This is a genomic window from Nocardia sp. NPDC102475, assembly GCF_055584605.1.
On record NZ_JBVJLS010000013.1, the window covers coordinates 1 to 228,654 of the forward strand.

Below are 228,654 nucleotides of genomic sequence, written 5' to 3' on the forward strand. Positions count from 1 at the left end.
CCAGGATCAAACTCTCCGTTGAAGACTCTCAACCACACCCCCAAAAAGAGGGCGCAATCAGAAGAATTAACCAGAGTCCGAAAACCTTGGCAAAATCAAACGCCAGCAAAAAGTATTTGCTGACTAAATATCCAGCCCTCACCATACGGGGGTATGAAAGGACCGGAACCAAAAAATATTTGGCACTGACATTCATCGACACACTATTGAGTTCTCAAAGAACACACGCACACACCATCTAGCGGGTTTGACCCCGGTCGATCGGTGAGGCAACTTATCCAGCTTAGCTCAGCCGTGAACCCAATTCAAAATCGGGGTCTCGTTCGAGCTAGTGTGATCGTCAGGCGCTCAACGTCCTACCTCGTTTCCCTGGTCCTTCGCCCAGCCTTTCGGCTCAGCGCGTGGGCCCCGGGTCGGTGTCCGTGTCGCTCTGACTCGAATAAAGTTACGTGTCGGTGTGCACGATGTCAAATCGCCTGGTCAGGAACGGTTTTCGACAAGAGGTGATCGTCGCCTTCCGTTCACATGATCAATCCGCGGCGCCGACTCGCTCCACCTGACCACCCAACGCCTGCAGCTGCTCGACGAAATTCGGGTAGCCGCGGTCGATATGGAAGACGTCGTGCACCTCAGTAGTGCCATCGGCAACCAGACCGGCAAGTACCAAACCGGCGCCGGCCCGAATATCCGACGACCACACCGGCGCACTCGACAGCCGCGGAATTCCGCGCACCACCGCGTGATGCCCATCCGTCCGCGCGTCGGCGCCCAGCCGGATCATCTCCTCCACGAAACGGAACCGCGCCTCGAAGATGTTCTCGGTGATCATCGAGGTGCCGTCCGCAATCGCGGCCAGACCGATGGCCATCGGCTGCAGATCGGTCGGGAATCCGGGGAAAGGCAGCGTCGAGAAATTCACCGCGCGCGGCCGATCAGCCTGGATCACCCGGAAACCATCCGGTTCGAATGAGATACGCGCACCGGCCGAGCGCAGCTTGTCCAGCACGAGGGACAGATGCTTGGGGTTCACACCGGTGACCCGGACATCGCCCATGGTCATCACCGCGGCGATCCCCCAAGTCGCGGCGACGATCCGGTCGCCGATCACCTGGTGCGTCGTCGGCGCGAGCCGCTCGACCCCCTGAATGGTGAGCACCGAGGTACCCGCGCCGCTGATCCGCGCTCCCATCCGAACAAGCATGTTGCACAGATCGACGATGTCGGGTTCCCGGGCCGCGTTATCGATCACCGTCTCCCCCTCGGCCAGCACCGCCGCCATGAGGATGTTCTCGGTAGCGCCCACCGAGGGAAAGTCCAGCCTGATCCGCGCACCCTGTAGTTCTTCGGCGCGCGCGACCACACAACCGTGCTCGATTTCGCTGGTCGCGCCGAGCAGACGCAGACCCGCCTGATGCATATCCAATGGCCGCGAACCGATCGCGTCACCACCGGGCAGGGCGACAACAGCGCGCTTACACCGCGCCATCAGCGGACCGAGCACACAGACCGAAGCGCGGAACTGCGTAACCGCCGGAAAATCCGCGTGGTACTTGGGCTCCGCAGGCGTGTTGATCGTGACGACCGACCCGTCGATCGTGACGTCGCAGCCGAGGCCGCGCAGCACATCACCCATCAACGGCACATCGAGGATGTCCGGGCAGTTCGTAATGGTGGTCGTGCCTTCGGCCAGCAATGCAGCCGCCATCAACTTGAGGACGCTGTTCTTGGCACCCCCGACCGCGACCTCACCGACGAGTCGATTCCCGCCAGTAACCAAAAACCGTTCCATGCCGCCTCTCCGCGTATTCGGCGCACTGTTGGTGCAAAGGATAGTTGCGTTGCGGTCCGGTGGTAGCAGTGCCGGGGTTATATCCAGGTAGCTGGGACGACTTTCGGGGTGTCCAGCAACTTTTGCGCGTGTCGGTGCGGATCGGACGGTTCACGAACCACCTTGTTCGCCACCAGGCTTCCACAACACGTCACCGCCCGGGTTGGCGACACGGCTGAGGATGAACAGCAGGTCGGAGAGGCGGTTCAGGTACTTGGCCGGAAGGATATTCGTATCGTCCGGATGCGCCTGCACCGCGGCCCATGCCGAACGCTCCGCCCGCCGGGCCACCGTACGAGCAGTGTGCAGCAGGGCGGCCAGCGGCGTACCGCCGGGCAGAATGAACGAATTCAGTGCGGGCAGATCGGCATTGAATTCATCGCACCAGGCTTCGAGACGGTCGATATAGGGCTGGGTGATGCGCAGCGGCGGATACTTCGGCTCCTCGACCACCGGGGTCGAAAGATCCGCGCCCGCATCGAACAGATCGTTCTGCACCTGGCGCAATACCTTCAGCAACTCCGGGGCGGGGTCGCCGAGCGCGACGGCTACACCGATGGCGGCGTTCGTTTCGTCACAGTCGGCATAGGCGACCAGCCGCGGATCGGTTTTGGCCACCCGCGAAAAATCGCTGAGACCGGTCGTCCCGTCGTCGCCGGTCCGCGTATAGATCCGCGTCAGGTGCACATTCACGAGTTCAGCCTAGAGTCCGGGCAGCCGACGGGTGCGATCCGAGGGCCGGGATTCGACCCAGGAGAGGAAGGCGGCCAATGAGCCGCGGTCCAGGGCCAATTCGTAATTGCCGTCATTATCGGAAACCGCGGTCACCGCGATCTCATCGGTCATGATGTCGTATTCATCGCCACGCGGGCCGCGCCGATCACCGATCTCGATGCCCTGGCGTCGAATGGTGGAGTCGGGGCCCAGTTTCAGACTGGAGAGCTTGTAGAAGACGAGGCGATCCTCGTCATATCGAATCAGGCCGTGCCGCCACCCCTGACCGCCGCGCGCGGGCAGCACCCGCAGAATCGCGGCGGTGCCGCCGCGGCGCAGCATGATCAGCCGGTAGGTGGAGGCCAACGCCAACAGAACGAGCGTGAGCACCAGAATGATCAGGAGAACCATCCCGGTCTGCAATGCCGTTCGTCCCTTCGTTCCGCCGCCGTGTCGACGACACGGTATTCGATTGGCGGTGTTCGCAGGCCTCCGTGGTTACGCAGGCTACCGCCTCCGGGCCTGATGCTCACACCGCGTGCGGCCATTCAACCACGGCCCCGAGTTTACAAATGGCTTGGCCTTGTCTTTGAACGTTCGAAGCCGGAAACGGCGCTGTCGGCGGCGAATACCTTCGCCGCCGACAGCGCCGTGCTATCGGGTCATACCCAATCCTGCTGCGGTACTACGCCTTCGCCTCTTCGACCGCGCGCACCTGGCCCTGGGCCGCGATCTTCGCTTCCTCGGAGGCATCGGCGTCGGCCAGCACCCGACGGGCCGCCTCGACGTCGATCTCATCGGCGAACTCCGCGGATTCGGCCAGCACCCGGACCGAGGTCGCGGTCACCGAGAAGAACCCACCGTGCACCGCCGCGGTGATCCGCTCACCCTCGGTGGGCACGATGCTCACGATGCCGCCCTCGACCAGCTGGCCGAGCAGCGGCTCGTGACCCGCCATGATGCCGATCTGACCTTCGGTGGTCTGCGCGCTGACGAACGTCGCCTGGCCGGACCAGAGCAAACGTTCGACGGCGACCAGATCAACTGACATCTCCGCCATGGGTGACTACTTTCCGGCGATCTTCTTCGCGGCCGCCTCGACGTCGTCGAGACCACCGCAGGAGTTGAACGCCTGCTCCGGGAAGTGGTCGAACTCGCCCTTGCAGACGCGGTCGAACGCCTCGATGGTGTCGGTCAGCGGCACCACGGAGCCCGGCTGGCCGGTGAACTTCTCGGCCACGATGAAGTTCTGGCCGAGGAACTTCTCCAGACGACGGGCCCGGCCGACGAGGACCTTGTCCTCTTCGGAGAGCTCGTCCATGCCGAGGATGGCGATGATGTCCTGCAGTTCCTTGTACTTCTGCAGGATCCGCTTCACCTCGTTGGCGACCCGGAAGTGCTCCGCACCGACGATCGAGGCCTCCAGGATGCGGGAGGTCGAGGTCAGCGGGTCGACGGCCGGATAGATGCCCTTCTGCGAGATCGGGCGGGAGAGCTCGGTCGTCGCATCGAGGTGGGCGAAGGTGGTCGCCGGGGCCGGGTCGGTGTAGTCGTCGGCAGGCACGTAGATGGCCTGCAGCGAGGTGATGGACCGACCACGGGTCGAGGTGATGCGCTCCTGCAGCTCACCCATCTCGTCGGCCAGGGTGGGCTGGTAACCGACGGCCGAAGGCATGCGGCCGAGCAGGGTCGACACCTCGGAACCGGCCTGGGTGAACCGGAAGATGTTGTCGATGAACAACAGCACGTCCTGGTGCTGCACATCACGGAAGTACTCGGCCATGGTCAGGGCCGACAGCGCGACGCGCATACGGGTGCCCGGCGGCTCGTCCATCTGGCCGAAGACGAGGGCGGTGTCCTGGAGGACGCCCATCTCTTCCATTTCCAGGTGCAGGTCGGTGCCCTCACGGGTGCGCTCACCGACGCCCGCGAACACCGAGGTGCCGGAGAACTCCCGCGCGATACGGGTGATCATCTCCTGGATCAGAACGGTCTTGCCGACACCGGCACCACCGAACAGACCGATCTTGCCGCCCTTCACGTACGGGGTCAGCAGGTCGATGACCTTGATGCCCGTCTCCAGGATCTCGGTCTTACCCTCGAGCTGGTCGAATGACGGAGGCTTGCGGTGAATGCCCCACTGCTCGCCGTCGCGGCCGAGGCCCGGGGTGTCGAGGCAGTCGCCGAGGGCGTTGAACACGTGGCCCTTGGTGATGTCGCCGACGGGCACCGAGATCGGCTTGCCGGTGTCGGTGACGGTGGCGCCACGGACCAGACCGTCGGTGGGCTGCATCGAGATGGTGCGCACGATGTTGTCACCGAGGTGCTGGGCGACCTCGAGGGTCAGGGTCTTGGCCACCGAGGTCAGGGTGATCTCGGCGTGCAGAGCGTTGAACAGCTCAGGGATGGAACCCCGCGGGAACTCGACGTCCACGACGGGGCCGATGACGCGGACGACGCGACCTGTTTTCGCGCCGGTCCGGCTCTCTTGTGTGACTGCTGCGGTCATTTTTCTCTTCCTGCGCCTTTAGTCGCGGTCCGAGCTCGAAGCCAGCGCGTTCACGCCGCCGACGATTTCGCTGATTTCCTGCGTGATCTGGGCCTGCCGCACCGAATTCGCCTGCCGGGTAAGCACATTGGCCAGTTCGTTGGCGTTGTCGGTGGCTGCCTTCATTGCGGTGCGCCGAGCCGCGGACTCGGATGCCGCTGCCTCGAGCAACGATGAGTAGATGCGCGTGTTGATGTACTTGGGCAGCAGCGCCGCCAGCAGCACATCGGCATCGGGCTCGAACTCGTACTGCGCGGTGAGTTCCGCGGTCGGCGAGTCGGTGAAGCTGTCCTCACCCATGTCGTAGTCTTCGTCGACATAGCTGACCTGGATCGGCGCCAGGCGACGCACCTCGGGGGTCTGGGTCAGCATCGAGACGAAACGGGTGTACACGATGTGCAACTCGTCGACGCCCTCGATATTGCCCACCCCGTTCGGGGCCGGAACCTCAGCCTCGGAGCCCGCCATGAACGCGTCCACCAGGTGGTGGCACGCGGCCGTGGCATCGTTGTACTTCGGCTGCTGGGAGAACCCGGTCCACGCGTTGACCACCGGCCGATTCCGGAAGGTGTAGTACGTGAGGCCCTTATTGCCCATCACGTACAGCACCGGCTCCTTGCCCTCGCCACGCAGGGTGACCATGAGCTCCTCGGCGCGCTTGAGCACGTTGGAGTTGTAGCCACCGCACATGCCGCTGTCACTGGTGATCACCAGGACGGCGGCGCGGCGCGGGTTGGCCCGCTCGGTCAGCAGCGGGTGCGACAGATTCGTCGACGCACTCGCGAGTTCGCCGAGGACCTTGGTGATCTCCTCGGCGAACGGCTTCGCGGCCGCAACCCTGGCCTGGGCCTTGGAGATTCGCGAGGTCGCGATCAGCTCCTGGGCCTTGGTGATCTTCTTGATCGAACTCACACCACGAATGCGGGAGCGCAATTCACGCAAGCTTGCCATCAGCGGTTCACACTCCCTTCATTCGACGGTGTCGGATTGCAGCATTCCCGGGGCACTGCGTGGTTACGCAAGCTACCGCCTCCGTGCCCGTCGCTCATGCTGCGGATCGAATAACGCATCAGCGGGCTCGATTACTTCTCGACGTGCTTGCGGGTCACCGACAGCGATTCGACCTCTTCATGGTCGAGCTCACCGGCGGCGGCCTCGTTCACGACGCGCGAGCCGTCGGAAGCGAGGAAGCCCTGCTTGAACTTGTCGGTGGCCGCCTTGATGGCATCGCCGTTCTCGTTGTCGAGGACCTTGCCGCCCTGGATCGACTTGAAGGCGTCGGCCGCGCTGCGGTGCAGATCCTCGAGCAGTTCCACGTTGAAGCGACGGATGTCGGCAACCGGAACCGAGTCGAAGTAGCCGGCGTCGACCAGGAAGATCGAGACGATCTGGTCTTCGACCGGAACCGGCGAGTACTGGTCCTGCTTGAGCAACTCGACCCAGCGGGCACCGCGCTCCAGCTGTGCGAGCGAGGCGGCGTCGAGGTCGGAGGCGAAGGCGGAGAACGCCTCCAGCTCGCGGTACTGCGCCATTTCCAGACGCAGCGAACCGGCGACCTTCTTCATGCCCTTGGTCTGGGCGGCGCCACCGACACGGGAGACCGAGGTACCGACGTTGATCGCCGGACGGACACCCTTGTTGAACAGGTCGGACTCGAGGAAGACCTGGCCGTCGGTGATGGAGATGACGTTGGTCGGGATGAACGCCGAGATGTCGTTGGCCTTGGTCTCGATGATCGGCAGACCCGTCATCGAGCCGGCGCCCATCTCGTCGGACAGCTTCGCGCAACGCTCCAGCAGACGCGAGTGCAGGTAGAAGACGTCACCCGGATACGCCTCGCGACCCGGCGGACGACGCAGCAGCAGTGAGATGGCGCGGTACGCCTCAGCCTGCTTGGTCAGGTCGTCGAACACGATCAGGACGTGCTTGCCCTGGTACATCCAGTGCTGGCCGATCGACGAACCGGTGTAGGGCGCAAGCCATTTGAAGCCGGCCGAGTCCGAGGCGGGGGCCGCGACGATGGTGGTGTACTCCATCGCACCGTGCGATTCCAGCGCGGTCTTCACGCCCGCGATGGTGGAACCCTTCTGACCGATCGCGACGTAGATGCAGCGAACCTGCTTGGTCGGGTCGCCGGTCTCCCAGTTCGCCTTCTGCGCCAGGATCGCGTCGATGCAGACCGCGGTCTTACCGGTCTTGCGGTCGCCGATGATCAGCTGACGCTGACCACGACCGATGGCGGTCAGGGCGTCGATGGCGGTGATGCCGGTGGCCAGCGGCTCCTCAACCGGCTGACGCTGCAGCACGGACGCGGCCTGCAACTCCAGCACGCGCTGCTCTTCGGCCTCGACCTCGCCGAGGCCGTCGATCGGCTGACCGAGCGGGTTGACCACGCGGCCGAGGAACTTGTCACCGACGGGGACCGAGAGCACGTCGCCGGTGCGGCGAACCTGCTGGCCCTCTTCGATTTCCGCGAACTCGCCGAGGATGACCGCACCGATCGCGCGGTCCTCGAGGTTCAGCGCGACGCCGAGCACACCACCCGGGAACTCGAGCAGTTCATTGGCCATCGCCGAAGGCAGGCCGCTGACGTGCGCGATGCCGTCACTGCAGTCGGTTACCACGCCGACTTCTTCGATGGAGGTTTCCGGGGTGTAGCTCTGGGTGTAGCTCTCGATCGCGCTACGGATCTCATCGGTGGAGATCGTCAGCTCCGCCATAGTCTTCCTGCTCTCGCTGTCTGGTCTGGATGTCGGGGGTGGTGGGTCGTCAGGCCAGAGCCCGACGCAGCCGTTCCAAGCGGCCGGTGGCGCTGCCGTCGATCAGGTCGTCGCCGACCTGCACCACGACGCCGGTCAGCAGACTCGGATCGACCTGCACGTGCACCGTGACCGGCTTGCCGTAGATGCGCTGCAACGACGCCCCGAGGTGGTCGCGCTGCTGGTCGGTCAGCGCGACCGCGGCACGCACATGCGCGACGATCTGATCGCGCCGCGCGGCCGCGAGATCGGACAACTCGCCGAATGCGCCGCCGATATTCGTCGACCGGGTGACCACCTGTTCCGCCAGGGTCTGGGTGATGGTCTCGGTCTTGCCCGCGAGCAGCCGGTCGATCAGTTCGCGCTTGGCCGCTGCGGGCTTCGCACGATCCGAAAGTGCCTGCTCCAGTTCGGGATTGTCGCCGATGATCCGGCCGAGCCGGAACAATTCGTCCTCGACCGCCCCGAGTCGTCCGCTGTCGGCGGCGGACTCCAGCAACGCCTCCTGGCCGAGCAACACCAGGGTGTCGACCAAATCGGCGGTGCGCGACCAGTTCTGGGCCACCGCGGTGGTCAGCACCGCCAGGGTGGCGGGGCTGACCTTGCCGCTGAAGACCCGCTCGCTGAGTTCGGCGCGCGCCGACCCGGGCACCGACACGTCCGCGAGCGCAACACGCAGCGAACGCTGGTCATCCAGCACGGCGACAACGGCGAACAGTTCCGACCCCGTTGTGGCCGCAACACTGTCGCTTCCGGTCAGAGCGGCCCGAAGTGCCTCCCGTGCCCGGGAGCTTGCCTCGCGGCTCGCTGCGTACATGCTTCTCACTTTCGCGTCGCTACCTTCCGACCCCGATGCCGGCATCCGACTGATCGAGTTCGGACAGGAACCGGTCGATCGAGGCCGCTTGCTTAGCTTCGTCCGAAACCGACTGTCCGATAATCTTTTCGGCCAAATCGACGGCAGTTTTGCCGACTTCGGCGCGCAGCTCGGTCAGGATCTGCTGGCGCTGTGCTTCCAGCTGGCTGTGACCGGCGGCGACGATGCGGTCGCTTTCGGCCTGTGCTTCCGCGCGCATCTGCGCGAGGATCTGCTGGCCCTGGGTGCGTGCGTCCTCACGGATGCGCGCGGCCTCGAGCCGGGCGTCAGCCAACTGCTGCTGGTACTGCTGCAGCGTCAGCTGGGCTTCTTCCTGCGCGGCCTCGGCCCGCTGGATTCCACCCTCGATCTTGTCCGCACGTTCATCCAACACCTTGATAAGGCGGGGGATGACGTACTTGTAGAAAATGGCGCCGACGATCGCAATGCAGACCACCGACCAGACAATGTCGTAGGTCTCGGGGATGAGGGGATTGATGTCCTCCCCTGTCTCCGCCGCGAGCATAGAAAGCGTGCTCATAGCAATCTCAGAAGATGAAGCCGGCCACAAGGCCGATCAGGGCGAGGGCCTCGGTGAACGCGATACCGAGGAACATGTTGGTACGGATGGTGCCCTGGAGCTCGGGCTGCCGGGCGATGCCCTCGATGGCCTTACCGACCACGATGCCGACGCCGATGCCGGGGCCGATGGCGGCGAGACCGTAGCCGATGGCGCCGAAGCCCTTGAACTTCTCGGTGGTGGTGGCGGCTTCCTGGGCCAGGTACGCGAGGCTCATGAGTCTTCCATTCCCTTTCTTTTGCTCACCCGCCGGTCGGCGTGGTGCAGCAGATATCCGGTAGGTGTGCGGTCAGTGCGAATCGGCGTGTTGTGCGAGTCCGATGTAAACGGCGGTCAGCAGCGCGAAAACGTAGGCCTGCAGGAAGATGACCAGCAGTTCGAACAGCGTGAACCCGAGTCCGGCCAGCAGCGAGAACGGCGAGAACACCTTCATCCAGGCCGCGGCGTCGAACAAGAAGAACCAGGTAGCGCTGAAGAACAGCACCAGCATGATGTGGCCGGCCAGCATGTTCGCCATGAGTCGGACGGTCAGCGTGAACGGACGCAGGATGAACGTCGAGACGAACTCGATCGGAATCAGCAACACGTGCAATGCGGGCGGAACATTCGGAACGACGATGCTGCTGCGCATATAGGTGACGAACCCGTACTTCTTGATACCCACGAAGTTGAATGCGAGGTACGCGATGAGGGCCAGCACCAGCGGCATGCCGATTCGGGCGTTCGACGAGATGTTCAGCCCCGGAATGATGCCGGAGAAGTTGAGGAAGAGAACCGCGAAGAAGATCGTCGCGATCAATGGGAAGTACTTGCGACCGGATTCCTTGCCGAGCACCTCCTCACAGATCTGGTCCTTGACGAAGACCAAACCGGTTTCGGCGATGTTCTGCAGACCACGCGGGACGATGCGAGGATTGCGGAATGCCAGCACCATGACGAGCACCAATGCGGCGGTCATCACCAGCCGGATCAGCATCAAACGGTCGAGTTCGAACGGCGTACCCTCGAACAGCACTGCTGGAGGGAAGAAGTCGGACAGCGATGGCGCGTGGAACTCGCCCGCCAAAGTGGTGACGCTCAGCGTTCTCTCCCGTGTTCGGGCCGCGGGTACGGTCATTCCCGCGGTTCGATCGGACATTGACGATCAATTGGGTCGACTCAGGTCGGCTCGAAATTCGTCAGCAGCTGTGCGGCATCCCGCGCGGGCGTCTGTACGTAGTGTCGGCGACATTCGTCGACATGCAGAACCGGAACCCCTCGGAGCCCGGCACGGCAGTAAGCATAGCGGCAGTTGGCGGGATCTCGGTGATCCCCCCTTGCTTGGTCGCTTGCTTACCAACACTTTACCAAGTTATCTACGACAGCGTGTAGGTGGGGGCGATTATTGCTGCGCAGAGGGCAAATCGGACTCACCGGTCGGTACGTTTACGTACGGAACCTTCTGCCGCAGAACGCCATACGTCTCCGCGCCGAGCACGACGAGCAAGGACCCGACCACGGTCAGGAACAGTGCCATCCGGTCGTAGAAGTCGAACCGCTGCAGCACCGCGATCACGATCATCGCGACCAGCAGCTTCCCCACCCAACTCACCAACATGACCAGGCCCGCGGTGCTCGCCGGCAGCTTCGCGCCGAACAGCACGACGGCCGCGGTGGTGAGAATGAAGCCGCCGCCGATGGCCGCGCCGAGCAGTGCGCCCCAGAGTCCGGACAGGCCCGCGACGGCCGAGGCGATGGCCACCGAAACCACCACCAACACGGCCAAACCGATCACGCCGTAGCGCAGCGCCGCCTTCAGCGGGGCGTCGGGACCGGGGACAGGGTTAATGAGACTCACGACTGCGCCTCGCTGGCGCTCGGCTCCGTCGTTCCTCTGGACGCTGTGTTCATGGTTCGCTCGCTTCGCTCCCTCACGACCCGAACTTTACCTGGAGCTTGCTTTACGAATCCGCGGGCTCTTTGCGCCGCAGGCCCGGTATAGCGGTCACCACCAGCGCGAAAACCAGCCCGCCCGCCATCATCAACACCACAATCCGGCGGTCATGGATCAGCGAAGTGCCGACGGCACCGAAGGCGAGCACACCGACCCACAAATAGATCACCAGCACAACGCGACGGTGCGAATGTCCGATCTGCAACAGCCGGTGATGCAAGTGCATTTTGTCCGGTGTCGAGAAACTCACACCGGCCCGAACCCGGCGCACGATCGCCAACAGCAGATCCAATACCGGAATGAACATCACCGCACCGACGAGCAGCAGCGGCGAAAGCAGACCGACGATGTCGCGAGGTCCGTAGCCCGCCAAATTGATTCGGCCCGAGGCGCCCGTCGACACCGCGGCCAACATGAGCCCGATCAACATCGATCCGGAATCACCCATGAATATCCGGGCGGGCGAAAAGTTGTGTGGCAGAAATCCCATGCAGGCGCCAGCCAGCGCGGCGGCGAGCAGGGCAGGCGGATATGTGTCGACCGAACCGCCCTGGCTGTAAAGCAGGCCGACGGTGAACACGAAGACCGCACCCGCGCAGATCAGACCCAACCCGGCCGCGAGGCCGTCGAGTCCGTCGACGAAATTCATCGCGTTGACCAGCGTCACCGTAATGCCGACCGTGACCAGGCCGCCCTGCAGCGCGTCCAGCACCACTGTCGTGTCATTGAACGGGTTGTATATGACGTACCAGCTCAGGCCCATCACCGCCATCACACCGGCGGCGGTGACCTGACCCGCGAATTTGGTCAGCGCGTCCAGGCCCCAGCGGTCGTCGACGATGCCGACGAGCACGATGAGCGTGGCCGCCACCAGCACCGCCGGAATATCCGGCGCGTAATCGAACCCCCTTCGCAGCGCGGGCAATTGGTGCGCGAACAGCACCGCGGCGACCACCCCGACGTACATGCCGACGCCGCCCATTCGCGGAATCGGTTTGACGTGCACATCGCGCTCGCGCGGCACAGCCACCGCACCGAAGGCGATGGCGAGCACCCGAATCCCACCGGTGGCCAGGAAGGTCACCGTGCCCGAGATGAGAAGCACGAGCAGCAGCTCGCGCAAAGGAACTACCGCACCCGAACCGATCATCCGTTTATCTGATCCGCCATCTGATCACTGCGTCCCGAGGTCACCGCGTCGCGACGCTGGTCAGCGCCTCCGGGGACATTCCGAGCACATCGGCGATATCGCCGACCGGAACCGCGCCCGCGCGCAGGATCCGCGGCTGATCGGCGGTGAGGTCGACGATGGTGGACGCGATCGCATGTTCGGCCGGGCCGCCGTCGAGATAGACGCCGACCAGATCACCGAGCTGATCGCGCGCCTCGGCGGCGGTCTTGGCGGGCGGCTGTCCGGAGACATTGGCGCTGGAGACCGCGAGCGGGCCGACCTCGCGCAGCAGTTCCAGCGCGACCGGGTGCAGCGGCATCCGCAGCATGACCGTGCCACGGGTGTCACCCAGGTCCCAGGCGAGCGAAGGCGCCTGCTGCACAACGAGACTCAACCCACCGGGCCAGAATGCCCGGATCAGCTCGCGGGCCTGCGGGCGCACCGAGAACACCAGACCATCGATGGTGTGCCAGGAGCCGACCAGCACCGGTACCGGCATATCGCGACCACGCCGCTTGGCGGCGAGCAGATCGCTCACCGCAGTGGAATCGAACGCGTCCGCGGCCAGGCCGTACAAGGTATCGGTCGGCAGTACGACCAGCCGGCCGGATTTCAGGGCACTGGTGGCCGCGGTCAGTCCGGCGGCGCGCGAGTCGGGATCCGCGCAGTCGTAGACGGTACTCACGGCCACCATCCTGTCACGCGTGCCACTCGATGCCACCATCGGCGGGGTTGGTTCGATCCCATGGTCGCCGGGTCAAGCCCGAGTCGCGGCGACGAAGCGGGGCTTACCCGCGAGGTCCGGATGCTCGACAATGTCGGTGAAGTCACCCTGTTCGGCCAGCAGAGCGGCGAGATCGGAGCCGTTGGTGTCGTCGTGTTCGATGGCGCAGGAGCCGCCGGAGCGCAGCAGACGGGTGATGGTGGGGATCATCCGACGGATGACGTCCAGCCCGTCCGGACCGCCGAAGAGGGCCAGATGCGGATCGTGATCGGCGACCTCGGGATCGAGTTCGGCGCCTTCGGGAATGTATGGCGGATTGGCGACGACGAGATCGACCGCACCGTTCGATTCGGTGAGCAGATTCGGATCGGTGACATCGTCGGCGTACAGGGTGATCGGGGTGTCGCCCTCGGCAATGCGCAGATCGGCATTGCGGCGCGCCCACCGCAGGGCCGCCGGATCGATTTCGATCGCGTGCACGTCCGCATCCGGGCGGGCCTGTGCAATGGCAAGTGCCAGCGCACCGGAACCGGTGCACAGATCGACGACGACCGGTGTGTGATCGTGCGGCAGCGCCTCCAATTGCGCCAGTGCCCAGGCGAACAGCAACTCGGTCTCGGGACGGGGCACGAAGACGCCGGGGCCGACCGCGAGTTCGATTTCGCCGATCGCCGCGGTGCCGGTCAGGTGCTGCAGCGGAATTCGCTGCGCGCGCCGGTCCACCAGCGCTCGATAGTCCTCGAGCAGTTCCGGCGCGACCAGCGGGGTCAGCACCAGCCGGGTCCGATCGACACCGAGCAGGTGGGCGGCCAAATGCTCGGCATCGGCCTGCGGACTGTGCACGCCCGCCGACCGGAGAGTTTCGACTGCCTGGTTGATGGCGGGGCGCAACGCCACACGCGTCATGGACATAGCGTCGACTCTGCCCGAACCGTACTTACTCCGCGGCCATTCGGGCTTCGCGATCGGCCTTGCCCAGGGCATCCAGGAGTGCGTCCATATCACCGTCGAGTACGGCGTCGAGGTTGTGCGCCTTGAAACCGATGCGGTGATCGGTGATGCGGTTTTCCGGGAAGTTGTAGGTGCGGATGCGCTCGGAGCGGTCCACGGTGCGGATCTGGCTGGCCCGACCCGCGGCGGCCTCCTGATCGGCCTGTTCCTCGGCGAGCGCCTGCAGTCGAGCCGCGAGCACCTGCATGGCGCGGGCCTTGTTCTGCAGCTGAGAACGCTCGTTCTGGCAGGTCACCACGACGCCCGAGGGCAGGTGGGTGATGCGGACCGCGGAGTCGGTGGTGTTGACGCCCTGGCCGCCCTTGCCGGAGGAGCGGTAGACGTCGATGCGCAGATCCGACTCGTCGATCTGTACCTCTTCGACCTCGTCGGGCTCCGGGTAGATCAGTACACCGGCCGCCGAGGTGTGGATGCGGCCCTGCGATTCGGTCACCGGAACCCGCTGGACGCGGTGCACGCCGCCCTCGAATTTGAAGCGGGACCAGACACCGTCGCGCGCGGCGTCGCGGCTCTTGATGGAGATGGTCGCGTCCTTGTAGCCGCCCAGGTCGGAGACGTTCACATCGAGAATTTCGACCTTCCACCCATGCCGCTCGGCATAGCGGACGTACATGCGGGCCAGATCCGAGGCGAACAGCGCCGATTCCTCACCGCCCTCACCGGATTTCACCTCGAGCACCACATCGTCGCCGTCGTGCGGGTCGCGCGGGGCCAGCAGATCCGCGAGTGTCTGCTCCAGCTCGGTGACCTGTTGTTCCAGGTCCGGCACCTCGGCGGCGAAGGACGCGTCGTCGGCCGCGAGTTCCTGCGCCGCGGCGAGATCGTCGCGGGCGGACTTCAGCTTGTTGTAGGTGGCCATGATCGGGGCCAGTTCGGCGAACCGTTTGCCGACCCGGCGGGCGGCACCCGGATCGTTGTGCAGCGCCGGATCGGCGAGCTGCGTTTCCAGGCCCGCGTGCTCGGCCAGAATGTCATCGATCGCGGACGGTTGCGTCACGGTGCTTCCTCTCGTTATCCGTACTGGCCACACAAAAGCGCCGACGCCCGGCCTGCAGTGCAGGACCGGGCGTCGGCGGGGAAGCTACTTTGCGTCGGCCTTCTTGCCGGCACGCTTGCCGTAGCGAGCCTCGAAGCGGGCCACGCGACCACCGGTGTCGAGGATCTTCTGCTTGCCGGTGTAGAACGGGTGGCACTGCGAGCAGACCTCGACGGTGATGTGTCCCGACTCCTTGGTGCTGCGAGTCTGGAAGGTGTTGCCGCAACCACAGACGACCGTGGTCTCGACATACGACGGGTGAATTCCTGCCTTCATGGGTGTCCTCTCGATACTGGCCGCCGGGTCGCCCGCGCAGATCGCGAGGACGTGAACCGGAGCCGACTTAGGCGGGAGGCCTGCTCGTCGGAGCAGACGCAACGACCGCTCAGTATGCCAGAACGGTGGTTACGCTCCCAAAACACCCCAGACCCCCGGTTTGTTCCCGCCCCCTAGGTAGTCCCCCAAGTCCCTTGCCAATTGAACTACTGGCACGCGTTGATCGTGTTCTTACGGAACCCTTAATACAGGTAGTCAACTACTCGTGGATACGAACACCAATGTTCATAGAGTTTTAGGCCTGATGCACATCGGCGTGCCGAGACAGAAGGGAGAACACTGTGAACAGCCGCGTTGCTCTGGCGGTCTTCGTTTCGTTGATTCTCACTGTCGCGGTCGGCTGGTTGACCACTCCGGTTCGCCCGGACACCTACGCGTACGCGAAACCCACTGCCGCACAGTTCGACCCGGCCACTACCGCCGCGAACAGCGGTAGCCCGGCCGCCATGACCGCGATCATCCTGGCCTTCATGATCGCTGGCGCGGCAGGCATAGGTCTCGCGTTCTTCAGCCCGAGAACGCCGAAAGGGCCCCGCGTATACGGAGCCCCTTCGACAGTGAAACCGGTCTTCGACCTACTCGTCCAGCGCGCCCGGCGCGGTCTTGCTGACCTGCATCAGGAACTCAAGGTTGTTCTTGGACTTCTTCAGACGGTCGATCAGCAGATCGATCGCCTGGTGCGAGTCCAGGCCGGACAGTACGCGACGCAGCTTGTGCAGCACCGCCGCCTCGTCGGGGCTGAGCAGTAGCTCGTCCTTACGAGTACCGGACGGGTTGACGTCGACGGCCGGGAACACGCGCCGTTCCGCGATCTTGCGGTCCAGCTTGAGTTCGGCGTTACCGGTGCCCTTGAACTCCTCGAAGATCACCGTGTCACCGGTCGAACCGGTCTCGACCATGGCGGTCGCGATGATGGTGAGCGAGCCGCCGTTCTCGATATTGCGCGCCGCGCCGAGGAACCGCTTGGGCGGGTACAGGGCGGTCGAGTCGACACCACCGGAGAGGATGCGGCCCGATGCTGGCGAGGAGTTGTTGTAAGCGCGGCCCAATCGGGTGATCGAGTCGAGCAGCACCACAACGTCTTTGCCCATTTCCACCAGGCGCTTGGCGCGCTCGATGGCCAGTTCGGCGACCGAGGTGTGATCTGACGGCGGACGGTCGAAGGTCGAGGCGATGACCTCGCCCTTCACCGAACGCTGCATATCGGTGACCTCTTCCGGACGCTCGTCGACCAGCACAACCATGAGGTACACCTCAGGGTTGTTGATGGCGATGGCGTTCGCGATGTCCTGCATGATCGTCGTCTTACCGGCCTTGGGCGGGGAGACGATCAGGGCGCGCTGGCCCTTACCGATCGGCATGATCAGGTCGATGACACGGGTGGTCAGCTTGTTCGGCTGGGTCTCCAGGCGCAGACGCTGGTTCGGGTACAGCGGGGTGAGCTTGCTGAACTCGGGCCGCCGCTTCGCCGCGTCGACCTCACCGCCGTTGACCGTGTCCAGACGCACCAGCGGATCGAACTTCTGGCGCTGGTTGCTCTGCTCACCGTCGCGCGGGGCGCGCACCGCACCGGTGATCGCGTCACCGCGGCGCAGGCCGTTCTTGCGGACCAGGTTCATCGAGACGTAGACGTCGTTCGGACCGGCCAGGTAGCCGGAGGTGCGCACGAAGGCGTAGTTGTCCAGCACATCGAGGATGCCCGCGACCGGCTGCAGGACATCGTCCTCGCGGATCTCGAGCTCGCGGGCCTCACCGCCACCGGTGCCACCCTCGCGGTCGCGACCACGACGACGTTCCCGGAACCGGCGTCCCCGCCGTCCGCGACCGCCCTCGTCCTCGTCACCGCCACGATTGGCCTCGCCGCGGCCGCCGCCCTCGCCGCCGCGGCCGCCGTTGGCACTGCCGTTCTGGTTGCGGTCACCACCCTGGCTGCGTTCGCCGCCCTGGCTGCGTTCGCCACCCTGATTGCGGTCGCCGCCCTGGCTGCGCTCGCCACCCTGGCTGCGCTCGCCACCCTGGCTGCGCTCGCGGCGGCGTTCGCCCTGCTCCTGCTCCTGCCTGGGCTCGTCTGCACGGGCCTCGCCCGCGGCCCCATCGCCACCGGCGCGCGCCTGGTCGCGACCGCGACGCTGCCTGCCGCGACCGCGCTGACCACCCTCGCGACCGGAATCGTCGGTGGTCTCCGCCGGCGCGGCCTCGGTCTGGGCCTGATCGGACTTCGACTCGGCAGACTTCTCGGCGGCCCTCGGCGCTGCGGATTCGGCGACGGCCTCCTTCGCGACAGCCTGCTTCGCCGGAGCGTCCTTGGTCTGGGCTTCCTTCGCCGGAGCGGGAGCCTCCTTCACCGGGGCAGAAGCGGCGGGCGTCACGTCGAGGGTGCCCTGCTCGGCCTTCGCCGACGCCGCCTTGGCGGCGTCCGCATCGGACTTCACCTCGCCTCGCGCGGACTTTTCCGCCTTCGCCGACTTTCCGGCCTGATTTTCCTTGATGGCGGCGATCAAATCGCCCTTGCGCATTCCAGAGGTGCCTCGGATACCGAGCTCCCCCGCGAGCGCGCGCAATTGCGGCAACAGCATTCCAGTCAGCCCCGATCGTGCGACGTCGGTTTGTTCGCTCATCTTCGAAATCTGTCCGGAGTCACTTTCGCGGTCCCCTGCCGGGTTGGAATCCACCCCGGGTGTCGCGAGCAGGTCCGTATCTGTCACGGAAATCCTTTCCTTCCCTCGATTGCCGTGTGCTGTTTCGAGGGTTTCGTCCCGCAGTCCGTGCGTTCTGCCGGACTCGGATGCGAGGGCCGAGCACAAAGCTCGGACCGGCGCTTTTTGCCGTATCACCTGCCCCGCCGGACCGGCGGCTTCGCCACCAGTTCCCGAAAGGTGGGAGAGATCATTCCAGTTGCGCAGCTACGCAGCACCCCCATGGCCTGGAGGCTCGAGCCTGGAGCCTGCTGGAGCGATTGCCCTGATGAAGCACCGGCGTCTGATGCGCACGATGTACGGACGTGCTCAGGATAGCTGGCAACCTGGAACATCGGCAAGGCAGACGCGCCGTCAGTCGACCTGGACGCCTTCCGCGAGTCCCGGCTCGACTACGCGGAGCCCGTCTATGGCCGCGAGTTGGCGGAGTTCGGCGGGGAATTCGCTGGTACCCAAGGCCAGTACGGTCGGTCCCGCGCCGGATACCGTGGCCGCGATCCCGGCCGCACGCAGCCGGGCGATCCATTCGGTGGTCAGCGGCAGTGCGGGCGCGCGCTGGGTCTGATGCAGACGATCGGCCGTCGCGGGCAGGAGCAGGTCGGTACGTTGCGTCAGGGCGACCACCGCGAGCGCGGCGCGGCTGACATTGAATGCGGCATCGCCATGCGGCACGACCTCGGGCAACAGGCCGCGGGTATGCGCGGTCGAGGAGCGCTCTTCGGGAATCAGCACCACCGGACGCAGCGTGGGATGCGGATCGAGGCGCACCGCACGGTAGACGCGGCCGTGATCGGACGCCGCAGCACCGTCGCTTGCGGCGTCCGCGGCGGTTTCAGTCCAGGACACCACGATTCCGCCGAGCACGCTGGCCGCGGCATTGTCCGGATGACCTTCGAATTCCGATGCGAGCTGGACCAATTGGTCACTGCCCATGGCCAATGCCGGATCCAATTTGGCGGCGAGACCGCAGCCGGCGGCGAGCCCGCCGACCACCGCCGAGGCCGACGAACCGAGACCGCGCGAATGCGGAATTACGTTGCGGCACACCACATCGAGACCATCCGCCCAGACGCCCGCCGCCTCCAGGCCGCGCTCGATCGCGCGCACCACGAGATGTGAAGGGCCCCATGGCACATCGTCGGCGCCCTCGCCCTCCACTCGGATGGTAAGGCCGGAATCGGTAGTGCGCACCTCGATCTCGTCGTAGATGCCCAAAGCCATACCGAGCGAATCGAATCCGGGGCCGAGATTGGCACTGGACGCGGGCACCCGCGCGGTCACGGACAGACCGGCGGGCAGCGTCCTCGTCATCAGTTGGCTTTCGCGCGAATTCAACTCAGGCCAGCTCGAGTTCGTGGGCGACCGCGATCGGGTCGACCGGAATCGCCTGCACCTGCGGCATTCCCGCGAGCGCGTTATCCGGATCCTTGAGGCCGTTGCCGGTCACCGTGCACACGACGGTCAGCCCGGAATCCAGCCACCCCTCCTTGCGCGCGGCGAGCAGGCCGGCGATGCTGGCCGCCGACGCGGGCTCGACGAAAACGCCCTCGGTCGCGGCGACCAGTCGGTATGCCTCCAGGATCTCCTCGTCGGTGGCGGCGCGGAAGGCGCCGCCGGACTGCTCCTTGGCCTCCACCGCGCCGTTCCAGGACGCGGGTGCGCCGATCCGGATGGCGGTGGCGATCGTCTCCGGATCCTTGACCGGGGCACCGTTGACCAGCGGCGCGGCGCCCGCGGCCTGCACACCGAGCATGCGCGGCAGGCCGGTGGTGATGCCGTCGGCGTAGTACTCGCGGTAACCGCGCCAGTAGGCGGTGATATTGCCCGCATTGCCCACTGGGAGGGCGTGCACGTCGGGCGCCTTGCCGAGCACATCGCAGATCTCGAACGAGGCGGTCTTCTGGCCCTCGATACGGGCCGGATTCACCGAATTCACCAGACCGACGGTCGGGAATTCCGCGGTGACCTTGCGCGCCAGCTCGAGACAGTCGTCGAAATTGCCGTCGACCTGGATGATCTTCGCGCCGAGCATAACGGCCTGGGCCAGCTTGCCCATGGCGATTTTGCCCTGCGGAATCAGCACCGCACAGCTCATCCCGGCCCGGGTCGCGTAGGCGGCGGCCGATGCCGAGGTGTTGCCGGTGGACGCGCACAGCACGGCCTTCTGCCCGCGGTACTTCGCGTCGGTGATGGCCATGGTCATGCCGCGGTCCTTGAAGGATCCGGTCGGATTCAGGCCCTCGACCTTGAGATACACATCACAGCCGGTCAGCTGCGAGAGGTGCGGTGCGGGCACCAGCGGGGTGCCGCCCTCGTACAGGGTGACCGGGTCCCACTCGGCGGCGCCCGCCAGCCGATCGCGATACGCGGCGATCAGGCCCGGCCACCGCGAGTGCACACCTGCCTGCGGCGCAACGGCTGTGCTCACCCACCCTGCCGGCTCCGCCGTCTGCCGTCCCCTGGTCGTACTCATTCGTTGGTGCCTTCCAATCTCAGAACGCTGGTCACGGATGTGACGGATTCCATTTCCGCCAGGGCGGCGACGGTGTCCGCGAGCGCCGACTCCGAGGCGTGGTGGGTGACCACGACCAGGCGCGCACCCTCGCCGTGTCCTTCCTGACGGACCGTGGAGATGCTCACCTCATGGTTGGCGAATTCGCCCGCCACCTTGGCCAGCACCCCGGGGCGGTCCGCGACCTGCAGGTTCACGTGGTAACGCGTGGGCGTATCACCGATCGGCGCGATCGGTAGCTCAGCATAAACCGACTCGCCCGGAGCGCGGCCACCGAAGAACTTATTGCGCGCCGCCATCACCAGATCGCCGAGTACCGCCGACGCCGTCGGGGCACCGCCCGCGCCCTGGCCGTAGAACATCAGCCGACCGGCGTTCTCCGCCTCGACGACCACCGCGTTGAATGCGCCGGTGACCGCGGCCAAGGGGTGCTTGCGCGGTATGAGGGCCGGGTAGACGCGCACCGAGACGCGCTCCTTGCCACCCTCTTCCAGGCTCGGTTCGCCCGGACCCGCGCCGACCCGCTCGCAGATGGCGAGCAGTTTGACCGTGCAGTCCAGTGCGGAGGCCGTCTCCAGATCCTCGGCGGTGATCTTGGAAATGCCCTCGCGGTACACATCGGCCGCGGTCACGCGGGTGTGAAAGGCCAGCGAGGCCAGAATCGCGGCCTTGGCGGCGGCGTCGTAGCCCTCGACGTCGGCGGTCGGATCGGCCTCCGCATAGCCGAGGCGGGTCGCCTCTTCGAGGGTGATCGCGTAGTCCGCGCCGGTCTCGTCCATCGCGGAGAGGATGAAGTTGGTGGTGCCGTTGACGATGCCGACGACCTTGTTCACCCGGTCACCGGACAGCGACTGGATCAACGGGCGCACCACCGGAATCGCACCGGCGACGGCGGCCTCGAAATAAAGGTCGGCGCGGCTGCGCTCGGCGGCGGCGGCGAGTTCACCGGTGTAGTCGGCCAGCAGTGCCTTATTGGCGGTCACCACGGATTTGCCCGCATTGAGCGCGGCCAGGATGAGGCGGCGGGCTGGATCGATGCCGCCGATGACCTCGACCACCAGATCGACATCCTCGCGGGCGACCAGCGCGTCGGCGTCGGTGGTCAGTAATTCGGCCGGGATACCGCGGTCGGCGGCCAGGTTGCGCACGGCGACACCGCGCAGCACCACCGGCGCGCCGACGCGCGCACGCAGGTCATCGGCGTGGTCGCGCAGAATGCGCACCACCTCGGTGCCGACATTGCCCATCCCGAGGACCGCGACTCCGATCGGACGATCGGTCCCCCATACGCCGAACTTCGCAGCGTCCGTCATGATTCCACCTCCAGGCTGAGCAGATCCGCCACCGTTTCCCGGCGCAGAATGAGTCGCGGCACACCACCCCGCACCGCGACAACCGCCGGCCGAGTCAGCTGGTTGTACCGGCTGGACATCGAGTAGCAGTACGCGCCGGTCGCGGCGACAGCGACCAGATCGCCGGGGCCGACATCGGCGGGCATCCACGTATCGCGGATGACGATATCCCCACTCTCGCAATGCTTTCCGACGACCCGGGCGACCACGGGCGCGGCGTCGGAGGAGCGCGAAACCAGGCGGCAGTCGTAGTCGGCCTGATACAGCGCGGGGCGGATGTTGTCGCTCATGCCGCCGTCGACGCTGACATAACGCCTGCGCAGTCCGGCGTCGAGCGAGACGTCCTTGATGGTGCCGACCTCGTAGAGGGTGACGGTGCCCGGTCCGGCGATGGCGCGGCCGGGTTCGACGGCGATCTTCGGCTCGGGCAGTCCGGCGCGGCTCGCCTCGGTGGCGACCAGCTTGCGCAGGCTCGCGGCGAATTCGTCGAGCGGCGGCGGATCGTCATTGGGTAGGTACGAAATGCCAAGTCCGCCACCGAGATCCAATGTGGCGATCTGCGCGGTGCGCTCGATGCCGAACTTGTCGATGGCCTCGCGCAGCAGCCCGAGCATGCGGCGCGCGGCGATCTCGAAACCATCGAGTTCGAAGATCTGCGAACCGATGTGGCTGTGCAGACCGACGAGTCGGAGATTATCGGCCTCGAAGACGCGCGCGAGCGCCTCCATGGCATCGCCGCCCGCGATCGAGAAGCCGAACTTCTGATCCTCGTGTGCGGTCGAAATGTATTCGTGGGTATGGGCTTCCACGCCGACGGTGACGCGGACGAGCACATCTTGAACGACTCCGGCGCGGCCCGCGATGGCCTCCAGGCGCTCGATCTCGATCAGCGAGTCGACCACCACATGCCCGACGCCCGCCTCGACCGCGGACGCCAGCTCGGCGACCGATTTGTTGTTGCCGTGCAATGCGATTCGGTTCGCGGGGAAGCCCGCGTGCAGCGCGGTGGCCAGTTCGCCGCCGGAGCAGACATCGAGGGAAAGGCCCTCGTCGCAAATCCAGCGGGCGATCTCACCGCATAGGAATGCCTTGGAGGCGTAGTGAACTCGCGCGTCCGGGCCGAACGCGGCGACCATATCGCGGCAGCGGGAACGGAAGTCGTCCTCGTCGACCACGAACAGCGGGGTGCCGAACTGCTCGGCGAGTTCGTGCACCGGCACACCGGCCAGGTGCACGACACCCTCGGCATCGCGAGAAGCGTTGCGCGGCCATACATTCGCGGGCAGATCGATCATCTGTTTCGGATCGCTCGGACGCTCCGCGAGACTGGGTGCGTGTGGAATATCTGCATGCCGAGGACCTGCAGGATGGACGCTCACGACTCCACCTCGCTGACGCTCGGCTCCGCCGTGACCGTCCGAGACGCTGTGTCTATGGTTCGCTCGCTGCGCTCGCTCACTACATTCGCTCCGGTGCACTAACGCCGAGCAGCTCGAGGCCGTTGCTCAGCACCTGACGGGTGGCATTGGCCAGGGCCAGCCTGGCGGCATTGGTCGGCGTGACGGGTTCGTCGCCGAGGGGCAGTACGCGCAGGTTCTTATTGGTCTGGAACCGGTGGTAGGCACCGGCCAGTTCCTCCAGATACCGTGCGACGCGGTGCGGTTCGCGCAGGCTCGCGGCGCTGGCGACGGCACGCGGGTATTCACCGATGGTGCGGATGAGTTCACCCTCTTCATCGGCGGTGAGCAGACCGAAATCCGGTGTCACCGTGTCGTATTCGAATTCGGCGGCATTACGTGCGATGGACGCGGTCCTGGCGTGCGCGTATTGCACGTAGTAGACCGGGTTCTCGTTGCTCTGGCTGGTCCACAGGTTCAGGTCGATATCGATGCTCGAGTTCACCGAGCTGCGCACCAGCGAGTACCGGGAGGCGTCGACACCGATGGCCTCGACCAGATCGTCGAGGGTCACCACGGTGCCCGCACGCTTGGACATTCGCACGGCCACACCGTCTTTGACGAGATTCACCATCTGTCCGATGAGCACCTCGACGGTGGCCGGATCATCGCCGAAGGCGGCCGCGGCGGCCTTCAAACGGCCGATATAGCCGTGATGGTCCGCACCGAGCATGTAGATACACAGATCGAAGCCGCGCGAGCGTTTGTTCTGGAAGTAGGCGATATCACCGGCGATATAGGCGGCATTGCCATCGCTCTTGAGAACGACACGATCCTGATCGTCACCGTATTCGGAGCTGGCGATCCACCAGGCCCCGTCCTTTTCGTAGAGGTCGCCGGAATTCTTGAGCTTGGTAACTGCCTGTTCGACCGCACCGGATTCGAATAGCGAACTCTCGTTGAAGTACACGTCGAAATCGGTGCCGAATTCGTGCAGCGACTCCTTGATATGGGCGAACATCAACTCGACGCCCTCGGCACGGAAAAGTTCGAGCTGCTGGTTTTCCGGCAGAGTCGGCGCCTCGGGATGCGCGACCACGATCTTGGCGGCGATCTCGCCGATGTATTCGCCCGCGTAGCCGTTCTCCGGGGTCGGCGCGCCGGCAGCGGCGGCGACCAGGGATTTCGCGAAGCGGTCGATCTGCGCGCCGTGGTCGTTGAAGTAGTACTCGCGGGTCACGTCGGCACCCTGCGCGGCCAGAATGCGGCCGAGCGCATCACCGACGGAGGCCCAGCGGGTGCCGCCGAGATGCACCGGACCGGTCGGATTGGCCGACACGAATTCCAGATTGATCCGGAGGCCCCTCAGGGTGTCCGAGGTGCCGTAGGCCGCGCCCGCGGTCAATACCTGTTGCAGGATCGCGCCCTGTGCGGAAGCGGCGAGCCGGATGTTGAGGAAGCCGGGACCGGCGACCTCGGCGGTATCGATGGCGTCCGTGGTGGCCAGCGCCTCGGCCAGCCAGGTCGCCAACTCGCGCGGATTCGTTCCGGCCTTCTTACCTACCTGCATGGCCACATTCGTGGCATAGTCGCCATGTTCCGGATTACGGGGGCGCTCCACGTTGACCTCGTCGGGCAGGACCGCAGGGTCCAGTCCACGTTCGACAAGCACCTTCGCTGCGGTCGCGCGAAGGAGATCTGCAAGGTCAGCTGGAGTCACGAGTCTCTATCCTATGGTCTGGGCAGGTGTACGCCTCGAGTGGGCACCTCGGCGGAGCCCTCCGCAACCACCCAGCACCGTGGATCAATACGTGGAAAGAGCACAGCGAGCTATGCCGAGCAGCACGAGCGCCAAATCGGCCAAGGCCGTCCGGGCCGCAGGGAAGGTCGCACCGTCGCGGAAAAAAGGCGGCGGCAAGGTTCCGATGGGCAAGGGCCCATTGAAGAAGCGCCAGATCCCCTGGTTGGTCATCGGAGCCGCCGTGGTGATCATCGCATTGATCGGCGCGCTCGCGTTCAGCCTGGTGCCGAAGTATCGGGACAAGGCCGAACTCGAGAAATTCACGCCGAGTGCGCAGAAGAAGGATCCGTCGGATCAGATCGCCGGGGTGACCAAGAAGGACTACCCGGCGGGGCTACACGTCGCGGGTACCCAGCGCGTCGCGTACGACCAGACCCCGCCGTTCGGCGGTCCGCACGATCAGGTCTGGGCGAACTGCATGGGTGTCGTCTACAGCAAGCCGGTCCGGGTCGAGAACGCGGTGCATTCGCTCGAGCACGGTGCGGTGTGGATCGCCTACAACCCCGACAAGGTCGACGCGGCGGGCATCGACACGCTGAAGCAGAAGGTCGAAGGTAAGCCGTTCACGTTGATGTCCCCGTTCCCCGGACTTTCCTCGGCGATATCGCTGCAGTCCTGGGGTCACCAGCTGAAGCTGGACAGCGCCGACGACAAGCGGGTCAACCAATTCATCACCGCCTTGCGCGCGAACCAATACGCCTACCCCGAGGTGGGCGCGAGCTGCTCGAACCCCGCGTTCGACGCGAACAACCCGACGCCGTACGACCCGACGCCGCCCGGACCGGATGCGGTGCCGATGGACGGTAAGGGCCTGTCGCAGGATCAGACCGAACTCGGCGGCGCCTCGGGTGGTCTGCCCGGTATGCCGAGCATTCCGGGTGTGCCGAATATTCCCGGCGTGCCCAACGGAATTCCGACCCAACCGACGGAAGGTCAGTAGATGCCGGTGGATACCGAAATCGAGCCGGACGTGACGAGCGATTCCACGGGTTTGGCCGCGCAGGCGCGGCGGCAGCGCACTCCGCTGCTGGTGCTCGGTGCGATCGGGATCCTGCTGATCGGCTTCGCGGTCGGCGTGCTGGCCCGGCTGCCGCTGGACGGCACTAGCGAACCGGATCCCGGCACGGTCGATATCGGATTCAGCCAGGACATGTCGGCACACCACGCGCAGGCCGTCGAAATGGCCGGCATCGCGCTCATCGCGTCCACCGATAACGATGTGCGCAGGCTGGCCTACGACATTCTGACCACCCAGCAGGAACAGATCGGCCGGATGCAGGGCTGGCTGCAGATGTGGGGTGAACCGAACCAGAATGTGGACGGCTATATGGGCTGGATGACCGAACAGCCGGGCCATTCGCATTCCGGCGCTACCACCGACCACACAATGTCCGGCCCATCGGCTTCCATGCCGGGCATCGCGACCACCGCGGAGGTGACCGCGCTACGCCAGGCCACCGGTCCCACGCTGGACACGATGTTCCTGCAGCTGATGCTGCGCCACCATCAGGGCGGACTCTCGATGACCGAATACGCCGCCCAGCACGCCGAAACCACCTCGGTGCGCACACTCGCGGCCGCCATGGCGACCACCCAGCAGGGCGAAGCACAACTCATAACCACCATGCTGACCGCCCGCAACGCGAAACCACTACCGCAGAACTGATCCATCGCGTCGGGCCGGGAACCGAAACTCCCCGGCCCGACACACTTTTTGGCGGACGCCCGGCAATGCGATACGCTTGGCCCCGCCCGAACGGCCGCCCCACCGGCACCGTTCGAACCTATCCCGCCCTCGTAGCTCAGGGGATAGAGCGTCTGCCTCCGGAGCAGAAGGCCGCAGGTTCGAATCCTGCCGAGGGCACCGATGAAAAGGCTCTGACCAGTACATTCCGGTCAGAGCCTTTTTCATGCCGCCAAGTCAGCTCGCATCGACGACACAACTTCGGCCAAAGACTTCGCCGCATCCCGCAGGGCATCGTCTTGCGAATGGGCGTAGATCCTCGCTGTGACACTGGCATCGGCGTGCCCGAGCCATACCGCGATCACCGCCGGCGACACCTCGGGGAGTCTGGGCGGTAGTGCTCGAATGTCGTGCCGGATTACGTCACTGTGGTCGACGGCCAGGCTCGGTCGTCGATTGTGAGCCAGGGTTCGGTGGCTGCGGAGCTGGGGGGTGCGCCGGTGAATTCGCGGATGTCGCGGTGGAGATGGGATTGGTCGGCGTAGCCGGTGTCGGCTGCTACTCGGGAGGGGGAGTGTCCTTGGACGAGGCGGTGCACGGCGTGGTCGAAGCGGACCAGTTTTGCGGCGCGTTTGGGGGTCAGGCCGATTTGGGTGCCGAAGCGTGACCACAGTCGTTGGCGGCTCCAGCCCAGCTCGGCGGCGAGGTGCTCGACGCGGAATCGGCCGCGGCTGAGCTTGATTCGGCGCCATGCCCAGGCGACCTCCGGGTCGACACGGTGGTCGTGCCGGGACCGCGCGGACAGCACGGCGTCGACCAAGGCGAATCGGTCGGCCCAGTTCGGTGTCTCGTGCAGGCGCTCGCGCAGCCACGCTGCCTCGCGACCCCAGAGGTCGTCCAGGCCGATGATGGTTCCGCCCAGGTCGCTGGGCGGGAAGCCGAGGATGGCCTGGGCGACAACCGGTTCCAGGCGAATCTGGACGCATTCGACGGCGTCGACGCGGACCGGAAGCGCGGTGCCGGCGAGCCCGAGGGTCAGGCTGCCCGAATGGCTGCGGCCCGTCGAGTCGCGGACCTCGAAGCTGCACTCGCCGAACTCGACGATCACCGTGACCGCCGGATGCGGAATGACACGCACCTGCTCCGGGCCGTCCCCGTGAACATGAAATCCGGCCATGTCGACGCCGCGCAGGGCGGGTGGCCGCGCCGGTCGCGCGATGTCCCAAGGCACACGTCGATTGTATGAGCAGCCGCGAACGCTGACATTTCTTCAATACGTGACCCGCTGTCGTGTCCGAACGTGGTGGCGTCCCCACCCTTCGAAGGAGAAACCGTGGACGAAACCACTGCCGCCGCAAGACCGAATCGGTGGCGGCATATCGGGATGCTGATCGTCACCGGCCTGGTCGCCGTGCTCAGCGGCAACACGACCGGCGCAGCGAACGCTGAGACCGACGATTCGCACGAGCACATGGTGCATCTTCCGGGCGGAGACATCCACGTCGTCGCCGACGGAACACCCGGCGCTCGCGCGCTGGTGCTGCTGCACGGGCTGGGCGCCTCGACCGCCTACTGGGATCCGGTGCTGCCCGCCTTGCGGGACCAGTACGTCGTGCGCATCGACCTGCTCGGCCACGGCAAGTCCGATAAGCCCGACAGCGGCTACAGCACGTCCGAACAGGCGAGCCGAGTCGGGGCCGTGCTCGACCAGCTGGGCGTGCACCAGGCGATCGTCGTCGGGCATTCCTCCGGCGGCTACGTGGCCACCTCGCTGGCCGAACAGCGCCACGACCTGGTGTCGGCGATCATGCTGATCGACTCCGGACCCCGCCTGGACGCCGTCACCGACAACGGTCCGGTCGGCAACCTGCTGTTCGTTCCGGCGATCGGGCGGCCGCTGTGGCCGCTGCTCCCGGACGTCGTCCTCCGGCAAGCCATGAGCTCCGCGTTCACCCGGGACGTGCAGATCCCCGACCAGTTCGTCGCCGACCTGCGCGGCATGACCTACCGCAGTCTCACCGCGACCTCCACCGCGTCGGATGACTACCTGCGGGAACGGACCGAACCGGACCGGCTCACCGACCTCGGCGTGCCGGCCGTGGTGCTGTACGGCACTCAGGACAAGCGTTGGCAGCCGGACTCTTTCGAGGACTACCGCCGCGTCCCGGGCATTCGGATCGAGAGCCTCGACTGTGGCCACACGCCCATGGTCGAAGAGCCCGACAGCACCGGCGCACTTATCCGTGACTTCGCCGGTCAGCACTGAATTCCCGGCAGCCGACCGGTCTTTCGCGGGACTCAGTTCTCGTAGCGCCCGGTGATCGACGGATGGTGGCCCGGCCGGATACATGATCAGATCTGCGAAAACCGATACTGATCGGTGTCCGGTCGTGGTGGTCCGTGTTGCCGTAATCTCACACATGGGGTGAGCGGGAGGACGGGACGATGACATATCCGCCGGGTGGGCAACCGCCGTTCGGGGCGCCGCAGGGGCAGCCGCAGCAGCCGTATGGCTATCCGCAGCAGGGTGGGCCGGGGTATCCCCAGCAGGGTGGTTATCCACCGCAGGGTGGTCCGGGATATGGACCGCAGCAGGGGTATCCGCCGCCTGGCGGTTATCAGCAGCCGGGGTATCCGCCGCCGAAGAAGCGCAGGACCGGGCTGATCATCGGCCTGTTGGTGCTGGTGCTCGTCATCGCGGGTGCGGTCGCCGCGGGCGTGGTGCTGACTGTGCAGGGCAAGACGCCGCTGGCCTCGGACGAGAAGAAGATCCAGGTGGCCATCCACGACTTCTATGACACGCTCGAGTCGAACGGTTTCGCCGCCGCGGCGGGCAAGGCATGCGCGGCCGACCGTGCCGAGTTCGACACGCTGACCGATGAGCAGAAGAAGGAATTCGATACTGCCAAGATCGAGGTCAGCATCGACAAGATCGATGACATTGTCGTCACCGGCGACCGTGCGACGGCCCGGATCACCGGCAAACTCACGCTGACCGTTCCGGGTGAGACGCCCGATACCGATACGGGCACCACCGAACACCTGCGCAAGGAAGACGGGAAGTGGAAGATCTGCTCGGCGGAGTCGGGTAAGAACTGACGTAATCTCGTCGGATGAGCTGCTGCGGACCGTCGCGCCGGACCTTCCTCAGCGCCATCGGGCTGGCTGCGCTTGCGAGCCTCGCGGACCCGGGTTCGGTTCGGGCCCAACCGAATCCGCTCTTCGCGACCGATCTGGAGGTCGTCACGGTCACCGATCGATCGGTGATTCTCACCTGGACGACGGTGGCCCCGGATCCGAGCGGCCGACTGCTGCCGGTCGACACGGACGCCGACGTGCGCCTCGGTCCGGCCGATTCATCGCTGACCACCGTCTATGCCGAGGACGAGCCCACCCCGTTCCACTATGCGGAGATCGACGGTCTGGAACCAGGCCGCCCCTACCGGTTCGAGGCATGGTCGAAAGGCGTCCGCGCTGTCCCCGCGCTCTCGCTGACCACTCGCATCCCCGGAAGTCCGGAATCCACCGGCGAATTCACCACCTTGACACCGCCGCCCGGCCGTCCGCTGCGCACCGTCGCACTCGCCAATGACGTTCACTACGGCGAGCAGGTCAGCGGCCTCGTCGTCGACAACCTGCCGCCGGGTTTCCGGCAGGAGCCCGGCCTGCCGCCCTATCCGGAGGTAATGCTCGCGGCCATGCTCGATGACCTGCGCCGCCCCGACCGCGCCGCCGACGTCCTGCTCATCGCGGGCGATCTCACCGCCGAGGCGAAGCCGGAGCAATCGCGTTCGGTTCGCGGGCACCTGGACTCCTGGGGCGCGCAGGGCCGCGACTACCTCGCCGTGCGCGGCAATCACGACCGTCCGCACATGGGCTCGGAATATCACGGCTGCATACCCGCACCTGCGGATCATTACGATTGCTGGGCAGAGCAATTCAATCCGCGCCAGCAACTGATCGAGCACGAGTTGGGCGGCCTGCGGCTGCTCGGACTGGACACCAGCGAACTCGACGGTTCCGGCGGCAGCATCGAACGCCCGCAATTCGACCGGCTCGGCGAACTGCTTCGCGAGGATCCGGACCGCCCGACACTGGTCTTCGGACACCACCCGGTGACCATCGAATCCGGTCTGACCAATACCGTCGGACCGGGTTTCGTCCTCAACCGCCCGGACAGCATCGAACTCCAGACGCTCTACGAACGCGCACCCGGCGTATTCCTGCAGCACAGTGGCCATACCCACCGAAACCGTCGCACCCGCCCCGACATCGGTGCCGCGGTGGAATTCCTGGAAGTCGCCGCGGTCAAGGAGTATCCGGGCGGCTACAGCCTGCTGCGCCTGTACGAGGGCGGGTACATGATCAACTTCTACAAGACCCGCACCGCGGCCGCCCGCCGCTGGAGTGCGACCACCCGTGGCGAATACTTCGGCCTGCTGCCGGATTACACGCTCGGCACCTTCGCCGACCGCAATCACGTTGTGCTGCGGGACTTCTCGGGTCTGTCCTGACCGGTAGACAAACGCACATCCGCCGCAGCCGTACCGATACCATCGCCGCAGTTCCGACGCGGTATCTTGCTTAGGTAAGCCTCATCATATGAAGTGGAACCTTGCACGCGTCGGAAGGACTCGAACATGTCGATCAGATGGAAAGCGATTTCCGCAGCGCTGGCCGTCGCTGTCGCGGCGCTCGGCGTGACGGCGTGTTCGAATTCCTCGGACGACAAGAACGAGATCACCGTCTACAACGCCCAGCACGAATCGCTGACCAAGGAATGGGTGGACGCGTTCACCAAGGAGACCGGCATCAAGGTCACGCTGCGTCAGGGCGGTGACACCGCGCTGGGCAACCAGTTGGTCGCCGAGGGCGCGGCGTCCCCCGCCGATGTCTTCCTCACCGAGAACTCCCCCGCCATGGCGCTGGTGGAGAACGCCGGGCTGTTCGCCGATGTCGACAAGAAGACCCTGGACCAGGTGCCCGCGCAGTTCCGCCCGTCCACCGGGAAGTGGACCGGAATCGCCGCCCGATCAACGGTTTTCGTCTACAACAAGGACAAGATCGCGGCCGATCAACTGCCCGCATCGCTGCTCGATCTGGCGCAGCCGCAGTGGAAGGGCCGCTGGGGCGCGGGCGTTTCCGGCGCCGACTTCCAGGCCATCGTGGCGGGCCTGCTCGCACTGAAGGGCGAGGATGCCACCAAGGCGTGGCTCAAAGGCATGAAGGACAACGCCACCGCATTCCCGAACAATGTCGCCACCATGAAGGCGGTCGACTCCGGACAGCCCGACGGCGGCGTGATCTACCACTACTACTGGTACCGCGATCAGGCCAACACCAAGGAGAGCAGCAGCCACACCGGGCTGCACTACTTCAAGAACCAGGATCCGGGCGCCTTCGTCTCGGTTTCCGGTGGCGGCGTGCTGAAGTCGAGCAAGAAGCAGGAGTCGGCGCAGAAGTTCCTGGAGTTCATCACCGCCAAGGCCGGGCAGGAGATCCTGCGCGACGGCACCTCGTTGGAGTATCCGGTCGCCAGTGATGTCGCGGCCAATCCGGCGCTGCCGCCGCTGGCCTCGCTGCAGGCACCCGCCGTCGATCCGAGCAAGCTCGATGCCAAGAAGGTGACGTCGTTGATGACCGAGGCGGGTCTGCTCTAGTCATGGCCGTCCGGACAGCTGTCGCCGCATCCCGGGTCGGAAGACCCGGGCCACTCGTCACGACCGTCGCGCTGCTATTGGTGGCGGCGACGTTCGTGCCGCTCGGCTACATCGTGTCCACCGTCTTCTCCACCGGCCTGCACGAGGCGGCGGAATTGGTTTTCCGCCCGAGGGTCGGTGATCTGCTGCGCAATACGGTCGGGCTGGTGATCGTCACCGTCCCGATCTGTGTGGTGCTGGGGGTCGGCCTGGCCTGGGTGGTGGAGCGGACGAATGTGCCGGGCGCGGCGTGGTGGGGGCCGGTATTCGCGGCACCGCTCGCCGTGCCCGCGTTCGTGAACAGCTACGGCTGGGTCAGTGTTTTCCCGACCATGCATGGGCTGTGGGCGGGCGTGGTGATCTCCACCATGTCGTATTTCCCGCTGGTGTATCTGCCCGCGGCAGCCACACTGCGCCGCCTGGATCCGGCGGTGGAGGAATCGGCGCGTGCGCTGGGTTCCGGTCCGGTCGCGGTCTTCACCCGAATCGTTTTGCCGCAGTTGCGATTGGCGATTCTCGGCGGCGGACTGCTCATCTCACTGCATCTGCTCGCCGAATACGGGGCATTCGTGATGATCCGGTTCGACACCTTCACGACCGCGATCTTCGAGCAGTATCAATCCAGTTTCGCCGGTCCGGCAGGCAGCATGCTGGCCGGTGTGCTGGTGCTGTGCTGCCTGGTGTTGCTCGCGGCCGAGGCGGGGGCGCGCGGTAAGGCGCGTTACGCCAGGATCGGCAGCGGTGCGCCTCGGGCTGCTGCGCGGATTGCGTTGGGGCCCAGCACGATTCCAGTTCTGATCGCCTTGGCCGCAGTGGTCGTCGGCTCGATCGGCGTGCCGCTGTGGACCATCGTGCGCTGGCTGCGGATCGGCGGTGCGCAGGTCTGGGATTACACCGAGATCGGCACGGCGCTCGGACAGACCGTCGCCCTTGCGGCGATGGCCGCACTGCTCACCACGCTGTGCGCGTTCCCGGTGGCCTGGATCGCGGTGCGCTCGACATCGGCCTTCGCCCGAATGGTGGAGGGTGCCAATTACATTACGAGTTCGCTGCCGGGCATTGTGATCGCGCTGGCCATGGTGACGGTCACCATTCGGTGGGCGCCGCCGCTCTATCAGACGGTGACCATGGTCGTTGCCGCCTATGTGCTGATGTTTCTGCCGCGGGCGCTGGTCAGCGTGCGGGCCGGGCTGGCGCAGGTGCCGGTCGGGCTGGAGGAAGTGTCGCGCTCGCTCGGTCAATCGGGGCCGGTCACCTTCCTGCGCGTCACGCTGCGGCTGACCGCACCCGCCGCGGCCTCCGCCGGTGCGCTGGTATTCGTTGCGGTCGCGACCGAATTGACCGCGACATTGCTGTTGGCGCCCAGTGGAACTCGCACACTGGCGATGCGATTCTGGTCGCTCTCGGGCGAATTGGACTATGCCGCGGCCGCGCCCTATGCACTCATCATGATCGTCGCGGCCGTGCCGGTGACGTATCTGCTGTTCACCCAATCCAGGAAGGCGGCCGGGTTATGAGTCGGCTTGTCGTGGCGGACGTTTCGAAGACATTCGGCCACCACCGCGTACTCGGCGGGATCGATCTCGAAGTGCCGAACGGCAGTTCGACCGCGGTGGTCGGGTCATCGGGGTGCGGAAAAACCACGCTCTTGCGGGTGATCGCCGGATTCGAGGCGCCGGATACGGGTTCGGTCGCGATCGGCACGGAAACCGTGACCCGCAACCGGTTTTCGGTCCCGCCGCAGCGGCGCAATGTCGGTTACGTCGCGCAGGACGGTGCGCTGTTCCCGCATCTGACCGTCGGCCAGAACATCGCCTACGGACTGCACAACGGATTCTGCGGGCTGCGCCGCGGCCGGAATCGGGTGAACGAGCTGCTGGAGATGGTCTCGCTCGATCCGTCCTACGCCGACCGTCGCCCCCATCAGCTCTCCGGCGGCCAGCAGCAGCGCGTCGCGCTCGCGCGTGCTCTCGCCCGCAAACCCGATGTGATGCTGCTCGACGAGCCGTTCAGCGCACTCGATGCCGGGCTGCGAGCCACCACCAGGCAAGCCGTTGCCGAGACGCTGCGCGCGGCGGGCATGACCAGCATCCTGGTCACCCACGACCAGGAGGAAGCGCTCTGCTTCGCCGAACAGGTCGCGGTCATGCGCGAGGGGGTATTCACCCAGGTCGGCGCGCCGGAAGAGGTCTACGCCGCGCCCACCGATCTGTTCACCGCCAAATTCCTCGGTGATTGTGTACTGCTCGATGCGGTGGTCGACGGCGATGTGGCCAAATGCGCTCTCGGCCGGGTTCCGGTGCAGAAGTCCGCGCCGACGGGGTCGACGACCATCATGATCCGCCCGGAACAGCTTGTGGCGCAGGTGGTTTCGGATAGCGAAGCGAGTAGCGGGACCGTGCACGAGGTGGAGTTCCGCGGGGCGGATGTGATGCTGACCATCGCGCTGGACGGTGATGTCGATCCGGTGCGGGTACGCCGGGCCAGCGTTGCGGCGCCGACCGCGGGGGAGCGCGTCCGTCTGGAGGTGCTCGGGACCGCCGTGGCCTTCGAAGCGGCCTGAACCACGGACACCCGGCCCGGCGGTGGCGTATCACCGGGCCGGGCACCCATGGCGGCGCACCCTCACCTTTGGAGCGAGCGGCGGGAATTGAACCCGCGTAAACGGCTTTGCAGACCGTTGCCTCAACCACTCAGCCACGCCCGCCTCGCAATGAATATTGCCGTCGCCGCATCGGAATGCCCACGTTTGCACTCAGCGTGATCCGAACCGACGACGCTCGAATCTCCGGAATGCGACTTCTGCGGCGCTCACCGATCGGGAGAAGATCCGGAGCGGCGGCGGAACGTGGAATGATCAAGACCATGTCGCGGCCACGCCCACTTCCGATTGATCCGATCGAGGAGGCCCATCGTCAATGGGTCGGCCACGGCTGGGGCGATTTCGCCGACGGAATGGCGACGGTGACCTCACTGGTTCGCGCCCAGCAAATCGTGATGGCTCGAGTGGACGAGGCCCTGAAACCGACCGGTCTGACATTCTCTCGATATGAACTCCTCATGCTGCTTGCTTTCAGCAAGACGGGTGCGCTACCCATGGCGAAGGCCAGTGCGCGACTGCAGGTGCACCCGACCAGCGTGACGAATACCGTCGATCGACTCGAGGCCGCGAAGCTCGTCGAGCGAGTGCCGCACCCCAGCGATCGACGTGCCACCCTGATCGAAATCACCTCTGCCGGAAGGGAATTGGTCGCCGATGCGACCGAGGAACTCAACGCGAAAGTCTTCGCGATTCCCGGCCTTCCGCCGGATCGGCTGCACACGCTGCTGCAGTTGCTCGCGGAATTCCGCCATGCCGCAGGGGACTTCGACACCGGTGATGAACCGGCCCGATGGTCGGCGCACGAGCAGTAACCAAACAGCCGAACCGGTCGGTCTTTACGCTGCGCGGACGACCGCGCGGTAACGGTCTGGCATCCAACTAGCGAATTTCCCGCCCCGTCTTCTTGGCAGCGGAGGCGAAAGGGTCCACCATGGAATCCATGGTGCTGGTCTTGGGGGTATCGGCGGGCGCTGGTGGTGCCCGCGCGATGCTGACGCATTCCGATCAGCCGCATCTCCCCCCGATCGATCGATGCCAGGTGCCGCGTCGGGCGGGTGGTGGGGTCGAGGAACCGGTCTTCGAGGCGATCCGCCAGATGCGCGCGGCCGCCGACCGGCGCGACGAGCTCATCACCGGAACCGCCGTGACCTGCCGCTGCCCGCTGCACGCCGACGCCATCCGCACCACCGCGGGCCGAACCCGGCTCACCATCGTCGACGAACCGCTGGCCCAGCTGCGCTACCTGCGCTTCACCGGCTGCCTGCCCACCACCGGCTCGGTCATCCTCTACGACCTCGGCAGTTCCGGCCTGACCATCACCCACGCCGACTGCCGCACCGACACCATCCTGTCCAGCAAACGCAGCACCGTACTCGGCGGCGACGGCTACGACGCACTGCTGCGCTGGCAATTGGCCCGCGGCGGTGTACTCACCGACAAACTCACCAGCCGCAGGCATCGCGAAGAACTCAGCAGCGCTCGGGTAATCACCGCCATGGACAACAGTTCCGGCGGACGCGCCGTGGTCACCCGCAGCGACCTCGCCGAACTGTGCGCCGCGGGCATCCACCACTCCGCATCATTCGTCCGCCAACTGATCGAGGAAACCGGCGTCCAACCGGAAGCGATGATCTTGCTGGGCGGCTGCACTCGCAACCCCGATATCCGCGAAGAATTGTCCGAAATGATCGAACTCCCGGTCATCTACGACGAGGAGCCCGAATACGTTTCAGCCCGCGGAGCAGTTTTGCTTGCCGCGGAACGTCCCAACGGCGATGTGCGCATGGCGCGCTTACGCAGTGGTGCGCTGACCGGTTCACTGGTACCGATCACCACCGGCCGCCGCAAACTCATTGCCGCCGTTGCGGTTACGATCGCCCTGGGTGCGACCATCGCCGGACTGCTCGCCATCGACCACAGCTCCGCCCAGCCACCCGGTGGCGTCGACGCGCCGACCCCCGTCGAAGTCGCGGAAATCCCGGCGACGTCCTTCAACTGAACGTGACCCGGTATACGAAGACCGGCGGTGCCTTTAAGGAGTTGGCAAGGGGTTCTTAGGGGGCTTGACCGATTGTGGACGCAATCGATCGGATGGTCCTGGAGGTAGGAATGGCGTTCGCAACGTCGTGGCAGATGTTCAAGACGTCGGCTGCGGTACTGAAGTCGCGTAAAGAATTGGCGGTTTTTCCGGTGTTCTCGGCGGTCGCGAGTGTCCTGGTGGCCGCGACGTTCATTGTGCCGATCATTGCCAATGATGTCTGGCACAAGTCATCGACGATGACCTACGTACTGTTCGGGCTGATGTATTTGGTCTCTGCGTTCGTCACGATTTTCTTCAATGCGGCATTGATCTCGCAGGCGAACGTTGCGTTGCAGGGTGGGGACCCCGATGTGGCCGAGGGGCTGCGGGCGGCGGGGGCGCGATGGCCGCAGATTCTGGTGTGGGCGGCGATTTCGGCCACGGTGTCGCAGGCGTTGCGGTGGCTACAGGATCGGGTGCCGTTTCTCGGGATGATCTTGGCCGCTATCGCTGGGACGGCATGGCAGGTGGTGACGTTCTTGGTGCTGCCGAAGATCGTGCTCGAGGATCGTAATGTGGTTGCGGCGGTGAAGGATTCGTCGGCGGCTTTGAAGCGGACGTGGGGAGAGAATCTGGCAGGCAATGCCGGGCTCGGATTGTTCGGCTTGCTGCTCGCCCTGCCGGGCATTCTGGTGATGTTCGTCGGATTCCTGATGCTCGGCACGGGTGCGGTAGCCGGGCTGGCAGTGATCGCGCTCGGCATCGCATGGCTCATGGCGACCGGGGTTATCGTGTCCGCGCTGTCGGGCATCTACCAGACGGCTCTGTACCGGTACAGCGTTGATGGCAGCGCGCCGATCGCGTTCGCCACGGCGGATCTGTCGCAATCGTTCCGGCGACGTGGCCGCCGCTGATCGAATACACCTGTGCCCGGCCGAGGTTCACTCGGCCGGGCACAGTGCTGTGCGTCAGCGCTAGCTGTTGGTGAACTTCGCCGGACGCTTCTCGACGAAGGCGCTCATGCCTTCCTTCTGATCGTCGATTGCGAAGAGCGAGTGGAAGACTCGGCGTTCGAAGCGCAGGCCCTCGGCGAGGGTGGTTTCGAAGGAGCGGTCCACGGCCTCCTTGGCGATCATGGTGACCGGCAGCGACATCGAGGCGATGGTTTCGGCGACCTCGAGTGCGGTGTCGAGCAGTTCGGCGGCGGGCACGATGCGGGATACGAGGCCGGCGCGCTCGGCCTCCTCGGCATCCATATTGCGGCCGGTGAGCACCAGATCCATCGCCTTGGCCTTGCCGATGGCACGGGTCAGGCGCTGTGAGCCGCCGATGCCCGGGATGACGCCGAGCTTGATTTCGGGCTGACCGAATTTCGCATTGTCGGCGGCGAGCAGGATGTCGCAGATCATGGCCAGCTCACAGCCACCGCCGAGGGCGTAGCCTGCGACGGCGGCGATGGTGGGCTTGCGGAACTGCGCCAGCCGGTCCCAGCGGGCGAAGTAATCGTTCATGAACATGTCCATGTACGACTTGGGCTGCATCTCCTTGATATCGGCACCGGCCGCGAAGGCCCGCTCCGAACCGGTGATGACGATGGCGCCGATCGCGTCATCGTGCTCGAGCTCGTCGAGCGCGGCGATGACATCGTCGAGGACCTGCGCGTTCAGCGCGTTCAGCGCCTTCGGGCGGTTCAGCGTGATCCAGCCGACCCGGCCCTTGCGCTCCAGCAGAATCGTCTCGAAGTCGGTCACTTGACACCCTCTTCATCGGAACGGTCACGGATATCGGTGACGATAGCGGAGAAGTCCTTACCGCCCTGCGACTGGTTGAACCGGGTGTAGATCTCGGCGGCGAGCATGCCGAGTTGCCCGTCGACGTCGTTATCGCGCAGGGCGTTCGCGGCCAGACCCAGGTCCTTGGTCATCAATGCGGTGGCGAAACCGGGCTGGTAATCGTTGTTCGCGGGGCTGGTCGGGACCGGCCCCGGAACCGGACAGTAGCTGGTCAGCGCCCAACTCTGGCCGGATGCGGTCGAGACCACATCGAAGAACGACTGGTGACTCAGGCCCAGCTTCTCGCCGAGCACCAGTGCCTCGGACAGGCCGATCATCGAGATGCCGAGCAGCATGTTGTTGCAGATCTTCGCGGCCTGGCCGACGCCGGAGCCACCGCAGTGCACGACCTTGCCGCCCATTACCTGGAGCACGTCGAGCGCATCGGCGAAGTCGGCCTCGGCGCCGCCGACCATGAAGGTCAGCGTGCCCGCCGCGGCACCCGCGACACCACCGGAGACCGGGGCGTCCAGTGCACGATGACCCGCGTCGACGGCGTGGGCGGCGGCCGCTTTGGCGTCGGCGACATCGATGGTGGAGCAGTCGATGAACAGGGTGCCCGGATCCGCGGCGGAGAGCAGATCGGCGTAGACGTCGAGGACGAGCTTGCCATTGGGCAGCATGGTGATCACGACATCGCGGCCCGCGGCGGCCGCAGTGGCCGAATCCACCACGGTGGCACCGTCTTTGCGTGCTTGCTCTTGTGCGGCGGGAACCGGATCGAAGGCGAGCACGTCATACCCGGCCTGCACCAGATTCGCGGCCATCGGCCCGCCCATATGGCCGAGGCCGAGGAAACCGATCTTCTTCGTCACTTGTTTGCCTCCAAACCCAGTTCCTTATCGCCCAATTCGACGAAGTACGCGTCGACCTGTTCGGCGGTGACATCAGCGAGCGTCGCGGGTGACCACTGCGGGTTGCGGTCCTTGTCGATCACCTGCGCGCGGATGCCTTCGACCAGATCGTGCGAGGCCAGCGCGGCGATGGAGACCCGGTACTCCTCGTTCAGCACCGCCTCGAGGCTTTTCGCGGCACGGGCCGCGCGCAGCGAACGCAATGTCACCTTCAGTGCCACCGGCGACTTGGCGAGCAGTTCGCTCGCCGCTTCGGCGGCCTCCGGCGAACCGTGCGTCCGCAGCCGATCGACGATCTCCTCGACGGAATCGGCGCTGTAGCAGGCATCGATCCAGTGCTGCTGGGCGACCAGCTCGGATTCCGGTGCATCCGTGGCGAATTTGGCAATCGCGATCTCGGCGGACTCGGTTCGCAGCGTTTCCAGCAGTGCCGGAATATGTTCCGAGGCCACGTAGTGATCGGCGAAACCCGCGGCAATGGCGTCACCGGCGCTCATCCGCGCGGTCGTCAGTGCGACGTGCGTGCCGATTTCGCCCGGCGTGCGGGCGAGCAGGTAGGTGCCACCGACATCCGGAATGAAGCCGATGCCGACCTCCGGCATGCCGATCTTGGAGCGCTCGGTGACGATCCGGTGGCTACCGTGGCCGGAAAGACCGACGCCGCCGCCCATCACGATGCCGTCCATGACCACCACATACGGCTTCGGATAGCGGCCGATCATGGCGTTGAGGATGTACTCGTCGCGCCAAAACACACCGGTGGCCGTATCCGCATCGGCGGCACCGACCGGGGAGCCACCGTGCAATGCGGACGCGTCACGGTGGATGGCGACGATATCGCCGCCCGCGCAGAGCCCGCGCTCCCCCGCGCCGGTGACGACGACGGTGCGCACCTCGTCGTCATCCGCCCACACCTGAAGTGCGGCGAAAATGGCAAGGGCCATCGGATGATTCAGCGCATTGATGGCTTTGGGCCGGTTCAGCGTGATCAGACCGAGTCCGTCGCGCTTATCGATGAGAACTTCGGATTCCGTCATGCTGCTCCTACCACCGAGCGGGCGACGACCACCCGCATGATTTCGTTGGTGCCCTCCAGGATCTGGTGCACCCGCAGATCGCGGACGATCTTTTCCACGCCGTATTCGGCCAGGTATCCGTAACCGCCGTGCATCTGCAGCGCCTTATTCGCGACTTCGAATCCGGCGTCGGTCGTGAATCGCTTTGCCATGGCGCACAATTCGACCTTGTCGTCGGCATCCGCATCCAGTGCGGCTGCGGCTCGCCACAGCAGGGTCCGCGCCGCCTCCAGCGAGGTACGCATATCCGCGAGCTGGAATTGCAATGCCGGGTTGTCCAGCAGTCGGCTGTTGAATGCCTTGCGCTGGGCCAGGTACGTCACGGATTTCTCGAGCGCCGCCTGGCCGCCGCCCAACGAGCAGGCGGCGATATTGAGTCGACCGCCGTTGAGCCCGTTCATGGCAATGCGGAAGCCATTGCCCTCGACGCCGAGCATATTGGCAGCGGGCACCCTGGCGTTGTCCAGAATCACCTGACGAGTGGGCTGAGCATTCCAACCCATCTTCTTCTCGTTGGCGCCGAAGGAAATTCCGGGGGTATCGGCCGCAACGATGAATGCCGAAATCCCGCGCGCACCCGCATCGCCGGTGCGCGCCATGATGACGTAGACATCCGTGCTGCCCGCGCCGGAGATGAATTGCTTTACCCCGGTGAGCAAGTAGTCGTCACCGTCGCGAACGGCCTTGGTGCTCAAGGCCGCCGCATCCGATCCCACGCCAGGCTCGGTGAGCGCGTAGCTGCCGAGCCATTCCATCGAGGTCAGCCGGGGCAGCCAATGGTTGCGCTGCTCGGCATTGCCGTAGTTGTCGATCATCCACCCAACCATGTTGTGGATGGAGATATACGCCGCGATGGCGGGGCAGCCGGTGGCCAGTTGTTCGAAGATGCGCACCGCATCGAGCCTGCGCAGTCCGGAGCCGCCGACATCCTCGCCGATATAGATGCCACCCATGCCGAGCGAACCCGCCTTGCGCAGCACATCCACTGGAAAGTGCTTCTGCTCATCCCATTCCAGGGCGTTCGGGGCGAGGTATTCGTCGGCGAAGTCGCGCGCCATTTCGGTAATGGCGCGCTCGTCGTCATTCAGTGCGAACACGATCGTCGACCTCCCGTCCGTGGGCCATTCAGTCCATCGTCGGAATGACGAAGTGGTTGCTGTCCTTCAGCCCGGAAGGCCAGCGCTGGGTGACCGTCTTGGTCTTGGTGTAGAAGCGAATCGAATCCGGACCGTGCTGGTTCAGATCGCCGAATCCGGAGCGCTTCCAACCGCCGAAGGTGTGGTACGCGATCGGCACCGGAATCGGCACATTGATGCCGACCATGCCGACCTGCACGCGGGCGGCGAAATCCCGTGCGGTATCGCCGTCGCGGGTGAAGATCGCGACGCCGTTGCCGTATTCGTGCTCGTTCGGCAGGGCCAGCGCTTCGTCGTAATCCTTGGCCCGCACGATCGCGAGCACCGGGCCGAAGATCTCTTCCTTGTAGATCCGCATTTCCGGGGTGACATTGTCGAAAAGCGTTGCACCGGTGAAGTACCCGCCTTCGCCGCCGTCGACCGCGAGGCCGCGGCCGTCGATGACCAGCTCGGCCCCCTCATCGACGCCGATCTGGACGTAGTTCTCGACTCGGCCGAGCGCATCCTTGGTGACCAGCGGGCCGAAATCGGCACCGGCATCGTCGGAGCGCCCGACATTCAGCTTGGCGATCCGCTCGATCAGCTTCTCGCGCAGGCGATTCGCGGTCTCCTGGCCGACCGGGACAGCAACCGAGATGGCCATGCAGCGCTCGCCCGCCGAGCCGTAGCCCGCGCCGATGAGCTGGTCGGCGACATCGTCGAGGTCGGCGTCCGGCATCACGATCGCGTGGTTCTTGGCACCGCCGAAGCACTGTGCGCGTTTGCCATTCGCGGTCGCGGTCTCGTAGATGTACTGCGCGATCGGGGTGGAGCCGACGAAGCCGACGGCCTTGACGGTCGGCGAGTGCAGGATCGCGTCGACGGCTTCCTTGTCGCCGTTGACCACGTTGAACACGCCCGCGGGCAGACCCGCCTCGAGGAACAACTCGGCCAGCCGCAGCGGCACCGAGGGGTCACGCTCGGACGGCTTGAGCACGAAGGCGTTTCCGCAGGCCAGCGCCGGACCGGCCTTCCACAGCGGAATCATGGCCGGGAAGTTGAACGGGGTAATGCCCGCGACTACACCGAGCGGCTGACGCATCGAGTAGACGTCGATGCCGGTGCCCGCGCTCTCGGTGTACTCCCCCTTGAGCAGATGCGGAATACCCGCCGCGAATTCGATGACCTCGATACCGCGCTGGATATCACCCCTGGCGTCGGGGATGGTCTTGCCGTGTTCGGCAGACAGCAGCGCCGCAAGAGAATCCATCTCGTCCTGCACGAGCGTCAGGAACTTCATCAGTACCCTGGCCCGCTTCTGCGGGTTGAACGCGGCCCACACCTGCTGCGCCTCGGCCGCATTCGCGATGACGGCATCGACCTCGGCCTTACTCGCCAGCGGCACCCGTGCCTGCACCTGGCCGGTATTCGGATCGAAGACATCGGCGAAGTTGCCCGAGGCCCCGGCGACATGCTGCCCGCCGATGTAATGAGTGAGTTCGCGAACCATGCCAGTCCTGTTCTCGTAGTGGACACCGCGCATCGCGCGATTTACGGTCATCCTATAGTTGGACGTCCAAGTAAATACAGACACGGGAACAGACTGTGATTCATCCCACGGCAACCGCCCAGCGAACTGAGTCGTCCGGCGACCTTGCCGATCGCCGGACGAGCGGCCCCGATCAGCCGGTCAGGCCGAGGACTTCGACGAGCGGGTGAGCAGCCAGGCACCGGCGGCGAGGATCACCGTGCCGATGATCAGGATCGCGACCATCACGCCGACCGCGTCGTCGAACCAATGCGCGACCGCCAAGCCCACGGCCAGCGCGATCATCGCAGCGCCGCCGATCATGAGCACCGCCGAGCGCTGCGTGACGTGCAGTGCGAAGCAGACGACCGCCACCCCGACGGCGAGCACGAAACCCGTGCGCTCGTCGTCGACATAGACGGTCACGACGCCCGCCGCCGAGATGAGGACCGCGACGAGATAGCCCGCCCAGGTTTCGACGACCGCGCCGATCCTGGTGAGCGCGAACCAGATCGCGCCGAGGGCGAGCAATCCGAGGCCGACCCAGACCGCTTCGAACCCGAACACCTCGTCGAGCACCTGCTGGACAACGGCGACGCTGTACCAGGCTGCGACAAAGAGGCAGATGATCGACGGGAGGGCCCGATAACCGAGTGCGGCCACCAACAAGCCCGCAATCCAGGCGAAGGCGCCATACGTATTGCTTTCATCGATGGCGGTGCCCACCGTCACGACAACCGATCCGGATGCGAGTGCGAACAGCACCGTCGCGAGCCGCACGCGAGGGCTGCGCGGGACCGCAGTGCGCATGAACAGCGCGGAGACGCCACCTGCGAGCACTATCCCGCCGAGGGAGAGGCCGACCGACACCGAACCGAAAATGACGACGCGCCCGGTTCGCTGCAGGTCGTCCCAGGACGAGGCCAGCAAGAGAGCGAGAGCGCCGAACATCAACCCCGCGCCGACGTACGCGGCGATCTCGGCAAGCAACCTGCCCGGAGAACTCGGCTTCGCCTGATCCGCCACCAGCGCCTTCGCAACCGCATCGCGCTGAGCTTCGGTCAGCACGCCTTCGTCGACCAGCCGCCGTAAGGCCGCCCCCGACCGATCTTGGATCCCCATGTATCGAGTATGGCCAGTGCATCGGCAATCGTTAACTGCTGCATGCCGACTCAGCGTTCCGGGCCGAGACCCGCCACCGTGAACCGAATTCGGTGACAGCTGCGGCCATGACCGCATCGCGCATCCCGGTCGCGACGGTCGGGGCTTCGACCGTGGTCCATGCCCCGGCGCTGATTTCGCACCAACGCGAGATCCGATCGACACCGGCGGTGCACCACTGCCGGACAGCCTGCGAGTTCATTTCGGCTCACCACCAATCGCATTCGTGCCGGGTGCGGTTCGGTCCCATGGATAGTCCTTGGCTCGAGGTGCGGTCCTGCCGGCGGAAATGGTCGCTGTTCGGCAGCTGCCTCCATCGGAACTCGAGTGCGGGTGGATGTCGCGGGTTGTGGTCACGGTGAGCGGAATCTCCCGGCAATCATTCGGCCAACTATCCGGCCGCGGTTCACCTGGCGCTGTGACTGCCATCACCGTAAGATTAGTTTGACGTCCTAGTATTGGGCGCCAAACAGGATCTCCCCCGGAGGACCCCCGTGGCCGACAGCACCGCGCTCCACACGCCCACCCATCCCGTCCGATTCGTGACCTCGGCCGCGCTCTTCGACGGGCACGATGCGGCGATCAACATCATGCGACGGATCCTGCAGGCGCAGGGCGCCGAAGTCATCCACCTCGGACACAATCGCGCGGTCAGTGAGGTCGTGGACGCGGTGCTCACCGAGGATGCCCAGGGCGTCGCGGTGAGTTCGTATCAGGGCGGACATGTCGAGTACTTCGAATATCTCGCCGACGCACTGAAGAAGGCCGGCGCCGGCCATGTCCGGATTTTCGGCGGTGGCGGCGGGGTGATCGTCGCCGAGGAGATCGCGCGCCTCGCCGAGTCCGGGGTGACCATCTTCTCCCCCGAAGACGGCCAGCGACTCGGCCTGCCCGGCATGATCAATCAGCTGATCCGCACCTGCGATTTCGATCTCGCCGCCGAGCCGCCGGTGCTGGACGCGGTACTCGCCGGTGAACGGGCCGCGCTCGCCCGCGCGATCACCTGTCTGCAGCAAGACACACTGTCGGAGTCCGATCGCCAGACCCTGGCCTCGGCCGCCGCCGCACGCACGGTGCCGGTGCTCGGCATTACCGGCACAGGTGGTTCCGGAAAGTCTTCACTCACCGATGAATTGGTGCGGCGTCTGCGTTCCGATCAGCAGGACAAGTTGCGCGTCGCGATTCTCGCGGTGGATCCGACCCGGCGACGCGGCGGCGGTGCGCTGCTCGGCGACCGCATCCGGATGAACGCCCTCGACGGCGACCACACCTTCTTCCGCTCACTGGCCACCCGCGGCGGCCATGAGCTGCCGCAGAATATCGATACCATCGTGACCGCCTGCAAGGCAGCGGGCTACGACCTGGTCATCCTGGAAACCCCCGGCATCGGCCAGGGCGACGCCGCGGTCACCGACCACGTCGACGTGTCGATGTATGTGATGACACCGGAATTCGGCGCGGCCTCCCAGCTGGAGAAGATCGACATGCTGGATTACGCGGATGTGGTGGCGATCAATAAGTTCGAGCGCCGCGGCGCCGAGGACGCGCTGCGTGATGTCTCGCGCCAGTTGATTCGCAATCGCGAGGAGTTCGCCAAATCTCCCGAGGAGATGCCGGTATTCGGCACCAGCGCGGCCACTTTCAACGATGACGGTGTGACGGCGCTCTACCAGCACCTCACCGGATTGCTCGCCGAGCACGGTCTGCACCTGGAGCCCGGCGTACTTCCGAAGGTGGAAACCCGCTCCTCCACCAGGTTCGCCCAGATCATCCCGCCCGCCCGGGTGCGCTACCTCGCCGAGATCGCCGATACGGTCCGCGACTACCACTCCGATACGGCCACGCAAATCGTTGCGGCACAGCGCCTGCAGCGGCTCGAGCAGGTGGCGGCCGAGCTTCCCGATGACATCGCGGTGGCCGAACTCGCCGAAAAAGCCCGCGACGCGCTGCATGCCGACAATGCCGAACTGCTCGCGGATTGGCCCGAACTGGCCGACTCCTATCGGGGTGAGGAGCAGGTGGTTCGGGTTCGGGATCGGGAAATCCATACGCCGCTGCGCCGGGAGACGCTGTCCGGCAATTCCATTCCGCGCGTCGCGCTGCCGCGCTTCACCGATCACGGTGAGCTGCTGCGATTCCTGCGCTCGGAGAATTTGCCAGGACGGTTCCCGTTCACCGCGGGCGTCTTTGCGTTCAAACGCGATAACGAGGATCCGGCGCGGATGTTCGCCGGTGAGGGCGATCCGTTCCGCACCAACCGGCGCTTCAAGGTGCTCAGCGAACATGCCGAGGCGACACGGCTTTCCACCGCCTTCGATTCGGTGACGCTCTACGGTCACGATCCCGCCGAACGCCCGGATATCTATGGCAAGGTCGGCACCTCCGGTGTCTCGATCGCCTCACTCGACGATATGAAGGCGCTCTACGATGGCTTCGACCTGATCGCGCCGACCACCTCGGTATCGATGACCATCAACGGCCCGGCCCCGACCATCCTGGCCTACTTCCTCAATACCGCCATCGACCAAGCGCTGGCACAGTTCTCGACCGCCGAAGGCCGCGAGCCCACTGCCGAGGAGGCCGCCGATATCACGGCACACACCTTGGCGACAGTGCGCGGCACCGTGCAGGCCGACATCCTCAAGGAGGATCAGGGGCAGAACACCTGCATCTTCTCCACCGAATTCAGTCTGCGCATGATGGCCGATATACAGGAATGGTTCGTGCGCAAGGGTGTTCGCAACTTCTACTCGGTCTCGATTTCCGGCTATCACATCGCCGAGGCCGGTGCGAATCCGATCAGTCAGCTGGCCTTCACCCTCGCCAACGGATTCACCTATGTCGAGGCATATCTCGCACGCGGCATGCAGATCGATGACTTCGCACCGAATCTGTCGTTCTTCTTCTCCAACGGCATGGATCCGGAATATTCGGTGATCGGCCGGGTGGCGCGGCGCATCTGGGCCGTTGCCATGCGAGACCGCTACGGCGCCAACGAGCGTTCGCAGAAGCTGAAGTACCACGTGCAGACCTCGGGCCGATCGCTGCACGCACAGGAGATGAGCTTCAACGACATTCGCACCACCCTGCAGGCGCTCATCGCCATCTACGACAATTGCAACAGCCTGCACACCAATGCCTATGACGAGGCGGTGACCACACCCACCGAGGAATCGGTGCGCCGCGCGCTGGCCATTCAGCTCATCATCAACCGCGAGTGGGGCATCGCGATGAACGAAAACCCGCTCCAGGGCAGTTTTCTCATCGATGAGCTCACCGATCTCGTCGAGGAGGCCGTGCTCGCCGAATTCGATCGGATCAGCGAGCGCGGCGGGGTCCTCGGGGCCATGGAGACCGGCTATCAGCGGGGCAAGATCCAAGACGAATCCATGCGCTACGAGCACCGCAAACACGATGGCTCGCTGCCGATCATCGGCGTGAATACCTTCCGCAACCCGCACGGCGAACCGCATCGGGTCATCGAATTGGCTCGCGGCACCGAAGCGGAGAAGCAGTCACAGCTGCGGCGCGTGCGCCAGTTCCAGAACGACCATCGCGATGCCGCACATGCCGCCCTCGCCCGCCTGGACGCGGTGGCCCGCACCGACGACAACATCTTCGAGGTCCTGATGGACGCCGCCCGGGTCTGCACCCTGCAGCAGATCACCGACACCTTCTTCACCGTGGGCGGCCAGTACCGCCGCAACGTGTGAATTAGGCTGGGCCGTCAGAAGATTCGCACCTCCGGAATCGAATCCATCTGACGTGCCCACTCCGGATATTTCGCCAGCTTGGCGTTGTGCAGCGCCATGATCTTGTCGCGCAGTTCGGGATCCGGCTCATCCGATACGTCGGGTCCGATGGCGATCTTCTGGAAGTGCGGAACGATCTGCGGATCACCGGCGAGGTGGACCGGATCGTGCATATAGCGCTCCATCGCGTCCAGATCCTCGATGCCCACGCAATAGGCATGGGTCAGCCCTTCGCTCACGTCGCCGAGATTCTGGCCGACGGTCGCGAACGACACCGATTCGACCGATGCGGTGCGCTTCATCAGCGCGAGTACCTCGGCCTTCTGCGCCTCGGTGGTCTCTTCACGGAAGCCGAAGCGCAACAGATGAACGATCATGGATACCTCCTTGTTTGAACCAGCGAGTTCAATCTAGATAACTCACCGGTAGATGCACAAGAGTGAACCCATAAGTTCAATCGGGCGCTAATATGCAGGGGTGACGGGTACGACGGCGGCGCGCGGGCGCATCGATAAGCGGCAGGCGATCCTGGACGTCGCATTCACCGTCTTCGCGCGGCGCGGCTACGACAAGGCCTGTGTGCAGGAGATCGCGGACGAGGCGGGTGTCGCCAAGCCGACGGTCTACAACCACCTCAATGACAAGCAGACCCTCTTCCGGCACGCCGTGCTGGCCGCTGCCGACACGGTGGCCGCCGAAACCCTCGCGATCGTCGATCGCCTGCGCGAGCCGGGCGACGATCTGTCCGCCGCCCTCACCACGACGGCGCGCGCGCTGCTCGCGGAATGCTCGGGCGAGCGCGCCCGTTCGCTGCGCGCGCTGACCTACGCGCAGCTCGCCGCCTTTCCGGACCTGGCCGACACAGTGCTGGAGCGCACGTCGCGACACATATCCGAGGCGCTGGCCGATCGACTTGCCCGACTCGCCCTGGCCGGTCGGCTGCAGACCAACGATCCCGCACAGGCCGCCGAACAGCTGCTCGCCCTGCTCACCGCGCCGCTGGAGGCCCGGTCCCGTCTCGGCACCCGCGAGGTGAGCGACGCCGAGCAGGCCGATATCGCCGATGCGGCGGTGCGGACATTCCTGTCCGCCTACGGTTCCCGCTGAACCCGAACGCGCCCGCCCGCACGCGTGTGACAATCGCGATGTCAGGGCCTTCAGCGTGGTTGGGACGGCGGACATGGATCTCTCGAATATCCGGATTATCGACAGCCATATTCATCAGTGGGATCCGTTCCGCACGCCGCGCGAATTCAGCCAGACGGCGAAGTTGCTCCGGATGCTGCCCATTCCGATCGATTGGGCCAAGCGGGTGGCGCCGCGCCGGGATCGGGAATTCGTCGGGGATCCGACCGCCTATGCGAATCCATATCTGCCCGCGAATTACCGCGCGGATGCCGACGGCGTCCCGGTCGAGTCGATCGTGCATATCGAGGTCGGATGGACCGGAAAGGGCGCGCTGGCCGGGGCTGATGAGACGAAGTGGGTGGCCGGGCTGCCATTCGGCGGCGACCATCCGGCGCTCGGCGCCATCATTGGGAATGCCGATCCGGCGGCACCGGATTTCGCGGCGCTGCTCGATGCCCATGTGGCCGCGTCGCCGCTGGTGCGCGGCATTCGCGCGCATGTCGCGCACCATCCCGATCCGGATGTCCGGCCGTATACCGAGCACGAGAGCGCACTCACCACCAAGGAATTCCTCAATGGTTTCGCGGCACTTGCCGAGCGCGGGCTGTCTTTCGAGGCCTGGGTGTATTCGCATGCGCTACCCGATGTGACGGCGCTTGCCGAACGTTATCCGGAAGTCCCGATCGTGCTCGACCATCTCGCCACGCCCGCAGGGATTTTCGGCCCGGTCGGTAAACACACCGGAACGAATCCGAGTCTGCGCCGGGAACTATTCGTCCGCTGGCGCGACCATCTGACCGCGCTCGCCGAAAGCCCCAATGTGGTCGCGAAAGTCAGCGGCTTGATGATGCCGATCCTCGGTCACCCGGTACCACCACGTGGCACGTCGACACCGATTCCGGTGCTGCTGGATCGAATTCGTCCGCTCGTCGCACATGCCTACGAAGTCTTCGGCGCGGACCGCCTGCTGTGGGGCTCCAATTTCCCAGTGGACAAACCGATTACGAGCATCGCCGACAGCGCCGAGCTCATCGCCACCGCAATCACCGAGCACGGTGGCGGACGCGATCAGCTCGAGCAGATCTTCCGAACCAACGCCCAACGGACCTACCGAATCGAATCCTGAACCGGGCCGAAACGCAGGGGCAAGGTTCGCGGCCCGGGGATCGGACCCGGCTGGTACCGCTCGATCAAGGGACGAAGGCTTCGGCGATTTGGCGGGTCAGGGTGTCGCGGGCGGTGGCCAGGGATGGGCCGTACCAGGTGAGGCTGCGCCCTTCGACCAAAGCGACAGGCAAGCCAGGGAATGCCTCGGGACCATCGGATCTGGTGAATACGTACGGCTCGTCGGGGAGCAGGACGAGTTCGACATCGCGGGTCAGCTCGTCTTCGGAAACGTGCGGATAGCGCTCGGTGCGGTCGACGTGCACGAGCCGGAGGCCGAGGCGCGCCGCCAGGTCGCCGGTGAAGGTATTGTGGCCGACGACCATCCAGGGGTTGCGCCAGATCGGAATGACCGTACTTCGTGGCGGCACGGGAGATGGTGCGGCCCAGGATATTTCGGCCTCGACAAGCCAGTCGGGCACCGGACCGTTCAGCGCTTCGGTGAAAAGTCGGCGCAGCGAGGAGAAACCCTCGTCCAGCGTTTCGATTCTGGTGACCCACACCGGGATTCCCGCACCGCGCAGCCGCTCCACATCGAGGCGGCGATTCTCCTCCTGATTGCACAGCACCAGATCCGGTGCGAGCTCGATGATTCGGCGCACATTCGGATTCTTGGTGCCGCGAACCCGCTCGACGTCCAGGTCCGCGGGGTGTGTGCACCAATCCGTAGCCGCGACAAGGACTTCGGGGCGACTCACCGCGACGGCCTCGGTCAGCGACGGAACCAGCGACACCACCCGACGCACCGGGCGGTCGATGCGCACGGCCGCACCCAGATCGTCGATCATGACAGCACCCGACGGCAGAGGACGCGCAACTGTTCGGGCAGGGTGAACATGCCCCACCCGGCATCGTGAACCGACTTCGCTAACCTCGTCCGCGCCAGACCCTTGACACACAGGTCCTCGACGTACACCGCTTGGTTATCGCGGAGGATCGCCATGGACTGTTTGGGCACCCAATCTCTGCGCGTATCGACCACCTTCGCGTCGGAAGTTGTACCAAAGCTGCACATCCGACACTACCAACTAACTGAACCGAGATCAGCGATCCAGGGCTTCGTAGAGCGCGCGGATGTCGCGCAGCCCAGCCGCGGCCGTCGGTTCGTCCTCGGCGATCATGCGCATGGCGCGACGTAGCAAGGTCGGGTCCAGATCATCTATGGCGGGGCGGAATTCGAGCTTCGGGAGGTCGGGCAATTGGATGCGGTCGCCGTAGGGGTCGTCGGAAACTGTCGGGGTCGTGTCACGTTCGATGCCGACGATGAGGGTATCCAGGTCGAGGCCGCGCAGGGTGAGGATTTCGCGAGGACGCTCATCAAGACGTTCGGCGAGCAGATAGCAGACCGCGGCCACATGTTTGCACGGCCAGCCGGGGTCCGGGCAGGTGCAGGAGAAGTCGAGATCGGCGGCCGTTGTCGGGAGCAAATGCTCGCCTAGGCTCGTCGGGAGCGCTCCGGAGGCGATTTCGGCCAGTACACCCGGCGTGGTCCGGATGGTCTCGATGAGCAGTTCGAGCTCCTCATCGCGCAATGGCCGGATGGCGAATACCGAAGTGAACGGGCGCGGCTGACTCCCTTGGACTTCCGCGGTGACCGCACCGGGTTCGATCCGATAGCTCACGACCTGTCCGGCACGGGCGTAGGTGCGGCCGCGGGCGAGTCGACCGGGTTCGGCCATTTGCTCGACCGCCTCGATCAGCGCCTTGCCCCACCAGGTGCGTCCGAATCCGCCACGGCGGCTGCGTGCTTCGACCCCGCCGCGCACCGGGCGGCGTTTGCCGTACTTGCGGTAATCCTCGAAGGGACTCAATCGCCGACCGCCTCCGCGCCGAGGGCGAAGAGCCGGTGCAGTTCGTCCGTGCTCAATTCGGTAATCCAGTTCTCGCCCGCACCGATGGCCAGATCGGCGAGTTGGCGTTTGCCGCTGATCATTTCGTCGATCTTCTCCTCTATGGTGTCGACGCAGATCAGTTTGCGCACCTGCACATTTCGCTGCTGGCCGATCCGGAAGGCACGGTCGGTGGCCTGGTTCTCGACGGCCGGATTCCACCAACGATCCAGGTGCACAACATGGTTGGCCGCCGTGAGGTTCAGGCCGGTGCCACCGGCCTTGAGCGACAACAGCATCAGCGGTGGGCCGGCCGGTTCCTGGAAGCGCTCGACCATGGTGTCGCGGTGCTTCTTCGGCACACCACCGTGCAGGAACGGGATCTTCGTACCGAAGCGCTCGGTCAGATAGGGCGTGACGAGCTCGCCGAATTCGCGGAACTGGGTGAACAGCAATGCCTTCTCGCCATCTGCCAGCACCGCATCGAGGACGTCCTCCACCAGGGCGAGTTTTCCGGAGCGGTGACTGCCGCGGTGCAGCACGCCGGAGCCGTCGCCGAGGAAATGCGCGGGATGGTTGCAGACCTGTTTGAGCCTGGTCAGCGCGCCGAGGACCGCGCCCTTGCGCGCCATACCCTTCGCATCCTTCAGTTTGGCCATCATGTCGTCGACGACCGCCTGGTAGAGGGCCGCCTGCTCCACGGTCAGGTTGGCGCGCACCGTCATCTCCAGTTTCTCCGGCAGATCGCTGATGACGGCGGGATCGGTTTTCACCCGGCGCAACACGAACGGCTGCGTGACGGTGCGCAGCCGGCTGATGGCGTTCTCGTCCCGATCGCGTTCGATCGGCACGGCGAACCGGGCACGGAAAGTCTGTGCGCTACCGAGCACCTTCGGCATCGTGAAGTCCAGAATCGAGCGCAATTCTTCGAGGCGGTTCTCCACTGGAGTTCCGGTGAGCGCCAACCGATGTCGGGCAGGTAGTGCCCGCGCCGCCTTCGCCTGTCTGGTCCCCGCGTTCTTGATGTGCTGCGCCTCGTCGAGCACCACGCGATCCCACTGCTGCCGCGCCAATTCAGCTGCGTCCCTTGCCAGGAGCGAATAGGTGGTGATCACCAGATCCGCGTCCGCAACGGCTTCGTCCAGATCCGCGCCCGACTTGCGGCCGACACCGTGGTGCACCAAAATCCGCAGATCGGGGGCGAATCGCTCCGCCTCGCGCTGCCAGTTGCCGACGACCGACATCGGGCTCACAAGCAACGTCGGTCCGCAGCCGTCGGTCCCCTCGCGCTCGTGCACGAGCAGGGCCAAGACCTGCACGGTCTTACCCAGGCCCATGTCATCGGCCAGGATTCCGCCCACCCCGTAGCGGCTCATGGTGGCGAGCCAAGCCAATCCACGCTCCTGATACGGCCGCAGCTGCGCCTTCAAGCCGACCGGCGCACTCACCGGAACCGGGTCACGGGTCTGGTCCAAAAGGTCTGCGGCCCAACCGGTTGCGCTCACCTCGGTGATCGGAACCTTCTCGACATGGCCGGTGACGAGTTCGCCGACCAGATCGGCGAAGGTGATTTCGGTGTCGTCGAGATGAGCGGCGACATAGCGGGCGGCAGCGGCCAGCACCTTGTGGTCGGCCTGCACCCATTCGCCGCGCAGCTGCACCAGATCCGATTTCGAGCGGACCAGCCGTTCCATCTCGGCCTTGGACAGCACGGTATCGCCGAGAGCGAGTTCCCAGCGGTAGGAGACGAGTCCGCGCATGCCGACGGTGCTCTCGGCGGCGGGTACGCCGCTCTCCACGCGCAGCCGCATGGTCGGGGCGCTGATATTCCAAGCGCGCGGCAGCAGCAGCCGAACACCCGCCGCCTGCAGCGCATGTGCACCGTGTTCGACCAGGTCCGCAACCACCTCGGTCGGCAGCAGCAGGTCCATCGACTGCGGATCGTTCGGCAGGTCGCGCAGGCGCGGATAGGCCCGCGTCGCCTCCCCCAGCTTCTCGATCGCGGTGCGGACCAGCACCGGATCACCCAGCAGCGGAACCGGATTCGGCGCTTCACCATCGGCGCGCAGACAGACCTGCAGCCGCCACAGCGCCACCACGTCATCGGTATCGGCCTCGCCGAGCGCGATATCACCCTCGGGCTCCAGCAGCCGCAGCACCAACTCGGGCTCGTCCCCGGTCAGACTCGCCCGCCAGCGTTCCAGCACCTCGGCCAGCTGATGGCTGCCGCCGTCCAGGGCGACGTCATCGATGAGTGCGGCCACCAGCGGATGCGCCGATGCCGGCGGATCCATCAACTCCCGGACGATCGGATCGGCGAGTTCGGTGACCATATCCTCGAGCAGCATCCCCGGCTTCCCCGCGACGCGCAATGCGGGCGGCATAGCCACCGCCAACTCCGCCAGCCAGGCACGCTGACGCTCGCCGCCGACCAACCGCCAGCGCACCCACCACTGCCCGTCGTCGCGCCGCAGTTCGGGCACCACCCGTCCGGCCCGCACCCACCGCTCGACACCGTGCGCCACATGCGCGAGAAACCGCAGATCCCCCGAAACCGCATCGACCGGTAGCCGCTGTCGCAGCGCGACCGCGGCCGCCGCCGGCACCATCGCATGCGCCCTGACCTGCTCGGTCGCCCCCTGCGACCCGCTGACCAGCACCTGCGCCCGATGCCGGAACTTCGACGCCGTCAGCACCCCGCCCAACGGTTCGGGTAGCGCGACCGGGGCCTCCTGCCAGAGCAGCAAGCCCGATCCCGGCGACCACAGACCGTGCAGCATCACCCCATCCAATCAGGCGGGCCCGACAGACGCTGCGGCCATCCTCGCCCGCCGCTCAGTCGAGTTCGTAATCGAACCAGATCTGGTGCACACCGTCGGTGTCGACCGTGAGACCGCCAGTGCCGGTGATACCGGTCAGCTCACCGGTGCCGCTGGTCGGCACGATGGTGAAGAACTCGGCGGTGCGGTCGGTGCCGAGGGTGGTCGCCGAATGCGCGAAGTTGAAGCTGCCCGCGCGATCGTGCAGTGCGCCCTCGAACGATTCCATGGCGACATACGTCCCCGCGCCCGTCGCCTGGTCGAAGGCGGCGGTGAACAGGGTCGCCGACCGACCGGTGATCTCGCCCGCGAATTCCTTCTCGATCTGCGCGATGCCGACCGGCAGTGCGGTGGTGATGGCCGGATCCGGCACGACATCGGTTGGAGTGAAGGAGGCGACAGAGAACGTGCCGATTGCTTTCATGCGGCGCAGCGTATCGGCGGGTACCGACAACTTCTCACGAGTCTTGGCGATGGGCGAGGACCTTGCGCACGACAAGACCGACGACCAGTGCCCAGAAGGCCGCACCGATGCCGAGGAACCCGACACCGGACGCGGCGATCAGGAAGGTGACCACACCCGCCTCGCGATGCTGTTCGGATTTCAGGGCACCGGCAAGGGCGGCCGCGAGAGTCGCCAGCAGGGCAAGGCCCGCAACGGTTTCCAGCGTGCCCTTGGGCGCGGTGGCGATCAGCGTGACCAGCGCCGCCGAGCCGAGGGCGAGAATCAGATAGGAGGCACCCGCGGTGCAGGCCGCGATCCAGCGGCGCTTCGGATCCGGATGGGCGGCGGGGGCGGCCGAAAGCGCGGCACTGATCGCGGCCAGGTTGATGGCATGCCCACCGGCCGGTGCACCCAGGATCGTGCCGATACCGGTGACGGACATCGAAGCGCGCCAAGGGACCTGGTAGTCGAAGGACTTCATCACGGCGGTGCCCGGAATGTTCTGCGAGGCCATGGTGACGATGTAGAGCGGAATGGCGATACCGATCATCGCCTGCCAACTCCAGTGCGGCACTGTCAGTTCGAGCGAGGGGCGCATCGCCGCGAGATCGAGATGCTTGTGCTGCACCGCGATACTGATCCCCGCCCCGATCGCCGCGGTCACGAAGGCCGCGATCACCGCCGAGCGCTTGGCGAATCGCTGCAGCACCAGCCACACCACGATCACCGGCACCACCACCGCCGGACTGGCCTGCACGGCCTTCACCGGCGCGAGACACAGCGGCAGCAGCACACCGGCGAGCATGGCCTGCGCGATCTCCACCGGAATCGCGGCCACCAGCTTGCCGAGCCGCTGCCACAGTCCGGTGATCGCGATCAGTACACCGGTTATCGCGAACGCCCCGACTGCAGCGGCCCAGCCACCGGCGACCGAACCGGTGCCGGCGAGCAGTGCCGCACCCGGCGTCGACCAGGCCAGTGTGATCGGCAACCGATACCGATAACTGAGCAGCATCATCCCGATGGCCAGCGTGAGGCAGAGCACGAGCAGTCCGGACGCCGCCTGTGCCGGGGTGGCCCCGACCGCCGTCAGCCCGCTCAGCACCACCGCGAATGAGCTGGTGAATCCGACCAGCGCGGTGACGACACCGGCACCGACCGGCTGCGCGAGCCGCGCCTCACGGTGGACCGGTGTCGGGGTGTCGGCGAGCGCCGGGGAAAGCCTGGACATTTCTGGAATCCTCCCCGGTCATCAGTCCAGTTGTCACAGCCAGTCCCCGGAAACTGGACTGAATTGCGTGGCATCCAGCTAGGGTGAATCGCCGAAACCGCACTCGATTCGAACGTGGACGTACCAACTGATTCGGCGTGTACATGGGTAACTCGTCGGGTACACCCAAAACTGATGTGGCACATGACGCAGGACCTGTACGCAGGCATAGCGGCTCTTACTAGTATGGCCTGAATATTCGGGGAGGCGGAACAGAGAGGCGGAACAGAGCTTTGTTGAGCGCGGTACTGATCTCGGCGGATGAGCTTCGGGAAGTATTGGCGGACAAGCGGGTTCGTCTACTCGATGTGCGGTGGGCGCTCGGTGATCCGGACGGCCCGCAGCATTATCTGGACGGACATATTCCGGGCGCGGTCTTCGTCGATCTGGAGACCGAACTGGCCGCGCCGCCGTCCCCCGCGCGCGGGCGGCATCCGCTGCCCGATCCCGCGCAGCTCGAAAAATGCGCACGCAGCTGGGGTTTGCGGACCGGCGATCCGGTGGTCGTCTACGACGCGACGGGCGGCATGGCGGCGGCGCGGGCCTGGTGGCTGCTGCGCTGGGCCGGGATCGCGGACGTGCGGATTCTCGACGGCGGTCTGCCCGCGTGGACCGGTTCGGGCGGTGCGATCGCCTCCGGCGAGGAGGACGATCCCGAACTCGGTGACGTCGAGGTGAATCCGGGGCAGCTGCAGGTCATCAATGCCGATGCGGCCGCCAAATGGTCCGGCGTACTGCTCGACGCACGCGCGGGCGAACGCTACCGCGGCGAGGTGGAGCCGGTCGATCCGCAGGCGGGCCACATTCCGGGCGCGATCAGCGCACCGACCGCGGAGAACCTCGACGCCGACGGACGGTTCCGTAGCCTAGACGTTTTGCAAGATCGCTTCGCCGCATTCGGGTCCGGGCCGGTCGCGGTCTATTGCGGATCCGGTGTGACCGCCGCCCACCAGATCGCCGCACTCGCCGCCGCAGGCATCGAGGCGGCACTGTATCCGGGCTCGTGGTCGCAGTGGTCGAACGACCCGAAACGCCCGGTCGCCACCGGGGCATAGCTCGCTACGGGCACGAGCGGGCAATGTCGTTCAGCACGGCATTGTCCGCAGCGGTCACCGGTAGGTCGTACTGGACCGCGACCGTCAGATATTTGCCCGCATAGAAACAATGGTTCGTGCGCGGCGTCCATTCGGACGGTGTGCTATCACCCTTGGCCTGGTTCGCACTCGCTGCTGTGGCCAGCAGATTCACGTCGATATCGTTGGCGAAACGCACCCGCCGCTCGAGCGGCCAGGACACCGCACCCATATCCCAGGCCGCGGCCAGCGGATAGACATGGTCGATCTGGATGTCGCCCGCGTCGGCCTTGCTGAAGGCGATCCGCTTGCCGGTGTACGGATCGTCGAGCGTGCCCGCGGTGACCACGCAGTCGTGGGTGCCCGGCCGGAAGCTCACCCCGGTCAGCTGCGCGCTCAGTATGTTGTTGCGGGTATCGCAGCCGTCGTGACCGCCGGGGCCGTCGTAGTCATCGGTCCAGGACGGTCCGAATGCGCACCGCTGACCTTCCTTGCATCCGCGGTCGTAGCCGCCGGGATGTCCCCGCGTCGCAACGACCCGTACCGACGCCAACAGTTGCTCGAGCTGGACCCGGGTCGGGCCGAGTTCACCCTCCCCGCTGCCAGATGCCGGCGCGACCGGTCCACCGCTCACCTCGGCGCATCCGGGCAGCGCGAACATCGCCGCCGCGATCAGGGCAGGCAACCATCGTCGGATGTCGGCATGCACGGTGCCAGATGTACCCGTATGGACCGACATTCGTAGAACCCGGCTCGAGCGCCTCGGAGCCGGTCAGGACTTACAGCCAGGCACGAGCCAGCAAATCGTCATTGGCGACTTCACTGGACCGGGGTGGGAATCTGGTGGCCACAATGGACTCGGTGTGCGCGCCGTCGTGTCCGATCAGCCACGAACCACCGCGCTCCTCGCACTCGGCGATCTTCGCGAAGGTGGTGAGCAGGAACGTGACGGCGTCACGCGGGTCCAGGGTTCGGGCCAGCCGCTGTGATTCACCGGGCCGGGACAGGTCGAGCCAGACACCGGACTGTCCGTCCAGTCGCATGCCGACGATCTTGTCGGCATTGACAAAGGTGAATTTGCGCCGTTCCCACGGCGTGGTCGGCGTGAAGCTCTGCTCGAGTACCTGGAGCAGAATCGTCATGCTTTGCCCTCCGCTTTCCGTTGACGCCCAACTGCGGTTCTCATGCGATGACCAGCGGATATACCAGTATGTTCCGAAAGTGGTGCCAAGGGGTAGTAACTGGTCCATCTCGGCGAGTTCAGGGATTTTTCCGGCGACCGATTAGTTCGGCGACCGGGCCGCGTCTACATCTGCGAACGCAACACGATCAGGGAGGACACTCTCATGAATACCCTGCCGCCCGTCGTCGATGCCGACACCTGGCAACGCCAACTCGATGAGCTGCGTGTCCGGGAGAAGGCAGCGACCCGAGAACTCGATGCGATCGCCGCCCAGCGCCGGCGCCTGCCGATGGTCGAAATGCCCGAATACACCCTCGAGGGCGAGGAGGGATCGATCCGGCTGGCGGATATCTTCGACGGTAAGCCACAGCTGATCGTCTACAACCACATGTGGTTCCCGGGCGAGAAGTGGCAGTGCGGTGGTTGTACCGGGTTCACCTCGCAGTTCACCCGGTTGGAGTTCCTGGACAACTACGATGCCCGGTTCGTCATCGTCACCCAGGGGCCGATCGACGAGGCACTCGCGTACAAGCGGCGGGTCGGGAACAAAATGGCCTGGTACTCCACGGCGAACAGTGCATTCGGCACCGACGTCGGCGCACCGCCCGGCGGCGGATTCGCGGTCAACGTATTCCTGCGCGACGGCGACACGGTCTATCGCACCTGGCACACCAACGGCCGCGGCACCGAGCAGTTGAGTCACAGCTTCGCGCTGATCGACGTGTTGCCGTACGGGCGGCAGGAGCAGTGGCAGGACTCGCCCGAGGGGTGGCCGCAGTCGCCGACCTACAGCCGATGGAGCGGCTCCGAAGACATCGCCGCGCACTACGGCGACCCGGGGGCGTAACTACATACGGCCCAATAGCGTGAGCGGATCCTCGAGCAATCCGGCTACGGTCGCGAGGAAGCGCGCCGCCAGCTCACCGTCGATCATCCGGTGGTCGAAACTGATGCCGATGGTGGTGACCCACCGGATGGCGAGTTCGTCGCGGAATACCCACGGGCGCTTGCGAATCGAGCCGAGGCACAGGATCGCGGCCTCACTCGGATTGACCAGCGGAACACCGGCGTCGACACCGAAGACGCCGACATTGGTGATGGTGAAGGTGCCGCCGCGCAGGTCGGCCGGGGTGGCGCTGCCCGAACGCGCCGTCTCGGCGAGCCAGCCGATCTCCCGGCACAGGTCGCGCAGGCTCAATGCCTGGGCTTCCTTGAGATTGGGCACCAGCAGGCCGCGTTCGGTGGCGACCGCGATACCGAGATTCACATAGTGCTTGGTGACGATCTGCTGATTCGCCTCGTCCCAGAATGCGTTGATACCGGGATATTCCACGAGGGCGGCGAGAACGGATTTGGTGACCAGGGCCAGCGGTGTCAGCGTCAGGCCCTCGAAGGATTTGGTGGTGCGCAGGTGGTCCAGCAGTTCCATCGATGCGGTGAAGTCGATGGTGACGAACGTGCTGGCCTGCGGGATGGTGCGCGCGCTCGCCACCATGGCGGCCGCGGTGCGTTTGCGGATACCGCTGATCGGCGTGCGTTCCTCGCGGGTCGCGGGGCGGATGATGCCCGCGTTCGGATCGGTGACCGATGGCGTCGGCGGCGCGGCCGGGCCGTCGGTACGGGTCGCCGCGGCGCGCGGCTGCGATACCGGGACCGCGCCGCGCACGTCCTCGACCGTGACCGCACCGTCGGGGCCCGAACCCGCGACGTACCAGAGGTCGATGCCGAGTTCCTTGGCGAGTTTGCGCGCACCGGGGGTCGCCGCAGCCCTGGCCATTCCCGACTCGACCGGCTCAGCGGCCGAACCCTCCCGCGGCGCGGTCGGTTCCGCAACCCTTCTGCGCCGCCGGGACACCGTCTCATCTTCGGGCCCGTATCCGACCAGCACCGACGTCCGCCCGTTCGCCCCCTCCTGCGCGACCGCCAGATCATTGCGCACCCGGATCAGCGGCGCCCCCACCGCAACCGTCTCACCGGGCTGAGCGAGCAATTCGATCACCGTGCCCGAGAACGGCGACGGCAGCGAGACCACCGCCTTGGCCGTCTCCACGTCGGCGATCGTCTGATTCAGCTGCACGGTATCGCCGACGCCCACCGACCACGACACCAACTCGGCATCGGCCAGTCCCTCGCCGAGATCGGGTAGCCGGAATTCCAGGATATTGCCCTGACCATCCTCGGGGGCACGATCTTCCACTGGGGCACCTCTCAGTGAGCGGTAGTCAGGCGGCGAGTGAGCGATCGACCGCGGCCAGGATGCGGTCCGGATCGGGCAGGTGGTGCTTTTCGAGCTTAGCCGGGGGGTAGGGGATGTCGAAGCCACCGACGCGCAGCACCGGCGCCTCCAGGTAGTAGAAGCAGCGCTCGGTGATCCGGGCGGCGATCTCGGCGCCGAGCCCGCCGAAGACCGGCGCTTCGTGCGTCACGATCAACCTGCCGGTCTTGGCCACCGAGGCCTCGACGGTGTCGAAATCGATCGGCGACAAACTGCGCAGATCGATCACCTCGAGCGAATGCCCTTCCTCGGCAGCGATTTTCGCGGCGGTAATGGCCGAGGCCACGGTGCCGCCGTAGGCGAGGACGGTGGCATCGGTACCGCTGACGCAGACGCGGGCGCGGTCCAGCGGTATGGCCTCGGCATCGAAATCGACCTCGGCCTTATCCCAGTAGCGCCGCTTGGGTTCGAAGAAGATCACCGGATCATCGAGCGCGATCGCCTGGCGGATCATGAAATACGCGTCGACGGGATTGCTCGGCGTCATGACGCGCAGTCCCGCGGTATGGGCGAAATACGCCTCCGGCGACTCGGAGTGATGCTCCACCGAACCGATTCCACCGCCGAACGGAATGCGAATCGTGATGGGCGCGGTCACCTTTCCCTGCGTCCGGTAGTGGATCTTGGCGACGTGCGAAACGATCTGGTCGAAGGCCGGATAGACGAAGCCGTCGAATTGAATCTCGCAGACCGGCCGGTAGCCGCGCAGCGCCATACCGAAAGCCGTTCCGACAATGCCGGATTCGGCCAGCGGCGTGTCGATGACACGGTGGTTTCCGAAATCCTTTTGCAGCGTATCGGTTACCCGGAAGACCCCGCCGAGGCGCCCGATATCCTCGCCCATCAGAACGACTTTCGGATCCTCGTCCATAGCCCGCCGCAGCCCGGCATTGAGCGCTGCGGCGAAGGTCGTGATCATGTGGGGACTCCTTCCGGTCGCGCGGCCTCACCGGGATCGCCGGCCAGATACTCCGCGTACTCGCTCCGCTCCTGGGTGATCAGCGGATGCGGGGTGGCATAGACGTGATCGAACAGCTGTGTCGGCGCCGGATCCGGCATATCGATGGTCGCGGCGCGCACCTGTTGCGCGACTTCGTCGGCGCTCGCATCGACATGACGCTCGAATGCGTTGTCCCATAGGGACTCTCGTTCCAGCAGCTTGCGCAGCCGGGCGATCGGATCGCGGCGCGCCCACTCCTCGGTCTCGGCGGCGGAGCGGTAGCGCGTCGGGTCGTCCGCGGTGGTGTGCGGACCCATCCGATAGGTGAGCGCCTCGATGAACGACGGTCCGCCACCGGTGCGGGCACGGACGGCGGCCTGCCTGGTGACCGCGAGGACGGCGAGCACATCATTGCCGTCGACCTGGAGGCCGGGAATTCCATAACCGTAGGCGCGCCGCGCGATCGGGGTCGCGCTCTGGATGCGGACGGGGGAACTGATCGCCCAGTGGTTGTTCTGACAGAAGAAGACGACCGGCGCGCTCCAGCTCGCGGCGAAGCCCAGTGCCTCGGCGAGATCGCCCTGACTCGAGGCGCCGTCACCGAAGTAGGCGATGGTCGCGATCTCCGCGCCGTCGAGGTGGGCGGCGTAGGCGTAACCGGTCGCGTGCAGGCCCTGCGAGCCGACGATGATATTCGGGTTGGTCATATTGACCGCTTCGGGATCCCAGCAGGAATGCGCGACCCCGCGCCACATCCGGGTGAGTTCGGCGGGACGGACGCCGCGGCAGTAGGCGACGGCGTGCTCGCGGTAGCTGCAGAAGACGTAGTCGTCGGGGCGCAACGCGTATGCCGAGCCGACCTGGGCGGCCTCCTGCCCGATCATCGGCGCCCACAGTCCGAGCTGGCCCTGGCGTTGCAGAGCGGTTGCCTCGGTGTCGATCCGGCGGGTCACGACCAGGTCCGTGTACATCGCGCGCAGCTGGGCGGGCCCGATATCGCCGATCAGGGCCGCGTGTTCTCGGTCGAATACGCGGCGGCCGTCGGGTTGTACCAACTGAACCGGATAGTCGGATTTGTTCGTCATTCGGGATCGCCTCCTGACCATGAGCGCAGGGCTGGTGTGCCCTATATCACTTAGCATCCACGAGTAGGCGAAGTGCGCAAGTGGTCGAGACGCGAGTAAGCAGAATGCCCAAATCCCTCCGGCGAACTGATGTCATACTGCGTTGTATGACCAGTAGAGAACCCGCCGACGTGACCTTGGACGCCACCGACGCGCGACTGTTGCTCGAGCTGGTCGCCAACCCACGCGCGACCGGTGTCGAGCTGGCGACCCGGCTCGGGTTGTCCCGCAATACCGTGCAGGCGCGGTTGTCGCGCTGGGAGGCTGCCGGTGTGCTCGCCAGCTTCGAACGTCGAGTGCAACCGCAGGCGCTGGGCTACCCGCTGGCGGCCTTCGTCGCCGTCGTCGTCGATCAGCACCGATTGGATTCGGTGGTCGCCGAACTGGCCCGGGTGCCGGAGGTGACCGAGGTGTGCGGCATGACCGGGCTGACCGATCTCACCGTGCGCGTAGTGGCACAGGATGCGGACGATCTGTACCGGATCGCCGGGCAGATCTTGAAGATTCCCGGGGTGGAACGCACCAATATGGCATTGGTGATGCAGCAATTCGTCGGACCGCGCACGGCTCCACTGCTGGATCGCCTGGCCGGATCCGCCGATCGCTCGCTACGGGCCTGATCCGGCGGCATGGTCGGCGAGTTCTGCGCCTAGGACGGAAGGACCTACAGCAGGTTGAGGAATTCGGTGGCTGTCATTCCGCCCTGCCGGAGGATCGAGGCGAGCCTGGAATGAAGTCACCAATGGAGTGGCGGTTAGCTGGGGCTCGGGTGCCTCGGCCAGGTAGAGAGCGACCGCTTCCCGGAGATTCGTCAGGGCCTCCTCGATCGTCTGGCCCTGACTGGCTACATCGACCTCGAGGCACTGCGCGACATACCAGTCCTCTTCCTGGCGCACCGCAGCCGTCAATACGCGCTGATCAGCCATGGAGACTGTCCCACAATGTCTTCGGCGCCCCGCAGGTTCAGTCGGTGACCAGGGCTGTTGCGGCGGTGCGGATTACTTCGGGGATTTCTACTGGTTTGCGGGTTTCGTTGTCTACGTAGACGTGGACGAAGGTGCCGGTGGCGGCTAGTTCCAGACCATCTTCGGATTCTCGGAAGATGGCCAGGTCGTAGGTGATGCTGGAGCGGCCGAGGCGGGAGATGCGCAGGCCTACCTGGAGTTGGTCCGGAAAGCTGAGCGAGCCGTGGTACTGGCAGGAGGTCTGGGCGACCACGCCGAGGGCGGGCAGTTCGCGGATATCCGTGCCGGTGGCGTGCATGAGCCAGGCGTTGACCGCGGTGTCGAAGTACGAGTAGTACGTCACGTTGTTCACGTGGCCGTAGTGGTCGTTATCGGCCCACCGGGTCGGCATCGGCCAGAGGACCGGATACTGCTGCGTCACCCGGCCGACGATAGCTCAGCCGGGGTGCTGCCCTGCCGGTGGTCGCGCGGACTCACACCGAAGTGGCGTTTGAATGCCGTGCTCAGTGCGAACGCGCTGCCGTAGCCGACCTGGCGGGCAATGGATTCGATGGTGGCATCGGATTCCTGCAGCAGGTCGGCGGCCAGGGCCAGCCGCCATTCGGTGAGGAAAGCCATCGGCGGTTCACCGACCAGATCGGTGAACCGGCGGGCCAGCGCGGCGCGCGAGACGCCGACCGCCTCCGCCAGGCTGGCGACCGTCCAGCCGTGCGCCGGATTGTGCTGCAACAGCCGCAGCGCCTTGCCGACCAGCGGATCGCTGTAGGCGTGATACCAGGCGGGCGCGTCATTGCGGGCGAACCAGGCACGCAGGGCCGCGATCAGCACCATATCGAGCAGCCGGTCCAGAACGACACCCTGTGCGGGCTCGTCCTTGGTGGCTTCGTCGACCAGGATGTCGAGCAGCCGGGTGTCGAAATCGCCGCGCCGCAAGATGATTACCGGCGGAAGAGCACGCAACAGCCGCTGACTCGCCGCGCCCGCGGACTCATAGGTGCCCGTGACCATAAGGGTGGCGCCGTCCGCATCGGTGCCCCACTGGCGCACACCGAGACTCAATGTCTCGCAGAGGATTTCACCGTCGGCCGTCTTGGTGATATTGCCTGGATCGATGAAGATCTGCGGTGCGGTGGCCGGATCGTCGGCGACCGTATACGGATCGGGACCGCGGAAGATCGCGATATCGCCCGCGCTCACTTGCCGCGGCTTACTGCCCGCCGCATCGGTCATGATCCAGGCTGTGCCGCGGACCATCGACACCACCGTCAGCGGCGCCCGATCCTGGATGCGCAGCGACCACGGCGGGTCGAGCAGTGAACACATGACGAACGCACCTCGGGCGCGTGGACCTTCGAGCAGACTGGCGAGCGCATCCACACCACAAACAGTAGACGCTGGCGCATGATCACGAGTCGCTGAACTATGTTTCGTCGCGCGCCGCGCCGATGTACTGGAAACATGACAAACAGCACCTCCCACCAGCGCCTCATCCTCGTCACCGGCGGTACGGGCAAGACCGGCAGCCGCGTCGCGACCCGGCTCCGGCAGGCCGGTCATCCGATCCGGATCGGTTCGCGCGCGGCCGAGATCCCCTTCGACTGGGCCGACCGCAGCACGTGGACACCGGCCCTGTTCGGCGTGGACGCGGTGTACATCGCCTTCCAGCCGGATCTGGCGGTGCCGGGTGCGCCCGAGACCATCCGCGCATTCATCAATGCGGCCAAGGTCAACGGTGTGCGCAAACTCGTGCTGCTGTCCGGCCGCGGCGAACCGGAGGCCGTGGCGTGTGAGCAGATCGTGCGGGGTTCGGGGCTCGACTGGACCATCGTGCGCTGCAGCTTCTTCGCACAGAACTTCAGCGAAGGCGCATTCCTGGAGTATGTGCTCGCGGGTGAGGTTGCGCTGCCCAATGGCGATGTGCCGGAACCGTTCGTGCATGCCGACGACATCGCCGATGTCGCGGTCGCCGCGTTGACCGAGGACGGGCACAGCGGCGAACTCTACGAACTGACCGGACCCAGGTCGTTGACGTTCTCCGAAGCCGTCGCGGAGATCGCGTCGGCGACCGGACGCGAAGTCACCTTCATCCCGATCTCCCGCACGGATTTCGTTGCGGCACTGACCGAGTACCAGGTTCCCGCCGACGTCGTCAGCCTGCTCGACTACCTGTTCGGCACAATCCTGGACGGCAGGAACTCCAAGACCGCGGACGGCGTCCAGCGTGCGCTCGGCCGGGACCCGAAAGATTTCCGGGATTACGCCGCCGAGACTGCGGCCGCCGGAATTTGGAACATCTCCAGCGAGTAGGCGGTTGTAGAAAATGAGACCGCCGCACGGACGCCCGATCTCAATGGCGAGATCCGCGGAGCCGGGCCCTCGGACGACGATGTCCCGGACCGGCTCCCCATGCGGCCGCGAGAACGCGCTCGACGCGGTACCGTCGAATCGGTGGCGACCACGACGATCGATCCGCAGATACCGATAGCACGCGCCGCGGTATTCGTGGTGTTCGCGTTGAACGGTTTCCTACTGGCCATGTGGGTGGTACACATCCCGGCCATTACCGATCGAACCGGTATCGCGCATTCCACGCTCGGCATGTTCATTCTCATGCTGGCCGGTGCGGGCATCGTCGGCATGCGCATCGCGGGCCCGCTCGCCGACCGATTCGGCAGCCGGACCGTGGTCGCGGCCGCCGCGATGATCGTCTCGATATCCGTGCTCGGCCCCGGACTGGCGACCGGACCGGTCAGCCTGGCGATCGCGTTGGCCTGCTTCGGTTTCGGCAACGGCGCGCTCGACGTTTCGATGAATACCCAAGCGGTGCATGTCGAGCGGGCCTATGACCGACCGATCATGTCGGCGTTCCACGCCTTGTTCTCCGGTGGTGGATTCCTCGGCTCGCTGCTGGGTGCGGCTGCTCAGGGCGCGGGATGGGATGTGCGCCTGAGCTTGTCGCTCGCGGCGGTGGCGGGGTTGGCGATTACCGCCGCGCTGGTGCCACGCCTGCTGGCCGACACCGGATCGGTGGCACGAGACGCGAATTCGGACGCACCCCTGGAAAGTGGCCCACACGACCACATTCCGGAAAGCATGGACCACGGTCGTGGGTCCGAAGCGGCACCGCATGATGGCGGAACAGCCCGGTCGACAACACCGAATCGCTCCCGAAAAGTTTGGGCGCTGGCCGCAATCGCCTTCGCCCTACTCCTCACCGAGGGCGTCGCCGCCGACTGGAGCGCCCTGCAGGTCCGCGACCACCTCGATGTCGACGATGCCACCGCCGCACTGGCATTCGGCGCATTCTCCTGCACCATGACCGCGGGCCGATTCACCGCCGACCGCGTCGCGGGTGCCTTCGGCCGCGTCGCCGTCGTCCGCTACGGCACCTTGGTCGCCGCATTCGGATTGGTCCTTATCATGGCGTCGAGCTGGGTGCCGCTGACGCTCCTCGGCTGGGCGATGTGCGGCCTCGGCCTCTCCGGCGGAATACCGCAAATCTTCACCGCCGCAGGCAATCTCGGCTCTACTACAGCGGCTACCGATATGTCGCGGGTATTCAGCCTCGGTTACCTCGGCCTGCTCGCGGGCCCCTCCATCATCGGCTGGCTGACCGCCCTGGTCCCACTCACCGCCGCAATGGTCGTTCCGCTCATCGCGGTCCTGCTCTGCTGTGGCTACGCGGGGGCGGTTGCCCCGCAACGGACTACCGGATAGCAGCTGATTCCCGGGCAAGCGTGGCGAGCTCACGCCATTGCGGCAGCGGCAGCTCCGTCGGATCGGCGGTGACCACGTGTAGACACACGTGATCGGCCCCGGCATCCAGGTGCTGCCGAACACGATCGCCGATCACCTCGATATCCCCATACGCCGCAACCGAATCCACCAGCCGCGAGCTGGGACCACCGAGGATATCTTCGTCGCCGAAACCGAAGCGTCGCATATTTGCCGCCTGATGCGGCGCGGATTCGAGATAGCCCGCGATATGCGCCCTGGCCACCTCACGAGCGCGCGGAGGTCGGCATCGACGATGTGATCGCCCAGGCCCGGCGACACCCTATGACGAAATCGACGAACTCATTCGGCAGGGCAAGAAGATCCACGCGATCAAGCTCTATCGCAACCTGACGGGCGCAAGCCTGAGGGATGCCAAAGACGCGGTCGAAGCGCGCGAACGGCATCCGCAATGACGAAAGCCCGCTTCCATTCGCGGAAGCGGGCTTTCATGCCGAGGCGCTTACAGTGCCTTGAGTTCCTCGGTGACCGCTCCGACGGACTTCTTCGCATCGCCGAACAGCATCGAAGTGTGGTCGGCGTAGAACAGTGGGTTGTCGATACCGGCGAAACCGCTGTTCATGGAACGCTTCAACACGATCACGCTCTTGGCCTGGTCTACGTTGAGCACCGGCATGCCGTAGATCGGGGACGAGGAGTCCTCGCGGGCGGCGGGGTTGGTGACGTCGTTGGCGCCGATCACCAAAGCCACGTCGGTGCGCGAGAATTCGCCGTTGATGTCGTCCATTTCCTTGAGCGCGTCATAGGAGACTTCGGCCTCGGCGAGCAGGACGTTCATGTGGCCGGGCATGCGACCGGCGACCGGGTGGATGGCGTATTTGACCTCGACGCCCTTGGCCTCCAGCAACGACGCCATTTCCTTGACCGCGTGCTGGGCCTGGGCGACGGCCATACCGTAGCCGGGCACCACGATCACCTGGTTGGCGTAGGCCATCTGGATCGCGGCATCCGCGGCGCTGGTGGCCTTGGCCTGCTTCTGCTCACCACCGGAAGCACCCGGGGCGGTGCCGCCGCCACCGAATCCACCCGCGACGATAGCGGGAATGGACCGGTTCATGGCCTTGGCCATCAGGTTGGTGAGGATGGTGCCGGACGCGCCGACGATCATGCCCGCCACGATCATCGCGGTGTTGTTCAACGCCAACCCCGCCGCGGCAGCCGACAGACCGGTCAACGCGTTCAACAGCGAGATGACCACCGGCATGTCCGCGCCACCGATCGGCAGCACCACCGCGAGGCCCAGGACACCGGCGAGCACGAGCACCGCGATCATCCAGTACTGGGGCACACCATCATTGGTGGCGCCGATACCGATCACCACCGCGGCAGCGATCGCACCCAGTAGCAGCAGCAGGTTCAACGGCTGCTGGAGCTTGCCCAGACCGATCGGACGCCCGGGTAGGACTTCCTGAAGTTTGCCGAACGCGATCAAAGATCCCCAGAACGACACCGAACCGATGATCGCCGCGAACAGCGAGCCGATCACGATGTGCACGGTGGGTTCTTCATCGAAATGTGAAAAACCCTGGGAGTTGATGAATTCCGACCACGCGATCAACGCGACCGTGCCACCACCGACACCGTTGAACGCGGCCACCAACTGCGGCATCGCGGTCATCTTCGTGAACTTGGCCGGCGGCACACCCAACACCACACCGACCACGAGCCCGGCCACGATCAGGATCCAGTTGGAGGTGTGGCGGATCGAGATCAGCGTCGCCACCACAGCGATCACCATGCCCGCCGCGGCGATCAGGTTGCCGCGCACCGCGGTCTTCGGCCCGGTCAACCCCATCAGACCGTAGATGAACATGCCGAAGGCGATGATGTAGAGCCCGTTGACCAGATAGGTCACATTGTCGAAGGTATGCATCACGCAGCTCCCTCTGAACGCTCCGCTGCGGCAGCCTTCACCGGTGCGGCCTTCTTACCCTTGAACATCCCGAGCATCCGGTCGGTCACCACGAACCCACCGATCACGTTCAGGGTTCCGAACACGACCGCGACGAACAGGATGATCTGGGTCAGGATCGAGGGATCCTGCACGTTGCCGAGCGTGACCAACGCACCCAGCACGACGATGCCGTGAATAGCGTTGGTACCCGACATCAACGGCGTATGCAGGGTATTGGGCACCTTCGAGATGACCGCGAACCCGACGAACCCGGACAACACCAGGATCGCGATATTCGCTAGCAGTTCGGTGTACATCAGGCTTCCACCTCACGAGTAACACAGGAGTCCGCGAGCACCTGATCACCGAAGTCGGGCGACAGCTTCCCGTCGATCAACATCAGCTCCAACAGCGCCGCAATATTTTTCGAGTACAACTCCGAGGCATGCTCGGGCATCGTCGCGGGCAGGTTCAACGGCGAAGCGATCGTCACCTCGTGCTTGACCACGACCTCACCGGGCTCGGTCAGCTCGCAGTTGCCGCCGGTCTCACCGGCCAGATCCACGATCACACTGCCGGGCTTCATGCCCTCCACCGCCGCCGCGGTCACCAGCCGAGGCGCGGGGCGGCCCGGCACCAACGCGGTGGTGATCACCACGTCGAAGCCCTTGATCGCATCCTCCAACGCCTGCTGCTGCTTGGCCTTCTCCTCGTCGGTGAGCTCACGGGCATAACCACCCTCACCGGCGGCATCGATCCCGAGATCGAGCCACTGCGCACCGACCGACCGCACCTGATCGGCGACCTCGGGCCGCACGTCGTAACCGGTGGTCCGCCCACCCAGACGCTTCGCCGTCGCCAAAGCCTGCAGACCCGCAACACCCACACCGAGCACCAGCACGGTCGCGGGCTTCACCGTGCCCGCCGCGGTGGTCAGCATCGGGAAGAACCGCGTCGATTCCGACGCCGCCAGCAGCACAGCCTTGTACCCGGAGACGTTGGCCTGCGAGGACAGCGCGTCCATCACCTGGGCCCGCGAAATACGCGGAATCGCCTCCACGGCGAAGGCCTGCACCCCGGCCGATTTCAGCGCGGGAATCTGGTTGTCGGCGTTGCGCGGGGCGAGGAAGCCGATCAGGGTCTGCCCGCTGTGCAGCTTCGCCACCTCGGCGTCACTGGGCGGAGCGACCTTCACGACCACCTCGGCCGACCACGGATCACCGATGGTCGCGCCCGCATCCACATAGGCCGCGTCCGGAATGAGCGCGCCGAGCCCGGCGCCCGCCTCGACCACCACCTCGACGCCCTGCTTCAGCAGGCTCGGGATGATCTTGGGCACCAATGCGACACGCCGCTCGCCCGCGTTTGACTCGCGAACGACTCCGACACGCGCTCCGCGCGGCGACTGGTCGCCTACGCTCTGCGTTGTCTCCACTTGTCAGACTTCCTTCTCTGGCTGAGCTTCAAGCAACCGGTCGACGGCCGGACGATGTTACTTTGGAGTAAGTTCGTCCAAATCCTCGCAACTGTACCCGGCTCGCTGATCTTTTCGAGCGACCTGGCAAGCAATCGCTAGCTGACCCTTTCGAGCGACCTGCAAGCAGTCGCTAGCGGATGAGCGTAGCTGAGATGGCGGTCACAAGTTGCGCCGGATTCCGCCGTTATGTCGGATTCGCGACCAACACCAAGGTTCGAATCCTGGTCGGCGCGGCGCAATACCTTCCCATAGTGACGTGCGTCATGCCGAGTATGTTCCCGGTGAGCGGTACGCCGTATGGTCGGCGGTGTGAACGACTGCGTCTTCTGCCGCATCGCGGCGGGGCAGGCCCCGGCGACCAAGGTCTACGAGGACGACACGCTGTGCGCGTTCCTGGATATTCGCCCGATCGCCCGCGGCCACACCCTGATCATCCCGAAGCGACACGCATCCGAATTGGCGGATCTGGATGCCGAATCGGGCGCGCACATTTTCCGTGCCGGACACCGGATCGCGCTGGCGATCAGGCGCAGCGACCTCGCCGCGGACGGCGCGAATCTCGTGCTCAATGACGGCACCGCGGCCTTCCAGACCGTCCCACACGTCCACCTGCACGTGATACCGCGCCGGCACGGCGACAAACTGAGCTTCGCCGCCGGGCTGCTGCTGCGGCGCCCGCACGATCCCGAGTCCACCGCGGCCGCCATCCGCGCCGGAATATCGGCATTGGCACACGAAGACGAGACCAGCGCCGAGGAGCGAGAATGACCGACCCGACCAAGGACCGGAACGAGCTGACCGGCCTGCTGTCCGAGCAATGGGAGACGATCGCGACGCTGGTCGCCGATCTCGACGAAGAGCGTTGGCGCGCACCGTCTCCGCTGCCGGGCTGGTCGCTGTTCGATGTGGTCGCACACGTCGTCGGGACCGAATCCTGGCTGCTCGGCGAAAGCCCGCCCGCGCACGATCCGATCCGGCCCAAAACCGATGTGACCACGCTGCCGCATGTGCGCAACGAGGCCGGCGTGCTCAACGAGATCTGGGTCGATCGGCTGCGGCCGCTGTCGGGTAAGCGACTGTTCGCGCTGTATCGCGATGTCACCGATCGCAGGCGAGAGGCGCTCGCATCCTTCGGTGATGCGGAATGGCAGGCCGAGACCGTATCGCCGATCGGCAAGGTCAGCTATGGCCGGTTCATGCGGGTGCGGCTGTTCGACTGCTGGATGCACGAACTCGATATCGCCGACGCGCTCGGCATATCCGTCGACGAGGGCGGACCGCGGGCCGCGCGGGCCTTCGGCGAACTCACCGCCACCATCGGGCGGGCGGTGGCGAAGGGTGCGCAGGCGCCGGACGGATCGCGCATCACCTTCGAACTGACCGGCCCGTTGCCGCAGACGTTGCACGTCGCGGTGGACGGCCGCGCCAATATCGTCGATGAACTGGACGCGCCCGCCACCGTGGTGGTTCGGATGGACTCGGGCCTGTTCGCCCGGCTGCGTGGCGGACGCACCACCGCGGATGCGCATGAAGGCGAGTTCCGCATTTCCGGCGATGCGGAACTCGGCACCCGACTGGTGCGCAGCCTGGCCTTCACTATCTGAGCCGCGGTGCGACTTTTCCTGTCCAGCTACCGATTCGGCGCACACTACGACCGGCTCGCCGCACTCGTCGGCGAGCCGGGCCGAGTCGCGGTGATTCCCAACGCATGTGACGCCTGGCCCGCGGCCTGGGCGGGTGCGGTCGCCAGTGACGTGATCCCGCTGCGCAAGCTCGGCTACTCCCCCGACGTGCTGGATCTGCGCGAATTCGTCGGTCGCGCAACCGAACTGGAAGCCGCACTGGCACAGTATCCATTGGTATGGGCACGCGGCGGCAATACCTTCGTCTTGCGCGCCCAATTCGCCCGCAGCGGAGCCGATTTCGTACTGCCAAAGCTGCTCGCCGCCGACGCGCTGGTGTATGCCGGGTACAGTGCGGGCGCCTGTCTGCTGACTCCGGATCTGCACGGTCTGGAATCCACCGACGACCCGGCCGAGGTCCGACCGGCGTGCGGTATCGAACCACGGTGGGACGGACTGGGTCTGGTCGACCATCGCATCGTGCCGCACCTGAATTCGGCGACCGATCCGGACGGTGAGGCCGCGCTACTCGCCGCCCGCTACCGGGCCGAGGGCATCGCGCACTGGGCGCTCACCGACGACGACGTCGTGGTGGTCGACGGCAGCGATATCGAGATCCTGCGATAGCCCGCGGAACACCACCCAGCGCATCGCGCAGTACATATAGACCGCCTCACATGCCCCGGCCAGCAGCCGCGACAGGTGGTATTCCAATCCCAGCGCGGCCAATCCGCCGCCGACGCCGAGGATGAAGGCGAGGTAGTTGATCACGACGACCACCACGTACACCACGGCCTGTCTGCCGACCGGTGCGTGCGAGTGGAAGTTGAACGTGCGATTGAGCACGAAGCTGAGCCCGAACGCGCAGATATAGGCCACCGTGACCGATAGCCATACGGGCAGTCCCAGCCAGCCGTGCAGCACCGTGAGCAGCGCCAGATCGACACCGAAGGTGAAGCCGTTGATCAGCGCGAAGCCGAGAAACGTCGGGGCGACAAGGCGATTCAGCCCCGACGGCAGCCGCGCGACGACGGCCTCGCACCAGCGAGAGAAGCCCGCCACCAGGGACTCGGTGCTCGTCACGCCGCCAGCATGCCAGCGGCAGGTGTCCATCAGGTGATCGTCCAGGAAACAAGATCGGGTGGCACCCGATCTTGATCAGCCGATCTGGGTGAGGGGCGAACGGTGGTCCAGGGCGGACCAGGCGACGAGGCAGCGGCGGCGGGTGACGTCGTCGACGTCTTCCAGGAGGGCCTCGAGCAGGAGGCGGGGTTTGCGCTGCCACTGGTCGGACAGGGTGGCGATCACTCTCTTGCCGAACATGCCCGAGCGATCCAGTGCCGTGATCCATTCGGCGATATCGCCCGCGTGGATGCGGCGCAATGAATCCGGGTCGATACCCCCGTCGAGAACTTCGTAGGAGAACACCGCAGCGACCAAATCACGGTAATCCGGCGACTCGACCTGCATGAGACCTCCTCGGCGCGCCTGCGCACCTTGTGGAATCGGACAGCGCCCTGAATGGGCGCCTTGCCCGGAATTCTTATCGTCCTACGGACCCGGCACCACTGGACCGCCCCACAATCCCGCCGGGCTCCGCGTTGTAGCAAACCTCCAGGGAGAACCGGACGCGCGGCTGTTACAGTCGGGCACTCACCCTGGCCCGTACTTGCCGTATAGCGTGAGTCGTGTGGACCTGCATGACCTGATCTCCCGCCTGCCCGACGGCGCGGTACTCACCGATCCCGATCTGCTGGCGGGCTATCGGCAGGACTGGGCGCGCGATCCGAGCGCCGGCACACCGCTGGCCGTGGTCCGCGCGACCGGTACCGATGATGTCGCGACGACGTTGCGGTGGGCGCACGAACACAAGGTCGCGGTGGTGCCGCGCGGGGCCGGATCCGGACTGTCCGGCGGTGCGACGGCCGTCGACGGCGGCATCGTGCTCAGCACCGAACGTATGCGCGCGATCACCGTCGACCCGGTCACCCGCACCGCGGTGGTCCAGCCCGGCCTGCTCAATGCGGAGGTCAAACGTGCGGTCGCCGAGCGCGGCCTGTGGTATCCGCCGGACCCGTCCTCCTTCGAAATATGTTCGATCGGCGGCAATGCGGCGACCAATGCGGGCGGCCTGTGCTGTGTGAAATACGGCGTGACCACCGATTACGTGCTCGGCATGGAGGTGGTGCTCGCCGACGGCACGGTGGTGCGGCTCGGCGGCCCACGACTCAAGGATTCGGCGGGCCTGTCGCTGACCAAAATGTTCGTCGGCAGCGAGGGCACGCTCGGGGTGATCACCGAACTCACCCTGCGGCTGCTGCCCGCCCAACCGCCGCAGTCCACCGTGGTCGCGACCTTCGCGACGCTGACCGCCGCCACCGAGGCCATCCTCGGCATCACCGGCACCCTGCGGCCCGCCATGCTCGAGTTCATGGATGCCGTCGCGATCAATGCGGTCGAGGACGAGATGCGGATGGGGCTGGATCGCGAGGCCGCCGCGCTGCTGGTCGCCCGCTCCGACGCACCGGGCGAATTCGCCAGGCACGAAGCCGAAATCATGGTCGGCATCTGCGAAAAGGCCGGTGCCACCGAGGTTTTCCACACCGAGGATCCGGAGGAAGGCGAAGCCTTCACCGCCGCACGACGTTTCGCCATTCCGGCCGTGGAGAAGATCGGGCCGCTGCTGCTCGAGGACGTCGGTGTTCCGCTGCCGCGGCTCGCCGATCTGGTCAACGGTATCGCCGCCATCGGCGCACGCAATGACGTGCTGGTTTCGGTGATCGCGCACGCCGGGGACGGCAATACCCACCCGCTGATCGTGCACGATCCGACCGATGCGGAGATGACCGAACGCGCGCACCGCGCCTTCGGCGAGATCATGGATCTGGCCATCGAGCTCGGCGGCACCATTACCGGCGAACATGGCGTGGGCCGGTTGAAGAAGGCCTGGCTGCCCGATCAACTGGGTCCCGATGTGATGACGCTCACTCGGCGGATCAAGGATGCGCTCGACCCGCATGGCATTCTCAACCCAGGCGCGATTCTGTAGACGGAACATTCCCGGCCGCTGAGGAGTTCACCCGATAATGACCACCAGGCTCGAGCACAATGTCGCCGACACCCGATTCGAGATCTATCTCGACGACACCCTCGCCGGGTACGCCGACTACGCCGAACGCGACGATCCGAAGGTAAGGGATTTCCACCACACCATGACCTTCCCGGAGTTCCGCGGCCGTGGCGTGGCCGCCCAGGTGGTCGAGTACGCGCTGCAGGATTCGCGCGCACAGGGCTTCGCCATCATCCCGACCTGCTGGTATGTCGAGCAGTACATCGCGGAACACCGCGAATACGCCGATCTGGTCGCCTAACTCAGGTAGTCCGCGAGGATCGGACCGATCACCGCCAGGGCTTCCGGGCTGGTGAGTTTGTTGTGTTCGCAGCCGACTTGGTGGTCGTCAATGGTTCCGGTGACATAGGGCCGCCAGGTTTCCGCGTTGGGGATGTACCCGGGTCGGCCGTTGGTGCTGCTGAAGAAGAGCGCGTCGCCGTCGAAGACGGCCGGGTGGTAGTCGGCGCTTTCGCGGATCAGCTGCTGGTAGTCGAGATAGAGATGCTCGAGATCGGTGGGGGTCAGGGCCGCGAAGGTGCCGCCCGCGGCGCGCAGGAGTTCGGCGGCGCGGTCGGCGAGCGCCGCATCCCCGTCGAAGTTGTCGAGCAGCGCGGGATCGATGCCGCCGAACTCGGCGAGCAACACCTCCGGAGGCGGCATCTCGACGGCGCTTTCCGGTTCGACATCGGCGCGGCCGTCCATGAGGACCAGGGCCGACACCTGGGCGCCGCGGCGTTGGAGTTCGACGGCGACCGCATGGGCGAGCGGGCCGCCCGCGGAGTAGCCCAGCAGTCGGTAGGGCCCTGTGGGCTGGGTCAGCAGAATATGGTCGGCGTAGCGGGTGGCTCGTTCGGTGAGGGTGCTGTCCGGTTGGTTGCCTTCAGTCACAGCCGGTGACTGAAGGCCGTAGATCGGGTGATCACCATCGAGGTATTGCACCAAACCGGCGTAGCACCAGGCCAATCCGATTGCGGGATGGATGCAGAACAGTCCGGGGCCCGTGCCGCTCGGGCGTAGGGCAAGGACAGTGCGCAAGGCCGGATCGACGCCTGGTTGGTCACCCTCGATGATGCGTTGCGCCAGGACAGCGGGAGTCGGTTCGCCGAACATCCACTGGACCGGCATATCGAAGCCGCTGCGTTCGCGGATTTCGGCGACGAGTCGAATGGCGACCATGGAGGTACCGCCGAGTTCGAAGAAGTTGTCGTCCAGGCCGATTCGATCCGCGCCGAGCACCGCTTCGAAGGCCTCGACGACGAGGCGTTCGGTGCTGGTGACCGGCGGACGGTACGGCAAATCCTTGCGCCGCGGGGTCGTTGGCGGTGGCTGGTGCACGACCGTGTCCGGCGGGGCGGTGACGTCGAGGTCGCCGATGACGACGGCCGGGTCCGCGGTGACCTCTTCGAGCACCTGAACGAATCGCTGTGTCAACGTTTCCGCGGTCGTCTGTTCGAAGAGATCGCGGGCGAAGGTCAGGGTTCCGGTGATACCGGCGGGCGCGCCGTCGGCGTCGAATTCCTCGGCCAGCATCCATTCCAAATCGTATTTGGCTCCGACCGCCGCGCGCGATAACGGTGTGATCACCAGGCCGGGCAGCTGGATCGGTTCGCGATCGAAGTTCTGGAACACCAGAATCACTTGGAACAGTGGCGAATGCGCGGTCGATCTGGCCGGTGCGAGTACCTCGACCAGCCGCTCGAACGGAAGATCGGCATTGCCGAAGGCGTCCAGATCGGCGTCTTTGGTTGTGGCGAGGATGTTTTCGAAGGTCGCGTCGTGCTCGATCCGGGTGCGCAGGACCAGGGTATTGACGAACATGCCGACGAGATCGTCGAGTTCGCCGTCCCCACGGCCCGCGGTGACCGAACCGATCGCCACATCCGTCGTACCGGAGAGCCTGGCGAGCAGGACCGCGAGCGCGGCGTGCGCCACCATGAAGACACTCACGCCGTGCCAGCGCGCGATCTCGCGCATCCGTCGCTGCACCGCGTTACCGATGTCGAACTCCACCATGCCGGCGCGATGCGTGGCCACCGTTGGCCGCGGGTGATCGGTGGGCAGCGCCGATACCTCCGGCAGTCCTTCGAGTGCATCGCGCCAGTACTCGAGCTGGCGGTGCGCCACGCTGTCCGGATCGTCGTCGGCGCCGAGCACTTCGTGCTGCCACAGTGCGTAATCGGCGTATTGCAACGGCAATGGTGTGAACTGCGGTGCGGTACCGGCGCGGCGCGCGGCGTAGGCCAGCAGCACGTCGCGGGTCAGCGGTGCCGATGACCATCCGTCCGAGGCGATGTGGTGCATGACGACGATGAGCACCCAGCGCTGCGGTTCGAGGCGCAGCAGCCACACGCGCATCGGAAGTTCCCGGGTCAGATCGAAGCCTTGCCCGCCGGCGCGCATGACGAACTCGGCCACGGTCTCCGCGCCGATATCGGAGACCACCACCGGGACAACGGCTTCGGCTGCCGGTAAGACTTTCTGATACGGATCGCCCGCGGTATCCGTCGGATAGACGGTGCGCAGTGATTCATGCCGGGCGACCAGATCCGAGACGGCGGCGCGCAGAACCTCCGGATCGAGGTCGCCGCGGACCTCGGCGGCGAGAGGCACATTGTGTGCGGGTGAGGCCGGGTCGTAACGGTTGAGGAACCACATGCGCCGCTGGGCCGCCGAGAGCGGGATGCAATTCGGTCGCTCGCGCGGTCCGGGCCGCGGTCCGACCGGGGCGGTCGCGGTCCGGATCGCCGCGGCGAGGTCGGCGACGATGGGTGTGTCGAACACGGTGCGCACCGGAATTCGGGTTTCGAGCGCGGCGCCGAGCCGGGCGACGATACGGGTCGCGATCAGCGAATTGCCGCCGAGGGCGAAGAAGTTGTCGTCGAGACCGACGCGGGCGACACCGAGCAGTTCGCCGAAGATTTCGGCAACCGCTCGTTCAGTGGGTGTCTCGGGGGCGCGATACCGGCCGCCACGCAGATCGGGTGCGGGCAGCGCATTGCGGTCCAGCTTGCCGCTCGCGGTTCGCGGCAGTTCGGTGAGCTCGATGATGGCCGAGGGGACCATATAGGACGGAAGCCGCTGTGCCACGGTGTCGTTGAGCAGATCCGGCACCAAATCGGCACCGGGCACCACATAGGCGACGAGTACTTCACCGACCGTGGCATCGGTATGCACGCTCACCGCCGCTTGGTCCACGGCCGGGTCGGCGAGGAGCGCCGATTCGACTTCCCCGAGTTCGATGCGCAGGCCGCGCAGCTTGATCTGCAGGTCCGAGCGACCCAGGTATTCGAGGTCGCGGCCGCGCCAGCGCACCAGGTCACCGGTTCGGTACATGCGTTGCCCCGGTCGGCCGTACGGGTCGGCGACGAAGCGCGATGCGGTCTGGCCGCCGCGGCCGTGATATCCGCGGGCCAGTGCGATGCCCGCCAGATACAGCTCACCGGCGACGCCTTCGGGCACCGGATGCAGCCGATCGTCGAGCACGACTGCGGACATGCCCGCGATGGGGCCGCCGATGGTGACCTCGTCGCCCACTCGCAGCGGGTTGCTCTCCGTTGCCCAGATCGTGGTTTCGGTCGGGCCGTAATCGTTGAAATGCAGGCGCTCCGGCGCGGACCAGCGGGCGACCAATTCGGGCGGACATGGTTCACCGCCGGTGATGATGACGCGCACCGCATCGCATCCGGCCGGATCGACCGAGGCCAGCGCCGAAGGTGTGAGGGCGATGTGCGAAACATGTTCGCGTATCAGCAGTTCCGCGAGTTCTAGGCCGCCGAATGCGGTCGGCCCCGCGATTACCAGCGTCGCTGCCGGGCCCACTGCAATCAGGAGTTCGAGTACCGCGGCATCGAAACTCGGTGAGGTCACGTGCAGAACGCGGGAGGTGCTGGCGGTCCCGTCGCGTTTCTGTTGTGCTGCCGCGAGATTGGCGAGTCCGGTGTGGGTGACGACGACGCCCTTGGGTCTGCCGGTCGATCCGGAGGTGAACAGGACGTAGGCGGGGTTTTCGGGCCGCACGTTCGGCAGCTCGATCGGTGCACCGGTTGTGGCATCGAGTGATTCGATGACGTCCGGATCATCGAGGGCGAACCACCGCATCGAATCCGGCAGACTCGGCTCGAACGAACTCCGGGTGATGCCGAGCTCGGCAACCGAGTCCGTGATGATCTGCTGGATCCGCTCGACCGGGTTGCCGGGATCGACCGGGACGAAGGCCGCTCCGGTCTTCGCCACCGCCCACACGGCGAGCACCGACTCGAGCGAGCGGCGTAGGGCCACCGCGACCAGCGCCTCGGGCCGTGCACCCGCGCGGATCAGTAAGCGAGCCAGTCGATTCGAGCGCTCATCGAGTTCGGCATAGGTCAGTGTCGCTGCGCCATCGACCACCGCTGTGCCGTCCGGGTTCGCGGAGACCGCTTCTGCGAGCAGCTCTGCCAGCACACGCGGCGGGCGCTCGATCCGCGCTTGCCGGGACAGCAGATCTCGGCGATCGGCAGGCGCGAGTAATTCGATATCCCCAACGGGTACTTCGGGATTCGCCGCTACCGCGCGTAGCACGCGCAGCCAGCGCTCGGCCATATGCGCGACGGTTGCGCGGTCGAACAGGTCGGTGGCGTATGCGATCCGGACCGATAGGCCGGACGAGTCGGTCTCGGCCACCGTGACGCTCAGATCGAAACGAATGCTCGGCTGGTCAAGATCCAGTGCTTCGGCGCGCAGGTCCGGCAGCGCGAGTTCGACCGGGGCGAGGTTCTGCATCACCAGCATTGTCTGGATCAAGGGGTGCCGGGCGGCCGAGCGGGTAGGTTCGAGCAGGTCGACGAGCCGCTCGAAGGGCACGTCGGCGTGGGCGAGTGCATCGAGGTCGGTGCGTCGAACCCGTCCGAGTAGCTCGAAGAACGGTTCGGCGGCACGAATTTCGGTGCGCAGCACCAGGGTATTGACGAACATGCCGACCACATCGTCGAGCTCGGCGACGCCACGGCCCGCCACGGGGGTGCCGATGGCGATATCGGTGGTGCCGCTCAGTCGGGCGAACAGCACCGCGAGTGCACTGTGCAGCACCTGGAATCGCGTGCATCGGTTCGCCGTGGCGAGTTCGTCGAGACGTGCGGTGAGTGCGGCATCGAATTCGCGGCAGACCGTGCCTGCCCGCAGTGACGCAGTCGGCGGGCGGGGGCGGTCGACGGGCAGTGGGAGTTGATCGGGCAATCCGGTGAGGGTGTCTTTCCAGTACCGAATCTGCTGTGTCAGTGGCGATTCCGAATCGTGCTCGGAGCCCAGACGCTCGTGCTGCCACAGGGTGTAGTCGGCGTACTGCACCTGAAGCGGGGTCCAGTCCGGTGCGGCGCCGGCCAACCGGGCCGTGTAGGCAGTCATCACATCGCGGGCAAGTGGGCCCATCGAGAAGCCGTCGGTGCTGATGTGGTGGATTACCAGCACCAGTACGTGTGTGTTTTCGGCGAGCCGGAACAGGAGTAGCCGCAGTGGCACCGCGGCGGTCACGTCGAATCCCGCACCGACACAGTCCATGATCGCGTCTGGCAGTTTCGCATCCGTGACAGTGATCGGATCGAGTTCCGGGACAACAGAATCCGTTGGCAAAATCACCTGATATCCGACACCGTCACGGGCCGGATAAACCGTGCGCAGCGATTCGTGCCGCTCGAGCACATCGCGCACGGCCGCCTCGAGTGCTGCCGGATCCAGCCTTCCGATGAGCCGCAGCACGATCGGCACGTTGTAAGCGCCGGAATCGGGATCGTATTGGTTGACGAACCACATCCGCTGCTGCGCGGGTGAAAGCGGAATTCGTGCCGGCCGTGGCCCCCGCCGAGGACCGGTGCGATCCATGGCAGCCGTGGTGCTCAGCCGCGCGGCGAGCGCGCGGACGGTCGGCGCTTCGAAGATCAGGCGGACGGGCACCGAAATCGCTAGGGCCGAGCCGAGCCGCGCGGCGACTCGGATTGCCGAGAGCGAATCACCGCCGAGTGCGAAGAAGTCGTCGGCCGCACCCACCTTTTCACGGTCGAGCACCCTAGCGAAGACATCGGCGACCAGGCGCTCCCGCCCGACCGGTTCGACGTATTCGGCCACCGCCAGTTCGGGTTCGGGTAATGCGCGCCGATCAACCTTGCCGTTTGCGGTCAGCGGCAGCTCGGTCAGTACGGTGATCGTCGCGGGCACCAGATGTCTCGGCAGCCGCTGCGACAGGTAGCCCCGCAACTCGTTCGCTTTCAGGACCGCATTTTCGGTCGGCACCACATAGCTGGCCAGCACATGAGTTCCGGCCGGCCCCTGGCGCGGCACGGTGATCGTCATCTCGACACCGTGACACTTGCGCAGCACCGCATCGACTTCACCCGGTTCGACTCTGATGCCGTGCAACTTCACCTGGAAGTCATTGCGCCTCACGTACTCCAGTCGCCGCCGGGACATACGGCGAACCAGATCACCGGTGCGGTACATCCGCTCCCCCGGCGTTCCGAACGGGTTCGCCACGAACCGCGCCGCCGTCAGACCCGGCTGCCCGACATAGCCACGGGCAAGTCCGGATCCCATGACATACAGCTCGCCGGTCGCACTGATCGGTACCGGACGCAACCACGAATCCAATACGGCCAGACCGGTTCCCGGCAACGGTGCTCCGAGATCCGCGGGTTCTCCCGGACGCAGTGGGCCACTGAACGTCGCTGCCACCGAGGCTTCGGCGGGGCCATAGGAATTCAGCAGCGCCCGGCCCTCGGCGAGGCGCGCGATCAGCTCCGGCGGGCACGCCTCGCTGCCGGAAACCAGCACTCGCACGCCCGCCAATGCGGTCGCGGGCACCGTGGCCAGCACGGCGGGAGTCGAGGTCAAGTGGGTCGCACCGGATTCGGTGATAGCCGCGCACAGCTCGGCACCGGCATTCGCCTCCGGCGGCGCGATGAGCAGAGTCGCACCGGTTTCGAAGGCGGACAACCACACCAGAATGGCCGCATCGAAACTCGGATTCAGACAGTGCAATACGCGATCACCCGGCCCGGCTCCGATGGCGGCCGCAGTACCGCGCACGAGACCGCTCAGACCGGCATGGGTGACGACTACGCCCTTCGGTGTTCCGGTCGAGCCGGAGGTGTACACGATGTAAGCCGGGTGCGCGGCAAGCAGTGGCATGCGTCGATCCGCGGCTGGCAGCGCCGCCGTAGTCGCCTTCGCAGCGTCCAGCACCTGCCACGGCACCTCGTCCGGCAGTTGATCCCGCACCGTCGCGACAGTCACCCCGAATAACGCACCGCAGTCGACGGCGATATCGATGATCCGCTGCGCGGGCTGAGCCGGATCGACCGGCACAAAGGCGGCCCCGGACTTCGCGATCGCCCACACCGCGACCATCCCCTCAGGCGATCGCGGCAGTGCGAGCAGTACAGCCGTTTCCGGTTCCGCACCGGCCTCGATCAACATTCTGGCGAGCCGATTCGACTGCTCGTCGAGTTCGCGGTAAGTCAATTCCGTTGGACCGCAACGGATTGCGACCCCGTCCGGATGGATGCCGCCCGCCAGGATCTCGGGGAGCAACCGTAGTGGCTGTGGACGTGCGCGCAGCACCTCCCCGGGGTCGGCTCCGTTTACGCCCATGACCGGCTGGTTCGGATCCTCGCCGAGCCGCGCGAGAATGCGGGCCAGCCGGTCCGCCAGCGTTTCCGCCTCGGTGGTGTCGAAGTACTGGGCCGAGTAGCTCATGGCCAGACGTAGACCGCTTCTGCCGTGCGCGGCCAGTGCGAGTGGATAGTGCGTACCGTCGTAGGCACGGAATCCGCTGACTCGCAATGCCGCCCGCTCGGCCGCCGCCATGAGCGCCGCAGCATCCATCGGATACGACTCGAACACGAGCGTGGTGTCGAAAAGTGGCACGATACCGGCCGCCGCCTGAATATCGGTAAGCCCTGAAGTGTGATGCTCGAGCAAGCGCGCCTGCTCACGATGTACGCGTCCGAGCAGGTCCGCCACCGACTCGGCCGGTTCGAGGGTGATCCGCACCGGAATGGTGTTCACCAGCATGCCGACAATGCGTTCGGCACCGGGCAATTCGGGCGGACGGCCCGATACGATGGAGCCGAATACGATGTCGTGTTCCCCCGTCAGCTCCGCCAGCAACAATGCCCACGCGACCTGCACAATCGTATTGAGGGTGACACCGTGCTCAGCGGTAATCCCCTGGAGTGCGGCTACATTCGGTTGCCCCAAAGGGACATCGATGGTCCGAACGAGTTTCGACACTTGCACGTCCGCGGACCGGCTCGCGCCGCCGTCGGCCATAGCCGGAGGCCGCCCGGCGGTCACCAAGGTCGGACCTGGTAGATCGGCCAACGCGGCCGACCATGCGGCTCGGGCGGCAGTGTGGTCTCGATCCGCCAGCCACTCCAGATAGCGCCGATACGAGACAGCCGGGGCGAATCCCGCACTGTCACCGTCGGTTTCGTACAGCATGAGCAGCTCGCCGAAGAGCAGCGGCATGGACCAGCCGTCGAGGATCAGGTGATGGTTCGTGATCACCAACCGGACATCGCGCTCACCGCAACGCACGCAGCCGAAGCGCAGCAGTGGTGGCCGATCGGGGGCAAAGGGAGTCGCGAGTTCCGCGTCGGCGAGGCGGTCGCATTCCGTCGCGTCCGCTTCGATGTAGCTCCATGGCACGGTTACCTGTTCGAGTACCAGCTGAACCGTCGCATCGTCGCCGGGCAGGAAGGCCGTGCGCAGTACCTGGTGTCGCTCGACGAGCGCGCAGGCAGCCCGCTCCAGCCGTGCGACATCCACCTCGCCGTCGAATTGGATTACCGCCTGCACCGAGTACCCGTCTGGGCGTCCGGCGGCCAGCTGGGTGTGGAACAACAGACCTTGCTGCAGTGGCGCGAGCGGCCAGACATCCTCGAATGCTGGATACCGCGACTCCCATTCGTCGATCTGCTGTTGCGTCGGTGATACCAGCGGCAGATCCGACGGAGTGAAACCACCCGTATCCGGTGCACGCAGTAGTTCGGCAAGCGAGGTAAGTTCCGATGTCCACTGCTGCGCGACATCTTCCAGATCCGGCGCCGAAGACCTGGAATGCCAGACCGCCTGCAGGACAGGGCCCTCAGCGGTCTCCAGAACCAAGGCATCGATCGTGATATCCCCTGCCGCAGGCAAGTCCGGGCCGCCTGCCAACGACGTCACAACCGAATCCGGCAGCCACGGCTCACCCGCATCGACAGCAGGCACCTGCCCGAGGTAGTTGAACCCGATCCGCGGTCGCACGGACGACAACCGCTCGCGCCCAATCGGATTCAGATACCGCAACAACCCGAACCCGGACCCGCCCCGGGGCACCGCGCGCACTTGTTCCTTCACGGCCTTCAATGCCTTCACCGGATCGGCCGACCCGACATCCAACCGCACCGGGAACTGACTGGTGAACCACCCGACCGTGCGGGAAAGGTCCGCTCCCGGCACCAATCCCTCATCCCGCCCATGCCGCTCGACATTCACCAGCACCGGGCTTCGGTCCCCGCGCCGCCGCGTGACCGCGCACGCCAAGGCACTCAACAGCGCCTCCTCCACCCCACACCGCAACGCCACCGGCAAACGCTCGAGCACTGTCTTCGTCACCTCGGCGGGCAGCCGAACCTCGATCCGCTCACGGACTCGCCGCGTTTCGTCAGCCAGGCTCTCCGGCTCCGTGTCGAGGACATCCGGCACATCGACCGCACCGCCGCAATAACCGCGCTCCCCCGGCGAGAGCGCAGCCTCGCGAAGACGTCGCAGCGGCGGATCCGGTGTGGCGAGGACCTCGGACCAGTAATCCAGCTCCTCGACCACCGAATCATCGGCGGCGGCCACGGCCAAAGCGTGCGCCCACGTTCGCATGGACGTGCCGACCGGCGGCAGTACCGGCTCATCTCCCGCCGCGATCTGCGTCCATGCGGTGATCAAATCGGCGAGTACGATCCGCCAGGACACCGCGTCGATGACCAGGTGATGCGCCACGATGACGAGGTGACCGGCCCGCGTCGGCCCGGCAACGAGCCACACCATGGCCAGCATTCGGCCGCGGTCCGGATCGAGACGATCCGTCGCATCCGCGATAGCCCGAGCGGACGCGTCCGAAGAAGTCTCGGAATCGACGGCCAGCAGCGTGTCCGCGTCGACCTCCCCGACCGGGCGCACTTCGAGTTCCCCATCCACCAAGGCCGCACGCAAGATGTCGTGCCCATCAAGGATGGCTTGTATGGTGCGCACCAACGGGTTTCGCTCGATGCCGACGGGCAGGGTGAGCACCATCGACTGGGCGAAGCTGCGCGCATCGGTCGACTGTTCGAGCAGCCAGGAAACGATGGGCGTGCGCGGTATCCGGCCGATACCCGCACCCGGCAGTTCATGCAATATCGGGCGACCTGTGGGTGCCGCGACGAATCGGGCCAGATCGGCAGGTGTCGGATGCTCGAAAACAGCACGGGCCGCGAAGATCAGCCCTTCGGCGCGGGCCCTGGATACCAGCTGAATAGCCATGATCGAATCGCCGCCGAGTGCGAAGAAGGACGATTCCGCGTCAACGGTCCGCGTGCCGAGGATCTCCGCGAATATCGCGCACAGCGCGCGTTCGGTCTCCGTACCCGCGGCAAACACCGGTTCAGTCGCCATCGGCTCGGGTTGCGGCAGGGCGCGACGATCGATTTTGCCGTTGCCGGTCAACGGCAGCGCGTCGAGCACGGTAATAGATCCGGGTACCAGATGTCCGGGCAGTCGGTGCGCACAGAAGTCACGTATATCCGAAATATCCAGGTGCACAGGCGGTTCCCTGTGGTCGACCGGAACCACATACGACGCCAACATCGATCCGCCCGCAGCAGTGCGCCGCAGTACCGTCACCGCGATCTCGACACCTGGATGCATGTCGAGCACGGCATCGACTTCACCCGGCTCGACCCGCATTCCGCGCAGCTTGACCTGAAAATCCGTGCGGCCCAGATATTCCAGTACCGGATCCGACGCCCCATCGTGCTCCGCATCGATCGGATGCTCCATCTGCCAGCAAACCAGATCACCGGTCCGATACATCCGAGATCCGCTCGGCCCGAAGGGGTTCGCCACGAAACGTTCGGCGGTTATGCCCATTCGTCCCGCGTAGCCCCTGGCAAGCCCGGACCCGAGGATGTACAGCTCCCCCGCAACCCCGATCGGCACCGGCCGCAACCAGCGATCCAGCACCAACAGCCCGACCCCTGGCACCGGACGCCCCAGCCCCGACGGCCGAGCCGGTGTCAACCGATCCGTGAAGGTGACCGCGACCGTAGTCTCGGTCGGCCCATAAGAATTCAGCAATGTCCGCCCGGATCCGAACCGGGCCACCAACTCCGGCGGGCAACTCTCGCCACCGGAAGACACCGCATGCACCCCGTCCAACGCATCGGTGGGCAGAGTCGCCAAAACCGCGGGGGTCGAAAACAACTGCGTCACGCCGAAGTCCTGGATCACCCGCGCCAATTCACTCCCCGCCGCCTGATCCCCCTCCGCGACAACCAAAGTCGCGCCCGTCGAGAATGCCAGCAGCATCTCCAGTAGCGACGCATCGAAACTCGGGTTCAAACAGTGCAATACCCGCGCCCATGGCCCCGAATAGAACGAATAGCGCTCCGCCGCAACCAATCCCGCCAAGCCGACATGCGTAACCACGACCCCTTTCGGCACGCCGGTCGAACCCGAAGTGAATACGACATAGGCCGCGTGCTCCGGCCGTACGACCCCACGCAGGTCCGAGCCCACTGCCGCATCGGCATCGGCATCGGCATCGGCATCGGCATCGGCATCGGCATCGGCATCGGCATCGGCATCGGCATCGGCATCGAGCACAATCCACGTCACATCGCCGGGCAGTCCCGGCACCAGATCCGACACCGTAATCCCCAGCCGTGCACCACATTCCGCCGCCATCCGCGCCACCCGCTCGCTCGGATTCCCGCCCCCGATCGGCACGAACGCCGCGCCCGATCGAGCCACACCCCAGAACGCCAGCACCGATTCGATCGATCGAGGCAGTGCGCTCAACAGCGGAATATCCGGTCCCGCACCGAGCCTGATCAGCTTGCGCGCCAGCGAATTCGAGAGTCGATCCAGTTCCGCATACGACAACGTCCGGTCACCACATACCACCGCGGGTGCGTCGCCCTCCGCGGCCCGCAACCCCGCCTCCAGCACCTCGGGCAGTACCCGCACCGCCGAAACCTTAGGCCCGTGTACCCCACGAAGCAGATGCCGCTCATCGTCGAGGAAGTATTCGAGCTCCCGGACCGGCGTATCCGGCTCCGCAGCGAGCATCGACTCGAACAGTCCGATGAATCGATAATGGTGCCGGGCCAGAGAATCCGCGTCGTACAACTGTGGATTGGCGGTGAAGTCGACGTGGATCGGACTGTTGGCGCCGTGCTGATACAGGTTGACGAACAGGTCCTCGATCGGCCCCGACGTCAGTACATGCAGCGCGGTTCGGACACCGGTGAAAACGACTTCCGTCGGGAACAACATGATGTTGAATACCGGCCCGACGAAACCCCGTCCCGGTACCGCGGCATCGGACTCGTCCGCATCGTGCCGGATTTCCTCATGCCGGTACCGCTGGTGCCGCAGTGCACCGGACACCTCGAGCCGCACCGCCGCGACGATATCGGCGACCGTGCTGTCCGCGGTGACCTCGATCCGCAACGGCACCACATTGGCCAGCATGCCGCCCGAACGCCGCAGCATCGCAGTGGTCCGCCCGGATACCGGCAGGCTCAGTACCACCTCCCGCTCACCGGTCATCCGCGCGTAATACAGCGCGAGCGCCGCGATCGCCAATGCCGCCGAACCGACACCGAAGCGCGCCTCGGCGGTTTCCATCCGCGCGATCGTCAGCTCCGGGAGCTCGATCCGATGCTGACGCCCCAGCGCATGTGTGGGTGCCACCGCATCCACCAGACTGCACCGCTGCGGCATGTCCGCCATCCGCTCGGACCAATACGCCGCATCGGTCGCGAATCGCGTCGACGAGCGATAGCGCATCTCGGATTCGTGCACCTCCCGCAGGCTCGCCGCCGTCGCGGGCGGCGGCTCGACACCTGCCAGCACTGAGTTGTACAACTCGGCGACCCGATACAGCCCGGTCACCGACCCGAAGCCGTCCACCACAATGTGATGGGCCCGCGAGTACATGAACACCCGGTCGGCACCGACCCGCAGCACCGCCGTTATCGCGAGCCGATCCCGCAGCAGATCGATCGGCGCCGCCACATCGGCGCGCATCCAACGCAGTGCCTCGGCATCCGGATCCGCCGCGGCGCGGAAGTCCAGATACCGGGCCTCGGTCTCGATCCGATGGTCGACCACTTGATATGGCCGACCATCCTTTTCGATCAACCGCAGTACGCCCGACTCGAACTCGTGCGCGGCCTGGCGGCCGACCCGGATCAGCAGGTCGAGATCGAGCGGCCCGGACATCTCGATGTATTGCGCCTCGTAGAGCGGCACATCGGGATCCAGCTGCTGGGCGTACCACATCCCCAGCTGCGCGGGCGAGAGCGGAAAAACCTGAGTTTCAGCGGCAAGCGATGGCCGTGCCGATGACAGGCCGTGCGACATGAGCAACCACCCGGATCAGTTACCGCGATGCCGTCCGACGGGCACCGGTTTACCGTTGGTCCGTGCGTGTGTCGCGTCGACCGTAACCTCCTCGGGCTCGATGTGATGCGCCTCGACATCGGTGACCAATGCGCGCAGTACCGCATCGCCGCCCTGGTCGGGCGGCATGGACAGCGGGATCCAATTCATCCCCGACTTCATCCCCGACCGCGGTCCGATTACGATCTTGGTCATATCCCCACCTCGTTATGTTTACAAAGTCGAGTATCCACCCTTTGCGGGCGACTTTAATAGGAAACGAGCCACCTGATTTATTGGTTCAACTTGCGTTCGAAATGGTGTTCGGAAACGCGTAACGCGCGCCCCTACGCGGGCGACATACTTACGAAGACCGTTCCCGGCGCGACCTCGTAGATCGAGGTTCGCAGTGTTAATTCGTGCCTTCTACCAGGCAAATCAGCATCGAATCTCTTCAAAGTACTTATATGCTGCACAATGTATCGAATTGCTCCGGTTAAGGACACGAATAAACAACCGATCGGCTTCGAAATTATTTCGCCGGACATTCGTGCCCCAAATAAATGGAGGGCATCCAGGGCGCAAAAAGACCGGGTGTTCACACCGCTCGATGCAGCGGCATAAACACCCGGCCGGTATGCGCTATCAGCCCCGCAGCAGTGCGCGCGACATGACGACGCGCTGAATCTGGTTGGTGCCCTCATAGATCTGAGTGATCTTGGCGTCACGCATCATTCGCTCCACCGGGAAGTCGGTGGTGTAGCCCGCGCCGCCGAAGAGCTGCACGGCGTTGGTGGTGACCTCCATGGCCACATCCGAGGCGAAGCACTTGGCGGCGGCGGAGATGAAGCCGAGGTTCTTCTCGCCGCGCTCGGCGCGGGCCGCGGAGGTGTAGACCATGAGGCGGGCGGCCTCGATCTTCATCGCCATATCGGCGAGCATGAACTGGGTGTTCTGGAAGTCGGCGATCGCGGTGCCGAACTGCTTGCGGTCCTTGGTGTAGGCGATCGCGGCGTCCAGTGCGCCCTGTGCGATGCCGACGGCCTGCGCGCCGATGGTCGGGCGGGTGTGGTCGAGGGTCTGCAGCGCGGTCTTGAAGCCGGTGCCCGGCGCGCCGACGATGCGGTCACCCGGCACCCGGCAGTTCTCGAAGTACAGCTCGGCGGTGGGCGATCCCTTGATGCCGAGCTTGTGCTCGAGCGGGCCGACCACGAAGCCCTCGTCATCCTTGTGCACCAGGAATGCGGAGATGCCATTGGCGCCCTTCTCCGCATCGGTCACCGCCATGACGGTGTACCAGGAAGACTTGCCGCCGTTGGTGATCCAGCACTTGGAGCCGTTGATGATCCAGTCGTCGCCATCCTGCTTGGCGCGGGTGCGCATGCCTGCGGCGTCGGAGCCTGCCTCACGCTCGGACAGCGCGTAGGAGGCCATCTCGCCGTTGACGATATCCGGCAGCACCTTCTGCTTGAGTTCCTCGGAACCGTTGAGGATCAGGCCCATGGTGCCGAGCTTGTTTACCGCGGGGATCAGCGAGGACGAACCACAGACGCGGGCGACCTCTTCGATCACGATGCAGGTGGCGACCGAGTCCGCGCCCTGGCCGCCGTAGGCCTCGGGCACGTGCACCGCGTTGAAGCCCGCGGCGTTCAGCGCGGTGAGCGCCTCCTCCGGGAAGCGGGCGTTGCCGTCGACGTCCTTGGCGTACGGAGCGATTTCCTTCTCCGCCAGTCCGCGGATGGCCGCACGCAGTTCGTCGTGGAAGTCCTCGAGCTGGAAAAGGTTGAAATCGGGGTTTCCCGCCATGGGACACACTCCTGGGTTTGTCGGTCGTGATTTTGCTGGATCGGAGTTCCAACGGTCGGCACTCAGTGCCACATCCCGATCGAGTATACGCCCAGAGAGCCGTGTCAAGTGCGGTTACATCGTGGCACTGAGTGTCAGGTACTGCATACTATGACTCCGGTCACAGACTATCGAGCTGCCGCGTCACCAGATCCGCGACCTGCCTCGGCGGCATATCCCTCGGGAACACCGCGACCACCATTTCCGCCGCCCCCGATCCACGCCCACGCGGTATCGCCGCCAACTCCTCACGCAGATCCGCCGCACCCGCGTCCGATTCACCGCGCACCATGCGACGCAGCAGGTAGTTGTGCGTGGCCGTCACCGCGGCCGTGAACTGCACCCGCGCCAGATCCGGCACCTCCGGCAGCCGCTCACGCAGATAGTCGGTGAACAACCGCTCGTATCGGAACACGGTCACGATCTCGCGCTCGCGCAGCGCGGGCACCTTGCGCACCACCCGATACCGCCGCTCGGCGATCTCGCGCCACTGGGTGAACCGCTCGAACACCTGCACCACCGCAGCGCAGACCGCCTCCCACGGATCCCCCTGCGCCGCCGCCAAGAACTCCGCCGCCCGCGCCAACTGCGACTCGTGATCGGCGAAGATCACATCCTCCTTCGACCGGAACTGCCGAAAGAACGTCCGCCGCGAAATCCCCGCTGCCTCCGCGATCTCATCCACGGTCGTCGCCTCATACCCCTGCTCGGCGAACAATCGCAGCGCCTGATCCACGACGGTCAGCCGAAACCTGGCCGCATCATCCCCATTACGCCCCCGAACGGTTTCCTCAATCGCCACCGCATCACCGTACTGACCCCGGCTCATGCGCGATCCGCATGGCCGAAAATCGACGCAAGGACTCAGCTGTGGCCGAGGAGTTTGCTGCGGAGCGCATCGTCCTTCTCCAGGACCATGGCTTCCAGGCCGGCCTGGAATTGCTCCATCCGGGCGCGCAGGGCTGGGTCGGCGGTGGCGAGGATGCGGGCGGCGAGCAAGCCGGCGTTGCGGGCACCGCCGATGGAGACGGTGGCCACCGGGACGCCCGCGGGCATCTGGACGATCGACAGCAGGGAGTCCATGCCGTCGAGATATTTGAGCGGGACGGGGACGCCGATGACCGGGAGCGGGGTGGCGGAAGCGACCATGCCGGGCAGGTGGGCGGCGCCGCCCGCGCCCGCGATGATGACCTTCAGGCCGCGGCCCGCCGCCTCGCGGGCGTAGTCGAGCATGCGCTGGGGTGTGCGGTGCGCCGAGACGACGCCGACCTCGAAGCGAATATCGAACTCCGCCAAGGCGATTGCGGCGGCCTCCATGGTCGGCCAGTCGGAGTCGCTGCCCATGATCAGGCCAACTTGCGCATTACTCACCGTGGGGATCCCATCCGTCGGTCCAAATCGCGTGCGACATCCAGTGCGCCGCGCGCTCGGCCTGCTCGCGCACCACGGCGACATCGTCGCCGAGCACGTTGATGTGCCCGATCTTGCGATCCGGGCGTTCACCCTTGCCGTACAGGTGCACCTTCGCCTGCGGCAGTCTGGCGAAGAGGTGGTGCAGCCGCTCGTCCATCGACATGGTCGGCGCCTCGGCCGCGCCGAGAATATTCGCCATCACCGTGACCGGCGCCAGCGGACTGGTGTCGCCGAGCGGATAGTCGAGCACCGCGCGCAGATGCTGTTCGAACTGGCCGGTGCACGCGCCGTCCATGCCCCAGTGGCCGGAGTTGTGCGGGCGCATGGCCAGTTCGTTGATCAGGATGGCGCCGTCATTGGTTTCGAAGAGTTCGACGGCCATCGCACCGACCACACCGAGTTCCCTGGCCAGGTTCAGCGCGAGTGTCTCGGCCTGCGCGGCCAATTCGTCACTCAGGTCCGGTGCGGGTGCGATCACCACGGCGCACTGGCCGTTGCGCTGCACCGTCTCCACCACCGGCCAGGTCGCCGCCTGACCGAACGGCGAACGCGCCACCATCGCCGACAGTTCGCGCTTCAGATCCACCTTGGCCTCGGCGAGGAGTTGCACACCATGCGCGAGCTGATCGGAAACGATCGTCTCGGCCTCGCTCGATGACTCCGGCATCCAGACACCGCGCCCGTCGTAGCCGCCGCGGACTGCCTTCAGCACGATCCGCCAGTCGTGCTCGTCACCGAATCGCACCGCGTCGGCCGTCGAAGTAACGGGCACGAAGGCGGGCACGGGCAACCCGAGCTCGGACAGCTTGGTCCGCATGGCCAGCTTGTCCTGCGCGAAGACCAGCGCGTGCGGCGGCGGCTGCACATTCACGCCCTCGGCGACCAGCGCCTCCAGATGTTCGGTCGGCACATGCTCGTGATCGAAGGTAAGCGCGTGCGAACCGACGGCGGCCTTACGCAGCGCGGTCAGATCGGTGTGGCTGCCCAGTACGACCTCGGGGCTCACCTGTGCGGCCGGGTCATTCGGATTCTCCGCCAGCACCCGCAGCCGCTGACCGAGCGCGATAGCGGCCTGGTGCGTCATGCGCGCGAGCTGGCCACCACCGATCATGGTGACGGTGGGCATAGCGGCAGGATCGAATGAACGGCTGGGTGTCACGTCGTGCAATCTTGTCATGTCCGAGTGCCATGATCCCTACCGGTACACTCGGGCCTTGTGCCTTTCGTCGACGACGTGGTCAACGTCCTCCCCAAGCCCCTGCGGGAGATCGCCTACCGCCACCACGAACTGATCAAATTCGCCATCGTCGGCGCGACCACCTTCATCATCGACTCGGGCATCTTCTATGTGCTCAAGTGGACCGTCCTGGAGACCAAGCCGGTCACCGCGAAGATCATCTCCGGCGTGATCGCGGTCATCTGCTCCTACATCCTCAACCGCGAGTGGTCGTTCAAGAACCGCGGCGGGCGCGAGAAGCACCACGAGGCGCTGCTGTTCTTCGGCGTCAGCGGCGTCGGTGTCGTGCTGAGCTTCATCCCGCTGTGGATCTCCAGCTACGTCTTCGACCTACGCCAGCCCGATGTGAGCTTCACCGTCGAGAACATCGCGGACTTCGTCAGCGCCTTCATCATCGGCAACCTGCTGCAGATGGCGTTCCGCTTCTGGTCGATGCGCCGCTGGGTGTTCCCGGACGAGATCAGCGAGCTCGTCGAGGAAATCGAGGAACTGCTCGAGGAAGAGCAGCTCGGCCACAGCTAGCGCGGCTCGGGCGCCTGCGCGCCGTTGGGTGTGCGTTGCGACGCGCTGGATCCGAGGAACATCGCGAACAGCGCGGGACGGCGGCGCTGCAATTCCAAGCGTCCACCATCGGCCTCGATGAGCGCCCTCGCGAGGGCGAGTCCGACACCGGTCGAGCCGCCGGCGGAGAAACCGCGGTCGAAGATGTGCGGTGCGAGTTCGTCACGGACGCCGTCGCCCTCGTCGGCGACCTCGACCACCACCAAGGGCTCGCGTTCGCTGACGGTGCGCACGGTGCGCACCGATACCGTGCAGGTGCCGCCGCCGTGCATCAGCGCATTGTCGACCAGCACGGCGAGTGCTTCGCGCAGCCGGGAACCGGTGATCGGGGCGCGCAGCGATTCATCGCCGATCAGCCGCAGGATCCGGCCCGCCTCGGTGAACGGATGCGACCATTCCTCGACAACACCGCGCAGTTCGTCCATTACCGGCACCGGATCGCGATCGGCGGCGTCCTCGTCGCGTGAGGCCCGGACCAGATCGTCGATCGCATCGGTCAGCCGGTCGACCTGCGCCATTGCTTCCTCGGCCTCGTGCACGACGGCCGGATCGGAATGCGCGGACAACTCGTCCAGCCGCAATCGCACCGCGGTCAGGCGACTGCGCAGCTGATGCGAAACGTCCGCGACCAGGGCGTGCTCACGCTGCAGTCGCCCGGCGATCTCGACGGTCGCCGAATCGAGCACATCGGAAACCCGGTCCAGTTCGGAAATCCCGTGCCGCCGCGGATCCGGCCGGAAGTCCCCCATCGCCAGCCGGGCGGCGCGGGCCGCCACGTCGCGGAGCGGATCGGCGACCCGGCGCGCGGTGATCATCGCCACCGACACCGCCGCGCCCAGTGAGGCGAGCACCGCGAAGGCGACCACCGCGACGGCCTGGATCTGCCGCGTATGCATCGGCCCCGACGGCACCTCCAGGCGCAATGAACCCTTGGTGCCCATCGCCAGCGATTCCACCACCGGATCGTGGACCTGCTCCGCGCCGATATCGAGCCGGGACGCATTGTCCCGCGGCGCCGGATAGATGATGGTCAGCTTGCCGTCCTTGGGGATCAGCGGCCGCACCAGCCGGGTGTCGAGTTCGCCGAGCACCGCGCCGTCGCCGTGTTCCTGGGCGATGATCTCCGCGGCGATCCGCTCGAGCCGGCTCTCCAGATCGTTGCGGGTGATGTCCTCGACCCACAGCCACGCGGTGTAGATCAGCGGGACGCCGAGCACCACCGTGGTGATGGTCAGCACGGTGAGTATCGATCGCAGAATTCTGCGTCTCATATCAGTTGGGCCGCACCATCAGTCGGTGTTCAACCGGAAGCCGACACCGCGTACGGTGACGATGCGTCGCTCGGCCATCGGGCCCTCGTCACCGATCTTGCGGCGCAACCAGGACATGTGCATATCCAAGGTTTTCGAACCGCGCAGCTCGGCGTCGCCCCACACCTCGCGCAGGATCGTCTCGCGCGCCACCACTTGGCCCGCCCGATCGATCAAGACCTTGAGCAGTTCGTATTCCTTGTTGGCCAAACCGACTTCGACGCCGTTCACCAGTACCCGGCGCGCCGCGGGCTCCAGCCGGATACCGCCGACCTCGACCGCCTCGTCACCGATTCCGCTGCGCCGCAACAATGCTCGCACCCGGGCGAGCAATTCGGCCAACCGGAACGGTTTGCCGACGTAGTCGTCCGCGCCCGCGTCCAGCCCGACGACGAAGTCCACCTCATCGGTGCGCGCGGTGAGCATCAGCACGGCCAGATCGGCACCGCGGGCGCGCACCTGCCTGCACACCTCGAGCCCGTCCATACCGGGCAGGCCGAGATCGAGGATGAGCAGATCATGATCGCCCTCCAACGCGCGTTCGAGCACCGCGGGCCCGAAGCGTTCCACGGTGACCGAATAGCCCTCGCGCCCAAGCGCACGCGACAGCGGTGCGGCGATGGCCTCATCGTCTTCGGCCAGCAGTACGGCGGTCATTGCCCCAGATTATCCCGGGATTCCTCGAACACCTGCCGGTACAGCAATGCGTGCACCTTCTGCACCTGCGGGATGTCGTCGTATTCGAGCGGTTCCTCCGAGGACGATCCGATGATCAGGGTGCCGGTGCCGAGCATCCGGTCGAACAGCCCGTGCCGGAACTGCACACTCGAAATCCGGCTCATCGGAATATCGATGCCGGTGTGGGTGATCACGCCCTGCCGGATGAGCACCCGGCGGTCGGTCACGATGAAGTGTGTCGACTGCCAGCTGATAATCCTTGCGACACAACGCCATACGATGATGCCGAGCCAGACGACCAGCACCACGATCAGCAATACCGAGCGGGTCGTGCCCTCGGTCTTGCGCCAGATCAACCCCCCGGCGAATCCGGCCAGCGCCGTCGCGATGATGAGTGTCACGATCGGCCAGAACAGCATTTTCCAATGCGGATGACGATGGAGTATCAACTGCTCGTCCGGGGCGAGCACCTCCTCCGGATAACCCATGCCGGAACCCTACCGCGAGAACACGCCGGAAAGCGTGGACAGCGACGCGCGCCGTGCTGCACAATCGGCACCTTGCGCCGTCGCCACCTCGAGAGGCTCTCGAGTAACCTCGAGATTCCGCACAGGATCGCTCCATAGCCTCGATCCGACGGCAGCCGCTCGACCCGGCTCTGCCGTTCGACTAGCTCTCGTTTTGTTCTGCTCAACGCTCTGCCTGTGAAAAGACAAGTCCGGCTTGACAAGACGTCGAAAACGATCGTGGAGGCGTGTGTGACCAAGGATCTGACCCAGCTGGAAATCTTGACCGAACTCGAACCGGTGGCCGAAGAGAATCTGAACCGCCACCTGTCGATGGCCAAGGACTGGCACCCGCACGACTACGTCCCGTGGGACGAAGGTCGCAACTTCGCCGCGATGGGCGGCCAGGACTGGGAGCCGGAACAGTCCAAGCTGAACGAGGTCGCCAAGGCCGCGATGATCACCAACCTGCTCACCGAGGACAATCTGCCCTCCTACCACCGCGAGATCTCGGAGAACTTCTCCTCGCACGGCGCGTGGGGCACCTGGGTCGGGCGCTGGACCGCCGAGGAGAACCGGCACGGCATCGTCATGCGCGACTACCTGGTCGTCACCCGCGGCGTCGACCCGGTCGCGCTCGAGCAGGCTCGCATGATCCACATGACCCGCGGCGTGCATTCGCCCGACGCCTGGAGCGGATTCCTGGTGAATGTCGCATATGTGACCTTCCAGGAGCTGGCCACCCGGGTCAGCCACCGCAATACCGGCCGGGTCTGCAACGACCCCATCGCCGATCGCATGCTGCGGCGCGTCGCCGCCGACGAGAACCTGCACATGATCTTCTACCGCAACCTCTGCGCCGCGGGCCTGGATCTGGTGCCCGACCAGGCCATGGCGGCGATCACCAAGATCCTCACCAACTTCGTCATGCCCGGCTACGGCATGCCCGACTTCCGCCGCAACGGCGTGCTGATGGCCAAGCACGGCATCTACGATCTGCGCCAGCACCTCGAAGAGGTGGTGCAGCCGGTGCTGAAGAAGTGGAATGTCTTCGACCGCACCGACTTCGGACCGCGCGGCGAACGGGCGCGCCAGGAACTCGGCGAGTTCCTGGCGAAGCTGGAGAAGGATGTACTCAAGTTCGAGGAACAGCGCGACCGCCTGCTCGCCCGCGAGGCGGCGCGCGGCATCATGCAACCGGTCTGATCCCCTGACGCCGGAATCCCTTGTCGGGTGCCCCGCAAGGGATTCCAGGTCAGTAGTCGGCGCGCAGGTGGGTTACATCGGCGGCGGAAACGACGTGCTCGCCGATGCGCAGGCGGCCCGCGCTGTCGACATCGGTGGCGATGCCCTCGAGGGTCTGGCCGCCGGGCAGTTCGGCGCGCACGGGTGCGCCGAGGGTGGCGCAGCGGTCGCGGTAGACGCCGATCAGGTCGGTGGTGGCCCAACCGGCGTCCCGCCACGCGGTGAAGCGGCGGGCGAATTCGGTCAGCAGTGACCGCACGAGCTCAGTACGGTCGGTGACCTTCGCCCCCGCCAGCGTGAGCGAAGTGGCATGCGGCACCGGCAGTTCCGCCTCGGTGAGGCCGACGTTCAGGCCGATCCCGACGACAACGGCGGGCGCCCCACCACCGGAGGCGACTTCGGCCAGGATGCCCGCGACTTTGCGGCCATCGATCAGCACATCGTTGGGCCACTTCAGATTCGCGTCCACACCGGCGGTCGCGCGCAGTGCGTCCACCACGGCGACACCGGTGAGCAGCGGCAGCCAGCCGAGCGCGGCAGGCTCGATGCCGGGCAGCCGCACCAACACCGACATCGCTATCTGTGCGCGCGGCGGGCTGACCCAGCTCCGAGCATGCCGACCCCGGCCCTGCTCTTGGGTTTCGGCGAGCAGTACCGCGCGATCGGCGTCGAGCTCTCCGGCCCGAGCGATCAGGTCCGCATTGGTGGACCCGGTCGACTCCACCACAGCGATGTGGGAGAAGAACGACAGCTCGGGCGACTCGGTGAGACTGCGCCGCAACTGCTCTGCATCCAACGGTGGCCTGTGCACACCGGCAGGCTATCCGACGAGGTCGTACTCGCGAATCGGTACCGCGACGGACATGCCGTCATCGGATTCCGCTTCGACCTCGGCCCACTCCTGCGGATCCACCACGGTCGGCTCGGTTTCCACGGTCTGCCAGCTGGCCCACGAGGTCGCCGCGGCATGCTCGGCGACTCTGCTGCTCCATCCCCACATGATTTGCTCCTCAGCTAGGTGTGCGTCGTCCTCCCAGGCACCTCACTGGCCCCCGTATCTCGAGCTGAAATGCGAACGTCCTCAGGGTATCCGGGCACCGCCGCGCCGCTCCACTGATTTTCCGGCCTCCACCACCGAGTTCGGTTCGGCAATCGACCAGGAAGTTTGCCGCCATTCGCATGTTGGAACATGATCTAGCTGCGGTTTTCTACTGACCGGTAAGCGACACTCGGTTACCGAGAGGCACTGGCACTGGTTACACTCCGGAGCCATGACGAGTGTCCAGCACCAGCCCGCATCGGAATCGGCGGGCGCCCCCGATATCCACACCACCGCTGGGAAGCTGGCTGATCTGCGGAATCGGCTGGAAGAGGCCAAGCACCCCATGGGTGAAGCCGCGGTCGACAAGGTGCACGCCAAGGGCAAGATGACCGCCCGTGAGCGCATCCTCGCACTGCTGGACGAGGGCTCCTTCGTGGAACTGGACGCGCTGGCCCGCCACCGCAGCGTGAATTTCGGCCTGGAGAACAACCGGCCGCTCGGCGACGGCGTGGTGACCGGCTACGGCACCATCGACGGCCGCGACGTCTGCATCTTCAGCCAGGACGTCACCGTCTTCGGCGGCAGCCTCGGCGAGGTCTACGGCGAGAAGATCGTCAAGGTGATGGATCTGGCGCTCAAGACCGGCCGCCCCCTGATCGGCATCAACGAGGGCGCGGGCGCACGCATCCAGGAGGGCGTCGTCTCACTCGGCCTCTACGGCGAGATCTTCCACCGCAATATCCAGGCTTCGGGCGTGATCCCGCAAATCTCGCTGATCATGGGTCCGGCCGCCGGTGGGCACGTCTATTCGCCCGCGCTGACCGACTTCGTCGTCATGGTCGACGGCACCAGCCAGATGTTCGTCACCGGACCGGATGTCATCAAGACGGTCACCGGTGAGGACGTCACCATGGAGGACCTCGGCGGCGCGCACACCCACATGACGAAATCGGGTGTCGCGCACTATGTCGCCTCCGGCGAGCAGGACGCGCTGGACTACGTCAAGGATCTGCTGAGCTACCTGCCGAGCAACAACCGCGCCGAAGCCCCGCGCTTCCCGGCCACCGACCCGATCACCGGCGCCATCGAGGATTCGCTCACCGACGAGGACCTCGAGCTGGACACGATCATCCCGGATTCGCCGAACCAGCCCTATGACATGCACGAGGTCATCCGTCGCCTGCTCGACGACGACGAATTCCTCGAGGTGCAGGCCGAGCGCGCGATGAACATCATCGTCGGCTTCGGCCGGATCGACGGCCGCAGCGTCGGCATCGTCGCCAACCAGCCGACCCAGTTCGCGGGCTGCCTCGATATCGACGCCTCGGAGAAGGCCGCGCGCTTCGTGCGCACCTGCGACGCCTTCAATATCCCGATCATCACCCTGGTCGATGTTCCCGGCTTCCTGCCGGGCACCGGCCAGGAATACAACGGCATCATCCGGCGCGGCGCGAAGCTGCTCTACGCCTACGGCGAGGCCACTGTGGGCAAAATCACGATCATCACTCGTAAGGCTTACGGTGGCGCCTACGACGTCATGGGTTCCAAGCACATGGGCGCCGATGTGAACCTCGCGTGGCCGAGTGCTCAGATCGCGGTGATGGGCGCCTCGGGCGCCGTCGGCTTCGTCTACCGCAAGCAGCTGCAAGAGGCCGCGAAGAGCGGAAACGATGTCGATGCGCTGCGCCTGGAGCTGCAGAACGAGTACGAGGACACCCTCGTGAACCCCTACGTGGCCGCCGAGCGCGGGTACGTCGACGCGGTCATCCCGCCCTCGCACACCCGCGGCCAGATCGTCTCGGCGCTGCGTTTGCTCGAGCGCAAGATGGTCACCCTGCCGCCGAAGAAGCACGGCAACATTCCGCTGTGATCAAGCGATAACCTCGATGGGCCGCGCACACTGGTTGCAGAGACGCAATGAGTCGATTCGAGGATGATGATCGCTTGATCCATATGTCTTCGAGTTGGGCATGGGCTCGATCGAAATAGAGAGAGGATCTGGCACTGTGACGACCGTGGCAGATGAAGATGTGTTGACCGCCGTCGAACTGGATCTCACAGTCGACCCGATCGCGGATGCGGTCGAGGCGGCCGCACCAGCGGCAGCACCGGCCCCAGTGGTGGCCGAGCAGCCGTTCATCCGAGTCATCAAGGGTGCGCCGTCCGATGAGGATGTCGCGGCGCTGGTATGTGTGCTGTCGGCGGCCGCGAACGGCGCCGCGAGTAGCGGACCGGTCGGTCCGTCTGACTCCTGGGGTCGCCCGACCCTGATGCACCGCGGCACCTCGCCGTTCTCTCCGTACTCTTTCCCGCAACTGTCACACCTGCGCGACTGATCGGATGACGAGACTCGTTCTCGCCTCCGCATCGCCCGCCCGCCGCGCGGTACTGCGCTCGGCGGGCATCGAACCCGTCGTCCGGATCTCCGATGTCGACGAGGACGCCGTTGCCGCGGCACTGCCGCCCGGCACAGCGCCCGAAGTCGTCGTGGTAGAGCTCGCACGAGCCAAGGCACAGTCGGTGGCCGCCACGATTCCGGAATTCGCTGCGGATTGCGTTGTGGTCGGCTGTGATTCAATGCTGCTCGTCGACGGCGAACTCCAGGGCAAGCCGCATACGCCCGAGGTCGCACGGGCCCGCTGGGCCGAAATGGCCGGGCGCAGTGCGGATCTCATTACCGGCCACTGTGTCCTGCGCATGCGCGACGGCGAAATCGTCGCCGAATCCGTCGACTGCAGTTCCACCACAGTGCATTTCGCCAAGCCCGAACCCGAGGAGCTGGACGCCTATATCGCGACCGGCGAGCCCTTGCAGGTCGCCGGTGCATTCACACTCGATGGCATGGGCGGTTGGTTCGTCGATCGCATCGATGGCGACCCGTCGAGCGTTATCGGGATCGGACTACCACTGCTGCGCCGACTGCTTGGCGACATTGGGGTCGGAATTGCGCAGCTGTGGCGCCACTCGCCCAGCTGACGGCGGCGCGATCCGCGCCTCCGCCCCGGCTTCCGCGCCGATCGGCACCGGTGTCGCGTCGCGCTCCGGCTCCCGCCGTGCCATGAGTTCCAATCGAGCCACGCAGAGCTCCGGCTCGACGAACGGTTGCAGCCGGACATTCACCTCACCGCGCACGCCGTTCCGGTCGAGCACCTCTTTGATCAAGCCCAGGTGCACGCCGCACACCACCTCGGAATGGGTGCGCGCGAGTTCGCGCAGCGGGCAGGCGGTGAGCCGGATCAGGACCTGCTGATCGGTTTCGGCGGCCGCGTCACGCTCCGGCGCGAAACCCAGTTCGGACATCAGCGTCATGGTGACGTCCTTGGCGTCCTCCAGCGATTCGACCGCATGGTCGCCCGCGTCGAGTTTGGCGCCCCAGGCACGTCCGGCGGCAATGGCCGCCTCGGAGCGACGCCGTGGATCGGGGCCGAGCTGATCGGCCAGGACCTGGGCCAGGTCCTGATAACCAACCGATCGCTGCACCGCGCTGTAGCCGATGCGCGGGCGCCCACGGCCGCGCGGTGGTTGTTGGAACTGCCGCACCAGCGATTCCCTGGTAAGCACATCCAGATGGAACCGAACAGTGGTGACGTGCTGTCCGGTGATTCTGGCCAGTTCTTGGGCGTCGAGAGGTTCGCTGGCGCCACGTAGGATCGCGAGCAGTCGACGCCTCGGCCAAGAATCGGACATAGCTCACCCCTCCTCCCGGGAGACTTTATCGGATGAGGGTGCGATTTATTCGCCCATTCAGCCGATTTGTGATCTGAAACGAGTTTCACTAACGCCTCACACCTAACATCGGCGTGAGACCCGGACCGCTGTAACCACCCGTCTACCTCGTGTGAAGGACCCATATCGTGCCCGTTGCCCCGGACTCTCATCCAGCCTTCGGTTCGTACGCACATCCTCACCGACTAGTAACCACAGAGTGGCTGTCGGCAAACATCGGCACGCCGGGACTGAAGATCATCGAGTCCAACGAAGACATCCTGCTCTATGACATCGGCCACGTTCCAGGCGCCACCAAGGTCGATTGGCGGGGCGACCTCAACGATCCGGTTACGCGTGACTATATCGACGGTGCGCGGTTCACCGAGTTGATGCGCGCCAAGGGAATCGAGCGCGACGATACCGTGGTGATCTACGGCGATCGCGGCAACGCGCAGGCCGCGCACACGTTCTGGGTCTTCACCCTGTTCGGGCATCCGGATGTGCGACTGCTCGACGGCGGACGGGACGCGTGGATCTCCGAGGTGCGCGACACCACCTTCGACCCGCCCTACCTGCCGCGCAGCGAATATCCGGCGGTCGGGCGCGATGACAGTTCGGTGCGGGCGTTCCGCGAGGATGTGCTCGCCCACCTCGGCAAGCCGCTGATCGACGTGCGCTCCCCCGAGGAGTACTCCGGTGAGCTGATTCAGCCGCCGGCCAATCCCGAGGACGCGGCGCTGCGCGGCGGACATATTCCGACCGCGACCAACATTCCGTGGACCGAGGCCTTCCACAGCGACGGGCGCTTCCGTTCCCGCGCCGAATTGGACGATATCTATGGCGCGCTGGCGGTCGCGGACGATCTGGTCGTCTACAGCCGGGTCGGCGAGCGGTCCAGCCACACCTGGTTCGTGCTGACCTATCTGCTCGGGTTCGAAAGCGTGCGCAATTACGACGGGTCCTGGACCGAATGGGGCAACTCGGTTCGCATGCCGATTGCCAAGGGGTATGAACCGGGTGACGCACCGACGGCCGGTACCCGCAAGGCGCGCGCCCGATAGCCGTGATCTGGGCGCATCACAACCGAAGGCCCATTGTGATGTGTGACCTACTGCGGAGTAGGGCTATCCGAGTGCGGCGGTTGTTGGCAGACTGCCTACACTCGCCCGAGACGGAAGTATGTCGACCACGGGGCGACCAAGAAGATTGCTAACAGGAGGCTCAGTGCCCAGCCATGCCAGCGCGCGGATATCGAAGGTACTCGTAGCTAACCGAGGCGAGATCGCCGTTCGCGTGATCCGGGCGGCTAAGGATGCCGGTATCGGCAGCGTCGCGGTGTACGCGGAGCCGGATGCCGATGCCCCCTTCGTGAAACTCGCCGACGAGGCGTTCGCCCTCGGCGGGCAGACCTCGGCCGAGTCGTACCTCGTCTTCGACAAGATCCTCGACGCCGCGGCCAAGTCCGGCGCCGACGCCATCCACCCCGGCTACGGATTCCTTTCCGAGAACGCCGACTTCGCCCAGGCTGTCATCGACGCCGGGCTGATCTGGATCGGCCCCTCCCCGCAGTCCATCCGCGACCTCGGTGACAAGGTCACCGCGCGTCACATCGCCGAGCGCGCGAAGGCACCGATGGCGGCGGGCACCAAGGATCCGGTCAAGAACGCGGCCGAGGTGGTGGAGTTCGCCAAGGAGTACGGCGTGCCGGTCGCGATCAAGGCCGCCTTCGGTGGTGGCGGTCGCGGTATGAAGGTCGCGCACACCATCGAGGAGATTCCGGAGCTGTTCGACTCCGCCGTCCGCGAGGCCACCGCGGCGTTCGGTCGCGGTGAATGCTTCGTCGAGCAGTACCTGGACAAGGCCCGCCACGTCGAGGCGCAGGTCATCGCCGACAAGCACGGCAATGTCGTCGTCGCCGGTACCCGCGACTGCTCGCTGCAGCGCCGGTTCCAGAAGCTGGTCGAGGAGGCGCCCGCGCCGTTCCTGACCGATGATCAGCGCGCGCGTATCCACGCCTCGGCCAAGGCCATCTGCAAGGAGGCCGGTTACTACGGTGCGGGCACCGTGGAGTACCTGGTGCAGGGCGACACCGTGTCGTTCCTCGAGGTCAACACCCGCCTGCAGGTCGAGCACCCGGTCACCGAGGAGACCGCCGGAATCGACCTGGTGCGTCAGCAGTTCCGCATCGCCGAGGGACATGAGCTGGCGATCAAAGAGGATCCGACGCCGCGCGGGCACGCCTTCGAGTTCCGGATCAACGGCGAGGACGCCGGCCGCGGCTTCCTGCCCGCGCCCGGTCCGGTGTCGGTGTACGAGGAGCCCAGCGGCCCCGGTGTACGCGTGGATTCCGGTGTGGTGCAAGGCAGTGTGATCGGCGGTCAGTTCGACTCGATGCTGGCCAAGCTGATCGTCACCGGCGAGAACCGGGAGCAGGCGCTGCAGCGGGCCCGGCGCGCGCTGGCCGAATTCCACGTCGAGGGGCTGGCGACGGTCATCCCGTTCCACCGCGCGATCGTCGAGGATCCGGCGTTCATCGGTGACGGCGAGAAGTTCGACGTCTACACCAAGTGGATCGAGAACGAGTGGGTCAACACCGTCGAGCCGTATACCCCGGCCGGTGCCGCCGCTGACGAGGACGAGGATCTGCCGCGGCAGAAGGTCGTCGTCGAGGTCGGTGGGCGTCGGGTCGAGGTGTCGCTGCCGGGCAACTTCACCGTCGGCGCCGGTGCCGCGGGTGCGGGCAGCAATGGCGCCGGGGTGATCCGCAAGAAGCCCAAGCCGCGCAAGCGTGGCGGCGCCGGTGGCGGCGCGGCCTCCGGTGACGCGGTCACCGCGCCGATGCAGGGCACCGTGGTCAAGGTCGCGGTCGAAGAGGGCCAGTCGGTCGAGGCGGGCGATCTGATCGTGGTGCTCGAGGCCATGAAGATGGAGAATCCGGTCAACGCGCACAAGGCCGGTGTGGTCACCGGGCTGTCCGTGGAGGCGGGCGCGGCCATCACCCAGGGCACCGTGCTGGCAGAGATCAAGTAAACAGCTGGCGAAGACCGTCTCGGAGCGGGCGCTGGACAACGACGTCCGCGCCCGCTCTGTCGTATCGTGGATCGGTGACCAGCTCTGCCGTCGTGCCCACCGTCGCGGAGGTCATCCGCGGCCGACGTGAATCAGCCAGCCGCGCCGACGGATACCGCCTCGCCTTGGTCGTCGAGGGTGGTGGCAGCCGCGGCGTCTACTCCAGTGGGATGGTGCAGGCGCTCGAGGAGCTCGGGCTCGCCACGGTTTTCGATGCCGTATACGGCACTTCGGCAGGCGCGATCAACGCGGCCTGGTTCTTGTGCGGGCGGGCGCTGTCGGGCATGCGGGCCTGGACCGATCCGGTGATCATGCGGCGCGCGGTCGATCCGGCCCGGCTGCTGCGCGGGCGCCCCGCCTTCGATCTGGACTACCTGGTGAACGAGGTCTACGACGGCATCGAGCCGATGGATTTTCCGGCAATTCTGGCCAATAGCACCACCTTTCATCCGATCGGCACCGATATCCGCACCGGGCACGCGGTCGATCTGCGTCGGCACATCGTCGACAAGCCCACGCTGATGACCGCGCTGCGGGCCTCGGCGGGGCTGCCGATTCTCGCGGGTCCGCCGGTGGCGCTGGGCGGTGCCGAATACCTCGACGGCGGGCTGTCCGAAACGGTGCCGATCCGCACCGCGGTGCGCGACGGCGCGACGCACGCCTTGGTGCTGCGCACGCGACGCACCGATGAAAAACGCCCACCCGCGCCCCGGCTGCACCAGGTCGTCGGGGGTAGCTATCTGCGCGTCAGGGCACCGGGGGCATACCGCGCCTGGCTGCAGCGGCCCCATCAGCAGGCCGTCGAGGACAACTTCCTGGCGGGTCTCGGGGACGCGGCTCTGCAAATCCACCCGCCCGTCGGCTCCCCGGATGTGGACAGCGCCGCGCGCGATACCGCGCTGCTCTACGAGGCATTGACGATCGGACGGCAAGCCGTGCATGCGTCCCTGGCCGCGCTAGTTCAGCTCGACGGTGGCGCCGTTGGAGAGCATGAAGTCGTGTAGTTCGAGCCGACTCGGGGTGGCGTCCTGCGCGACATCGAAGACCAGCTGGGTGGTGGCCGATTGGCCGGGCTGGAGTTCGAACGAATAGCCGTAGCGGCGCTGGGTGGTCTGCCACATGGTCGCGATCGCGTTGTGGTCGACCTGGCGGCCCTGAGTGTCCACGAGACGTTGCCCGACGGGCAGGAACCACTTCGGCTCATCGGAGATATTGCGGACCGCGACCGTGACCACGGAGTAGGAACCGCTCGCACTCTGCAATCCGATCCGCGGGACACCGGAATCCACCGAGGTGACCACGAATTCGAACTTGCCGTCGCGCACCGGGCTGTTCAAACCCGCGGATACCGGCGCCGGCGGCTCGGCTGATTGCGCGGTATCGCCGTCGCGTACCGCAACCGATGGATCGGCCGTGCGCGTACCGCCGCCGCTGCCGGTATTGCCGAAGGCGATCAGCGCGGCACAGCCCGCAGCCAGCATGAACGGGGTCAGGAACATGACGACGAGTGCACCGACCAGCCTGGACAGGAAGGACTTACGGCGCCGACGCTGATACTTGCGTGGCGGGGGCGCGATCCATGGGCGGCGCTGTGAGACCGACCAGCGAGGGGCAAGCGGAGCCCGCTTCGGTTGTGGTGCAGCTCGTTTGGCTGGAGTTGGCGGGCGGATGACCGGCGGTTGGACCGCGGCACGATTCGGTGACCACGATGAGTGCGGAGGTGCGGCAGGTCCCGCTGGTGGCGGCGCCAATCGGGTTGCTACCAGTGTCGGCGTCGGGCCGGGCTCGGGCAGGACCTTGGTGGGATTGAGCGTCTTCGGCGACTCGAGCGGTGGCGCCGGGGATTCTGCCGCTGGAGTCGGCGCGGGTGCCTCGACCAGTGTCGGCGCGGGCGTGTGTGCCCGTGTCGGCGGATACGTCTCCACTCGGGTCGGCGGGTGCGCCTCCACCTGCGGCGGCGGTTGCGACTTCACTCGCGGCGGTGTCGGCTGCTCATCCGCTACAAGCCGTCGCGTCTCAGGTAACGGCGTGGCCGACGGCGCATCCGGAAGTGGCGGTTGCGGTGGCGCCGTCCGCGATAGCGGCGCCTGCGTCTGCGCGCGCGTTGGCGGGTGCGTCTCCACCCGCGTGGGTGTCGGCTGAACATCTGCTGTCAGCCGTCGCGGCTGCGGTGCCTCTGCCGACTGCGGCGTACGCGACTGCGACGGCGCATCCGGGAGCGCAGGCTGCGATGAAGCCGATTGCGACGCGTGCGGCCGCGGTACGTCCAGGCCCGGAGGCTGCGCGGAGGGCACAGCTGGTGGCCGGGCTGATGGAGTCGGCAACTTGGGTCTCGAACGCTGATCCGAGGCGGGCGTCGATGAATGCGGTGCGGGGTGTGGGAGGCGCGCGAAGGCGGTGGCTGTGTAGGCGGCGGCGGCGAATTCGCGGGCGGTGGGATAGCGGTGGGTCTGGTCCTTGGCCATGCCACGGGCGATTACCGCGTCCAATTCCGGTGGGACAGCGGGGTTCACGGTTGATACGCGGGGCGGGTCGGTCATCAGGTGGCCGTGCATCTGGCGGGCCGGGTCGGTGTCGCCGTATGGGCGGCGGCCGGTCAGGCATTCGTAGAGGACGCAGGCCAGGGAGTAGACGTCGGAGCGGGCGTCGACGGTGCCGTTGAAACGTTCCGGCGCCATATAGGCCCAGCTGCCGATGGCCATGCCGGTGGCGGTGACGGCCGTCTGGCCCAGGCTCTGCGCGATGCCGAAGTCGATGAGATATGCATGCCCACCGGTGCCGACCAGGATGTTGGACGGTTTGACGTCACGGTGGATCAGCCCGGCTCGATGCGCCGCATCCAGACCCGAGGCCGCCTGCGTCACGAAGTCGACGGCCGCGGTGGGTGTCAAAGTGCCCACCCTGGTCAGCATTTCGGCCAGGTCGATGCCATCGATGTACTCCATATCGATGTACAACCGGCCGTCGAGTTCCCCGAAACCGTGAATCGGCACGATATGCGGATGTCGCAGACTCGATCCGAGCCGCGCCTCCCGCTGGAACCGCTTTCGATAGTCCGCATCGGCGGCCACCTGCTCCGCCAACACCTTCAGCGCGACCGTGCGCCCGGTTTCGCCGTCATGCGCCAGCCATACCGCCCCCATACCGCCCCGCCCAAGCAAACGGTCGAGCCGGTATTTCCCGAACTGTTCCCCCATCACTGACCTCCATCACTGGGACGAGGCAGGTAGCCGCGCCATTGCGGAGTGGGGCGGCAACCCGATCGAAACCGCATCGCCCGAAACTATCCCCGACCCTAGCCCCGCCACCCATCCTCGAACAGTGTGAGCTCCCCTACGTAGTCCTACTCACCGAGCGGCGCACGACTGCCGCAACTGCCGAGGTGCGCACTCGCCACTGCTTTACTTGCCTGGCTTGGCGCGGCCGCCATGTCCAGGCTTGCCCTTGTCCGGCTTGTCGTTGCCCGAGTCGCCATTGGCCGAGTTGTCCACATGCGGATTTCCATTGCCAACGATCGTGGGCTCCGACTGCTGTTCGGGTATCTCGCCGAAGGGCTGCGCGGGAACCCAATTCGCATTGCCACTACCTACAGTTCGACATGCGAGCGGTGTTCCGTCGGCAGCAGTAGTAATGCCGTCGATATCCGGATTGCACAGCTGCCCCACACCCGGAATCACCACATTCGGCGACGCCGCCTGCGCCGACTCGGGCGGCACCAACGATGCGGGAACAGTAGGCGTAATCCTGCCAGACGACGGTGCCGCGGAACTCGTTTCGCCCCCCGGCCGCCCCAACCACAGCGCCAACCCGATCACAGCAACCAACGCAGCAATAGCAACAGCCGCATGCCCCGGACCAACTCCCCACCCGCCCTCACCCCACAACTCGACATCTCGCCCCGACTCCCCCACATCCCCAACCCACGTCGACTCACCCGAAGTCCCGACATCCCGTGTCCGCTCAGCTGCGGCCGCACCGCCCCGCACCGGCTGTCCCCCAGACCGGCCGCCCCACACGGAATCACGCACACCACCAACATCACGCATTCCCGCACCCGCGGCCCCACCGCCGCGCATCGACCTGGCCGAAGACCCGGCGACCCACGTCGGCTCGGACACCGATCCGGTGCCTTGCATCCCAGTACCCACGGCCCCGCCGCCCCACGCCGCCCCGACATCCGCCATCCCGGCACCTCCGGCCTCACCGGCCCACATCGGCTGCGGCACAGGCTGTGCCTCCGGCATCCTCACGCCTTCGGACGGGCCGCCCCGCATCGACTCACGCGCAGACCCGGCATCCTCGATCCCCGCTCCTTCGCGCTCTGTGGCCCGCATCTGAGCGGCCCGAATCTCCGCGCCCTCGGACGGGCCGCCCTGCATCGCAACACGCGCAGACCCAACATCTCGCATCTGTTCCCCTGCGAACCCAAAGGCCCGCATCGAGGAAGCGGCAGCCTCGGCGACCTGCATCCGCTCGACTCCGCCGGCCCGCATCGGCTCACCGGCAGACTCGGCGACGCGTGGCCCGGCACCGGCGCCGAGCTCGGCCGCACGCCATGGCTCGGGCAGGCCATAGTTTGTCGGCACGGTTTCCGCGGCGATCTCGACTGTCGAGGCCTCGCGGCCGGTCACCGCGGCATACGCCGCGCAGGCGAATTCGCCTGCGCTGGAATAGCGTTGGCTTGGATCCTTGGCCATGGCGCGGGTGATGACGACGTCCAGGGTCGCGGGCACGTGGGGATTCAGGGTGGTGGCGCTGGGTGGGGCGGTCAGCAGGTGGGCGCGCAGTTGCTGTGGGGAGTCGACATTGCCGAACGGTCTTTGGCCGGTGAGACATTCGTACAGCACGCAGGCCAGTGAGTATTGGTCCGCGGGCGCGTCGGCGACACCGTCGAAGCGTTCCGGTGCCATATATGCCAGGGTGCCGACCACATTGCCGTGGGCCGTGATCGCGGGCTGATCAATGCGATGTGCGATGCCGAAGTCGATCAGATGGACGAACCCGGTCGGGCCCACCATGATGTTGGACGGTTTGACGTCGCGGTGCACCAGGCCGACCCGGTGCATGGCGTCGAGCGCCATCGCGGTCTGCGCGGTGATCGCCACGGCGCGCGCCGGATCCAGCGGCCCGGCGTCCCGCAGCAGTGCGCTGACATCGGTGCCCTCGATGAACTCCATATCGATATAGAGGCGGCCGTCGAGTTCGCCGAAGGCGTGGATCGGAACCCGGTGCGGTCCCGGGGCCTGGGCCGCCAGCCGGGCCTCCCTGGTGAACCGCAGTCGGCAGGTCGGATCCGCGGCGTGCGAGCAGGCCAGCACCTTCAGGGCGACGGTGCGGTCGGCGACGGTGTCCCGGGCGAGCCAAACCTGCCCGGTCCCACCGGTGCCGAGCAACCGATCGAGGCGGTAGTGGCCGAACCACGTCTTGCCCATGTCGAACCTCCTACTACCTTCCGTTCGCCTTTTAGCTACCCGAAATCCGCACCGGCATTACAGAATCCGCGAATCGATTCCGGCGGCAGAGGCGATCATGACGCAACCGGCCCGCTCGGCGTCGCGAAATTCGACGAGCACGACGTCGATGCGGTAGCGCGGGAGCGTTCAGTAGAAGCCGCTAGCCTTGCTGTTATGAGTGACCTGCCCGAGATTCGCATCGGCACCGCGGAGCGTGAGCAAGCGATGCAGCGCCTGTCCGATCATTTCGCCGCCGGGCGGCTCAGCGTTGCGGAGTTCGACGAGCGCAGTGCCGTGGTCGCCGCCGCGCTGACCCGCGGCGACCTGGAGAAAGTCTTCGTCGACCTGCCCGAACCCGCCCCCGTCGCCGCGGCGCCCGCCAAGCGCGACTCCGGGTTCATCGCCGAGTGGCCGGAGCGGGCGATGGCGGTGATCCCGATCCTCGCCGTCATCCTCTTCTTCGTCACCGGCAGCTGGCTCTGGTTCCTCGCCATCCCGCTCGCGGGCGCACTGCTGTTCGGCGGTCGGCACGAGCACCAACGTCGCCGCCCGCGCGACCGTCGCCGCCGCAGGGAACTGGAGGACTGATGGAGCCCGTCGAAATCAATGCGGGCACCTGGTACCTGCGTGCCCTGCGCGCCGACGATCGCATCGATGACCGCCCCGCCCTCGCCGAGGGCGGCATCACCGATCCGAACTACGTCACCCTCCGCACCGAGCAGTGGGATGACGAATCCCACTTCTCCTGGGCCGTCTGCGAACCCACCACCGCCGAACTGGTCGCCGAAATCGTCGTGACGCCCGGTGCCGACGACACCGCCGAACTCACCGGCTGGGCCCGCCCGGGTTACGAGCCCGCCCTCGAAACCGGCACCACCGCGGTCCGCCGCTTCGTAGAAGGCGGCCTCGGCCTCCGATTCCCTTGAGCCGGACGTCGGCTCAGCGCATCACACCTGTATGTCCGGTGGAGTAGCGGCCCGGCTGCGGCCAGATGGTGAGTCCGTGCGCCCCACGCCCAACGGGTATGCGCGCCAACAGGTTCCAGTTCTCGATATCGATGGCGTACACCTCACCGTGGTTTCGGCCCGATACCCAGAAAACGCGGCCGTCCGCGGAGAGGTTGCCCATATCAGGACTGCCGCCACCCGGTATGAACCACTTGTGCACCAGGGCATTTGCGGCGAAATCCCAAACGGAGATGCTGCCCTCGCGCCGGTTGGTGACGAGCATCTGTTTGGAGTCGCGAGTGATATACAGGCCGTGTGTACCTTTGCCGGTCGGCACGAAACCTGTGTTCTCCCAGGATGATGCGTCAATGGTGTAGATACCGTCTGCGACCATATCGGCGATGAAGAAGGTGCGCCCGTCCGGGGACAGCTTCACGTCCTGCGGCATGCCACCACGACCGCCCGGCAGGTCGATCATCTTGACCACCTCGCGCTCGGCCACATCGAAAACCAGCATACGGCCGATGAATTCACAACTGACCAGGGCGAATCGACCGTCGGCGGTGAAGTCCATATGGTCCACGCCCGCGCAGTCGGGCACCGCGAGGGCGTGCACCTTCTGCCAGGTGTGCGGATCATAGAAGTCCAGCGACTTATCCGCCTCGGCGACGACCAGCGCGTATTGGCCATCCGGCGTGTAGTACATGTTGTAGGGGTCGCGCACCGGGAAGGGCTCGCCGGGTTTGCCGGTACGCGGATCGATCGGCAGCAGGGTGCCCCCGCCGATCGGCAGATCATTGGTGACATACAGCGTCTGCATGTCATAGGACGGCACCACATGCTGGGGTTCCCGACCACCGGCCGGGAAATTGTCGATCACCTGGAAGGTTGCCGGGTCGATCACCGAAACCGAATGCGATTCGCTGTTCGGCACGTAGACCAGGGGCCGATGATCGGCCACCGCCGGGCTCAACTCCCGGTTCGCGGCATAGACGTCGGTCGGCGACAACGGCGGCGGCATGCCGGGTAGCAGATTCTCCAGATGCGGCGGTGCCGCGCTGGTCGGGGCGGTGACCGTGGTGGGCGGCGGAGTCGGCACACCCACCGATCCGGCCTCGCTCTGGGCGCACCCCGCGACCGTCACGAGGACGGTCAGCGAGGCGAGCAGTGGTGCGCAGGTTCGGTGATTGCGCTGTCGGTTCACGCGCTGCACCGTGCCAGGAGGTGGTGAAGACGAGATGACATGGGTGCGAAGCCTAGGCGCTGGCGCCCAGATTCCACCGCAATCGCCGCCGGGTGCGCGACGGATTGCCCGAATCATCCGGAAATGCGTACTCGGACAGTCGAAATTCCGTTTGCGGTCGGATAACTATCCGGCGTCGTTGAGCACCCGATCGAGCGCATCGACCACGGCATCCAGCTCCGATTCGGTAACGGTGAGCGGCGGCCGGAACCGGATGCCGCGTTCGCCGGTGCCGAGAATCAGCACATGCTCGCGTTCCCGCAGCGCGGTCAGCACCTCGTCCCGCAGTTCGGCCGAGGCCAGCGTGATGGCACACATCAAGCCGCGTCCGCGCGGTTCGGTAACCCGAGGATGGTCGGCCGCAAGCTGTTCCAGACGCCGCAGCAGGTGCGCGCCGAGCGGCCGTGACCGCTCGATCAGCTCATCGCGCTCGAACACCTCGAGGATGCGCCGGGTCCGCACCATGTCGGTGAGATTGCCGCCCCAGGTGGAATTGATCCGAGAACTGACCACGAAGACGTTGTCGGGCACCTCGTCCACGCGCCCGCCCGCCATAATGCCGCAGACCTGGGTCTTCTTGCCGAACGCGACAACATCGGGCTCGAGCCCGAGTTGTTGGTAGGCCCAGGTGGTTCCGGTCATGCCGACGCCGGTCTGCACTTCGTCGAGGATGAACAGTGCGTCGTTCTCGTGACAGAGCCGCTGCACGGCCTGCAGGAATTCCGGGCGCATATGCCGGTCGCCGCCTTCGCCCTGGATCGGTTCGGCGATGAAACATGCTATGTCGTGCGGGTTTTCGGCGAAGGCGCGGCGGGCCTGGTCGAGCGCGTGTGCTTCGGCGGCGGCGATATCGACACCGTTGGCCAGGAACGGCGCGTCGATGCGCGGCCAATCGAACTTGGGGAAGCGGGCGGTCTTCACCGGGTCGGTGTTGGTCAGCGACATGGTGTAACCGGTGCGGCCGTGGAACGCTCCGGTCAGATGCAGCACCTTGGCGCCGAGTTCCGGTGCGCGCCCGTGGGATTCGTTATGCCTGCTCTTCCAGTCGAACGCGACCTTGAGCGCGTTCTCCACCGCCGGTCCGCCGCCGTCGATGAAGAACAGGTGCGGTAGCCGGGTATCGCCAAGCACCCGCACGAAAGTTTCGACGAAGCGGGCCATCTCGACGGTGTAGATATCGGAGTTGCTCGGCTTGTTGAGTGCCGCGACGCTCAGTTCGGCGCGGAACTCTTCGTCCTCGGCCAGGGCGGGATGGTTCATGCCGAGGGCATTCGAGGCGAAGAAGCCGAACATGTCGAGGTAGGAGCTGCCGTCTCGTTCATCGACGATCAGGCAGCCACGGGATTTCCGTAGATCCAGCACCAGGTCGAATCCGTCGGCGAGGATGTGTGCCGACAGGATCTCGTGTACCCGGGAGGCGGGGGTGACCGGTGCAATGCCACTCCCCGCGCGGGTGCGCTCCAGTTCGATGGTCACACCCGTAGGGTACGTAAATCTTTACGAAAGTTCTACGAAATAACGGAGTAATTACGGCCAGATGGCTACCTGTCGTAGAATGTCTGCAAAATGATGGTGCTTCGAGTTCGCACGTTGGCGGTCGCCCTGATCTCCTGCAGCAACTGCTCGAGGTGCCGAGGAGAAGCCACCCGCACCAGCAACACGTAGCTCTCGTCGCCGGCCACCGAGTGGCATGCCTCGATCCCCGGGATATGTTGCAGCACGGCAGGCGCGTCATCAGGTTGCGAGGGGTCGAGAGGAGTGATGGCGACGAATGCCGACAACAGTTGCCCGAGCGCCTCGGGATCGACATGCGCGGCATAGCCACGGATCACCCCGCGCGCCTCTAGTCTGCGGACCCGCGACTGCACCGCCGAGACCGATAAGCTCGCCTTTTCGGCCAGATTCGACAGGGTGGCGCGACCATCGGCCATCAGTTCACGAATCAGCAGGCGATCGATGTCATCGAGTACGGGTCTTGCCGGTGTATCCGCCATCAGCGAAGGCTAACCCAGCGGGGGCTACCCGTGGCAAAAACTTCTGCTCGTTAACGCACCGTACCCATCCGATATTGTTCGCCGACCCAAAGCTAAAGCGGAGCAACCGATGACAGATACGCTCGACGACCACCTGACCGAGAACCTGGCAACCCGGGCGGCCGAACTGCTGCGCACAATCGGCGCGCCGACACCGGCCGCGGGCGAGCTGCCCGCACGGACGCCGATCACCGGGGGCAGGCTCATGACCCTGCCCGCCGATTCCCTCGACGCCGCGGACGCGGCGATCGGGCGGGCGGCGGCGGCCTTCCGCGACTGGCGCACCGTACCCGCTCCCGTACGGGCCGGGGTGGTGCGGCGACTGGCCGAACTGCTCACCGTGCACAAGGCCGAACTCGGCGAGTTGGTCACCCTGGAGGCGGGGAAGATCGGCGCGGAGGCCGTCGGCGAGGTGCAGGAGATGATCGATATCTGCGAATTCGCGATCGGTCTGTCGCGCCAGCTCTACGGCAAGACCATGCCCTCGGAGCGGCCCGGACATCGGCTGATGGAGACCTGGCATCCGCTCGGCGTGGTCGGGGTCATCTCGGCATTCAACTTCCCGGTCGCGGTGTGGGCGTGGAATACCGCCCTCGCGCTGGTCTGCGGCGACACGGTGGTGTGGAAGCCGTCGGAGACGACACCGCTGACGGCGCTGGCCTGCCATACGCTGCTGCGCCGCGCGGCGGCCGATGTCGGCGCGGATCCCGAAGTGCATCAACTGATTCAAGGTGGCGCGGAGGTCGGGTCCCGGCTGGTCGAGGACGAGCGGGTGGCGCTGGTGAGCGCGACCGGTTCGGTGCGGATGGGCCGCACGGTGGCACCGCGGGTGGCCGCCCGGTTCGGGCGCTGCCTGCTGGAGTTGGGCGGTAACAACGGCGCGATCGTCACACCCACAGCGGATCTGGAGCTGGCGGCGCGCGGCATCGTATTCGCGGCGGCGGGTACGGCCGGACAGCGCTGTACGACCTTGCGTCGGTTGATCGTGCACGCCGATGTCGTCGGGCCGCTGCTCGATCGCGTGGCCGGGGCGTATCGGCAACTGCGCGTCGGCAACCCGCTCGACGACGGTGTGCTCGTCGGCCCGCTGATCAACGGCCGCGCCTACGAAGGGATGCGTGCGGCGATCGATCGTGCGCTTGCCGACGGCGGCGAATTGGTCTGCGGCGGTGAGCGAGTCGACGGATTCGGCGACGACGCCTTTTACGTGCGTCCCGCGATTGTGCGCATGCCCGCCCAGACCGCCGTGGTCCGCGAGGAAACCTTCGCACCGATCCTGTACGTGCTCACCTACCGCGACTTCGACGCCGCCATCGACCTGCACAACGGTGTGCCGCAAGGCCTTTCCTCGGCCGTCTTCACCGCCGACCAGCGCGAGGCCGAACGCTTCCTCGCCGCCGACGGCTCCGACTGCGGCATCGCCAACGTCAATATCGGCACCTCCGGCGCGGAGATCGGCGGCGCGTTCGGCGGGGAGAAGCAGACCGGCGGCGGGCGAGAATCCGGGTCGGACTCGTGGAAGGCATACATGCGGCGCGCGACCAACACCGTCAACTACTCCGATCAGCTGCCATTGGCGCAGGGCATCCAATTCGGCTGAGCCACAAACTGTCCTGACTTGCGGCGCGTGCCTCGGCGATGGCGTCGCGGTGAACGGTGACCGCGCCGAATAGTGCGCGGCGCGGAACTTTGCCCGCCGCGCACGCATGTGCGGCGACGCGAATAATCGCTCGCGCGGACGATCCGCATCGACGTAACGTTGCTCGTACGACGCGGGGTGGAGCAGCTAGGTAGCTCACTGGGCTCATAACCCAGAGGTCGCAGGTTCGAATCCTGCCCCTGCCACTGGTGGTCCAGGCTGGTCGGTTCCAAACCGACTGGCCTGGACGTTTTTTCGTCGAGCGCGCTGTGCGGCGAGTCGCCGGGAGTGTCGGTAACGGGGTGTAAGCCAGGCCGATTGAGCGAGTAGCCCAGGCACCCAAACCTATAGACCGGCCTGGCAGCGTCTCAGTAGGGGAACATGAGTAACCGCTTCAACACTCTCGTCGGCACCGGACTCGCATTCGCGGGTGCGCTCACACTGCTGCTCAGCGGCTGCGCGCCGCAGTCGAGCAGCCCCGGCATCACCGCCGCGACGGCGTCGATCACCACGTCCGAGGTCACCTCGACACCGGTGGCGACAACGTCGCCGCAGCCGACCACGACCACGGCAGCTCCGACGACCGCATCGCCGACCACCTCGGTGGCACCACCTGCGGCGGCCCCCGTGCCGCCTGCGCCGATCGCCTCGGCACCGCCTGTAGCAGCCGCCCCACTCGCACAATCCCAGCAGAGCTGCGGCAACGACTCATACCTCAACTCGGACAACCAATGTGTCCACCGCCCCCAGTCCGCACCCGCCGCCCCGCCCGGAGCCACCGCCCGCTGCACCGACGGCACCTACAGCTACAGCCAACACCGCTCCGGCACCTGCTCCCACCACGGCGGAGTAGCCGCCTGGTTGTAACTCCCGGCCACCACCGCGGCGCCGTGCGGATGCGGCGCACCCGAGCCTCCCCGCACACCGTGATGGGGCGTATCGGAAATCCTGCCTTCTAACTGGGCACCCCATGCAAGGGGTGCCCAGTTCCCACAAGGGGTACCGGGGTCGCGAACGCACCTGCTCCGCATGAACTCGCGCTGCCCGCACGAATTCATCGGCCCGCCCGACCTCGCCCGCGAATTCGCGGGGTACACACGAGTCCCCCAACGCGCATGAACTCACCTGGCGAGCCGCGAACTTTGCCTGAGCCCCGGACTCGGCTGGCGCGTGAACTCGCAGGGCGCGGACGAACTTGCCCGGGTGACTCCGGTGGCATTATGCAGTTCATTCCGGCTCGCGTGGCCGGGGTCACATTTCACCGCGCACCCTGCACAGCTCGTGCCCATCAGATGAGCTTGAAATTGAGCAGTCTGCTCAACGTGTTGCACATCAGTTGTGCGTTCAGCTCTTCAAGTACAGGATGACGGCTAGAAATGCTCAACGAAGCGAAGCGCCCGATCGGTGCCTCGCGGACGGGTGGACTACATGACCGAGCTCGCGGACCGCGAACTGATCCCAGCCCCCTATGACCTGGCCGACCGCTACCGCGTCGGCGCGGGCACCGTTGTCCTCACCGGCGTCCAGGCGATTGCTCGACAGCTGGTCGAGCAGCATGTTCGCGATCTGCGCGCCGGACGCCGGGTCGGCACCTTCGTATCCGGATATCAGGGCAGCCCGCTCGGCGGCGTGGACAAGATGCTCAATGGGATGCCGAATGTGTTGGCCGAGCACGATATTTCGTTCGTCCCCGGATTGAACGAGGAACTCGCGGCGACCTCGGTGTGGGGCAGCCAAGCGGATCTGCCCGCGGGCGAGGCGACGCATGACGGCATTGTCGGAGTCTGGTACGGCAAGGGTCCCGGTCTCGATCGAGCGACGGACGCACTGCGGCACGCCAATATGTACGGCGCGAATGCCCGTGGCGGTGTCCTGTTGCTGGTCGGCGACGATCCAGCCTCAAAGTCTTCGACCGTGCCTGCGGTGAGTGAGCGGTCGCTGGCCGCAATGGGTATTCCGGTGTTGTTCCCGCGCAACGCCCGCGAGATCATCACGATGGGGTTGCACGGTGTCGCGCTCTCGCGGGCATCGGGATGCCTGGTCGCGCTGAAAATCGTCGCCGATGTCGCCGACGGCGCGTGGACAGTCGACGGCTCGGTCGGCGATATCGACATCACCGTCCCCGAGATCGAATGGGAGGGCAGGCCGTTCACCTACCTCCAGCGGCCGATGGCCGCGCCGACGGACAGCGTGCTCGCCGAGGCCGATCTGTACGGGCCGCGCTGGAAGATGGTGCAGGCCTACAGCGCACTCAATGAACTCGACGTCATCGAAGTGAATCCGGCGCGCGCCCACATCGGCCTCGCCGCCACCGGAACCACATTCGACGCCGTGCGCCAGGCGCTGATCGATCTCGGCGTCGACGATGACGCACTGCGTCGCGCCGGGGTCCGACTGCTGCGCATCGGCATGCCGTATCCCATTGCACCCGAACAGGTCCGGCAGTTCGCCGCGGGATTGGAACGGGTCGTTGTCGTCGAGGACAAGACCGCGTTCATCGAAACACAGATCCGCGAAATCCTGTACGGCACTTCCGATGCACCGCAGATCATCGGTAAGCGCGATGCCGAGAACCGGCCGCTGTTCGCACAGGACGGCGAGCTGACTTCGGGTCGGATCGTGGCACCGCTGCGCCGCGCGCTACAGGGTCGGCTGGAGATGAAACGTCCCTTGCCGCAACCACTGTCGCTTGCGGTTCTGCCTGCGAAGCGGGCCGCCTACTTCTGTAGCGGCTGTCCGCACAACCGGTCCACCGCCGTGCCGGAAGGGTCGATCGCCGGTGGCGGCATCGGCTGCCACACCATGGTGACCATGTCCGGCCGCGAAGACAGCAAGGTGACCGGGCTGACCCAGATGGGCGGCGAGGGTGCGCAGTGGATCGGGCAAGCCCCGTTCACCTCGGTGCCGCATCTGTTCCAGAACATCGGTGACGGAACGTATTTCCACTCCGGACAACTCGCGGTGCAGGCGTGTATCGCCGCGGGCGTGAATCTCACCTACAAACTGCTCTACAACGATGTCGTCGCGATGACCGGCGCGCAGGACGCCGAGGGCGCGCTCGCGGTACCCATGCTGACCCATAAACTCACCACCGAGGGCGTGCGGCAGATCATCATCTGCGCCGATGAACCCAAGAAGTACCGCAAGCGCGACCTCGCCGCCGGAACCCTGCTCTGGCACCGGGATCGGCTCGACGAAGCCCAGCGCACCCTGCGCGAGATTCCCGGCGTGACCGTGCTCATCTACGACCAGCACTGCGCCGCCGACGCGCGCCGTCAGCGCAAGCGGGGCACGCTGCCGGTCCGGCGCACCCGGGTGGTCATCAACGAGGCGGTCTGCGAGGGCTGCGGCGACTGCGGCGTCAAGAGCAACTGCCTCTCGGTGCAGCCGGTCGATACCGAATTCGGCCGCAAGACGCGTATCGATCAGACCTCGTGCAATACCGACTACAGCTGCATGGACGGCGATTGCCCCGCTTTCGTAACGGTCGAGCTTCCCGCGAAAGCCGAGAAGCGCAAGGCAACTCGACGCCCCGTGCCGCCGATACTGCCCGACCTGTCGAACGATGCACCGGCGACGACCCAGAACGTATTCCTCGCCGGTATCGGCGGCACCGGAATCGTGACGGTCAACCAGGTGCTTGCGACCGCGGCGTTGCGCGCCGGGTACGAGGTGGCGAGTCTGGACCAGATCGGCCTGAGTCAGAAGGCCGGACCGGTCGTATCGCACCTGCGCTTCGCGAGTGGCGAATTGGAACCGGCGAACCGCCTCACCCCGGGGTCGGCCGATTGCATCATCGCGTTCGACCTGCTCGCCGCCACCGATAACAAGAATCTGGCCTACGGGTCGAAGCAGACCACCTTGTCCGTCGCGTCGACCAGCAAGACCGCGACCGGCGAAATGGTCTACGACAGGTCCGTCGCGTATCCCGAAGAGCGCGAACTGCTTTCCCGGCTGGAGCAGGTGTCGCGTTCGGTGCGATCGTTCGACGTGCTGGCCGCGGCCGAGGTGCTGTTCGGCAATACCGCGGGCGCCAACTTCCTGCTCGTCGGCGCCGCCTACCAGATCGGTGGCCTGCGCATACCCGCGTCGGCGATCGAGGAGGCCATCGAGATCAATGGCGTTGCGGTGCATGCCAATATCGCGGCATTCCGATGGGGTCGGGTGGCGATCGCGCGGCCGGACGAGTTCGCCGCTGTCACCGCGCGAAAGACGCACAAGCGCGCCGAGATCGCCATTCCGGCAGACCTTTTCGACGGCGTGACCGCGACAGGTGAGACCAGGCGGCTGCTCGAACTTCGTGCCGTCGAACTGATCGGCTTCCAAGGCGTACGCGTCGCGCGCGACTACATCCGCACCGTGCAACGCATTTGGGAGGCAGAGCAACGGGTCACCGATCGCACCGAGTTCAGCGAGCAGGTGGCCCGCGGCCTCTATAAGTTCACCGCATACAAGGACGAATACGAGGTGGCCCGCCGCTTGACCGACCCCGCCTTCCTCGACCAGGTCAGCGAGCAACTCCCCGACGGCGCCGACCTCACCTACCGCCTGCACCCGCCGATCCTGCGCGCCATGGGCCGCAAGAAGAAGATCGGCCTCGGCCCCCGGAGTCGCTTCGCCCTGCGTGTTCTCGCCAAGGGAAAGCGCCTGCGCGGCACCAAGTTCGACCCCTTCGGCTACGCCCACGTCCGCCGCGTCGAACGCGCCTTGCTCGCCCACTACACGGAAATGGTGACCACCCTGGCCACCGACCTCGCCCCAGCCGACTACGACCGCGCCACCCGAGCCGCCGCACTCCCCGACATGGTCCGCGGCTACGAGGACATCAAACTCGCCAACGTCGAGCTCTACCGAAACAGCCTGCACGACCTCGGCATCGAGCCCCCACAGCTCTAGCCGCGCCCACCGGGCACCCCGTTTCCGCACCCGGCACCCGCATATGGAGTGCCGGTTAGGAGACGGGTTACCCGGTCGGTTCATATACAGCGAGTACCGAGGCGTGGGCGGGCGATTTCGGCTGCGGAGCGCAGGCGGCGCAGCCATCGGGCCGGGTGGTCCAGGTCTTGCCAGGCTCAGCGGTTGACGATCCAGCCGAGTGCGCGTAAGGCATCTTGTCGAGGAAGTCGACCACGAGGCTGTGGATAAGTTTCGGCTATTCGGTGATCGAACGGACCTGCTGTTCGTATTGCGCGCGGGTTTCGGAGTCGGCGGGGTGCAGGGCGCGGTTGCCGTCGAGGAGTCGGCGAACGAGGCGGACCGCGCGTTCGGGGGCGACGGCCAGGGCTATGTCGATGGGGCCCAGGTAGTTCGGGACGGCTACCTCGGCCTTGCGTGTTTCGCAGGTTTGCAGGATCGCGGCGGCGACGTCTTCGGGCTCAACGGTGGGCATGCCCTTGCCGAGCGCCAGGCCGGAGGAGAGACGGGTGCGGACGGCCGAGGGCATGACGCAGCTGACGCTGACACCCTGCGGTGCGAACTCCAAACGTGTTGCGGCGGACAGGCCTACGGCGGCGAATTTGCTCGCGTTGTAGACGGCGAGGCCCGCGACCGGGATCTTGCCCGCGAGCGAGGCGACATTGACGACGTGGCCGCGGCGGCGCTCGATCATGCCGGGAACCACGGCGCGCATGCCGTGGATGAGGCCCCAGACGTTGATATCGATCGTGGCGCGGCCGACCGCGTCAGGCTCGTCGAGGAACGCGCCAGCGGGCATGACACCCGCATTGTTGACGAGAACATCCACCGCGCCGAAGTCGGCGACGACCTTGTCCCACCGGTCGCGGGCACGGACGTCGAGCTCATAGGCGCGCGCACCGATAGCCGCAGCGGCGGATTCGGCTGCGGCAGTGTCGACATCGGCAATGGCGATTTCAGCGCCCTCGGCCGCGAACAGTTCCGCGGTCGACTGTCCGATGCCGCGGCCCGCGCCGGTGATCAGCACCCGCGCGCCCTTCAGGTCGATATCCGGATAACCGTGACCGAGAATATTCACGCGAAGACTCCTTGTTCCAGCGCTCGGCGGGTGCTGCGCAGACTGTGTTCGAAGGTTTCGACACGGCGGCGGCCGTCCATGAAATTCGGGCCCATCACCGCGAGATCGGCTGTACTAGTTCACTTGTCGGTGACGTATGCCACACTGCCCGCGATGGCCAGACACACGACGTTCCGGTTCTGCCTCGACCCTACGGTCGAGCAGCAAACCGTGCTCGCCCGGCAGGCCGGAGCGGCGCGGTTCGCGTTCAACCAGTGCCTGAGCACGGTTAAAACCGCGCTCACCCACCGCACCACCAATCCGGAACACCCTGTGCCGTGGACCCGGTTCGATTTGATCAACGCGTTCAACACGTGGAAGAAAACCGAAGCCGCAGGGCGCGTGATCGCTGTCGACACTGCTGGAGCCGCCGAGGTCCGGGTAACCGGGCTGGCGTGGCGAACCGAGGTGTGCCAGCAGGTATTCGAAGAAGCCGCCGCCGACTTCGGACGCGCTCTGGCCGCGTGGACAGACTCCCGCAGAGGGAAGCGAAAAGGCAAGCGGATCCGGTTTCCCCGGTTCAAGAAGAAGAACGACACGACCCCATCGTTTCGGCTGCGCAACAAGCACCCCAAGGGCAAGCGCCCCACGATCCGCATCGGAGACGACGCACCGCGGTCGGTGACTCTGCCCACACTCGGTGCGATCCGGGTGCGTGAGGACACCCGCCGCCTGCGCCGCCTGCTCGCGAACCGACGCGCGAAGATCTTGTACGCCACGGTGTCGCAGCGGGCTGGCCGCTGGTGGATCAGCGTGGCCACCGAAGCTGCCGACCTGCATCCGGCCCACCACCACCCGCCCCGCGACATCGGTGACCACAGTGGCTGGGTCGGTGTCGACCGGGGGCTGTCGGCGTTCGCAGTGGCCGCCACCGCAGACGGCACCGAAGTCACCCGCATCGACGACCCACCGAAACCGTTGGCCGCCGGGCTGGCGAACCAGCGACGACTGGCGAAATCGTTATCGCGGAAGAAGAAAGGATCACGCAACTGGCGAGACGCCGCTGCCCGCCTGGGGCGCCACCACCATCGAGTCGCCAATACCCGCCGCCACTTCCTGCACCAGGTCACCGGCGGGCTGGTCAAAACCCACGACCGGCTCGTCATCGAGGACCTGCACGTGGCCGGCATGCTCGGCAACCGGCATCTAGCTCGCGCGATCAGTGACGTCGGCTGGGCGGAATTCGCACGGCTACTGCGCTACAAACAACAATGGCGCAGCGGCATCGTCGCCACCGCCGACCGCTGGTACCCATCGAGCAAACGATGCGCGGCCTGCGGCACCGTTAACGCCGCTCTGACCTTGGCGGATCGCGTATTCGCCTGCGGGTGCGGGTACCACGCCGACCGCGACCACAACGCCGCAGTCAACCTCGCTGTTTGGGCGGCGACCCATCAGGACCCTCCTCGATCCCCGGACCCCCAAGCAGGAGGCCGGGTCACCAATGTCCGCCGACGGGAAGGCGCTGACCGGCACCCTACGGGTGCAGGTGAAACCGGCCCGGAAGACGCGGAAACCGACGTTCACACCACGATCGTGACGTGAACCGACGACGCCCGGGAAGGGCGGTGTCAGATAACCCGTGCAATGGGTGTCAGACACGCTGTCACGCCGTGAAGTGCAACGTCCATTCGCCGCGGTAGTGCAGCCGGGTGACGCTGCCCGGCGGAATGTCGATCCGCCAGAACGATTTCGGCGGCGCGTCCAGGGTCACCAGCAGCGCCGCGCGGATCACCGCCGGATGGGTGACCGCGATGGTGGACATGCCCTCGGAGGCGATTTCGGCCATCCAGTACCTGGTCCGCTCGACCACATCGGTCACGGATTCGCCACCGTGACCACGAAACTGCGGGTCGGTCAGCCAGGCATACAGCTCATCCTGCGGCACCGACATCAGTTCGCCGCCGCGCCACGCGCCGGCATCCAGATCGCGCAGCCGGGCGTCCTCCTCGCCCGGAAGTCCCATCAGCGCAGCCGTTTCGACGGTCCGGCGTTCGGGTCCGGTGAGCACGCGCGCGGCGGTCAGGCGGCCATACGCCGCGATTGCTCGGCGACCGGCCTCGGTCAGCGATTCGTCTACTGGAAAACGTGCCTTTCGCATCGCCTCGGTCATGCCATGGCTGACCAGGTCGAGTCTGAGCACCTTTTGCACGGTTGGAAGCGTACGGTGCGGCGCTGGCGGCCGTACTTCGATTGCCACCCCTTCGCTCGGGCCGTGAGCCATTTGCCCGGCTCGAGGTATTCCGGCCGCCGCTGCCGGTTGTCGGTGCCCGGGTGCACACTGATGCCATGGCCCAGTTCTCCACCGCGACCCAGGAGTGGTTCGACGGCGCGTTTCCCGCGCCCACGGCCGCGCAACTGGGCGCGTGGCAGGCCATTGCCGCAGGTGAGCACACCTTGGTCGTCGCGCCGACCGGTTCGGGTAAGACGCTGTCGGCTTTTCTGTGGGCCATCGATCAACTCGCCACCCGGCCGAAGCCCGAAGGCAAGGTCGGCACCTCGGTGCTCTATGTGTCGCCATTGAAGGCATTGGCGGTGGACGTCGAACGGAATTTGCGCGCGCCGCTGGTCGGGGTCACCCAGACCGCGAAGCGGCTCGGCCTGGACCCGCCAACGATCACCGTCGGCGTTCGGTCCGGCGATACCAGTCCGGCGGACCGGCGATCGATGCAGCGGACACCGCCCGACATTCTGATCACCACGCCCGAATCACTGTTCCTGATGCTCACCTCCGCGGCCAGGGAGACGCTGAGCGATGTCGGCACGGTGATCGTGGACGAGGTGCACGCCATCGCGGGCGGCAAGCGCGGCGCGCATCTGGCGCTGTCGCTGGCCCGGATGGATCTGCTGACCGAGCGGCCCGCACAGCGGATCGGGCTCTCGGCAACAGTGCGCCCGCCCGAGGAAGTCGGGCGCTTCCTGGTTGGAAACGCGCCGATCACGATCGTCTCGCCACCCGCGCCGAAAACCTTCGATCTGTCCGTGCGTGTACCGATCGCGGACATGACCGAACCGGGCGATTCCGATCAGCCCGGGTCGATCTGGCCGCATGTGGACGAGGCGATCGTGGATCTGGTGCTGGACCACCGGTCTTCGATCGTCTTCGCGAATTCGCGCAGGCTGGCCGAGCGGCTGACCGCGCGGCTCAACGAGGCCTATGCCGCGCGAGTGGGCGAGGCTGTCGAGACCGTGTCTGATACGCCGCGCGCGGGCCCCTCCGTGGTTACGCAAGCTGCCTCCTCCGGGCCTGACGCGCGCGGCGGGCACAAACCGCCCGCCCAACTCGGTGCGTCCACCGAAGTGATCCACGGCGCGGATCCGCTGCTGGCCCGGGCGCACCACGGTTCGGTGAGCAAGGAGCAGCGGGCGCTGATCGAGGATGATCTCAAGAGCGGACGGCTGCGCTGCGTTGTCGCCACCAGCAGTCTCGAACTCGGAATCGATATGGGCGCGGTCGATTTGGTGGTGCAGGTGGAAGCGCCGCCGTCGGTGGCGAGTGGGTTGCAGCGGGTCGGGCGGGCCGGGCACCAGGTCGGTGAGATCTCGCGCGGGGTGCTGTTCCCGAAGCATCGCACCGATGTCATCCACTGCGCGGTCGCGTCACAGCGGATGACGACGGGGCAGATCGAGGCACTGCAGGTTCCGACACATCCCTTGGACATCCTGGCCCAGCAGACCGTCGCGGCCTGCGCGCTCGAGCCCATCGATGTCGACGCCTGGTTCGAAACCGTACGCGGCACCGGCAATTACGCCTCGCTGCCCAGGTCGGCGTATGAATCGGTGCTCGATCTGCTCGCCGGTCGCTATCCGTCCGACGAGTTCGCCGAATTGCGGCCCCGGCTCGTGTGGGACCGCGACGCGGGCACGCTCACCGGTCGGCCAGGTGCGCAGCGGCTGGCCGTGACCTCGGGTGGCGCGATCCCGGATCGTGGCCTGTTCGCGGTCTACATGGTCGGTGAAAAGGCCTCGCGGGTGGGTGAACTCGATGAGGAGATGGTGTACGAATCGCGGGTCGGCGATGTATTCGCCCTCGGCGCGACCAGCTGGCGCATCGAGGAGATCACCTTCGACCGGGTGCTGGTCACACCCGCATTCGGGCAGCCGGGGCGGTTGCCGTTCTGGCATGGTGACGGACTCGGTCGCCCCGCCGAACTCGGTGCGGCGCTCGGGGAATTCATTCGCAAGGCCGGTGCGCACTCACCGAAGGGTGCGGATCCCGACACCGATGGAAAGAAAAGCTCCGCAACGGATCCAGCAGTCGACGCACTCCTGCGTGGCGCGGGCCTCGACGACAATGCCACCACGAATCTGGTGACGCTACTCGATGAACAACGCACTGCCACCGGACAATTGCCCACCGACAAGACCTTGATCGTCGAGCGCTTCCGCGACGAGCTCGGCGATTGGCGGTTGGTGCTGCATTCGCCGTACGGCCTGCCGGTGCACGCACCGTGGGCATTGGCGATCGGTGCGCGGCTGCGGGAGCGGTTCGGCGTGGACGTCGCGCCGAATGCTTCCGACGACGGAATTGTTGTGCGACTGCCCGATACCACCGACGATCCGCCCGGTGCCGAGCTTTTCGTGTTCGAGCCCGATGAGATCGACGACATCGTCACCGAGCAGGTCGGCGGATCAGCGCTGTTCGCATCGCGATTCCGGGAGTGCGCGGCGCGGGCACTGCTGCTGCCCCGACGCGATCCGGGTAAGCGTGCGCCGCTGTGGCAGCAGCGGCAGCGGTCGGCGCAGTTGCTCGATGTGGCGCGGAAGTTTCCGGACTTTCCGATCCTGTTGGAGACGGTGCGCGAATGTCTGCGCGACGTTTACGATCTGCCGTCGCTGCGGGATTTGCTCGGACGGGTGGCGCGTCGCCAGGTCCGACTGGTCGAGGTCGAGACCGCTACGCCGTCACCATTCGCCAACTCCCTGTTGTTCGATTACATCGGGCAATTCATGTACGACGGGGACAGTCCACTTGCCGAACGTCGGGCCGCCGCACTGTCGCTCGATTCGAGTCTGCTCGCCGAACTGCTCGGGCGGGTGGAACTGCGGGAACTGTTGGACGCCACAGTTATCGAGCAGACCGAGCGGGAATTGCAGCGGCTCACACCCGAACGGTTGACGCGGGATGCGGAGGGGCTGGCCGATCTGTTGCGGTTGCTCGGACCGCTTACTGCCGAGGAAGCCGCACAGCGGTGCGTCGGCGTTCAACTCGACGATGCAGAGCCCACCGGTGATCCGGCGGAATGGTTCGCCGGCTTGGTGAAATCCAAGCGCGCACTGGAGGTCACGTTCGCCGGACGAACCTGGTGGGTCGCGGTGGAAGATGCCGCGCGCCTGCGCGACGCGCTCGGCGTACCGCTCCCGATCGGCACCCCCGCCGCATTCATCGAACCGGTCGCCGATCCGCTCGGAGACCTGGTCGGGCGCTATGCCCGCACGCACGGACCGTTCACCACCGAAGCCGTCGCCGCCCGTTTCGGACTCGGCACAGCGGTCGCCGCGACGGCACTGCATCGGCTGGTCGCGGAAAAGCGCGTGGTGGAGGGCGAATTCACACCCACGGCCAGCGGCTCGGAGTGGTGCGACAGCCAGGTGCTGCGCCGATTGCGCCGCCGGTCGCTCGCGGCCGCCCGGCACGAGGTCGAGCCGGTCGCGACAGCTGCTTTCGGCCGGTTCCTGCCGTCCTGGCAGCACATCGGCACCGGTGAATTGCGCGGGGTCGACGGGGTCGCGGCGGTGGTGGAACAGCTTGCGGGAGTACCGATTCCCGCGTCCGCATGGGAGTCGCTGGTTTTGCCCGCGCGGGTGCGCGACTACTCACCCGCCATGTTGGACGAGTTGATGGCCACCGGTGAGGTCATCTGGTCCGGGCACGGCGCGATCACCGCAAAGGACGGCTGGATTGCCCTGCACCTGGCCGATCAGGCCCCGTTCACCCTGACGCCCGCCGACGAGATCGAACTGTCCGAGGTACACCTGCGCCTGCTCAGCGCGTTGGGGGCATCGATCGGCCCGTGGACGCCCATCGATACCGATACCGAGCCCGGCGCGGGATCAGGCCAGGTCGTATCGCTGGATGATGATGCAGCACGGGATGTTTCAGCGATGCCGGGCAATTCGGCGACTCGGGGCACCTCGGTGACCACCAACCGCTCAGCGGGCGGAGACGGCTCGCCGCTGCGACTCCCCCCGGTCCTGCACGGCGGCGGCGCGTACTTCTTCCGGCAACTCTCCGACGCCACCGGACTCCTCGACGACGCCAGAGTCGCGGATGCATTGTGGGAACTCGTCTGGGCAGGCGTGGTCTCGGGTGACACCTTCGCACCCGTTCGCGCCCTGCTCTCGGGCACCGCACGGACCACCACCGCCCATCGCACACCACGGCGCGCACCGCGCGGACGTGCCTACCTCCCACGACCGAATATGCCCACCCGATCCGGACCGCCCGCCGTCGCGGGCCGCTGGTCGCTGCTGCCGGAGCGAGTAGCGGACAACACCCTGCGCGCCCACGCAACGGCCGACACACTGTTGGAACGGTACGGCGTGCTGACCCGCGGCTCGGTGCAGAACGAGGGCGTACCGGGCGGATTCGCGCTCATGTACCGCGTGCTCACCGAATTCGAGGATCGCGGCCGTTGCCGCCGCGGCTATTTCATCGATTCGCTGGGCGGCGCACAATTCTCCACCACCGATGTGGTGGACCGACTGCGCTCCTTCGACACCGAACGCACCCGCCCCGGCACCGGTGGACAACACCGGAGCACCGCATTCGCCTTGGCGGCGAGCGATCCCGCAAACCCCTACGGCGCGGCACTGCCCTGGCCGAAGGGACCGTCCGAGGGCGCGGGCCACCGCCCCGGACGCAAGGCCGGCGCCATCGTGGTGCTCGTCGACGGCGGACTCGCGCTGTATCTGGAGCGCGGCGGCAAAACCCTGCTCACCTTCACCGAGGACGCGAACGTCCGCCAGGCCGCGGCCACCGCCCTGGCCGATCTGGTGCGCGACCGCCGCGTCGACTCACTCGTGATCGACCGGGTCGACGGAGAAACCGTGCACGGCAACACCTTCGCCGGTTTCCTCACCGAGGCCGGATTCTCCGCGACCCCACGCGGCCTCCGCCTCCGGAGCAAGCCGTGACCCGAGCCGCGCACGGCGACACCACTCCGGTGGCCGTGGCAACGGCCACTCGCACGCCGCAAAGCGAGGCCGGATTCCCGGTAACCCCACGCCGCCTGCGATTGCGGAGCAAGCCGCGCCCCGACGACGAACCAGCTCACGGCGGCACCACTCCGGCAGTCATCGCGACGGGCACTCGCACCCTGCAAAGCGGGAATCGCGCGGGGAAGAGCGGACTCGAACTACGGAGTCGACAATGACCCCGGCCCGGATCAACCTATGGTCGAGCCATGCCTGAAGGCGACACCGTATTCCTGACCGCGGCCAGACTGCGGCTCGCGCTGGAGGGAAAGACGCTGATCCGCAGCGATTTCCGGGTGCCGCGCTATGCCACGGTCGATCTGGTCGGGCAGCGGGTCGAAGGGGTCGCCAGCTATGGCAAGCATCTGTTCGTCCGAACCGACGAGGTCAGCGTCCATACGCATTTGAAGATGGAGGGCGAATGGCGGACCTACTGCGCCGGTGAACGGTGGACGCGGCCGCCGGTGACCGCCCGGCTGGTGCTCGGCACCGATGACACCGAGGCGGTGGGCTTTTCGCTCGGCACCGTCGAGGTGCTGCGACGCGCGGACGAGCACACCGCCACCGACCATCTCGGGCCGGACCTGCTCGGCGCGAACTGGGATGTGACCGAGGCGGTGCGACGACTCGCACGGCATCCGGCCCAACTGATCGGCCTCGCCCTACTCGACCAGCGCAACCTGGCCGGTATCGGCAATATCTTCCGCAGCGAAATCTGCTTCCTGCGCCGCGTGCACCCGGCCACACCGGTCGGCGACGTCCCCGACCTGCTCGCCCTGGTACACGAGGCGCATCGTGTACTCACCAAGGCCGCCACCGAACCACCGTGGCGGCCACTTGCCTACGGCCGCGCCCGGCGTCCGTGCCAGCGCTGCGGCACCCGCATGGTCGTCCATCTACTCGGCGAGCCCGAACCCCAACCCGGCCGAACGGCCCGAAACCCCCAGTCCGACCGCATCACCCAGCGCGAACGCGGCATCTACTTCTGCCCACGCTGCCAACCCGAACCCGCCTGACCGCGCCGACGGCGACGATTGCCATTCAGTTGCTATCACTTGTTCAGTTCCGAACGAATCGCTTCCGGGAGCTCGGACAAGCAACCAGGGAGCCGGCAAGAGCGATGGCACCACCCCTCGCCTGCACTGCCACCGCGCTCTCCTGCGCGCCCTGTCCCCATCGGCGATCGAGCACCCCGAATCCACCCCGACCACCTCGAATATCCGCCAGTTTCTGAACTAACTAGACCGGTCGTCATAGTTCACGTATCGTGAAGACGTGGCACCTCGCACCGACTCCCGCCAACGCTTCATCGACGCCGCGGCCGATCTCTTCCACACCCAGGGCTATCACGCCACCGGCCTGAATCAACTCGTCAGCGCGGGCGGCGCACCCAAGGGCTCGCTCTACTTCCACTTCCCCGGCGGCAAGGAGCAACTCGCCGCCGAGGCCCTCACCCAATCGAGCAGGCAACTACGCGACCAGCTGGACGCCATCCTCGAAGACGGTGGCGATATCGCCACCGTCTTCGACGTCCTCACCGCACTGCTCGTCGATTCCGATTTCGAACGCGGCTGCCCGATCGCGACCATCGCGCTCGACGCGGGGCGCGAGAGCGAAACGATCAGGCAGGCCTGCGTCACCGGTTTCGAATCCTGGCGCGAGTCGATCGAAAAGTACCTGCGGGACAAGGGAATCGACCAGGAGCGCGCCATCGAACTTTCGACTGTCGCCCTCGCCACGATCGAGGGTGCCCTCATGCTCGCCAAAACCAAACGCGATGTCGCGCCGCTGCGCGCGGTCGCCGCCCACCTGCGTACCACCTTCGAACGGGAGCTCTCCTGATGCGCGTGCACCACCTCAATTGCGGCACGATGCGCCCACTCGGCGGCCGACTCTTCGACGGCACCGGCAGCATCTTCCGCCGCGCCGAAATGGTCTGCCACTGCCTGCTGCTCGAACTCGACTCCGGACTCGTCCTGGTGGAGACCGGCGTCGGCGAACAGGCGGTGCACCGACCCGAGGAATGGCTCGGTCGCCGCTTCCTCCGGCTGACCAATCCGGTCCTCGATCTCGCGCAGACCGCGGTGCGCCAGATCGAAGCGCTGGGTTACCGACGCGAGGACGTCCGCGACATCGTGCTCACCCATCTCGATCTCGACCATGCGGGCGGCCTCGCCGACTTCCCGGACGCGCGGGTGCACGTATACGCGGAGGAGCTGCGCGCCCTGCAGGGCGGGCACACACGCGAAGAACGCTTGCGCTACAAGGAACCTCAGTTCCGGCACGGTCCGCGCTGGGAATCGTACGCGGATACCGGTGACAGCTGGTTCGGTTTCGACGCGGTGCGTGAATTGACCGGTCTGCCACCGGAAATCCTGATCATCCCGCTCGCCGGGCATACCCGTGGCCATGCGGGCGTCGCCGTCGATACCGGGAACGGCTGGCTACTGTCCGCGGGCGACGCCTACTTCCATCCCGGCGTCCTCGACCCGGTTCATCCGCGACAACCGCTCGGAACAGCCATGTTCGAGAAGAATGTGCAGACACTTCCCGCCGTCCGCATCGAGAATCAGCAGCGGTTGCGCGAACTGGTGCGCGACCACGGCGACGAGGTCAAGGTGTTCTCCGCGCACAGTTCGATCGAATTCCATGCAATGGAGCAGATCGGCGTATAGCCAAACCCTTGACGGCCCAAGCAATCCCGATTAACTTGCAGAATGTAAGTTAATATAGGGAGTGCATCGTGAACGATCCGCGGCGGTATGTGGTCATCGGGGGCGGACTGGCCGGGCTCGCGTCCGCGGTCTGGTTGGCCGAGGCGGGTAAGCAGGTGACCCTGCTGGAACGCCGCGGCCGACTCGGTGGCCGGACCCATGCGATGAAAGTCGAAGCGGCCGAGGACCTTCCCGATAACGGCCAGCATGTGATCGCCAGCGGTTACGACCACCTGTTCCGCTACCTGACCAGCGTCGGCACCCGTCAGTACGTCGCCTTTCCACAGGGCGGCACACTGCGCTGGCCGGGCGGACGCAGCACCCCCATAGTGACGAAGGGCTGGGGTGCCTGGCGCACCCTGTTCGGCGCACATCCCGACGCGAGCCTGCTCGATCGGCTGCGCGCGGCCCGCGCCACGGCGCGCCTTGGCTGGCAGAGCCTGCACCAGCCCGACTACCTTGCCGACCTCACCACCGAACAGTGGTTCAACCGGGTCGGCATGCCGGCTCCGGCGCGAGAAGCGCTGTGGGACTGGCTCGCTCTCGGTCTCGCGGCCGAACCGGTGCGGCAGGAATCGGCCAAGATCCTCGCCGATTTGCTTGCCACCGGCATCCGGCTCGGGATGAAACATCGTCGGGCGGTCACCATCGGCTACCCGACCACCGACCTCGATACGCTCTATGTCACCGGGGCCCAAAGGGTTTTCGAGAAATATGGCGTCGCGGTCCGCCATCGCGCGGTGGCCCGCCGTATCAATATCGACAATGGCGCGGTGACCGGGGTAACGCTCGCCGACGGATCGATCGTCCCGGCCGATGCCGTCGTCTGCGCGGTACCGAATTCGAATATCGGCGGCCTGCTCGACGATCTGCCCGAACATTCCGAAATCTATGCCGCCGCAGATAAATTGGGCGTTACACCGATTGTCAGCACCAACCTGTACCTGGACCGCCCGCTCGGCACCGATGCCGAATTCGAGGCGCTGATCGGCGGCACCGGCGTCATCGACGAGGTCTTCGACCGGCAGCGGATGACCGGGCGCAGTACCGATCAGGCCTGGCTGTACTGCCTGACCACCAGCGGCGCGTACGAGCAGATCCATAAGACCAACGAGCAGATCATCGACGAACAGATGCGCCTGCTGCGCCGCTACTACCCGGCCGCCGAAAACGCGAACGTCGTTCAGGGACATGTGGTTCGGATGCCGAAGGCAACCTTCTCCCAGGTGCTCGGCACGCACGGGCTGCGCCCGGATCAGCGCACCTCGGTGCCGACGCTGGTACTGGCGGGTGATTGGACCGCGACCGACTGGTCGGCCACCATGGAGAGCGCGGTGCAGAGCGCTGCCAAGGCGGTGGACCTGCTACTTGCGCTACCGTCTTTGCCGTGACCACGGAGCGCTCGACGTCTGAGCACCCCACTGCGAAGCCATGCCCGGCGCCCAAGCGCCGCATGTCCGCGGCCGACCGGCGCGCACAGCTACTCGATGTGGCGCGCGATATCGTCGCCGTGGACGGCTTCGGCGCGGTGAGTATCGATCGAGTCGCGCGCGAGGGCGAGGTCGCACGGGCACTGGTGTATCAGCAATTCACCGATCTGTCCGGATTGATGACCGCGCTGGTGGATCGCGAATCGGCCATCGCACTGGCCGGTATCGGCACTCTCGACTGGTCCGACACCGATGACGATGCGGATCGGATCGGCCGCGGCATTCTCGCCTATCTGCATGCCGCGCCGACCAGTTGGCGGATCATCCTCAGCCCACCCGACGGCGGACCGCCGGATCTGCGCGACCGGCTCGAACTCGGCCGGGCCTACGCGCGGGTGATCGGCGCGCGGCATCTGTCGCGCCATGCCGGGGTCACCGTCGATCCGGATGGCGCGACCGAGCGAATCATGCTCGCGGCATTGGAGGAACTGGCCCGGCTGCATCTGGCCGACGCACAGCGGTACCCGGATGAGCTGGTACTGCGCTACATTCGGTCGATCCTGGGGTGGGCCACCCATGTCGAAACCCCGAAAAACGAGCACTGAACAGCGGTTTCAGCGTCATCACGAAATTCTCACGGACACATTGATTTTCTTGTTCCGACGCGGGAGCAACCCGCGCGAAAGAGAGGAAAACCATGAAGATCCGCACCGCGATCGCCGCCGGAATGTTCGCCCTCGGTGCCGTCGCCGCAGCCGGTGCCGCGTCGGCCGCACCCACCCCGATGCACACCCCGTTCATCGGCAACTACGCGACCTACGACGCCTGCGCCGCCGACGGCAATTCCCCGAAAACCGGCGGCACCCAGTGGGAGTGCCGCGAGGTCGCCGACGGCTGGGATCTGTACACCTACTGAGCACTCGGGCACCAGTCTGCGCACCAGGTGTGAAATACCCTATTCTCTGACCTCGTGCGAGTGCTGGTGATCGAGGACGACGAAGGTCTCGGCATGGAAGTCGCCGCGGGACTGCGCTCGGCCGGTTTCGCGGTGGACCTTGCCCCCAACCTGGCGGATGCCGATTTCAAAATCTCCGTCAACGGCTACGACGTGCTCGTCGTGGATCGCGGCCTGCCCGACGGCGACGGTCTGCAACTGGTCGCGGCGCACCGCGCGCGGGGTCAGCGGGTGCCGGTCCTGATGCTCACCGCCCGTGACGCATTGGCCGATCGGATAGCCGGATTCGAGCACGGTGCCGATGACTACCTGGTCAAACCGTTCGCACTGCCGGAACTCGCCGCACGGGTGCGTGCGCTGTCGCGGCGGCGCGAACATCCGGCGCCGGCCCGGATCGTGCTCGGCGATATCGATATCGACCTGCCGCGTCGCCGGGTGCAGCGCGCGGGCATTCTGCGCTCGCTGACTCCGAAGGAATTCGCCGTACTCGAACTGCTCGCCACTCGCGCCGGCAGCGTCGTATCGCGTTCGGAACTCATCGAATGCTGCTGGGACGAAATGGCCGAACCCGCATCGAATGTCGTCGACGCCGTCATAGCCCAGCTGCGGCGCAAACTCGGCGCACCGCCGGTGATCGAGACCGTGCGCGGCACCGGTTTCATGATCGGAAGTGACCCATTCGCACCTTGATCTCCACGGCGGATGCTCGCCCCGCCGTGGCCCGTCTGCGCCGCACCCGCTGGCTGCTCACCGCACTGATCACCGCCATCACCGCGACCTGTCTGATCATTCTCGGCATCGTCGCGGCGACCATCGATACCCGCTCGCGGGAGGCCGCGGTCGACGATTCCCTCGATCGGGTGGTGAGCGGACTGTTCCGCGCCGTCAACCTGCCCGAGGGCGAGGAAACCATCGACGTGAGCCAGCTCGAGAACGATGCCCTGGCCAACGGCGAAGTCGCGGTGGTGGTGCTCAGCGCGCCTGGGAATGGCAGGTGGCAGGAGAATTTCGCGCATCTGCGCTCCTGGCTGCCCAAGGACGACGGCGTCGCGGGACTCGCCGATGACGCGGATCTGGCCGGGGAGACCGTCTTCCGCGACGGATACGACGGTGCGGGCCGCCCGGTCCGTATCGCGGCGACACCCGTCACCTGGGAGGACTCCGAGACCAAGGCGGTGGTCATCGCGGGCACGAATCCCGGTGCGTTCGACCGTGATCGGGCGCTGCTGATCTGGGGGCTCGTCGTCGGCGGGCTCACGCTGGTCGCGTTGTCCGCGGTGGCCGGACATCTGCTCTCGGGCCGGAGCATGCGGCAGGCCATTGTGCTGCTCGAAGAGCAGGAGCGGTTTCTCGGGGATGCCGCACACGAATTGCGCACGCCGCTCACGACTCTCGGTTTGGTCACCGCGCCGCGCCGCCGCAATCCGTACGAGGTCGAGCGGGCGTTGGTCGATGCCAGGGCATTGGGCAGCCGGATGGAGCGGATCGTCTCGGGATTATTGGCGCGTGCGCGAATGCAGGCGGGCGTCACCACCATGGAGAGGGTGCAACTGCTGCTCGATCAGCTCACCGAATCGGTGGTGGAGGAATTCGCGCAGGACAATATCGTGCTGCAGGCGAATCCCAGTGTGGTGACCGGTGATCCGAATCTGCTGAGCCTCGCGGTGCGCAATCTCATCGAGAATGCGATCACGCACGGGGCGGTCAACCGCGGTGCGCCCGTGGAGGTGCATGTGGCCGATGGCCGGGTCAGCGTGCGTGACCATGGGGCGGGTTTGACTCCGCAGTTGTCGAGCAGTCCGTTCGCGCGCGGGGTGAGCGGTGGGCGTGGCAGCGGAATCGGGCTGGCGCTGGTGGCGTGGATCGCCGAATTGCACGGCGGCACAGCGACAATGGAACCCGTTGCGGGTGGCGGCACGATCGCCTCGATTGTGCTGCCGCCGCCGGCGGTCTAGTTCTCAGCTGTCCAACGGGACCGGTTCCAGGATCTCCGCGCGCGGTTCGGGGGCTGCGATGCGCAGCGCATCGGCGGAGGGGTCGTCCGGCTGGGTCTGGGAGCGGATCTCCGCCTCGACGCGTGCTTGGTAAGTGCTTACCTCCCAGTCGATTTCGTCGTCGTCCCAGCCGAGTATCGGCGCGACCAGGTGGGCCACCTGCTCGGCGCAGTTCGCGCCGCGGTGCGAGTATTCGATGGAGATTCTGGTCCGGCGGGCCAGAATGTCGTCCAGGTGCAGCGCACCCTCCGCGGCAGCCGCGTAAACGGCTTCCACCTGTAGATACGACGGTGCGTCCATAATCGGTTGCAGCAGTTCGGGTTTGCCGTCGGCCATGGCCATGACCTCGTCGATGAGCGAACCGTAGCGATCGAGCAGGTGCTTGATCCGGTACGGATGCACGCCATAGGCCTCGGCGAGTTGCACCGTCTGATTGATCAGCGCGAAGTAGCCGTCGGCGCCGAGCAGCGGAACCTTCTCGGTGATGGACGGTGCGACACGCGCCGGAATATCCTGTGCCGCTTCGTCGACCGCGTCATAGGCCATCACCCGGTAGGTGGTGTACTTACCGCCCGCGATGCCGACAAGCCCCGGCGCAACCCGGGCGACGGCGTGTTCCCGCGAAAGTTTGGAAGTCGAATCGCTCTCTCCCGCTAGCAAAGGCCGCAGACCAGCGTAGACACCGTCGATATCGGCGGGCGTGAGCGGAGTGACCAGCACCTGGTTGACCCGATCCAACAGGTAATCGATATCGGCCTTGGTCGCCGCCGGATGGGCGAGATCCAGATTCCAATCGGTATCGGTGGTGCCGATGATCCAGTGCGCGCCCCACGGGATGACGAACAGCACCGAACTCGCGGTGCGCAAAATGATCGCGGCATCGCTGACTATGCGGTCGCGTGGCACCACGATGTGCACGCCCTTGGACGCACGCACGTGGAAGCGGCCACGATTATGCGAAAGCGCCTGGACCTCGTCGGTCCACACGCCTGTCGCATTGATGACCACGTGGGCGCGGATTTCGCCGGTGCGACCGTCCTCGGTGTCGCGCACCTTCACCCCGACGACCCGGTCCGCCTCGCGCAGAAAGCCGACGACCTGGGTGGAGGTGCGAATCACCGCGCTGTAGTGCGCGGCGGTGCGGGCGACGGTCATGGTGTGGCGGGCATCGTCGACGACGGTGTCGTAGTAGCTGACGCCGCCGATCAGCGAAGCGGGGCGCAACCCCGGCGCCAGTCGCAGTGCACCGGCCCGGGATAGATGATGTTGGCCGGGAACGGATTTCGCGCCACCCATGGTGTCGTAGAGCACCAGTCCAGCGGCCACGTAGGGGCGTTCCCAGCCGCGGCGGGTCAGCGGGTAGAGGAAGCGCAGCGGCTTCACCAGATGTGGTGCGAGCCGGGCGAGTGCGAGTTCGCGTTCCCGCAGCGCCTCGCGCACCAGCCCGAATTCCAGTTGCTCCAGGTAGCGCAGTCCGCCGTGGAACATCTTCGAGGACCGGCTGGAGGTGCCGGAGGCGAGATCGCGCGCCTCGACCAGCGCCACTTTCAGACCGCGGGTGGCCGCGTCGAGCGCGATACCCGAGCCGACCACACCGCCCCCTACGACGACCACGTCGAAGTGGTCCTTGCCGAAGCGCTCCCATGCCGTCGCGCGCTGCTCGGGTCCGAGGAACTGCGATTCCGGTTGCTTGGTCATGCGCGACTCCTCCAGCCGACCCCGGCGCCGGGGTTCAGACGACGTTGTGGTCCTTCGGGCACACGATCGAGCTGCTCAGTCGGGCGGTGTTCTGTTGTACAGGCTAAAGGAATCGCCGACGATCCCCTTTTCGGGGCCGAAGCCGTGTCGTCCCCGGCCGCCAACCAGCGCTACTCGCCGGTAACCAACCCCAACACTAGTCCGAGAACCCGCTGGTCGCGATGTGATGCGCGGCGTGCTCTGTCGTTTTCCCCGCCGGACACGCCGGTTTTAGTAGCCTGCACGAATGCGTCGCTATGTGGCCGCCATTGATCAGGGCACGACCTCGAGTCGGTGCATCATCTTCGACCGGCAGGGCCGCGTGGTCGGTGTCGCGCAGCGCGAGCACGAGCAGATCTTCCCGCGGCCGGGCTGGGTCGAGCACGATCCGGAAACCATTTGGCGCAATACCGAATTCGTCCTCGGCGAGGTGCTGCGGAGCACCGGTATCGCCGCCGATGAGATCAATGCGGTCGGCGTCACCAATCAGCGCGAGACGACGGTGGTGTGGGATCGGGCCAGCGGCAAGCCGATTCATCACGCGATCGTCTGGCAGGACACCCGCACCGACCGTCTGGTCACCGAACTGGGCGGCGAATTCGGCGCGACGCGCTACCAGGACCGCACCGGGCTGCCGCTGTCCACCTACTTCGCCGGCCCGAAACTGCGCTGGATTCTGGACAACGTCGAGGGCGCGCGAGCCAGAGCCGAGGCCGGTGAGCTGTGTTTCGGCACCATCGACAGCTGGGTGCTGTGGAAGCTCACCGGTCAGCACATCACCGATGTGACCAATGCGTCGCGCACCATGCTGATGGATCTGCGTACGCTGCAGTGGGATTCGCGGATCTGCGCGGAATTCGGGGTACCGCAGTCGATGCTGCCCGAGATCCGCAGCTCCTCGGAGATCTACGCGGAGATCGGCTCCGGTCCATTGGCGGGCATACCCGTCGCGGGCATTCTCGGCGACCAGCAGGCGGCGACCTTCGGCCAGGCCTGCCTGTCCCCCGGCGAGGCCAAGAACACCTATGGCACCGGCAATTTCATGCTGCTCAATACCGGAACGACGCCGGTATTCAGCAAGCACGGCCTGCTCACCACGGTCTGTTACCAGCTCGGCGGCGAGGCGCCGGTCTATGCATTGGAGGGATCCATCGCGGTGACCGGCTCACTGGTGCAATGGTTCCGGGACAATCTCGGCATCATTTCCGCCGCCGACGAGATCGAACCGCTGGCGCGCAGCGTCGAGGACAATGGCGGCGCGTACATCGTCCCCGCGTTCTCCGGCCTCTTCGCACCGCGCTGGCGCCCGGATGCCCGCGGCGTGATCGCGGGCCTGACCCGCTTCGTCGACAAGGCGCATCTGGCGCGAGCAGTGTTGGAATCCACCGCATTTCAGACGCGCGAGGTCATGGACGCGATGCGCGCCGATGCCGAATCCCAGCAGCTGCGGCTGGAACTGACCACCCTCAAGGTCGACGGCGGCATGGTCGGCAACGATCTGCTCATGCAGTTCCAGTCCGACATCCTCGATGTGCCGGTGGTCCGCCCGGTCGTCAACGAAACCACGGCGCTGGGTGCGGCTTACGCGGCCGGGCTCGCCGTCGGGCTGTGGGAGAGCACCGATGACATCCGCGCGAACTGGGCCGCGGACAAGACATGGCAGCCCGCGATGTCGGCGACGGATCGCGAAACCCACCTCGCCGCCTGGAACAAGGCCGTGGAGCGCACCTACAACTGGGTGGATTGACGACTATTCGGCCGCGCGAGCCAGCCGGTCGATCGCCTCCGCCAATGTCGCCGCGTCCGAAGTGGTGAAGCACATGCGCATGGAGTGGCTGTAGTCGGTGTCGACGGCGAAGGCCGAGCCGGGCACGAAGGCGACGCCGTGCTCGAGGGCTCGGGGCAGCAGCCGATCGGTATCGGTGCCGTCGGTGAAATCGGCCCACACGAACATGCCACCGGCGGCATCGGTGCAGGTGACGCGGTCGCCGAAGCGGGTGCGCACGGCGTGCACGAGCGCCTTGGCGCGGTCGCCGTATGCGCTGCGGACGGTGTCGACGTGACCGGTCAGCCAGGTTTCGTCGGTGAGCAGGTCGGCGGCGATCTGGTGGGTCAGCGCCGAACCGCACAGGTCCGCGCCCTGTTTCAGCAATTCGACCGCGCGACAGATCCGCTCCTGCGCCACCATCCAGCCGACCCGCAGCGCGGGCGCGAGGATCTTCGAGGCACTGGACAGCCGAATCACGTTGCGGGAGTAAGTTGCCACGGGATCGGGCGAGGGCCCGTCGAACCAGAGCTCACCGTACGGATCGTCCTCGATCACCCAGAAGCCGTAGGTATCGGCGAGTTCGGCCAATTCACGACGACGCGGCGGACTCATCGTGACACCACCCGGATTGTGGAAATTGCTCACTGTGTGCACGACCGTCGGACGCTCACCACGTGCCAGCAGTTCCTTCAGCACATCCAGCCGCATGCCCTCGGAATCCAAGGGCACCGCCACAATTCGCGCACCGGCGGCGCGGAACACTTGCAGCGCACCGACATACGCCGGATCCTCGACTACCACCAGCGCGCCCGGATCCAGCAGCACCTCGGCGAGCAGCGAGAGCGCTTGCTGCGAACCATGCGTCACGAACACCTCGTCGAGCCCGACCGCGCGGCCGAGCTTCGCCGACTCCCGCCGGCGCAGCACATCGCGCAGCGGAGGCCACCCGCGCGACCCGGTGTACTGCAACACCGCGGAACCGCTCAGCGCCGCATCGGCCGCTACGACGAGCCGCTCCCGGGGCATCAACTCCGCATCCGGCAAACCGCCCGCGAGGCTGATCACCTCTTCGCGCGTGGTCAGCTCGAGCAGGTCACGAATCGCCGAACTCTTCAGTCCGCCCAGTTTGGTTGCGAGCGGTGGATCGATCGGCGACATGGAAACCTCCGAGGGGACGCGAAACCCCACTGTCCCACACCGCTACCAAATTGTGAAATATTCATCCCATGATCTGAGAGCTCAGGTGCGCTCCCGGATGGCGAAGATCACGGTCTTGCCGTCCCGGACCACCGTGATGATGGTCTGCCGGTAGACATTGGTCGTGCCGTCGGGGCGATGTTCGGTCAGGTCCACCTCGAACGTGTCCGCCGCCGACTCGGCAATCCGCAGGCAATGCGTGGTGCCGACCGGAATCTGGTCATTGATGGCCTGCTGGATGACCTCGGCCGTCGACACATTCTCGGCATCCGGCGCGACGAATCTGCGCGCCCGCTCACCATTGCGGTCGACGTAGAACTCGTACTGGAAGCCGAGGATCGCACCGGGGCCGGTCGACGTGTCGCCCTGCCCGTTGCCGCGGGTCACCTTGCCGTCTTTACTCGCGGGGCAGCTCAGCGCGGCGGAAGTGCTCGGCGGTGCGGGCGGCGCCGCCTTCGGACTGCCCTTGTCGTCGCGGCTGACCGCGACGAAGGTCACCACCAGCGCCAAGACCACCACGATCGCGGCGAGCACACCGAGCGCTACCCATCGACCGCGCGAACTGCGCCGGGTCGGGGTCGCGGTGATGGTGTCCGAGATCAGCTTCGGCGCAAGGCGTTTAGCGATCGGATCATCGGCCCAGGACAGACCCGAGGCCTCGGACGGCGGCTTCGGCACCCCGCCGGATTCGGTCGGGCTGTTCCACCAGGTATCGCGCTGGCCTGCCGCGGGAGTCGCGTGCCGGACGGTGGCCTCGTTGGGGTCCGGTTCGACCGGCGGCTCGGGTCGGCGCGCCGGCGGCTCCGGTCGCCGGGTCGGCGGCGCATCGCCGAACACCGTCGTATCCGGCGCGCGGTACTGCGGGGGTGGCGGCGGCACCGTCGGCGGTTCGTCGGCGGGACGCCAGATCAGCTCGGGATGATCGGTGCCGGGCTCGGGCACCGACCACTGCGGTCGAACCTGTTCACCCGTCGGCGGACCGAATTCGCCGACCGGCGGCCCGAATTCGGAGACCGGCGGGCCGAAATCGTCCAACGGGGGTCCGAATTCCGACCCGGTCCGGTCGGATTCGTTGTCCCTGCCATCACCCTCGGAGCCCACACCAAATCCTTTCCCCAGGACACACGTGTGGGGCGGTCGAGAACGACCGCCCCACCCGTCGAATCAGCTCGTGTCAGTACTGGAGTGACCCACCCCACTGGGTGGTGACCCCGGCAACGTTGACCGTCTGCGGAGCCAGTTCGCCTGGCGGCACCGGAAGTTTAACTTGTGCGGCGGCCTCGAGGGCAGCCGCGCCGCCCGGCTGTTCCCGAATCCAGTGCTCGACAGCGGCCTTGGCCATGTTGGCCTGGGTGGTGTCGAGGACGACCTCGGTCTTGTTGTCGGCCAGACCCTCACCACCGGTGTAGGAAGTGACCTTGACGGTGTTGGCGCCGATGTACTCGACCGACACACCGGCCTCGCCCTGACCGGTCGGGGTGCGGTACCCGATGGTGCCGACGTAGCCCGAGGCGTTGTTGAAGTGGTGGGTGTTGGCCACATAGCCGGGCGCCAGACTGCCGCCGTCGATATTGGCGCCGATCTCCTGGTGCGGGCCGTCCATCTCGACGACCGGCGCGGCCGGCGCCTGCTGGAAGCGCGGGGCCGACCAGCGCGGCTGCTGCACCAGCGTGTCGGTCTCCGGCTGCTGCGCGGTCCGGGCGTTCGGATCGGTCGGGGTGACCGCACCCGGCGCGGTGGTACCAGGCTGCGTGGGCTTCGGAGCCGTGCCGGGGGCCGTCTCCGGCACCACAGCGGGTATCGCAGGTCCGGTCTGACCGGGGACCGGCAGCGGGGCGACGCGCGGGGTGGTCACACCCGGCTGGGTCGGTCCGGCCAGCTTCGGATCGTTGGGATCCTTTGGCTGATTCGGCATGACCTGGTTCGGATCCGGCGTCGTCACACCCGGCTGGCTCGGCGTCGGCTTGGCCTCCGGCTTCCCCGGATCCGGCTTGGTGGTCTCCGGCTGGCCCTGATCCGTCGGCGTGGTGCTGCCCGGGTCGGCGGGCGCGGGCGCCGGCGTGGTCGGTGTACTCGGCTGATCCGGAACTGCCCCCGCCGGCGCAGCGAAGAGCGTGGCCACGGCCGCCGCGGTGGCCAGTGGCAACGATGTGCTCGCCATCGCTCGCTGCGCCCGACTCGGCTTACGATGTTTCACTTTTCGCAATCCCTTCCCGTGTGCGACCGAGTGGGTCGCACGCAGTTATCCCTGGTGAGACGCTTGGTCCACGAATGAGGACCGCCGAACGACCAAGCGGCCGTTCGCCGTTCCCGCTGGAAAGGATCGATCCCCCCACACAGAACCCTCGCGATCGCCCGCCGATCGCATCTCTGCGGGAAGTGAACCACATGCGCGCCTTACTGGCAACGCGATGAAAAACGCCACAAGACAGTGAGTCTCGGGGCGGCTGGGTTCAGTGGCGGTTAGTCGAGGTCGTCGTGACGCATCAGCAGGCGAGCCGCCTCGGTGACCGAGCCGGTGAGCGACGGGTACACCGAGAAGGTCTGGGCGAGATCGTTGACGGTCAGATTGTTCTGGACCGCCAGCGCGATCGGCAGGATGAGCTCCGACGCGATCGGGGCGACGACCACACCGCCGATGACCACACCGGTCGCGGGCCGACAGAAGATCTTGACGAAACCCCTGCGCAGACCCGACATCTTGGCGCGCGGGTTGGTATTCAGCGGCAGCATGACCGTGCGCGCGGGCACCTCGCCGTTATCGATGGCCGTCTGGCTCACGCCGACCGTCGCGATCTCCGGACGGGTGAATACGGCCGAGGCGACCGTCTTCAGCCGGATCGGGCTGACGCCCTCACCCAGCGCGTGATACATCGCGATACGGCCCTGCATCGCGGCCACCGAGGCCAGCGGCAGCAGGCCGGTGCAGTCGCCCGCCGCATAGATACCTGGCACCGAAGTGCGCGACACCCGGTCCACCCGCAGATAGCCACCGCGGTCGAGTTCGATGCCGACCCGTTCCAGGCCGAGGTCGTCGGTATTGGGGATCGAGCCGACGGTCATCAGCGCATGCGTGCCCGTGACGGTGCGGCCGTCCGAAAGCTTGACCACGATCCCCGCGGCGGTGCGCTCCACCGCATCGGCGCGCGCGTGCTTGACCAGTTCGACACCGCGTTCGGCGAGCGCGTCCTCGAGCACCAGCGCGGCATCCGCGTCCTCACCGGGCAGCACCCGGTCGCGGCTCGAGACCAATTTCACCCGCACACCCATTTCGGTATATGCGGAGACGAATTCGGCGCCGGTCACACCCGAGCCGACCACGACCAGGGTCTCCGGGAGTTCTTCCAGGTCGTAGAGCTGACGCCAGTTCAGGATGCGCTCACCGTCCGGCTCGGCGCCGGGCAACACGCGCGGGCTCGCACCAGTGGCGATCAACACCACTTCGGCCTCGACGGCCTCCTCGGTGCCATCGGCCAACAGCGCGCGCACCCGGTGCGCGGCCATCCCCGTGGCCGGATCACTGAGCTGTCCGCGTCCGGCCAGCACCGTCACGCCAGCGGCCTGCACCTTGGATCGGATATCGGAGGACTGGGCCAGCGCCAGCGCCTTCACACGAGCGTTCACTTCGCCCAATTCGATCTGGGCCTGGCTCGGATCGAGGGTAATGCCCAGGTCACGGGCACGACGCAGATCGGTGCGCACGCCCGTCGAGGCAATAAAAGTCTTCGACGGCACGCAGTCCCACAGGACGCACGCCCCGCCGATGCCGTCGCTATCGATCAGGGTGACCGTGGCCCCGTGTTGGGCCGCCACCAACGCCGCTTCATAACCGGCCGGTCCGCCACCGATGATCGCTATGCGGGTCATGGATACCTCCGCTGGAGCTGTTCGACCGGGATCTCCGGTGCCGGTAAACAACGTTAGCTGGCGAACACACGGTCATCTCGCCGGGATAGAGACGATGCGCGCAGGTTATTGGATACCCTTGCGTCGTGCCGATCTACGCCGCCTACGGGTCCAACATGGACTCGTCCCAGATGCTCGAGCGCTGTCCGCACTCCCCCATGTACGGGACGGGCTGGTTGGAGGGCTGGCGCCTCACCTTCAGCGGTGACGACATCGGCTGGGAGGGCCCGCTGGCCACCGTCGTCGAGGAGCCCGACTCGCGGGTGTTCGTGGTGCTCTACGACGTATCCCCCGAGGACGAGGAGCGCCTCGACCGCTGGGAGGGTTCCGATTTCGGGATCCACCACAAGATCCGGCTGCGCGTGACACCGAGTGCGGGCAGCGGTTCCGAACCCATCCTGGCCTGGCTGTACGTACTCGATGCGTACGAGGGCGGCCTACCGTCGGCACGCTATATCGGCGTGATGGCCGACGCGGCCGAAAAGGCAGGCGCGCCAGCGGAATACGTGCATGCGCTGCGCACTCGCAACAGCAAGAATGTCGGCCCCGGATTCTTCGGTAGCTGAACGAACGCGCAAACGGCCGACCTCTTTGTCGAGGTCGGCCGCTTCTTTGTCTTCGTCAGCTCGCGTTCAACACGATGTTGCTGAGCACCCGGACACCGACGGCAAGCGCGCGCTCATCGAGATCGAAGGTCGGCTGGTGCAGATCCAGCTGTTCGCCGTGCCCGGACCAAACGCCGAGGCGGGCCATCGCGCCCGGCACCTCCTCCTGATACCAGGAGAAATCCTCACCGCCACCGGACTGCAAGGTGTCGGCGAGCGCGTCCGGGCCGAGCATGCGGATCGCGTCCTCGAACATCCTGGTCGAGTGCTCGTCATTGACCACCGGCGGTACGCCGCGGCGGTAGTTCAACTGGTAGCGCACCCCGGTCGGGGCGAGCAGGCCTTCCACGATCTCGCGCACCATCGGCTCCAGCAGCGACCAGGTCGCGTGATCGCCGGTGCGGACGGTGCCGGTGAGCATGCCGGTCTGCGGTATCGCATTGGGCGCCTTGCCCGCGCTGACCGCGCCCCAGACCATCACCGTGCTGGTGCGCGGGTCGATGCGGCGGCTGAGCAGACCGGGCAGGCCGGTGATCACGGTGCCGATGGCGTAGACCAGGTCGCTGGTCAGATGCGGACGCGAGGTGTGGCCGCCCGGCGAATCGAGGACCAATTCGATGGTGTCGGCCGCCGAGGTGATCGCACCGACCCGGATGCCGACCCGGCCGACCTCGAGGCGCGGATCGCAATGCAGTGCGAAGATCCGGTCGACGCCCTCCATCGCCCCGGCGGCGACCATATCGATGGCACCGCCCGGCATCACCTCTTCGGCGGGCTGGAAGACGAATCGCACGCCGACCGGCAGTTCCTGATCGGCCAGCGCGAGCGCGGTGCCGAGCAGGATCGTGGTGTGCGCGTCGTGCCCACAGGCATGCGAGACGCCGGGCACGGTCGAGGCGAAGCTGAGACCGGTGAATTCCTGCAGCGGGAGCGCGTCCATATCGGCGCGCAGTCCGATGCGCGGTGCGTCCACCGGACCGATGTCACAGAGCACTCCGGTGCCGTTGGGCATCTTCTGCGGCGTCAATCCCGCCTTGGTCAGCCAGGCCGAGACGAACTCGGTGGTGGCGAATTCGGTGCGGGAGAGCTCCGGGTTCGCGTGGATGTGCCGGCGCCACTGGACGAGATCGACCGTGTGCTCGGCCAGCCAGGAATCGACCGCATCCGGGCCGACTTCCGCGATATCCGATTGTGCGGCGCTCCCCTGGCCCCCCTTGGTCGCGCGCGTCACCGTCCCGGAGCGTGTCGCGTGCGCCGCGGAACGGCCGGTAATGCTCACCGAATGTCCTCCTGTCGTTGAACGAGCCGTTGCAACAACCTGTCCCTATGTACTTGATCGCGGGCTACGGCGATAGCGGTACGCGCGAGCGCGATCGCACCGTCGGTTACCGCACGATCGGCCGAGGCGTTGACACTCGCCGCGGCGAAGCCGGGCTGATGCGTCACCGCCCCACCGGCATCTATGCCGATGACCGGATGTATGCCCGGTATGACGTTGGTGACGTTGCCCATATCCGTACTCCCGAGCGGTCGCTGCGCCTCGAGTTCCGGTGCGATCGGCACCCGGCCCAAGTCCACGATCTGCTCGCGATAGGCAAACAGTAATCCCGAATCGGGCGTCAGCTCGGTATATGTCGGCGCAACCGTCCGGATTTCGTGAGTGCAGCCGGTTGCCAGCGCACCCGCCTCGAAACAAGCCGACGCTCGTCGCATCAGATCGTCGAGGGATGCGGAGTCGACTGCGCGTAGGTAATACAGCAGTTCCGCACGTCCGGGAACGATGTTGGGGGCTACGCCACCGTCGCTGACTATACCGTGCAGTTGCTGTCCGGGTCGGAGATGTTGACGCAGCAATCCAAGAGCAACCTGCGCGACGGTCACCGCGTCGCCCGCATTCCGGCCCAATTCCGGGGCGGCGCTGGCATGCGCCTCGTGGCCGTGGAAGACCACCGCCAGATCCGCCAGCGCCAGCGAGCGCGCGTCGACGATATCGATGGGGCCGGGGTGCACCATCAACGCCATCGCGACACCGTCGAAGACGCCGCGCTCGAGCATCAGCACCTTGCCGCCACCGCTCTCCTCGGCGGGTGTTCCGAAGACGACGACGGTGATGCCGAGCGCGTCGGCCACCTCGGCGAGGCCGAGTCCGGCGCCGACCGCGGAAGCCGCGATGATGTTGTGCCCGCAGGCGTGCCCGATCTCGGGCAGTGCGTCGTATTCGGCGCAGATACCCACCGTGAGCTCGCCGGATCCGTAGGTCGCGCGAAATGCGGTCGGCAGGTCGGCGATGCCGGTCTCGACGGCGAAACCGCGCTCGGCCAGCGGCGCGATGGTCTTGGCGACGCTGCGGGTTTCCTCGAACGCCAACTCCGGCTCGGCGTGGATCGAATGCGATAGCGCGACCAGTTCGGGCGCTGCGGCCAGGATCGCGGCCTCCGCCGCCGCACCCGGGTGCGCGTGGTGGTCCGTGCGTGATTCGGGGTGCCCGCTGCGCGGTGGTGGCATGGCACACAGTCTGGCACTGCGCCGACGATCGGGCGTACCCTGCGCCGCGGGGCGATGCCGCCGTGCGGCGCAAGGTTTGTGATCAGCTTGCGGTTATCCCGGGGCGAACGCCAGATTCTCCGGGGTGGTGGGGGTCGCGAGCCCGGCCAGCGCCTTGGCGTGCAGCGACCGCTTGATCACCGGAAGATTGGGCTTGCGATTTGCCGCGAGGGCGCCCGCGCGCTCGATCGCGGACTTCAGCAACACATCAGCATCCGCCTTCGTGTCGACGATTCCCGCGGAAATGGCCTCGTCGGCGGCGAAGCGGTGACCGGCGGTCATGGCCTGGACGCAGACCTGATTGGTGAGGCGCTCGGTGAGCAGCGCGTTCATGCCGACCGTGAACGGCATGCCGAGGTGCACCTCGGGCAGGCACCAGAAGCCGCGGTCGGCGCGCATCACCCGGAAATCGTGGGATGTGGCGAGCATGGCGCCCGCGCCGAAGGCATGACCGTTGACGGCTGCGACCGTAGGCAGCGGGAAGGTCAGCAGGCGGGTGTAGATGCTGTGCACGCGATCGAGGTAGCCGTGCATCTTGTTCAGGTTGCCGAACAGCCAATCGGTATCGAGCCCGTTGCTGTAGAACTTCCCACTCGCCGTGGTCACCAGCGCCGCCGGTCCCTCGGACGCCTCGACCTGGTCCAGCAGCCCGTGGAATGCATCGATCCAATCCGGATGGAAACGGTTCTCGCTGTCCGTCTGCCCCTCGCTCCCGAGGTAGACGACGAACACATCCCCTTCACGTTCCAGATACGGCATGCGTGCAGCGTAACGGCTATGCCGCGCGACACCTACTCGCAGGTAGCTAATGCTCGGCGGATCGCAGGCAGCAAGCTTCAAGGCACACCCAGCCCCGACAGAGCGAGTCTTACGAGCGACGTTCGCGGCCCGTCTCGCGGCCGAGTGGCCGAAGCGCATGCGCCGCAGGCGCGAGTCTCGGCCGCACCGCTAGCGACTGCTTGCAGGTCGCTCGAAAGGGTCGGCCGCGAACACCAGGGGGCCGCGAACACGCAGCGCCGGAGGCGCTGCAAATCAAACACAGCTATCGTGACGGCATGCTTGCCGAACAGGCCGCGAAGGCGATTGCCGAACGTACGGGAGTGGAACGGCACCGGGTTGCGGTGGTGCTGGGATCGGGTTGGCAGGAGGCGGCCGCGGAGATCGGGACGCCTTCGGCGTCGGTGCCGATGCCGGAGCTGCCCGGATTCGGGACGCCGAGTGCGCAAGGGCATGTCGGGATGGTGCATTCGGTCGCCGTCGACAACACGCCCGTACTGCTGTTGATGGGGCGTCAGCATCTGTACGAGGGCTATCAGCCGAGCGATGTCGTGCATCCGGTGAGCGCGGCGATCGCGGCGGGCGTGGAAACCGTGGTGCTCACCAATGCGGCGGGCGGGATCCGGGACGGACTGCGCGTCGGTGAACCGGTGCTGATCAGCGACCATCTCAATCTCACCGGCCGCACGCCGCTGGCGGGCGCGACCTTCGTCGATCTCGTGGACGCGTGGGATCCCGAATTGCGTGCGCTGGCAAGGGAAATCGACCCGAGCCTGACCGAGGGCGTGTACGCGGGCCTGACCGGACCGCAGTACGAGACCCCGGCCGAGATCCGGATGCTGGGCACCATGGGCGCGGACCTGGTCGGCATGTCGACGGTGCTCGAGGTGATCGCGGCACGGGCGCTCGGCGCCCGAGTGCTCGGAATCTCGCTGGTCACCAACCTCGCCGCGGGCGTCACGGGTGCGCACCTCTCGCATGCCGAGGTACTCGCCGAAGGACATGCCGCCGCACCGCGTCTCGGCAAATTGCTGCGCGGCGTACTGGAACGGCTTTAGATGCTGCGCTTCGGCACCGCCGGGCTCCGCGGGCCGCTGCAGGACGGGCCCGACGGCATGAACCTGGACACGGTGAGCCGGACGACCGCCGGACTCGTGGACTGGTTACGCGGTCGCTGCCTAGGTGGCGGCGCGGTGGTCGTCGGGCGCGACGCCAGGCACGGCTCCGCCGAATTCGCCATCGCAACCGCGGAAATCTTTGCCGCCGCGGGCTTTCCGGTCACGCTGCTGCCGCGGCCGCTGCCCACCCCGGTAGTCGCCTACGCGGTGCGTGAGCTGGGAGCCGTTGCCGGAGTACAGATCACCGCATCACACAATCCGGCGACGGACAATGGCTACAAGGTGTACCTGGACGGCGGTTCACAGCTGATCGCACCGGCCGACACCGAGATCGAGCGCTGCATCGAGGCCGTCACCGAGCCGATCGCCCGCACACCGGTCACACCGGCCGCCGATGACCTGGTGCGCCGCTATATCGATCGGGTGGCCCAACTGCCGGAGTTGATCGGCGGTCCCGGCGAGCGCTCCGATGTCCGGATCGTGTTGACACCGCTGCACGGGGTCGGCGGCGATACAGCGGTGGCTGCCCTCACCGCGGCGGGATTCAAGCATGTGCACGTCGTCGGTGCGCAATTCGCGCCCGATGCCGACTTCCCCACCGTCGCCTTCCCGAATCCCGAAGAGCCCGGTGCCACCGACCTTTTGCTCGCCACCGCCACCCGGATCGGCGCGGACCTCGCCATCGCCCTCGACCCGGACGCCGATCGCTGCGCCATCGGAATCGCGGACGGCGACGGCGGCTGGCGCATGCTGCGCGGCGACGAAACCGGCGTGTTGCTCGGCGATTACGTGCTGCGGACCGCGCCGCCGGATTCATTGGTGGCGACCACCATCGTGTCGTCGCGACTGCTCTCGAAACTCGCCGCCGCCCGCGGCGCGCGATACGCGGAAACGCTGACCGGCTTCAAATGGCTGGCCCGCGCGGGCGACGGTCTGGTCTACGCCTACGAGGAGGCCATCGGTCACTGCGCCGACCCGGCCGCGGTCCGCGACAAGGACGGCATCTCCGCAGCCGTGCTGGCCGCCGATCTCGTCGCCCGGCTGAAGACCGCGGGCCGCACCCTCGCCGACGAACTCGACGACTACGCGGTCGAATTCGGCCTGCACGCCACCGACCAGGTTTCGCTGCGCCTACCCGACCCGGCCGCCGCCGCGGACCTGGTGAACCGCCTGCGCGCCGCACCGCCCGACGAAATCGCGGGCGAGCCGGTCGAATACACCGATCTGCTCCAGGTACGCGGCCGAATGCGCACCGACGCACTGATTTTCGAGGGCACCAACTCCCGCATCGTGGTGCGGCCGTCCGGCACGGAGCCGAAACTGAAGTGCTACCTGGAGGTGGTCGAGCCGGTCGCAGCGCGGGATACACTCGCCGCCGCGCGAACCTCGGGTGAGCGGCGACTTGCCGAGTTGCGGGCATACTGCGGGCGGCTCGCGAAATAGCTCACGGGGTGGCGGGGACCGCTACCGGATTGTGTTGGCTGGGCTGCGGTGGGTCCTGTTGTCCTGCACTGACTTCTCAGATCTGCTGGCCCAAGATTGTTTTGCCTTCCCCTGGTTCTCCCGGCCGTGCCGGGCACGTCGTCTGCCGTACCCGGCTTACCTCCCGCAGTCAGGCGGGCAGCCTGTAACTTCCAGCCTCGAGAGTTTGCCGAAGGTAGTCGAATGGTGGTTGTGGGCGGGGTTTTCGACAACCATTTGACTACCCTCGGTGGGGACGAGCTGCCATTTGACTACGCTCGATGGGGCGGGGGTCAGCGGGGGCCGAATTGGCGGTCGCCCGCGTCGCCGAGGCCGGGGACGATGTAGGCGTCGGAGTTGAGGCCCGAGTCGACGACCGCGGTGACCAGGCGTACGGGTAGGCCCGAATCGGCAAGGGCGGCAATGCCTTCGGGGGCGGCCACGACACAGACCGCGGTGATGTCGGTGGCGCCGCGGGCGGCGAGCAGTTGCAGGGTGTGGCGCATCGAACCGCCGGTGGCCAGCATCGGGTCGAGTACGAAGACCGGCATCTCGGACAGGTCGGCGGGCAGTGATTCCATGTACGGCACCGGCTGATGGGTGGTTTCGTCGCGGGCGATGCCGACGAAACCGACCCTGGCGTCCGGAATGAGTTCGGCGGCCGCGTCGACCATGCCGAGTCCGGCGCGCAACACCGGAACCAGCAGCGGCGGCTGCGCCAATCGCGTTCCCTCGGTGTCGGATACCGGTGTGGTGATCGGGAAATGGATCACCGGCGCGTCGCGCAGCGCCTCGTAGATCAGGATTCCGGTGAGATCACGCAGTGCGGCGCGGAAGGCCGGATTGGCCGTGCCCGCATCGCGCATCGTGGTGAGCAGGGCGGCGGCGAGTGGATGGTCCACGGTGTGCGTGCGCATGTTGGAACGATAAGGTCGAAGACGAGTTCGGCGGCAAACCTCCACCCGAATTTTTTTCGAACGGCTGGAACCGATCGGTAAGGCAGCGCGTCGAACTAGGTGGATGACGTACTCTGCCTGGGAACAAACAGATGGGGGAAGCACTATGCGAAAGATGTCGGCCGACACCGAGGGCATCACTGCCTACAGCGCGACGGCCGCGACCATGTCAGGTGATCTCGCCGCCGCCGGAGTGAGCGCCGCGGCCGCCGATCCCACTCTCCTCGGCCCCATAATGGGCTTGATCGGCGGCGATTTCATGGCCGCCTACGCTGCGGCCCATGCCGGGCATGTCGCCTCGATCGGTCAGTTGTCGGCGGTGCTCGCGAGTATGGGCGGTGCGGCAGCATCTTCGGCCGTCGTCCTCGAAGAAACCGACCTGAACAATGCCGCCGGGCTGAATGCCACCGGACTGGACGGGTGACGCCGTGATCGATGTCAGCGCCCTGGTCCAGCCACTGCTCGACCTGCTCTCCAGCTTCGGCACCGGCGTGCTGCCCACCGGCGGGCCCTCCGACGCACTGACCTCCACCTCGACCGCCGTCGACCAGGTGCACGCGGTCGGCCGCAACAGCATCAACCAGGTGAACAACGCATGGGACGGTGCGGCGGCCGATGCCGTCACCGCGAAGGCGCTGCGGGTGCAGACCTCGGCAGCCAGCATTTCCGACCGCGGCAACGACATGGCTACGGTGGTGAATCAGGCTGCCGCCCAGGTCGAAACGGGCCAGAAGGAGCTGAACGGGATCGTCCAGTCGTTCGTGAACCAGGCCACCGGTCTCGGTCCGGCGCTGGCCACCCCCGAGGGACTGACGGTGCTCGTCGGCTCCGCGATCGACCACATCGGTCAGGGGCTGAATGTGGTCGGCCGCGTACGCAACGAACTCGATACCCAGACCGCGTCGATGAACGAGCTGACTCCGGCGCCGTCGACGCCGTCGCTGTCCAATGTCGCAGGCACGGTCGGCACCGCCACCCAGGGTGCCTCGCAATTGTCATCGACGGTGAGCAGCGTCGCGAGCGGCGCCGGCGGCATGCTCAGCAGCCTGATGAGCACCGCGAGCAAAGCCAGCACGACCACCGCGAGCACGGCGTCCAGTTCCAAACCGAGTAGCAGCACCACGACCGGGACCGGGCAGTCGTCGACCTCCGGCAAGGGCGTGAAGATCACCCTGCCGGACGGCAGTGTCGTGGAAGCCCCGAACGAGAAGGCGGCGACGGCGGTCAAGGCGGCCATCGGCGCGGTCGGCACGCCATATGTGTGGGGTGGCAGTACGCCCGGCTCCGGACTGGACTGCAGTGGTCTCACCAAGTACGCGTACGGCGAGGCCGGTGTCGATCTGCCCAGGCTGGCGCAGGAACAGGGCAACGGCCATATGCAGGTTTCGCCGGGCGATCTGATGCCGGGCGATTTGGCAGTGTGGGATGGCCACGTCGCGATGGTGGTCGGCAACGGGCAGTTCGTCGAGGCCGGTAATCCGGTCCAGATCAGCTCGGTTCGGACCGACAACATGGGTATGAACTTCTATGGCTTCTACCGGCCGACCTCATAAGTGAGCGGAGCGAACGAATAATGTCCCAGCCCCAGACCCCACCGATACCCAATGTCACGGTGGCGTCGAGCACCAACCGATCGGGCACCATCTCGGTCCGGGCCACCGACCAGGGCATGCCGATCGAGATCAAGTTCGAACGCAGCGAATACCGTTACGGCGCACAGACTCTGGCCGACGAGATCCTGCGACTGACCAAGCGCTCCACCGTTGCCGCCCGAGCCCGCCGCCGCGAGCTGCTCGCCGAGGCGGGTATGCCCGCCGACATCCTGGACAAGCTCGGCCTGCCGACGCGCCAGGCCGCGGTGGACGAACTGGACCGGATCGATGACGCGGACACGGGACCGACGAGCTGGATGAGGCCGGTTTGAGCGAGCGAACAATGAGCACAGCTGCCACAGCAGTCATGCCGGAGCCGAGCGGCAGCGAGGCGCAGGCCATGAGCGAGCGAAGCGAACGAATCATGAACACAGGCGCTCCAGCGCTCATGCCGGAGCCGAGCGCCAGCGAGGCGCAGGCATGAGCGCTGAGATGGACGCGTTGGTCGCCAACGCGACGGCGAAACTGGAAGCGCTCGAGGCCGCGCTGTACGGCCTCAAGCAGGTGCACGGCCGGTTCCGGACCGAGGACGGCACAGTCAGCGTCGAGGTGAACAGCGACGGTGCCCTGGTCGCGCTGAGCCTGTCGGAGTCGGTCACCTCACTGCCGCCCGCCGAGGTCGGCCAGCTGATCATATGGGCCTGTCGCCAGGCCGCCGAGGACGCCGGTACGCAGCGATCGAAGGTCGTTGCGACACTGAACGAGTCATTCGTGGTAGCGCCGGAGGGTGCCCCGGGAAGCGTTGGGGGCGGGCCGGATAGTCACTGACTCGGAAGGTCGATAGGCTTCCGCACATGGCTTCTGGAGACATCGTCCCGATCGAGCTCGGCCTGACCGACGGCGATCTCGTCACCCTGTGGGCACCGCGCTGGCGCGACGGTGATGACGAGTGGGAGGCGTTCCTCGGACATGAGGACTCGCTGTACGGTTTCGAGACCGTTGCGGAGCTGGCCGCGTTCATCCGGACCAACTCCGATAACGATCTCGTGGACCATCCGGCGTGGAAGGTCGTGGCCGGGCTGTCGGCGGTCGAACTGGAGCCGGAGGAGAACTTCACCTTCGATCTGGTCGGGGTGCCGGAGCTGGTCGCGAGCGATCCCGATGTCGACACTATCGCCGAGCTCGACGACACGCTCAGCATGGTGCGCAACATCGGTGAGGTGTGCGAGCTGGAGACGGTGACCAAGTTCTTCGGCTCCCATCCGGTGGTCGGCGCGCTGGCCAGCGGCGTGAGCGCCTTCGTCGGGCGCGACGGCGAGGAGCTGTGGGATCAGATCGGCGCCGCCATCGCCAAGGGCTGGGACGATGTCCTCGACGCCATCGACTCCGTGGTGCAGACCCCCGAGGTCGATGCCGAGGCGGTCGCGGTCGCGGAGGCCGAGCTGCTCGCCGCGGAGGAGAACGTCGTCGACGCCGATGACGCGGCCGACAGCGAGGAGGACGAGGAGTTCGAATCCGTCGACCTCGATGCGGACGACGAGGAAGAAGACGAAGAGGAGGAGGAGGAAGACGAGTCGTTCTGGCACGAGGTCGGCATCGACCCGGTCAAGATCGTCACCTCCGACGGCACCTACTTCACGCTGCGCTGCTACCTCGACGACGAGCCGATCTTCCTCGGCAAGGACGGCTCGATCACCGTATTCGGCTCCGAGCGCGCGCTGGCCCGCTACCTGGCCGATGACCACGAGCACGAACTGGCGCGGGTGAGCACCTACACCGATGTGCAGACCGCCGCCGTCGACGGTTCGCTCGAGGTCGAGGTGACCGACGAGAACGTCTACGTGCTGCCCGGTCTCGCCGACGATCTGGGTGAGGGCCCGGAGGCGGTCGATATCGAACAGCTCGATCTGGCGGTCGAATTGTTCACCGACGCAGCCGATTACGCCGATGACGACACGGTGGAGCAGGCGCTGGCGCAGTCCAACCCGCTCGGCTGGTACGTCTCCTACCTGCTGAACCCGGACCCGACCCGTCTGGCCCCGAACCCGCCGTTCACCGCGGAGGCCCAGAGCTGGCGGGACCTGGAGCGCAACTTCGAGTCCAGGCTCACGCAGGAGAAGTAGGGGCTAGCCGAGCAGGACGGCGTAACCCGGCTTGATGATGTCGTCGATGATGCGCAGCCGCTCGGGGAACGGGATGAACGCGGACTTCATCGCATTGATGGTGAAGCGTTCGAGGTCGCTCCAGCCGTAGCCGAAGGTGTCGACCAGCTTGAGCATTTCCTGGCTCATGCTGGTGTCGCTCATCAGGCGGTTGTCGGTGTTGACGGTGACGCGGAAGCGCAGCCGCGCCAGCAGGTCGAACGGATGCTTGTCGAGTGAGGGGACCGCGCCGGTCTGCACATTCGACGAGGGACAGAGTTCGAGCGGAATTCGCGTATCCCGCACGTAGTTCGCGACCAGTCCGAGTTGCGCGTCCTCGATCGCGCCGGGAACGGTGATGTCGTCGGTGATCCGCACACCGTGGCCGAGCCGATCGCAGCCGCAGAACGCCAGCGCCTCGTGGATGGACGGCAGCCCGAACGCCTCACCCGCGTGAATGGTGAAATGCGCGCTATTGGCTCGCATGTACTCGAAGGCGTCCAGGTGACGGCTGGGCGGAAAGCCCGCTTCCGCGCCCGCGATATCGAAACCGCCTACGCCACGGTCGCGCCACCGCACCGCTAGTTCGGCGATCTCGCGTGAACGCGCCGCATGCCGCATGGCGGTGAGCAGGCAGATCACCACGATCGGGCGACCGGCCTCGGCCGCGGCCGCCGCACCCTCGCGGAATCCGGCGAGGGTGTGTTCGACCACCTCGTCCAGGGTCAAGCCGCGCTCGAGATGCTGTTCGGGAGCGAAGCGCACTTCGGCATAGACCACGCCGTCGGCGGCGAGGTCTTCCGCACATTCCCGAGCCACGCGACGCAGGCCCTCGGGGGTCTGCATTACCGCGACGGTGTGCGCGAAGGTTTCCAGATAGAGCTCGAGCGAGCCGCTGTCGGCCGCATCGCGGAACCACGCCGCCAGTTCGGTCTCATTGTCGGCGGGTAGGTCGTCGTAACCGCAATCGGCGGCGAGCTCCAAAACCGTCGCGGGACGCAGACCACCGTCGAGATGATCGTGCAGCAGCGCCTTGGGAGCTTGGCGGATCGAGGCAAGGGTCAAAGGCATCGGTCCTGTCATGACCACACGTTAGCCGCACGGACCCGTTCATGCGGCTGTGATTGCGCTCTCCGCCACCCCCACCCGAGACATAACCCGCAATGTCCCTGCTCGAGCCCACCTCGAGTACCGGAAAGCCCCTTTAACCAGCCAAGAATTAACGTAGCGGTCGGTTTTCTGCCTGCTTGCCGCAAACCTTTTGCCGCCAACTCGGTGCGCTCGACTCGCATTCGGACTCGAACGTATCGCAGTCGTCCGATGAGTGGACGGCACACACCGACGCACAGAATTGGCGCGCCACGCATGCGGGTTGCCGGTCGATCGGCCCGCGACGAGCGAGCTCATGCGGGCAGGGTGAATTCGTTTGCGGGCAATACGAGTCCTTGCGTGGCAGCGCGAGTTCATGCGGAGCAGGTGAGGTCGCGCGGCCAGGCGAGCTTGTGCAGGCCGGGTGGATTTATGCGCACCATCCGAATTCACCCGCTAGAAAATCGTGTGTCAGGCGAAATCGGGTGCGGTGTGGGGTCAGGGGGTGATGCGGTCCAGGGTCAAGGGGGCTTGCGGTGGGGGCGCGGTTCCGATGGTGAACGAGTTTTCGAGGGCGGCAAGGGCGCCGGGGAAGGCCTCCGGTGTGTCGGTGTGCAGGGTGAGCAGGGGCTCGCCTGTAATTACGGAATCGCCTGGTTTGGCGTGCATTTCGATGCCCGCGCCGAATTGGACGGGGTCGCCCTGGCGGGCTCGCCCCGCGCCGAGTCGCCAGGTGGCGATGCCGACGGCCATCGCATCGAGGTGGGTGAGCACACCGTCTCGCTCGGCCCGCACGGTCTCGGTGTGCCGCGCGCGCGGCAGGGGCGCGTCCGGATCGCCGCCTTGGGCCTGAACCATCGCGCGCCAATGGTCCATTGCGCGACCGTCGGCGAGGACGTCGGCCGGGTCGATATCGAGTCCGGCCTGGGCGACCATCTCGCGGGCGAGGGTGAGCGTCAACTCGACGATGTCGGCGGGGCCACCGCCCGCGAGCACCTCCACGGATTCGGCGACCTCGAGCGCATTGCCCGCGGTGCCTCCGAGCGGAGTGTCCATCGCGGTCAGCAATGCCACCGTCCGCACCCCGGCATCAGTGCCGAGTTCGACCATGGCTGTTGCCAATTCACGCGCGCCGTCCAGAGTTTTCAGGAAGGCTCCGGAGCCGACCTTCACATCGAGTACGAGCGCGGCGGTGCCTTCGGCGATCTTCTTGCTCATGATCGAGCTGGCGATCAGCGGTATGGATTCGACGGTCCCGGTGACATCGCGCAACGCGTACAGCCGCTTATCGGCGGGGGCGAGATCGGCGCCCGCCGCGCACACCACCGCGCCGATGCCGGGATCGGACAGGATCTCCCGCATCCGCGCCACCGGCACATCGGCCCGCCATCCCGGGATCGCCTCCAGCTTGTCCAGCGTCCCGCCGGTATGCCCCAACCCGCGCCCGGAAAGCTGCGGCACGGCGGCCCCGCACGCCGCGACCAACGGTGCCAGCGGCAACGTGATCTTGTCCCCCACCCCGCCGGTCGAATGCTTGTCCACCGTCGGCCGAGGCAGATCGGTGAAGTCCATCCGACGGCCCGACGCGATCATGGCATTCGTCCACCGCGCGGTCTCCCGACGCGTCATCCCCCGCCACACGATGGCCATCGCCAACGCCGCCATCTGCTCGTCGGCCACCGCCCCCTTGGTGAATCCATCTACCACCCAATCGATCTGAGCATCCGACAGCTCCCCGCCGTCCCGCTTGGCCGTAATGATCGAAACCGCGTCCACTGCCGTCACACCGGCAAGTCTGGCACGGGACACGCTCGGCCCCTGGAACTTGTCGGTACCCTCCGATAGCCTCTGCGCATTATCGAGTCGACGCTGGGGGAGCAATGACGCACGCACACCTGGACCGCTGCGTGACGGATGTGGAGGTCCGCATCCGCGAGGCCGAAGAGGGCTTCGGCGAGTCCCAGCTGAAGCTCACGCGACGAGTCACCGCAATCGAAATCGTCCAAAAACGAAGCTTCTGCCGCATCCTCGAACACCTCGGCGTCCCCACCGACGAAATCTCGCAGATCACGGTGACAACCCAAGCCGAGATCGACGCCGTCCTCCACGAAGATTGCTGACGGCGACCACCATGACATCCGCACACATCGATCGACGCATCACGAAGCCCGAAGCACGAGTCACCGATATCGAGGAAGGCTACGGCGAATCCCAGCTCGGACTCACGCGACGAGTCACGGGACTCGAGATCTGGGCCATACGTGTCACCACACACGCAAACGGCGTGGGGCAGAACGTGAAGCTCATCGCCGAACACCTCGGGATCAGTCCGGTCGACACACCAGCGATCAGCATGCCGACCGACGACGAGGTCGATGCCGTCCTCGACGAAGACTGCTGAGGGCCGACATGACATCTGCCCATGTGGATCGCCGGGTGACGAAGCTCGAAGCGCGAGTAGACGAGATCGAAACCAGCCACAGCGACGCGCTCTACAGTCTCTCCAGAGACGTTCGGGGGTTGAAGATCTTCGCGCGCCAACTCGCCGTGCAGACGAGCACGGTCGGAGCGGGCATCGCACTGATGATGGAGCGAATGGGGCTACCGCCGATTCAGCTCACCGATGTCGAGATGCCGACGGAAGCCGAAATCGACGCATCGTACGAAGAGGATTGCCGAGAGCGACCTAAGTCTGCCCGGCATCCAGATCGTCGGGTCCGAAGGCGTCGGGGAGCAGGGTTCGAAGCGGCACGGGTCCGGTCTTGTGGTCCACCAGAAGATCGGCCCCGCCATGTTCGTAGAGCAGCTGTCGGCACCGCCCACAGGGCATCAGGATTTCGCCCCGGGAATCGGTGACCGAGAGCGCGAGCAACCGGCCACCACCGCCCGCGAACAGGTTCCCGATCAGTACGCATTCGGCGCACAGGCCTAATCCATAGGAAACGTTTTCCACATTGCACCCGACAACCACTCGGCCGTCGACCAGCCCGGCCGCCCCGACCGGGAATCGAGAATACGGCGCGTACGCCCGCCGCATGACCTCATATGCGCTGGTTCGTAATAGTTTCCAGTCGATATCCACGTGTTCGCTACCTTCCGTGGTCGAGGGTCGGTTTCGGTATGGCGGGCGGCTCGGCTGGTCGAATTCTCCCGTCCCGGCCCGTTGTCGCCCGGCGCGCCCCACGCCTGACCGCGAGCCTGACCAGATCCCGATGCGCGGCAACCGATTTCGGATATCATCGAATTCCCTTCGGCCCCTTCGGAAGGCGGAATCGGTGTCCGGTCCGGTCAGCGACGGCCTGTGGAATTCGCACGTCACGCCAGAAAGCTATGCGGGCCGGTACCAGGACGCGGTGCTCGAACAGTACAAGCTGTATGTCGAGATGGCCGACCGGATCAGCGCCCGCCGCAGCCTGACCAATAGCTTCTTCCTGACCCTCAACACCAGCGCCTTCACGATCATCGGCGTAATGCTGCAACTCCATCCGGGCCGCGCGGTGTGGACGCTGGTGTGCCCGACGGTGGCGCTGGTCGTGCAGTGCGGAGCCTGGTACTACCTGCTGCGTTCTTACCGTCAGCTCAATGCGGCCAAATATCAGGTCGTCGGCGCACTGGAGGAGCGATTGCCCGCGTCACCGTATTGGCGTGCGGAGTGGACCGCACTCGGTCAGGGCCGAAACCGGCGTCTCTACCGGCCGCTCACCCACCTCGAGCAGTGGGTGCCGGTGATATTCGCGCTCACCTACGTGATCACCTATGTCGTTGCCGTCCTGAAGTGATGTCGGCATGACCGCGGAGGATCTTCGACAACGTGTGCGCGCGACGGAATCGAAGGCACTGTGGTCCGGGCTCGGCAACACCGCACTTGCGCTGCCGTGGGCCGCGGCGATCATCGGATTGATCTTCTTCGCACCGGAACCGCTGCACCGCGGTATTCCCGATGTGTCCCTGTCGCAGTGGCATCAGCTCGTGCTGTTTCCAGCGGTCATCTGCGGATTCGGGTTGTGGGAGCGCGGCTACGAAGGGGCGCGCAACTGGCATGCCTGGTACAGCGCACATCAGGTGCGCCGCAAGGTCGACCGCCATCCCGACCGCGCCGCACTGTTGGTGCCGCCACTGGAGGCGCATCTGAAGGAACTGCGAGCGATACGGGGCCACCATCAGGTGGCGTTCCGGCGGGTGCGGTGGGTCGTGATTCCGCTCGGCCTGATCATTGCGGTGCTGCTGTTCGGCGTGCAGACCGAGGACCCCGATGGCACGCTGCGCGATGCTCCGGCCGCCGTGGTGCCGCTGGTCGCGGCACTCGCGGCCATATCGGTGGTCATCATCGCGTTCGCATTACCACGCTGGCGACGCTGGTACGCGGCCTATACCGCCGAAAAGTGGTCGAACAGCCCGGCATACGCCGCGGCGCTCAGTCACCTCGGTCCCGACCCCCGCTACGTTCGCGCGTCCGAGATTCCTCCACTGCGAGTGCAGTTCGTGCAACCGAAGCCGGTGGATTACCGATTGACCGTGGTGTCGTCGGCACGCAACGTATTCAAATCACCGCCGCTGGAGATCGCCTATCTGCGTCTGTTCGAGAACCAGGCCAGAGTCCGCAATTTCCTGCACGGCGCGTGGCGTGAATTCGGCTATGTCTACATTCTGCGCAGCTCGGGTTCGGTCAGCCCGGCGGAGGTCGCCCGTGCGCGGGCCGACGACGCGATACGCACCATGTTCGCCGCATCGCCGCGCACCTTCCGTACCGCGCTCGCCGGATTCGGATCCGAGCCGCTGCCGCCGGGTAAGCACCGGCTGACCGGGATCACCAATATGCCCGAACGCGTGCACGATCCGGCCGGTAGCTACCCCGTCCGCGCACTGCTATGTCACGGCAGTTTCTGGAAGAGCGCGGTCGACCTGCTGTTGGCCAGAGTCGACCTGGTGGCGGTCGATCTGTCGGGATATGTCCCGGCCAACACCGGAACACAGTTCGAACTGCAGCGGGTGATCGACCGCTTTCCGATCAATCGGGCGGTGCTGCTCTGCGATGCGGGCAGCGACCGCGCTTTCATCGAGGCTCAGGTGCGCTATCACTGGTCGCAGATGGCTACGGGTTCACCCAACGCCGGTGCCGCCGAACGCACGATCCTGGTCGCCGTCACGGGTGCGGGGCGTCCTGCGGACCGCGAACTCATGACGCGGTTGCTGGAACGACGCCGATGGACGTCATAGCGAAATCCAGCTGTCGCCGACCGGAATCTGCGATAGTTTTCTGTTACCGATGAGTAGGTTATCGCCCGTCGAATGAGACATTTTCCACATTGCCGACGCTCACAATTCGCCCCGTCGAACTGAGAGCCCCGGCGCCGACCGGAAACCGCGAGCTCGACACATAGGCAATGTGTATAGATTGAATTGCCTTGTCGCGCAAGATTTTTCAGTCGCATTCCGTTATCGGCAGCCCCTTCGGGGCCTAGCCGCACATGCCCGCGCAGGGGTCACGGCGCAACCCTTTACGCATCAAGAAAGGTAAACCTAACTCGCTCGACTGTAGCGCAACGCACGGCCTACCGAATTAGTTCCGCGATTGCGAGGGGATTAGAGTCCAGAACAGATCGGTTCAGGTTCCCGGCGGCGGGCCCCGCGCGAGCTATTTGGAGCAGCAAAGCGCAGCCACCTGGGCATTTACATCCACGTCGCCTGCCTCGGACTTGCAACCGGGTCCATCAACGACGTTGGAGGCACCGCACTCTATGACCACGATAGAAGCTCCGGCACAGCCGAAGCGGAAGACGCTGTACCGAGGCGACCCCGGAATGTGGTCGTGGGCGCTGCACCGGATCACCGGTGTCACCATCTTCTTCTTCCTCTTCGTGCACGTCTTGGACACCGCACTCGTTCGGGTCAGCCCCGATACCTACAACCACGCCATCGAGACCTACAAGAACCCCATCGTCGCGCTGATGGAGATGGGCCTTGTCGTCTGCGTGCTGTTCCACGCGCTCAACGGCGTACGCGTGATCCTGGTCGACTTCTGGGGCAAGGGCCCGAAGTACCAGAAGACGATGCTCTGGGTGATTCTCGCCATCTGGTTCCTGCTGGTGGTTCCGGCCGTCGGCCGCCAGTTCTTCTACCTGTTCACGGAGCACTGATCCCATGAGTGAGCGAAGCGAACGAATGATGAACACAGCCGCCAGTGCGGTCATACCGGAGCCGAGCGTCAGCGAGGCGCAGGCATGAGCGCACCCGTTCTCGGTAAGTCATACGACCGGCCCGCGAGCCTGGACCTGCCCCGCTCGCCGCGTGCCCGCTCCAACAACAATTTCGAGAAGTACGCGTGGCTGTTCATGCGCTTCTCCGGCCTGCTGCTGATCGTGCTGGTCCTCGGCCACATGACGATCATGCTGCTGCTCGACGGCGGCGTGAAGCGCCTGAACTTCGCCTTCGTGGCCGGCCGCTGGTCCAGCCCGTTCTGGCAGTTCTGGGATCTGAGCATGCTCTGGCTGGCCCAGCTGCACGGCGGCAACGGCCTGCGCACGGTGATCGCGGACTACTCGCGCAAGGACTCGACCCGGTTCTGGCTGAACAGCCTGCTGGCCATTTCGATGATTCTGATCGTGGGCGTCGGCACCTACGTCATCTTCACCTTCGACCCCAACATCAGTTAGGAACAGGCGAACTCGATGAGTGAATCCCGGATTCAGGAGCACCGCTACGACGTCGTCATCGTCGGTGCCGGTGGCGCCGGTATGCGCGCGGCGATCGAGGCCGGTCCCCGGGCCCGCACCGCCGTTCTGACGAAGCTCTACCCGACCCGCAGCCACACCGGTGCTGCACAGGGTGGCATGTGCGCCGCGCTGGCCAATGTCGAAGAAGACAACTGGGAATGGCACACCTTCGACACCGTCAAGGGTGGTGACTACCTGGTCGACCAGGACGCCGCGGAGATCATGGCCAAGGAGGCCATCGACGCGGTGATGGACCTGGAGAAGATGGGTCTGCCGTTCAACCGCACGCCCGAGGGCAAGATCGACCAGCGGCGCTTCGGTGGTCACACCCGCGATCACGGCAAGGCCCCGGTCCGCCGCGCGTGCTACGCCGCCGACCGCACCGGCCACATGATCCTGCAGACGCTGTACCAGAACTGCGTCAAGCACGACGTGGAGTTCTTCAACGAGTTCTATGTGCTCGACCTGGTTATGTCCGAGTCCGAGCGCGGTCCGGTCGCGACCGGTGTGGTCGCCTACGAGCTGGCCACCGGCGAGCTGCATGTCTTCCACGCGAAGTCGATCATCTTCGCCACCGGCGGTTCCGGCCGGATGTACAAGACCACCTCGAACGCGCACACGCTGACCGGTGACGGTATGGCGATCGTGTTCCGCAAGGGTCTGCCGCTGGAGGATATGGAATTCCACCAGTTCCACCCGACAGGCCTGGCCGGCCTGGGCATTCTGATCTCGGAGGCAGTCCGCGGTGAGGGCGGCATCCTGCGCAACGCCAGCGGTGAGCGCTTCATGGAGCGCTACGCCCCTACCATCAAGGACCTCGCGCCGCGCGACATCGTCGCCCGTTCGATGGTGCTCGAGGTGCTCGAGGGCCGCGGCGCCGGACCGAACAAGGACTACGTCTACATCGACGTGACCCACCTCGGCGAGGACGTACTCGAGGAAAAGCTGCCCGACATCACCGAATTCGCGCGCACCTACCTGGGTGTTGACCCGGTGAAGGAACTGGTGCCGGTCATGCCGACCTGTCACTACGTGATGGGTGGCATCCCGACCCGGATCCGCGGCGAGGTGCTGCGCAACAACACCGATGTGGTGCCCGGCCTGTACGCCGCCGGTGAGTGCGCGTGCGTCTCGGTGCACGGCTCCAACCGCCTCGGCACCAACTCGCTGCTCGACATCAATGTCTTCGGCCGCCGCTCCGGCATCGCCGCCGCGGAGTATGCCCAGCGCACCGAGTTCGTCGAGATGCCGGAGAACCCGGCGCAGATGGTGCAGGACTGGCTGGCCATGCTGCTGTCGGATCACGGCAACGAGCGCGTCGCGGATATCCGCACCGAACTGCAGTACACGATGGATATGAACGCCGCGGTGTTCCGCACCGAGGACACCCTCAAGCAGGCGCTCACCGATATCCACGCGCTCAAGGACCGCTACACCCGAATCACGGTGCAGGACAAGGGCAAGCGCTACAACAGTGACCTGCTCGAGGCCGTCGAGCTGGGCTTCCTGCTCGAGCTGGCCGAGGTCACCGTGGTGGGCGCGCTCAACCGCAAGGAATCGCGCGGCGGCCACGCCCGCGAGGACTACCCGGACCGCGACGACGTCAACTTCATGCGGCACACGATGGCCTACAAGGAGGGCGCGGAGCTCATCTCCGATATCCGCCTCGACTTCAAGCCGGTGGTGCAGACCCGCTACGAGCCGATGGAGCGTAAGTACTGATGACTGCCGTACTCGAAACACCCCCGCAGAAGGCCGCACCGGTTCCCGAGGGCTCGGTCATGGTCGACGTCAAGGTCGCCCGGTTCAACCCGGAGGACGACAAGGGCGCGCACTGGGAGACCTTCCAGGTGCCGGTCCTGCCGACCGACCGCTTCCTGAACGTGCTCATCTACATCAAGTCCTACCTGGACGGCACGCTCACCTTCCGGCGCTCCTGCGCGCACGGTGTCTGCGGTTCGGACGCCATGCGGATCAACGGCGTGAACCGGCTGGCCTGCAAGGTGCTGATGAAGGACATGCTGCCCAAGAGCGGCAAGTCCCTCACCATCACCGTCGAGCCGATCCGCGGCCTGCCCGTGGAGAAGGACCTCGTGGTCAATATGGAGCCGTTCTTCGACGCGTTCCGTGCCGTGAAGCCCTACCTGATCACCTCGGGTAACGAGCCCACCCGCGAGCGCATCCAGAGCCAGGCCGACCGTGCCCGGTTCGACGACACCACCAAGTGCATCCTGTGCGCCTGCTGCACCACCTCCTGCCCCGTGTACTGGAGCGACGGCAGCTACTTCGGCCCGGCCGCGATCGTGAACGCACACCGCTTCATCTTCGACAGCCGCGACGAAGGCGCCCGCGAACGCCTCGACATCCTCAACGACGTCGAAGGTGTCTGGCGCTGCCGCACCACCTTCAACTGCACCGATGCCTGCCCCCGCGGCATCGAGGTGACCAAGGCCATCCAGGAAGTCAAGCGCGCACTGCTGTTCGCCCGCTGACTCCTGGACCAACCTCACCGGCACGAAAAACGAAGGCCGCCTACATCTTCGGATGCAGGCGGCCTTCGCCATTCGTGCGCTCATCAGCCGTGCCCACCAAAGACCGTTCGCTCATATCGAACACATCTGCATCCAGTCACCAGCTGCCTTTGTCGTCTGCGCAATAAACGGCGGTACGGATGCGTTCCAGGGGGCATGAGTGAACCGAAAGTAGAGGTAGTCGGCGTTCCCGCGCGCAATGCGTACGAGATCCGACTCGATGGCACGACCGTCGGCGAGGAGCGGTATTTCGATGACGGTGCGCACCGTGTGTTCTATGCGACCGAGGTCGATCCGGCGTTCGGCGGCCGGGGATTGGGCAGCGTTCTGATCCACGACGCGCTCGCGGACACGGTGGCGAGCGGCCGCCGGATCGTGCCGGTATGCCCGTTCGTGGTGCGGTGGGTCACCAGGCACGACGACTTCGCGGCGAGTGTCGACGAGCCGACACCCGCACTGCTGCAACGCATTCCGGCGCTGCCCCGCTGACCGCATCACGCACCGGACCGGTGCAGCGGTGCGGCGCTGGCCCACCCGTCCCCCGCGATCACCACGTGGTCCAGGAAGCGCAGGCCGACGGTGCGGGCGGATTCGATGAGCAGCGTGGTCGCGCGACGGTCGTCGAAGCTGGGGGTCGGGTCGCCGGAGGGGTGATTGTGCACGACCGCGAAGGCGCGGCCGTCGTGGCGCAGCACGGTATTCAGGATTTCACGGACCGGGACGGCGACCTGATCGATCGCCCCCTCGGCGACGAATACCTTGTGCCGCAAGCGATTCTGCGCATCGCACACCAGCACCAGCAGCCGTTCGACGCGGGCGCCCGCGAACAGCGGCAGCGCCACCCCGACGACATCGGCGGCGCCGTCCAGGCGCGGTGCGGTCTCCGGACTGTTGCGCGCCCTCGTGCCGAGGTGGAAGGCGGCGATGATGGCCGCTGCCTTGGCCTCTCCCACACCCACGCGCCGCGATAATTCCTCCGGCCGTGCGGCCGCCAGCCCTGCGATGCCGCCGTGCTCGGCGATCAGTTCGGCGGCCATATCCAATGCGCTTTCACCGCGGCGACCTTGGCGCAGCAGCACGGCGAGCAATTCGCTGTCGCTGAGCGCGTGCGGGCCGAGCGTGAGCAGCCGTTCGCGTGGACGTTGGCCGGATGGCAGTTTGGCGATGGGTACCGACATCAATCCCCCTCGAATGCGATGCGATCTCCGCATCATGCCAGCACCCACCGACAGGCCGGATGCGATGGCGACCATGGTCTGCGCACCGCGACCGGGTCGGGCAGACTGAGTGCGCGGGTCCAACCATGGGGGAGGAATGTTCAACTGGCGCAGGCGGAGCGCGCGGCACATCGGACTCGCCGCAGTCTTTCTCGCGGCCGCCTGCAGTGCGCAGGCTCAGCCCTTGCGGAGCCCGCACCTCGACAACACCCCGGGCATCGGCAAGTACTACCACCAAACGCTGGTATGGGGTCCGTGCGACGGTTTCGAGAACGGCGCGAACCGCACCGGACTCGAATGCGCCCGCGTCACTGTTCCCATCGATTACGCCGAGCCCGATGGCAAAACCGCCCGCCTCGCGATCTCACGGTTGCGTGCACGCGGACGGAAGGTCGCCTCGATCCTCACCAACCCGGGCGGACCCGGCGGTATCGGCCTGACGCTGCCCGCCGACCTCGCGCAGACACCGCTGGCGCAACGCTTCGATGTGATCGGCATCGATCTGCGCGGACTCGGTGCCTCGACGCCGAAACTCGTTTGCAGCACGCCCGAGGAGCTGGCGGCCGAACGTGCCGGTCTGCCAGGGGAATACCTGCCCTTCTGGATGTCGCAGGCCGAACACGACAGCATGGATCTGGCCGCGAAATGCGTACAGCGCACCGGATTAGCGTTGCTGTCACATGTCGGAACTTCCGAGTCAGCCGCCGACCTCGACATCGTCCGAGCGGCACTCGGCGAGGAGAAGCTGACCTACTTCGGCGTTTCCTATGGCACGCGACTCGGCTCGACCTATGCCGAGATGTTCCCGGATCGGGTGCGTGCCATGGTCCTGGACGGCGCGGCCGATCCGGCCACCAATATCGCCGATCCGGTGATCGTCTATGCCGGTATGCAACGGGCTTTCGACGCGTATGCCGCCGACTGCGTCAAAGCGCCGGACTGTCCGATCGGCACCGATCCGGCCAAGGCATCCGAGCGCATGGCGGCATTGCTGCGCCCGCTGGCCGACCGCCCCGCCACCACGAACGACGGTCGCGGCCTCGGCTATTCGGACGCCACGACCGGGGTGATCTCGACCATGTACACCTCGAAAGCCTGGCCGGCGCTGACCCGCGGCCTCACCGAACTGACCAGGGGCCACGGCGATATCCTGCTCACCCTGGCCGACCGCTATCTCGCGCCCGAGTCGGTGGACACCGGTTACAAGACCGCCGTGAGCTGCCTCGACGACCGGCGGATCACCGATCGAGCGAGCGCGCTCGAACTGGACCGGCGGGTCCGCGCAGCTGCCCCGGCGTTCGACACCGGCCGCGCGGCCGATTGGGTTCCGTTCGACGCCTGTACCTTCTGGCCCGTTCCACCGACCGGCCGCCCGCATACCCCGACGGTGGCCGGCCTGCCGAAGTTGGTGGTCGTCTCCTCCACCGGCGATCCGGTCACGCCGTACCAGGGCGCGACGAATCTCGCCCGCGCGCTGGGCGCCACGTTGGTCACTTATGAAGGCATCCAACATGGTTCGTTCCTGGACGGCGTCGAATGCGTCGACGAACCGGTCCTGAAGTACCTGATCGAGCTGACCCCGCCCCAGGAAGGGCTGCGCTGCCCGACGCGGTGAACCCGATCAGCCGTCGGCAACCGCGATCTCGGGTCCGGGCAGGGGGGACAGCACACCGGCAGCCAATCGCTGCAATTGGTGAAGTTGCCGCTCGTGCACAACGATTCGGCGCAGCGCCTCGTTGATGGTGGCGCTGCTCGTCGACGTGCCCATGATGGCGGCCGCGGCGGCGAGCAGTTTCTGGTCGAGATCGATCCGCACGGATTTCATGCGCCCTCCTTCGTACATTCGCCATATTGCTTTATCCGGTCCGCTCATGTCTGGCAAATCGGGCACAACGTCGGAATTCGCATTTGACTAATTACCCTACGGGGGTATAGTTCCCCGCATGGAGCACGAGCACGGAACGCCCGTCGAACACCACGAACATGCCGGGCATACAACACATTCCGCGCATGCGGCAGCCGCCGGGCATACTCAGCACGCAAACACCGAGCATCACGCTCCGGCGTCCTGGCGGATGGCCGCCCAGGCCACCCTGCACTGCCTCACCGGCTGCGCGATCGGCGAAATCCTCGGCATGGTGATCGGCACGGCACTCGGCTGGAACAACACCGCGACCATGGTGCTGGCAATCGTGCTTGCCTTCTTCTTCGGCTACGCGCTGACCATGCGCGGCGTACTGAAGGCGGGTCTGCCGCTGGCCGCCGCCATCACGACCGCGCTGGCCGCCGATACGGTCTCGATCACGGTCATGGAAATCGTCGACAATGCCGTCATCCTCGCCGTGCCCGGCGCCATGGACGCACACCTGGATACGGTCATGTTCTGGGCATCACTCGCCTTCTCCCTGGTGGTGGCCTTCATCCTCACCACGCCGATCAACAAATGGATGATCGGCCGCGGCAAGGGCCATGCGGTGGTGCACGAATTGCACGGTCACCACTGATCAGCTCGCCGCCGCAGGAGCCGGTCCGCTGCCGGTAATAACGCGAAAAAGCCCGCCCAGCTATACAGTTTGATCAGCTGGGCGGGCTTTTGTTGTCGCAAAGACCCCGCGGTGCTTGCATCGACGTATGTTCACCGAAGCTCAGCTGTACTCGCCGGTGACCAGATCCGGCGATGGCGATGTCATGGTGCACTTGAGCGACGAGCACCCCGGCGTGCATGATCCCGATTACCGCGCCCGCCGCAATGCGATCGCCGCGCTGGCGCTGGATTACGCACCGGGTAAACCCCTGCCACAGATCGACTACACCGATGAGGAACAACAGGTGTGGCGCATCGTGTCGGCCGAACTCGCACGCAAACACCAGAAGTACGCCGCCACCGAGGTGCTCGCGGCCGCGGCCCGGCTCGATTTGCCGAGCGATCACATTCCGCAGCTAGACGAGGTCTCCGCGGCACTGGTCCCGCTGACCGGATTCCGCTATGTGCCTGCCGCCGGTCTGGTACCGCTGCGCGAGTTCTTCGGTTCCTTCGCCGACCGCACCTTCCACTCCACCCAGTACCTCCGGCACCATTCGGCCCCGCTATACACCCCGGAACCCGATGCCATCCACGAGATCATTGGGCACGCCAATCAGATAGCCAGCCCGCGCTTCGCCGCCATCTACGAGGCGGTCGGCGCGGCCGTTGCCCGGCTGACCACCGAGACGGCGCTGAAGTTCCTCGCCGATGTCTTCTGGTTCTCCATGGAGTTCGGCGTGGTCCGGGAGAACGGCGAAATCCGTTGCTATGGAGCCGGATTGCTGTCCTCCTACGGCGAGATCGAGGAGTTCCAGCACGCCGAGTTGCGACCGCTGGACGTGGCGACGATGGGCACCGCCGTCTACGACATCACGCACTACCAACCGATTCTGTATTGCGCACAGTCGATTTCGGAGATCGAGGATGTGATCGGCGGCTTCTTCGCCAGCATGGACGACGATTCGCCGGACCGTGTACTGCACACGGCTGGTAGAATGTGACACATCATCGTTTAAAACTCGAAAGTTGCTGGGAGACATAGCGTTCGGCAAATTCAGACCTGCCGCGACAACCGACCGACCGACTGTTAGCCTGCCTCGCGTCCGATCTCTTCGAAGGGGCGCGAGCCGAGATGACAGCTGATACAACAGATTCCACAACCGAGACGCCGCTGTGGCTACAGGGCCGGGACGCGGTGGTCGCCGCGACGCCGGCCGAGGACTGGCGCAACGGCGCGCCCGATTACCACCTGACCAGGCAAACCGTGCCGCGCGAGCGCACCACCGACCACGCGGCGGGCTCGCTCGAGGCCGTCGTCGAGGACCTGGTGCGGGTCTTCGAAATGGAGGTCTCGCACAAGAAGGATCCGGCGACCTGGGTTTCGCTGGTGGCCGAGCACTACCGGGGGCGAGTCAACGGCGGGCCGTGGCAGGACGCCGAGGAATTCGCCAGGATCGGCAGTTACAACATCCTGATCGGCGATAACCCGTACTACGAGGTCGAGCAGGAGACCTTCGAGTCCTCCCACGAGACCTTCCACACCGCCTTCCCGAACGGCTTCTTCTGGGAGGTGCTCGAGGTGCTGGCCGGACCGCCCGCGGTCACCTTCCGCTGGCGGCACTGGGGCCGCTACGACGGCGAATACAAGGGCAACCAGCCCACCGGCGCATTGATCGAGATGTTCGGCGTGACGATCGCCAGGGTCAGCGACGACCTGCGCATTCTCGAACTCGAGCACTTCTACGACAACAACAAATTGCTCGGCCCATTGGCACACGGGTGCCCGGTTACCAAGTCCGGCTAGGATTTTCGGCCGCTCGGCAGCACTACTGCTTGCCGAGCGGTAACCCCGCCTCCAGGAAATCCAGTGCGCGACTGAGGTTCTCGGCATTCAGCGGGTTGAACCTCGCGATGCCGAGCGCGACTCCCGCGATGGCACCTGCGGTCACGCGTATCTCGAAATCGTCCGCATCCCGGCCCATCTGGTCGGCGAGCAGGCCCGCCATCAGGTCGATGCCGCGTTGCAGTTCCAATCCGATGGCCGCGCGCAGCTCGGGCACGTGATACAGCAGCGCCTGACGTTCCTGTTCGAACGCCAGCTCGGCTGCGGGCAGATTCGCGAACACCCCCGCGACCGCATTGCGGAACGCCGTCATCGGCGGGATGTCGTGCGGCTGGGCCCGTATCGCATCGATCATCAGTGGATCGAGATCGTCGGCGAGCACCAGCTGTTCCTTGGTCGGGAAATAGCGGAAGAAGGTGCTGGGTGATACCTCGGCCGCCGCGGCGATCTGCTCGATGGTGGTCTCGGTATAGCCCTGCTCACGGAACAGCCGGAACGCTTCTTCGCGAATCGTCCGGCGGGTCCGTTCCTTCTTCCGCTCGCGCAGGCTCTGCGCGGCCGTCCCGTCCGCGGGCAGCTCAACCGACATGTGTCGATTCTGGCCCATCGACCGGCACCAGCGCGTCCGGTATCGCATCCTCGTGTTGCGGTGCGGCCGTGGACCGCCCCGGCAGCACCCGCAGTGCGAGCGGCACCGCCACCGCACAGAGAGCCGCACACACCCACAGCATCGCGCTCATCCCACCGACGAACGCGGACTGCACCTGCTCCAGCATGGCCGCATTGCCGGTCGACTTCGCAACTGCCACACCGGCATTCACGCTGTCGCGAATCGGATCGACATTCAACGCGCCGAGATCGCCGCGGTACACGGTAGCCAGGACTGTGCCGAGCACCGCCACCGCGATGGTGCCCGCCGCCTGACGCAGCGCCTGCACCAGTGCCGAGCCGACGCCCGCACGAGCCACCTCGAGATTGTCCAACGCGACCGCCATGCCGGCCGGCAGCCCGAGGCCCATGCCCGCGCCGGTCAACCCCACCCATACGGCCACGAACCAGTACGAGGTCTCCACTTCGGTCAGCCCGCCCAAGCCCATGCCGACCGCAAGCACCGTCAGGCCGAGTCCCACCATCAGCGCCGGTCCCAGTTTCGGCTGCAACCGATCGCCCAGCCGCGATCCGATCAGCAGTCCGCCGATCAACGGCAGCAGGCGCACGCCGCTGCCGAGCGCATCCGCGCCGAGGACCGCCTGGAAGTACTGCGGCACCGTGAAGAACAGGCCGAACAAGCCGAACGTGATGATCACGGTGAACGCCGCGCCCCAGCGGAAGCCGGGGCTGCCGAACAGGCCCAGATCGACCAGCGGGAAACTCGCGCGCCGCTGCCACGCGATGAATACCGCGACAGCCGCGACGCCACCGAGCAGCGCACCCCAACCGAGCCCATCGCCCCAACCCTTGTCACCGAGCCGGATGAATCCATAAGTGACGCCGACCATGCCGAGAATCGACAGCGCGACGCCCGGCAGATCCATCGGCCGCAGATCCGGGTTCCGCGACTCCGGCACCAGGACCGCGATGGCCAGCACGCCGAGCACCACCATCGGGACATTGATCAGGAATACCGAACCCCACCAGAAGTTATCGATCAGCCAGCCGCCGAGGATCGGACCGAGCGGCAGGCCGAGTGCGGTCGAGGTGATCCAGATGTTCATAGCCTTGGCCCGCTGCGCCGAATCCGGGAACAGCACCGGCAGCACCGCCATCGACAGCGGGATCATCACCGCCGCCGCGATGCCGAGTACCACGCGGGCCGCGATGAGTTGACCGGCGGTGGTGGCGAAGGCGCAGGCCAGCGAGGCCGCTCCGAACAGCACCAGCGCGCCGAGCAGCAGCTTTTTGCGGCCGTAGCGGTCGCCGAGCGCGCCCGCGGGCAGCATCACGGCCGCGAGCGCCAGTGTGTACGCGGTGCTGAACCACTGCAGCGCGCCGGTGTTCGCGTTCAAGTCGACGGCGAGCGTGGGCAGCGCGACGGTCAGCACGGTCATATCCAGGCCGATGGTCAGCATTGCCAAGGCCAGCGCCCCCAGCGCCAACCAGCGGCGAGTCGAGTCTGTCTGCATAACCCCTCCAGAAAATGATAGTTACAACTATTTGATAGTAGCTTTCATTTGGTAGCTCCTGTCAATACCTGGCGCATTCGTGTCTGATGACGGCCCGCCGCGCGACCGGTCAGTAGGCTCGCAGCCGATGAGCACCCGGGACCTTCGCCTCCTCGTCGCACTCTGCCTCGGTTCTGCACTGGCCATAACGGCCGTGACCTGGGGCCCTGCCGCGACCGTTTCGCACGCGACGCCGACGACCACCACGACGACGCCGTTCAGCACCCCGAATACCGACAGCTGCCCGCAGAAGACGAAGCCGCCCAACCCGATCGACGAATCCGAGGTCCCCGAACCCGGACAGCCGTTGCCGACCCCGCTGGCCGTGCCGATTCCGCCGGTCGGCGGCTCACGCCTGGGTGAATGCGGTGTCGTCATCCCGCGCGGCGCACCGCCGGTGCCGCAGGAGATTTCCGCCACGGCCTGGCAGATTTCGGACCTCGATACCGGCGAGGTGCTCGCCGCCAAGGACCCGCACGGGCGCTACCGGCCCGCCAGCACGATCAAGGTGCTGCTCGCGACCGTCGCGCTGCGCAGCCTCGACCTGAACAAGACCGTCACCGGAACCCAGGACGACGCGAATGCCGACGGCACCCGCGTCGGCATCGGTCCCGGCGGCCGCTACACCAACCGACAGCTCATGCAGGCGCTGATCATGGCGTCGGGCAACGATGCCGCACATGCCATCGCCACCCAGCTCGGCGGCGACGCCGCTACGGTGCGGAAGATGAACGATCTGGCAAAGTCGTTGTACGCCTTGGATACTCGCACCGCCAGCCCGTCCGGCCTGGACGGCCCCGGCATGAGCACCTCGGCCTACGACCTGTCGGTGCTGTTCCGCGAGGCCATGACAATTCCTTTGTTCGCCGAATTCATCCACACCGAGCAAATCGATTTTCCCGGCTACCCCAAGGACCCGAAAAACCCTGACGACAAAGACCATCCGGGTTTCCCCATCGCCAACGACAACCACCTGCTCTACGACTACGACGGTGCGCTCGGCGGCAAGACCGGCTACACCGACGACGCCAGGCAGACCTTCGTCGCCGCCGCCCAGCGCGACGGCCGCAGACTCGTCGTGACGCTGCTGAAAGCCGATGTGCTGCCGATACGTCCGTGGGAACAGGCCGCGCGCCTGCTCGACTACGGTTTCGCGCTGCCGAAGAACTCCACCGTCGGCAAGCTCCCGGAAACCGGGTCCGCATCCACGAAAGGCACTGCGGGACTTGCCTCCCCACCCCCGAAAGACACCGACCACGAAGCCCAGCCCACCGATGAATCCGACAACCACTCGGGCACCCGCACGCTATTGCTGATAGGCGGCGTCATCCTGGTGCTCGCACTTCTCCTCGGAGCCCGCCGCATGAGCCGCCGTCGATAGACCAGTTGCTTCGCGGCAGAGGTATGCCAAGATCGTCGATATGGGGATCGCCGGTCGAGGGGTACAGCGAGTCAACGACTTTCCGGAGGCCCCGCCACGCGCGCCGCAGTACCACAGCGACAAGAATGATCCCCGCTACCCTTCGCCGCGCGAACTGCGCGGCAATACGGCGGCGTTCTTCGATATCGCGCTACATGCCGGATTGGCGGGCGCGGTAGCGAACACCACCGTCTCGGGGCTGGGGTGGGTCGTCCTCGTCTTCTTGGTGACCTATGCGGCGTTGTCGTTCGTACACACGGTCATCGTGCAGCGCATCATCCACGCCACCATCGGCAAAGCGCTGCTCGGCTTGGTGGTCATCCGGGGAGAGGACGGCCGCTGGCCGACCTTCGGCAACCTGGTCCGCGGCTACTTCTGGCGCGGATTCGCCACCGCCTTCTGCTTCTTCGACGACAACGACCTACCGGACTACGACCTCCACGAACCCGCCCGAGTCACCGTGCAGCGCCGCGATGTGCGGGCATTGTCGCCCGAGATCCGGCGGGCTCCGGTCGAATCCTTTCCGATCGCCGCCCCCGACTCCGGCATTCCTTTGGTGCAGCCATACCCGCCTGCTACCTACCCAGCCCACGGCCCGACACCGACCATCCCGCCCGGCACCCACCAGCCGCACGGCTTACAGCAGCACCCGTATCCGCCAGGCGCCCAACAGTATCTGCCGAATCCCGCCGCCAACAGCTATCCGGCCCAACCCGCTCCCGGACCGGCGCCCGTGCCGAATTACATTCCGCCGCAGAACTACCGGCCGAACGACAACCAGCCGCCACACCACTTTCCGCACCACACACGCTGACACCGATCCAGGCACCCACCCGTCACCAAATTTCCAGTCAATCCTGGAGCACCGATAGCTGGACGGGTGATCACTATGCGCTGGTGGCGGCAATTGCGAGAGAACCCCGCCAACAACGCAGCGGGGGTGTTTGTGAGGACTGGCGATTTGCGGCACGAATCGGACCAGCGAGGGGCCGTTGCGGCCCGGCGGGCAGACTACGGCGTTGCCGGTCTCAGCGAGTTCAGCGGCGTGTTCGGCCCGTGTCTGCGCCAGGGCCGGGTGCTCGCCGATGGGTTCGGCGTAGTCGACGAAGCCCGCGACGGTCGCCGCGGCGATGCGCGCCGCCGATGGCAGATCGCGCAGCATGCGCTCCACCAGCCTCTGGTGTCTTAGTGGATTTCGTACTGCCCTAGCGTCGCAGCAGTTCTCGGCCACCCGGTGCGCCGCAGGTGATGGGTCTCGCCCGCCTTACCGATCAGTCAGGTGCCCGGATCCTGGGGCCGGATGCTCGGCGTGAAAGTATTCTTACTGCGATTCACGAGGGGGGGTGACGGCGATGGCAGGGTGGACTGTCGACTCGGCGGGATGGCGCTCGAGGTGGTGCGGCTCCGCGCCGAAATCCACTGCTTCCATGCGCTACTGCCGACGGCCGCTACTCCCATTGCCCCGAGAAGTTCACCCTGGCAACGGAATCCGGCCCCGGGGCGCAACTCCCTGTACTTCCAGGACCGCAATCAACGCGGATGGCTCGAGTGAGGCGACCTCGCCTGGCCGGGGACTGCTACCGCCCCAATAGTGGTGACGGCTTCGAGGCGAACCCACTACCCGCGACTCCGCTGGTGTATCAGCGGCCGTACACGCACGAGGACGACGTGACGATCCGGCTGCGTCGGTGTCAGGACGCTTTGCCGAATACCGATTCGCTCTGGCGGAAAAGGCCCCGGCGGCTACGCGTCGAACCACTCGAACTGGAAATTGCGCGACCTCTGCCCGACTTGTGTCCCGTGCACGGTCGTCCGGCGGTGTCGCGAAGCCGCGTGCGGGCCCGCTTCTACGACACGGATCTACATCCGCGGTTTCATCGCACAGCCAGAGAACGAGACCTCGGCAAGAACTTGTTCACCGGAGGCGTGGTGCCGGTCGCCCCTGTTTCGACGATCCTCGTCGGCGAGTGGCCCGTCTGTGACCGATGCGTCCGCACCGCCCGGCAATACCGCTGGGCCGCCCGCTCGCTGATGTGGCTGATGGCCGCCAATCTCGTCGCTGTGGTGATAGTCAGTGTGGCGGATGTCGATTCCCTGCTCATCCCGCTGGTGCTCGCACTGTTCCCGGGTTCGATTCCGCTGGGGCTGGTGGTGGTCATGCACCTGTTCGGCAAGAGTTCCCAGCGGGTGACGTACCGCCCCATCTATGACGAAAGGTTCGCATTCGTGCAAGCTCACCCCCGCTTCCGTGCGGCGATATAACAAGACCCGCGCTGTCGTCCTTCGCTCGACAAAGAGCCTGACACGCCATAACAATCGACCGTCTCAGCCCCGTCGGGGACGACCGCGTCCGACATCGTGTAGACCCGCAGTCGACCTTTCCGCCGCTTCGCTCGAGTCGTGGGCTCGAGCCAGGCCGTCCTGACATGCGTGGTGTTCCGCGCCGACTGGTCATCCAGCGATCTGGCAGTCGAACGGGCCGACTCTCGGTACCCGAGCGGCGGATCAGGGTATGGGTTGCGCCAGGCGGGTGATTTCGCGGCGGATTGTGGGCTGGTCGCAGGGGGTGATGTGGAATTCGTTGTATTGGTGGCGGTAGTGGTAGCGGCCGTCGCCGTCGATGTCGAACCAGTTCAGGTATTCGGGTGGGGCGGGATGGGAATCGCGTAGGCCGCGAAGGAATTCCACGGTTCCGGAACCGGAGCGCGGGGCGCGTAGCAGGCGGTAGATCCGGTCGGACGTTGTTTCTTTGAGGCCGGTCCAGGACTCGAGGTTGTCGACCAGGCGTTGGGCATCTTCGGCCACGGCCGGATGACGTCCGGGCGGCACGTCACCGAGCACTGCTGTGAATACGGCGGGCACGATCGCGGCGGTGCCGACCTCGAGCACTACATTGCCGCCGAAATCGGGGGTGGGGCCCGGCCGTTGCACCAGGGTGACGCCGATGTCGGCGTCGATCGCGCCGAATGCGCGGAGCGGGCGTCGCCGAGCTCCGGTGAGCGTCAATGCGATTCGCGGATCGGCTGCCACCCGCAAGGCAGCCGAGAGGTCCGGGTTGGCGTGCAGCGGCATGCGACGGTCCAATTCGCGGGTGAGCTGGTCGAATTCGTCCTCCCAGCGCACCGAGGCGATCAGGCGCAAGGGAAAGGGGTAGCGATCCGACCGCGTCTCGCGCCAGATGTGCATGAACTCATCGGGCGTGAACTCGAACTTCACCCGCGCTCACCGCTCGGGTGCGCCGAAGGCGCGTCGGCCCCGATCGCCGTGGGAACCGCGGGATCGTCCGGGCCGACCAGTTCTTCGTACTGGCCGATCAGGTAGTCGGGGACCTTGCGGTTCGACTCGTCCTCCCCCGATTTGCGTCCCGCGCCGGGCGACATGCCCGACATACCGTTGCGGCCACTGCTGGCCGTGCTGGCCTTGGCAGTGGAAACCGTTGCCGCGCTGGAGTTCCCGGTCGTCGGCACACCGGTGACACTGCGACCTGGACTCGGTGTGGTGCTGCTGCCGGGCCCGGATGTACCGCCCGATCCGGATGTACCGCCCGATCCGGATGCGCCGAATCCGCCTGGATGTCCCGAGGTCGTCTGGGTGGTGGTCGCCGCAGCGGGCGAGGTGGCGGTGGTGCTCGCGGCGGTCGTCGGGGACTGGGTCTGTTGTCCGGCAGTGGAATTCGAGTCGAGACCCGTGGGGTTCACCGTGCCCTGATCGGTCCCCGATCCATTCGACTCGCCGTTGTTACCGCCGGTGTTTCCGGTGCCGGATCCGGTGGTGCCGCCGCCATTGCCGCCCCCGCTGCCGCCGCCCGGCCCGGTAACGCCCTCGCTGCCCCCGCCGCCCGGCGATGTGACCGGTACGAATGTCGGGACTCCTGCCCCGGCGGGACCGTAGGATGGTTTGTAGTTGTTGTTCATGGTGTCGATCGCTGTGCGATGCAGCGCCTCGATGCCGCGCTGATAGGCGACCTCTTGGCTGTCACCGTCCCCGACCAGTCCCGCGCCGACCGCGGAAATAATGACCTGCGCGGGGTCCAGCGAGGTCGCCGAACCCCTGCTCCCCTGCGCCGCGGACGGTGGCGGCACCGTCATCTTCACCACTTCGGCGGCTGACGCCACGCCCTTTATCCGGTGCCCGCAGGCATTGATCACCTGCTCGACATCACTGGCCTGCCGATAGAACGTCTGCGCCGCAGCAAGAGCCGCATCGGCCATGGCACCCTCGATGCCCGAGGACAATGCCTTCTGAATCGCGAGATTCGCGCCGAACAGCCCACCGCTCAGCGCGGTGGCGATGCTGATCCAGGTATCGGCCTGGTGATGCATGATGCCCGGACTCATCTGCTGGGCGTTGGTGTAGATCTCCTCGTGGGTATGGCCCTCGAACTGCTCCATCCGAGTGATGTATGCCGGATCTTGGCCGTCTGCGGCAAGTTTCGTCCCGTACTGCTCCGCCCCCTGCTGCTGACTGCGCGCAAGCGTGCTCGGCTGGGTGGTGTCGGGCTTGCGGCTCGAATCGAATGCACCGAGCGCCGAGGGAACATCGTTGATGTCGAGGCCGGTCATCGTCAGTTGTCCTTGCCGATCTCCGGTTCGATGGTGGAGGCGATATCGGTGATGCCGTCGCAAGGGTTCAGGGTTTGTGGGGCGCGATCAGTCAGATCGACCGCCATCTGCAAGAACCCGACCTTGGTTCGGACATCGACCTGGCAGCCGCGACGCACTTGGGGATCACGAACCAACAGGGCTTGGCGACCGTTTACAGTTATCGGCTCGCTGTAGGAGCCGACCTTCGCCAGGTCTTCCTCCCAGGTCGCGTTTCCGGAATTCAAAGCCAGATTTCGCGTCGGGGAGGAGATAGTGCAGGTCAGGAAGCTGTACTCCGCCACGAGGTCGTCCAGTCGCTGTCGAGTAGCTGGATCGAATCCCGCTCGCCGGAATGTGTCGTCGCTGATCCAGGTGCACGGGTCGAAGACCACCTTGGGGCGTCCAGTGCTGGTGGTGTATTTGTTGTCCTGCGACGGCGGCTGGAGCTTGGGGTTAGTGAGCGTCGGCCGGACTGATTGTGTGCCCGTGGATGACGTGGTGGTTTGACCGGAGTCAACTGGTTGCGTGGTGTCGCTGTTGGATGAGCAGCTCGCGGCGAGTGGTGCGACGGTCATCGCCAATAGCGCCAGTAAGGTTTTGCGGATTCCGATCATGACGACTGCACTCCTGAAGTACCGGTGGTGATCGATCTCGCGTACATGGCGTCGGCTTCCTCCACCAACTGACCGGCTCGCAGGTAGGCCGCCGCCATCTTCAATGCCGCCTCTTTCATTCCCGTGAGAGCATCGGTCATCTGTACTGCTTTGCCGGAAAATCCATCCTGAAGCTGCTTGGCGGAATCGAACCCGCCGAAGCCGGTCAGCCGTTGCAGGTTGGCCGATCGCTTGATCTGTGGTTCCAGTGTGGTTTCGACGAACCTTGTATAGACCTCAGCGCACCGCCGTGCGGCGTCAGCCTCCATCCGAAATGTTCCCCCAGTGGCTTGCCGATACAGCGCATTTGCGGCCGATTGCCCCACTTCCATCGGCTATCCCTCCCTCGCTGTTCGCCCGCTTACTGTACTGGACGCGTGAAACGGTCAATCGGTTCCGTTGAGACGCAAAGATATTCTCGATTGGTTTCGATCCTGCGGGTTCAGGCCACTCCTGCCGCACCCGGCGCGGGCACTCATACCGAGCAGGGTGCGGTGCGGGGCTCATGCCAGGTCGAGCGGACCCGCCGGACAGGAATACGCCGCCGTTGATCTGATTCGCGAAAGCGTCACCAAATGCAATCCTTCCTGGGGTTATGCCCTGATTGCATGATCATTCACGATGTGGCCTCCACATGGGATGGCGGTGTGCTCTGCTGTTGCGAACAGTGAAACCTGATGGGAGGCGGGGCATGTCGGAGGATGGATCGACGCTGGCACGGCGGCAGCTGGGGAAGTACCTGCGGGACGGCAGGGAGGGGTGTGGATTCACGCTGGCGCAGGCGGCGGCGTTGATCGAACGCAGTGGTAGCACGTTGCAGCGCATCGAGAAGGGCACCGTGGCGCAACTGCGCGAGGTGGACCTGGCGGCGCTGTGCACGATCTACGGCTTCGACCCCGATCACACTGCGGCCATGAAAGTGCTTGCAGCACAAGGCAGTGAGGAGAGTTGGTGGCGCGAGTACGGTGACCTGATGCCGGGGAACTTCGACTTCTTCGTGGGGTTGGAGGCATCGGCGCAGCGGTTGACCACTTATGAATCCGAACTGGTGCCGGGATTGTTGCAGACACCGGCGTACGCCAGTGTTCTCATCCGATCCGTCTATCCGGACGACAGTGCCGAGGAGCACGTGCGTCGGGTGCAGTTGCGGATGCGGCGGCAGCTGAGAATCACCCGCAAGCATCAACCCGCGACGCTCGAAGTGGTCCTGCGCGAGTCGGTCCTGCGTGGGATGGTCGGCGGGCCGAAGGTCATGGCGACCCAACTGAAGTACCTGTGCGATATAGGCACTCGACCCAACATCAGCCTTCGGATTCTCCCGTTCAGCGCTGGATTTCCGCTCGGGGACGCCGTCGGCCCGTTCGTCATCCTGGAGTTCGGCACGGACAGACATGGCCAAGTGCTCGAGCCGCCGGTGGTCTTCACCGAGAATTTCGCGGGGGATTTGTATCTTGCGAAACCGGCTACCATCCGGCGGTACCATGAGGCGTACGAGAGCCTGCGGCGCAGTGCGATGGACGCCGACGCCAGCCGTGCTCTGCTCAGACGGGTGGCGAAGGAGTACGCGTGAACATCGATCTGGCCGGTGCCGACTGGTTCAAGAGCAGCCGGAGCGGTGGCAGCTCGAACTGCGTCGAAGTCGCGTTCCTCCCGAACACCCTTGTCGGCGTTCGCGATTCGAAGAACCCATCCGGCCCCGCACTAGTGTTCACCCCAGCCGAATGGTCAGCCTTCACCGCCGCAACAACCCGCGGCGACTTCGACCGCTGAACCCTGAGGGGCACCTCATGACGAACCACTCGGACGCAAAGTGGTTCAAGAGCAGCCACAGCGGTGCCCACTCGAACTGCCTCGAAATCGCCTTCGTCCCCAACTGCCTTGTCGGCGTTCGTGACTCGAAGAACCCATCCGGCCCCACACTGGTATTCACCCCAGCCGAACGGTCAGCCTTCACCGCCGCAACAACCCGCGGCGACTTCGACCGCTGATCCCATAGGGGCACCTCATAGCGAACCGCTCGCACGCGAAGCGGTTCAAGAGCAGTCACAGCGGCGCCAATGCGAACTACGTCGAAGTCGCCCTCCTCCCGAACTGCCCTGTTGGCGTTCGTCATTCGAAGAACCCATCCGGCCCCGCGCTCGTATTCACCCCAGCCGAATGGTCAGCCTTCACCGCCGCAACAACCCGCGGCGACTTCGACCGCTGACAGCCCCGCCCTGACCGCCTACCACCGACCGGCGATACCGAAAGTGGATCCGGGCACCCCGTACTTCAGCCACGCACCCAGCGTATGGGGTGCCCGATCCCTGACAGGGGTTGCCCGGTTCGCCGGTTGAATCAATCACCGACGGGCTTCTGCGGCACACAACGCGTGCTGGACGGATGATCACCATGCGCTGGTGGCGGCAGATGCCGAGAGCGCCCCTCACGCAACGCACTCTCGACGGACAGCGAGCCTGGGAGCGGGCGGCAACTCGTGGCAAGATCGACCGCCGACAGATCCGGCCTGGCTTTACTCTTCCCTACCAACTTTGCTGGCCCTGCACGAGCGGACTCGGGTACCGGCAGTTTGCAGTGTCATTGAACGTCGTCGAGGACTAATCGAACATGGGAGAACGCCTGCCAAACAAGCGGCAGATCGCACAAGCTTGTGGACGCCTGGGGTAGCGCGCCGTTATCTTCGTCTACATGGGAGATAGCGGGGGGCCGTCCGGATCTGGCCAGAATCTGACAGTCGTACCCGGTGATGTGCAGACGATCGGCCAGTACGTCTACAACATCGCCGACACCATGAAACAGGCCCTCGATTCCGCTGCCCGCGAGGTCGAGACCCTACTCACTTCCGACTGGACCGGCGACGCGGCCGACGAGTTCTCCACCGGGTGGACCGAAACCCGTGACGGCGGCACACAGCTCATGCAAGCGTTGACTTCGCTCGCGGAGAAGCTGGGCGTCACCGCAGCCAACTACAAGAGCACCGATACCGGCAACGCGTCCGGTATCTCCAGCTTGGATCTGCCATGAGCTCCCAATTCAGTGTCGATCTCGATCAACTCGACCAGATCGTGTCGCGCCTCAACGGCCTGGCCGGGTTCTTGCACGATCACCTCGACGAACTCGACCACAAGGTCGCGGCACTGCACAGCGGCAGCTGGGAATCCGCCGCAGCCAGCGCTTATGCCGACGCCCACAGCCAATGGCTCGCGGCCGCACGGGAATTCGCCGAAGGCGTCGCCGCCGTGAGCGACGCCGCACAGAAAGCGCACGGCCGCTACACCCGCGCCATCGACGTCAACCGACGCATGCTGCAGTCGGGGCAGGCATGATCGTCGACTGGCAGACCTACTACGACGCCGCCAAGAAATGCCACGACCTCGCCGACGATCTCCGCAAGGCCGACAAACCGGTCCACGATTCGGTCAAAGGTGAATGCGTCGGGATGGCCGGTGACGCCCCCGGCTGCAAACAGTGGGGGGAGGCCTACGACAAAGCCGCCCAGCAGACAATGCAGGCCTGCTCCAGCCTTGCCAACGCCCTCACCAACTACGGCGCCGTGCTGTACGCCAACGGCTACCACTACGCCGTCAGCAACAACTGCAACCCGCTGCCAGACCGTCCTGTTGTCAGCCAGGTCGGCCAGTACCAGGTCAGCATCCCATCGTCGGTGGCCGACAACGGGATCGGCTTCACCGACCACGGCGGACTGAAAGAGTTCCTGGACAAACTGATCGCCAAAGTCCTAGCCGCCTTCGGCAAACTCCCCAACGGCGACCACACCAAACTCGACAAAGCCCACACCACCTGGAACACCTTCGCCAACCACGACACCATCACCGGCGCCGCCGCCCGCATCTCCGCCATCTCGGCCTTGTTCGACGGCATGGACGACCCCACCAACCGCCAACTACTCCAGGACCACTTCACCACCCTGAAAACCGGCGCCGACACCGTCGCTACCGCGTCCCAGAACATGGCCGCACCGGTCAAGGACTATCGCGACGCGACAGTCGCCCTCGGCAACGACAACGCTAGCGCGATCAACGCACTGGAACTATCCATCAGCCTGATCGCCATCACCGCCGGAGTCGCGTTCCTGTTCAGCCTTGGCTCCTCCGCCGTCGCCGCGGCCGCGGCCATCGACGCCGACGTCGTCCTCACCATCAACGCGATCCAATCCTCCTACCGCGCCAGCCAAATGGTCCGAGTCATCGGCCTCGCCAGCCTCGCCGCCGGCGCCATCGGCACCATCGACGCCTTCCACGCCCTCCCCGCCATCGACCTCGACAAAGCCATCGCCGGTCTCGCCGCCATCATCGGCATGAAGGCGACCATCGATGATCCAGACTCGGACGACATCAACGGGCACAATACCGCAGGTGGTTCTTTTACCACGAACTCATACACCTCGAAGGTGAATAAAATCGCCAGCGAGTACGGGGTTTCACCGAAGGAAGTGAAGGATGCCATCCATAAGATCAAAGCGCAAGGCGCTTGGCGCGGCGACGGAAACAATCGAAACCCTGACGTAATCATCGATCTCGATACCGGTGAGGTTCACGTACAGAAGCCAGACGGCAGCCCTTCCGAGGACAGCATTGGAAATATCCATGATGCACTGGAACACTGACGGGAGGCGAAGGAATGCAGCGAGAAATCATAGAACACGAGGATAGATGGATTATCCTGCCGCTGAGGCGAAGCCGCATCGTCACTATCGATTGGTACCCGAGCCAGGTTGATCTCAACCTCGACACAGGCTTCAAAGTAGTCATCGGATATGACGCCGAATTATCACTACGAACCAGCAAGGAGAACTCACCTGACCGTCACGAATTACCACATTGGCCCAGAGCGGAGGCAGTAAGAATTCTTGAATCCGAAATACTCTCACCAGTTTTCTTCAAATCCGGCGGCGCCAGGATTGCCCTTCGGAACGGATGGCTCTTGCTTCTCGCCGATCGACCGGCGACATCACCGGCAGCGGTTTACTCCGAATCCTCTGTGCTGTGGACTCGTGAGGGTATGTCGATCCAAACGGAGTATCCGGTGCTCAGAATCGATCCGTGGACGGGACGGAAAGTCACTACACCGGAATGGCCGCCCCGACCACCCGACCTGCGCATCAATTACGAATCCGACGATATCAATGACTGAACCTAGAGCGGGTGGACGGCATCGCCTGGCCGGACCGCCGTCCGAAGCGATGCGGCTGATGAAGACGGTAAATGCATTGCGCCGGAAACCGATTGGCTTCTTCACTGCCGAAGATCTTCGCATCATGCTGGGACAGCATGGAGGAACATCCGTTCTCCTACCGCGAGCACTCGATGTGCTCGAGCGGACCCCGTTGGCTGAAGGTGACTACTATCCCGGCGACCTTTTAGTGGCAGCGTTGAAGATCCCTCGACGCGATTGTACCGCCAACCCGAGGTCGGTTATTCGCCTCCGCGCAGTGATTGATCGGGTGATGCAACGGGACGATCCGGATATCCATTTTCCGCCGGACGACGAAATATGGTCTCTGATAGCAGAACTGAAGACCGCCAGCATATTGTAAGGAATACCACGCAGGGGACACCCACCAGAGCCGCGACCCACTCGACAGGCCGCGCAAAAGTACGGCAACAAGTATAAGAAAGTCGGTCCATGTCGGAAGTAGGATCCGCGATCACGGAACAGGGTGGCCGACTTCACGACGTCACTTACTATTTCGACGCGGATCTGCCCCGCGACATCCTGCGCATCGACCTCGAATTCGAGCACGGCCGATGGTCCGTGCTCGTCCACGAAGATGATGACACCGTGCGACTGGTCGACACCCCGGCCATCGGCGACAGCGGAGTGCAGACCGTGGACGCGGCGGCGCTGGCCCCCTGGCTCGACGCCGTCGGCCGCGCCGTCCGATGGATATGGTCCCTCGAGAACCAGCAGGGCTACCCCGACGCCATCCAGTTCGAATTCGCCGACATCAGTGGCGGCGGCGCGACAACCGTCCAAATCCTCGCCATTGCTTCACGTTTGAACATCCAGCAGGTGCGCTCCATCGAAACCCCGCCCCGCACCCCGATATCGGCCGCGCACTGATTTAGCGCTAGCCATCTTGCACAGGACCTCCGGCATATTGCGAGGAAGGCTGGTCGCTGGACGGGTGATCACTATGTGCTGGCGGCGGCAAACGTCGAGAGCACCGCGCTACCAGTACATTCTCGAGGCAAAGCGAGCCTTGGGGCACTCAGTGTGGCGGACAGCGCTCAGCCTGTGGGTCAGCGGCGGCGCAGGCCTGAAAGGACCAGTGCCGCAAGGGCGCCCGCGCCGAAGTAGGCCGCGCCAGTGCCCATCGAGGGGCCGGGGGTGCCCATGCGGGGCTTGATCACGGCGGGGGCGGGTGGGGGGATTTCGGCTTCGGGCTCGTTCTCCGATGCCGTTGCGGCCCAAGCGGTTGCGAACAACAGGATGCGATAGGTGGTGTAGCTGAACACCATCAGGCCGATGATCGATCCGAATACCGCGCCTGCGGGGCTGTGCAGCACCATCTGCAGGTAGAACGACGCGACGTATTTGAAGATCTCGAAGACCACCGCGGCAATCGCGGCCGCTCGTGCGGCGCTGCGCAGGGTGACCGGCTCGCGGGGCAGGCGCGCGATCATCCAGACGAACACCGCCCACGAAGCGAGGAAGCCGAGCAGTATCGAAATGAGCACCAGCATCAGGCGCGCGCCCGGCAACTCCGACAGGCGGAACGTGATCAGCAGCCGCGCGCCGAGGGTGCTCGACGCCAGCGTGGACAGGCCGATCGAGACCACGAAGGCCAGACCGAGACCGATCAGCGCCCCCAGGTCGGAGAGCTTGCTGAGGAACCAATTGCCTTCCGGGGTCTTCTGTTCCCACTGTTCGGTCAGCGCCGCCCTCAGATTCGCCATCCAGCCGAGTCCGGTGTAGACACCGACCAGCAGACCGAGCGTGCCGACCGTGCCGCGCGATCGGACCGCCTGATCGATCAGATCGTTGAGCTGGCCGCCGAGTGATCCCGGAATGTTCTCGATGATCTTGTTCCGCAGTTCGGTGAGCATTTCCGGGTCGCCCGACAGCACGGAGCCCGCGATCGCGAAGGCGACCATCAACAGCGGAAACAGCGACAGCACCGTGAAATACGTGATCCCGGCCGCGTAGTAATCACCGCGTTGCCGCTGATAATTTCCGCCCGCGCGGAAGAGGTGATCCAGCCACGGCCGCGACTGGATCCGCTGTTCGAGCGCCGCCTTGATATTGTCGATCACCTGCATCTGTCACGCCCCTTAAACAGAGACCGCGCGGTGATGGTCGACAAGCGGTCGCTAGCGGTATTCCCCGGCTAGCGAGCCAAAAACCCCACCCGGTCGTAAACCTGCGCCAGAGTGTTGCCGGCTATCTCGCGCGCCCGCTCGGCACCTGCGTCGAGGATGCGGTCGAGTTCGCCCTGATCTGCCAAATACTCTTCCACCTTCGCCTGCAGCGGGGTGACAAATTCGACCAGCGCGTCGGCGACGTCGGACTTCAGATCGCCGTAACCCTTACCGGCATAGTCGCGTTCCAGCGTGACGATCGGGGTGCCACTGAGCGAACTGAGGATCACCAGCAGATTGCTGACACCCGCCTTGTTTTCCGGGTCGTAGCGGATCTCGCGCTCGGTATCGGTGACCGCGGAGCGAATCTTCTTGGCGGTGATCTTCGGATCGTCGAGCAGATTGATCAGACCGGCGTCGGTGGAGGCCGACTTGCTCATCTTCGACGTCGGATCCTGCAGGTCGTAGATCTTCGCGGTGCCCTTGACGATATGCGCCTCCGGCACCACGAAGGTCTTCTTGAACCGAGTATTGAAGCGCTGGGCCAGATTTCGGGTCAGCTCCAGATGCTGGCGCTGATCCTCGCCGACCGGTACTTGATGCGCACGGTAGAGCAGGATGTCCGCGGCCATCAGCACCGGATAGGTGAACAGTCCGACGCTGGCGTTCTCCGCGCCCTGTTTGACCGACTTGTCCTTGAACTGGGTCATCCGGCTGGCCTCGCCGAATCCGGTGATGCAGCTGAGCACCCAGGTCAGCTCGGCATGCTCGGGCACCTGGCTCTGCACGAAGAGCGTGGAGCGCTTAGGGTCGATGCCGAGCGCGAGCAGCTGTGCGGCCGCCGCCTTGGTGCGCCTGCGCAGTTCCTTCGGATCCTGCGACACGGTGATCGCGTGCATATCCGGGATGAAGTAGAGGGCGTCGTAGTCGTCCTGCATGGTCACCCAGTACTGCAGCGCGCCAAGGTAGTTGCCGAGATGGAAGGACGCGCTGGTGGGCTGGATCCCGGACAGCACCCGCTGTTTGCGTTCAGCGGCCGGGTTCGTCTGAGCAGGACTGGACATGTCCCGATCTTCGCATGCGCGTCATGCGGAATTGCGCGCCGCCCAGTTGCGTGGGTCGACACCGGGCATGCTCGGGCGGCCGGTGCTGTGCAGTTCGCGTTCCCGCTTGGACAACAGCTTGTAGACCGGCGCGCTCGGACCGGCCAGTGTCCCGCGCAGTACCGGCGGAACCAGCGGCGGTGCGATATGCGCGGTGCGCACGCCCTGGGCGAGCGCGCGGAACGCGATTTGCTCGGGCAGCCCCCAGCGCATCCCGTACATATCGCGGATGCGCGACGGCAGACTGCCCTGCACCAGCAGGTAGAACGCATCGACGACCTGACGCATCGGCCCGCGCTGCGGATAGGGCACGCGCTGACCGGCCAGATACGAACCGACCAGCCTGGCCTCATCGGTGAGGAACAGCTCGTCCGAGGCGAGGTAGTCGTCGAAGGATTTGCGGAACAGCGGGTAGCTGCCGGGCGCGGCCTCGCGCGGCATGCCGAACAGCTCGCCCCAGCGGACGTAGTCCTGGTACAGGCCCTCACGCTCGCCGTCGGTCAGCGGGCGGACCAGCAGATCGTGCATCACCTCGGCCGAGTCGAAGGCGAAGGCCATGGTCATGTACATCAGATGCGGGTCGAACGCGGAGTAACCGGTGCCCGCCGGATGGTGCGGACCCGCCTCCTCGGGCAGTTCCCCGACGACCTTCGCGTGCCTCTTCGTGGTGAAGGCGAGCGCGCGATCCGCCTCGTCCTTGCTGCCGAGGAAGACGGCCTCGAAGAGCTTGCCGGTCAACGCGAGTCGCGAGTACGGGGTCATCCGATGCTCGGTGTTCTCGGCGGTTCCGACATACAGCAGCGGATTGACCGCGCCGATCACCAGGGCGCGCTGGCCATAGGTGAGCCCCACCGCGCGCTTGCTCATGACCCGTCGGGCCATCGAATTATCGGCGAAGTAGCCGGGCTGGGACATCGCTGCCTCCTCGTTGAGCGCGTGCCGTCGGGCATCGTGACCGGTCATCCCGTATGCCGGGATCAACAGCATCTGGCAATAGAATCCCCCAGAATACGTAATCTGGCAATAGTCTCCGCCAGATTGTGTCCGTCCCGGATCTGGCCGCGACCGAACTGGATCACGATCCGGTCGGCCGCAACCACACCCGTGCCAGAATCGCGATATGACTGCATCGCGAAGCGGTTCCGTGCGGGGTGGTGGTCGAGCGGCGGACGTTGGTGGCCGGACGACGAGTAAGTCGGCGTCGCCCAGCGACTCGGTAAGCAACAGCGATCGCAGGGCGAGTGGGCCAACATCGCCCAGCGACTCCACAGCGGGTGGTGGCCGGAGGACGAGCAGGCCAGATTCGCCAGGCGACTCGGCAAGCAACAGCGATCGCAGAGCGAGTAGGCCAACATCGCCCAGCGACTCCACAGCGGGTGGTGGCCGGAGGACGACCGGGCCTGCGAAACGCACCTACGGCGGCGTCTCTGCTGACGAGCGCCGCGCCCAGCGACGCGCGGCGCTGCTCGATGCCGCACTAGAGATCATCGGCACCCAGGGCATCGCCAAGCTCACCGTCTCCGGGCTGTGCGCACAGGCCGGACTGAACGAGCGCTACTACTACGAAAGCTTCGACAGCCGCGATGCGGTGCTGGCCGCGCTCATCGATCGGATCGCGGAGGAACTGGCCGGGGCGATCATCGGCGCGTTGCAGACCGCACCGCCTGATACCCGCGCCAAGGCGCACGCCGCGATCTCCGCGGGCATTCATCTGCTCACCGACGATCCGCGCAAGGCGCACGTCGCGCTGGTCGCGGGCATGGCGACGCCGGAGTTGCGCGCCCGCACAAACCAGACGGTGCGGGTATTCGCACGCATCGTCGCCGCCGAGGGCATCGACTTCTACGGCATCACCGACCCGAATCCCGATCCCACCATCGACTTTCGCGCCACCTACCTGGTCGGCGGCCTGGTCCAGACCCTCACCGCCTGGCTACAGAACGACCTCCCACTAACCCGCGATCAACTGATCGACCACACCACCGACGTCTTCGTCCTCCTCGGCGAGGACCTCGCCCGCCGCCTCACCTGACCCACCCGCATCACACGGCGTCGACGGTAGTCGAATGGTTGTTCCCCGAGAGCCTGACAGCAACCATTCGACTGTCCTCGACGCTACGGACTCAGGCGGACGATGTCTGGGGCGGGTGGTTCGCCCTGGAGGACGACGCGGAAGGCCAGGCCCTTTGTGGACCAGTAGTCGGCGGCATCGCGCATGGCTTCGGTGAACCACGTGCGTTCTTCCAGTTCGTCGATCAGCAGATCGGCCGAATCGCGGATCACGGCAACGTATCCGGCGGCGGGGCCGACGAAATCATCGAGATCGCGCAGGCATTCGTCGAAGGCGTCCTTGTTCGCGCCGAAGTAGTACGGAAATTGGAACGCTGCCGCGAATTCGTCGAAAACGCCTGCGGTGGTGCGCATTTTGCGCCCGCGCAGTTCACGCACCGCGTAGTCGACGGGTGCGTCGTAGCGCACGCCGCTGAGTGTCGGGGCGTCGACGGGAAGGGCACCGATAACGGCGGTCGGCGCCGAAGGCGGCGCGTCGGTGGGCCGCGGGGCCTCGGGGCGGGCAAGGAACTGCGATAACGGAACTGTCATCAGCGCATCCTCGTGAAGGTGTCGTAGTGGTCACCGGTGTACCAGGCGGAACCGTCGCTGCCCGTGACGATGCGTTCGGCGTCGCGGGAACGGTTGGGCTGCTTCGGGTTCACATCCCATTCCTGGTAGGTGATGGCTTTGCCCGCCGAATCCTTGGCGGGCAGGGTGCCCCCGCGGTTCATCCAGCGCTCACCGCCCTTGGTGCCGGATGCGTTCGCCGAATCCGGCCAGCGGCCCGCGTCGATTTCGACAAGAGTCGCGTAGGCGCGGTCCGGCACGCCGGGGGCTCGAACAGTGGACGTGGTGGTCACATCCGGGCCGCGCGCCGGAACCGCCACGCTTGCGCTGCGAGTTGTGGAGGTGACCGAGGCCGCGGTCGGGTTGCTGTCCCCGCCGCCGCGTGACGCGAGCAGTGCGATCACCAAGGCCAGTAGGGCCACACCGAGCGCGGCGAAGGCGCGAACCCGCTTCGAGGAAATATTCATGCGATCCCGATCTCCAGCACTGCCATGTCGCGAATCATCTTTGTCGGGAACTTTATCGGTATTGCACCGTGACCGGCGCGTGGTCGGACCAACGCTCGGCATAGGTGGCGGCGCGTTCGACCACGGCCTGCTTCGCCCGGCCTGCCACCTCGCCGCGGGCCAGGTGGTAGTCGATGCGCCAGCCCGCATCGTTGTCGTAGGCGCGGCCACGGTAGGACCACCAGCTGTACGGGCCCGCGACACCGGGATGCAGATTGCGCACCACGTCCACGTATCCGGCGGCGAGCATGCCATCGATCCAGGCCCGCTCCTGTGGCAGGAATCCGGAGTTCTTCAGGTTGCCCTTCCAGTTCTTGATATCGAGTTCGGTATGCGCGACATTCCAGTCGCCGCAGATCACGAAATCGCTGGTCTGCGCCCGCATATGAGCGCCGATCTCGTCGAGGAAGCGGTACTTCTCGTCCTGCATCGGCGTATCCGCCTCACCGGTGTGCACATACACGCTGGCCACGGTCAATTCATCGAATTCGGCCTCGACATAGCGTCCGGTACCGGCGAACTCGGCGCTGGGATGCCAGGTTCCGTCGTGCCAGCGGCCCAGCCCGATGCGCACGGCCCGGGGTTCGCGACGGGACAGAATGCCGACCCCGGCCCGCCCCTTCGATCCCGGCTCCGCATGCGTCAGATACCAGCCCGCATCCAATGCGGGCGCGAGCGCGGCGCGGGTCTGCTCATCGGTGGCCCGAGTCTCCTGCAGGCAGATGATGTCGGCTTCGGTGACCGCCAGCCACTCGAGCATCCCCTTGCCCGTCTTGCCCGTCGCCGCCCGGACCCCGTTCACATTGATCGACGAGATGATATAAGGCACCTGACGACCGTACAATGCTGGTCAGAAGAACTCCCCCGGGACATCGAAGTCCAGGAAGGGGTGATTGACGATGAAGTCAGGCACCACCAACTCCCCCGCCCCGATCAAAGCGCTGCATATCGGATCCGGTGATCCGGTCCTACTGCTGCACGGGTTCATGCTTTCGCCGCACTGTTGGGAACAGGTTGCGCTGCGACTTTCCGCGCATTGCGAGGTGTTCGCCCCCGCCTTCGCGGGCCACTGGGGTGGCGAACCGATCGACGGCTGGTCTACCGACGTCCATGCCCTCGCCGACCGGATCGAGGATCAACTCGACGAACTCGGCTGGCGTACCTGCCATATCGCGGGCAATTCGCTCGGCGCCTGGGTCGGCTTCGAACTGGCCCGACGGGGCCGGGCCCGCACCCTGACCGCCATCGCACCGGCGGGCGGTTGGCAATCGCCGTCGCTCATCCAGTTCCGTGTCGGCGCGAAATTCCTGTCATTGGTGCCGATCGTCGAGGTGGGTAAGCGGCTCGGCGGATTCGCGATCAACAATCCGATCGCGCAACGCTTCGCACTCCTGCTGCTGAGCAAGAATGCCGCTGCGGTCGCGCGCCGCGATATCGCCGCCGTGATCACCGCCGCACTGCACTGCGATGCCATGATCCCGTTGATCCTGGGCACTGTGCGCGCTCCCGCGCTGGAAGACCTGTCCAACCTCCCGACCCCGGTGCGCCTGCTGATGGCCGAATACGACCGGATCATCCCCAACCGCGTGTACGCCCGCCGCTTCCTGCAGGAATTGCCCGACTCCGCCGACCGCATCCTCGTCAACGGCGTCGGGCACGTGCCCATGCTCGAAGCTCCGGACCGCATCGCGACCCTGATAGCCGAACACATCTACGCCAGCCGCACACACTTGCGCGCGGTCTGAAACACGGCACATGCCGTTACCGCCGCACACGTGCTGTGCCGGTGGTCACGGGCATGTGCCGTTCGCGCTACTGGGCGAGTAGGCCCTTGGCTATGTGGGTCACCTGGATTTCATTGCTGCCCGCGTAGATCATCAGCGACTTGGCGTCCCGCGCCAGTTGCTCGACCCGGTACTCGGTCATGTAACCGTTGCCGCCGAAGAGTTGGACCGCGTCCATGGCTACCTCGGTGGCGGCCTCGGAGGCGTAGAGCTTCATGGCCGAGGCCTCGGCGAGGGTCGGCGGCTTACCCGCCTTGCCGCGCTCGAGGGTATTGAAGACCATGTTCTGCACATTGATCCGGGCGATCTCCATCTTGGCCAGCTTGAGCTGCACCAACTGGAAGCGGCCGATCTCCTGGCCCCACAGCTTGCGGCTCTTGGCGTAGTCCAGGCACAGCCGGTGACATTCGTTGATGATGCCGAGCGCCATGAAACCGACACCGATGCGTTCGGCGGTGAAGCTGGAGCGGGCGCTTTCCCGGCCGTCGCCGCCCTTGTGCTCCTCGGTCTCGCCGAGCAGCCGGTCGCGCCCCAGGCGCACATTGTCGAAGAACAATTCACCGGTCGGTGAGGCGTGCAGGCCCATCTTCTTGAACGGCTTGCCCTGGGTGAGGCCGTCCATGCCCGTGTCGAGCACGAAGGTGAGCACCTTGCGCTCCCGCTTATCGCCGCCGTCGCCCTCGTCGAGCTTCGCGTAGACGATCATCACATCGGCGAACGGACCATTCGTGATGAAGGTCTTCTGCCCGTTGAGGATGTAGTCCTCGCCGTCGCGCTTGACGTAGGTCTTCATGCCGCCGAATGCGTCCGAACCCGAGTCGGGCTCGGTAATCGCCCATGACGCAACCTTTTTCATGGTGACGATATCGGGAAGCCACCGCTGCTTCTGCGCGAGCGTGCCGCGCGAGAGGATGGTGGTCGCGCCGAGACTGATGCTGACACCCATCGCGGTGACCAGACCCATACAGACGCCGGACAGCTCCCCGATCAGCACCGCCATCAGTGATTCTTGACCGGCGAACGGGCTACCGCCGGAAGACTTTTCGGACTTCTCGGGCAGCGGCTCGCCCGCCGCCAGCGCCTCCGCCTTCTTGCGTTCCTTGGCGAGCAGCCGCTGGACCGCCTCGCCACCCATCGCATCGATTCCGAAGTCGCTGAACAACTTCCGGATGATCGGGTAGGGGGTGAGCTCACCGCTCTCCAGCGCGTCGAGGTGCGGGCGGACCTCCTTATCGATGAAGGTGCGCACCGCCTCGCGGATCATCTCGTCGGTTTCGGACCATTCGAACATCGTCGTTCTCCTAACGTTCCCGCGAGATCAAGGCAGCCGAGCGGCGATATCGTCGATGAGCCAGGCGCCGTCGGTCTCGATGGTCTTCACGTCATGCCAGCCTGCCAGCTCCGAGATGGCGCCGCCCTGGACCGCGAAAACCTTGCCGGTGATCGGGCACTTTTCCGATGCCAGGTAGGCGACCAGCGGAGAAATATTGGCCGGGCTGAATGCGTCGAAATCGCCGTCCTCGATCGCCGCGGCCTCGGCGGCCATCATCTCGCCCATACCGGGCGTGGCCAGGGTGAGCCGGGTGCGTGCGATCGGCGCGATGGCATTGACCCGGACGCCGTAGCGCGCGAGCTCATCGGCCGCGACCAGGGTCAACGCGGCGATCGCGGCCTTGGCCGCGCCGTAGTTTGCCTGACCCGCATTCGGGATGGTCGTTCCGGAGGCGGACGCGGTATTGATCACCGTGGCATTCGGCTGGTTGCCCGCCTTGCTCTGCGCCTTCCAGTACGCGGCCGCGTGATGCAGCACCGCGGCGTGGCCCTTGAGATGTACGGCGATCACCGCATCCCACTGCGCCTCGTCCATACCCGCGATGAAGGCGTCCCGCAGAATGCCCGCGTTGTTGACCACGATATCGAGGCCACCGAGCTCCGAAATCGCCTGGGCGACAACGCTCCCCGCACCATCCCAGGTGGCGATGTCATCGGTGTTGGCTACCGCCTTGCCGCCCGCGGCGATGATCTCGTTCACGACCTCCTGGGCCGGACCGACATCGGAACCCGCACCGGCATTGCTGCCACCGAGGTCGTTCACGACGACCGCGGCACCTTCGCGGGCGAACAGCAGCGCGTGCTCACGCCCGATGCCGCGCCCGGCGCCGGTGATGACGGCGACCCGTCCTTCCAATGCACCCATCTACATGGCTCCTCAGTTTGGTAGTTGGTCGGCGACTTCGGCGAGACCGTCGCTCAGGACGACGTCTTCGCCGCGGACGGTCTCGAAGGCATATGTGGTGACACCGTTTTCGGAGCCCACCCGCCAGATCCGGGTCTCCAGGTCGTCACCGGGGAAAACCAACTTGGCGAAGCGCACCGCGAATCGCTTCAGCCGGTTGACATCCGAGCCCGCGACCTCGGTGAGCACGGCCCACGATGCGAAGGCCATCGTGCACAGACCGTGCGCGATGATCCCGGGCAGACCCGCATCCTTGGCGACCTGCTCGTCCAGATGCAGCGGCACCGGATCACCGGAAGCGGGCGAATAGCGGTAGGTCTGATCGAGATCGACATGCTGCGGCACCACCGCGACCGGCTCCTTCGCCCGCAGGTTCTCGTCGAATTTGTGCGCCGGAGCAGCGACGCCCACCGTCTTGCCCGCATCGATATTGCGGAAGAAGGCGGTCAGATACTGCTCGTTCACCAATTCCCCTGCCTCGGTGCGGCATTCGACGAGAATGGTGATGGTGCTGCCGTTCGAACGGCTGGCATAGCCGACAGCCTTGGCCCGCGAGACCAGCCGGTCGCCCGGCAGGATCGCGCGGTAGAAGTGGAAATCCTGCTCCCCATGTACGACTCGGCCGAAGATGTCCATCGGCGCGACATCGATCACCGGCATCATCATGGCCTCGAACACCGGGACGATGCCGAAGATCGGCGAGGCGACCTTGCCCGCCAGATGCGCCTCGATCGGATCATTGGTCGCGGCGGCGTATTCGGCGACCCGCTCCCCGGTGACCTCGAAACGTTCGTCGTCACACCAGGTCTCGAGTCCGCTGTCGTCGAACTCCACCGGCCGCGCCGCGGCGGCCTCCGCTGTCATCACCCGCCCCTTATCAGGCCGAGGCCAGGGCGTCGAGCTGTTCGAGTGACCGGTCCAGCTGCTTGAGACCGTCCTTCTCGACCGCCTTGCCGAGTGCGCCCTTGATCAGCGCGCCCTCGAAGTCACCCGAGACCAGGATCGTGCTGCCGCCATCGCCCTTGGGCTGGATATCGAAGGTGAATTCGGTCTTCACCCCGGCCATTCCGGTGCCGCCGAGGGTGAGCTTGCTCGGCTGCTCGACCGCGACGACGGTCCATTCCAGCTTGTTCGCCATGCCGAGCATGACAATCTTCGCGACCAGCTTGGCCCCCTCGGACAAGGTAGCGGGCGGCTCCTCCATGAAGCGCTCGTGGATGGTGAACCACTTGTCCCAGGTCTGCGGGTCGGAGACGACCGCCCAGAGCGCGTCGGGGGTGGCGTTGACGTCCTTGGTGGCTTCGATATGGCCCATGAGTTACTCCTCGTCGAATGAATGTCGTTGCTGCATTACGGCTTTCGCGGCGATCAGCGGTCCGCCCGCTGGTAAGCCGTGACGACCGCAGCGCCGCCGAGGCCGATATTGTGCTGCAACGCGGCGGTGACGTTGTCGACCTGACGCTTGTCCGCGGTACCGCGCAGCTGCCAGGTGAGTTCGGAGCACTGCGCCAAACCCGTTGCGCCCAAAGGATGTCCCTTCGAGATCAACCCGCCGGAGGGGTTCACGACCCACTTGCCGCCGTAGGTGGTCTGGTTGTCGTCGATCAGCTTTCCGGCCTCACCCTCGCCGCAGAGTCCGAGGGCCTCGTAGAGCAGCAGTTCGTTGGCGGAGAAGCAGTCGTGCAGCTCGATGACCTGGAAGTCCTCCGGACCGAGGCCCGCCTGCCGGTAGACCTGCTGTGCGGCTCGGACATTCATGTCGTAGCCGATCAGGTTCTTGGCGGTGTTGTCGAAGGTGGAGGCGAAGTCGGTGGTCATCGCCTGGCCGACGATCTCCACCGCTTGGGCGGCGAGGTCGTGCGAATTCACGAATTCCTCGCCGGCCAGCACGATCGCGCCCGAACCGTCCGAGGTCGGCGAACACTGCAGCTTGGTGAGCGGGTCGTAGATCATCCGCGAGGCCAGGATGTCATCGAGCGAATACGCGTCCTGGAACTGCGAATACGGGTTGTTCACCGAATGCTTGTGGTTCTTGTAGCCGATCTTCGCGAAATGCTCCGCGGTGGTGCCGTACTGCTTCATATGCTCGCGCCCGGCCGCGCCGAACATCCACGGCGCCACCGGGAAAAGCACCTCGGAGATCTCCGCGAGCGCCATGACATGCTTGGCCATCGGCTGTTCGCGATCGTCCCAGGTGGAACCGAGCGAGCCCGGCTGCATCTTCTCGAAGCCCAATGCCAGCGTGCAATCGGCCAAACCGCCCCGAATCGCCTGTGCCGCAAGGAAAAGCGCGGTGGATCCGGTCGAGCAGTTGTTATTGACATTGACCACCGGAATGCCGGTCATACCCAGTTCGTAGACAGCGCGCTGTCCGGAGGTGGATTCGCCGTAGACATAACCGACGTAGGCCTGCTCGACTTCGCGATAGTCGATCCCGGCGTCGGCGAGTGCCTTGGTACCCGATTCCCGTGCCATATCCGGGTAGTCCCAAGCGCTGCCGTCCTCGTTCTTACGGCGGCCCGGCTTCTCGAACTTCGTCATGCCGACGCCCACGACGTAGACCTTGTTCGCCATCGAACTCCTCACGTAGTACCTGACCCGGTGCGACCGTGCGCCGAAGTCGGCAGCCCGCAGTGGCCGATCTCAACCGGATCGAACAGAAACAAACATACAGAGCTGTATGTAAGCCTGCAAGAGTTCGAGGCGATCCGACCCGATAGATAAGAGAACTCCCAGCTCAGTGCGATCAGGAGCAACATGCCGCGGGTAGCGAACATTGCGCCATCCACCAAGGGGCAAGTTGATGTGCGGGACATCAAGCGCAGAGGCGACGCGCCCAGCGATCGACGCGATAAGCGACGGGCAGACGCCGCCTGTTTCTCGCATACCTGATCGCGAATCCGCGCGGCGCACAGGGGCGTTGCCGAACGAGATCGTGAGCTTCTACACCAACTTCGGCATCGCGTGAATCGTCACCGCCGCAACGGATATCGCGGTCGACAAGTATCTGCTGAAGATATCGCCAAAGGAGTCCGGAGCTTCGGCGCGCGCCGCACTTAGACGTCGGCAGGATGACGGGTCGAAAAGCCCTATGGCCGTTAGCTATTCAGCGGGCCGCAGCAGCGGTCGCGCAACCAGCGCGGTGGTCGCGATCTCCCGCAGATGCACCGATGCCCGCCGCCAACGCCGGTGCGCCCGTTCGGAATCCGGATCGATGAAGTTGGAGACCAGGATTCCACGCAGTGCATCCATCGCGGTGTAGACGAAATCGCGGGCTTCCTTGCGCCGCATCTCATCCGGGACGAATCGGGCGACCGCCATCAGCACCGCGTTATTGACGAACGGCTCGACCTTCTCCATGGCCGAGGCGAGTACCGGATCGGTCCGGCCCGCCACCCACAGCTCGGCGGTTGCGATGAACAGCGGCCCTTGATGTAGCTCCCAGAGAAAGTCCAGGGCCGCCCCGACCGGATCGCCGCCGCCCTGGACCCTGGACATCTCCCGCATCGCGGTCTCCGCGCGCAGCTGCGCCAGATGGCTGATCGCCGCGACCACCAGATCGGTCTTGGACCCGAAGTGGTGCACCTGGGCCCCGCGGGTGACCCCGGCCCGCTCGGCGACCCGCGGCGTCGTCGTCCCCGCATATCCGTATTCGACCAGGCAGTCGATGGTGGCATCGAGCAGCCGCGTGCGCATCTCACTACTGCGCTGTTCCTGCGTGCGGCGCTGCTGCTTGGGCGCTTCGGACCTGGTCATTCCGGCGATTCTACACTTACATACAGATCTGTATGTTCATCGGCGCACCGACCGATAAACAAAAGTGATCACGGGTGGCCGAATTCGGATCTGGATCTGGCGCTGTGCCTGACCAAACGTGGTCTCCGGATCGATCAGCTGACGACTGTGCACACCCCGAACCTCGGCGCGCCGCCGCCGCACCAGCCCGCGTCAGTGGTGGCATTTCAGCTGACGCCGTGGGCGATTGAGCAAGATGAGCGCGTTCCGTCGAAAAATGTTCTGATTGGCTGGCGTAACCAATCAGGAGCACCACGATGGAACTGAGAGATATCGAAATCTTTCTGGCGCTGGCCGAGGAGTTGCACTTCGGGCGGACCGCGGAACGGATGTATCTTTCGCAGGCTCGGATCAGCCAGTCGATCAAGAATCAGGAACGTCGTATCGGGGGACGTCTCATCGACCGCAGCAACCCACGCAATATCCAGCTCACGGCTCTCGGCAAGCAGTTGCTCACCGACCTGCGCCCCGCCTACCACGATCTGACCCAGGCGATCGAGAACGCACGCTCTACCGCACAGGGGGCGGCCCGGGTGCTTCGCATCGCGATGATCGGCTTCAATTCGTATGACTACCGGCCGTTTTGGGAGCTCTTCCGGACCCGTCATCCACAGTGGGAACTACAGATCCGCAATATCGAATTCATCGAACAGTTCGACCCGTTGCGCCGCGGCGAGGCCGACATTGTCATCGCATGGTTGCCGGTCGAGGAACCCGATTTGACCGTCGGGCCGATCATCTCGATCGAACCCATGGTGGCCATGATGGGCGACGACCACGAACTGGCAGGCGAAAAGCATCTATCCCTGGAGGCTTTCGGCGATCGCGGAGTGCTGGCACCGAGCAAACCGATGCCCGACTACTGGGAAGACGCCATCAGCCCCTTCTACACACCCAGTGGCCGCCCCATCGAACGCATTTCCACCGTCTCGACGGTGGAGGACATCCTGACAGTCGCCAGCACCCGCGGCGCCTTCACCATGGGCATGAGCCACGTCGCCCGCTATTACAACCGCCCCGGCATCCGCTACGTGCCGATCAGCGATTCACACCTGGTCCGCTGGGCGCTGGTCTGGCGCAGCGACAGCGAAACCCAGCAGATTCGCGAGCTGGCAAGCGTTGTTCGCGAGTTGGGGCCGCTGGGGCAGAACTGACCACGGCGATCGGTCCGTCACGCAGCCGAAGACAGTCGGCACCGTGCGGAAGGCAGACGGCATGGCAAGGCCCGCCGCAGCAATGCGACGGACCAGCGGGGACGGATCAGGCTCGTCCGACGTAGGCGAGCAGCCGACGGTACGTGGGAGTGTCGGCGGCCACCTCGACCTCGGGACCGAACATCCCTGGTACGCGGAAGTTTTCGAGACCCATCTCACGCATGATCGCCAGCATTTCCGCACACAGCTGCTCGTCGACCAGGCGCTCCTGTCCGGTGGCGACCGCCAGATCGACACCGTGCACGACGAGTTCGGTCAGGTGGATCACTGCCGCCATCGGCCCTGGCACCACGCCGAAGCCGAGACGCACCGTCTGTCCGAGTGCGTCGGGGCGATGCCAGGCCGCGCGGTCGAGCTCGGCCGCCTCGACGTAGGCGCCCTGCGGGTCGGTGCCGAGCCAGTCGTCGTGGTGGTCGCGATCCGGTGTCAGGCCCAGCAGTTGGGCGGCAAAGATATTCATGCCGCCCACCAGGTGGTTGAGCAGCTCACGCAGATCCCATTCCGGGCACGGCGTCGGCGCGCTCATGTGTTCTGCGGCAATGCCTTTGACGATGCCGCCGGACACATCGATGGCCCGGTCGATGCGGTTGATCATGTTCATGTCGGTCTCCTGGAAAGTGTCGAGCAGTGGTGGTAAATCAGGCCCGGTCGAAAGTGTCGTCGAGCCAGTCGTAGATGCGAGCGAATGCGAAACGCTGTGCGCCGGACTGGCAATGGGCCTCGACACCCTGTTCTTCGGTGAATTCGAGCAGTGTCTTCGGGAATTCGGCGGCGCGGTAGTAGTTCGACGCGCGCAGGAAGCCGTCGCGGGCGCTGACCCGATGCGCCGTGCGCGTCGTATCCGATACCCGATCGGCCGTGGCCAGCCACTCGTCGTACCAGCTGTCGTAATCGTCGGGGACGATCCGCTGGCCCGTCATCACGACCTCACCGAAATCGGCTCCGCCATAGGCAATGTGACCGAAGGTGCGCAGGGTCTCGTACCAGAACGAGTGGTTGTCGGTAAAGAAGATCGGTTCCATTGCCAGCTCCTAAACGCAGTTCCTAGCGGCGTTAACAACCACAGTAGCGAGCAGCGGTCAACAAACGCAAGTCCTCACTGCGTTAAGGTGGAGCCATGGAGGAACAAGCCCGCTCCCGCCGCCCTGGAGGTCGCAGCGCCCGAGTGCGCGCGGCGGTACACCAGGCGGTCACCGAACTGGTCGCCGAACGCGGCTACGGCAACTTCACGATCGCCGAAGTCGCGACACGTGCTGGTGTCGCCGATACCAGCATCTACCGGCGCTGGGGCAATCTGGAGGCGCTGGCAATGGAGGTGACCGTCGATCGGCTCAGCACCGAGTCGGCGATGCCGAATACCGGTTCGCTCGAGGGCGATCTGCGCGCCTATGCCGCCAAGGCAGCGCGCGATGTCAGCGGGCCGGACGGATTGGCACTGCTGCGCACGATTCTCGCGTTGCTCGACACCGGTGCGGCGGGTGAACAGACGCGCGACCGATTCCTCGCCGAACGGGTGGACCAGATCCAAGCCATGCTCGATCGAGCCACCACCCGCGGCGAACAGGCCCCAGAGGTGCTGGAGGTGGTCGACATCATCCTGGCCCCGCTATACACCCGCACCCTGTTCGGCGCCGGCCCGCTCACCGACGACTACGTCGATACCCTCGTCGACCGGCTGTTGCACACGGCAGCGGCGGCCGATAAGCGAAAGTGATCGAAAGACAGTCGAATTCGGCGTTGTTCCCGCCGTGCGGCTCTCGCAGGCTGAGACGGTGTCCGAGATCAAGCCCTTCCGAATCGCGATCCCGCAGGCCGACCTGGACGACCTCGAATACCGCCTGACGCACACCCGCTACGTCGCGGAACTGCCCGCTCGGGAGGTCGCGGGCCGGGTGTACCCAGGAGTGCCGGTTCGGCCCGGCTGGGAGTACGGCGTTCCGCTATCGTTCGTCCGGCCGTTGCACGAATATTGGCGCGACACGTTCGACTGGCGCGCACAAGAGCAGCGGCTCAACACATTTCCGCAGTACACGACCGAAATCAATGGGCAAACCATCCATTTCGTACACGTCACCTCCCCTGAACCCGATGCGATGCCACTGCTGCTGGCCCATGGCTGGCCGAGCTCGTTTACCGAATTCCTCGGCCTGATAGGCGAATTGACCGATCCGCGCGCACACGGTGGCGATCCGAGCGACGCCTTCCATGTGGTGATCCCGTCCTATCCAGGCTTCGCCTTCTCAGGACCGACGCACACCGCCGGGTGGCGCCCGACGCGCATGGCCGCGGCATTCGACGAACTGATGAACCGCCTCGGCTACGACCGCTATGGTGTGCACGGCAACGACTGCGGCGCCATTGTCGCACCGGAGCTGGGCCGGATCGCCCCGGACCGGGTCTTCGGCGTGCACGTCACCCAGGTCTATTCCTTCCCCAGGCGCGAGCCGGGCGAGCTGGACGGACTCAGCGAATACGAGCTGATCCTGGTGTACTTCGGACAGAAATTCCGCCGGCACGCCATTCACAACGCCGCCCAGCAAGCGCAGCCGCAAACCCTCGGCCATGCACTGTCGGATTCCCCGGTCGGCCAGCTCGCCTGGAGCGGCCAGGCGCTGGTGAATGCGCTGAGCGCCGACGAATTGCTCACCAATGTGGCGATCTACTGGTTCACCAACACCTCGGCGTCGTCGGCCCGGTTCCACTTCGAGCACCATCGCTCACCCACGGCGATCGAGCCGACCACGGTGCCGATCGGTTTGGCCTCGTTCGGATTCGACTTCAAACCGCCGCGCAAATTCGCCGAACGCGACCATCGCAATCTCGTGCAATGGCACGAATACGACCGCGGCGGGCACTGGGCCGCCCACGAGGCCCCCGACCTGTTGCTCGCCGACCTGCGCGGATTCTTCAAAAAAGTGATCTGATCGGTCCGCCCATCGGCGACGATTACCTCGACCCGATCTCTCGATCCGAGGAGTGCAGATGGCCAACGATTGGAACCAGAACATCATCGCGGAGTTCCGTGCGAATGCGGGCAAGGTCGGCGGCCCGTTCGAGGGCAAGGATCTGCTGCTGCTCACCACGACCGGCGCGAAGACCGGACTGCCGCGCACGAATCCGGCGGCCTATATCCGCGACGGCAATCGTTTGGTGATCATCGCGTCCAAGGCAGGCGCACCCGATAACCCGGACTGGTATCACAATCTGCGGGCGAATCCGAAGGTCACGCTGGAGATCGGCACCGAGACCATCGAGGCGACGGCCACCCCGATCATCGGAGGTCCGGAACGCGATCGGCTCTATGCGGCGATGGTGGAGGTCATGCCGGGCTTCGCCGAATACGAGACCAAGACGGATCGGGTGATTCCGGTCGTCGCGCTGGAACCCAGCGCCTAAACCGCTGAGCGACGACCGATCCAGACGGTCACCGTGAACAGCAGAACGCCGAGCACGGCCAGCCCCGCCCCGACGGTCGCGGGTGCGGTGTAGCCGAGACCCGCCGCGATGACGAGTCCGCCCAACCACGCGCCCGCCGCATTGGCGATATTGAGGGCCGCATGATTGAGCGCCGCGGCGAGGGTCTGGGCGTCGGCGGCGACATCCATCAGCCGGGTCTGCAGACCCGGCGCGAGCGCCGCACCCGATGCGCCGATGAAGAACGCACCGATGGCCGCCGTGTACGGATTGTGCGCGGCGGCAACGAATCCCGCCAAGATGACGACCATCGCGATCATCGCGACGTAGATAGCCCGGTCGACGCCGCGGTCGGCCAGAATGCCGCCGACAATATTGCCCGCGACCATCCCGAGCCCGAAGAGCATGAGCACGAACGGCACCAGGCCGAGCCGCAGACCGGACACATCGGTCAGCGTGGTGGTGATGTAGGTGTAGACGGCGAACATGCCGCCGAAGCCGATCGCGCCGACCAGCAGGGTCAGCAGCACCTGCGGGCGACGCAGTGCGCCGAGTTCGGTCATCGGGTTGGTGATCCGGATGCCGTGCAGTTCCGGAACGAATCGGATCAGCGCCGCGACGGTGGCGACACCGATCACCGCGACCACCACGAAGGCATCGCGCCAGCCGAGATGCTGGCCGAGCCAGGTCGCACTGGGAACGCCGACAACGTTGGCGGCGCTCAGTCCCAGCATAACCGCGGCAACCGCCTTTGCGCGCTGCCCAACCGGCGCCAGAGTCGCCGCGGCCAGTGAGGCGACACCGAAGTACGCGCCGTGCGGCAGGCCCGAAACGAACCGCGCGATGACCAGAGTTTCGAATGTGGGCGCGATAACCGTCGCGGCATTTCCGATGGTGAATGCCACCATCAGGGCGACAAGCAGACGTTTGCGCGGCACCCGCGCGGCAAGTGCGGCGATCAGCGGAGCGCCGACGACGACGCCGAGCGCATAGGCCGATACCGCATGCCCTGCCGTCGGCTCGGAGACGTGCATGGCGCCGGCGATATCGGGCAGCAAACCCATCGTGACGAATTCGGTTGTGCCGATTCCGAATCCACCGAGGGCCAGCGCCAGCATCGCCGGAATATGCCAGTCCGTCCGCTCGGCCTCGGCGGGTGCTGGGGTCTGCGTGGCAACGGTACTGGTCACGTATTCATGTAACCGCTCGGCGACTCCCGCTGCTTCCCAGGCGAACGTGAGTTCCCCCACGTCGAGAACAATGCGGGCACCCGTACCACCGACCCTTTCGAGCGACCTGCAAGCAGTCGCTAGCGGTGTGGTGCGGGTGCCCGTAGGTCGCGCATGGCGTCGACCACCAACATCGCCCGAGCGACGACTGATTTCGTGAGCACATGGGTAACTCACCGGGTACGCCCAGAAGCCAACCCCACGCTTTCCGCCGGCCCGCGACGCCACCTCGGTGGCACTCACGACCGGCAAAAGGCGCGGAGAGGCGGGGGAAGCTCAGCGCAGGGCGCGGGCCAGGTTGGCGTCGAGCGCACCGAGGAACTCCTCGGTGGTCAGGTAGCCCTGATCGCCGCCGACGAGCAGCGCAAGGTCCTTGGTCATCTGGCCGCCCTCGACGGTCTTGATGACAACATCCTCGAGAGTCTGCGCGAAGCCGATCACCTCGGGGGTGTTGTCCAGCTTGCCGCGGTGCTCGAGGCCGCGGGTCCAGGCGAAGATCGACGCGATCGGGTTGGTCGAGGTCGGCTTGCCCTGCTGATGCTGGCGGTAGTGCCGGGTGACCGTGCCGTGCGCGGCCTCGGCCTCACAGGTCCGGCCGTCCGGGGTGAGCAGCACCGAGGTCATCAGGCCGAGCGAGCCGAAACCCTGGGCCACGGTGTCGGACTGCACATCGCCGTCGTAGTTCTTGCAGGCCCAGACGTAGCCGCCCTCCCACTTCATGGAGGAGGCGACCATATCGTCGATCAGGCGGTGCTCGTAGGTGAGTCCGGCCGCGTCGAACTGGGTCTTGAACTCGGCGTCGAACACCTCCTGGAAGGTGTCCTTGAACATGCCGTCGTAGGCCTTGAGGATGGTGTTCTTGGTCGACATGTAGACCGGGTAGTTCTGCTGCAGGCCATAGTTGAACGAGGCCCGCGCGAAGTCCTCGATGGACTTCTTGAAGTTGTACATACCCATCACGACGCCGCCGTCCTCGGGCATCTGCACGACCTCGTGCACGATCGGCTCGCTGCCGTCCTCGGGGGTGAAGGTGAGGGTGACGGTGCCGCCCTGGAACACCTTGAAGTCGGTGGCGCGGTACTGGTCGCCGAACGCGTGACGGCCGATGATGATCGGCTTGGTCCAGCCGGGGACCAGACGCGGCACATTCGAGATGATGATCGGCGCGCGGAAGATGGTTCCGCCGAGGATGTTGCGGATGGTGCCGTTGGGCGAGCGCCACATCTTCTTCAGGCCGAATTCCTCGACCCGGGCCTCATCCGGAGTGATCGTGGCGCACTTGACGCCGACACCATGCTCCTTGATCGCGTTCGCGGCGTCGATCGTGACCTGGTCGTCTGTCTTGTCCCGATATTCGATGCCGAGGTCGTAATACTCGAGGTTCACGTCGAGATACGGGTGGATCAGCTTGTCCTTGATGAACTGCCAGATGATCCGGGTCATCTCGTCTCCGTCGAGTTCGACGACGGTGCCTTCAACCTTGATCTTGGACATGGATCTTCGTGTCCTCCTAGGATGGTGCCCTTATTGCACGGCCAGGCGAACACGCTTGTGAGCGGACCCCAGCTGTTCCAACAGACAACGTATATGTCCCGCGTTGTCCGCGAGACGAGTGGTGCAAACAAGACAAGCGTACTGCTGCCATTGTTCTCACCGCGCGGGCAGCCCCCCATGTGAAGCCGCCCGAAATTGTTACCGACAAGTAGGTCGGATCCTGCCGAAATAGCGATGTCCGGGCATCCCATCGGACACCCGGACATCGCTATTTCAGGATCAGACCGCGACCGGAATCCGCGCGTCTTCCTCGGCTCCCTCGATCAGATTTTCCGGCTTGTCCCGAATCATCAATGCGATCACCGGAATTGCCGCGAGGAAGAATCCGGCGCCGACATAGAACGCCACGTCGTAGCTGTGGATCGAAGCGCGGGCCATCAGGTTGTCCACCGTCGGATTGTTCTGGGCGAAGGTCTTGGCCGTCTGCACCGAGATGGTGGTGAGCAGTGCGGTGCCCACCGCGCCACCGACCTGCTGTGCCGCATTCAACAGCGCACTGGCCACACCCGAGTCCTCCTCCTCGACCTGATGCAGCGCGACGGTCTGCATCCCGACGAACAGCGGGCCCATACCGAGCGCGATCAGCACCTGCGCGGGCAGCACGCCGACCGCGTAGCTGTCGCCGTAGCTCAGCTGCGCCAGCCACACCAGACCCAGCACACCGAGCACGGCCCCGGCCACCATCAGCGGGCGCGGGCCCAGCTTCGGCAGCAGCGCGCTGGTGACACCGGCAGAGATCGCGATGCCCGCCGGGAACGGCAGGAAGGCGAAACCGGCCTTCAGCGACGAGTAGCCGAGGGTGATCTGGAAGTAGTAGCTCAGGAACAGGAACATCGCGAACATCGCGATCGGGATCAGCAACGCGGCCAGGAAGGCGCCACCTCGGTTGATCTCACCCGGAATATGCAGCGGCAGCAGCGGATTCGACGAGCGACGCTCGATGGCGACGAAGGCGATCAGCAGGGCGACGCCGATGACGAGCAGCCCGAGGGTGCTGCCGGCCAGCCAGCCGTCCTCGGCGGCGCGGCTGAATCCGTACACGATGGCGATCAGACCGAGCGTCACGGTGACCGCGCCGGGCACGTCATAGCCACCGGTGCGCGGTGTCGGCACATCCTTCACCACGAAGGCCAGCGCGCCGAGCAGCGCGAGCAGTGCGATCGGGGTGTTCACCAGCAGGCACCAGCGCCAGGAGGCGTATTCGGTCAGCGCGCCACCCGCGATCAGACCGAGTGCCGCACCACCCGCGGAGATACCGGCGAAGACGCCGAACGCGGTCGCGCGCTCCTTGGCCTCGGTGAAGGTCACCGAGAGCAGTGACAGTGCCGCGGGGGCGAGCAGCGCCGCGAACGCACCCTGCAGTGCCCGTCCGGCGAACAGCTCCGCACCGTTCTGCGCCAGACCCGCCACCGCGGACGCGCCCGCGAAGCCGACCAGGCCGACGATGAAGATCCGACGCCGCCCGAGGTAGTCGGCCAGCCGTCCGCCGAGCAGCAACAGACCGCCGAAGATCAGCGTGTAGGCGGTCAGCATCCACTGCCGATTGCCGTCGCTGATGTCGAGATCCTGCTGGGCGAACGGCAGCGAGATGGTCACGATGGTGGCGTCGAGAACCACCATGAGCTGGGCCAATGCGATCACCCCCAGGGCCCACCAGCGTGCCGAACTCGTTTGCTTCTCCAGAACTTCCACCGCTGTCGCAGTCTCGCTCACCTTGGTCTCCTCGTCCGAAGTTCGTGCAGTCATCCTGTCATTGGCAGACATTTGTCGTCAAGAGAAAAATGTCGCACTACGACATTTGACCGTTAAAGACACAAGTCGTCCCGATTGCGCTAACATGAGGCCATGCTCGAGTCATCGACGCCGATCGGCGCGAGCGCCACAGCCGAGGACGCTGTGCGCGCCCCAGCGAACCCAGGGCCCAGTGCGCCCGGCGGTCTGGGGTTGCGCGAGCGCAAGAAGCAGCAGACCCGGTTGCGCATCATCGAGGTGGCGCTCGACCTGTGCGACGCACAGGGATTCGACGCGACGACGGTGGAACAGATCGCGGAACGCGCGGATGTGTCCCCGCGCACGATCAACCGGTATTTCGATAGCAAAGAAGCCATCGTCCTCGGGCCGGTCAAGGATTTCGGACTCGCGATCGCCGAATGCCTGCGTGGACTCCCGGTCACCGGCAATGAGCTGCAATCGCTGCGCGAGGCCTTCCTGCTGGTCGTCGACCAGGCGGCGGTGAATACCGAGGGACCGCTGTCGTTCCGGCGCTTCCAGCAGATGCAGCGGATCCTGCGCAGCAGTCCGACGGTCAGTGCGCAGAGCATGGAACTGGCCGACGACAAGAACGCCGCGATCGCCGACGCGATCGCCGAGCGGCTCGGCACCCAGCCCGACGCGCTGCCGGTGCGGCTGGTCGTCGGCGCCTGGCAGCTGATCGGCCACCTCAGCATGGAGTGCCAGAACTCGATCTTCGACGCGGAGGACACCGCTGCGGCCGCCGCGGAGGCCCGCACCGGATTCACCACGTCGTTCGACGAGTTCATACGCGTGTGCACCGGGCAGCCCGCGACCGAACCGGCGGACAACCGGTAACGGATTTCAGTCGCCGACCGCGCGCCGGTTACCATATCCGTCAGGTCATGAGTGCCAGCGCGAAGCCCCGGCTTGCTGGACGGCAACCCTCCAGCAGCGGTGGGGTGCTCCGGGTGATGACCGGGCTTTCGATGGTCGAGAGCAAGCGCGCACTTCAGGAGGTATTTCCGATGAGTTGTTGTCCGTTACCCAGATCCCGATAAGACCTGCTGGCGAACAACCCTTTGGAGCACGACATGAGTGACCCCATCGCGTCCGCGGCCACACTCCCGGTCTACCGGACCGCGGCCCGGTTCAGCCGGGTAGCTAACATCGAGGATGTGCGTTCCCTCGTGATTCCCCCGGTATCGGCGACGCACTGTCCTCAGCGGGCTGGTTTCACGGCGGCGACGACGTGACCGTGACCGACCCCAGTACCGCGCGTTCGTCCGCGGTGGCCCTGCCACCGCCGGACGGGAGGCTCGGCATCATTGCCATCGGGGACGTGCGGCTGGAGACCGGCGCGGTCATCCCGGACGTTCATCTGGCCATGCAGCGCTGGGGTGAGCTCTCCCCCGCATTGGACAATGTGGTGTTCGTCGAGCACGCGCTGACCGGCGATTCGCATGTCGTCGGTGTGCCCGACGATATCCATCCGCTGCCCGGCTGGTGGGACGGCATGGTCGGGCCGGGCGCACCGGTGGATACCGACGAATGGTGTGTCATCGCGACGAACGTGCTCGGCGGCTGCAAGGGCAGCACCGGCCCCTCGACGCTGGCACCGGACGGAAAGCCTTGGGGCGCAAGGTTTCCGGAGATCTCGATCCGGGATCAGGTGACCGCGGAAGCGGCGCTGCTCGATCTGCTCGGCATCGAACGGCTGGCCGCCGTCGTCGGCGGTTCGATGGGCGGCATGCGGGTGCTGGAGTGGATGGTCGGCGCGCCGGAACGGGTCGGTTCCGCACTGGTACTTGCCGTCGGCGCACGCGCCACCGCCGACCAGATCGGCACGCAGACAACGCAAATCGCCGCCATCAAGGCCGATCCGGACTGGCAGGGCGGCGACTACCACGACACCGATCGCGCCCCGACGACTGGCATGGGCATCGCCCGCCGCATCGCACACCTGACCTACCGCACCGAGGGCGAACTCGATCACCGCTTCGAGAACAATGCGCAGGGCGACGAGGATCCGCGCAACGGCGGCCGCTATGCGGTACAGAGCTATCTGGACCACCAGGCCGAAAAGCTTTGCAGCCGTTTCGATCCCGCCACCTACGTCCTGCTGACCGAGGCGATGAACCGACACGATATCGGCCGCGGGCGCGGCGGTATCGCGGCCGCCCTCGCCGCCACCCCGGTGCCGTGCGTGGTCGGCGGCGTCGACTCGGATCGCTTGTACCCGTTGCGAACTCAACAGGAACTGGCCGACGGGCTACCGGGCTGCGAAGGTCTGGAGATCGTGCATTCCCGCGACGGACACGACGGTTTCCTCACCGAAGCGGCCGCCGTATCCAAATTGCTCACCGAGACAATGCGACTGGCGCGAGTCGGTCGCAACAGCTGAAAGTTCGCTGCCTGCAAGGCCGCCACTAGTCCGGTAGCAGTCGAAGAGGAACCGAGTGACGCGTTCGGACAGCGCTGAAATGACGGCGATCCAGGGTAGCCACTTCCTTCACGTCGAGCCGTTCGGCGACGGCAAGGACGGCGGCATCGACGGCACCCAGCGGGAAGTCAGCGTACTTCCGGACCAACTCGGCCATCCGCAATAGATCGGTTCGGGTGAGATCGACGAGCTCGATCTCCTCGTTGGCGATCGATTCCAGAAACTTGGCCTCAGCCGAAGGTCCGACACGAGTTTCCAGGAAATAGCAGACTTCCGCGAGAACCGGGCCAGGCACAAGCAACGGCCCGGGATGGGTCTCGAGGAGATCAAGGCAGCGTTGATGATCCGAGTCGTTTTCGTTCAGTACGGCAACGAGCGGACCTGTGTCGCAGACGATCACTCGGCTTGTTTAGCACGCTCCTCGCGGAGCAACTCTTCCGACCTGGCCGCGAGATCGGGCTCAGCATGCATCATGCCAGCAAACGAGAGGTGCCGACGTCGCTCGCCCTTGGGCTCGGTGACGGGGCCCCGCTGGGGAGTATCGGTGACAACCAACTGCAACGCGACAGCCCGCAGCGCATGCGCCTGGTCCGGCGTCAACCGATCGACCAGGCGATGCAGGTCTTCGTAGTCGTGCGCTGCGGTCATAGCGACGATTGTAGTGTGCAAACAAAACAAAAGTATGCGTGCACACCAAGTATCGACCCGACTCGACGGATGGATGGATGCCGACGCGTAGTCGTGATTTGTGGGGCCATCATTCCTTTGACTGTGCGGCTGGGGCACCGGCGAGCAGTTGGACGATGGAGTGGACGAAGCCTTCCAATCGCTCGCGCGGGTATTCGTCCGGCGCGCTGACCGCGAGTCTGCCGAGCATTTCGGCGACGCTCAGCACCGCGTTGGTAAGTAGTGCGGAATCCATTCCCGCCCAACGCGGATCGAGAGCGATGCCCATACTGACCAAGGATTCGGCTTGGGTGAAGACCCCGGTGCGGGAATCGGCCAGTGCCGCACGGTATTCATCGGGGGCGCTGCCGGGAGTAGCGAGGATCAGGCGCCAGCGCGTCGGATTCTCCAGTGCGACACCGACGAATGCTTCGACCGTGGCCGAGGCCGCAGTCACCGGATCGGCACCGAGCAGATCGGTGGGCAGGGTCGCGGCGACCTGCTCGAGACCGCGTTCGCGTTCGCGTTCCAGCAGTGCCGCAACGAGTTCCGCGCGAGTCTTGAACACGGTGTACAGCACAGGTTTCCCGACGCCCGCCTCCTGTGCGACCGCCTCCATGCTCAGCTGGTGCAACTCCACTCTGCTCAGCACCGCGTAGGCGGCGTCGAGCAGTTGGACGCGGCGCTCCCCGGGAGGTAGGCGTGGCGCGTATCGCCGTCTCGGCCGGTCCGGCGCGGTGCGCGATTCCGTCACTCGATTCACCTCCATTCGCGTCCATCCTGTCAGCATCGGCCTCCGGTTATGGAATCCATCCGAGAACAAATGCTACGTGACCGTTGTATTGCTTGGCGGCAATTGCTACGGTTGCGTTGTATTCGCCGATTCGGGAGGGCGAGCAGGCAAGAGGAGCAGCAGATGTCCTTCGATCCGACCACTCTTCGCCGGGACGACTACGGGTTCTTCGGCCCGGATTCGCCCAGCTGGAAGATCTGGACCGCGCCGACCGCCGTGATCGGCTTCCAGCGCGCGGTGGTCCTCGAGCACTTCGATCCGTTCCTGACCGCAGCCGTCGCCGATTCGCAGGGCATCTACGCCGACCCGCGCAGCCGGTTGGACCACACCTTCGCCTACTTCCTGCTCGTCGCGATCGCCGACGGCCGCACGGCCATCCAGGCCTCGGAACATCTGATGCAGGTGCACGCGCCGATGACCGGTATCGAACCGATCAGCGGACAGCGCTACAGCGCGAACAGCCCGGAAACCCAGCTGTGGATCCACATCACCGGCTGGCATTCGGTGCTCAAGGCGTACGAGGTCTTCGGCCCCGGCCCACTCGGCCCGGAGGAAGAGGCGCGCTACTGGCGCGAGTGCGCGATCGCCGCCGAACTGCAGACCTGCAAGCCGGAGGATGTGCCGCGCTCCCGCGAGGAGGTGCGCGCGTACTTCGCGAAGGTCCGCCCGAGCCTGTGCACCTCCGAGCGTGCCGAGCAGGGCATGCACCACCTGCTGTGGACCTCGCCACGCAACGGCGCGGGCATCAGTTATGCCCTCGGCAGTCGGCTACTGTCCCTGGCTTCGATTGCCACACTGCCGAAATGGATGCGCAGGCTCGGCCGCTTCGATCGCTGGGGAATCATCGATCTGCTGGTCCGACCGGCCGCCAAGACCATCGTGTGGGGCAGCGCCGCATTCAACTCGTTCGGCCTGATCACCGCCGCGCCGTTCATCGCACCGATGGCGGGTCAGATCCTGGAGCAGCATATGAAGGGCGAGCCGCCGACCCGACTGGAGACGATTACGCCGAGCGAGGCGCGCCGGTTGTACGGCGGGCGCGGTCGGCGCGCGATAGCCGAGGTCGGCTAGCGCGCGGCGCGACGCGCGGCTTCGATGCGGTTGATATCGAGCGATACTCGTCGAGCCGGAGCTGACGCTGCACTTCGGCACGAGTGAACTGGCGGCTCCGCAAGACAAGGTGAGCCACCATTCGACTGCACTCGATCGAACGCTGCCGCGTCGGTGGCCGGGTCGGCGGGCACCGACGAAAGTTGTTGCACCTCAGTCGACACCGAACTCCGAACGGTGGCGCACAAGGTTGACGTCGACCGATGGACGTCGCCTTGACTCGGGGAGTCGCCGATGTGCAGATTGGCCGACATCGCACCCGTCTCAGTGTGGCGGGCATTCCGGTTCATGGACGACATCGGGGGTAGACCATGCGCATTCATCGTGTCGTATCGATATTCGCGCTGCTCGGCGCGATGTTGATCGGTACTGCGGCGTGCTCGGACGAGCCGACCGAGACCACCCGGGCCGCGGCGTCGACGACCACCCTGCCCCCGGCGCCGACCGTCCTGGGCCCACTCGGCTTCGGCAAACTGCGGCTCGGGATGAGCCGGAGCGAGGCCGAGGCCACCGGTGAAATCGCGGCCTTCGACGACACCAACGATCCGCCCGGCTGCGGCCGCTATACCGCACGAACGGGTTGGCAGGGTTTCACCAACAAGGGCGAAATAGTGGCGATCATGCCCGGCAAACTTCCGGTCCGCACGTCCGAAGGCATCGCCGTCGGTTCCACCGTCGACGAAGTGCGCGCCGCTTATCCCACGCTCGAGATCGGCTACAACTGGAGTTCCGCCGCGGTCCCCGACCAACCGGCGCGCTACGGCTTCCTCGGCATCTACCGGAATATGCCCGCCAATGCGAAGGTCACCCAGATCATGCTCTACAACGACCGGGACACCTGCCACAACTAGCGCGGTGCGGTCTCAGCCGACGCCGAGCGTATTGATCGTGGCGGCGATGAAGACGATGGCGGTGCCGAGCAGGCTCAGTGCGGCGACATCGAACGGCTTGCTGCGCACGGCGAGCAGTCCGACCCGGGCGGTCGGCAGGCAGAGCCGGAAGGTGGCCGCGAGCAGGGCAGCACCGCCGAAGAACAGCGCGCCGCGGCGCCAGCGATCCCAGGCCACGAAGACGACCGCGAGCAGAATGACCGCCGTCACGACCAGCATGGGCAGGTGGCAGCGCAGGAACTGCGCACCCAGGCTGGTCCGGTCGGACTGCCGTTCGGCGGCAGACGGGTCAACGTCGGTCACGCCCTCGATTCTTGCAGACGACATGCGGCCGCTCACACCAGTGCGCCGCGGCCGAGCACTCACCCGGCGAGCCTCGAGGCGGGGCTACTGCTCCGCAACAGAATTCGCCGCACGGCGGCACACCCGATCAGACATTGCCTCAAACTACTACGCGGCGTAGTTTCAAGAGAAAGATTCATCCGGCACAAGGGGGTACGGACAATGCGAGCGCTTACCCGGATTCGGCACTACCTGCAAGCGGTTCGGCAGGCGAAGCGGAACCGATCCGACCTGTTCGGCTGGCTCGCCCGCCGACCGCAGATCCTTCTCGGCACGATCGGATACGAAACAGCGCTGCTGTTCAGCAACAGACTGGATCCGAAGCTCAAGGAACTGGCCGAACTGAAGACGGCCGGACTCGTGAATTGCGAGTTCTGCCTGGATATCGGCTCTGCGCTGGCACACTCCAGCGGACTCACCGAACAACAACTGCGCGACCTGCCGCGCTATCGCACCAGCGACGCCTACAGCGACCTGGAAAAACTCGTCATCTCCTTCGCCGAGGCGATGACCGCCACCCCGGCCATCGACCTCGCGGGCCTGCGCACCGAATTGCTGACGCACCTGTCCAAGGGGCAGTTCGCCGAACTGACCGCCAGCATCGCCTGGGAGAACCAGCGCGCCCGTCACAACCAGGGCCTGGGCGTGCGCCCGACCGGGATGGCCGACGGCATGGCATGCGCCATCCCGGAGCGGGCCGCTAACGAACGTTGAAGTAATGGCCCTGGTCGAGATCCTCGATAAGGCCGGGGTGTGTCGGCTTCCAGGTGAGGAGTTCCCGGGTCCGCGCGCTCGAGGTCGGATTGTCCAGCGCGACAAGGGGACCGAGGAAACCGAAGTGAGCGTCCGCTTGCTCCGGCGGGATGCTGATCACCGGTAGATCCAGATGGCGACCGATCGCTTCGGCGATCTCACGGAAGGGCACGCCTTCGTCGTCGACGGCATGTAACCGCGCCCCCGCGGGGGCGGTTTCCAGCGCCAAGCGGTACAGGTGCGCGGCATCGAGTGTGTGTCCGGCGGGCCAGCGGTTGTTCCCGTCACCGACGTAGGCGGCGACGCCCTTATCTCGGGCGGTGGCGATCAAGATCGGGACGAAGCCGTAATGGTCGAGCGAACTGTGCACGGTCGGTGGCAGCCGGACGACAGCCGATCGAACACCACGATCCGCGAGCGCGACCACCGCATTCTCGGCGTCGACCCGCGGCCCAGCAGCGAGCGCGTCGGCTTCGGTTCCCACCCGGGTCAGCCCGGCCGACGCGAGCGTGAGCGTGCCCGATGTACCCACAAAGGGTTTGCCGGTGCCCGCGAGCGCATCGCCGATGGTCTCGATGGCGCGCAGATCGGCCGCGATCGCTCCGGCGTAGTCGCCGGTCTGCATGGCTTCATGTTTGAAGGCCAAGTGGATGACACCGTCGGCCGCGGCGGCGGCTGCGCGCAGGTTGTCGAGATCGTCGAGATCTCCGCGGTGCACCTCGGCACCGGCTTCTGCCACCGTGGCGGCAGCTTCATTCGAGCGAGCCAGGCCGACGACCTGATGTCCGGCGTCGAGAAGTTCGGGGATGACCGCGGAGCCGATATGTCCCGACGCCCCGGTAATGAAAATCCGCACGGAAGTACTCCAAGTCTTTCGATGCCCTCGCCAGTGCGAAGGCAGTGATGTCAGTGACTGTCATCAACGCTACACGCGATGACAGTCGCTGTCATCAGATAGGATCCTGCACATGAGTCGATGGGAGCCTGATGCGCGCGGTCGCCTCGAAAAATCGGCTCTGGAGCTGTACCGCGAGAACGGATTCGAGAGCACGACCGTCGCCGAGATCACCAGGCGTGCGGGGCTTACCGAGCGAACGTTCTTCCGGCATTTCGCAGATAAGCGCGAGGTCCTGTTCGCGGGGGCGAGCGCGCTCCAAGAAGCCCTCGTGCGCGGGGTGCACGACGCGCCCGCCGCCATGCCGCCGATCGAGGCGATCGCCACGGCGCTCACGCAGGTCGCCGATACTGTTTTCGAGCAGCGCCGCGAGCTCGCCTGGCAGCGGCAAGCCGTTATCGCGGCCAATGCCGAACTTCAGGAGCGCGAGTTGGTCAAGCTCGCAACACTCGCCGCCGCGCTGGCCGAGGCGCTACGCGGGCGCGGCGTGACCGATCCGGCCGCGAGTCTGGCCGCCGAGGCCGGGATCGCGGTATTCAAGATCGCCTTCGAGAGCTGGATCGGCGGCGAGCGCACTCTGTCGCAACTGATCCGAGAATCCGTCAACGAACTGAGACTCGTGACCGGCGCGCAGGACCTGCCCGATGTCGTTCCGGGCTAGCTGGAGCGACCTGGTTGACTGCACAGGTGTTCCGTTTGATGTTTCACGAGCCCGCGATTCCCGGAAATACCGGCAATGCGATTCGACTTGTCGCGGGGACCGGGTGTGAGCTGCATCTGGTCGAGCCATTGGGGTTCGACCTTTCGGAGGCGAAGTTGCGGCGGGCCGGATTGGATTACCACGATCTGGCCTCGGTGACGGTGCACAAGACCCTCGCGGCGGCATGGGAATCGGTGCGGCCCGAGCGCGTGTTCGCATTCACGACCCATGCGAGCACGCGGTATACCGATGTGGCGTACCGGGAGGGTGATGTGCTGCTTTTCGGCACCGAACCGACGGGGCTGCCGCCGGAGGTGCTCGACGATCCGCACATCACCGATCGACTGCGCATTCCGATGCTGCCCGGCCGCCGCTCGATGAACCTCTCCAACGCCGCCGCCGTCACCGTCTACGAGGCCTGGCGTCAGTTCGGATTTCCCGGCGCCGTGTGACCATGTCGCTCAACCCGATTCGGCGATGGCGGCGGGGGTCAGAGGTCCAGCTCGAAGCGTTTGAAGCGGGAGGTTGCGCCTGCGGCGAGGCGGACGGCGGATTTGGGGACGCCGTAGTGGTCGGCGAGGAGTTCGATGGCGGCCTTGTTGGCCTTGCCCTCCACTGCGGGGGCGCGGACGTACAGCTGCAGGGAGCCGTCGTCGAGGGTTTCGACGAGTGGGCCCTTACGGCTGTTCGGTTTGATCGTCGCCCTTACGACCGTCGGCACCTGTATCTCCCATCGTCCCAGCGCCTTTCGCTGTACCAGCACCTTTTCCGGTGGTTCCAGCACTCGTGCCAGTCTCGGCACCGGCAACTGCACCTGCGTCAGTATCGGCACCTTCCGCTGCCTTCGCGCTCGACTCGGTCGGCGTACCGACCGCAGCGGCCTTGCCCTGCTCGGATCCTCCCGGTTCCGACGAATGCTTCCGGCCCCGCACCACTCGCACAAGACCCCACAACACCGCGCCGATGACCACGACGAATCCGAGCCACGGAATCGCCTTGCCGGTGAACACCACCGTGTCTTTCAGCCAATCGACCAGTGAATGCCAGCCGGAGACGATGCCGTCCCAGAAATTGGTCGGCCCCTTGTCGGAATCCTTATCCTCAGTGGTGATGTCGATGGTGAGCGTGGACAGCGCGACCTGATCGTCGAGGTGCCGCTTCTGCGCGGTAAGGCTGTCGAGCTCACCCTGCCGACTCGACAGCGCCTGCTCGGCGGCAATGAGATCCGCGGTATTGGTCGCACCGGAGATGAGCGCGCGCAACCGGTCGACCGAGGCCTGCAGCGCCTTGATCCTGGCGTCGAGGTCCTGCCACTGCATGGTGACGTCGTCGCGGTTGGTGCTCATCCGGGTGACCCGGCCGACCCCGCCGAGGCCGTCGATGAACTTGTCTGTCTTATCCGCTGGCACCCGCACGGTGAGCGTGGCCTGCGGATCGGTGTCATCGGTGCCCGGCTGTTCGGTGCGGCTGTCGACCCGGCCGCCGACCTCGCGCACCTGATCGGTCACCTTGCCGCCCGCCTTGATCGGATCATCCGCGGTGATGTCGACGCTGCCGGTGATGACCTCCTTGCGCGCCTCGACGGTGGTCCCGCCGGTATCCCCCTTCGCCGGTGAGCCCTCGCGCAGACTCGGCGGCGGCGCCATCGGCGCTACGGTCGCCATGCTCGACCGGCCCGAATTGGCGTTGTCGCCGTTGTCATCACCGCAGCCGACCAGCAACGTCAAACCCAGCAGGCCGATCACCAGCACAGCAAGCTTCCGCATGCACGCAGGTTAGCCGCTGCGGCGAATTCGGTCACGAAACTCGATGCGGGCCATTCCCGAATGCCGAAGGGACGCCGACCAGTTTCACGAGAAATCGTTCGATCTGATCGGCGAGCGGCGGCCAGGTCTGGCCGGGTTCGTTGAGTCGCATCGACACCGCGCCGTGCACCGCCGCGCGCAGATCGAGCATGACCGAGACCGGGTCGTCGACGGGTACCAGACCAGCATCCATACAGCGCCGGATCGCGGCGGCCGTGCGTTCGGTCAGCTCCCGCTTGAACGGCAGGTCCACGCGCCGGTTGAGGGTGCTCTCGTGCAGCACCTTGTACATGCCCGGATGTCGATAGGCCCAGTCGCCGAGGACGCGGACGCGAGCGCGCAGTCTGTCGACGGGATCGTCGACGGCGGCCTCCGCGTCATCGATCGCGCGCACCAGATCGCCGTGATATCGCTCCAGCGCGGCCGACACCAGTGCGTCTCGATCGGCGAAATGCAGGTAGACCGACGTTGCGGCACTACCGATTTCGCGCGCGACCGCGCGCATGGACAGGGCCTGATCATCGCCGAGTTCATCCAGCAGCCGGATCGCGGCGTCGATGATCTCCGCACGCAGTCGGCCACCGTGGCCGCGCGGATTGCGACCGCGCCGGGTCGTCGCATCGGAGGTCATCAGAGGATTGTAGCCGGACAAACGTAGCGCTACAGTTGTAACGCTACAGCTGTTCAGTTACCGCCAGCGACTGCTTGCAGGCCGCTCGAAGAGATCAGAGAAATGATCATGACCAGCACTTTCGTCGATCCGAAGCTCGAATCGAACAAGCAGACCGTCCTCGCGTTCTACGAAGCCGCGTTCAATGCCAAGGATTTCGAGGCCACCGCCGAGTTCTTCGGTGCGCGCTACATCCAGCACAATCCGGAGATCGCCGATGATTTCGACGGACTACTCGCACGCCTCACCGGCCTGAAGGAGGGCGCGCCGAAACTCCGTGTCGAAGTGAAACGCATTGTGGCAGAGGGTGATTACGTGGTCGCCCATGTGCACGGCGTGCGCGAACCCGGCGACCGCGGACTGGCCATCATGGATATCTTCCGCCTCGCCGACGGAAAGCTGGTCGAACACTGGGATGTCATCCAGCCGGTTCCGGAGCAGGCCGCCAATGCGAACGGAATATTCTGAGCCTCAACGGAAGTCGCGGGATTTCGTATCGACGCGCAGGTCCATGCGCTGCAGATATTCGGCGACGACACTGACCGCGCCCTCGGCATTCTGGACCCGGCCGCGGATGAGCAGGGCGGGTGCGCTCTGGGCCAGGCGGCGATAGCGGGTCCACAGGCCCACCGAGCAGACGACGTTCACCATGCCGGTTTCGTCTTCCAGGTTGAGGAAGGTGACACCGGCGGCGGTGGCGGGGCGTTGCCGATGCGTGACGGCGCCGCCGACCAGAACGCGGGAGCCGTCGGGCACGTCGAGTAAGCCGGCGGCGGGGATGACGCCGAGCGCATCCAGTTGCGGGCGTAGGAATTCGGTGGGGTAGCTGCCCGGGGAAATGCCGGTGGCCCAGACGTCGGCGGCGGCCAGTTCGAGTTCGCTCATGCCGGGCAGGGCGGGGGCGGTGGTGGCGGCGCCGGTGCCGGGAAGTCGGTCGGGACGTTCGCCCGCCGCGGCGCCCGCCGCCCACAGCGCCTCGCATCGGGTGATGCCGAGACAGCCCAAAGCGCCTGCGGTGGCGAGGGATTCGGCTTGGGCGACGGTGAGTTCCACGCGACCGGTCAGGTCGAGGAAGGAGGTGTACGGACCGGACGATCGGGCGGCGACAATGCGTTCGGCGAGTTCGGTGCCGATGTGACGGACGGTCGCAAGACCGAGTCGCACCTCGTCACCGTGGTTTTCGACGGCGGGTTCGGCGCGGCTGGCATTGATATCGGGTCCGTGCACCAGGACGCCGTGCCTGCGGGCATCGGCGACCAGCGACTGCGGTGAGTAGAACCCCATCGGCTGGGCACGCAGCAATCCGGCGCAGAAGGCGGCCGGATAGTGCAGTTTGAACCAGGCCGAGTAGAAGACGATCGAGGCGAAGCTCTGCGAATGGCTCTCCGGGAAGCCGAAATTCGCGAAGGCATACAGTTTCTCGTAGATGCGGTCGGCGACTTCGCCGGTGATGCCGTGCAGATCGCGCATGCCTTGATACAGCCTGTCCTTGAGGCGCTCCATGCGTTCGGGTGAGCGTTTGGAACCCATGGCGCGGCGCAGCTGATCGGCCTCGGCGGCGGTGAAACCGGCGACGTCGATGGCCATCTGCATGAGCTGTTCCTGGAACAGTGGCACGCCGAGGGTGCGTTTCAGCGAATTCTTCAGCGCGTCATGGTCATAGGTCACTTCCTCGTCCTCGTTGCGGCGACGGATGTAGGGATGCACCGAACCACCCTGGATCGGACCGGGTCGGATCAGCGCCACCTCCACCACCAAGTCGTAGAATTCCCGCGGCTTCAGCCGGGGCAGCGTGGCCATCTGTGCCCGCGACTCCACCTGGAACACCCCCACCGAGTCGGCGCGCGAAAGCATTTCGTAGACAGCGGTTTCCTTCAGGTCCAGCTTGTGCAGTTCGACGGTTTCGCCCTTGTGCTCGCGCACCATATCGATCATGTAGTGCAGCGCGGAGAGCATGCCGAGACCGAGCAGGTCGAACTTCACCAGATCTATCGCGGCGCAATCGTCTTTATCCCACTGCAGTACACTGCGGCCGGGCATGCGCGCCCATTCGACCGGGCAGACATCGGCGATGGGCCGGTCACAGATCACCATGCCGCCGGAATGAATTCCGAGATGTCTTGGCAGACCCTCGATTTCGGTGGCCAGCTCCAGCACTTCCGCGGGAATATCGGTGCCGGTTTCGGCGCCGACCCCGGTCCAGCGACTCACCTGCTTACTCCAGGCATCCTGCTGTCCAGGTGAAAAGCCCAGTGCGCGTGCGGCATCGCGAACCGCTGACTTACCGCGATAGGTGATCACATTCGCCACCTGAGCGGCGTATTCGCGACCGTATTTGGCGTAGACGTGCTGGATCGCCTCCTCGCGGCGATCGGATTCGATATCGATGTCGATATCGGGCGGGCCGTCGCGCTCCGGTGCGAGGAAGCGTTCGAACAGCAACTCGGCGGCGACCGGGTCGACATTGGTGATGCCGATCGCGTAGCAGACGGCCGAATTGGCGGCCGAACCCCGGCCCTGGCAAAGGATGTCGTTTTCCTTGCAGAAGCTGACGATATCGTGCACCACCAGGAAGTAACCGGGAAACTTCATCTCGTCGATGATCGCGAGTTCGTGCTCGATCTGCCGATACGCCTCGGGATTTCCCGACGGCGGACCGTAACGCCGAGCCGCGCCCACAAGGGTGAGTTCACGCAGCCAGGACGCCTCGTCGTGGCCGTCGGGCACGTCGAACGGCGGCAGGCTCGGCGCGATCAATTTCAGATCGAAGGCGCATTCGCGGGCGAGCGTCACCGCATTCGCCACCGCCTCCGGACAGGCGGCGAACAACTGCGCCATTTCCGCGCCGGAGCGCAGGTGCGCGCCACCGGTCGGCGCCAACCAGCCCGCGATATCGTCCAGGCTCCGGCGCGACCGGATCGCCGCGAGTGCCATGGCGCGACGGCGCTGGGCGGGTGCGGCGAAATGCGCTCCGGTGGTGGCCACCACGGGCAGACCGAGACGATCGGCCAGGGCGATGAGGTGGGCGTTGCGTTCGTCGTCCTCCGGAATGCCGTGATGGGTGAGTTCCACACTCACCCGGTCGACGCCGAAGCGCTCCGTCAGGTCGCGCAGGGCGGACTCGGCGCGCCCGAGACGGGTGTCTCCCGCCTGCAGGTCGTGGTCGAGGGCTTGGCGCACATGGCCTTTGCGGCATCCGGTCAGGATGTGCCAATGCCCGCCCGCCGCCGCGGTGAGTGCGTCCAGGTCGTAGCGGAGGATGCCCTTCTCCCCCGCGGCCATGTGGGCAGCGGCGATCTCACTCGAGAGTCGGCGATAGCCCTCTTGACCGCGGGCGAGCACCAGCAGATGCGGACCGGCCGGGTCCGGCGAGCCGGTGCGCGGCGCCGAATCGGGTGCGCCGACATGGCCGAGCGAATTCCCTAGGCGCGGTGCGTCTTCCGCGGTGCCCAGCGACAATTCGGCTCCGTAGACCGTCGGGATACCCCATTCCCTGGCCGCCTCGAAGAAGCGCACAGTTCCGTAGAAGCCGTCGTGATCGGTGAGCGCGATCGCCTCCAACCCGAGCCGCACCGCCTCCTCAACCAACTCCTCCGGCTGACTCGCACCGTCGAGGAAGCTGTAGGCCGAATGCGCGTGCAACTCCGCGTACGGCACCACCGGACCACCTGGCGGTTCGACCGGTTCGGGCCGATAGTCCCCGCGCTTGCGCGACCATGCTGGACTGTCGCCGCCGTCGCCCGGATACATCGCATCCGGATTCGTCGGTCCGGGTCGACCGGACAGCACCCGCTCCAACTCCGCCCAGGTAGGCGGGCCGTTGCTCCAACCCATGACACATCACCTCCTCACATAGTCGAACATACATTCGAACTACGAAGGAGGTGTAGGTACCCGCCGAATCAGGCAGCCGGGAGCGGATCCATCGACTTCTCGCCCAGCGCGGCCTCGACCTTGTCCAGGCTGGTACGGATCACGGCGCCATAGGCGTCGTTGGCGAGGACATCGAGGTGGCCGCGAGCGATGGTCAGCTGCATATAGGCCACATCGAAGTCGCCGACGCGGCGGTGACTGTCGGCGAGATTGAGGTAGAGCGAGGGCAGGAATCCACGTAGGCCCTCATCGAGCGGAACCCCCGGGCCGAACACCGCGGCCAGCGCGCGTTGATCCCAGTGCAGCGCACCCTCGGCCGCGCCCTGCAGATCGGCGAGGTGATGCGCAATCACACAGCGCTGCAACGGATCTCCACCGTCGCCGAGCTCGTCCCACAGTTCCGCCAGCATCCGCCGCGCCGTCTCCGGATCACTGCCGGAGAGCCGCACCGCGGCAAAGATTTCCGCCATCCGATCGTCCGCCATGCGCAGAGTATCGCACATATGTTCGATAGATTCGAGGCCGGTTCGAACACCTCGGCGTGGCCCGATTCGAGCGCTCGACGTGACACGGCGACGTGAGCGAAGGGCCCGGAGGCGGTAGCTTGCGTAACCACGGAGGGCCCGCGAATGTCGCCAATCGAACAGGGCGCACTTGGCAGGTAAACTTACTTCAGAGTAAGTTCATGCCAACTCGACCTGCAAAGGAGCAGCGATGACCCGAGCCTCCGCTGACGACGCCGACCTGCGCGGGCAGGTCCGGCGTAATCGCCGCAACCGCGACCTGACGGGGCGGCATGTACTCATTACCGGCGCGTCCTCCGGCATCGGCCGGGCCGCCGCGCTGGCCGTCGCGGATAAGGGCGCCATCGTCTTCCTGCTCGCCCGGCGCGCAGACGAACTCACGGCGGTGGTCGAAGAGATCCGGGCCGAGGGCGGCAGCGCCTACGGATATCAGTGCGACGTAACCGATTCCGACTCCGTCGACCACGCCGTCAAGACCATCCTGGACGAGCACGGCCACATCGACATGCTGGTGAACAATGCGGGCCGCTCGATCCGCCGCGCCATCCACCGCTCCACCGACCGGCTGCACGATTTCGAACGCACCATGGCGGTCAACTACTTCGGCGCCGTGCGGTTGACGCTGGCGCTGCTGCCGCAGATGCGCGAGCGCAAGTTCGGCCACATCGTCAATATCAGCAGTGCGGGCGTGCAGGTGGCCACGCCGCGCTTCGCCGCCTACCTCGCGAGCAAGGCGGCGCTGGATAAGTTCGCCGAGGTCGCGGCCGTCGAAACGATGGCCGACAGCGTCACCTTCACCACCATTCACATGCCGCTGGTGCGCACCCCGATGATCACCCCGAGCGGCGATCAGGGTCCCTCGGAGTCCCCCGAATGGGCGGCCGCCACCATCGTGCGCGCGCTGAGCGAGCGGCCCAAGCGCATCGATGTCCCGCTCGGCACCTTCGCCGAATACGGCGCACTGCTCACCCCGAAGCTGCGCGACCGCATCCTGCACCGCTACTACCGTGCCCTACCCGACTCCCCCGCCGCCAAGGGCGAACAGGCGGACACCGAAGACCCAGCGGAATCCCCTGTGCTGCAACGTGAACCACGCCATCAGTCGACCGCCCGCCGAGTCACCGGCACCGCCCTGCGCCGCGCCGCACGCTGGGTGCCGGGCACCCACTGGTAAGCCCGCGACCTTCATCCCGCAGGGGGCGATAAAGGTCGCCGCGAACGGGATATGGCTGCGGTGGATTTGCCGCAACCATTTCCCGTTCGTCGCTTTCCAGCCGAGGACGAGCTGGGCCTACTCCCCTGTGGTCAACAGCTGGATCTGGTCGGCCACAATCGCGGTGACCGGTTTCGGGGCGGCACCGCAACTGGCTTGGCGTGGCGGGAATTCGACGGCGCGAGTCGTCACAAGCCAGCGGCGGCCGTCGCGATGGGTTACCGCCGCAAGACCGGAATCGGTTGCGGTGGAATTGGTTTCGAGGTGAGCGGTGAGATCGTCGAGACATGCCGAAACCTGTTCGCGGACTGCGATTTCCGCGACCTGCTCGACGGGATGAT

Annotated in this window: 216 protein-coding genes, 3 tRNA genes, 1 pseudogene and 1 riboswitch (1 of these 221 only partly in view); of the genes and pseudogenes, 100 read left to right on the forward strand and 120 right to left on the reverse strand. The window is 65.8% G+C overall.

Going from position 1 to position 228,654, the window contains the following annotated elements; translation table 11 throughout:
• On the forward strand, positions 1–242 hold a 242-nt coding region (locus ACZ60G_RS23180; protein WP_465812173.1), incomplete at its 5' end, for a hypothetical protein.
• 287 nt (positions 243–529) lie between these two features.
• On the opposite strand, the gene murA is transcribed toward ACZ60G_RS23180, so the two are convergent.
• The 24 genes from murA to argS form a co-directional block, all read right to left on the reverse strand.
• A complete protein-coding gene (murA, locus tag ACZ60G_RS23185) occupies positions 530–1,789 on the reverse strand; it encodes a UDP-N-acetylglucosamine 1-carboxyvinyltransferase (protein WP_387294049.1) in 1,260 nt (419 codons plus the stop codon).
• A gap of 150 nt (positions 1,790–1,939) precedes the next feature.
• The gene (locus tag ACZ60G_RS23190; protein ID WP_465812174.1) at positions 1,940–2,521 is read right to left on the reverse strand and encodes a cob(I)yrinic acid a,c-diamide adenosyltransferase; all 582 of its coding nucleotides are present in this window, start codon (positions 2,519–2,521) and stop codon (positions 1,940–1,942) included.
• A 9-nt stretch (positions 2,522–2,530) separates the two neighbouring features.
• On the reverse strand, positions 2,531–2,953 hold the full coding sequence (locus tag ACZ60G_RS23195) for a DUF2550 domain-containing protein (RefSeq protein WP_040687141.1): 423 nt from the start codon (positions 2,951–2,953) through the stop codon (positions 2,531–2,533).
• Positions 2,954–3,227: 274 nt separating this feature from the next.
• A complete protein-coding gene (locus tag ACZ60G_RS23200; RefSeq protein WP_040687139.1) occupies positions 3,228–3,602 on the reverse strand; it encodes a F0F1 ATP synthase subunit epsilon in 375 nt (124 codons plus the stop codon).
• Between the two features lie 6 nt (positions 3,603–3,608).
• A complete protein-coding gene (gene atpD, locus ACZ60G_RS23205; RefSeq protein WP_063047772.1) occupies positions 3,609–5,051 on the reverse strand; it encodes a F0F1 ATP synthase subunit beta in 1,443 nt (480 codons plus the stop codon).
• Positions 5,052–5,069: 18 nt separating this feature from the next.
• Positions 5,070–6,041 (reverse strand): F0F1 ATP synthase subunit gamma, encoded by a 972-nt coding sequence (locus ACZ60G_RS23210; protein WP_327095760.1) that lies wholly within the window; start codon positions 6,039–6,041, stop codon positions 5,070–5,072.
• Between the two features lie 131 nt (positions 6,042–6,172).
• Positions 6,173–7,810 carry a F0F1 ATP synthase subunit alpha gene (gene atpA, locus ACZ60G_RS23215; protein WP_465812176.1) on the reverse strand — a complete coding sequence of 546 codons (1,638 nt, stop codon included), beginning with the start codon at positions 7,808–7,810 and terminating at the stop codon, positions 6,173–6,175.
• Positions 7,811–7,859: 49 nt separating this feature from the next.
• Entirely contained in the window at positions 7,860–8,666 is an 807-nt protein-coding gene (locus tag ACZ60G_RS23220; RefSeq protein WP_465812177.1) for a F0F1 ATP synthase subunit delta, read from the reverse strand.
• Positions 8,667–8,685: 19 nt separating this feature from the next.
• The gene (locus ACZ60G_RS23225) at positions 8,686–9,246 is read right to left on the reverse strand and encodes a F0F1 ATP synthase subunit B (protein WP_364393234.1); all 561 of its coding nucleotides are present in this window, start codon (positions 9,244–9,246) and stop codon (positions 8,686–8,688) included.
• A 7-nt stretch (positions 9,247–9,253) separates the two neighbouring features.
• On the reverse strand, positions 9,254–9,502 hold the full coding sequence (locus tag ACZ60G_RS23230) for an ATP synthase F0 subunit C (RefSeq protein WP_063047767.1): 249 nt from the start codon (positions 9,500–9,502) through the stop codon (positions 9,254–9,256).
• A 72-nt stretch (positions 9,503–9,574) separates the two neighbouring features.
• The gene (gene atpB / locus ACZ60G_RS23235) at positions 9,575–10,423 is read right to left on the reverse strand and encodes a F0F1 ATP synthase subunit A (RefSeq protein WP_465812179.1); all 849 of its coding nucleotides are present in this window, start codon (positions 10,421–10,423) and stop codon (positions 9,575–9,577) included.
• A gap of 243 nt (positions 10,424–10,666) precedes the next feature.
• A complete protein-coding gene (locus ACZ60G_RS23240; RefSeq protein ID WP_465812181.1) occupies positions 10,667–11,122 on the reverse strand; it encodes a hypothetical protein in 456 nt (151 codons plus the stop codon).
• A gap of 103 nt (positions 11,123–11,225) precedes the next feature.
• Positions 11,226–12,368: a glycosyltransferase family 4 protein gene (locus ACZ60G_RS23245; protein WP_040687108.1), complete on the reverse strand. Its 1,143-nt coding sequence runs from the start codon at positions 12,366–12,368 to the stop codon at positions 11,226–11,228.
• A 40-nt stretch (positions 12,369–12,408) separates the two neighbouring features.
• A complete protein-coding gene (locus tag ACZ60G_RS23250; RefSeq protein ID WP_040687133.1) occupies positions 12,409–13,074 on the reverse strand; it encodes an L-threonylcarbamoyladenylate synthase in 666 nt (221 codons plus the stop codon).
• Positions 13,075–13,146: 72 nt separating this feature from the next.
• Positions 13,147–14,019 (reverse strand): peptide chain release factor N(5)-glutamine methyltransferase, encoded by an 873-nt coding sequence (prmC, locus tag ACZ60G_RS23255; RefSeq protein ID WP_465812551.1) that lies wholly within the window; start codon positions 14,017–14,019, stop codon positions 13,147–13,149.
• 31 nt (positions 14,020–14,050) lie between these two features.
• A complete protein-coding gene (gene prfA, locus ACZ60G_RS23260; protein WP_465812183.1) occupies positions 14,051–15,121 on the reverse strand; it encodes a peptide chain release factor 1 in 1,071 nt (356 codons plus the stop codon).
• 84 nt (positions 15,122–15,205) lie between these two features.
• Entirely contained in the window at positions 15,206–15,436 is a 231-nt protein-coding gene (rpmE, locus tag ACZ60G_RS23265; RefSeq protein WP_387294037.1) for a 50S ribosomal protein L31, read from the reverse strand.
• Between the two features lie 430 nt (positions 15,437–15,866).
• Complete coding sequence (locus tag ACZ60G_RS23270; RefSeq protein ID WP_465812186.1) at positions 15,867–15,989, reverse strand: hypothetical protein; 123 nt, start codon at positions 15,987–15,989, stop codon at positions 15,867–15,869.
• An 82-nt stretch (positions 15,990–16,071) separates the two neighbouring features.
• Positions 16,072–18,201, reverse strand: coding sequence for a transcription termination factor Rho (gene rho / locus ACZ60G_RS23275; RefSeq protein WP_465812188.1), 2,130 nt, complete (start codon positions 18,199–18,201; stop codon positions 16,072–16,074).
• A 345-nt stretch (positions 18,202–18,546) separates the two neighbouring features.
• Positions 18,547–19,503, reverse strand: coding sequence for a homoserine kinase (gene thrB, locus ACZ60G_RS23280; RefSeq protein ID WP_465812190.1), 957 nt, complete (start codon positions 19,501–19,503; stop codon positions 18,547–18,549).
• A gap of 25 nt (positions 19,504–19,528) precedes the next feature.
• Complete coding sequence (gene thrC, locus ACZ60G_RS23285) at positions 19,529–20,590, reverse strand: threonine synthase (protein WP_465812553.1); 1,062 nt, start codon at positions 20,588–20,590, stop codon at positions 19,529–19,531.
• A 71-nt stretch (positions 20,591–20,661) separates the two neighbouring features.
• A complete protein-coding gene (locus tag ACZ60G_RS23290; RefSeq protein WP_465812192.1) occupies positions 20,662–22,017 on the reverse strand; it encodes a homoserine dehydrogenase in 1,356 nt (451 codons plus the stop codon).
• Positions 22,014–23,435 (reverse strand): diaminopimelate decarboxylase, encoded by a 1,422-nt coding sequence (lysA, locus tag ACZ60G_RS23295; RefSeq protein ID WP_465812194.1) that lies wholly within the window; start codon positions 23,433–23,435, stop codon positions 22,014–22,016. Before lysA ends, ACZ60G_RS23290 begins: the two co-directional genes overlap by 4 nt.
• Before the next feature lie 79 nt (positions 23,436–23,514).
• Entirely contained in the window at positions 23,515–25,173 is a 1,659-nt protein-coding gene (argS, locus tag ACZ60G_RS23300; protein WP_465812195.1) for an arginine--tRNA ligase, read from the reverse strand.
• Between the two features lie 112 nt (positions 25,174–25,285).
• Here argS and ACZ60G_RS23305 point away from each other — a divergent pair, with 112 nt between their 5' ends.
• The 3 genes from ACZ60G_RS23305 to ACZ60G_RS23315 all read left to right on the forward strand — a co-directional run bounded on the left by ACZ60G_RS23305 (position 25,286) and on the right by ACZ60G_RS23315 (position 27,118).
• Complete coding sequence (locus tag ACZ60G_RS23305) at positions 25,286–26,194, forward strand: DUF3105 domain-containing protein (RefSeq protein WP_465812197.1); 909 nt, start codon at positions 25,286–25,288, stop codon at positions 26,192–26,194.
• The gene (locus tag ACZ60G_RS23310; RefSeq protein WP_465812199.1) at positions 26,195–26,920 is read left to right on the forward strand and encodes a DUF305 domain-containing protein; all 726 of its coding nucleotides are present in this window, start codon (positions 26,195–26,197) and stop codon (positions 26,918–26,920) included. It abuts the gene before it with no gap.
• 125 nt (positions 26,921–27,045) lie between these two features.
• A tRNA-Arg gene (locus tag ACZ60G_RS23315) sits at positions 27,046–27,118 on the forward strand.
• A gap of 238 nt (positions 27,119–27,356) precedes the next feature.
• On the opposite strand, the gene ACZ60G_RS23320 is transcribed toward ACZ60G_RS23315, so the two are convergent.
• Positions 27,357–28,169, reverse strand: a complete 813-nt coding sequence (locus ACZ60G_RS23320) for a helix-turn-helix domain-containing protein (protein WP_465812201.1) — start codon at positions 28,167–28,169, stop codon at positions 27,357–27,359.
• 102 nt (positions 28,170–28,271) lie between these two features.
• Here ACZ60G_RS23320 and ACZ60G_RS23325 point away from each other — a divergent pair, with 102 nt between their 5' ends.
• The 6 genes from ACZ60G_RS23325 (at position 28,272) to ACZ60G_RS23350 (ending at position 35,200) form a co-directional block, all read left to right on the forward strand.
• Positions 28,272–29,204, forward strand: coding sequence for an alpha/beta fold hydrolase (locus tag ACZ60G_RS23325; RefSeq protein WP_465812202.1), 933 nt, complete (start codon positions 28,272–28,274; stop codon positions 29,202–29,204).
• A gap of 179 nt (positions 29,205–29,383) precedes the next feature.
• Positions 29,384–30,037 carry an Rv0361 family membrane protein gene (locus ACZ60G_RS23330; RefSeq protein ID WP_465812203.1) on the forward strand — a complete coding sequence of 218 codons (654 nt, stop codon included), beginning with the start codon at positions 29,384–29,386 and terminating at the stop codon, positions 30,035–30,037.
• Positions 30,038–30,051: 14 nt separating this feature from the next.
• A complete protein-coding gene (locus ACZ60G_RS23335) occupies positions 30,052–31,452 on the forward strand; it encodes a metallophosphoesterase family protein (RefSeq protein ID WP_465812205.1) in 1,401 nt (466 codons plus the stop codon).
• 126 nt (positions 31,453–31,578) lie between these two features.
• Positions 31,579–32,598, forward strand: a complete 1,020-nt coding sequence (locus tag ACZ60G_RS23340) for an iron ABC transporter substrate-binding protein (RefSeq protein ID WP_465812207.1) — start codon at positions 31,579–31,581, stop codon at positions 32,596–32,598.
• A gap of 2 nt (positions 32,599–32,600) precedes the next feature.
• On the forward strand, positions 32,601–34,154 hold the full coding sequence (locus ACZ60G_RS23345; protein WP_465812209.1) for an ABC transporter permease: 1,554 nt from the start codon (positions 32,601–32,603) through the stop codon (positions 34,152–34,154).
• Positions 34,151–35,200: an ABC transporter ATP-binding protein gene (locus ACZ60G_RS23350; protein WP_465812211.1), complete on the forward strand. Its 1,050-nt coding sequence runs from the start codon at positions 34,151–34,153 to the stop codon at positions 35,198–35,200. Before ACZ60G_RS23345 ends, ACZ60G_RS23350 begins: the two co-directional genes overlap by 4 nt.
• A 69-nt stretch (positions 35,201–35,269) precedes the next feature.
• On the opposite strand, the gene ACZ60G_RS23355 is transcribed toward ACZ60G_RS23350, so the two are convergent.
• Positions 35,270–35,344 (reverse strand) — tRNA-Cys (locus ACZ60G_RS23355).
• Positions 35,345–35,502: 158 nt separating this feature from the next.
• Here ACZ60G_RS23355 and ACZ60G_RS23360 point away from each other — a divergent pair.
• The 3 genes from ACZ60G_RS23360 (at position 35,503) to ACZ60G_RS23370 (ending at position 38,173) form a co-directional block, all read left to right on the forward strand.
• A complete protein-coding gene (locus ACZ60G_RS23360; protein ID WP_433527635.1) occupies positions 35,503–36,051 on the forward strand; it encodes a MarR family winged helix-turn-helix transcriptional regulator in 549 nt (182 codons plus the stop codon).
• A gap of 128 nt (positions 36,052–36,179) precedes the next feature.
• Positions 36,180–37,238, forward strand: a complete 1,059-nt coding sequence (locus tag ACZ60G_RS23365; protein WP_465812213.1) for an Hsp70 family protein — start codon at positions 36,180–36,182, stop codon at positions 37,236–37,238.
• A 110-nt stretch (positions 37,239–37,348) separates the two neighbouring features.
• Positions 37,349–38,173, forward strand: coding sequence for a DUF6159 family protein (locus tag ACZ60G_RS23370; RefSeq protein WP_465812215.1), 825 nt, complete (start codon positions 37,349–37,351; stop codon positions 38,171–38,173).
• A 60-nt stretch (positions 38,174–38,233) separates the two neighbouring features.
• Here the strand turns inward: ACZ60G_RS23370 and ACZ60G_RS23375 are convergent, their stop codons facing one another.
• The 6 genes from ACZ60G_RS23375 to ACZ60G_RS23400 all read right to left on the reverse strand — a co-directional run bounded on the left by ACZ60G_RS23375 (position 38,234) and on the right by ACZ60G_RS23400 (position 44,786).
• Entirely contained in the window at positions 38,234–39,010 is a 777-nt protein-coding gene (locus ACZ60G_RS23375) for an enoyl-CoA hydratase (protein WP_465812217.1), read from the reverse strand.
• Positions 39,007–39,906: a 3-hydroxyisobutyrate dehydrogenase gene (gene mmsB, locus ACZ60G_RS23380; RefSeq protein WP_465812219.1), complete on the reverse strand. Its 900-nt coding sequence runs from the start codon at positions 39,904–39,906 to the stop codon at positions 39,007–39,009. The genes ACZ60G_RS23375 and mmsB overlap by 4 nt, the downstream gene beginning before the upstream one ends.
• A complete protein-coding gene (locus ACZ60G_RS23385) occupies positions 39,903–40,982 on the reverse strand; it encodes an enoyl-CoA hydratase/isomerase family protein (protein ID WP_465812220.1) in 1,080 nt (359 codons plus the stop codon). Before ACZ60G_RS23385 ends, mmsB begins: the two co-directional genes overlap by 4 nt.
• The gene (locus ACZ60G_RS23390; RefSeq protein WP_465812221.1) at positions 40,979–42,118 is read right to left on the reverse strand and encodes an acyl-CoA dehydrogenase family protein; all 1,140 of its coding nucleotides are present in this window, start codon (positions 42,116–42,118) and stop codon (positions 40,979–40,981) included. Before ACZ60G_RS23390 ends, ACZ60G_RS23385 begins: the two co-directional genes overlap by 4 nt.
• Positions 42,119–42,146: 28 nt before the next feature.
• Positions 42,147–43,646, reverse strand: coding sequence for a CoA-acylating methylmalonate-semialdehyde dehydrogenase (locus ACZ60G_RS23395; protein WP_063046740.1), 1,500 nt, complete (start codon positions 43,644–43,646; stop codon positions 42,147–42,149).
• A 180-nt stretch (positions 43,647–43,826) separates the two neighbouring features.
• Positions 43,827–44,786 (reverse strand): DUF2157 domain-containing protein, encoded by a 960-nt coding sequence (locus tag ACZ60G_RS23400; protein WP_465812223.1) that lies wholly within the window; start codon positions 44,784–44,786, stop codon positions 43,827–43,829.
• A gap of 533 nt (positions 44,787–45,319) precedes the next feature.
• Between ACZ60G_RS23400 and icmF the strand changes: the two genes are divergently transcribed.
• Positions 45,320–48,538 carry a fused isobutyryl-CoA mutase/GTPase IcmF gene (gene icmF / locus ACZ60G_RS23405; RefSeq protein WP_465812225.1) on the forward strand — a complete coding sequence of 1,073 codons (3,219 nt, stop codon included), beginning with the start codon at positions 45,320–45,322 and terminating at the stop codon, positions 48,536–48,538.
• 14 nt (positions 48,539–48,552) lie between these two features.
• On the opposite strand, the gene ACZ60G_RS23410 is transcribed toward icmF, so the two are convergent.
• Complete coding sequence (locus ACZ60G_RS23410) at positions 48,553–48,954, reverse strand: Dabb family protein (protein WP_063046716.1); 402 nt, start codon at positions 48,952–48,954, stop codon at positions 48,553–48,555.
• Between the two features lie 100 nt (positions 48,955–49,054).
• Here ACZ60G_RS23410 and ACZ60G_RS23415 point away from each other — a divergent pair, with 100 nt between their 5' ends.
• Together ACZ60G_RS23415 and ACZ60G_RS23420 are read left to right on the forward strand one after the other, a co-directional pair.
• Entirely contained in the window at positions 49,055–49,684 is a 630-nt protein-coding gene (locus ACZ60G_RS23415) for a TetR/AcrR family transcriptional regulator (RefSeq protein WP_465812227.1), read from the forward strand.
• Between the two features lie 73 nt (positions 49,685–49,757).
• Positions 49,758–50,831 (forward strand): amidohydrolase family protein, encoded by a 1,074-nt coding sequence (locus tag ACZ60G_RS23420; protein ID WP_465812229.1) that lies wholly within the window; start codon positions 49,758–49,760, stop codon positions 50,829–50,831.
• A gap of 64 nt (positions 50,832–50,895) precedes the next feature.
• Here ACZ60G_RS23420 and ACZ60G_RS23425 read toward each other — a convergent pair whose 3' ends face one another.
• From ACZ60G_RS23425 to ACZ60G_RS23445, 5 genes are all read right to left on the reverse strand, one after another.
• Positions 50,896–51,657 carry a helical backbone metal receptor gene (locus ACZ60G_RS23425; RefSeq protein WP_465812231.1) on the reverse strand — a complete coding sequence of 254 codons (762 nt, stop codon included), beginning with the start codon at positions 51,655–51,657 and terminating at the stop codon, positions 50,896–50,898.
• Between the two features lie 255 nt (positions 51,658–51,912).
• On the reverse strand, positions 51,913–52,680 hold the full coding sequence (locus ACZ60G_RS23430) for an SWIM zinc finger family protein (RefSeq protein ID WP_465812233.1): 768 nt from the start codon (positions 52,678–52,680) through the stop codon (positions 51,913–51,915).
• Positions 52,677–55,478, reverse strand: coding sequence for a DEAD/DEAH box helicase (locus ACZ60G_RS23435; protein ID WP_465812235.1), 2,802 nt, complete (start codon positions 55,476–55,478; stop codon positions 52,677–52,679). The genes ACZ60G_RS23430 and ACZ60G_RS23435 overlap by 4 nt, the downstream gene beginning before the upstream one ends.
• 55 nt (positions 55,479–55,533) lie before the next feature.
• Positions 55,534–55,941, reverse strand: coding sequence for a DUF3224 domain-containing protein (locus ACZ60G_RS23440; protein WP_465812237.1), 408 nt, complete (start codon positions 55,939–55,941; stop codon positions 55,534–55,536).
• Positions 55,942–55,975: 34 nt separating this feature from the next.
• Entirely contained in the window at positions 55,976–57,193 is a 1,218-nt protein-coding gene (locus ACZ60G_RS23445; RefSeq protein WP_465812239.1) for a benzoate/H(+) symporter BenE family transporter, read from the reverse strand.
• Between the two features lie 275 nt (positions 57,194–57,468).
• Between ACZ60G_RS23445 and ACZ60G_RS23450 the strand changes: the two genes are divergently transcribed.
• Positions 57,469–58,287 (forward strand): sulfurtransferase, encoded by an 819-nt coding sequence (locus tag ACZ60G_RS23450; RefSeq protein WP_465812241.1) that lies wholly within the window; start codon positions 57,469–57,471, stop codon positions 58,285–58,287.
• A gap of 4 nt (positions 58,288–58,291) precedes the next feature.
• Here ACZ60G_RS23450 and ACZ60G_RS23455 read toward each other — a convergent pair whose 3' ends face one another.
• Together ACZ60G_RS23455 and ACZ60G_RS23460 are read right to left on the reverse strand one after the other, a co-directional pair.
• Positions 58,292–59,014, reverse strand: coding sequence for an HNH endonuclease family protein (locus ACZ60G_RS23455; RefSeq protein ID WP_465812243.1), 723 nt, complete (start codon positions 59,012–59,014; stop codon positions 58,292–58,294).
• Between the two features lie 70 nt (positions 59,015–59,084).
• Positions 59,085–59,447, reverse strand: a complete 363-nt coding sequence (locus tag ACZ60G_RS23460) for a hypothetical protein (RefSeq protein ID WP_040687025.1) — start codon at positions 59,445–59,447, stop codon at positions 59,085–59,087.
• Positions 59,448–59,651: 204 nt separating this feature from the next.
• Here ACZ60G_RS23460 and ACZ60G_RS23465 point away from each other — a divergent pair, with 204 nt between their 5' ends.
• A complete protein-coding gene (locus tag ACZ60G_RS23465) occupies positions 59,652–60,335 on the forward strand; it encodes a DUF899 domain-containing protein (protein ID WP_465812245.1) in 684 nt (227 codons plus the stop codon).
• On the opposite strand, the gene ACZ60G_RS23470 is transcribed toward ACZ60G_RS23465, so the two are convergent.
• The 3 genes from ACZ60G_RS23470 to pdhA are packed head-to-tail and all read right to left on the reverse strand — an operon-like array spanning position 60,336 to position 63,788.
• A complete protein-coding gene (locus ACZ60G_RS23470; RefSeq protein ID WP_465812247.1) occupies positions 60,336–61,685 on the reverse strand; it encodes a dihydrolipoamide acetyltransferase family protein in 1,350 nt (449 codons plus the stop codon). It lies immediately after the preceding gene.
• 25 nt (positions 61,686–61,710) lie between these two features.
• Positions 61,711–62,682, reverse strand: a complete 972-nt coding sequence (locus tag ACZ60G_RS23475; RefSeq protein WP_465812249.1) for an alpha-ketoacid dehydrogenase subunit beta — start codon at positions 62,680–62,682, stop codon at positions 61,711–61,713.
• Positions 62,679–63,788 (reverse strand): pyruvate dehydrogenase (acetyl-transferring) E1 component subunit alpha, encoded by a 1,110-nt coding sequence (gene pdhA / locus ACZ60G_RS23480; protein ID WP_465812251.1) that lies wholly within the window; start codon positions 63,786–63,788, stop codon positions 62,679–62,681. Before pdhA ends, ACZ60G_RS23475 begins: the two co-directional genes overlap by 4 nt.
• A gap of 146 nt (positions 63,789–63,934) precedes the next feature.
• On the opposite strand from pdhA, the gene ACZ60G_RS23485 reads away from it, so the two are divergent.
• Positions 63,935–64,447, forward strand: a complete 513-nt coding sequence (locus ACZ60G_RS23485) for an Lrp/AsnC family transcriptional regulator (protein ID WP_387293998.1) — start codon at positions 63,935–63,937, stop codon at positions 64,445–64,447.
• Here ACZ60G_RS23485 and ACZ60G_RS23490 read toward each other — a convergent pair.
• From ACZ60G_RS23490 to ACZ60G_RS23500, 3 genes are read right to left on the reverse strand one after another with little or no spacing between them, the layout of a single operon-like run.
• On the reverse strand, positions 64,436–64,753 hold the full coding sequence (locus ACZ60G_RS23490) for a type II toxin-antitoxin system HicB family antitoxin (protein ID WP_465812253.1): 318 nt from the start codon (positions 64,751–64,753) through the stop codon (positions 64,436–64,438). The two genes, ACZ60G_RS23485 and ACZ60G_RS23490, sit on opposite strands and share 12 nt — an antisense overlap.
• Positions 64,754–64,790: 37 nt before the next feature.
• Positions 64,791–65,183, reverse strand: a complete 393-nt coding sequence (locus ACZ60G_RS23495; protein ID WP_465812555.1) for an acyl-CoA thioesterase — start codon at positions 65,181–65,183, stop codon at positions 64,791–64,793.
• 26 nt (positions 65,184–65,209) lie between these two features.
• Entirely contained in the window at positions 65,210–66,169 is a 960-nt protein-coding gene (locus ACZ60G_RS23500) for an AraC family transcriptional regulator (RefSeq protein WP_465812255.1), read from the reverse strand.
• An 81-nt stretch (positions 66,170–66,250) separates the two neighbouring features.
• Between ACZ60G_RS23500 and ACZ60G_RS23505 the strand changes: the two genes are divergently transcribed.
• Both ACZ60G_RS23505 and ACZ60G_RS23510 read left to right on the forward strand, forming a co-directional pair.
• Positions 66,251–67,099, forward strand: coding sequence for an NAD(P)H-binding protein (locus tag ACZ60G_RS23505; protein ID WP_465812257.1), 849 nt, complete (start codon positions 66,251–66,253; stop codon positions 67,097–67,099).
• 99 nt (positions 67,100–67,198) lie between these two features.
• Positions 67,199–68,509 carry an MFS transporter gene (locus ACZ60G_RS23510; protein ID WP_465812259.1) on the forward strand — a complete coding sequence of 437 codons (1,311 nt, stop codon included), beginning with the start codon at positions 67,199–67,201 and terminating at the stop codon, positions 68,507–68,509.
• On the opposite strand, the gene ACZ60G_RS23515 is transcribed toward ACZ60G_RS23510, so the two are convergent.
• The 4 genes from ACZ60G_RS23515 to ACZ60G_RS23530 all read right to left on the reverse strand — a co-directional run bounded on the left by ACZ60G_RS23515 (position 68,499) and on the right by ACZ60G_RS23530 (position 71,916).
• The gene (locus tag ACZ60G_RS23515) at positions 68,499–68,792 is read right to left on the reverse strand and encodes a hypothetical protein (protein WP_465812261.1); all 294 of its coding nucleotides are present in this window, start codon (positions 68,790–68,792) and stop codon (positions 68,499–68,501) included. The genes ACZ60G_RS23510 and ACZ60G_RS23515 overlap by 11 nt on opposite strands.
• A gap of 237 nt (positions 68,793–69,029) precedes the next feature.
• A complete protein-coding gene (locus ACZ60G_RS23520; RefSeq protein ID WP_465812263.1) occupies positions 69,030–70,460 on the reverse strand; it encodes an NAD(P)(+) transhydrogenase (Re/Si-specific) subunit beta in 1,431 nt (476 codons plus the stop codon).
• On the reverse strand, positions 70,460–70,798 hold the full coding sequence (locus ACZ60G_RS23525) for an NAD(P) transhydrogenase subunit alpha part 2 (protein ID WP_465812265.1): 339 nt from the start codon (positions 70,796–70,798) through the stop codon (positions 70,460–70,462). The genes ACZ60G_RS23520 and ACZ60G_RS23525 overlap by 1 nt, the downstream gene beginning before the upstream one ends.
• Positions 70,798–71,916: a Re/Si-specific NAD(P)(+) transhydrogenase subunit alpha gene (locus ACZ60G_RS23530; RefSeq protein ID WP_465812267.1), complete on the reverse strand. Its 1,119-nt coding sequence runs from the start codon at positions 71,914–71,916 to the stop codon at positions 70,798–70,800. The genes ACZ60G_RS23525 and ACZ60G_RS23530 overlap by 1 nt, the downstream gene beginning before the upstream one ends.
• Positions 71,917–72,267: 351 nt before the next feature.
• Here ACZ60G_RS23530 and ACZ60G_RS23535 point away from each other — a divergent pair, with 351 nt between their 5' ends.
• Genes ACZ60G_RS23535 through ACZ60G_RS23545 form a run of 3 tightly spaced genes read left to right on the forward strand, consistent with a single transcriptional unit; the run spans position 72,268 to position 74,207 of the window.
• Positions 72,268–72,726 (forward strand): HIT family protein, encoded by a 459-nt coding sequence (locus ACZ60G_RS23535; protein WP_465812269.1) that lies wholly within the window; start codon positions 72,268–72,270, stop codon positions 72,724–72,726.
• Positions 72,723–73,562, forward strand: a complete 840-nt coding sequence (locus ACZ60G_RS23540) for a maleylpyruvate isomerase family mycothiol-dependent enzyme (RefSeq protein WP_465812271.1) — start codon at positions 72,723–72,725, stop codon at positions 73,560–73,562. Before ACZ60G_RS23535 ends, ACZ60G_RS23540 begins: the two co-directional genes overlap by 4 nt.
• Before the next feature lie 6 nt (positions 73,563–73,568).
• On the forward strand, positions 73,569–74,207 hold the full coding sequence (locus tag ACZ60G_RS23545; protein ID WP_465812272.1) for a Type 1 glutamine amidotransferase-like domain-containing protein: 639 nt from the start codon (positions 73,569–73,571) through the stop codon (positions 74,205–74,207).
• Here the strand turns inward: ACZ60G_RS23545 and ACZ60G_RS23550 are convergent.
• Entirely contained in the window at positions 74,106–74,693 is a 588-nt protein-coding gene (locus ACZ60G_RS23550; RefSeq protein ID WP_465812274.1) for a GtrA family protein, read from the reverse strand. The two genes, ACZ60G_RS23545 and ACZ60G_RS23550, sit on opposite strands and share 102 nt — an antisense overlap.
• Positions 74,694–74,738: 45 nt before the next feature.
• The gene (locus ACZ60G_RS23555) at positions 74,739–75,050 is read right to left on the reverse strand and encodes a hypothetical protein (protein WP_465812275.1); all 312 of its coding nucleotides are present in this window, start codon (positions 75,048–75,050) and stop codon (positions 74,739–74,741) included.
• A 220-nt stretch (positions 75,051–75,270) separates the two neighbouring features.
• On the opposite strand from ACZ60G_RS23555, the gene ACZ60G_RS23560 reads away from it, so the two are divergent.
• Both ACZ60G_RS23560 and ACZ60G_RS23565 read left to right on the forward strand, forming a co-directional pair.
• Positions 75,271–76,629 (forward strand): FAD-binding oxidoreductase, encoded by a 1,359-nt coding sequence (locus ACZ60G_RS23560; RefSeq protein WP_465812277.1) that lies wholly within the window; start codon positions 75,271–75,273, stop codon positions 76,627–76,629.
• Positions 76,630–76,666: 37 nt separating this feature from the next.
• Positions 76,667–76,951 carry a GNAT family N-acetyltransferase gene (locus ACZ60G_RS23565; RefSeq protein WP_465812279.1) on the forward strand — a complete coding sequence of 95 codons (285 nt, stop codon included), beginning with the start codon at positions 76,667–76,669 and terminating at the stop codon, positions 76,949–76,951.
• Here the strand turns inward: ACZ60G_RS23565 and ACZ60G_RS23570 are convergent.
• The 6 genes from ACZ60G_RS23570 to ACZ60G_RS23595 all read right to left on the reverse strand — a co-directional run bounded on the left by ACZ60G_RS23570 (position 76,948) and on the right by ACZ60G_RS23595 (position 94,777).
• Entirely contained in the window at positions 76,948–90,324 is a 13,377-nt protein-coding gene (locus ACZ60G_RS23570) for an amino acid adenylation domain-containing protein (protein WP_465812280.1), read from the reverse strand. The two genes, ACZ60G_RS23565 and ACZ60G_RS23570, sit on opposite strands and share 4 nt — an antisense overlap.
• A 15-nt stretch (positions 90,325–90,339) precedes the next feature.
• Positions 90,340–90,558, reverse strand: coding sequence for a hypothetical protein (locus ACZ60G_RS23575; protein ID WP_465812281.1), 219 nt, complete (start codon positions 90,556–90,558; stop codon positions 90,340–90,342).
• Positions 90,559–90,987: 429 nt separating this feature from the next.
• Positions 90,988–92,148, reverse strand: a complete 1,161-nt coding sequence (locus ACZ60G_RS23580; RefSeq protein ID WP_040687001.1) for an acyl-CoA dehydrogenase — start codon at positions 92,146–92,148, stop codon at positions 90,988–90,990.
• Positions 92,149–92,308: 160 nt separating this feature from the next.
• Complete coding sequence (locus ACZ60G_RS23585; protein WP_465812283.1) at positions 92,309–92,989, reverse strand: TetR family transcriptional regulator; 681 nt, start codon at positions 92,987–92,989, stop codon at positions 92,309–92,311.
• A 62-nt stretch (positions 92,990–93,051) separates the two neighbouring features.
• Complete coding sequence (gene purE / locus ACZ60G_RS23590; RefSeq protein WP_397053229.1) at positions 93,052–93,567, reverse strand: 5-(carboxyamino)imidazole ribonucleotide mutase; 516 nt, start codon at positions 93,565–93,567, stop codon at positions 93,052–93,054.
• Complete coding sequence (locus ACZ60G_RS23595; RefSeq protein WP_465812285.1) at positions 93,551–94,777, reverse strand: 5-(carboxyamino)imidazole ribonucleotide synthase; 1,227 nt, start codon at positions 94,775–94,777, stop codon at positions 93,551–93,553. The genes purE and ACZ60G_RS23595 overlap by 17 nt, the downstream gene beginning before the upstream one ends.
• Before the next feature lie 39 nt (positions 94,778–94,816).
• On the opposite strand from ACZ60G_RS23595, the gene ACZ60G_RS23600 reads away from it, so the two are divergent.
• A complete protein-coding gene (locus tag ACZ60G_RS23600) occupies positions 94,817–95,359 on the forward strand; it encodes a GtrA family protein (protein ID WP_465812287.1) in 543 nt (180 codons plus the stop codon).
• Here ACZ60G_RS23600 and ACZ60G_RS23605 read toward each other — a convergent pair.
• Genes ACZ60G_RS23605 through ACZ60G_RS23615 form a run of 3 tightly spaced genes read right to left on the reverse strand, consistent with a single transcriptional unit; the run spans position 95,356 to position 97,874 of the window.
• Positions 95,356–96,669 carry a sensor histidine kinase gene (locus tag ACZ60G_RS23605; RefSeq protein ID WP_465812288.1) on the reverse strand — a complete coding sequence of 438 codons (1,314 nt, stop codon included), beginning with the start codon at positions 96,667–96,669 and terminating at the stop codon, positions 95,356–95,358. The genes ACZ60G_RS23600 and ACZ60G_RS23605 overlap by 4 nt on opposite strands.
• 18 nt (positions 96,670–96,687) lie before the next feature.
• Entirely contained in the window at positions 96,688–97,365 is a 678-nt protein-coding gene (locus tag ACZ60G_RS23610; RefSeq protein ID WP_327095685.1) for a response regulator transcription factor, read from the reverse strand.
• Entirely contained in the window at positions 97,362–97,874 is a 513-nt protein-coding gene (locus ACZ60G_RS23615; protein ID WP_465812291.1) for a PH domain-containing protein, read from the reverse strand. Before ACZ60G_RS23615 ends, ACZ60G_RS23610 begins: the two co-directional genes overlap by 4 nt.
• Positions 97,875–98,144: 270 nt before the next feature.
• Between ACZ60G_RS23615 and ACZ60G_RS23620 the strand changes: the two genes are divergently transcribed.
• Entirely contained in the window at positions 98,145–99,098 is a 954-nt protein-coding gene (locus tag ACZ60G_RS23620; protein WP_465812292.1) for an acyl-ACP desaturase, read from the forward strand.
• Between the two features lie 49 nt (positions 99,099–99,147).
• Here the strand turns inward: ACZ60G_RS23620 and ACZ60G_RS23625 are convergent, their stop codons facing one another.
• Positions 99,148–99,948 carry a biotin--[acetyl-CoA-carboxylase] ligase gene (locus ACZ60G_RS23625; RefSeq protein ID WP_465812294.1) on the reverse strand — a complete coding sequence of 267 codons (801 nt, stop codon included), beginning with the start codon at positions 99,946–99,948 and terminating at the stop codon, positions 99,148–99,150.
• 9 nt (positions 99,949–99,957) lie between these two features.
• A complete protein-coding gene (locus ACZ60G_RS23630) occupies positions 99,958–100,137 on the reverse strand; it encodes a hypothetical protein (RefSeq protein ID WP_465812296.1) in 180 nt (59 codons plus the stop codon).
• A 271-nt stretch (positions 100,138–100,408) separates the two neighbouring features.
• Here ACZ60G_RS23630 and ACZ60G_RS23635 point away from each other — a divergent pair, with 271 nt between their 5' ends.
• The 3 genes from ACZ60G_RS23635 to ACZ60G_RS23645 all read left to right on the forward strand — a co-directional run bounded on the left by ACZ60G_RS23635 (position 100,409) and on the right by ACZ60G_RS23645 (position 103,155).
• Positions 100,409–102,049, forward strand: coding sequence for an acyl-CoA carboxylase subunit beta (locus ACZ60G_RS23635; protein ID WP_040686987.1), 1,641 nt, complete (start codon positions 100,409–100,411; stop codon positions 102,047–102,049).
• 145 nt (positions 102,050–102,194) lie between these two features.
• Positions 102,195–102,515, forward strand: coding sequence for an acyl-CoA carboxylase subunit epsilon (locus ACZ60G_RS23640; protein ID WP_465812298.1), 321 nt, complete (start codon positions 102,195–102,197; stop codon positions 102,513–102,515).
• Between the two features lie 4 nt (positions 102,516–102,519).
• Entirely contained in the window at positions 102,520–103,155 is a 636-nt protein-coding gene (locus ACZ60G_RS23645; RefSeq protein ID WP_465812300.1) for a Maf family protein, read from the forward strand.
• On the opposite strand, the gene ACZ60G_RS23650 is transcribed toward ACZ60G_RS23645, so the two are convergent.
• Positions 103,081–103,866, reverse strand: a complete 786-nt coding sequence (locus ACZ60G_RS23650; RefSeq protein WP_465812302.1) for a helix-turn-helix transcriptional regulator — start codon at positions 103,864–103,866, stop codon at positions 103,081–103,083. The two genes, ACZ60G_RS23645 and ACZ60G_RS23650, sit on opposite strands and share 75 nt — an antisense overlap.
• 167 nt (positions 103,867–104,033) lie before the next feature.
• Here ACZ60G_RS23650 and ACZ60G_RS23655 point away from each other — a divergent pair, with 167 nt between their 5' ends.
• From ACZ60G_RS23655 to ACZ60G_RS23665, 3 genes are all read left to right on the forward strand, one after another.
• Positions 104,034–104,948: a sulfurtransferase gene (locus tag ACZ60G_RS23655; RefSeq protein WP_465812304.1), complete on the forward strand. Its 915-nt coding sequence runs from the start codon at positions 104,034–104,036 to the stop codon at positions 104,946–104,948.
• A gap of 163 nt (positions 104,949–105,111) precedes the next feature.
• A complete protein-coding gene (locus tag ACZ60G_RS23660; RefSeq protein ID WP_465812306.1) occupies positions 105,112–106,917 on the forward strand; it encodes an acetyl/propionyl/methylcrotonyl-CoA carboxylase subunit alpha in 1,806 nt (601 codons plus the stop codon).
• A gap of 74 nt (positions 106,918–106,991) precedes the next feature.
• Positions 106,992–107,960, forward strand: a complete 969-nt coding sequence (locus ACZ60G_RS23665) for a patatin-like phospholipase family protein (RefSeq protein WP_465812308.1) — start codon at positions 106,992–106,994, stop codon at positions 107,958–107,960.
• On the opposite strand, the gene ACZ60G_RS23670 is transcribed toward ACZ60G_RS23665, so the two are convergent.
• Positions 107,913–110,153: a serine/threonine-protein kinase gene (locus ACZ60G_RS23670; RefSeq protein WP_465812310.1), complete on the reverse strand. Its 2,241-nt coding sequence runs from the start codon at positions 110,151–110,153 to the stop codon at positions 107,913–107,915. The two genes, ACZ60G_RS23665 and ACZ60G_RS23670, sit on opposite strands and share 48 nt — an antisense overlap.
• Before the next feature lie 204 nt (positions 110,154–110,357).
• Positions 110,358–112,388, reverse strand: coding sequence for a serine/threonine-protein kinase (locus tag ACZ60G_RS23675; RefSeq protein ID WP_465812311.1), 2,031 nt, complete (start codon positions 112,386–112,388; stop codon positions 110,358–110,360).
• Between the two features lie 195 nt (positions 112,389–112,583).
• On the opposite strand from ACZ60G_RS23675, the gene ACZ60G_RS23680 reads away from it, so the two are divergent.
• Complete coding sequence (locus ACZ60G_RS23680) at positions 112,584–112,997, forward strand: DUF1707 SHOCT-like domain-containing protein (RefSeq protein WP_465812312.1); 414 nt, start codon at positions 112,584–112,586, stop codon at positions 112,995–112,997.
• Positions 112,997–113,335: a hypothetical protein gene (locus ACZ60G_RS23685; RefSeq protein WP_465812314.1), complete on the forward strand. Its 339-nt coding sequence runs from the start codon at positions 112,997–112,999 to the stop codon at positions 113,333–113,335. Before ACZ60G_RS23680 ends, ACZ60G_RS23685 begins: the two co-directional genes overlap by 1 nt.
• Positions 113,336–113,348: 13 nt before the next feature.
• On the opposite strand, the gene ACZ60G_RS23690 is transcribed toward ACZ60G_RS23685, so the two are convergent.
• From ACZ60G_RS23690 to ACZ60G_RS23700, 3 genes are all read right to left on the reverse strand, one after another.
• On the reverse strand, positions 113,349–114,560 hold the full coding sequence (locus ACZ60G_RS23690; protein WP_465812316.1) for a YVTN family beta-propeller repeat protein: 1,212 nt from the start codon (positions 114,558–114,560) through the stop codon (positions 113,349–113,351).
• Between the two features lie 165 nt (positions 114,561–114,725).
• Positions 114,726–116,075, reverse strand: a complete 1,350-nt coding sequence (lat, locus tag ACZ60G_RS23695) for an L-lysine 6-transaminase (RefSeq protein ID WP_465812318.1) — start codon at positions 116,073–116,075, stop codon at positions 114,726–114,728.
• A gap of 65 nt (positions 116,076–116,140) precedes the next feature.
• Positions 116,141–116,593, reverse strand: coding sequence for an Lrp/AsnC family transcriptional regulator (locus ACZ60G_RS23700; RefSeq protein ID WP_357460356.1), 453 nt, complete (start codon positions 116,591–116,593; stop codon positions 116,141–116,143).
• A 109-nt stretch (positions 116,594–116,702) separates the two neighbouring features.
• Between ACZ60G_RS23700 and amaB the strand changes: the two genes are divergently transcribed.
• From amaB to ACZ60G_RS23720, 4 genes are all read left to right on the forward strand, one after another.
• Positions 116,703–118,232: an L-piperidine-6-carboxylate dehydrogenase gene (gene amaB, locus ACZ60G_RS23705; RefSeq protein WP_465812319.1), complete on the forward strand. Its 1,530-nt coding sequence runs from the start codon at positions 116,703–116,705 to the stop codon at positions 118,230–118,232.
• A 171-nt stretch (positions 118,233–118,403) separates the two neighbouring features.
• A tRNA-Met gene (locus tag ACZ60G_RS23710) sits at positions 118,404–118,477 on the forward strand.
• A gap of 175 nt (positions 118,478–118,652) precedes the next feature.
• Positions 118,653–119,138, forward strand: a complete 486-nt coding sequence (locus tag ACZ60G_RS23715; protein ID WP_465812321.1) for a DUF3761 domain-containing protein — start codon at positions 118,653–118,655, stop codon at positions 119,136–119,138.
• Between the two features lie 561 nt (positions 119,139–119,699).
• Positions 119,700–123,167: an indolepyruvate ferredoxin oxidoreductase family protein gene (locus tag ACZ60G_RS23720; RefSeq protein WP_465812323.1), complete on the forward strand. Its 3,468-nt coding sequence runs from the start codon at positions 119,700–119,702 to the stop codon at positions 123,165–123,167.
• 256 nt (positions 123,168–123,423) lie between these two features.
• On the opposite strand, the gene ACZ60G_RS23725 is transcribed toward ACZ60G_RS23720, so the two are convergent.
• Positions 123,424–124,263: an SDR family oxidoreductase gene (locus ACZ60G_RS23725; RefSeq protein ID WP_465812325.1), complete on the reverse strand. Its 840-nt coding sequence runs from the start codon at positions 124,261–124,263 to the stop codon at positions 123,424–123,426.
• Positions 124,260–124,370: pseudogene (locus ACZ60G_RS23730) on the reverse strand (patatin-like phospholipase family protein); the annotation flags it as partial. The gene ACZ60G_RS23725 and the pseudogene ACZ60G_RS23730, both read right to left, overlap by 4 nt.
• Positions 124,371–124,416: 46 nt before the next feature.
• On the opposite strand from ACZ60G_RS23730, the gene ACZ60G_RS23735 reads away from it, so the two are divergent.
• Positions 124,417–125,847, forward strand: coding sequence for an RNA-guided endonuclease InsQ/TnpB family protein (locus tag ACZ60G_RS23735; protein ID WP_465812327.1), 1,431 nt, complete (start codon positions 124,417–124,419; stop codon positions 125,845–125,847).
• Between the two features lie 61 nt (positions 125,848–125,908).
• Here ACZ60G_RS23735 and ACZ60G_RS23740 read toward each other — a convergent pair whose 3' ends face one another.
• Positions 125,909–126,454 (reverse strand): histidine phosphatase family protein, encoded by a 546-nt coding sequence (locus tag ACZ60G_RS23740; RefSeq protein WP_063038784.1) that lies wholly within the window; start codon positions 126,452–126,454, stop codon positions 125,909–125,911.
• Between the two features lie 137 nt (positions 126,455–126,591).
• Between ACZ60G_RS23740 and ACZ60G_RS23745 the strand changes: the two genes are divergently transcribed.
• The 9 genes from ACZ60G_RS23745 (at position 126,592) to ACZ60G_RS23785 (ending at position 138,553) form a co-directional block, all read left to right on the forward strand.
• Entirely contained in the window at positions 126,592–131,439 is a 4,848-nt protein-coding gene (locus ACZ60G_RS23745) for an ATP-dependent helicase (protein WP_465812328.1), read from the forward strand.
• A 269-nt stretch (positions 131,440–131,708) separates the two neighbouring features.
• Positions 131,709–132,515, forward strand: a complete 807-nt coding sequence (locus ACZ60G_RS23750) for a DNA-formamidopyrimidine glycosylase family protein (protein ID WP_465812329.1) — start codon at positions 131,709–131,711, stop codon at positions 132,513–132,515.
• A gap of 259 nt (positions 132,516–132,774) precedes the next feature.
• Entirely contained in the window at positions 132,775–133,341 is a 567-nt protein-coding gene (locus ACZ60G_RS23755; protein ID WP_465812330.1) for a TetR/AcrR family transcriptional regulator, read from the forward strand.
• On the forward strand, positions 133,341–134,174 hold the full coding sequence (locus tag ACZ60G_RS23760) for an MBL fold metallo-hydrolase (protein ID WP_465812332.1): 834 nt from the start codon (positions 133,341–133,343) through the stop codon (positions 134,172–134,174). The genes ACZ60G_RS23755 and ACZ60G_RS23760 overlap by 1 nt, the downstream gene beginning before the upstream one ends.
• 65 nt (positions 134,175–134,239) lie before the next feature.
• Positions 134,240–135,604, forward strand: coding sequence for a hydroxysqualene dehydroxylase (locus tag ACZ60G_RS23765; RefSeq protein ID WP_465812557.1), 1,365 nt, complete (start codon positions 134,240–134,242; stop codon positions 135,602–135,604).
• A 62-nt stretch (positions 135,605–135,666) separates the two neighbouring features.
• Positions 135,667–136,248 carry a TetR/AcrR family transcriptional regulator gene (locus ACZ60G_RS23770; RefSeq protein WP_465812559.1) on the forward strand — a complete coding sequence of 194 codons (582 nt, stop codon included), beginning with the start codon at positions 135,667–135,669 and terminating at the stop codon, positions 136,246–136,248.
• 92 nt (positions 136,249–136,340) lie between these two features.
• Positions 136,341–136,559, forward strand: a complete 219-nt coding sequence (locus ACZ60G_RS23775; RefSeq protein ID WP_387293947.1) for a hypothetical protein — start codon at positions 136,341–136,343, stop codon at positions 136,557–136,559.
• 54 nt (positions 136,560–136,613) lie between these two features.
• Positions 136,614–137,288, forward strand: a complete 675-nt coding sequence (locus ACZ60G_RS23780) for a response regulator transcription factor (RefSeq protein WP_465812335.1) — start codon at positions 136,614–136,616, stop codon at positions 137,286–137,288.
• Positions 137,285–138,553 carry a sensor histidine kinase gene (locus ACZ60G_RS23785; RefSeq protein WP_465812337.1) on the forward strand — a complete coding sequence of 423 codons (1,269 nt, stop codon included), beginning with the start codon at positions 137,285–137,287 and terminating at the stop codon, positions 138,551–138,553. Before ACZ60G_RS23780 ends, ACZ60G_RS23785 begins: the two co-directional genes overlap by 4 nt.
• A 3-nt stretch (positions 138,554–138,556) precedes the next feature.
• Here ACZ60G_RS23785 and ACZ60G_RS23790 read toward each other — a convergent pair whose 3' ends face one another.
• Entirely contained in the window at positions 138,557–140,290 is a 1,734-nt protein-coding gene (locus tag ACZ60G_RS23790) for a glycerol-3-phosphate dehydrogenase/oxidase (RefSeq protein WP_465812339.1), read from the reverse strand.
• Between the two features lie 286 nt (positions 140,291–140,576).
• On the opposite strand from ACZ60G_RS23790, the gene glpK reads away from it, so the two are divergent.
• Positions 140,577–142,076: a glycerol kinase GlpK gene (gene glpK, locus ACZ60G_RS23795; RefSeq protein ID WP_465812341.1), complete on the forward strand. Its 1,500-nt coding sequence runs from the start codon at positions 140,577–140,579 to the stop codon at positions 142,074–142,076.
• 3 nt (positions 142,077–142,079) lie between these two features.
• Here the strand turns inward: glpK and ACZ60G_RS23800 are convergent, their stop codons facing one another.
• The 4 genes from ACZ60G_RS23800 to ACZ60G_RS23815 all read right to left on the reverse strand — a co-directional run bounded on the left by ACZ60G_RS23800 (position 142,080) and on the right by ACZ60G_RS23815 (position 147,161).
• On the reverse strand, positions 142,080–143,255 hold the full coding sequence (locus ACZ60G_RS23800; protein WP_465812343.1) for an aminotransferase-like domain-containing protein: 1,176 nt from the start codon (positions 143,253–143,255) through the stop codon (positions 142,080–142,082).
• 81 nt (positions 143,256–143,336) lie between these two features.
• On the reverse strand, positions 143,337–144,395 hold the full coding sequence (locus ACZ60G_RS23805; RefSeq protein WP_465812345.1) for a DUF8176 domain-containing protein: 1,059 nt from the start codon (positions 144,393–144,395) through the stop codon (positions 143,337–143,339).
• A 73-nt stretch (positions 144,396–144,468) separates the two neighbouring features.
• Entirely contained in the window at positions 144,469–145,455 is a 987-nt protein-coding gene (locus tag ACZ60G_RS23810) for a hypothetical protein (protein ID WP_465812347.1), read from the reverse strand.
• A 302-nt stretch (positions 145,456–145,757) separates the two neighbouring features.
• On the reverse strand, positions 145,758–147,161 hold the full coding sequence (locus ACZ60G_RS23815; RefSeq protein WP_465812349.1) for an NAD(P)H-quinone dehydrogenase: 1,404 nt from the start codon (positions 147,159–147,161) through the stop codon (positions 145,758–145,760).
• Positions 147,162–147,286: 125 nt separating this feature from the next.
• On the opposite strand from ACZ60G_RS23815, the gene ACZ60G_RS23820 reads away from it, so the two are divergent.
• A complete protein-coding gene (locus tag ACZ60G_RS23820) occupies positions 147,287–147,766 on the forward strand; it encodes a gamma-glutamylcyclotransferase family protein (RefSeq protein ID WP_465812351.1) in 480 nt (159 codons plus the stop codon).
• A 55-nt stretch (positions 147,767–147,821) separates the two neighbouring features.
• Here the strand turns inward: ACZ60G_RS23820 and ACZ60G_RS23825 are convergent, their stop codons facing one another.
• From ACZ60G_RS23825 to ACZ60G_RS23835, 3 genes are all read right to left on the reverse strand, one after another.
• Positions 147,822–148,988 carry a M20 family metallopeptidase gene (locus tag ACZ60G_RS23825; protein ID WP_465812561.1) on the reverse strand — a complete coding sequence of 389 codons (1,167 nt, stop codon included), beginning with the start codon at positions 148,986–148,988 and terminating at the stop codon, positions 147,822–147,824.
• A 92-nt stretch (positions 148,989–149,080) separates the two neighbouring features.
• The gene (locus ACZ60G_RS23830) at positions 149,081–150,310 is read right to left on the reverse strand and encodes a M20 family metallopeptidase (protein ID WP_465812353.1); all 1,230 of its coding nucleotides are present in this window, start codon (positions 150,308–150,310) and stop codon (positions 149,081–149,083) included.
• A gap of 93 nt (positions 150,311–150,403) precedes the next feature.
• Positions 150,404–151,108 (reverse strand): enoyl-CoA hydratase-related protein, encoded by a 705-nt coding sequence (locus ACZ60G_RS23835; RefSeq protein WP_465812354.1) that lies wholly within the window; start codon positions 151,106–151,108, stop codon positions 150,404–150,406.
• Between the two features lie 296 nt (positions 151,109–151,404).
• Between ACZ60G_RS23835 and ACZ60G_RS23840 the strand changes: the two genes are divergently transcribed.
• Positions 151,405–152,184: a purine-nucleoside phosphorylase gene (locus ACZ60G_RS23840; RefSeq protein WP_465812356.1), complete on the forward strand. Its 780-nt coding sequence runs from the start codon at positions 151,405–151,407 to the stop codon at positions 152,182–152,184.
• Positions 152,185–153,687: a phospho-sugar mutase gene (locus ACZ60G_RS23845; RefSeq protein WP_465812357.1), complete on the forward strand. Its 1,503-nt coding sequence runs from the start codon at positions 152,185–152,187 to the stop codon at positions 153,685–153,687.
• 311 nt (positions 153,688–153,998) lie between these two features.
• On the opposite strand, the gene upp is transcribed toward ACZ60G_RS23845, so the two are convergent.
• Positions 153,999–154,622 (reverse strand): uracil phosphoribosyltransferase, encoded by a 624-nt coding sequence (gene upp, locus ACZ60G_RS23850; RefSeq protein WP_465812359.1) that lies wholly within the window; start codon positions 154,620–154,622, stop codon positions 153,999–154,001.
• 154 nt (positions 154,623–154,776) lie between these two features.
• On the opposite strand from upp, the gene ACZ60G_RS23855 reads away from it, so the two are divergent.
• The 5 genes from ACZ60G_RS23855 to ACZ60G_RS23875 all read left to right on the forward strand — a co-directional run bounded on the left by ACZ60G_RS23855 (position 154,777) and on the right by ACZ60G_RS23875 (position 158,376).
• Complete coding sequence (locus ACZ60G_RS23855) at positions 154,777–155,085, forward strand: hypothetical protein (RefSeq protein ID WP_465812361.1); 309 nt, start codon at positions 154,777–154,779, stop codon at positions 155,083–155,085.
• Between the two features lie 4 nt (positions 155,086–155,089).
• Positions 155,090–156,214: a C40 family peptidase gene (locus ACZ60G_RS23860; RefSeq protein ID WP_465812363.1), complete on the forward strand. Its 1,125-nt coding sequence runs from the start codon at positions 155,090–155,092 to the stop codon at positions 156,212–156,214.
• Positions 156,215–156,234: 20 nt separating this feature from the next.
• Positions 156,235–156,585 (forward strand): hypothetical protein, encoded by a 351-nt coding sequence (locus ACZ60G_RS23865; RefSeq protein WP_040686879.1) that lies wholly within the window; start codon positions 156,235–156,237, stop codon positions 156,583–156,585.
• Between the two features lie 148 nt (positions 156,586–156,733).
• Complete coding sequence (locus ACZ60G_RS23870; protein WP_465812365.1) at positions 156,734–157,081, forward strand: YbaB/EbfC family nucleoid-associated protein; 348 nt, start codon at positions 156,734–156,736, stop codon at positions 157,079–157,081.
• A gap of 26 nt (positions 157,082–157,107) precedes the next feature.
• On the forward strand, positions 157,108–158,376 hold the full coding sequence (locus ACZ60G_RS23875) for a primosomal protein (protein ID WP_465812367.1): 1,269 nt from the start codon (positions 157,108–157,110) through the stop codon (positions 158,374–158,376).
• A 3-nt stretch (positions 158,377–158,379) separates the two neighbouring features.
• On the opposite strand, the gene ACZ60G_RS23880 is transcribed toward ACZ60G_RS23875, so the two are convergent.
• Together ACZ60G_RS23880 and ACZ60G_RS23885 are read right to left on the reverse strand one after the other, a co-directional pair.
• Positions 158,380–159,477 (reverse strand): adenosine deaminase, encoded by a 1,098-nt coding sequence (locus tag ACZ60G_RS23880; protein ID WP_387293930.1) that lies wholly within the window; start codon positions 159,475–159,477, stop codon positions 158,380–158,382.
• 504 nt (positions 159,478–159,981) lie between these two features.
• Positions 159,982–161,268, reverse strand: a complete 1,287-nt coding sequence (locus tag ACZ60G_RS23885; protein WP_465812369.1) for a thymidine phosphorylase — start codon at positions 161,266–161,268, stop codon at positions 159,982–159,984.
• A 95-nt stretch (positions 161,269–161,363) separates the two neighbouring features.
• Between ACZ60G_RS23885 and ACZ60G_RS23890 the strand changes: the two genes are divergently transcribed.
• Entirely contained in the window at positions 161,364–161,603 is a 240-nt protein-coding gene (locus ACZ60G_RS23890) for a hypothetical protein (protein WP_465812371.1), read from the forward strand.
• Positions 161,604–161,614: 11 nt separating this feature from the next.
• Positions 161,615–161,884 carry a hypothetical protein gene (locus ACZ60G_RS23895; RefSeq protein WP_465812373.1) on the forward strand — a complete coding sequence of 90 codons (270 nt, stop codon included), beginning with the start codon at positions 161,615–161,617 and terminating at the stop codon, positions 161,882–161,884.
• Between the two features lie 285 nt (positions 161,885–162,169).
• On the opposite strand, the gene ACZ60G_RS23900 is transcribed toward ACZ60G_RS23895, so the two are convergent.
• Positions 162,170–162,565 carry a cytidine deaminase gene (locus ACZ60G_RS23900; RefSeq protein WP_465812375.1) on the reverse strand — a complete coding sequence of 132 codons (396 nt, stop codon included), beginning with the start codon at positions 162,563–162,565 and terminating at the stop codon, positions 162,170–162,172.
• Between the two features lie 193 nt (positions 162,566–162,758).
• On the opposite strand from ACZ60G_RS23900, the gene ACZ60G_RS23905 reads away from it, so the two are divergent.
• From ACZ60G_RS23905 to ACZ60G_RS23935, 7 genes are all read left to right on the forward strand, one after another.
• Complete coding sequence (locus tag ACZ60G_RS23905) at positions 162,759–163,262, forward strand: RipA family octameric membrane protein (protein WP_465812377.1); 504 nt, start codon at positions 162,759–162,761, stop codon at positions 163,260–163,262.
• A gap of 7 nt (positions 163,263–163,269) precedes the next feature.
• Positions 163,270–164,700 carry a hypothetical protein gene (locus ACZ60G_RS23910; RefSeq protein ID WP_465812378.1) on the forward strand — a complete coding sequence of 477 codons (1,431 nt, stop codon included), beginning with the start codon at positions 163,270–163,272 and terminating at the stop codon, positions 164,698–164,700.
• A gap of 521 nt (positions 164,701–165,221) precedes the next feature.
• Positions 165,222–165,620 carry a succinate dehydrogenase, cytochrome b556 subunit gene (sdhC, locus tag ACZ60G_RS23915; protein WP_387293924.1) on the forward strand — a complete coding sequence of 133 codons (399 nt, stop codon included), beginning with the start codon at positions 165,222–165,224 and terminating at the stop codon, positions 165,618–165,620.
• Between the two features lie 84 nt (positions 165,621–165,704).
• On the forward strand, positions 165,705–166,136 hold the full coding sequence (locus ACZ60G_RS23920; protein ID WP_465812380.1) for a succinate dehydrogenase hydrophobic membrane anchor subunit: 432 nt from the start codon (positions 165,705–165,707) through the stop codon (positions 166,134–166,136).
• Positions 166,137–166,166: 30 nt separating this feature from the next.
• Positions 166,167–167,918, forward strand: coding sequence for a succinate dehydrogenase flavoprotein subunit (gene sdhA / locus ACZ60G_RS23925; protein ID WP_063038888.1), 1,752 nt, complete (start codon positions 166,167–166,169; stop codon positions 167,916–167,918).
• Positions 167,918–168,688: a succinate dehydrogenase iron-sulfur subunit gene (locus tag ACZ60G_RS23930; RefSeq protein WP_364346493.1), complete on the forward strand. Its 771-nt coding sequence runs from the start codon at positions 167,918–167,920 to the stop codon at positions 168,686–168,688. The genes sdhA and ACZ60G_RS23930 overlap by 1 nt, the downstream gene beginning before the upstream one ends.
• Before the next feature lie 195 nt (positions 168,689–168,883).
• Positions 168,884–169,216, forward strand: a complete 333-nt coding sequence (locus tag ACZ60G_RS23935) for a GNAT family N-acetyltransferase (RefSeq protein WP_465812382.1) — start codon at positions 168,884–168,886, stop codon at positions 169,214–169,216.
• A 5-nt stretch (positions 169,217–169,221) separates the two neighbouring features.
• Here the strand turns inward: ACZ60G_RS23935 and ACZ60G_RS23940 are convergent, their stop codons facing one another.
• Positions 169,222–169,905 (reverse strand): JAB domain-containing protein, encoded by a 684-nt coding sequence (locus tag ACZ60G_RS23940; protein WP_465812384.1) that lies wholly within the window; start codon positions 169,903–169,905, stop codon positions 169,222–169,224.
• Positions 169,906–170,128: 223 nt separating this feature from the next.
• Here ACZ60G_RS23940 and ACZ60G_RS23945 point away from each other — a divergent pair, with 223 nt between their 5' ends.
• The gene (locus ACZ60G_RS23945) at positions 170,129–171,559 is read left to right on the forward strand and encodes an alpha/beta hydrolase (protein ID WP_465812386.1); all 1,431 of its coding nucleotides are present in this window, start codon (positions 170,129–170,131) and stop codon (positions 171,557–171,559) included.
• Between the two features lie 6 nt (positions 171,560–171,565).
• On the opposite strand, the gene ACZ60G_RS23950 is transcribed toward ACZ60G_RS23945, so the two are convergent.
• Positions 171,566–171,769: a type II toxin-antitoxin system VapB family antitoxin gene (locus tag ACZ60G_RS23950; protein ID WP_063038892.1), complete on the reverse strand. Its 204-nt coding sequence runs from the start codon at positions 171,767–171,769 to the stop codon at positions 171,566–171,568.
• A gap of 118 nt (positions 171,770–171,887) precedes the next feature.
• Between ACZ60G_RS23950 and ACZ60G_RS23955 the strand changes: the two genes are divergently transcribed.
• From ACZ60G_RS23955 to ACZ60G_RS23965, 3 genes are all read left to right on the forward strand, one after another.
• Complete coding sequence (locus ACZ60G_RS23955) at positions 171,888–172,448, forward strand: DUF4396 domain-containing protein (protein WP_465812388.1); 561 nt, start codon at positions 171,888–171,890, stop codon at positions 172,446–172,448.
• A gap of 127 nt (positions 172,449–172,575) precedes the next feature.
• On the forward strand, positions 172,576–173,469 hold the full coding sequence (locus ACZ60G_RS23960) for a phenylalanine 4-monooxygenase (protein WP_465812390.1): 894 nt from the start codon (positions 172,576–172,578) through the stop codon (positions 173,467–173,469).
• Positions 173,470–173,600: 131 nt separating this feature from the next.
• Positions 173,601–174,272, forward strand: coding sequence for an ester cyclase (locus ACZ60G_RS23965; RefSeq protein ID WP_465812392.1), 672 nt, complete (start codon positions 173,601–173,603; stop codon positions 174,270–174,272).
• 22 nt (positions 174,273–174,294) lie between these two features.
• On the opposite strand, the gene ACZ60G_RS23970 is transcribed toward ACZ60G_RS23965, so the two are convergent.
• The gene (locus ACZ60G_RS23970) at positions 174,295–174,900 is read right to left on the reverse strand and encodes an acyl-CoA-like ligand-binding transcription factor (RefSeq protein ID WP_465812394.1); all 606 of its coding nucleotides are present in this window, start codon (positions 174,898–174,900) and stop codon (positions 174,295–174,297) included.
• Positions 174,890–176,434, reverse strand: a complete 1,545-nt coding sequence (locus ACZ60G_RS23975; RefSeq protein WP_465812396.1) for an MFS transporter — start codon at positions 176,432–176,434, stop codon at positions 174,890–174,892. Before ACZ60G_RS23975 ends, ACZ60G_RS23970 begins: the two co-directional genes overlap by 11 nt.
• A 127-nt stretch (positions 176,435–176,561) precedes the next feature.
• Here ACZ60G_RS23975 and ACZ60G_RS23980 point away from each other — a divergent pair, with 127 nt between their 5' ends.
• From ACZ60G_RS23980 to ACZ60G_RS23990, 3 genes are all read left to right on the forward strand, one after another.
• A complete protein-coding gene (locus ACZ60G_RS23980) occupies positions 176,562–177,854 on the forward strand; it encodes a D-alanyl-D-alanine carboxypeptidase family protein (RefSeq protein WP_465812398.1) in 1,293 nt (430 codons plus the stop codon).
• Between the two features lie 40 nt (positions 177,855–177,894).
• Complete coding sequence (locus tag ACZ60G_RS23985; RefSeq protein WP_465812400.1) at positions 177,895–178,707, forward strand: RDD family protein; 813 nt, start codon at positions 177,895–177,897, stop codon at positions 178,705–178,707.
• A 734-nt stretch (positions 178,708–179,441) separates the two neighbouring features.
• The gene (locus ACZ60G_RS23990; RefSeq protein ID WP_465812402.1) at positions 179,442–180,155 is read left to right on the forward strand and encodes a hypothetical protein; all 714 of its coding nucleotides are present in this window, start codon (positions 179,442–179,444) and stop codon (positions 180,153–180,155) included.
• Positions 180,156–180,398: 243 nt separating this feature from the next.
• Here ACZ60G_RS23990 and ACZ60G_RS23995 read toward each other — a convergent pair whose 3' ends face one another.
• From ACZ60G_RS23995 to ACZ60G_RS24010, 4 genes are read right to left on the reverse strand one after another with little or no spacing between them, the layout of a single operon-like run.
• The gene (locus ACZ60G_RS23995; protein WP_465812404.1) at positions 180,399–181,109 is read right to left on the reverse strand and encodes an ESX secretion-associated protein EspG; all 711 of its coding nucleotides are present in this window, start codon (positions 181,107–181,109) and stop codon (positions 180,399–180,401) included.
• Positions 181,106–182,455: a hypothetical protein gene (locus ACZ60G_RS24000; protein WP_465812406.1), complete on the reverse strand. Its 1,350-nt coding sequence runs from the start codon at positions 182,453–182,455 to the stop codon at positions 181,106–181,108. The genes ACZ60G_RS23995 and ACZ60G_RS24000 overlap by 4 nt, the downstream gene beginning before the upstream one ends.
• 2 nt (positions 182,456–182,457) lie before the next feature.
• Positions 182,458–183,090 carry a DUF3558 domain-containing protein gene (locus tag ACZ60G_RS24005; RefSeq protein WP_465812407.1) on the reverse strand — a complete coding sequence of 211 codons (633 nt, stop codon included), beginning with the start codon at positions 183,088–183,090 and terminating at the stop codon, positions 182,458–182,460.
• Complete coding sequence (locus ACZ60G_RS24010; RefSeq protein WP_465812409.1) at positions 183,087–183,461, reverse strand: hypothetical protein; 375 nt, start codon at positions 183,459–183,461, stop codon at positions 183,087–183,089. Before ACZ60G_RS24010 ends, ACZ60G_RS24005 begins: the two co-directional genes overlap by 4 nt.
• Before the next feature lie 359 nt (positions 183,462–183,820).
• Between ACZ60G_RS24010 and ACZ60G_RS24015 the strand changes: the two genes are divergently transcribed.
• From ACZ60G_RS24015 to ACZ60G_RS24060, 10 genes are all read left to right on the forward strand, one after another.
• Positions 183,821–184,699 (forward strand): helix-turn-helix domain-containing protein, encoded by an 879-nt coding sequence (locus ACZ60G_RS24015; protein WP_465812411.1) that lies wholly within the window; start codon positions 183,821–183,823, stop codon positions 184,697–184,699.
• A complete protein-coding gene (locus tag ACZ60G_RS24020; protein ID WP_465812413.1) occupies positions 184,696–184,899 on the forward strand; it encodes a DUF397 domain-containing protein in 204 nt (67 codons plus the stop codon). Before ACZ60G_RS24015 ends, ACZ60G_RS24020 begins: the two co-directional genes overlap by 4 nt.
• Positions 184,900–184,916: 17 nt before the next feature.
• The gene (locus tag ACZ60G_RS24025) at positions 184,917–185,117 is read left to right on the forward strand and encodes a DUF397 domain-containing protein (protein ID WP_465812415.1); all 201 of its coding nucleotides are present in this window, start codon (positions 184,917–184,919) and stop codon (positions 185,115–185,117) included.
• 17 nt (positions 185,118–185,134) lie between these two features.
• Entirely contained in the window at positions 185,135–185,335 is a 201-nt protein-coding gene (locus tag ACZ60G_RS24030; protein ID WP_465812563.1) for a DUF397 domain-containing protein, read from the forward strand.
• A gap of 482 nt (positions 185,336–185,817) precedes the next feature.
• Positions 185,818–186,153, forward strand: coding sequence for a WXG100 family type VII secretion target (locus tag ACZ60G_RS24035; RefSeq protein ID WP_465812417.1), 336 nt, complete (start codon positions 185,818–185,820; stop codon positions 186,151–186,153).
• On the forward strand, positions 186,150–186,455 hold the full coding sequence (locus tag ACZ60G_RS24040; protein ID WP_465812419.1) for a WXG100 family type VII secretion target: 306 nt from the start codon (positions 186,150–186,152) through the stop codon (positions 186,453–186,455). The genes ACZ60G_RS24035 and ACZ60G_RS24040 overlap by 4 nt, the downstream gene beginning before the upstream one ends.
• Positions 186,452–187,756: a hypothetical protein gene (locus tag ACZ60G_RS24045; protein WP_465812421.1), complete on the forward strand. Its 1,305-nt coding sequence runs from the start codon at positions 186,452–186,454 to the stop codon at positions 187,754–187,756. Before ACZ60G_RS24040 ends, ACZ60G_RS24045 begins: the two co-directional genes overlap by 4 nt.
• 14 nt (positions 187,757–187,770) lie before the next feature.
• Positions 187,771–188,283 carry a hypothetical protein gene (locus ACZ60G_RS24050; RefSeq protein ID WP_465812422.1) on the forward strand — a complete coding sequence of 171 codons (513 nt, stop codon included), beginning with the start codon at positions 187,771–187,773 and terminating at the stop codon, positions 188,281–188,283.
• The gene (locus ACZ60G_RS24055) at positions 188,276–188,686 is read left to right on the forward strand and encodes a contact-dependent growth inhibition system immunity protein (RefSeq protein WP_465812424.1); all 411 of its coding nucleotides are present in this window, start codon (positions 188,276–188,278) and stop codon (positions 188,684–188,686) included. The genes ACZ60G_RS24050 and ACZ60G_RS24055 overlap by 8 nt, the downstream gene beginning before the upstream one ends.
• Positions 188,687–188,775: 89 nt before the next feature.
• Positions 188,776–189,213, forward strand: coding sequence for a DUF6334 family protein (locus ACZ60G_RS24060; protein WP_465812425.1), 438 nt, complete (start codon positions 188,776–188,778; stop codon positions 189,211–189,213).
• Between the two features lie 179 nt (positions 189,214–189,392).
• Here ACZ60G_RS24060 and yhjD read toward each other — a convergent pair whose 3' ends face one another.
• The 3 genes from yhjD to ACZ60G_RS24075 form a co-directional block, all read right to left on the reverse strand.
• Positions 189,393–190,412, reverse strand: a complete 1,020-nt coding sequence (gene yhjD / locus ACZ60G_RS24065; protein ID WP_465812427.1) for an inner membrane protein YhjD — start codon at positions 190,410–190,412, stop codon at positions 189,393–189,395.
• A gap of 68 nt (positions 190,413–190,480) precedes the next feature.
• Entirely contained in the window at positions 190,481–191,515 is a 1,035-nt protein-coding gene (trpS, locus tag ACZ60G_RS24070; protein WP_465812429.1) for a tryptophan--tRNA ligase, read from the reverse strand.
• 21 nt (positions 191,516–191,536) lie between these two features.
• A complete protein-coding gene (locus ACZ60G_RS24075) occupies positions 191,537–192,541 on the reverse strand; it encodes an oxygenase MpaB family protein (RefSeq protein WP_465812431.1) in 1,005 nt (334 codons plus the stop codon).
• Between the two features lie 133 nt (positions 192,542–192,674).
• Between ACZ60G_RS24075 and ACZ60G_RS24080 the strand changes: the two genes are divergently transcribed.
• Entirely contained in the window at positions 192,675–193,586 is a 912-nt protein-coding gene (locus ACZ60G_RS24080) for a TetR/AcrR family transcriptional regulator (protein ID WP_465812433.1), read from the forward strand.
• 83 nt (positions 193,587–193,669) lie between these two features.
• On the opposite strand, the gene ACZ60G_RS24085 is transcribed toward ACZ60G_RS24080, so the two are convergent.
• The 3 genes from ACZ60G_RS24085 to ACZ60G_RS24095 are packed head-to-tail and all read right to left on the reverse strand — an operon-like array spanning position 193,670 to position 195,508.
• Positions 193,670–194,155 (reverse strand): barstar family protein, encoded by a 486-nt coding sequence (locus ACZ60G_RS24085; protein WP_465812434.1) that lies wholly within the window; start codon positions 194,153–194,155, stop codon positions 193,670–193,672.
• Complete coding sequence (locus ACZ60G_RS24090) at positions 194,155–194,640, reverse strand: guanyl-specific ribonuclease (RefSeq protein WP_465812436.1); 486 nt, start codon at positions 194,638–194,640, stop codon at positions 194,155–194,157. The genes ACZ60G_RS24085 and ACZ60G_RS24090 overlap by 1 nt, the downstream gene beginning before the upstream one ends.
• 52 nt (positions 194,641–194,692) lie before the next feature.
• Positions 194,693–195,508 carry an exodeoxyribonuclease III gene (locus ACZ60G_RS24095; RefSeq protein ID WP_465812438.1) on the reverse strand — a complete coding sequence of 272 codons (816 nt, stop codon included), beginning with the start codon at positions 195,506–195,508 and terminating at the stop codon, positions 194,693–194,695.
• 70 nt (positions 195,509–195,578) lie between these two features.
• Between ACZ60G_RS24095 and ACZ60G_RS24100 the strand changes: the two genes are divergently transcribed.
• A complete protein-coding gene (locus ACZ60G_RS24100) occupies positions 195,579–196,424 on the forward strand; it encodes an alpha/beta fold hydrolase (RefSeq protein WP_387293891.1) in 846 nt (281 codons plus the stop codon).
• A 67-nt stretch (positions 196,425–196,491) separates the two neighbouring features.
• Here the strand turns inward: ACZ60G_RS24100 and ACZ60G_RS24105 are convergent, their stop codons facing one another.
• The 6 genes from ACZ60G_RS24105 to ACZ60G_RS24130 form a co-directional block, all read right to left on the reverse strand.
• Positions 196,492–197,754, reverse strand: a complete 1,263-nt coding sequence (locus ACZ60G_RS24105; RefSeq protein WP_465812440.1) for an acyl-CoA dehydrogenase family protein — start codon at positions 197,752–197,754, stop codon at positions 196,492–196,494.
• A 27-nt stretch (positions 197,755–197,781) separates the two neighbouring features.
• Positions 197,782–198,660 (reverse strand): SDR family oxidoreductase, encoded by an 879-nt coding sequence (locus tag ACZ60G_RS24110; protein ID WP_465812442.1) that lies wholly within the window; start codon positions 198,658–198,660, stop codon positions 197,782–197,784.
• Positions 198,661–198,672: 12 nt separating this feature from the next.
• Positions 198,673–199,563 carry a MaoC/PaaZ C-terminal domain-containing protein gene (locus ACZ60G_RS24115; protein ID WP_465812444.1) on the reverse strand — a complete coding sequence of 297 codons (891 nt, stop codon included), beginning with the start codon at positions 199,561–199,563 and terminating at the stop codon, positions 198,673–198,675.
• A 13-nt stretch (positions 199,564–199,576) separates the two neighbouring features.
• Positions 199,577–200,014 carry a type II toxin-antitoxin system Rv0910 family toxin gene (locus tag ACZ60G_RS24120; RefSeq protein ID WP_465812446.1) on the reverse strand — a complete coding sequence of 146 codons (438 nt, stop codon included), beginning with the start codon at positions 200,012–200,014 and terminating at the stop codon, positions 199,577–199,579.
• A gap of 53 nt (positions 200,015–200,067) precedes the next feature.
• Complete coding sequence (locus tag ACZ60G_RS24125; RefSeq protein WP_465812448.1) at positions 200,068–201,273, reverse strand: lipid-transfer protein; 1,206 nt, start codon at positions 201,271–201,273, stop codon at positions 200,068–200,070.
• Positions 201,274–201,801: 528 nt separating this feature from the next.
• Positions 201,802–202,455, reverse strand: a complete 654-nt coding sequence (locus ACZ60G_RS24130; RefSeq protein WP_465812450.1) for a TetR/AcrR family transcriptional regulator — start codon at positions 202,453–202,455, stop codon at positions 201,802–201,804.
• 296 nt (positions 202,456–202,751) lie between these two features.
• On the opposite strand from ACZ60G_RS24130, the gene ACZ60G_RS24135 reads away from it, so the two are divergent.
• Positions 202,752–203,648, forward strand: coding sequence for a LysR family transcriptional regulator (locus ACZ60G_RS24135; protein ID WP_465812452.1), 897 nt, complete (start codon positions 202,752–202,754; stop codon positions 203,646–203,648).
• Between the two features lie 106 nt (positions 203,649–203,754).
• Here the strand turns inward: ACZ60G_RS24135 and ACZ60G_RS24140 are convergent, their stop codons facing one another.
• Together ACZ60G_RS24140 and ACZ60G_RS24145 are read right to left on the reverse strand one after the other, a co-directional pair.
• Positions 203,755–204,309: a TIGR03086 family metal-binding protein gene (locus ACZ60G_RS24140; protein WP_465812453.1), complete on the reverse strand. Its 555-nt coding sequence runs from the start codon at positions 204,307–204,309 to the stop codon at positions 203,755–203,757.
• A 37-nt stretch (positions 204,310–204,346) separates the two neighbouring features.
• Entirely contained in the window at positions 204,347–204,730 is a 384-nt protein-coding gene (locus ACZ60G_RS24145; RefSeq protein WP_465812454.1) for a hypothetical protein, read from the reverse strand.
• Positions 204,731–204,825: 95 nt separating this feature from the next.
• Between ACZ60G_RS24145 and ACZ60G_RS24150 the strand changes: the two genes are divergently transcribed.
• Genes ACZ60G_RS24150 through ACZ60G_RS24160 form a run of 3 tightly spaced genes read left to right on the forward strand, consistent with a single transcriptional unit; the run spans position 204,826 to position 207,104 of the window.
• Positions 204,826–205,422: a TetR/AcrR family transcriptional regulator gene (locus ACZ60G_RS24150; protein WP_465812456.1), complete on the forward strand. Its 597-nt coding sequence runs from the start codon at positions 204,826–204,828 to the stop codon at positions 205,420–205,422.
• Positions 205,423–205,480: 58 nt separating this feature from the next.
• Positions 205,481–206,632 carry an epoxide hydrolase family protein gene (locus ACZ60G_RS24155; protein WP_465812458.1) on the forward strand — a complete coding sequence of 384 codons (1,152 nt, stop codon included), beginning with the start codon at positions 205,481–205,483 and terminating at the stop codon, positions 206,630–206,632.
• A gap of 58 nt (positions 206,633–206,690) precedes the next feature.
• Complete coding sequence (locus ACZ60G_RS24160) at positions 206,691–207,104, forward strand: nitroreductase family deazaflavin-dependent oxidoreductase (RefSeq protein ID WP_465812460.1); 414 nt, start codon at positions 206,691–206,693, stop codon at positions 207,102–207,104.
• Here the strand turns inward: ACZ60G_RS24160 and ACZ60G_RS24165 are convergent.
• From ACZ60G_RS24165 to ACZ60G_RS24175, 3 genes are all read right to left on the reverse strand, one after another.
• The gene (locus ACZ60G_RS24165) at positions 207,101–208,240 is read right to left on the reverse strand and encodes an MFS transporter (RefSeq protein ID WP_465812565.1); all 1,140 of its coding nucleotides are present in this window, start codon (positions 208,238–208,240) and stop codon (positions 207,101–207,103) included. The genes ACZ60G_RS24160 and ACZ60G_RS24165 overlap by 4 nt on opposite strands.
• 387 nt (positions 208,241–208,627) lie before the next feature.
• Positions 208,628–209,845 carry an NADP-dependent isocitrate dehydrogenase gene (locus tag ACZ60G_RS24170; RefSeq protein ID WP_433523049.1) on the reverse strand — a complete coding sequence of 406 codons (1,218 nt, stop codon included), beginning with the start codon at positions 209,843–209,845 and terminating at the stop codon, positions 208,628–208,630.
• Positions 209,846–210,124: 279 nt separating this feature from the next.
• The gene (locus tag ACZ60G_RS24175; RefSeq protein WP_465812462.1) at positions 210,125–211,618 is read right to left on the reverse strand and encodes an MFS transporter; all 1,494 of its coding nucleotides are present in this window, start codon (positions 211,616–211,618) and stop codon (positions 210,125–210,127) included.
• 132 nt (positions 211,619–211,750) lie between these two features.
• On the opposite strand from ACZ60G_RS24175, the gene ACZ60G_RS24180 reads away from it, so the two are divergent.
• Positions 211,751–212,494, forward strand: coding sequence for a TetR family transcriptional regulator (locus ACZ60G_RS24180; RefSeq protein WP_465812464.1), 744 nt, complete (start codon positions 211,751–211,753; stop codon positions 212,492–212,494).
• A gap of 43 nt (positions 212,495–212,537) precedes the next feature.
• Positions 212,538–212,648, forward strand: a riboswitch (SAM riboswitch).
• A 279-nt stretch (positions 212,649–212,927) separates the two neighbouring features.
• A complete protein-coding gene (gene metX / locus ACZ60G_RS24185) occupies positions 212,928–214,040 on the forward strand; it encodes a homoserine O-acetyltransferase MetX (protein ID WP_465812567.1) in 1,113 nt (370 codons plus the stop codon).
• A 25-nt stretch (positions 214,041–214,065) separates the two neighbouring features.
• Here metX and ACZ60G_RS24190 read toward each other — a convergent pair whose 3' ends face one another.
• The 3 genes from ACZ60G_RS24190 to ACZ60G_RS24200 form a co-directional block, all read right to left on the reverse strand.
• Positions 214,066–214,479, reverse strand: coding sequence for a type II toxin-antitoxin system VapC family toxin (locus tag ACZ60G_RS24190; protein ID WP_465812466.1), 414 nt, complete (start codon positions 214,477–214,479; stop codon positions 214,066–214,068).
• A complete protein-coding gene (locus ACZ60G_RS24195) occupies positions 214,476–214,727 on the reverse strand; it encodes a hypothetical protein (protein ID WP_465812468.1) in 252 nt (83 codons plus the stop codon). The genes ACZ60G_RS24190 and ACZ60G_RS24195 overlap by 4 nt, the downstream gene beginning before the upstream one ends.
• Before the next feature lie 109 nt (positions 214,728–214,836).
• Positions 214,837–215,514 carry a TetR/AcrR family transcriptional regulator gene (locus tag ACZ60G_RS24200; protein ID WP_465812470.1) on the reverse strand — a complete coding sequence of 226 codons (678 nt, stop codon included), beginning with the start codon at positions 215,512–215,514 and terminating at the stop codon, positions 214,837–214,839.
• Between the two features lie 147 nt (positions 215,515–215,661).
• Between ACZ60G_RS24200 and ACZ60G_RS24205 the strand changes: the two genes are divergently transcribed.
• Both ACZ60G_RS24205 and ACZ60G_RS24210 read left to right on the forward strand, forming a co-directional pair.
• Positions 215,662–216,609 carry an oxygenase MpaB family protein gene (locus ACZ60G_RS24205; protein ID WP_465812472.1) on the forward strand — a complete coding sequence of 316 codons (948 nt, stop codon included), beginning with the start codon at positions 215,662–215,664 and terminating at the stop codon, positions 216,607–216,609.
• Positions 216,610–216,959: 350 nt separating this feature from the next.
• Entirely contained in the window at positions 216,960–217,499 is a 540-nt protein-coding gene (locus tag ACZ60G_RS24210) for a hypothetical protein (RefSeq protein WP_465812474.1), read from the forward strand.
• 12 nt (positions 217,500–217,511) lie between these two features.
• On the opposite strand, the gene ACZ60G_RS24215 is transcribed toward ACZ60G_RS24210, so the two are convergent.
• The gene (locus ACZ60G_RS24215) at positions 217,512–217,757 is read right to left on the reverse strand and encodes a DUF3017 domain-containing protein (protein WP_084508289.1); all 246 of its coding nucleotides are present in this window, start codon (positions 217,755–217,757) and stop codon (positions 217,512–217,514) included.
• A 285-nt stretch (positions 217,758–218,042) separates the two neighbouring features.
• Here ACZ60G_RS24215 and ACZ60G_RS24220 point away from each other — a divergent pair, with 285 nt between their 5' ends.
• Positions 218,043–218,594 carry a carboxymuconolactone decarboxylase family protein gene (locus ACZ60G_RS24220; protein ID WP_465812476.1) on the forward strand — a complete coding sequence of 184 codons (552 nt, stop codon included), beginning with the start codon at positions 218,043–218,045 and terminating at the stop codon, positions 218,592–218,594.
• Here the strand turns inward: ACZ60G_RS24220 and ACZ60G_RS24225 are convergent.
• Positions 218,581–219,489, reverse strand: a complete 909-nt coding sequence (locus ACZ60G_RS24225) for an SDR family oxidoreductase (RefSeq protein ID WP_465812478.1) — start codon at positions 219,487–219,489, stop codon at positions 218,581–218,583. The genes ACZ60G_RS24220 and ACZ60G_RS24225 overlap by 14 nt on opposite strands.
• A gap of 112 nt (positions 219,490–219,601) precedes the next feature.
• Here ACZ60G_RS24225 and ACZ60G_RS24230 point away from each other — a divergent pair, with 112 nt between their 5' ends.
• Together ACZ60G_RS24230 and ACZ60G_RS24235 are read left to right on the forward strand one after the other, a co-directional pair.
• Positions 219,602–220,189, forward strand: coding sequence for a TetR/AcrR family transcriptional regulator (locus ACZ60G_RS24230; protein ID WP_465812480.1), 588 nt, complete (start codon positions 219,602–219,604; stop codon positions 220,187–220,189).
• A gap of 26 nt (positions 220,190–220,215) precedes the next feature.
• Entirely contained in the window at positions 220,216–220,680 is a 465-nt protein-coding gene (locus tag ACZ60G_RS24235; RefSeq protein WP_465812569.1) for a tRNA (cytidine(34)-2'-O)-methyltransferase, read from the forward strand.
• Between the two features lie 38 nt (positions 220,681–220,718).
• On the opposite strand, the gene ACZ60G_RS24240 is transcribed toward ACZ60G_RS24235, so the two are convergent.
• From ACZ60G_RS24240 to ACZ60G_RS24250, 3 genes are read right to left on the reverse strand one after another with little or no spacing between them, the layout of a single operon-like run.
• On the reverse strand, positions 220,719–220,949 hold the full coding sequence (locus ACZ60G_RS24240) for a DUF167 domain-containing protein (protein ID WP_465812481.1): 231 nt from the start codon (positions 220,947–220,949) through the stop codon (positions 220,719–220,721).
• Entirely contained in the window at positions 220,906–221,994 is a 1,089-nt protein-coding gene (locus ACZ60G_RS24245; protein ID WP_465812482.1) for a DUF4349 domain-containing protein, read from the reverse strand. Before ACZ60G_RS24245 ends, ACZ60G_RS24240 begins: the two co-directional genes overlap by 44 nt.
• 31 nt (positions 221,995–222,025) lie before the next feature.
• Complete coding sequence (locus ACZ60G_RS24250) at positions 222,026–222,664, reverse strand: TetR/AcrR family transcriptional regulator (RefSeq protein ID WP_465812484.1); 639 nt, start codon at positions 222,662–222,664, stop codon at positions 222,026–222,028.
• 108 nt (positions 222,665–222,772) lie between these two features.
• Here ACZ60G_RS24250 and ACZ60G_RS24255 point away from each other — a divergent pair, with 108 nt between their 5' ends.
• On the forward strand, positions 222,773–223,171 hold the full coding sequence (locus tag ACZ60G_RS24255; protein ID WP_387293867.1) for a nuclear transport factor 2 family protein: 399 nt from the start codon (positions 222,773–222,775) through the stop codon (positions 223,169–223,171).
• A 3-nt stretch (positions 223,172–223,174) separates the two neighbouring features.
• Here the strand turns inward: ACZ60G_RS24255 and ACZ60G_RS24260 are convergent, their stop codons facing one another.
• Entirely contained in the window at positions 223,175–226,537 is a 3,363-nt protein-coding gene (locus ACZ60G_RS24260; protein WP_465812486.1) for an error-prone DNA polymerase, read from the reverse strand.
• A 68-nt stretch (positions 226,538–226,605) separates the two neighbouring features.
• Positions 226,606–227,061 (reverse strand): hypothetical protein, encoded by a 456-nt coding sequence (locus ACZ60G_RS24265; protein WP_465812488.1) that lies wholly within the window; start codon positions 227,059–227,061, stop codon positions 226,606–226,608.
• Between the two features lie 229 nt (positions 227,062–227,290).
• Here ACZ60G_RS24265 and ACZ60G_RS24270 point away from each other — a divergent pair, with 229 nt between their 5' ends.
• Positions 227,291–228,274, forward strand: a complete 984-nt coding sequence (locus tag ACZ60G_RS24270) for an SDR family NAD(P)-dependent oxidoreductase (protein ID WP_465812490.1) — start codon at positions 227,291–227,293, stop codon at positions 228,272–228,274.
• A 117-nt stretch (positions 228,275–228,391) separates the two neighbouring features.
• On the opposite strand, the gene ACZ60G_RS24275 is transcribed toward ACZ60G_RS24270, so the two are convergent.
• On the reverse strand, positions 228,392–228,654 hold the 3' end of the coding sequence (locus ACZ60G_RS24275) for a sucrase ferredoxin (protein WP_465812492.1). 649 nt of this gene lie beyond the right edge of the window; only the last 263 of its 912 coding nucleotides appear in the window; the start codon falls outside the window, past its right edge; it ends in the stop codon at positions 228,392–228,394.

Excerpts from the sequence above, each read along its gene's own strand:
- murA (WP_387294049.1), bottom strand. The coding sequence starts at position 1,789 with ATGGAACGGTTTTTGGTTACTGGCGGGAATCGACTCGTCGGTGAGGTC.
- ACZ60G_RS23195 (WP_040687141.1), bottom strand. The coding sequence starts at position 2,953 with ATGGTTCTCCTGATCATTCTGGTGCTCACGCTCGTTCTGTTGGCGTTG.
- ACZ60G_RS23200 (WP_040687139.1), bottom strand. The coding sequence starts at position 3,602 with ATGGCGGAGATGTCAGTTGATCTGGTCGCCGTCGAACGTTTGCTCTGG.
- atpD (WP_063047772.1), bottom strand. The coding sequence starts at position 5,051 with ATGACCGCAGCAGTCACACAAGAGAGCCGGACCGGCGCGAAAACAGGT.
- ACZ60G_RS23210 (WP_327095760.1), bottom strand. The coding sequence starts at position 6,041 with ATGGCAAGCTTGCGTGAATTGCGCTCCCGCATTCGTGGTGTGAGTTCG.
- atpA (WP_465812176.1), bottom strand. The coding sequence starts at position 7,810 with ATGGCGGAGCTGACGATCTCCACCGATGAGATCCGTAGCGCGATCGAG.
- ACZ60G_RS23220 (WP_465812177.1), bottom strand. The coding sequence starts at position 8,666 with ATGTACGCAGCGAGCCGCGAGGCAAGCTCCCGGGCACGGGAGGCACTT.
- ACZ60G_RS23225 (WP_364393234.1), bottom strand. The coding sequence starts at position 9,246 with ATGAGCACGCTTTCTATGCTCGCGGCGGAGACAGGGGAGGACATCAAT.
- ACZ60G_RS23230 (WP_063047767.1), bottom strand. The coding sequence starts at position 9,502 with ATGAGCCTCGCGTACCTGGCCCAGGAAGCCGCCACCACCACCGAGAAG.
- atpB (WP_465812179.1), bottom strand. The coding sequence starts at position 10,423 with ATGTCCGATCGAACCGCGGGAATGACCGTACCCGCGGCCCGAACACGG.
- ACZ60G_RS23245 (WP_040687108.1), bottom strand. The coding sequence starts at position 12,368 with ATGATCGGTTCGGGTGCGGTAGTTCCTTTGCGCGAGCTGCTGCTCGTG.
- prmC (WP_465812551.1), bottom strand. The coding sequence starts at position 14,019 with ATGACGCGTGTGGCGTTGCGCCCCGCCATCAACCAGGCAGTCGAAACT.
- rpmE (WP_387294037.1), bottom strand. The coding sequence starts at position 15,436 with ATGAAGGCAGGAATTCACCCGTCGTATGTCGAGACCACGGTCGTCTGT.
- ACZ60G_RS23270 (WP_465812186.1), bottom strand. The coding sequence starts at position 15,989 with ATGCCTGCCGCGCCAGCGATCATGAAGGCCAGGATGATCGCGGTCATG.
- thrB (WP_465812190.1), bottom strand. The coding sequence starts at position 19,503 with ATGACGAGGACGCTGCCCGCCGGTCTGTCCGTGACCGCGCGGGTGCCC.
- ACZ60G_RS23290 (WP_465812192.1), bottom strand. The coding sequence starts at position 22,017 with ATGACGGACGCTGCGAAGTTCGGCGTATGGGGGACCGATCGTCCGATC.
- ACZ60G_RS23305 (WP_465812197.1), top strand. The coding sequence starts at position 25,286 with ATGCCGAGCAGCACGAGCGCCAAATCGGCCAAGGCCGTCCGGGCCGCA.
- ACZ60G_RS23310 (WP_465812199.1), top strand. The coding sequence starts at position 26,195 with ATGCCGGTGGATACCGAAATCGAGCCGGACGTGACGAGCGATTCCACG.
- ACZ60G_RS23330 (WP_465812203.1), top strand. The coding sequence starts at position 29,384 with ATGACATATCCGCCGGGTGGGCAACCGCCGTTCGGGGCGCCGCAGGGG.
- ACZ60G_RS23335 (WP_465812205.1), top strand. The coding sequence starts at position 30,052 with ATGAGCTGCTGCGGACCGTCGCGCCGGACCTTCCTCAGCGCCATCGGG.
- ACZ60G_RS23340 (WP_465812207.1), top strand. The coding sequence starts at position 31,579 with ATGTCGATCAGATGGAAAGCGATTTCCGCAGCGCTGGCCGTCGCTGTC.
- ACZ60G_RS23345 (WP_465812209.1), top strand. The coding sequence starts at position 32,601 with ATGGCCGTCCGGACAGCTGTCGCCGCATCCCGGGTCGGAAGACCCGGG.
- ACZ60G_RS23350 (WP_465812211.1), top strand. The coding sequence starts at position 34,151 with ATGAGTCGGCTTGTCGTGGCGGACGTTTCGAAGACATTCGGCCACCAC.
- ACZ60G_RS23360 (WP_433527635.1), top strand. The coding sequence starts at position 35,503 with ATGTCGCGGCCACGCCCACTTCCGATTGATCCGATCGAGGAGGCCCAT.
- ACZ60G_RS23365 (WP_465812213.1), top strand. The coding sequence starts at position 36,180 with ATGGTGCTGGTCTTGGGGGTATCGGCGGGCGCTGGTGGTGCCCGCGCG.
- ACZ60G_RS23370 (WP_465812215.1), top strand. The coding sequence starts at position 37,349 with ATGGCGTTCGCAACGTCGTGGCAGATGTTCAAGACGTCGGCTGCGGTA.
- ACZ60G_RS23385 (WP_465812220.1), bottom strand. The coding sequence starts at position 40,982 with ATGACGGAATCCGAAGTTCTCATCGATAAGCGCGACGGACTCGGTCTG.
- ACZ60G_RS23395 (WP_063046740.1), bottom strand. The coding sequence starts at position 43,646 with ATGGTTCGCGAACTCACTCATTACATCGGCGGGCAGCATGTCGCCGGG.
- ACZ60G_RS23400 (WP_465812223.1), bottom strand. The coding sequence starts at position 44,786 with ATGGGGATCCAAGATCGGTCGGGGGCGGCCTTACGGCGGCTGGTCGAC.
- ACZ60G_RS23410 (WP_063046716.1), bottom strand. The coding sequence starts at position 48,954 with ATGATCGTTCATCTGTTGCGCTTCGGCTTCCGTGAAGAGACCACCGAG.
- ACZ60G_RS23420 (WP_465812229.1), top strand. The coding sequence starts at position 49,758 with ATGGATCTCTCGAATATCCGGATTATCGACAGCCATATTCATCAGTGG.
- ACZ60G_RS23425 (WP_465812231.1), bottom strand. The coding sequence starts at position 51,657 with ATGATCGACGATCTGGGTGCGGCCGTGCGCATCGACCGCCCGGTGCGT.
- ACZ60G_RS23435 (WP_465812235.1), bottom strand. The coding sequence starts at position 55,478 with ATGCTGCACGGTCTGTGGTCGCCGGGATCGGGCTTGCTGCTCTGGCAG.
- ACZ60G_RS23440 (WP_465812237.1), bottom strand. The coding sequence starts at position 55,941 with ATGAAAGCAATCGGCACGTTCTCTGTCGCCTCCTTCACTCCAACCGAT.
- ACZ60G_RS23445 (WP_465812239.1), bottom strand. The coding sequence starts at position 57,193 with ATGTCCAGGCTTTCCCCGGCGCTCGCCGACACCCCGACACCGGTCCAC.
- ACZ60G_RS23460 (WP_040687025.1), bottom strand. The coding sequence starts at position 59,447 with ATGACGATTCTGCTCCAGGTACTCGAGCAGAGCTTCACGCCGACCACG.
- ACZ60G_RS23465 (WP_465812245.1), top strand. The coding sequence starts at position 59,652 with ATGAATACCCTGCCGCCCGTCGTCGATGCCGACACCTGGCAACGCCAA.
- ACZ60G_RS23475 (WP_465812249.1), bottom strand. The coding sequence starts at position 62,682 with ATGATCACGACCTTCGCCGCAGCGCTCAATGCCGGGCTGCGGCGGGCT.
- pdhA (WP_465812251.1), bottom strand. The coding sequence starts at position 63,788 with ATGACGAACAAATCCGACTATCCGGTTCAGTTGGTACAACCCGACGGC.
- ACZ60G_RS23485 (WP_387293998.1), top strand. The coding sequence starts at position 63,935 with ATGACCAGTAGAGAACCCGCCGACGTGACCTTGGACGCCACCGACGCG.
- ACZ60G_RS23490 (WP_465812253.1), bottom strand. The coding sequence starts at position 64,753 with ATGGCTGATCAGCGCGTATTGACGGCTGCGGTGCGCCAGGAAGAGGAC.
- ACZ60G_RS23495 (WP_465812555.1), bottom strand. The coding sequence starts at position 65,183 with ATGCCGACCCGGTGGGCCGATAACGACCACTACGGCCACGTGAACAAC.
- ACZ60G_RS23505 (WP_465812257.1), top strand. The coding sequence starts at position 66,251 with ATGACAAACAGCACCTCCCACCAGCGCCTCATCCTCGTCACCGGCGGT.
- ACZ60G_RS23510 (WP_465812259.1), top strand. The coding sequence starts at position 67,199 with ATGCGGCCGCGAGAACGCGCTCGACGCGGTACCGTCGAATCGGTGGCG.
- ACZ60G_RS23520 (WP_465812263.1), bottom strand. The coding sequence starts at position 70,460 with ATGCATACCTTCGACAATGTGACCTATCTGGTCAACGGGCTCTACATC.
- ACZ60G_RS23525 (WP_465812265.1), bottom strand. The coding sequence starts at position 70,798 with ATGTACACCGAACTGCTAGCGAATATCGCGATCCTGGTGTTGTCCGGG.
- ACZ60G_RS23540 (WP_465812271.1), top strand. The coding sequence starts at position 72,723 with ATGACCGACCCGACCAAGGACCGGAACGAGCTGACCGGCCTGCTGTCC.
- ACZ60G_RS23550 (WP_465812274.1), bottom strand. The coding sequence starts at position 74,693 with ATGGACACCTGCCGCTGGCATGCTGGCGGCGTGACGAGCACCGAGTCC.
- ACZ60G_RS23555 (WP_465812275.1), bottom strand. The coding sequence starts at position 75,050 with ATGCAGGTCGAGTCGCCGGATTACCGTGATTTGGTCGCTGCGGTGTTC.
- ACZ60G_RS23565 (WP_465812279.1), top strand. The coding sequence starts at position 76,667 with ATGACCACCAGGCTCGAGCACAATGTCGCCGACACCCGATTCGAGATC.
- ACZ60G_RS23570 (WP_465812280.1), bottom strand. The coding sequence starts at position 90,324 with ATGTCGCACGGCCTGTCATCGGCACGGCCATCGCTTGCCGCTGAAACT.
- ACZ60G_RS23575 (WP_465812281.1), bottom strand. The coding sequence starts at position 90,558 with ATGACCAAGATCGTAATCGGACCGCGGTCGGGGATGAAGTCGGGGATG.
- ACZ60G_RS23580 (WP_040687001.1), bottom strand. The coding sequence starts at position 92,148 with ATGGCGGGAAACCCCGATTTCAACCTTTTCCAGCTCGAGGACTTCCAC.
- ACZ60G_RS23595 (WP_465812285.1), bottom strand. The coding sequence starts at position 94,777 with ATGACAAGATTGCACGACGTGACACCCAGCCGTTCATTCGATCCTGCC.
- ACZ60G_RS23605 (WP_465812288.1), bottom strand. The coding sequence starts at position 96,669 with ATGAGACGCAGAATTCTGCGATCGATACTCACCGTGCTGACCATCACC.
- ACZ60G_RS23610 (WP_327095685.1), bottom strand. The coding sequence starts at position 97,365 with ATGACCGCCGTACTGCTGGCCGAAGACGATGAGGCCATCGCCGCACCG.
- ACZ60G_RS23615 (WP_465812291.1), bottom strand. The coding sequence starts at position 97,874 with ATGGGTTATCCGGAGGAGGTGCTCGCCCCGGACGAGCAGTTGATACTC.
- ACZ60G_RS23630 (WP_465812296.1), bottom strand. The coding sequence starts at position 100,137 with ATGTGGGGATGGAGCAGCAGAGTCGCCGAGCATGCCGCGGCGACCTCG.
- ACZ60G_RS23635 (WP_040686987.1), top strand. The coding sequence starts at position 100,409 with ATGACGAGTGTCCAGCACCAGCCCGCATCGGAATCGGCGGGCGCCCCC.
- ACZ60G_RS23645 (WP_465812300.1), top strand. The coding sequence starts at position 102,520 with ATGACGAGACTCGTTCTCGCCTCCGCATCGCCCGCCCGCCGCGCGGTA.
- ACZ60G_RS23650 (WP_465812302.1), bottom strand. The coding sequence starts at position 103,866 with ATGTCCGATTCTTGGCCGAGGCGTCGACTGCTCGCGATCCTACGTGGC.
- ACZ60G_RS23670 (WP_465812310.1), bottom strand. The coding sequence starts at position 110,153 with ATGGGGGAACAGTTCGGGAAATACCGGCTCGACCGTTTGCTTGGGCGG.
- ACZ60G_RS23675 (WP_465812311.1), bottom strand. The coding sequence starts at position 112,388 with ATGGGCAAGACGTGGTTCGGCCACTACCGCCTCGATCGGTTGCTCGGC.
- ACZ60G_RS23680 (WP_465812312.1), top strand. The coding sequence starts at position 112,584 with ATGAGTGACCTGCCCGAGATTCGCATCGGCACCGCGGAGCGTGAGCAA.
- ACZ60G_RS23685 (WP_465812314.1), top strand. The coding sequence starts at position 112,997 with ATGGAGCCCGTCGAAATCAATGCGGGCACCTGGTACCTGCGTGCCCTG.
- ACZ60G_RS23700 (WP_357460356.1), bottom strand. The coding sequence starts at position 116,593 with ATGGCGGATACACCGGCAAGACCCGTACTCGATGACATCGATCGCCTG.
- amaB (WP_465812319.1), top strand. The coding sequence starts at position 116,703 with ATGACAGATACGCTCGACGACCACCTGACCGAGAACCTGGCAACCCGG.
- ACZ60G_RS23715 (WP_465812321.1), top strand. The coding sequence starts at position 118,653 with ATGAGTAACCGCTTCAACACTCTCGTCGGCACCGGACTCGCATTCGCG.
- ACZ60G_RS23720 (WP_465812323.1), top strand. The coding sequence starts at position 119,700 with ATGACCGAGCTCGCGGACCGCGAACTGATCCCAGCCCCCTATGACCTG.
- ACZ60G_RS23735 (WP_465812327.1), top strand. The coding sequence starts at position 124,417 with ATGGCCAGACACACGACGTTCCGGTTCTGCCTCGACCCTACGGTCGAG.
- ACZ60G_RS23745 (WP_465812328.1), top strand. The coding sequence starts at position 126,592 with ATGGCCCAGTTCTCCACCGCGACCCAGGAGTGGTTCGACGGCGCGTTT.
- ACZ60G_RS23750 (WP_465812329.1), top strand. The coding sequence starts at position 131,709 with ATGCCTGAAGGCGACACCGTATTCCTGACCGCGGCCAGACTGCGGCTC.
- ACZ60G_RS23760 (WP_465812332.1), top strand. The coding sequence starts at position 133,341 with ATGCGCGTGCACCACCTCAATTGCGGCACGATGCGCCCACTCGGCGGC.
- ACZ60G_RS23770 (WP_465812559.1), top strand. The coding sequence starts at position 135,667 with ATGTCCGCGGCCGACCGGCGCGCACAGCTACTCGATGTGGCGCGCGAT.
- ACZ60G_RS23775 (WP_387293947.1), top strand. The coding sequence starts at position 136,341 with ATGAAGATCCGCACCGCGATCGCCGCCGGAATGTTCGCCCTCGGTGCC.
- ACZ60G_RS23790 (WP_465812339.1), bottom strand. The coding sequence starts at position 140,290 with ATGACCAAGCAACCGGAATCGCAGTTCCTCGGACCCGAGCAGCGCGCG.
- glpK (WP_465812341.1), top strand. The coding sequence starts at position 140,577 with ATGCGTCGCTATGTGGCCGCCATTGATCAGGGCACGACCTCGAGTCGG.
- ACZ60G_RS23800 (WP_465812343.1), bottom strand. The coding sequence starts at position 143,255 with ATGTCGCCGATCGATCCACCGCTCGCAACCAAACTGGGCGGACTGAAG.
- ACZ60G_RS23810 (WP_465812347.1), bottom strand. The coding sequence starts at position 145,455 with ATGGCGAGCACATCGTTGCCACTGGCCACCGCGGCGGCCGTGGCCACG.
- ACZ60G_RS23815 (WP_465812349.1), bottom strand. The coding sequence starts at position 147,161 with ATGACCCGCATAGCGATCATCGGTGGCGGACCGGCCGGTTATGAAGCG.
- ACZ60G_RS23830 (WP_465812353.1), bottom strand. The coding sequence starts at position 150,310 with ATGCCACCACCGCGCAGCGGGCACCCCGAATCACGCACGGACCACCAC.
- ACZ60G_RS23835 (WP_465812354.1), bottom strand. The coding sequence starts at position 151,108 with ATGCCGTATCTGGAACGTGAAGGGGATGTGTTCGTCGTCTACCTCGGG.
- ACZ60G_RS23840 (WP_465812356.1), top strand. The coding sequence starts at position 151,405 with ATGCTTGCCGAACAGGCCGCGAAGGCGATTGCCGAACGTACGGGAGTG.
- ACZ60G_RS23845 (WP_465812357.1), top strand. The coding sequence starts at position 152,185 with ATGCTGCGCTTCGGCACCGCCGGGCTCCGCGGGCCGCTGCAGGACGGG.
- upp (WP_465812359.1), bottom strand. The coding sequence starts at position 154,622 with ATGCGCACGCACACCGTGGACCATCCACTCGCCGCCGCCCTGCTCACC.
- ACZ60G_RS23855 (WP_465812361.1), top strand. The coding sequence starts at position 154,777 with ATGTCGGCCGACACCGAGGGCATCACTGCCTACAGCGCGACGGCCGCG.
- ACZ60G_RS23865 (WP_040686879.1), top strand. The coding sequence starts at position 156,235 with ATGTCCCAGCCCCAGACCCCACCGATACCCAATGTCACGGTGGCGTCG.
- ACZ60G_RS23870 (WP_465812365.1), top strand. The coding sequence starts at position 156,734 with ATGAGCGCTGAGATGGACGCGTTGGTCGCCAACGCGACGGCGAAACTG.
- ACZ60G_RS23875 (WP_465812367.1), top strand. The coding sequence starts at position 157,108 with ATGGCTTCTGGAGACATCGTCCCGATCGAGCTCGGCCTGACCGACGGC.
- ACZ60G_RS23880 (WP_387293930.1), bottom strand. The coding sequence starts at position 159,477 with ATGACAGGACCGATGCCTTTGACCCTTGCCTCGATCCGCCAAGCTCCC.
- ACZ60G_RS23890 (WP_465812371.1), top strand. The coding sequence starts at position 161,364 with ATGACGCACGCACACCTGGACCGCTGCGTGACGGATGTGGAGGTCCGC.
- ACZ60G_RS23895 (WP_465812373.1), top strand. The coding sequence starts at position 161,615 with ATGACATCCGCACACATCGATCGACGCATCACGAAGCCCGAAGCACGA.
- ACZ60G_RS23910 (WP_465812378.1), top strand. The coding sequence starts at position 163,270 with ATGACCGCGGAGGATCTTCGACAACGTGTGCGCGCGACGGAATCGAAG.
- sdhC (WP_387293924.1), top strand. The coding sequence starts at position 165,222 with ATGACCACGATAGAAGCTCCGGCACAGCCGAAGCGGAAGACGCTGTAC.
- ACZ60G_RS23920 (WP_465812380.1), top strand. The coding sequence starts at position 165,705 with ATGAGCGCACCCGTTCTCGGTAAGTCATACGACCGGCCCGCGAGCCTG.
- ACZ60G_RS23930 (WP_364346493.1), top strand. The coding sequence starts at position 167,918 with ATGACTGCCGTACTCGAAACACCCCCGCAGAAGGCCGCACCGGTTCCC.
- ACZ60G_RS23935 (WP_465812382.1), top strand. The coding sequence starts at position 168,884 with ATGAGTGAACCGAAAGTAGAGGTAGTCGGCGTTCCCGCGCGCAATGCG.
- ACZ60G_RS23940 (WP_465812384.1), bottom strand. The coding sequence starts at position 169,905 with ATGTCGGTACCCATCGCCAAACTGCCATCCGGCCAACGTCCACGCGAA.
- ACZ60G_RS23950 (WP_063038892.1), bottom strand. The coding sequence starts at position 171,769 with ATGAAATCCGTGCGGATCGATCTCGACCAGAAACTGCTCGCCGCCGCG.
- ACZ60G_RS23955 (WP_465812388.1), top strand. The coding sequence starts at position 171,888 with ATGGAGCACGAGCACGGAACGCCCGTCGAACACCACGAACATGCCGGG.
- ACZ60G_RS23960 (WP_465812390.1), top strand. The coding sequence starts at position 172,576 with ATGTTCACCGAAGCTCAGCTGTACTCGCCGGTGACCAGATCCGGCGAT.
- ACZ60G_RS23965 (WP_465812392.1), top strand. The coding sequence starts at position 173,601 with ATGACAGCTGATACAACAGATTCCACAACCGAGACGCCGCTGTGGCTA.
- ACZ60G_RS23970 (WP_465812394.1), bottom strand. The coding sequence starts at position 174,900 with ATGTCGGTTGAGCTGCCCGCGGACGGGACGGCCGCGCAGAGCCTGCGC.
- ACZ60G_RS23975 (WP_465812396.1), bottom strand. The coding sequence starts at position 176,434 with ATGCAGACAGACTCGACTCGCCGCTGGTTGGCGCTGGGGGCGCTGGCC.
- ACZ60G_RS23980 (WP_465812398.1), top strand. The coding sequence starts at position 176,562 with ATGAGCACCCGGGACCTTCGCCTCCTCGTCGCACTCTGCCTCGGTTCT.
- ACZ60G_RS23985 (WP_465812400.1), top strand. The coding sequence starts at position 177,895 with ATGGGGATCGCCGGTCGAGGGGTACAGCGAGTCAACGACTTTCCGGAG.
- ACZ60G_RS24000 (WP_465812406.1), bottom strand. The coding sequence starts at position 182,455 with ATGACCGGCCTCGACATCAACGATGTTCCCTCGGCGCTCGGTGCATTC.
- ACZ60G_RS24005 (WP_465812407.1), bottom strand. The coding sequence starts at position 183,090 with ATGATCGGAATCCGCAAAACCTTACTGGCGCTATTGGCGATGACCGTC.
- ACZ60G_RS24010 (WP_465812409.1), bottom strand. The coding sequence starts at position 183,461 with ATGGAAGTGGGGCAATCGGCCGCAAATGCGCTGTATCGGCAAGCCACT.
- ACZ60G_RS24015 (WP_465812411.1), top strand. The coding sequence starts at position 183,821 with ATGTCGGAGGATGGATCGACGCTGGCACGGCGGCAGCTGGGGAAGTAC.
- ACZ60G_RS24025 (WP_465812415.1), top strand. The coding sequence starts at position 184,917 with ATGACGAACCACTCGGACGCAAAGTGGTTCAAGAGCAGCCACAGCGGT.
- ACZ60G_RS24035 (WP_465812417.1), top strand. The coding sequence starts at position 185,818 with ATGGGAGATAGCGGGGGGCCGTCCGGATCTGGCCAGAATCTGACAGTC.
- ACZ60G_RS24040 (WP_465812419.1), top strand. The coding sequence starts at position 186,150 with ATGAGCTCCCAATTCAGTGTCGATCTCGATCAACTCGACCAGATCGTG.
- ACZ60G_RS24045 (WP_465812421.1), top strand. The coding sequence starts at position 186,452 with ATGATCGTCGACTGGCAGACCTACTACGACGCCGCCAAGAAATGCCAC.
- ACZ60G_RS24050 (WP_465812422.1), top strand. The coding sequence starts at position 187,771 with ATGCAGCGAGAAATCATAGAACACGAGGATAGATGGATTATCCTGCCG.
- ACZ60G_RS24055 (WP_465812424.1), top strand. The coding sequence starts at position 188,276 with ATGACTGAACCTAGAGCGGGTGGACGGCATCGCCTGGCCGGACCGCCG.
- ACZ60G_RS24060 (WP_465812425.1), top strand. The coding sequence starts at position 188,776 with ATGTCGGAAGTAGGATCCGCGATCACGGAACAGGGTGGCCGACTTCAC.
- yhjD (WP_465812427.1), bottom strand. The coding sequence starts at position 190,412 with ATGCAGGTGATCGACAATATCAAGGCGGCGCTCGAACAGCGGATCCAG.
- trpS (WP_465812429.1), bottom strand. The coding sequence starts at position 191,515 with ATGTCCAGTCCTGCTCAGACGAACCCGGCCGCTGAACGCAAACAGCGG.
- ACZ60G_RS24075 (WP_465812431.1), bottom strand. The coding sequence starts at position 192,541 with ATGCTGTTGATCCCGGCATACGGGATGACCGGTCACGATGCCCGACGG.
- ACZ60G_RS24080 (WP_465812433.1), top strand. The coding sequence starts at position 192,675 with ATGACTGCATCGCGAAGCGGTTCCGTGCGGGGTGGTGGTCGAGCGGCG.
- ACZ60G_RS24085 (WP_465812434.1), bottom strand. The coding sequence starts at position 194,155 with ATGACAGTTCCGTTATCGCAGTTCCTTGCCCGCCCCGAGGCCCCGCGG.
- ACZ60G_RS24090 (WP_465812436.1), bottom strand. The coding sequence starts at position 194,640 with ATGAATATTTCCTCGAAGCGGGTTCGCGCCTTCGCCGCGCTCGGTGTG.
- ACZ60G_RS24100 (WP_387293891.1), top strand. The coding sequence starts at position 195,579 with ATGAAGTCAGGCACCACCAACTCCCCCGCCCCGATCAAAGCGCTGCAT.
- ACZ60G_RS24105 (WP_465812440.1), bottom strand. The coding sequence starts at position 197,754 with ATGTTCGAATGGTCCGAAACCGACGAGATGATCCGCGAGGCGGTGCGC.
- ACZ60G_RS24110 (WP_465812442.1), bottom strand. The coding sequence starts at position 198,660 with ATGGGTGCATTGGAAGGACGGGTCGCCGTCATCACCGGCGCCGGGCGC.
- ACZ60G_RS24115 (WP_465812444.1), bottom strand. The coding sequence starts at position 199,563 with ATGACAGCGGAGGCCGCCGCGGCGCGGCCGGTGGAGTTCGACGACAGC.
- ACZ60G_RS24120 (WP_465812446.1), bottom strand. The coding sequence starts at position 200,014 with ATGGGCCATATCGAAGCCACCAAGGACGTCAACGCCACCCCCGACGCG.
- ACZ60G_RS24125 (WP_465812448.1), bottom strand. The coding sequence starts at position 201,273 with ATGGCGAACAAGGTCTACGTCGTGGGCGTCGGCATGACGAAGTTCGAG.
- ACZ60G_RS24130 (WP_465812450.1), bottom strand. The coding sequence starts at position 202,455 with ATGACCAGGTCCGAAGCGCCCAAGCAGCAGCGCCGCACGCAGGAACAG.
- ACZ60G_RS24135 (WP_465812452.1), top strand. The coding sequence starts at position 202,752 with ATGGAACTGAGAGATATCGAAATCTTTCTGGCGCTGGCCGAGGAGTTG.
- ACZ60G_RS24140 (WP_465812453.1), bottom strand. The coding sequence starts at position 204,309 with ATGAACATGATCAACCGCATCGACCGGGCCATCGATGTGTCCGGCGGC.
- ACZ60G_RS24145 (WP_465812454.1), bottom strand. The coding sequence starts at position 204,730 with ATGGAACCGATCTTCTTTACCGACAACCACTCGTTCTGGTACGAGACC.
- ACZ60G_RS24150 (WP_465812456.1), top strand. The coding sequence starts at position 204,826 with ATGGAGGAACAAGCCCGCTCCCGCCGCCCTGGAGGTCGCAGCGCCCGA.
- ACZ60G_RS24160 (WP_465812460.1), top strand. The coding sequence starts at position 206,691 with ATGGCCAACGATTGGAACCAGAACATCATCGCGGAGTTCCGTGCGAAT.
- ACZ60G_RS24165 (WP_465812565.1), bottom strand. The coding sequence starts at position 208,240 with ATGCTGGCGCTGGCCCTCGGTGGATTCGGAATCGGCACAACCGAATTC.
- ACZ60G_RS24170 (WP_433523049.1), bottom strand. The coding sequence starts at position 209,845 with ATGTCCAAGATCAAGGTTGAAGGCACCGTCGTCGAACTCGACGGAGAC.
- ACZ60G_RS24180 (WP_465812464.1), top strand. The coding sequence starts at position 211,751 with ATGCTCGAGTCATCGACGCCGATCGGCGCGAGCGCCACAGCCGAGGAC.
- ACZ60G_RS24195 (WP_465812468.1), bottom strand. The coding sequence starts at position 214,727 with ATGACCGCAGCGCACGACTACGAAGACCTGCATCGCCTGGTCGATCGG.
- ACZ60G_RS24200 (WP_465812470.1), bottom strand. The coding sequence starts at position 215,514 with ATGGAGGTGAATCGAGTGACGGAATCGCGCACCGCGCCGGACCGGCCG.
- ACZ60G_RS24205 (WP_465812472.1), top strand. The coding sequence starts at position 215,662 with ATGTCCTTCGATCCGACCACTCTTCGCCGGGACGACTACGGGTTCTTC.
- ACZ60G_RS24210 (WP_465812474.1), top strand. The coding sequence starts at position 216,960 with ATGCGCATTCATCGTGTCGTATCGATATTCGCGCTGCTCGGCGCGATG.
- ACZ60G_RS24215 (WP_084508289.1), bottom strand. The coding sequence starts at position 217,757 with ATGCTGGTCGTGACGGCGGTCATTCTGCTCGCGGTCGTCTTCGTGGCC.
- ACZ60G_RS24220 (WP_465812476.1), top strand. The coding sequence starts at position 218,043 with ATGCGAGCGCTTACCCGGATTCGGCACTACCTGCAAGCGGTTCGGCAG.
- ACZ60G_RS24230 (WP_465812480.1), top strand. The coding sequence starts at position 219,602 with ATGAGTCGATGGGAGCCTGATGCGCGCGGTCGCCTCGAAAAATCGGCT.
- ACZ60G_RS24245 (WP_465812482.1), bottom strand. The coding sequence starts at position 221,994 with ATGCGGAAGCTTGCTGTGCTGGTGATCGGCCTGCTGGGTTTGACGTTG.
- ACZ60G_RS24250 (WP_465812484.1), bottom strand. The coding sequence starts at position 222,664 with ATGACCTCCGATGCGACGACCCGGCGCGGTCGCAATCCGCGCGGCCAC.
- ACZ60G_RS24255 (WP_387293867.1), top strand. The coding sequence starts at position 222,773 with ATGACCAGCACTTTCGTCGATCCGAAGCTCGAATCGAACAAGCAGACC.
- ACZ60G_RS24260 (WP_465812486.1), bottom strand. The coding sequence starts at position 226,537 with ATGGGTTGGAGCAACGGCCCGCCTACCTGGGCGGAGTTGGAGCGGGTG.
- ACZ60G_RS24265 (WP_465812488.1), bottom strand. The coding sequence starts at position 227,061 with ATGGCGGACGATCGGATGGCGGAAATCTTTGCCGCGGTGCGGCTCTCC.
- ACZ60G_RS24270 (WP_465812490.1), top strand. The coding sequence starts at position 227,291 with ATGACCCGAGCCTCCGCTGACGACGCCGACCTGCGCGGGCAGGTCCGG.